Genomic DNA, 230,686 nt, shown 5'->3' with positions numbered 1-230,686 from the left:
TCAACCTAGTCCTAAAGAACTAGGCGATCACCACAGCCACTTAACATTCCCTTCTTAAGATGCACCCAGTCGCGAGTTTTGAGAAGGCGCAGTTGGGTACGTTCGGTAGGGTGCGGCGTGACGAATGTAGCGGCTCAAAGATGTTTCGTAAGTTTTTTCTGCTTTAACTTTTATTTCGGGAGTAATGACAATGAATATCAAGATGAAGGCCTTGGTGGCTGCTGCAGTTGCAGTTATGAGCGTTTCTGGTGCTGCTAATGCTGCATTGGATTCTTCAGTAAGTGGCGTTGGTAACAATAGCAGCTTAGTGTTAACACTGTTCGATCGTGCCAATAACGTATCTGCTACGTTTGATTTGGGATTTAACTACCAGACTTTTGCCGTGGGTGGTGTTGAGTCATCTTCCAGCTTTAGCTGGAACTTGGCCTCAGGTGATTACGCTGATGCTTGGAATAGCTTCCTTTCGATTGCTGACGTTTCTAGTATTAAGTGGGGTGTAGCTGCAGGTGACCACCTTGGTGCTGTGAATCAACTCGGTTCTAAAGGATTTATTACTACTTACAACACTAGCCTCAGCAGCGCACCGACTACAAATTTTGTGTATTCACAGTTCCAGTCACCTTTGACAGGACTGGCTGACTACATTAATGCCAACAACGAACTGGGTAACCACTCCAGTGTTGAAAATGGTGCCAGTGTTGCCACTTCCGGCAAAGCCTATGCTGGTAATTTTTATGGTGGCGATAAATTCTACAACCTGGGGCCAGTAGCACTTGACTTCTTGGGCACTGAGCAAGGTGTTGTTCAATACCTGACCTCTAACAGCGTTATTAGTCGCGGTGATGTTCTTGTGTATGACGCCACATTCAGCTTAGAGGCTGATGGTGTACTGCGTTACACAGTAGCTGCCGTACCTGAGCCAGAAACCTATGCTCTGCTGCTCGCTGGCCTGGCCCTGGTGGGTGCTGCTGCACGCCGTCGCAAGTCTGCTTAATTTCTGATGATGTTATGTGTGATTCCATGCCAAAAGCGTGGGATCACTTCCACAGATTTATCCAACAAGATTGATACTGGGAGATTCAAATGCAAGTAAAACAACTGATTTTGGCCGTTGCGGCTACCTTGGCTGCTGGTTCCGTACTGGCCGCTCCTGTCACACCAGCGCAGATCGGTGCTGCCCGTAACGCTGGCACACTGCAAGAGACCTGGATCTCTGGCGCGTCAGCACCGACATTCAACATTTTCCGTGGTTTTGAACTGGGTTGCGATGCCAACTCCGTATCCCTGTTCTCCAACGCCAGTTCCGACACCAGCGTACGCCCTGGTTCGCTTGGCAACTATGCTGCTTATGCCTGTACTCGTGGCGGCGTTGTTTCCGTGGTTTACCATACTGTATTCGATGGATCCCTGAACGCATATGCTCCACACGTCAATGGCACTCAGCTACAACGCCTGCGCCGTCTGGAAAATGCCAGTTGCGCAGTGGCAACCAGCAGCTTCCCTGGCCATGTCAACTACAAGAGCTGCACACTGGTAAACCCAGCTGCTACGCCTGATGGCGCAATTGCCAAGCCAGCAGGTGGTTTCTCTGATATCGAAGCTTCCTTGTTCGGTCTGGATGTGTCTTCTGCAGGTACTGAAGTTGAGGCTAATGTTGGTCAAACTTTTGGTGTGGCAGTGACTGTTCCGCTGTATCGTGCCCTGCAGGTTGCACAAGGTATTTATGCTTCTGTTGCTGCAGCTAACGCTGCTGATGCTGCATTTAGCCCAGCCAATGCGCCTAATATTTCTTCAGCACAGTACAGCTCCATCATTGCCCAAGGTTCTGGTTATCAGACTGACTGGAGCCCATTGGTTGGTGCTACCGGTTCTGGCAAAGCTGTTTACTTAGAGCGTCGTGTTGCTAGTTCTGGTACTCAAGCTAGCTCCAACGCTAATTTCCTGAAGAATCCTTGCTCTAATGGCGCATTCGCAAATCTTCAACCAGCGGGTGTAGCAGATTCCACTACGTCATTTGTGGTCACTGAACACAGTGGTTCTGGTAACGTAAAAACTGCACTAACCACACGCGGTACCAGCAACCAATTCGCGATTGGCGTGTTGTCCATGGAAAACAACTGGCGCTCTGATAGTGCAGAGAATGCTGGCTACCGTTACCTGAAGTTGGATGGTGTGCATCCTGAAGCTGGTACGCTTGATGTAAATGGCAATGGCACTGCTGATGGCCTTGAGTTTGCGCGTGAAACAGCGATTAATGGCAACTATGCTTTCCACATGGAAATGCGCTCTTTCGTAGCCAATACAGCTGACAACTTTGGTCGTGACCTGATTCCTGCGATCACTGAAGCACTTGGTAATCCAGCTAACTGCGCAGATGTGCCACGCGGCCTGACACTGAACCCATTGGGTGGTTCCAGCTGCAGCAGCGGTAGCTCCAGCGAATTGGCGGTTGTCGCCAAGGGTACTCGCTTCGGCAACAACTGCGCCCCACAACAGTTGTTCTTCTAATCAGTTATTCCAAGCATAAGGGGTGATGTCTGTCCCCTGTCATGTCCTCGCACTTTCCTGCGCAAGCGGGAAAGTGCTTTTTACTCTGATTCGTCATGGTGTTGTCACATGCAATTTTTATGATGCTGTGCACTCCGGTTCAGCTTTTAAATGTGAATGACCAGTGACCGAGAGTGGCCAATAAAGCATGGGGTGAATGTTAGGTGATATCTCAGCATGCCATTTGTTTTATTTGCCATTTTTATGAGCATTTTCGATTTCAGGAAACTATCAAGCGTGCGTCTATTTTATTTATGCCTGATCACTTGGCTGGGTTTTTGTGGGCTCAATCAATCAGCCTTTGCAGGAGAAGCTGAGGCGCAAACACAAGCAGGCAGCCTGCCTCCAGGTGCGGACAATCCAGAGTCAAATGGGGAAGATATGGATAGTCCTCCTGCAGAGGCCGCGCGTTTTGACATCCTGGAATTCCAGGTGTCGGGAAACACTGTGCTGCCACAAGGGAAAATCGAACAGGCGGTGTACCCATTTTTAGGAGAATCCAGGACCATAGACGATGTGGAGGCTGCCCGGGCTGCGCTTGAAAAGGCCTTTCATGATGCGGGCTATCTCACCGTGTTTGTGAACACTCCTGAACAGGAGGTCAATAACAAGATGGTTCGTTTTGATGTGCAGGAAGGCAAGGTCGAAAAGCTGCGAGTAGTGGGAGCGAAATACTATTCACTTGGCGCGATCAAGGCCCGGGCGCCCGACCTTGCCGAGGGCAAGGTGCCGTATTTCCCCAATGTGCAACGCCAGTTGGCCAGCCTGAATATGCAGGCTGATCGCCAGGTGGCGCCAGTGTTGCGTCCCGGCAAGACTCCCGGCAGGGTGGAGGTTGATCTCAAGGTTGAGGACAAGTTGCCCCTGCATGCCAACCTGGAGCTCAACAACCGTTATATTGCCAATACCACGCACACCCGCCTCAATGGCTCGCTCCGCTATGACAACCTCTGGCAGATGGATCACAGCTTGAGCCTGAGTTTTCAGGTAACGCCGGAAGATCCGGATGAGACCAAGGTATTGTCTGCCACCTACCTGATTCCCACACCCGGCGGTGATTACTGGGCGTTTTATGGTGTTTCGTCGCGTAGCGATGTGGCGGCAGTGGGAGATGTCAGTGTGATCGGTAACGGTACCATCCTCGGCCTGCGTTACATCCACCCATTGCCTGCTCCGGCGCTGTCCGGCTATTTCCACAACCTGACCCTGGGTGTCGATTACAAGGATTTCAAGGAATCCACGCGCCTGATAGGCACCGGATTCAATACCCCGATCAGCTACATGCCATTTTTCGTTGGCTACGACAGCACGCTGCAGGCGGAAAAAAGCACGACCCAATTCAATCTGGGATTGACCTTCGCTGTGCGCAATTTGGGATCGGATGAACAGGAATTCTTTGACAAACGCTCCGAGGCGGAAGGCAGTTTTGCCTATCTGCGTGGAGATATCAAGCATACCTACAAGCTTCCCAGGGATTGGGAACTGTTTGGCCGTGTCTCCGGGCAGGCGGCAGGGGCGCCCATCATTGCCAACGAGCAGTTCGTCGTCGGTGGGGCAGATACCGTGCGCGGTTATTACGAAGCGACTTCACTGGGCGACAAGGGCTTGTTTGGCACTGCCGAGCTGCGCACCCCCTCACTGGCCAAATACCTGAATATGGAAGGCGAGCTGGTGGGTTCGGTGTTTTATAGCGCGGGCCAGGTGCGCATCCTCAAGCCTCTTGCGGAGCAAAACAGCGTGTTCAACCTGGCTTCCATCGGGGTGGGTTTGCAGTTCAGAAAATGGCATGGCGTCACGGCTGTATTTGATTATGCGCGCGCGCTGAGGGAAGCGGGCGTCGTGGACAAGGGCGATACCTTGCTGCACTTCAGGGTGGCCTATGACTGGTAGCAAGAGGGTGGAGAGGGAAAAATGAATCAAGGACTATTCAGGCTGGTGTTCAACAAGCGTCTTGGCATTTATGTGCCTGCGCACGAGATGGCGAATGCAACCTCCAGTAGTGGCATGAGTGCGCGCGTGCGCAGACGCGCCATTGCTGCGTTGATTGCTTCTCTTGCAACAGGTCATGCGATAGCTGATGTCGTTCCTTTACCCAGTTCTGGTCTGGTGCCAGGAGGCGGTGCGTGGAGCAATGCCTATGTGTCGGTAGCCACTCCCACAATCACCACCATCCAGCAAAGTGCGCCACAGGCGATTGCCAATTGGCAACAGTTCAACCTGGCGCGTGACCATACGCTGAACATCAACCAGCAGGCCAACTGGCAGATGTTGCATCGCATCCATGACCTTAACCCGAGCATTATCGCCGGGACTATCAATGCACCAGGTACCAATTATTTCGTCAACACCAATGGCATCATTTTTGCCAATGGTGCACAGGTCAATGTCGGCTCCTTGATGGCGCTGACGTCGGCTGATATGACCGATGCCCTATTCACCAATGGTCTGTTGTCCAACTTGAGCCAAAGCCCGGTGTTCAGTAACACAGGCGGTTTTGTCAAGGTGGAGGCAGGTGCTGCGCTTAATGCAGCCAGTGGTGGCCGCATCATGCTGCTTGCCAAGGATGTTGAGAACCATGGTGTGATCAATACGCCGGATGGACAGACAATATTGGCAGCGGGCGAGAAGGTGTATCTCAAATCCAGTACCGACCCGGCAGGTCTGCTGGTAGAGGTGGATTCTGGGGGGACTGCAACCAACCTTGGCGAAATCATTGCCGATCGCGGCAATGTGACCTTGGTGGGGCTGGCTGTTAATCAGCAAGGGAGAATTTCGGCCAGTACCTCAGTACGGGCCAACGGTTCTGTGCACCTGTTGGCACGGGATAGCATTAATGCGATTCCCGATGGCAATGGGGGCTATACCTATCAGCCATCTCGCTATGGAACGGTGACAATAGGCAAAAATAGTGTCACTGAAGTACGGGTTGAAACTGCTGACAAGGAAGAGGTATTGGCGAGCCAGACACTGGCGCCTTCACGCATCAACATAGAAGGGCGGTCAGTCGATGTAAACGGACTGCTAAGTGCCAAGGGCGGGGAAGTGAATATTGCCGCCAAGTCTGGCGAGGAAAGTATCCAGGGGGTGACCACGCCGGTACGCGTGTTGCTGAATGACAATGCCCGCATTGATGTCTCTGGTGTAGATACTACGGCAGCGATGGAGAAAAACCAGCTCAAGGTGCAACTGTATTCCGACCAATTGAAGGACACCCCGATATTGCGCGGCGGCGCACTGTTCGGCGAGACGGTTTATCTGGATGCCAGGAAGGGTACAGACTTGTTTGATGTGTCGCCATTGCTGGCACTGCGCACCCAGACCATTGCAGAAAAGATGAGCAAGGGCGGCACCATCAATATCACCTCGATGGGTGATGTGGTGACCAAGGCCGGCTCGGTGATGGACATATCTGGCGGCGTGATTGATTATGCGGCGGGATATATCCGAGAAAGCAAGCTGATATATCAGGGCCGGGCCGTGGCCATTTCCCAGGCTGACCGCAACACGCCTTACGAGGGCCTGGCAGATGTCTATAAATTCACTGATCCTAAATGGGGCTGGACCAAGCGCATTGATTTAAATCCCAATGGCCGCGGAACCTGGCAGCAGGCATACCGTGAAGGGCGTGATGCCGGGACCATCAATATCAACAGCAACAATCCCGCGCTGCTCAATGGCAACATGCAAGCCAATACCCGCAGTGACGTCACCCAGCGCACCAATCTCCCAGATGGCGGAAAATTCAACCTGACCATAGGTGCTGGCCCGGTGAGGATCCAGGCGTCTGCTCCGCAAGTGCCGGCAGATTTCACGGTGAATGATGCCAATCCAAGCACTGAAACTATATTGGGCACTAGCCTTTTGCAATCAGGGTTCAATCACCTGGGAGTCAACAGCCAGGGCAGCATTGATGTAGACACAGCCATTGTGACAGCGCCCAATGGCTCTGTGAACCTCAAGGGCGGCGGCGTCAATATTCATCGTGACATAGTCACGCCTGGGGGCGACATTACAGTGGCTACCCAACTGGCAAATCAGTCTGTCGTGGTCGATGATGGGGTAAGGTTGAGTAGTGCAGGCAACTGGAATAACGACAGTCCTGGATTGTCCGGTGCCATGCAAATGCCAATTGCGCTTGATGGCGGCAGCATCAACCTGGGCGCCAGTGAAAATCTGCTGCTGGGGCAGGGTTCGGTACTGGATGCCAGCGCAGGAGCATGGCTGGACAGTAGCGGCGTGTTGCATACCGGCAATGGTGGCGATATCACGCTGTCCGCACAGAATGTGAGCATGGGCGGGCGGGTGCAATCCTATGGTTTCACCCACGGCGGCAAGCTGTCGGTGAGCACTGCGCAGAATATACAGGTCGGAGGTCAGCCTGCCAATGTTGGAGATTTGTGGTTGCGTGAATCCTTCTTTGAACAAGGCGGCTTTGTTTCATACGCGATTAATAACTCAAGCAACGGCGGTGAATTTGTGGTGGGGGATGCCTCAGGCGAATCCACCTTAATCCACCCCAAGATGCAAACATTGATGATGAGCTCTGGCTATAGCGGCAAGGCCAGTGGCACCAGTATGGCCGAAGTGGCCAAGGCGGTATTGCTGCCGGAAGGCCAGCGAGGACCGTCTTCTGTGAGTTTCTCGGCTGTGGGGGATGGTACCTCGCTCGCTAACCTTACTGTTTTGCGCAATACCATCATCCGCACCGACGCGCCTGATATTACTGGCCGTGTTGGTTCCATCGCCCTGGAAGCCAGCCACCAGCTTACCCTGATGGGTAGCCTGCTGGCGCCTGCAGGCGATATCAGCCTGAAATTGAGTGGCGATGTGGACCAGGTGCCTTACGACAACCAGCAGAGCATCTGGATTGGGGATCAGTCGGTCATCAGCGTCACCGGGAGTTATGTGCGTCCGGTCGCCACAGCTCCTACGTTAGCCAGCGCCAAGGTGCTGGATGGCGGCAGCATCACCATTGATGCCCAAAAAGGATTTGTGGTGGCGGCAGAGGGCAGCCTCATGGATGTCTCTGGCACATCTGGCGCTGTGGATGTCAACACGGGCCGTGGCATGCAACGCCAGATACTGGACGGTGGTGCAGGCACGATTTCCATCAGTGCGCGTGACGGGATGATCCTGAATGGGGATTTCCGTGCTGGCGCCAATGGTACTGGTGAGGCAGGCACCCTCAAAATTGCCCTCACTGGCGATCTCAAAGGTACTACACAATCGCCAAGCCATCCCACGGGCGAGCGCGTGCTCACTGTGACAAGTGATAAACAAGTGGTGGGCAATGGCCTGCAGGCGCGAGACAGCTTGGCCGCGTTTGAAGGCAAGGCGCAGATTTCTACCGAACAGATGAATGCCGGGCGGTTTGACCATGTCAGCCTGGAAAGCACTACACAGGGGCGCGATCCCAATGCCACACAACGTGACCGCATTGTGCTGCAAAGCGGCGTGACACTGGCCGCCCCGGAAACGATGGCGCTGACCTCTTCATCGTTTGAGGTGAGCGGCAATGGCGTGGCACAAGTCAATGCCTCACACGTCACACTGGCAACGCCAGAGGTCAACAACACGGTGCAAACAGGCGATGCCACCCTCAAGGTCAATGCCGACTGGATAGACCTCAATGGCACCATCAACCTTTCAGGGATCAAACAGGCCGAACTCAACAGCCGCCTGGATATCCGTGGGCGAGGGCTCACTTTTGACAATGCCGGGTCATTGAAAACCAATGGCAGCCTGCTCATGACCGCCCGCCAGATTTATCCCGTGAGTAACAGCAGCTTCAATATTGAAGCATTGGGCAACGATAGCAGCATTATCATCCGTTCCAGCGGGGAAGCTTACAAGCCGGTATTCAGCGCCGGTGGAAAACTTGGACTAAAGGCGAAAAGCATTCAGCAAGAAGGCGTGCTTTTGGCGCCTTTGGGTCAGATTTCACTGGATGCACCGGATGGAAGCCTGATATTTGGCGCCAATAGCCTGACGTCGACTTCTGCTGCAGGACTGAGCATTCCCTATGGCACTACCATGCAGGGTGGCACCAGCTGGAACCTGCCGAATAATATTGGCCAGACACCCGCTGAAAAGCGTATCAGCTATAACGCCAAGGACATTGATCTGAAAAGCGGTGCGGTGATTGATATTTCCGGAAGCGGCGATACCTTTGCCTACGAGTGGATACAAGGAATAGGCGGCTCCACGGATATCCTGTCTCAACAAGGCGTATACGCAATCCTGCCAAGTATCAAGGGAGAATATGCGCCATTCGATTATGACTACACCAAGGATAATGCGCCTGGAATAGGCCAGGCAGTCTATCTCTCCGGCATCCCAGGGTTGGCAGCAGGGTATTACACCCTGCTGCCGGCGCGCTATGCGCTGCTTGAAGGTGCCTATATAGTGCAGGCCAATTCAGGCCAAAACATACGCCAGGGCACCAGTACACAGTTACATGACGGCTCCAGCCTGGTATCTGGCTATCTTACCAACGTCAACAGCTCTAGCCGCAATGCCACCTGGGATACTTTCCGCGTGACCAGCGGCAGCGTGTTCCGCACTCCGGCTGGCACCGTGACGCGAGCGCCATCTGAATACATGATTACCAGCGGCAATGTCTTCTTTGCAGAAAAAGCCGCCAATGCCGGGTTGGCGGTGCCCAGGCTAGCGGGAGATGCTGGACAGTTGATACTGTCCGCCACTGATACATTGACGCTGAATGCCACTCTCAAGACAGATAAGGCAAAAGATGGTCGCGGGGCGATGGTTGACATTGTTTCGGACAAGATCAGTGTGGTGTCTGAATTGGGGGCTGATGATGGGTCTCTACAGATCAAGGCGGCATCCCTGACGGACATGAATGCTGAGAGTATTTTGCTGGGCGGGTCACGCACACAGGGTGATCAGGCGGTCGAGATCAACACGATCTCCAAGGAAGTTAAATTCAGCAATGATGCTAATCAGGCACTCAAGGTCAACCAGCTGATTGCCACCGCATCTGATCGTGTGACGGTGGTTGACGGTGCTGTGATAGAGGCAGAGTCTGCACCTGGTCAAAGCAGCACCAGCCTGCGCGTGAATGGTGATGGCGCGTTGCTTGCCGTGTCTGGTAGCAGCGATATTGTGTTTGATCGTACAGGTGCTTCCAGCAATCCGACCGCCGGGACGCTGGATATTCAGAATGGTAGCCAGATCCAGGCTGCAAGGTCACTGGTTCTGGATGCCACGCGTGAGTCAACGCTGGATGGGAAAGTCCGGGTTGATGATGGCGGTTCGGTAACGTTGGGGGCCAATAGTATATTGCTGGGCAATCCAGATGCTGCAGTGTCAGGCATGCGCGTGGATAACAACCTGGTTGCAAGCCTTGGCAACCTCAAGCAAGTGACACTGAACAGCCATGGCAATCTCAACTTGTATGGCGAGGTGGATTTCGGCAGCAAGACTCTGGATGTCACTATCAATGCCGCTGGCATCGTTGGCCATGATATGGCGGTGGGTGATACGTCCAGCCTGGCGGCCAACCATTTGGTGATGAAAAACTCTGCAGGGGCAATATTGACTCCTGCCGCATCGAACACTGGCAGCACACTGGCTATTGACGCAAACAGCATCAGCGTGGAGGGTAAAAATGCGGCTGCTAGCAGCAATGCCGCCAATGCTGGCAATTTTGCGCTTGGCGGATTTGATCAGGTGCAACTGACCAGCAGCAGTGATATCAGTTTCAGCGGCACAGGCACACTGGATATCAATGCCACTGATACCCGTATCACCAGTGGGCGCATTACGGCTGCGACCGGTACCAATTACACCCTTAATGCCCAAGGTGCGCTGACCACCCTGGCGAATAATAGCGCAGCACAGGCTGCCACAGCAGGCTTGGGAGCCAAGCTCAGCATGGTGGCACAACAGATGAATCTTGGCGGCAATATAGACCTGGCTTCAGGCCAGTTGACTGTCCGCGCTACCCAGGGCGACCTTAATGTTACTGATGATGCCAGGATCAATACCTCATCGCGTGCAATCCGCTTTGACCGCTTTACACGGTATACCCCAGGTGGTGTTGTATCCCTGCAATCCGACCAGGCGGATATCAATGTCGCCAGCGGCGCGTCGATTGATGTGAGCGGAGGTGAAGGCGGCAATGCAGGTACCCTGAAAATGAGCGCAACGGCGGGTGATGTGAACATTGCAGCGGGCACTTTGCATGGCCAGGCTGCACAAGGCCAGACCTCCGGCAGTTTTGTGCTGGATAGCGCAACTCTTGCGGGCTTTTCCGGCTTGAACGATGCGCTCAATAGCGGAGGTTTTAATGCTTCGCGCGAGCTGCGCATCCGTAATGGCGATGTGACGATTGCAGCAGGCGATACAGTGAAGGCCAGTCATTTTGTGCTGAGTGCTGACGGTGGCGCGATAGACATTGCCGGAACGGTGGACGCCAGCGGTAATAACGGTGGCGATATCCAGATTTATGCCAAGAGCGACCTGACCTTGAAAGCTGGCGGGCAATTGCTTGCCAAGGGCGAGGCGTCTGATGGCAAGGGTGGTAACGTGTTGCTTGCCAGCGAAAGCGGCAACGTGAAGGCCGAAGTGTTTGAGGCTGATGGCGTAACGCGCAGGCAGGATGCCGCATTGATTGATGTGGCTGGCAGTAAGCGCGGGGATGTGGTCTTGCGTGCCGAACGAGTAGGGACTTCTGGTCTCAAGGTGGATGCAGATGCGCCGGCAGCAGTTGCAGGCGCTGACAAGATACTGCTGGAGTCAGTCAAGGTGATGAATGTGGCCACCACGCTCAATGCCACGACCCTGAATGATATCAGGACTGATACCAATGCCTTTTACGCTGATTCCGGGAATACAGCGGCGGCCTACAAGGCGAGCAGTGATGGTGTGACTGCGATTGTTGCACCTCATACCGAGTTGCGCACCAATGGCAATACAACACTGGCCACTGACTGGAACTTGCGCGACCTGTCATTGGGGCGTGACGGGGCCCTCACTATCCGCAGCACGGGGAACCTGCAATTGAACGGCAGCATCAGCGATGGCTTTGCCAACGCGACGGCCACAGCTGCATTGTCTAGTGGCGACTCCTGGAGCATCAACCTGGTATCAGGTGCGGACATGGCTGCGGTGAATCATCTTTCCACCATCAAGAGTGACACATCCGGGAATATGGTGCTTGCCAATAACAAGCTGGTGCGTACCGGCACAGGCGATATCAATATGGCGACGGGTGGTAACCTGACCCTATCCAACACCGGCTCGGTGATTTATACAGCAGGCAATGCTGCAGCGGAGCTCAATGGATTTGTGGCACCTACCAGCACTGATGGATTTGGCACTAATGGCGCCCAATATCTCACTAATGGCGGCAATTTGAATATTGCCACGCAGGGTGACATCACTGGTGCTTTGGCTGCAGCCAGCGGCACCCAGCAGATCGTGAACAACTGGCTGTTCCGTCAAGGCGGCGGTTCTGGCAGCAAAGATACAACTTGGTGGCTACGTACTGACTTGTTCCAGCAGGGTGTTGCTTCATTCGGCGGGGGAGATGTGGCTGTCAAGGCCGGCGGCAATATCACCAATTTTTCCGTATCCGTGCCAACTACGGCACGCTTTACCCGTGATGGCTCGGGCAATTCAGACGTTTCTGGTGGTGGCAATCTCAACGTAGCAGCAGATGGCGACATCCGCAATGGCATGTATTTCGCTGGCAAGGGGCACATGGATTTGCAGGCTGGCGAGATTGGCCGTACATTGAATGCACAGGGTAATCCGATCACATTCGGCACAACACTGGCATTGCAGGATGCAACCGCCAGCGTGACAGCCACTGGCGGCGTTTACCTGGAAACAGTATTCAACCCGACCCTGTTTGCCCAATCAACCACCAATGCAGGACCGACAGGAGTCGCCAACAGTACTGGCCGAAGCGCCTTCTTCAATAGCTATGCCGATTATGCTGCGGTGGATGTGGCCTCCTTGACCGGTACTATTACCTTTGGCCTGGATCAATTGAGCAACATCACTGGCAAACTTACTGGCCTGGCGACAGTGAATAATACCCAGAACAGCCTGGCGTTTTATCCTGGTAGTGTGCAGGCCACAGCATTTGGCGGAGACATTTACACCGGCAACATGAAGTTGATGCCATCGGCAACAGGTGAGTTGAGCCTACTGGCTGCTGGCAGTATCGTCGCCGACCAGATTGTGATGTCAGATGCGGAACGTTCATTAATCCCGAGCGTGTCCTCTCCTATGCAGAATCCGCAGGTGATCCTCGAGAACATCATCATGAACAGCCACTCCGCCATTCCATTGCATCGCAACAGCAACAATCCGGTGTCAATCGTGGCGCGTGATGGCTCGCTGACGCCATGGCGCACCCAGACTGTGAGCCTGACATTGCCAAAGGCCTCCGTGGTGGCTGCCGGACTGGATATCCTCAACCTGGATGCCAATCTGCAGAACATGGATAACAGTGACCTCAGTGTAGTGCGTGCTGGCCGCGACATCAGTTACGCCAATGTCCAGGCGGGTGGTATCAATGTCAGCGGGCCTGGCAATCTGCTGGTGGAAGCCGGGCGCAATCTTGACCTTGGACGCAGCAATGGTATCAACAGCCTTGCCAATACCGTGAATGCTGGACTGCCTGCGCAAGGCGCTTCGGTGACTGTATTGGCCGGCGTGGGCGAGGGTGCCAATCTGGATGATTACATCAACCTTTATATCAAGCCGGATGGAAGTGGTCCCTCAGCGTTGAGTGAGAGTGCCGATGGCATGGCGGAGTACCGTGCGGCTACGGCACAGGCGTTGGCGAAATACATGCGGGAAGTGACAGGTGACCAGGAACTTTCTGAGGCTGAGGCATTGACGCGTTACCTGGCATTGGAGAAGGATCAGCAGGCGATTTTTGCCTATCGGCATTTTTCATCAGAACTGTTGGCATCCGGTAAAGGGTATGCCACGACGCAAAGCCATGCACGTGGAGATGCCGCAATTGCGACACTCTGGCAACAGGATAATTACAAAGGCGATATGAGCCTGTTCCAGAGTCGCATCCGTACCGTGCGTGATGGCAGCATAGATTTACTGGCACCTGGCGGCATGATCAATGTTGGGGTGGCAGGAGGCAGCAGTTCCGGCAATATCGGCATTGTTACGGAAGGCGGGGGAGATATTCGCGCCTTTGCCGATACCGGCTTCCAGGTCAACCAGTCACGCGTGATCACGCAATATGGCAGCGATATCACGGTCTGGGTGAACAATGGCGACATTGATGCGGGCCGTGGCTCCAAGACGGCGCTTTCCATTCCTGAGGTCGAGATCAGCACTGATGTATATGGCAACACCACACGCAAGGTGAAGGGCGCTGCCGCCGGGAGTGGTATCCAGGCACAGACTTATGATGCTGATGGGCCTGGCGGTCCTTTACAGGCCCCCACGCTTGGTTCGGTGGCGCTGATGGCACCGCGTGGGGTGCTCAATGCCAGCGAGGCTGGCATTGTCGCGGGTGATTTTCTCGCGGTTGCAACCCAGGTTCTGGGTACCAGCAATATCAATGTAGCAGGTACTTCAACCGGGGTTGCCGCCGCTGATACTGGCAGTCTTGCTGCTGCCAACGTTGGTACAACCGGTACGGCCTCTTCTGCTACCAGTGCCGCTACTGATATGAGCCGTCTGGCGCCGCCGCAGGATTTCAGTCCGCGCAACCTGCTGCCTTCATTTGTATCGGTTGAAGTGCTGGGACTTGGCGATATCATGAGGTAATCAACCTGCTGCAACTAAAAAGGACTAGTCATGACTAGTCCTTTTTGTTTTATTGTGACTCAGCAATTTCACGGAGTGGTCACTCATCCGTCACATAGGAAATCTATATTACGCGCTTTGTCCTGGAGCGCGGTCCGATGTTAAGAAAGTGTTGTTTACTGCTGATGTTTATCCTGGTGCCGGGCTTGGCGCATGCTGCCTGGGATGAAGCATGGAGCAGCCGGGCCAAGGTAACGGTGAATGCTGCTGGTATAGCTGCTGCCCAAGAGCAGGTGCCGGTGGTGGTGCGCTTGCATTCCGGCAATTTCGATTTCTCGTCGGCCAGCTTGGATGGCGCAGATTTGCGCGTAATCGCCGCGGATGACAAGACTGAACTCAAGTTCCATATTGAAAAGTTTGATTCCATCAATGAGCTGGCCGTGATCTGGGTATTGCTGCCCAAGGTGGATGCCGCTGACAAGGGTGCGCATTTCTGGCTGTACTCTGGCAACGAGTCCGCCGCTTCAACTGCTGACGGCCAGGGCAGCTGGGATAACGCTACGGTGGCAGCGTTTCATTTTGCTGAAAAAACCTTCTTGCAGGATAGCCGCAATGGGCTGATAGCAAGCGGTAATCCTGTATTGCAGAAAGCAGCGCTGATTGGCGAGGCAGCAATTTTTTCCGGTCAACCTATCAGCATTGCGGCCCATCCATCTTTAGCACTCAGTGCGGGACAAGGGTTTACTTTCTCTGCCTGGATCAAGCCCTCTGATGTTGCAGGTACCGCAACGCTCTATAAACAAGGGTCGGTGGCGGTGCAATTGGCTGACGGCAAACTAGCCTTGAATTCCGGAGCTGCCAGTATTACTGGTGGAGAGGTCAAGCCTGCTACCTGGCAGCATGTGGCAGTGACCATCGGTGCTGGCAAAGCTGCGCTTTACCTGAATGGTGCGGAAATTGCCAACGGCGATGCAGCATTGGCTGATGTGCAGGATAGCGTACAGGTGGGTGAGGGATACCAGGGTGAGCTGGATGAACTGGAACTGGCCAATACCGCACGTAGTGCAGACTGGATCAAACTGGCGGCGACTGGCCAAAGCATGGATAGCCAGTTGCTCAAGGTGCAGGCCGCGGATGGCGAAGAGGAGGAGGAAGGTAGTTCATCCCACTTCATGGTGCTTTTCCACAGCCTGACCGTGGATGCCTGGGTAGTCATCATCATTCTTACCATCATGTTTGCCATCAGTGTGGTAGTGATGGTGACCAAGGCAATGCAGGTAAGTCGAATCGACAAGGCTAACCGCGGATTCCTCCAACTATTCAACGAAACTGGCAATGCCCAACTGCTTGAGCTTGATCAGGGTGCCGATACAGCGTCTTCAACCCTGGCGCGTCTCTATATGGCGGGCCTGCGCGAAATCCGCAAACGCTATACCAAGGACGGCCAGCTTGCGCTGAGCGGTGCTTCCATGGATGCGATCAAGGCTGCAATTGATGCGGACCTGATCCGCGAGAACAAAAGCCTCAATGCCAACATCGTGCTGCTCACCATCGCCATTTCCGGTGGCCCTTTCCTGGGGCTGCTCGGTACCGTGATCGGGGTCATGATCACTTTTGCCGAAATTGCGGCAGCGGGTGACGTGAATGTGAACGCAATTGCACCAGGTATTGCAGCGGCGTTGATGGCAACAGTGGCAGGCCTTGCGGTGGCGATCCCTGCGCTGTTTGGCTACAACTATCTGTCCAGCCGCATCAAGAATATCAATACCGACATGCAGATATTCGTGGATGAATATGTCACGCGTGTTGCCGAGCTTTACGGCAAATAAGCGGAGCGACCATGGCGGATATCAAGGAAGACAACCAGCCCTATGACGAGATCAACATCACGCCGATGCTGGATCTAGCCTATGTGCTGCTGGTGATCTTCATCATCATGACCACGGCTTCAGTACAAGGCGTCAAGGTGGAAATTCCACAGACCAAGGCCACAGGCAACCTGGCCAAGCCGGATATTCGCGGCATCACCATTACCAGCGAGGGTGATGTCTACCTGGATGCCTATCCGGTGGATATGGCGATGCTGGAGCAGCGCCTGGGGGAATACAAATCCAACAATCCTGACCTGCCGGTGGTACTCAAGGGCGATGCCGCTGCACATTACGAAAAAGTCTCCGCGGTGCTGGAAGTATGCAAGAAGCTGGGGATCACCGAGGTGGGGCTGGTCACCAAGAGGGCAGAAGGATAAGCCATGCAGATACAAGACGATACCAAGCCCTACGATTCCATCAACATCACGCCGATGCTGGACTTAGCTTATGTGCTGCTGGTGATTTTTATTTTGATGACCACCGCATCGGTGCAGGGCCTCACCATGAACCTGCCCAAGCCATCCAACAAGCCCAGCACCGAGCAGCATGAGGTGAAGATCGTGCAGGTACAGGAAGCCGGGACCATTCTGCTCAATGGCATGGGAGTGAGTTTGACCGAATTGGAAAGCCAGCTCAATGCAGCCCGCGCCAGGGATCCCAAGTTTTCGGTGATGATCAAGGGTGATGCAAGAGCGCCTTATGCCGGGATCATTTCAGTGGTGGATTTGGTGACACGCATGCAGATTGAAAATGTGGGGCTGGTGACTTCAAGGATAGGCACTTGATGACAGTGAACGCGGGTGAATTCAATGGTGTGCAGGCGCGGGAGTCTGGGAAGTCGCCAGTATGGAAACGCATAGCTGTATGGCTGACTGGATTGGGGTTGGCCGTTCTGGTGGGGTGGGGGATATATGGTCTGATATCCAGCAAACCCGGCCCGAAAAAGCCGCCAGTGACCACCATCAAGATCCTGCCGGATACACCGCCGCCACCGCCGCCTCCACCCAAGGAGCCTCCTAAGGAACAACCCAAGGAAGAGCCGAAGGAAATCAGGGTGGAGCAGCCCAAGCCGGTGGAAGCACCGCCAGAGCCACAAAACCTCAAGATGGAGGGGGATGCGGGAGATGCGCCAAGCGCATTTGGATCAGGAAAAGTCACCAGCGATTATAGCGGCGGCGATGTGGGCGTGAAGATAGGCGGTAGCAAAGGTCTATCGGCCTATGCCTGGTACACCAGCAAGATCAAGCGGCAGATAGAGGACGCGATCGCAAGCCAGCCCGGGCTGGCGCGCGAGCAGTACAAGCTCGTGGTATCGCTCTGGCTCGACAAGGATGGACGAGTGGAAAAGCTGGAGCTGCAGTCTTCCACCGGCGACCAGAAAAAAGATGACATGTTGCGCAAGGCTTTGCAGTCAATCACGCGGATCGCAGATGCGCCGCCTGACGATATGCCGCAACCGGTGAAATTGAGAATTACGGCAAAGAGCGCAGGCTAATGCGATCGCATATGAAAAACAGACAGCCCCAGAGACGAGAAGAGACACGAGAGCAAAGGCAGAACGATAGATGAAGAAGACACAAGGGATAATTACATGGTTGGTGCTTTGGGTGGCGACCACCACACCTTTGTATGGATTAGCCGGGGAGCGTGAGTCACTCGAGCAATTGCGCAGCACCACGGTGAGCCTGATTGAGGCACTGGTGCAGGAGGGAATCCTGTCCAAGGAAAAAGCCGACGCCCTGATCCGCAAGGCTGAGGATGCGCGTCAACCTGAAGCTGCGAATGGCAATGCTCTAGCTGCAGGTGGCGCCGCGGCAGGGGCTGCTGTCAATGATGGCAGCGTTGTGAGGGTGCAATACGTGCCTGAGTTCGTCAAGCAACAGCTGCGAGCCGACATTGAAAAGGACGTGATGGCCAAGCTCAACTATCACGTGGAGGAAGAGCGTCTCAAGCTACCAAGCTGGCTGGACCGAATTTCGTTTGAAGGGGATATCCGGTTGCGCTATGAGCCAATCCGCTTTTCTGAGCGCAATGCATCTGAGGCATGGTTGGGCTCAGATCCCTCACGCCAGGTCATGATACCTAACAGCACGCAGGACCAGGACCGCTACCGTGTGCGTGCACGATTCGGTGTGAATGCCCAAATAAGCGACTGGCTCACGGCTGGCATCCGCATGACTACTGGCCATATGGATAACCCGTTGTCGCCGAATCAATCCATCGACATTCGCGCTGCCAAGCTGGATTGGGGGCTGGACCGCGTATTTATTACTGCCAATCCATATAGCTGGATGACTGCCAGCGCAGGCCGTTTTGCCAATCCATTTTTTTCCACTGATATGGTGTGGGATCGTTCATTGGCATTTGATGGTGCCGCTGCCACATTTATGCCCAAGTTCACTGACAGCGTGAGCGGGTTTGGCACGATAGGCGCTTTCCCCATTGACCAAGTGCAGAAGGGTGCGCTGAATAAAGCCAAGGATAAGTGGATTATGGGGGCTCAGGCTGGGATTGAGTGGACTAGCCCCAACAAGTCTTCTGCCAAAATTGGCCTGGCTTTTTATGATTTCAAGCATGTTGAGGGTATTGCCAATGACATTGATGGGTTTGACTCACGCTACAACGGCACGGTGATGCCTTATCGGCAGCAAGGCAACAATACTTTTGATATCAATCGTTCTGGTAGCCCGGTGGGGACTTGCGGGATTTTGACAACAGGATTGGCGTATACCAACGAAGGCTGTGGCCTTGCATCCAAGTTTCGTGTGGTCAACCTGACGGGTCAGTTGGATCTGGCGGCATTTGACCCGGTGCATGTCATCCTGCAGGGAGATTATGCAGTGAACATCGGCTTTGACCAGCAGGAGATATTCCGCCGTACCAATGTCTTATATGAAAAGGAAAACCGGGCGTATCAACTCAAGTTGATCGTCGGGATGCCGGAAATGCAGCAACGTAATGACTGGCAGGTGTTTGGCGCTTATAAAAAGCTTGAGGCCGACTCCGTCATGGATGCTTTCACGGATTCCGACTTCCATCTTGGGGGCACCAATGCCAAGGGCTTTATTCTGGGCGGTAATTACGGCATTGATAAAAATACCTGGCTAACGGCACGCTGGCTCAGCACCAAGGAGGTCAGTGGCCAGCCGCTGGCTATTGATGTGTTCCAGTTTGATCTAACAACCAGGTTCTGATCATGCTCATGTCGAAAATTTCAGGGTTCAAGCATGGTGTAATGGCTTGCTCAATTATTATTCTTGGTGCCATGTCACTGCCGATAATGGCTGCAGACAAGGACAAGGCTGCCAAGCAGCAGGAGCGCCGCATGCGACAGATGGTACAGCAGGTGCAGGCGGAGAAGGATCAACTGCAAACTCAGTTTGAACAGGAAAAAGCCAAGCTACAGGAAGAAACCAAGGCACAGGAGCAGAAAAACTCTGCCTTGCAGGGTAGCGTTGCAGCGGCTAATCGCAAGAGTGCTGAGCTGGCATCCGAGCTGGAGGCGCTACGCAAGCAGAAGGTCGAATTGGAAACCCTGCAACAAAACACTGCGTCTACGCTGGAATCCACTCAACAGAAGCTGGCAGAAACGCTGGAGACCAATAGCAAGGGCGCTGCCGAGCGAAAGGAAATGCAGGCAGTGCTTGTGAACAAACAACAGCAACTCAATGCCAGCAATGAGAAAAACGCCAGGCTTTATGATTTTGGGCTGCAATTGATCAAGATTTATGAACGCCCCAGCCTGTATAAACAGGTGATGCGGGATGAACCTTTTACCCAGCTTAAACGGGTGGAGCTGGAAAATATATTGCAGGATTACAGAGACAAGATAGATGAGGCGCGTGTCGGGATAGGCGATATAAGGCCCTGATATTGTTATGGAAAGCATTGGCCCCGGCAATTGTCCGGGGCATTTTTTTGCCCGCTCCAACCGGACTATTTCTTCACCTAAGATTGTCATATTGACCTCCTAGAATGATTCGCATCAGGTGCCTTGCTGGCGTTCCTTGATCAGTCAAATCTATAGGGGCGATATAATGGAGAAGAAAAGCGTGATGACTGCCATGGTTGCCATGGCGTTATTGCCAGTATGTGTGAATGCTGCCAATTCGCTGAATATGTCAGATAGTTCCCGAGCTGAAGATTTGGCAAACGATATCAACTCCTTTTCTGTGCATCATTTTCCTGATGCGTCGACTGTCAGCCATGCTGATAGTGCCAATCTATCTGTTGAAAATGCAGGTGTTGTCATCACCTCATCTGTAACTGCTGTGCCGGAACCTGCTACCTATGCATTGCTGGTGACGGGTATGGTATTGATGGGTTTTATAGGGCTCCGCCGCCAGGACAAGTTCAAATTGTAATAATCATCAGTATAGATTAGTCCTAACGGACTACTCCAAAAGCACTGCGTTGCAGTGCTTTTGAGGATTGGCTCATTTATAATGGACCTAGTTTCAAAGTAATAACTAACTATTGTCTTTCATTTCCATTTTTAGGGGATTCTCATGAAGTTCATCAAGACCTTGCTGGCTTCCGTAGCGCTTATAGCTTCGGCTTCCAGTGCAAATGCAGCATCGTACGATTGGGGTGTGTTGAGTGTAGACGACGCTGACTCTTATCAGGTATATACCGTTGCCGCGGGCAATTTCACCGACACCATTACTTTCACAATCAGCGAAGATGTCGTGGCTGATTTCGGCGCCGGCGTATTGAACGTCGTCGTTGGCAAGAAGCAGTTCGAGTTCATCGACAACTTGACAGTCTCTCTTTTCGATATTGAAAGCAATGAGATTGATTCCGGCCTCAATTTCACAGTTCCATTGCTTTCTGCAGGCACGTATGTGTTGCAGATCACTGGTGTCGCATCTGGTATTAATGAGGATGCTGGTCGATATGGCGTAGGCGTTTCTATCGCTGCTGTGCCAGAGCCAAGCAGCGTAGCAATGTTGCTGGTTGGTTTTGCCGCTCTGGGTGCTGTCGCACGTCGCCGCAAGAGCCTGTAATTCAGTATTTGATGAATTTGGAAACGGCACCTTGAAGGTGCCGTTTTTTATTCTACATAGTCTTGGTTTTTATAAGCTTATTCTAAAAACATGCTGGATTAGTCCATTCGGGCCCAAGACAAAAAAATCTGGCTTGTTATAATCTGTCCACGTTGTAGAACAATTAAAGTTTTCTCTAACCATTTATAGGGGATTTATCATGAAGTTCATCAAGGCTTTTCTGGCTTCCGTAGCGCTCATAGTTGCGGCTTCCAGTGCTAATGCCGCTACTGCTACTTACACTGGCTTAGGCAGCGTTTATGCTAATGATATCGGTACAGTTGATATTGGTTTGAATGCATACACCGCTGTTGTTAATCCTGTTGGCGATTTTACTCATTCTTTCATTTTTGCATTGCCCGAGCTGAGTGATGTAAGTACGACTTTAAATAATATTGTTGTACAGTTCCCAGGTTTCGACGTATTTAATATTACTGATGTGACATATAGCATTATTGATGCTTCTAACGTAGTTTTGGGTAGCAGTGTTGCTGGTACTCCTTTCAGTGTAAATGGCCTTGCTGCTGGTGAATATACATTCAAGGTTGTAGGCACAACGATTGGTGCTGCTGGCGGTAACTATGGATTTGCTATCAATGTGACTCCAGTACCAGAACCAAGCAGCGTAGCAATGCTGCTGATCGGTTTTGCTGCTCTGGGTGCGGTTGCACGTCGTCGCAAGACTCTGTAATTCCTGTATCAGTTCTCTAGTATTTGAACGGTAAAAAACGGCGCCAGTGGCGCCGTTTTTCTTTTATAAATCAGCTATATCTTTTATATGGGAATAACTATAAGTTCTTTGCTATTTGAGTTCTTAATGTATAATCCGCATTGGGGGGAATATCATCGACATTAATCACAAAAAGGAGTTTGTATGAATATTCTCAAAAGCGTATTGGTTCCTGCAGCGTTCTTAGTTGCAGCTTCTAGTGCATATGCAACAGATGTAGTAGACCTTGGCGAACTCAATGCTGGTATCAACACTTATACCGGTACTGTAGCTGCCGATACCACTTTCTCTACCAACTATAATTTCAGCCTTGCTGATATTAGCAGTGGTGTTTTTTCCTTGAGCCAACTGCCATTGAGCAACAGTGGCATTAGCGTGCTGGATTTCAGCAGCTTGAGTTTCAACCTGTATGGCTCTGCTGATACCTGGTTGGCTGGTTCTGTTGCTGGTGGTGAATTCACTTTTGCTAATCTTGCAGCTGGCAACTATTACATCACTGTAGCAGGTACCAGCAGCGGTGTGGCTGGTGGTATCTACAGTGGCGCAATTAACATTGCAGCCGTACCGGAGCCAAGCAGTGTTGCTATGTTGATGATCGGTTTCGCTGCCCTGGGCGCTGTTGCTCGTCGTCGCAGAACCAAGTTGTAATCAGTTGTTGTAAAGCTGGATGTAATACAACGGCGCCTTTGGCGCCGTTTTTTTGTCTAAAAAAGACATGCTTAATTAATTTGTCCAGGCAGTAGCCTCCGTCACGTTTGTGTCATCTCTTTCTACTATTCTGTAGCTAATTCAATTACATAAAACAGGTGTACTCATGAAGGCCATGATTCTTGCTGCGGGCAAAGGTACTCGTATACGCCCACTGACTTATGAGTTGCCCAAGCCCATGATTCCGATCATGGGAAAACCAGTGATGGAGTATTTGGTTGAGTTGCTGGCCCAGCATGGTGTCAGGCAAATCATGGTGAATCTCAGCCATTTGCCTCAACGGATAGAACATTATTTTGGTGATGGCAGGCGGTTTGGCGTTGAAATTGGTTATTCGTTTGAAGGCTATATCCAGAAAGACGAGATGGTGCCTTTTGCCCTGGGATCGGCTGGAGGCATGCGGAAAATCCAGGATTTCGGGGGATTTTTTGATGAAACAACGGTAGTGCTGTGTGGTGACGCCATCGTAGATCTTGATATTACGGCGGCAGTACAGGCGCATAAGCGCTGTGGAGCGATGGTTAGTCTTGTGGCCAAGGAAATGCCATGGGAGGAGGTGTCCAGTTATGGTGTTGTGGTGGCAGACGAGCTTGGCCGGATTGTCTCGTTCCAGGAAAAACCTTCTCTGGCTGAGGCGCGGTCCAATTTAATTAATACCGGTATTTATATCTTTGAGCCAGAGGCATTGAATCTGATTCCACAGGGACAGGTATTTGATATCGGTGCAGATTTGTTTCCTTTGCTGGTGGAGAAAGGCGTTACTTTTCATGCATTGAGGCAAGAGTTCAACTGGATTGACATCGGCAAGGTGCCAGACTATTGGCATACCATGCAACGGGTCATGCTTGGCGAGGTTGAAGGGATCAGGATGCCTGGCCGTGAGATTCGGCCGGGTGTCTGGGCAGGATTGAATACCCATATCGATTGGCGTGGAACGCATATCGAAGGCCCGGTGTATATAGGGTCAGGTACTTGCATAGAGGCGGGATGCCAGATTATCGGACCGACCTGGATCGGCCATGGCTGTTACCTGCATGAGGATGTGAAGCTGACCCGCAGCATTCTTTTCGAGCATACTCGAGTACGAGACAGTACAGTGTTTGATGAGCAGATCGTGGTTGGCGACTATTGTGTGTCCAAGCATGGCAAGACTATACGCAGCAACGAGGTCGGTTTGGAATGGATATGGTGCGATGCCCGCGTGATGGATGTGATGGAGCACCATGCCGCGATGGCTTCCTGAGATGGTTTTCAGGCAGTTGAGACGTAGCGGGGCAGGGTTAGCCTGAAGCAGCTGCCATATCCAGGTTCGCTGCGGACAATCAACAGGCCTCCATGCTTTTCCGCAATCATGCGTGCCACATGCAATCCCAGCCCAGTGCCATTCACGGTAGCGCTTGAGTCCAGGCGGGTATATTTGCCGAAAATGGTTTCTTGCTTGTCTGCTGCTATACCCTGACCAAAATCTTCAATCTCAATATGGCAATAATGTTGGCCATGAAAAACCCGGGCAATCACAATGCTCTCGACTGGGGAATATTTAAGTGCATTGTCCAGCAGGTTGGAAACCACAAGGTTAATCAGATATTGATCGCACTGTATGTGAGCTGCCGTTTCTGATAATTCGGTTTCTATACGGCGGGAGCTGAGCTCCTGATAATGCTTGACCGTGATTTCCACCAGATTTCTCAGATCGCAAGTTTCCCCTTGGTTGACTGTGTCTGAACCGAGTGAGTCCAGCTTATCCGTTGTCAGAAAGTTATCTATCATCCGGCTCATGCGTTGGGTGGCGCGCCGGATTTTCTGCATGGCTGGTATGAGGATGGCGTTTGTTTCTGCATTCAGCGAACTTGGATCCAACAAGGCCAATCGCTGGGATGTGGTGTCGATAATCGCTAGCGGGGTGCGAAACTCATGGGATGCCATCGCAAAGAATTCTTGTTGTGCTGCCATCAGTTCTTTTTTCCTTGCAAGGGCCACTTCCAGCTTGCTTTGCAATGCCTGCCGTTCGCTGATTTCTTTATTCAGTTCCTCGTTGGCACGTGCCAGTTCCCTTGTCCTTTCATCCACTCGTAGATCCAACAGCCTTTCACTTTCCTTGGACAACTCCAATGCCACCTCCTTGGCCTGAAGTTTCTTTTCTGCCTCATGCTTGGCCACATAAATCAGCCCCAAAGTGGTGAGGATCAAGGATAACAAGGGCCATAGGATCATGCTGTCCATCACTGTAGCGTGGGTTCCAATCGGAATCCCGATGTTATGAAGCATGGCGGGTACCAATGGCAGGAAACCTATCCAGATGGCAAAGATGAACAGCAATTTATCGTAGTGTCTGGCGAGCATCAGTTTGATGCTGGCAAAGAACATGAGTGCCAGGCCCAATACGGCGGATAGGTTGATGGCCATACTATTGAAAGGAACCAACCCGCTCAGTACGCCAGCAAACATGACCAGGTCGAACCCAATCAAAAGCCTGATGACTTTCATGAGGCGGGGTTGGTGTTCATCTAACTGAAACAGGGCGCTGTAGAAAATCAGTACCATGGCTATGAATAGGAAACTCAGGGATTTTTGTGCGGTATCTGCCAATAATGGGGAAACTGGAATCAGTAACTGGGCTGTGCCTGCCAGAAAAGCCTGCATCATGCTGGTGATGGATTGATAAAGTGAATACAGCATGAATATCTTGTGGCGTAGCCATAACCAGAGGATTAGGGCAAACAGGGCCAGAAATAAGCGTACCCCATAGTAAGCGCCGATCAAGCTGTCTGAGCGGTCATGGGCGTTGATGAAAATACGTGGTTCCCATACAGTGGCGTGAAAATTGATGCTGCTGGTCGACTGCAGCCTTACATAGTATGTTTGCGGAACCCCGGTGGGCGGATGAAGCGGGAAAATGAAGTTGCGGTGCGGAATGGGCCTGGCCGACACGGGCTGGTGATCCCCTAGCTGCTGGCGGGAAAAACTGCCGTCAGAGTGTGGGATGAATAACTGGATGTCATCAAGGATTGCTGGAGAGATTTCCAGCCAATATTCATCGCTTGCCTTGGTTGCAAATTCCAAGGTAAATTTCATCCAGATAGCGTCTTTGGTATATCCTGCATTCCATTTGTACGGCATAGGCGCGAATTTGCCGGCAATATCCTGCGCTACAATCTCCTGCAGTGATAGTTTTCCCGAAGGGTCACGCAGGTATGAAACTGCATTGATTTCATCCAGGGCAATGCCCAGTTGTGGGTGAGTAGGCACTTGCAATGCATGTGCATAATGCGAACACAACAGGCAGAAAAAGATAGCGATGCGTAGGAGTCTGGATATCAAGGGTATATTGTGTTCATCATCGATGATATTGGTTTTTGTGGATTCTATACTTAAAAGTGAATAACTCTACCGATTTACGCGTCATTCTGGTCGAGGATGATTTCGACCTGAGAGAAGAAACAGAGCTTGGATTGCGTGCGTTGGGTATTGATGCCACGGGCGTTGCTGATGCTGCAGGTCTTTATCGCGAGCTGGTGAACACAAAATACGATATTGTCGTCCTTGATATCGGCCTGCCTGGGGAGGATGGCTTATCCATCCTCCGTTACCTGCGGGCTTCAGGCAATATGGGCATTGTCATGTTGACTGCACGTGGCAGCCTGGATGACCGGTTACAAGGGCTCAATGACGGAGCAGATGCCTATATGGTCAAGCCTGTCGATCTCAAGGAGCTTGCTTCGGTATTGTTGTCCTTGGCGCGTCGTTTGCAGGGGCAGCCAATGGCGCACATGCCACAGCAACCAGTAGTCCATGCATCATCAGAAGAAGAGCCTTCTTCTTCCGGGGTATGGAAACTCGACCGTGCATATTGGACGCTCATTTCTCCAGAAGGGCTCTCCGTTCCACTCACGCCCAAGGAATACACATTCCTGAGCCGCCTGGTCGAAAAGTGTGGGGAACCCGTGCCAAGGGCCCATATTATTCACGCGTTTGGTGGCGAAATTGATGATTTCGACTTTCATCGTGTGGAAGTCATCATTTCCCGCCTGCGACGAAAAGGCAAGGCGATCACTGGTGAATTGCTGCCTATCAAGGCTTTGCCAGGATTTGGCTTTTCATTCACTGCTCGCTGTATCTTTATCTAGCCCTCTCTCTTTTGATTAGTCCGTTCGTACTAATCCAGCTTTCCAATCCATCCAGCAAGTTAAGGCCTTAGCGTTTACATGCTCCTGCTTGTGTCCACTCGCTGCAAAGCTTTTGGGCGATTTCGTCCCCTTGTTAGGCAATGATGTGGTGTGAATAAATGTGAGTTTAGGTGAGTAACTGTCAATGAACCATATTATGAACATGGATAAATTTTCCCAGCTTTCAAAAGGCAGCCAATTCGGCAAGAAGGTAATGCATTCAGAAATTGTGAGTGTTGGGAGAAGTTTGTGCATATCAATAAAAAATGTGGACGTGCGGAGAATGCGTCTTCCGTAGCGACAAAATGGCATGGCATACAGCATTGGCTGAAAGGGAGGCGTGAGGCATCTATTGCCGCTGCCAAGGCTAATGTGAAGTCCAAGTGGACAGTCTTGCAGAAGCTGCTATTTGTCATGTTAGCCATGGTGGCCCTGCCCGCCATGGCGAATGTGGATGTGCTGATTTCAAACCTGAGCGATTCTCCGGATCCGGCGCCACGCGGCAGCAATGTGAGATATGACATCAGGGTTAGCAACAATGGCACCGACCCCGCAACCGGGGTGGAGGTCAGGATAGCAATACCTGCAGGAGTCACGAACCCTCAGGCGGCCATGGTGGGTGGCACGTGCGTCATTGATGGTAGCGACATGCTCTGTACCTATACTGGCAGTTTTCCTGCCCAAGCTAGTACAGATGTCGACTTGATTGTAAGCACTGGCGGTGCGACACCCGCTACCATTCAGGTGACAGCAGTGGTGTCAGCTGCCAATGAAAGTTCCGGAAGCAGCACCAGCAATAACACTGCTACCCAAAATACCACCATCAATAACGGTGCAGATGTCTATATCAGTAGTGTAACGGGTACACCAAATCCGGTTGTCGGTGGAGGTACGCTCAACTGGAGCATCAGTGGTGGCAGCAATGGTCCTAATGACGCGATTAATCCTCAAATAGTCGTGGAATTGCCAGGGTCGCTACAATTTGTTTCTGGCAGTGGTGGGGGCTTTAATTGTACTGCCAGCGGTCAGGTCGTGACTTGCGCGGCTGCTTCATTGATTGCTTCCGGAGGCACCTTCTCAGCGTTGAATCTGGTCACCACGGTAGTGGACGTGGCGTCCGGCAATGTGACGATCACGCCTCGTATTTCCTCTTCGACGGCAGATCCAGAACCAAACAACAACCAACTGGTTTCAGCACCTCCTGTCACCATTAGCCCAGGTGCTGACTTGCAGGTTGTACAGACTGCAAATGCCTCGCTGGTGGCATCTGAGCAGAATGTGACATTCACTCTACAGGCAAGCAATAATGGCCCTAGCGATGCAACCAACGGAGTCAATGTCACCTATCAATTACCGCCAGGTTTTGATTATGTGTCGGCAACACCGAGTGGTAGCGGCTGGGCTGCTTGTACAACCTCCGGCACGGTGGGCACAGGCATTACCGTCCATTGTGACAACACCCAGAATTATGCAGCTGACCGAAGCAATCAGATTGTGATTGTGGCCAAGGCCCCACAAGAAACAACCGGGATTACCTCTTATAGCCTGACTGCCTCAATAGCTCACAACGGGGGCAATCCCGATGATCCTGACCTGAGCAACAATCAATCGACTATTCCCTTGAATGTGGGGCCAAATGGCGCTGGCCTTTCCATCAGCAAGTCGCGTAGCCCCAACCCGGTAGCCGAGGGACAGCTTATCAACAGCACCCTGCGTGTGGCAAACAGCGGGCCATTGGCAGCCGCTGCAGACACCGTGCAAGTGATTGACACCATTGTGCCGGCGGATGAGGAGTTCGTGAGTTATTCCGCTGCCGCGGACTGGAGCTGTACCAATGTAACAAGCGGCACCAGTCTTGATCCAGCGGTATCGCAGGTGACTTGTACCTACCGGCATACACTGGGGGTCAGCGCCAATACAACTCCCTTGATCATTGTTACCCGTTCCAAGGTCAAGGGCACAGCCTACAGTGCGACCAATACTGCCGAAGTTGCATGTGATTCAGGCCAGAATTGCTGGTATCCGGTCAAGACCATCCAAGCCAGTGCAGGGGTGACCCAAACCACGAATTCGGTTGATCTGTCCATTACCAAGTCTGCAACAACGGCGGGTGGTGTCGGCACCAGGCTTGAGGCCAACGAGTCCACCATGACCTATACCCTGGTGGTGCAGAATAATACGGCGACGGTCGATGCCGAAAATATTGTCGTCAGGGATCCCATCCCTGGATGGGTATCAGGAACAACCCTGTCCCTGGTGAATATCGTCGCTGTGACAACTGCCAATGGTTCCGATGCCACTTTCACCTGCGCCATGGTGGATACCTCTGTGTTGCAATGTACGCAGGCACCAGGCACCAGGCTGAAGCAGGGTGATACTGCGACATTGACCATTCCGGTCGCCCGCCCGCTTGCGGCTGGTAACCATACCAATACAGCCAGTGTGTCATCCACCACCCAGGGTGATATCAACACCGCCAATAATTCAGCCTCGGTCAATGTCGTCATCGATCCGATTGCTGATGTGGAAATGGTGTCAAAAATAGTGACGCCTGCAACAGCGCGTGCCGGTACTGATGTCAGTTATGTGTTGACCTTCCGTAATAATGGGCCTTCTGCGGCACAGTCAGTCACGGTCAGTGACAGCTTTGTGGTCAATGCGGCCGATCCAGGCTTCACCGTTCTTTCCGTCACCCCTGTAGCCTGGACTTCGGGTAGCCCGACTTGTAGCGGTTTGGTGGCTGGCCAGAGTTATGGCGCTGGTTCAACGCCTACACTGACCTGCCAGGGCGGCAATCTCTCCAATGGCGAGCAACGCACGGTAGAGATACTGGTACGCCCAAACTGGAAGGTTGGGCAAACCAGTGGCCAGACATGGGGTATCAGCAACACTGCGCGTATCAGCACTACGACTGCCGAGAATGTGGACGGTACCGATGGAGGCAACAACAGCAAGAGTGCAACGCTGACTGTAGAGGCCGCCGCTATCGATCTTCTGGTGAATAACCTCGATAACGTCGATCCGCTGGGTTATGACAGCAGCAACGATGGTGACAACGCCCAGAATGATGTGATTTATACCATCAACATGGTGAACAATGGCCCATCGGTGGCGACGGGCCTCAAATTCACCTATGCCATTACCCCGCCAAGTGGAAAAACCGTGCGCTTCCTTGGGGATAGCGCTGTGATGGGGCCTCCGGCTGGCAGCATCTGTAACAACATCGGTAGCGAGGTGACCGGCCCCAATACCTTGACGGTGACATGTACCTATAGTGGTAGCGCATCCAGCATCGCCAATGGTGAATATCGCAACCGTTACCTCTCGGTGCGCATGCTGACAACCCCAGCCGTCACCGGGGATGTGATGTATAGCGTGGCGGTAGTGTCTGCCAATGAGAACGACAGCAATCTCACCAACAATACCGAAGACGAAACGACTACCCTGCGTTCCGACATTGCTCCTAACAACCTGAGCTTGTCTGGACGTGTGTACATCGATGTCAACGACAATGGCCTGGCCGATCCGGGCGAACTGGGTATCGAAGGGGCGACTATCACCCTTTCCGGAACTACGGCCAATGGTGAGGACATCTGTACCGTTCTGGCAACTATCCGTACCCAGAACAATAGCACCCTGCCGAGTTGCGTAATCCAGACCGGCGTAGATGGCTCCTATACCTTTACCAGCCTGCCACCATCGAATGGCTCTGGCTATACGATCACAGAAACGCAGCCTGGCGGTTATACAGATGGCAAGGACCAGGTCGGCTCGCTAGGTGCAACCCAGGGCAGTGCCGGCACTGTATTGCCCACAGGCTCTGACACTTTTACCGTGGTGCTGACCTCCAGTGGCAGTGGTTATAACTTTGGCGAAATTGCCAGTACAGCGGGGAGTGCAAGCCTGAGCGGCCATGTCTGGCTGGATGGCAATCATGATCGCTCCTTTGATGGCATTAGCCCGGATGCGTTGGATAAGCCACAAAGCGGCTGGGTTGTGGAGTTGTTGCGTAATGGCATCCTCGTAGCCAGTACCACAACCAGTGCCACTGGCGCCTACAGCTTTACAAACCTGCCTCCAGGCCCTGGTTATCAGGTACGGTTCCGGCACCCAACAAATGGCCTGATCTTTGGCCAGGCACGACCCAATGAGCGTGGACTGGCATTCGATAACGGTGTGGTGAATGCCACAAGCAACCCCGCTGGCGCCAGCAATCTTGACGGCAGCCTGAGCGGCATCACGCTTGCCGATGGGGACAATATCACCGAGCATAGCTTGCCGCTCGACCCGGCAGGGGTGGTCTATGATGCTGTCACACGCCAGCCCGTAGCAGGCGCGGTGGTCAGCATTACTGGCCCGGCCGGCTTTACTCCTGCAGCACACCTGGTCAGCGGCAATGCCTCACAGACAACAGGAGTTGATGGAGGGTACCAGTTCCTGCTGAATCCAACTGCTCCGGCAGGCTTGTATACACTGGCGATTACCAGTTATCCGGCAAATTACATCCCGCAGCCATCCAATATGATTCCGGTGTGTAATGCCACGTTGCAGGTTGCCAGCACTCCCGATCCCGTATTGGTGCAGCAAAACGATGGGGCTCCTGCAGTCGGGATTGGGCCGCATGATCCAGCCACTTGCGCCACAACCAGCAGTGATGGTTCATTTGCAAACGGCAGCGGCGCCCTGGCTGCAGCGGCGACTCGGTATTATTTCAGTTTTACCCTTGACCCAGCCTCTTCTGCCGAGTTGGTCAATAATCATATTCCGCTTGATCCCATCATGGGCGGCATCATCACGATTACCAAAGTGACTCCGCTAGTCAATGTGGTGCGAGGTGATCTGGTGCCATACATCATCACTGCAACCAGCACAGTCAATATTGCCAATATTGATATCACTGACCGTTTGCCGCCTGGCTTCAAGTATCGCAGTGGTTCTGCCTCGGTCAATGCGGTGAGGATTGAGCCTGAAGTGAATGGGCGCGACCTGACCTGGAAGAACCAGACCTTCGCTGCAGGAGAAAGCAAGACCTACAAGCTGATTCTGGTAGTGGGTACCGGTGTGGGAGAAGGTGAATATGTCAATCAGGCATGGGCGCAAAACGGCCTGGTGGACACCTTGGTTTCCAACATCGGCTCCGCCACCGTCAGGGTCACGCCTGATCCCACCTTCGATTGTTCCGACATCATCGGCAAGGTATTTGACGACAAGAATGCCAATGGCTACCAGGACCAGGGCGAGCCCGGTATTGCCAATGTCCGCGTGGTGACCGCGCGCGGTCTGCTGGTCACCACTGATGCCGAGGGACGCTTCCACGTCACTTGTGCCGACATTCCCAATATGGACCGCGGCGCCAACTTCGTCATGAAGCTGGACGAGCGCACCCTGCCTTCCGGTTATCGCGTCACCACCGAAAATCCGCGTGATGTGCGCGTGACCCGAGGCAAGATGGTCAAGCTCAACTTTGGCGCTACCGTGCACCGCGTGGTGAGGCTCGATCTCAATGATGAGGCCTTCGTCCCCGCCGGTACCGATCTTCAATCGCAATGGCAGCAGGCATTCGCCGATATGGTCAAGCAGCTTGATGGCCGGCCTTCTGTGTTGCGCATTGCCTATGACCCGGGCGGCGGGGGAGAAAAACTCGCCAAGAAACGCCTGGACAGCGTTGCCAAGGCTGCCCGCAAGCTCTGGCATGACGCGCATAAGAATAATAAGGATGAAGCAGCCTTCCCGCTGATCATCGAGACAGCAGTGGAGGTGCAACCATGATGAAGAAGCGAGCAATTGCTATCGCCATCAGTGTGATGATGAGCGGGGCCAATGCGGAATCATTGCTGATAAGCGACAGGGGCTATGCGGCATCGATGTTGCCGACACGCGATATGCCGGTTCCTGATTTCGAACAGGAAACAGGCAAGCGTATTGACAACAGCCGCGTGGATTTCCATGGCATGCCTTCTCCGGCTGAACGGCAAGGGCCGACCAGTTATCCCCTGCCTTCCGGCATCAGCAGCAGCGCACTGGAACGCATGCGTGCAGCGGCGGCTAATGTGCCGCAGGCCGAGCCGCAGGTGTTTACGCGCCTGGTGGAAAACAGCGGCGCTGCGCGTTTCGAATCCGGCAAGGCTGACCTCACGGCCAGCTCGATTGCCGAGTTGGAACAACTGGCGGCGCAACTGCAAGGCAAACAGGGAATACGCATTGATATTGCCGGGCATACCGATAACCAACGCCTGTCGCCCAATGCGAAAAAGATTTTCCGCGATAACCAGGGCTTGTCCGAGGCTCGTTCATTGTCCGTGGCGGCATTCCTCAAGCAGCAGTTGGGTCTGGATGACAGCCAGTTCAGCATCAGCGGCTATGGCGAGAGCCAGCCGGTGGCCAGCAACGACAATCCGGCAGGTATGGCGCAGAACCGCCGCGTGATTATCCGGGTATGGTTTGACGAGAAAGAAATCATTCCGGCAGAGCCGGTGGCAGTTGCGCCGCCGGTGCGCAGCGCCTGTGAGGCCACCAGCGTGGCAAGGGCCGGTGCGCCATTCCGTATCAGTATTGATGGCGAGCCTGTGAGCCTGGATGACGGGCCATTGGAAGCTGACCGTCAGCGTTGCACCGATGTGGCACTGGAAAAAGCCGATATCCAGGTGCGTTACGACAACCTTTCCACCTTGCCGCAGATGAATGTCTGGAACACTACCCTTGGCGTGGTACGCGGCGAAGAGGCGGAATTCCGTACCTGGGCCAATTACCTGCCATGGATCAAAAAGGCGGAAATCCGCCTGTTCACTCCAGGCCAACAGCCACAGGAAACCCCGCTCGCGGTATTGCCGGTGGACTGGAACGGCGTGACAAAATGGCAAGCCAAGGTGGAGGATGTGGAGCAGGTGCTGTTCCTGCTGCGCGTGTATGACGAGCAGGGACGTTATGATGAAACCGTGATGAAGCCGCTGGAAATCCTTTCCAGCACGACGCCACGCATCACCAGCGACCTACAGGACGGCAAGGAGGAGCTGATTGGCTATGGCGAGAACAGCCTCAGCCTGCGAAATATCCCGGTCAAGGGTGGCACGGTGACCGTGAATGGCCGCTTTATCCAGCCCGGACAAAAAATAGAAACGCTGGGCCTGACCGTGCCGGTAGATGCTAATGGCCGTTTTGCCATTAAGCAGATCATGCCGCCTGGCCCGAACAGCGTGGAGGTCAAGCTGGTCGAGCCGGACGGCGAGTTCACCAGCTTCCGCCGCAACCTCAATATTGCCGATGACGACTGGTTCTATATCGCGATCGGTGACATCACTGCGGGCAAGAACAATGTACGCGGCCCGGCGCAACTGGTCACCGGTGATACGCAACACTATGATGGTTCCAGCCATGTGGATGGCCGTGGGGCGTTCTATGTGAAGGGAAAGGTCAAGGGAGAGTGGTTGCTTACTGCTGCTGCAGATACAAGAGAACAGCCGCTGGAGCACTTGTTCTCCAATTTTTCCTCCAAGGATCCACGCTACCTGTTGCGTAATATCAACCCTGACCTGTATTACCCGGTCTATGGCGATGACAGCACGACAGTGGATGATGCGCCGACCCAAGGCAAGTTCTACATCAAGCTGGCACGAGGCGATTCCCATGTGATGTGGGGCAACTTCAAGACCAGCTGGAGCGGAACAGAGCTGTTGCAATACTCACGCGGCTTGTATGGCGCCAATGCAAAGTATCGTTCCGATAACACTACAAGTTATGGTGAAAAAACCACGCAGGTGGATGCGTTTGCTGCAGATCCAGGCACCCTGGGGGCTCGCGATGAATTCCGCGGCACCGGCGGATCGCTTTATTACTTGCGCAATCAAGCGCTCACCATGGGTTCCGAACGTATCTGGGTGGAAGTGCGCGACCGGGATTCCGGCCTGGTCATCGAGCGTAAACTGCTTGCTCCAGCTCAAGACTATGAAATCAATTACCTGCAAGGCCGCTTGATCCTGCGTGATGCCCTGACATCGACTGGCGCAGCTTCCAGTCTGATCAGCACTGCCTCGATCAATGGCAATGAAATCTACCTGGTGGCGAACTATGAATATGTGCCGGGCCTGACCAGGGTGGATAACTTTTCTACCGGCGGGCGCGTCTCGCACTGGGTGAACGACTATTTGCAGATCGGGATTACCGGTTTCAAGCAGGGGCAGGGCATGCTGGAGCAGAAACTCAACGGTCTTGATGCGACGGTCCGTTATACGCCGGGTACCTTCATCAAGCTGGAGGCTGCACATTCCCAGGGTGCCGGGGCTGGTGCACAAACCTCGCTGGATGGCGGTTTTGCCTTCAACACACTCAGCACCACAGGCGATCCTGCCAAGGCGTTCCGCATCGAAGGTTCGGTAGATCTTGCGGATGTGACCGACAAGGCCAAGGGCAAAGTGACTGCTTATGTACAGAACCGTGAGCGTGGGTTCTCGGCACCCGGGCAGATATCAGTAACGGGGGAGGCAGTTGACCAGCATGGTTTCAAGGCCAATGTGCAGGTCGCTGACAATACCTTTGTCGATGCCAAGGGTGATGTGCGGCGCGCGGACACTATAGACACCCAGGCAGTAGAAGTAGGCGTCAGGCAGAGGATTAATCCTGAATGGCAGGCTGGTGTGGCGGTACGCCAGGATGATCGCAATGTGCATGTGACTAATGCCAGCAGCTTGTTGTCCCGCAATGGCAATCGTACCGATGTGCAGGTGCGCATGGATTACACGCCAGTCGATCATGAGGCGGAGGTAAGCCAGGGTGAGCCGTTACCAAAGAAAGACTGGAGCGCCTATGGTTACCTGCAGGGCACGGTGGCGCGCGATGGCGAGCGTGAAGATAACAACCGTGCCGGGATGGGGATGAGCTGGCGCGTAAATGACAGGATCAAGCTGCTGGCTGAGGGTTCACAGGGCAACCTGGGACCTGGTGTCAAGCTGGGGGCGGATTACCGCCTGTCCGACCGCAGCAATGCCTATACCAATTACCTGGTTGAGAACGAACGTCCGGACAACGCCTGGCGCGGCCGCCAGGGTAGCTGGGTCACTGGCACTTCTTACCGGGTGACCGATGAAATGCGTGTCTTTGGTGAAACCCGTACTGTGGATGGTTCCGGCGTACAAAGCCTGATTAATGCCTTCGGCCTGGACTATGCCGCCAATGATTTCTGGAATTATGGCGTCAAGGGCGAAGTGGGGAAGGTGTCACATCCATTGTCAGGCGACCTCAAGCGTAAGGCGATCAGTCTGGCGATTGGATACAAGCGTGACAATACCAAGTACAGCGGCAATATCGAGTATCGCGATGAGAGTAGCAATACCTCGGGCGACCGTGATACCTGGCTGATACGCAATACATTCGGCCACCAGGCCACGCCGGAATGGCGTTTGCTCGGCAAGCTCAACTGGTCTGTGTCCAATAACAGCCGTGGGGCGTTCTACGATGGCGATTATCACGAGATCGTAGCCGGTGCGGCGTATCGCCCGATCGACAATGACCGCTGGAATACCTTGTTCAAGTACACCAACTTCTACAACCTGCCTTCGCCAGGACAGATTTCACCGTCTGGTTCCACGGCGGATTATGCGCAGCGCAGCCAGGTGCTGGCGGTAGATACCATTTATGACGTTAAACCGTGGCTCTCACTGGGTGCCAAGTACGCTTTCCGCATTGGCGAACTGAAAGACAGCAAAGTGGATGGCCAATGGTTCTCCAGCCGGGCCGACCTGATGATCCTGCGAGCAGACTGGCACTTTGTCAAGGAGTGGGATGCAGTGCTGGAACTACGCAACCTGCGTGCTACTGAAGCCAAGGACTCACGTGCCGGTGCGCTGGTGGCGGTCTATCGCCATATGGCGGAAGGTGTCAAGGCAGGGGTCGGCTATAACTTCACCAATTACTCGGATGACCTGACGAACCTCTCATATCGCAGCCGGGGCTTCTTCATCAATGTGATCGGCACGATGTAAGGCGTTCGAGAGAGAGGGTTCATGCGATTCGAAATTGATTATCTTCAAGAGCATCATGTCAGCCTGCTGACCGTGTCTGGTGCCATGAAGTTAGATGAGTATCGGACAATGGTCGTGGAAATATTGGCTGATATGCAGCGCCATCAGACTAACAACCTGATTGTCGATTTGCGCAATGTCACTTTAGGCCTGAGTTTCAACGAGACCTCCCGGTTGCCAGAGATCAATCGGGAGCTTGGCGTAAATACTGGCCACAAGGTGGCGATTGTTTTCATGGAGCATTCACCCAAAGCCAACGGGGTCAGGCTTTATGAGATTCTTGCAGCCCACAGGGGTTATGACCACAAATTATTTACCCGGCATACTGCGGGCTTATTATGGTTTATCAATTGTGAAACGGCGCCTGTACAGGCTGCGGCTCAGTAATATTGATATGGCCCATGCATGGCATGGGCTGTCAGCGTGCGATCTTGCGTCACAAGCAAGATGGTACACTCTGCTCATGTGCAGATTCCAGCAGGGTTGATGCGCTGCTGGCATGCAACAGGAATATTGATTTCACCATGGATGAGTGACTGCAGGAGTCATTCTCGTTTTTGTAGGGTTGCCTGAATATTTCTACATATTCATCCTGTTAGTGCAGACGCTCCCTTTCCCAGGCGATATCACCTCCCCGTATCTTAGGCAACGCGCATTCGGGTATAATTTCATTTTTACCGGGATGTTGCTATGCCTATCTACGATTATCAATGTACAAGCTGTGGTTACAAGACAGAGGTGATGCGCAAGGTCAGCGACGCTGGCACTACCGTTTGTCCTGAATGTCATCAGGAAACTTTCCAGAAGCAGGTGTCTGCGCCCAATTTCCAACTAAACGGAACAGGCTGGTATGCCACCGACTTCAAGGGCAGCAGTCCTGCTGCGAAAAAAACTGAAGAATCAGCTCCTGCTGCAGCTTGTGGCACCGGCTGTGCCTGCCATTAATTGAATATTGGCTGGCCTTCAATTGTTAAGGTGAACATGAAAAGTTATTTTATTACCGGGTTGTTGGTATTGGTGCCTCTGACCATCACTGTCTGGGTATTAAGTACCTTGATCGGCCTGATGGACCAGAGCCTGTTGTTGTTGCCGCACGAATGGAGGCCAATTGAACAGTTTGGCCGTGAAATTCCTGGACTTGGTGCCATCCTGACCTTGTTGATTATCTTTGGTACCGGCCTGATAGCCACCAACTTCTTTGGCAAGCAGGTGATTTTGCTGTGGGAAGGATTGCTTGGCCGTGTACCAGTGGTCAAAAGCATCTACAACAGCGTGAAGCAGGTATCCGATACCTTGTTTTCCGATTCCGGCAATGCTTTCCGCAAGGCATTGCTGGTGCAATATCCGCGCCAGGGCAGCTGGACCATCGCCTTTATGACAGGGCAGCCCGGCGGGGATGTGGCGAATCACCTGCAAGGGGATTATGTGAGCGTGTACGTGCCAACCACGCCTAACCCTACTTCCGGGTTTTTCCTGATGATGCCGACTGCCGACATTATCGAGCTCGACATGAGCGTTGATGAAGCCCTGAAATACATTATATCCATGGGGGTCGTGGCGCCCCCTGCCAGAACTCCCATTATTACTAACTCTAAAATATAAGATCTCTTTCATATGCGTACTCATTACTGCGGTCACCTGAACCGTGAACACATCGGCCAGACAGTTACCCTTTGCGGCTGGGCACATCGCCGCCGCGACCATGGTGGCGTAATTTTCATTGACCTGCGTGATCGTGAAGGCATGGCTCAGATCGTGATCGATCCTGACACACCAGCTGCATTTGCCTTGGCTGAAACCGTGCGCAGTGAGTTTGTATTGAAAGTGGTCTGTAAGGTCCGTGCGCGTCCTGATGGCACAGTCAATGCCAACATCCCGACCGGCGAGGTGGAAATGCTGGCAAGCGAGATCGAGATTCTCAATGCATCGCTCACGCCGCCGTTCATGCTGGATGATGACAACCTGAGCGAAATGGTACGCCTGGAACATCGCTATATCGACTTGCGTCGCCCTGCCATGCAAAAGAACATGATGCTGCGCTACCGTGTTGCCAAGACTCTGCGCGACCATCTGGACAGCAATGGCTTCATCGAGATTGAAACACCCATGCTGACACGCTCCACCCCTGAAGGTGCGCGTGATTACCTGGTGCCGTCGCGTGTGCATCACGGTCAGTTCTTTGCGTTGCCCCAATCGCCGCAGCTGTTCAAGCAGTTGCTGATGGTTTCCGGTTTTGACCGTTATTTCCAGATCACGAAATGTTTCCGCGATGAAGATTTGCGCGCCGATCGTCAGCCTGAATTCACTCAGGTGGATATTGAGACTTCCTTCCTGGGTGAAGAAGAAATCATGACGATAGTCGAGGACATGATCCGTAAGATGTTCAAGGGCGTGCAGGACATAGACCTGCCCAACCCATTCCCGCGCATGCCTTTCTCTGAGGCCATGAACAAATATGGTTCAGACAAGCCAGACATGCGTGTGACCCTGGAAATTACCGAATTGACCGACGTCATGAAGGATGTTGATTTCAAGGTGTTTGCCGGGGCGGCCAATGCAGTGGGTGGGCGTGTGGCTGCCATGCGCGTGCCTAACGGCGCGGCAATTTCCCGTAGCGAGATCGACGCCTACACCGAGTTCGTCAAGATCTATGGTGCCAAGGGACTTGCCTACATCAAGATCAATGACATTACCAAATTGAATGAAGAAGGCTTGCAAAGCCCTATCGTCAAGAACATTCATGAAACCGCGCTTAAGGCGATTATTGAGCGTACTGGCGCGCAAAACGGCGACATCGTGTTCTTTGGTGCCGACAAGGCCAAGGTGGTCAATGAAGCATTGGGTGCCTTGCGTACGCGTGTTGGCCATGAAAAAGGCCATGTGGATGGCCGTGCCTGGGCACCGTTGTGGGTGATTGATTTCCCCATGTTCGAACATGACGAGGAAAATGACCGCTGGGTGGCATTGCATCACCCGTTCACTTCCCCCAAAGACGGCCACGAAGACCTACTGACTACCAACCCTGGCGCGGCCTTGTCCAAGGCTTACGACATGGTGTTGAATGGCTGGGAAGTAGGCGGCGGTTCGGTTCGTATCCATAAGCAGGAAGTACAGTCCAAGGTATTCAACGCACTCAAGATCAGCAAAGAAGAAGCGCAGGAAAAATTCGGTTTCCTGCTCGATGCCCTGCAATACGGCGCGCCTCCGCACGGCGGCCTGGCCTTTGGTCTCGATCGCCTGGTGACCCTGATGGCGGGCGCAGAATCGATTCGTGACGTCATTGCCTTCCCCAAGACACAACGCGCCCAGTGCCTGATGACCAATGCGCCTAACGAAGTGGACGAGAAGCAGCTGCGTGAACTGCATATACGCGTACGCCAGCAAAATCCGGCAGGATAAAATGGACTCGCTTGTGCTGGCGGCGTTGCGCCTTCTTGCCGTACCAATAGTACTGTCTGCGAAGGTACGCCTTGCCAGCGCGGCGCGAGTTTCATTTTGAATGGGATGCTGCTGTGATTAAGTCTTTAATTCGCACCATTCCCAATTATCCCAAGCCTGGTGTCCAGTTTCGCGACATTACTACTTTGCTGAAAGATGCAGATGGCTTGCGGCAGGTGGTTGATGCATTGTATGAGCGTTATGCTGCTGCCAAGATTGATAAGATTGTCGGCATCGAGTCGCGCGGCTTCATTGTCGGTGCTGCGGTGGCATACAAGCTTGGTGTTGGTTTTGTACCAGTGCGCAAAAAAGGTAAGTTGCCGGGTGATGTGCTGGGACATGACTATGCGCTGGAGTACGGTACTGACCGCGTGGAGATTCATAGTGATGCGATCAGTCCCAATGAAAATATCCTGTTGCTGGATGACCTGATTGCCACTGGCGGTACGGCAGAAGCTGCGACGGTGTTGATCGAAAAGCTGGGTGGTAACGTATTTGAGTGCGCGTTCATCATTGGCCTGCCAGATCTCGGTGGCGAGCAAAGACTGCATCAATTGGGTTACAGCACGTTTACGCTATGCGAGTTTGAGGGCGAGTAGTGGGAAGTCATCAGCCGGTTTACAAGATTCCGGTATCGGCGCTGGTGCTGATTCATACGACTGATTTGCAGGTGCTCATCATGGAGCGCGCCGACAAGCAAGGTTACTGGCAGTCAGTCACCGGCAGCCTGGAAGTCATGGAAAACGGCGAGCTGGAGCAGCCTGTGGATGCCGCCATTCGCGAGGTCAAGGAAGAAACCGGCCTCAATGCGGCTGACTACAAGCTGGTTGACTGGCAACTGTCGCATGTATACGAGATTTATCCGCACTGGCGTTTCCGCTATGCGCCTGGTGTGACGGAAAATACCGAGCATCTTTTTGGATTGGAATTACCGGCGCCGGTTGTTGTCCAACTCGCTCCTCGCGAGCATGTTGCCTATGAGTGGGTAGACTGGCGCGAGGCAGCAAAACGTGTATTTTCATGGACAAATGTCGAGGCCCTGCGTAAGTTGGGTGAACGGAATAACTTAACATTGTGAATTATCAGCCATGCAAGCAACTTTAGAGAACTCAACCCTGGAAAAACCAGCGACAGTGGCAACCGAGCCAATCCGCTTTGAGCGGTTTCAGGCAACCCAGGAAGCCGAATTGCAGGCGCGGATTATTGCGGCCAAAAAGAAACTCGGTAACAAGCTGGTCATTTTGGGCCATCACTACCAGCAGGAGAGTGTTTACCGCCATGCGGATTACACAGGAGATTCACTCAAGCTGTCGCGTTTTGCCGCCGAGACCGATGCGCAGTACATTGTTTTTCTTGGCGTGCACTTCATGGCCGAGGTTGCGGATATCCTTTCTCGGCCTGAGCAGATTTCCATCCTGCCCGACCTGTCTGCTGGTTGTTCCATGGCGGATATGGCCAACTTGGCCAAAGTCGAGCGTTCCCGCCGCGAGCTGTCCAAGGTGCTGGATTTTGATGCGACTATCACGCCGATCACCTATATCAACTCCGCAGCCGACCTCAAGGCGTTCTGCGGGGAGCACGGCGGCATTGTCTGCACTTCGACCAATGCCACCAAGATCATCGAGTGGGGCTTCAGGCAGCGCGAGAAAGTGTTGTTCTTCCCCGACCAGAACCTGGGCCGCTGGTCCGGCTATAAGATGGGCATCCCACTGGAACAGATGCCAGTGTGGGATCCTGATTTGCCGATGGGCGGCTTGACGGAAGAGCAGATCAGGAATGCGAAAATCCTGTTGTGGAAAGGCCATTGTGCGGTGCATCAGATGTTCCGCGAGCAGAACATTACGCGTTTCCGTGCCGAGCATCCTGATGGCATTGTGATTTCCCATCCGGAGTCGCCGTTTGAAGTCTGCCTCAACTCCGATTATGTCGGCTCAACCGAATACATCCTCAAGACTGTCAGCGATGCACCGGCAGGTACGCGCTGGCTGGTAGGGACCGAGCTCAACCTGGTAAACCGCCTGGCGGAGCAGATGAAGCCCGAGGGCAAGGTTGTCCAGTTCATGTCGCATGTCATATGCGAGTGTTCCACCATGGCTCGTATTGATCCGCAGCACCTGGCCTGGACGCTGGAAAACCTGGCGGAAGGTAATGTGGTCAACCAGATCAAGGTGCCTGAACATGAAGCTGAACTGGCACGCCTGACCCTGCAACGTATGCTGGACGCATCCTGATGAAGGACTAAGTTTGCAGAACGTCCTGCGTATTGCCACCTTCAATATCCACAAAGGTGTGACAAGTTTCAATGCACGCTTTGCCTTGCATGAACAGCGTGAGCTGATCCGTAAACTGCAGGCGGACGTTGTCTTTTTGCAGGAGGTGCGGGACCAGCACATCAAGCACAGTCGCAGGTTCAGCGCCTGGCCGTTGGCAGGCCAGGTAGAGTTCTTGGCAGACGCTGTCTGGAGTGACTTTGCCTATGGCAAAAACTCGGTCTATCCCGCAGGCCATCACGGCAATGCCTTGTTGTCCAAATATCCCATACTGAAATACGAGAATATCGATATCTCTGCCCATAGCAGTGAACAGCGCGGCATGTTGCACTGCGAAATTGTCGTGCCTGGCTGGGAGCAACCTTTGCACTGCATTTGTGTGCACCTGGGTTTGTTTGCAGGCTGGCGTCGTAAACAGATCATGACCCTGCGCGACCGGATTATGGAGGTGGTGCCGGAAAATGCACCGCTGGTGATTGCGGGTGATTTCAATGACTGGAGCATGTCATCCGGGCGTGAGCTGGTACATGGCCTTCACCTGCATGAAGTATTTGAGCATCACGGTGGGGGCAAGCCTGCGCGCAGTTTTCCTTCTTTCCTGCCGGTATTCAGGCTGGATCGCATCTATGTGCGCGGTTTCAATGTGCGTCATGTGGAGGTGCATGCCGGGCCGCGATTCGTCAAAGTATCTGATCATGCGGCGCTGACCGCGGTGTTGTCGAGGACATAATGCGCTGGCAGGCTGGAAACCGCATCACCTTGCTGCGGAATGGAACAGAGTTTTTCCCTGCGCTGGAAGCCTCGATTGAAGCGGCTCAATATGAGATTTACATTCAGACCTACATCTATGAACTGGATGCTACCGGCGTACGCATAGGGGAGAAACTGAAACAGGCCGCTACTCGCGGAGTGGTGGTGAATTTGCTGCTGGATGGGTTCGGCAGCCGCAAGTTGTCGCCCAAGTATGTACTTGAGCTTGAATCGTACGGCATCAAGGTGATGTTCTACCGTCCTAAGATTTCTGCCTGGTCATTCAAGCGTAGCCGCCTGCGTAGGTTGCATCGCAAAGTCTCGGTATTTGATGGGCAGCATGGTTATGTGGGCGGCATCAACATCATTGACGACATGAATGTGCCGAGCAACCTGAATGCGCCACGTGTTGATTATGCAGTGCGGGTGGATGGCTCGCTCGTATTTGCCCTGCATGCCAGTGTGCGCAATCTCTGGCGGCGCCTTGCCTGGCTGCACTTGAGGCAGGTGGAGGCGCATATCCCATTGCCATTCCCTGTGTTCATTGCCAACGGGATACGTGCCGCTTTTGTTGTGCGTGATAACGTGCTGCATCGGCGGGATATAGAGCGCGCTTATCTCAAGGCCATAGGCAAGGCAAGGGTGGATATCATCATTGCGAGCGCCTATTTCGTGCCGGGGAAGAAATTCCGTCAGGGCCTGATCGAGGCAGCAAAGCGTGGTGTAAGGGTACGACTGCTGCTGCAGGGACGGATGGAATACTGGCTGATGTTTGCCACGCATGAGGTCTATAGCCTGTTTTTGCATCATGGCATAGAAATCTATGAATACCGTGCCAGCTTCATGCACAGCAAGGTGGCGGTGATCGATAGCCGCTGGGCGACCGTAGGTTCATCCAATATCGATCCATTCAGCCTGTTGCTGGCGCGTGAAGCCAATATCATGGTGCAGGACAAAGCGTTCAATGCAGAACTGAAAGCCGACCTGGAGCGGGCGATTGCGGAAAAGTCGGTACGTGTGCGCCCAGAGGACTGGTCCAGGCGGCATGTGTTCAAGCGCCTCTTTTCGCTGTTCGTGTACATGGCCGTGAGGTTGATGATGGGGCTGGTAGGCTATAAGGAAAAGCAATGAGACGATCAGGCATTAATCATTTAATGCCGTATTGCCAATAAAATCCAGCTTGCAGTTGCCTCAGGATTGTCTATTTTTCTGACGATCTTGCCTGGGGCCAGGCTCCCTCACGTCTTTTGCATGATGCTGCCTCGCTAGTCATTTACCCCAAATATCTTATTTACAATGGCTCACCTCAAGATGCGCCTCAATGAACCGTAACAACTTCATCCCTATTAGTGAATTTTGTGATGTTAAAAGAGTTCTACGATATCAACCTGGTGGTTATTTCCTTATTGGTTGCCATTTTTGCATCTTATACGGCACTCAACATGGCGGAGCGTATCAATACAGCCCAAGGCAAGGCCGCCCGTTGGTGGTTGGTAGGTGGAGCATTTGCCATGGGGGTTGGTATCTGGGCCATGCACTTTATTGGCATGCTGGCTTTCCATTTGCCTATTCCGTTGGGCTATGACCTTGGGATCACCTTCCTTTCCCTGATGGTCGTTGTGGCAGTTTCCGGTTTTGCGCTTTGGCAGGTTTCACAAGAAACCTTGCCAATCAAGCGTCTGCTGGTCAGTGCTGTCATTATGGGGCTGGGGGTTGCCTCCATGCATTACATCGGCATGGCAGCGATGCTCATGGATCCTGCGCCAAACTATGAGCCCACGTTGTTTACGCTGTCTCTTGTCATTGCAATTGGCGCTTCAGCGGTTGCATTGTGGATTGCGTTCAAACTGCGCCAGCATGTGCCGCATATTGTATTGGCAAGGTTTGCTGCAGCCTTGGTCATGGGCATAGCGATTTGCGGTATGCACTACACAGGAATTGCAGCAGCAGAGTTCCCTATTGGCACCGTTTGTCGCGCAGCAACTGATGGTGGCAACCTTGATGCCCTGGCGATCATGGTTGTCATGGGAGGCAGCGGCATCCTGGTGATAGCGCTGTTAATCTCGATTTTTGACTCAAGGCTGGAGAGCAGGACGGCGGCGCTGGCTCTTTCCCTGGAAAAGGTCAACGAAGAGTTGCTGCAGCAGACTTTACACGACACGCTGACAAAGTTGCCGAACCGGACCTTGCTGGAAGACCGGGTCAATCAGGCTTTGCACAAGATCAGGCGGGATGGCGGCAGTTTTTCACTGATGTTTATTGATATCGATGGTTTCAAGACCATCAATGATTCTCTAGGCCATCACGTTGGGGATACCCTGCTGGTGGAGGCGGCAGTAAGGTTGCGCAAAATCCTGCGGGCCCAGGATACAGTCGCGCGCGTAGGTGGTGATGAGTTCGTGGTATTGCTTGATTCTGCAACACCGGAAGATGCCGCGACTGTGGCAGAAAAGATTGTGTTTGCATTTACTCAGCCGTTCACAAGCAGCGGGCGTGAGCTGAGGGTTTCCGCCAGCATAGGAATTGCGATTCATCCCGATAACGGCCAGACCTACCGAGAGCTTGCAATCAATGCAGATAGCGCCATGTATCACACGAAGCGCTCTGGCAGGAATGGCTACCATTTCTTTGAGGCATCGATGCATATCAATACCCAGAACCGCCTGGATATGATGCTGGATTTGCGGGTGGCATTAGAGAACAAACAGTTTGTATTGTATTACCAGCCTAAATTTGATGCAGATAAAGAGCATATTGTGGGTGCGGAAGCCTTGTTGCGCTGGCGGCATCCTAAATTGGGCATGGTGGCGCCTGACCAGTTTATTTCCCTGGCGGAGAAATCCGGCCTGATTATTCCAATCGGCGATTGGGTCCTGGATGAGGCCTGCCGCCAGATGTCTGCCTGGTATGACTCCGGCCATACCAGCTGGAGCATCTCGGTCAACTTATCGGCCCTGCAGTTTGGGCATGAGAGATTGCTGGAAGTGGTTAAATCCACCTTGATCAAATGGCGCTTGCCAGCCCACTGCCTGACACTTGAAATCACTGAGTCGACAGCAATGCATAATGTGAAGGCAACATTGGAAATCCTGCATGAAATATCCAGGCTGGGGGTCAGGATTTCTATTGATGACTTTGGTACAGGCTATTCAAGCCTGCTTTATCTCAAGCGCCTGCCAGCCAATGAACTCAAGATTGATCGCGGTTTTATCAGGAATCTGGGGGCAGGCGGTTTTGACGATGGCGCTATCGTGTCGGCGATTATCGCTCTGGGCCACACCTTGAACTTCAGGATTGTTGCGGAAGGCGTGGAAACTGAAGCACAAAAAACATTCCTGCAGGATTTGGGGTGTGATGAGCTGCAGGGATATGGGTTGGGGAAACCCATGCCGGCCGAACATTTGACTGAAAGGTTTTCCGGCAGCTCTATAAAGCGGGCAGGCTAGCTCTAGTCACGGCATATTGTTTATACTGCCAGCTGACTGGTGCACGTTAATGCGCTTCTGGAAAATTGATTAAGGTTTAACAATGCCGATTAGGAATATTGCTCTTTTACGCACCTTGGTGCTCACGCTGTCCAGCACTTTCATGTTGTCAGGTTGTGGTGGTTTCAGCCTCTGGCCTTTTGGTGAGGATGATGCAGCCAAAACGTCCAGGGGCCCTGCGGGTTCCACCGAGTATCAGTGCGACAAGGGCCGCAAGTTTTATGTGCGGATACAGGATGGAGGCAACGTTGCCTGGCTGGTGTTGCCCGATCGTGAAGTGGGGCTGAACAAGACTGAGGGTGCGGGACAATTCAGCAACGGTATTACCACGCTGGCGATAGAAGGCGACATTGCCAAGCTGGAGGATGGATACAAGCATGAATTTGCCAACTGCAAAGTGCCACAGGCTGCCCCCAAGCAGTAATGGGTGTTTGGCAATATAAAAAGCCGCTGCGACAGCGGCTTTTTATATTGATGGCCGGTGCATACGGCTGGTTTTTGCGTGATATGAGCAAAAGCCCTATTCTCTATCGGGACATAATGGCATGAATAAGTAAGAATATGGCAGGTTTGATGAAACAAAAATCATTCTTGTGTCGGATAATTTCTGACTAAATTACTCTGTCAAGAACACGCGAATGTTAGGTATTGTACAAGTAGCACTCAAGCGCCCTTATACATTTATTGTAATGGCGATCTTGATCATGATTGTCGGTATTTTGTCGGCATTGCGCATGCCGACAGATATTTTCCCTGAGATCCGTATCCCGGTTATTGCTGTTGCCTGGCAATATACTGGCATGTCGCCAGACCAGGTTACGGGCCGCATCATGACCCCATTCCAGCGTTCGCTGACAACAACAGTCAATGATATTGAACATATTGAGGCCAATTCCTATACCGGCTTTGGTATCGTCAAGATTTTCTTCCAGCCTGGTGTGAACGTGGCGACGGCCAATGCCCAGGTGACGGCTATTTCACAAACCACGCTCAGGCAGCTGCCTCTTGGCACGCAACCTCCTCTGATCATTAATTACAATGCCTCTACAGTCCCCATCCTCCAACTGGCATTGGCAGGCAAAGGCTTGACTGAACAGAACCTGGCCGATCTCGGCATGAATGCAGTGAGAACCCGGCTGGTGTCAGTCCCCGGTGCGGCGATTCCCTATCCCTTTGGCGGCAAAACACGCCAGGTGCAGCTTGATCTCGATCCCGACGCCATGCAGGCACGAGGGCTGTCTGGCCAGGATGTGGCCAATGCGCTGGCTGCACAAAACCTGATTTTGCCGGTCGGCACGCAGAAGATCGGTAATTTTGAATACACGATACAACTGAACAATGCGCCCTCCGCATTGGAGGATCTGGGAAATTTGCCGATCAAGATTGTCAACGGCGCTACTATCTATATTCGTGATGTTGCACAGGTGCGCGACGGTAATCCGCCGCAAACCAACCTGGTACACGTTGATGGTGCGCGTTCGGTATTGATGTCTGTTTTGAAGAACGGTGCGACGTCCACATTGGCAATTGTTGCGGGCATCAAGGAAAAGCTGGAGGAAATAAAACCCACTTTGCCTGATGTGCTGGAAGTACGTCCCATTAATGATCAGTCCATCTTTGTCAGTGCCGCGATCAAGGGGGTAATCCTGGAGGGATGTATTGCAGCGGCGTTGACCAGTGTGATGATCCTGTTGTTCCTGGGGAGCTGGCGCTCTACCGTGATTATTGCGATTTCCATCCCATTGTCTATTCTTGGTGCAATTGCCGGATTGGCAATGATCGGTGAGACGCTCAATATCATGACCCTGGGAGGTTTGGCACTGGCTGTGGGCATATTGGTGGATGATGCGACGGTCACCATAGAAAATATCAATTGGCACCTGGAGCAGGGCAAGGAAGTGGAGCCTGCCATTCTTGATGGCGCCAGGCAGATCGTGACGCCTGCATTTGTATCACTGTTATGCATTTGTATCGTGTTTGTGCCCATGTTTTTCCTGGAGGGCGTGTCACGTTTCCTGTTTGTGCCCATGGCCGAGTCAGTCATGTTTGCCATGGTGAGTTCCTTCATCCTGTCGCGTACGTTGGTGCCTACGATGGCGAAGTATTTGCTCAAACCCCATGCGCCACATACGGATGCGCATGGCAATGCAGCAAACTTGCCACCATCCAGCAATCCGCTGATACGTTTCCAGCGTGGGTTCGAGGCCCGCTTTGAGCATTTCCGTGAAGGCTATCTCGGCATGCTTCAACTGGCCCTGGAGAATCGCAAGAAATTCGTTGTGGGTTTTATGGTCTTTGTTTTGTTGAGCTTTGCCCTGGTGCCGTTCCTTGGGCGCAATTTCTTCCCAGCAGTGGATGGCGGGCAGATACTGATGCATGTCAGGGTGCCGGTTGGCACGCGCCTGGAAGATACGGCTGCCAAATTTGCCAATATCCAGTCGGCAATCCGCAACATCATTCCAAGGGATGAAATTGAGACTTTGGTCGATAATATCGGCCTGCCGATCAGTTCCATCAACCTGACCTACAACAACACCGGTGTCATGGGGGTGCAAGATGGCGACATCCAGATTGCCCTGACTGAAGGCCACAAGCCGACAGCAGATTACGTCAAGCAGTTGAGAGAGCAATTGCCGCGTCAGTTCCCTGACACTACATTCTCGTTCCCGCCTGCCGATATTGTGAGCCAGATATTGAATTTCGGCTCGCCGGCGCCGATTGATCTGCAGATTCGTGGCAATAACCTGGAGGCCAATTTTGACTATGCGAACCGTCTGGTCGCCGCAATGCGCAAGGTTCCCGGTATTGCTGATGTGCGCATACAGCAGTCGCGCCGCAATCCCGTCATTAATGTGGATATTGACCGTTCCCGTGCACAGGAGGTGGGTTTGAATACACGGGATGTCACCAATAACATGGTGGTTACCCTGGCAGGCAGCAGCCAGGTAGCGCCCACATTCTGGTTGAATCCTGCTAACGGTGTCTCTTATCCTATCGTGCTGCAGACGCCCCAATATCGTATGGACAGTATTGCTGCCCTCGAGAATTTGCCCATTAATGGCAGTGGGGCAGACATCTCTCCGCAGATACTGGGAGGACTTGCCACATTTACACGCAGTAACTCCAATGCATTGGTCAGCCAGTACGATATCCAGCCTATGGTACAAATCAATGCCACTACCCAGGGACGTGACCTGGGAGCGGTTGCCAAGGATATCCGCCATATCCTGGATGAAGCTGCTGCCGATGTTCCCAAGGGGTCAACAGTGACATTGCTGGGGCAAGTGAAAACCATGGAGAGCGCATTCTCCGGCTTGTTGTTCGGCCTGGTGGGCGCCATCGTACTGATCTACCTATTGATTGTGGTCAACTTCCAGTCATGGAGTGATGCTTTTGTGATTGTTAGCGCCTTGCCTGCTGCGATTGCCGGTATTGTGTGGATGTTGTTTGCCAGCTTTACGCCATTGTCAGTACCAGCATTGACGGGAGCCATCATGTGCATGGGGGTGGCAACTGCCAATAGTGTGCTGGTGATCAGCTTTGCCCGGGAGAGGTTGCTGGAGCTGGGGAATGCCACCGAGGCTGCCATAGAAGCCGGGTTTGTGCGTTTCCGTCCCGTATTGATGACGGCATTGGCAATGATGATAGGAATGGCGCCTATGGCGTTAGGCCTGGGTGAGGGCGGTGAGCAAAATGCCCCATTGGGCCGTGCCGTGATTGGCGGTTTGCTGTTTGCAACGATTACTACCCTGGTTTTTGTTCCAGTGGTGTTCAGTATGGTGCACAACAAGCAGCGCAAAAGTAATGCAACGAATACTACAATTGGAGAAGTAAATGTCATCTGATCGTTCAGCGCCACGTCGTACCCTGCGTAGAGGCGGTCTGGTACTAGTGATTATTGCCGCAGTGATTGTGGCCTATGGTCTGACCACGCGCGCCAAGGAAGGCCGGGAACTGAAGGAATGGACGGATGAACAGGCCGTGCCAACCGTCACGCTGGTATCTCCCACTACCGATACCAGTACGGGCACCCTGGAACTGCCAGCCCGTCTGGAGGCCTTTGCTCGTGCGCCCATTTATGCCCGTGCCAGCGGCTACCTCAAGAGCTGGAAAGTGGATATTGGCACCCAGGTAAAAACCGGCCAGGAGCTGGGCGAGATTGAAACTCCAGACCTTGATCAACAATTGCTGCAAGCCAAGGCTGATGTAGCCAGCGCCAAGGTCAATGCCGAGTTGGCGGGAACAACGGCCAAGCGCTGGCAGTCCATGCTTAATACTGATTCTGTCTCACGCCAGGAAGTGGATGAGCGCATGGGTGACCATGCTGCCAAGCAGGCTATTTTGCAGGCAGCGCAGGCCAATCTGGACCGTATCCAGGCAACCAAGGGTTTCACCAGGCTGGTGGCCCCATTTGATGGTGTGGTGACTGCTCGTTCCACCGATATCGGTGCCCTGATCAATGTGGGCAGTGCCGCCGGCCTGCCCCTGTTTGTGGTGTCCGATATCCGCAAGTTACGCCTGTATGTGAGTGTGCCGCAGAATTATGCTTCAAGTATTGGCAAGGGGACTGTCGCCAAGGTTTCCATTCCTGGACAGCCTGGCAAGACCTACACGGCTACCCTGGTGGCATCTTCTCAGTCAGTGGATATTTCCTCCGGTACCACCTTGTTCCAATTCCTGGTACCTAATCCTGACGGGGAGCTATTGCCTGGCGGTTTTGCCCGTGTCAGCCTGGATTTGCCCGCGAATACTCCCAGCCTGAGCATTCCTGCCAGTGCGCTTATTGTGCGTCAGGATGGTTTGCATGTGGCCATTGTGGGAGCCAACAACCAGGTGAGCCTCAAGGAGGTCGTCATTGCTCGTGATCTGGGCAAGACCATACAGCTGAGTTCTGGCATCAATGCTGATGACAAGCTGGTGGATAGTCCTCCAGATGACATCAGCGATGGCCTGATTGTGCGGGTTGCAGATGCGGAAACCAAGTCGGAGGCCGGCAGGCCATGATGGACAGCAAGCAGATAGCCAGCCTGGGCTTGGTGGCCTTGCTTGGTGCATGCTCGTTTGCACCGGAGCTGAGGATCCCCGAGGTGCCAGTAGCCGAAGCCTACAAGGAAATGCAACCATGGGTTCAGGCCCAGCCTGCAGACCAATTGCCGCGTGGCAAGTGGTGGTCGCTGTATGGTGATGACCAGCTCAATACCCTGCAGGAGAAGCTGATTGCCAATAATCCCAATCTGGCTGCGGCGCTGGCCCATTATCAACAGGCCCAGGCATACAGTGATCAGTCGCGCTCTGCTCTGTTCCCCTCTCTTTCTGCCAATGGCTCTGCCGGACGTAATCGGGTGTCTGAAAACAGGCCCCTGGTTCCGCCTAATGCCAGTATTGCCCCGACTTACCCTGCTTACAGCATAGGTTTGCAGGCGAGTTATGAGTTGGACTTGTGGGGCCGTGTACGTAATACAGTCAAGGCGGGTGACGCGGAGGCTGCTGCTGCACAGGCAGATCTTGAATCTGCCCGCTTGAGCCTGCAGGCCCAGCTCGCAGACAATTTCATTGTGTTGCGCGGGTTGGACCAGCAGTTGAAGATTCTGCAGGAAACTGTGGATGCCAATGCCAAGGCCCTATCACTGACCACTACCCGGCATGATGCCGGCATAGTGCCAGGGTTTGATGTCAGCCGGGCACAAACACAGCTTGATACCACCAGGTCCCAGCTTGAGCAGGTCAAGGCTCAGCGCGCGGTTGTTGAGCATGCCATTGCAGCATTGGTGGGTGAATCGCCTTCACAATTCAATATTGCTTCCGAGCAGGATGTCATTGCCTTGCCGCAGATTCCCTTGGGTGTGCCATCGACCTTGCTGCAACGCAGGCCGGATATTGCCTCGGCCCAGCGGCGCGTGGAAGCTGCAAATGCCAGCGTAGGTGTTGCCAAAACAGCATTTTTCCCGGCGCTGAGCTTGAGCGCAGCCTTTGGCTATCAAAGCGTTTCTACGGGAAATTGGTTGAATGCACCAAGCAATTTCTGGTCTATCGGGCCTTCCATGGTGTTTCAGCTGTTTGATGCAGGGCGCCGCAAGGCACAGGTTGTCCAGGCACAAGCCGTGCTGGATGAGGCAGGTGCACGCTATCGTGGCGTGGTGTTGGGCGCTTTTCAGCAGGTGGAAGATAACCTGGCCCGATTGAATCACTACCAGGCTGCGGCGGAAGCGGAAAAGTCCGCAGCAGATGCTGCACAGAAATCGCTGGATTTCGCGATGAACCGCTATCGTGAAGGTGCTGCCAACTACTTGGAAGTGACCACGGCGCAAACCCAGGCGTTGCAGACCCAACGCACATTGCTAGACCTCAATGTCAGCCAGTTGCGTGCCAGCATAGACCTGGTGCGTGCCTTGGGCGGCGGCTGGCAGGATCAGCCAGCAATGAACCAAGGAAAAAATACCGATAGCGGGTCCGCTAGTTAAAGAGACAATCAGACTAGGCGCTGCTTGTCCTGTATGGTGTGATCTAGTCCCCAGCGCGTGAGGTAGTTGCTGGGTGACTCGCCCATCAAGCGGGAAAACATGCTGGTGAATCCGGCCGTGCTGCCATAGCCTAGGGCGATTGAGATATTGGTGATACTGTGCCCCTCTATCAGCATTTCTACCGCCCGTATGAGACATAACTGCTGGCGCCAGGCAGAAAACGTCATGCCGGTTTCTTTCTGGAATAACCTGGCCAGGGTGCGCGGGCTGGCTCCTGCAATATAAGCCCAGTCTTCTATGTTTCTTTCATCGCCTGGGTTGGTGTGCAAGGCTAATGTGACTTTTCGCAAACGCTGGTCTTTTCCTTCAGGCAGAAAAAGCGGTGCTTCCTTGGCCATGCTGATCTGGTCTATCAATACCCGCATCAAACGGAATTCATAACCATCCAGCGAGTAATCCCAGTCGATCTCCACTGCCTGCAATACCAGCTCGCGCAATAGCGGACTGAGTTTGATCACGCAACATTTCTTCGGTAAAGGTTCCAGCAGTTCGGGACTGATCAATACCGTTTTCATTTCAGCCGCCTGAATATAGGTGACGCTATGTCTGGCGGCACCGGGTATCCAGCAGGCACGGCCTGGCGGAGTGATCCATGAGCCATCCTCGGTTTCAACGCGCATGCTGCCCTTAGTCACGAACATGAGCTGGCCGCGATTGTGGGCGTGGGTTTCCACCACCCAGCCTTTGGAGTAGAAGCCTACACGGCCGACTACCGGCTGGGCCGAGAGGTCGGGGTCAGGGCCGCAGCCCATGAGGTCGGTAAATACTGGGTGACTGTGTTGATTTGGCATACAGCGCGGCCCAACTAATTGGTTGGCGACGGTGGATAACAATTAGCTGTGTTGGCAGCTGCCTGTTCCGCCCAGCTCAGGGCCTGTTTCAATGCTGTGCTGCTGGCAGCATCCAGTGCTGTCACGCCGCCTTTTACATCGGCAGAGGGCGCATCGCTGCTGGCTTCTATCAATGTAGAAGCCAGCACACTGCGGTTTTTGCGGTCAATCAGGGCGCTTTGGATTTGCACTACCCCTTTATTGCTGCTGGGGCTGTCAAACACCTGGTCAAATGCCACAAGCTGTAATTTCACGCTGCATTGTTGCTGGGGTAATGTGCCATTTCCCAGTTTTTGCCGTACGAGGTCCAGCGGCAGTGTCGACCAGCGGCTTTCTGCAAAGCCGTAAATCTGCGTAGGGTTCCTGTAGTTGAGGCGATACCGTATTTTGTTGTTCTGGATGGCATCGCTTGCACTGAGGCTGTCTATAGGCAGCTTTGGCTCGATCCGGGATTGCGCTGATGCCAAGCCAAAGTCATAAAAATCCAGGGCCTTGGCATCAGGTTTGATTGAACCTACGCAGCCGCCAAGCAGGCTGCTTGCCAGAATGGTAGTGATGATGAGAAAAAGTTTTTGCATTGGATACCTCATGGAGCAGGTTTGAAGCCGGATTCGCCAGGGCCGGGGCGTATTTCCGGTTTGCCGAAAATCAGGCTTTGCGGGTTTTCTTCCAGCATGTCCAGCAGGCGGCTGAAGCGGCGGGCATCATCGTTTGCAGTCATGGTGAGCTCGTTAATTCGCGGCAGGGTCTCATTGTTGAGCGTATCGCCGATCAGGCCGGTGCTGTTGCGGATATCCGCTGTCATGCTGCGCACATCCTGTACCGTGGCAGTGAGTTCTGACAGCAAGGGAGTGGCAGCGTTGGTGGCATTCTGCAGGTTGTCCAGGGTTTGGGTCAGTTGCTGCTGGTTTTGTTCAGACATGAATTTGCTTGCCTTGCTGAATGCATCATTGGCTGAATTCAGCGTCGGGGACAGCTTGGCTGAAGCCTGTTCCAGGTTGATCAGGGTATTGTTGAGGCGGTCCACGTCAATTTTGTGCATGACCTCATTGGCGTGCGCTATCGTATCAGCCCCGTTGTTGATAAAGGCTTCTACCTTATCCGCCAGTTGCGGAATGCGTTCCGAAATGCGGTCAATCAGTGATGGACGCATGGTGATCAGCGAACCGGGCGACAATTGCTCGCCGCTGCCGTCATTGTCATTGAGGTCGATATAAGCCAGTCCTGTCACGCCCTGGGAGCGCAATTCAGCGTAAGTGTCCTTGGTCAGGTGCAGCTTGCCATCGACGCGTATCGTGATTTCGATGGAGGATTGCGAGTCGGGATCCAGTGCAATCTTGGTGACCTTGCCTACATTGACGCCCCGGAATTTGACGGATGCCTCCTCGCTCAGGCCGGTAACCGGTTGCCTGGAGATGATTTTGTATTCAATCAGTGATTGCCGTGTTCCACTGAGCCACCAGAAAGCAAAGACAAGGATGGCGAGTAGCACGAGGGTGACAATGCCAACAATAATGGCGTGAGCACGATTTTCCATAAATTATTCCGTTCTTTCCAATCGGACACGAACGCCCTGGAAAAAGTTTTGCACAAAGGGATGGTCTACGTTGCCAAGTTCACGCAAGGTACAGTTGGCAACAATGCGTTTATCTGCGAGCACGGCTACCTTGTCAGTCAGCGAGACTAATGTATCAAGGTCATGTGTGACAAAAATCACGGTCAGGCCCAAGGCATGCTTGATGTCCTTGATCAATTCAACAAACTTCTCACTGCGATCAGGATCCAGTCCCGCAGTTGGCTCATCCAGCAGCAGGAGCTCGGGCTCAAGTGCCAGCGCGCGCGCCAGCGCGACACGCTTGATCATCCCGCCTGACAGCTGGGAGGGCAGGCGTGAGCTGGTGTCAGCCTCCATTTCTACCAGGGAGAGCTTATGCAGCACCAACCGACGTATGGTTGCTTCGTTGAACTGCTTGAGCTCTCGCAGCGGAAAGGCTATGTTGTCAAACACGCTAAGGGCCGAGAATAGCGCTCCTTGCTGGAAAAGCATTCCCAGGCGATTCATCAGGCGCTGCTGGGCTACCCGGTCCATCTCATGCAGGTTCTTGCCAAATAGCAGCACCTCGCCCTTGCTGGGGCGGGTCAAGCCAACAATATGCCTGAGCAGCGTGGTTTTCCCGCTGCCGGAACCGCCTACCAGCGAGACTATTTCGCCTGCATTGATGGTGAGGTCCAGGTCCTGGTGCACGACGTTGCTGCCGAATACTGTCCATACCTTGCGTATCTCACAGATGGGCTGCGTCGCCATGCTATACCCCTATGCCACTGGTGAGGATGGCGAAGCCTGCATCAATCAGTATGACACAGGTGATGGCTGTTACGACCGAGCTGGTGGTGCTGCGGCTCAGGCTTTCAGTATTGGGCTTGATGCGCAAGCCAAAATGACAGGCAACCAGTGCGACAATAAAGCCGAACATGAGGCCCTTGATCAGGCTGAGTGTCAGGTTGACAGGCTGCACTACCGTGGCGAGGTAGTCGAAAAAGAAGCGAAAGCCCAGGCCTAGCTCCATATTGGCAGATAAGGCCCCGCCAAACAGGGCCCACAATGAGGTCCATATCACCAGCATGGGTGCAATGAAAGTAAGTCCTAACACCTTTGGCAGGACTACGCGCAATATGCGTGAAATGCCCATAGTGGCAAGCGCATCAATTTCCTCGGTGACCCGCATGACGCCTATTTGTGCCGTCATGGCCGAGCCTGACCTGCCTGCGACCAGGACTGCCATCAGAATGGGGCCAAGCTCGCGAATGATGGCCAAGCCGAGGATGTTCACAATGAAGATGTCTGCACCAAACGCGCGTAACTGTGTCGCCATCAGGTAGCTCATGGCCACGCCTATCATGAAGCCGAGCAGGGCTGTGACTGGAAGTGCCGTGATGCCGCTTTTGTAGATGTTGGCACTGAATTCACGCCAGGGAAAATCCTGCGGACGCCTTAACAGGTATCCCAGCTCCAAGACTAACAGGCCAAGCAGGCGGATGAAATCCGAGACATGACTGCTGACAAACATGGACAAGGTGCCCCATTTGGCAATCAGGCTTAGCAAGTCGTGTCGGGGGGCTTGGGGTTGTGGCTGGCTATCTATTTCCCCCAGCGTGTCAAATATGGCGGTTTGCTGCTCGGTGAGGGTTATCTTGTCATCTATCTTGCCTTGCCAGCCGGACCAGAGAACGGCTGCGCCAGCAGTATCAAGTTGCTCGACCTGGGTTAGGTCCCATTGGGCGAATGGATCTGAAAAAAAAGGCTGCAGTGATTTCTTCAGCCCGGCGAAATCGTTTTCCTGCGCGCGCAATGACCATTGGCCATGCAGCAAGACTTTTTGCCTGCCCTGGGCATTCTGGTCAACCTGAAAACTTGCTGCAGCCATTAGCGTCCTTTACTGGGATCAGATGCCACCATTTGGTGAGCTTGAATCTTGCACGGATTATTGGAGTCGTGCGTGGCAGAAGAATGCAAACGGGGCAGTCCTTATTCTTCTGCGGCCTTACGGGTTTATAGCAGAGCTTAAATCTTGCCGTCCAGACCCATCTGGAAATATTTGTGCACGATCTTTTCCTGGTTTTCCAGCAGCCAGTCTATATCAGGCTCGTTACACATGGCTTTGTGGATCGCCTTGGCAGTGGCTTCTCTATGGATGTCAAAGAGGATTTTATGATCGAGGTTGTCCTGCTCTACCACGATGGGGTTGAGCCAGACCGAAACGATAATGCCGAGATCGTTGGCCTTATCTTTGGGGATGTCACCATTGCGTACAGCATCCAGTACGCCATTGGCAATCGCTGCCTGTACCGTACCCATAAGGATGTTGGTATAGCGTTCATTCTTGACGGTCACTTTGCTCACCATGATAGTGGCAGGACGCACCATGATATCCGTATTCAGGATGGCCAGGACGCGCGAGTGTCCTTTGACTTGGTCGCCGAGCAGGGTGCCGAATGCCGTCCCCATTGGCCCGTCCATTTCTCCGATAATGACTTCAGGCTCTGCTGCCGTGCCAGGGGGGCCGCCTGCTACAAGGGCTTCGCCTACGCGCATGAAAATTTTGTCACTCATCAGTGGGTATCTCCTTCGGAATGGTTAGGGAAATTGAAACAAGAAATTGAAACTAAATGGAGGCCAGGCCAAATGCCAAGCTCTTTATCTTTTAACTTAAATTGCCTGTAAATGCAAAATTACAGAACGCATCAGGTGAATGACAACAGGTGCAGGATATAATTTCCTCACTTTCCAATTTCATAAGGCCAATCTCATGAAAAGTTATCGTAAAGAACTCTGGTTTAATGCACCTGCGCGCATGGCTTTTATCAATATCACACACGAAGTGGAAGCATGTCTGCGTGAAAGTGGGGTGCGGGAGGGGTTGGTCCTCGTGAACGCAATGCATATTACTGCCAGTGTATTTATCAATGATGACGAGTCCGGCCTGCATCACGACTACAAGGAATGGCTCGAGCGATTGGCACCACATGAGCCGGTTCGCAGCTATCGTCACAATGACACTGGTGAAGATAATGCTGATGCGCATATGAAGCGACAGGTGATGGGGCGGGAAGTGGTAGTCGCGATTACCGATGGCCAGCTGGACTTCGGCCCTTGGGAACAGATTTTTTATGGCGAGTTCGATGGTCGCCGTAACAAGCGTGTGTTGGTCAAGGTGATAGGCGAATAATTCAATGTGCAAACGAGTCCTGTTGGTCTTTGCACATCCCGCCTTTGAAAGCTCTCGCGTCAACCGGGCGTTGCTGAACACCGCAGCTGCTTGTGAGCATGTGCATGTGCATGACCTCTATGCGCATTATCCGGAGCAGATGATAGACACCAAGCATGAACAGGCCTTGGTGGATCAGCATGATATCGTGGTATTTCAGCATCCCATGTTCTGGTATTCCTGTCCGGCCCTGCTCAAGAACTGGCTGGACAGTGTCTTGAGCTACGGCTGGGCTTTTGGCGATAACGCGGGCAAGCTGCAAGGGAAGTCCTGGGTGCATGCAATTTCCACTGGCGGTTCCGATAGCGTCTACCAGCGGCGTGGCTATAATCAATTTTCACTGGCTGAGTTCCTGCGTCCTTTTGAGCAGACTGCCAGGCTTTGTGCCATGCAATACCTGCAGCCTTTCCTTACCCAGGCTGTAGATACGCTTAGCGATGAATACCTGCAAGAGAAAGCGCAGGAGTATGCCGGCTGGCTGCAGAAGCTGACAAACGGTGAGTTGCCGCCGGAAGTAGACAGCCTGCAATCCGAGCAGGCTGAATACCTTGCTCCCCAGATTGAAAAGGGGATTGCTTGATGGCGGATCCGCATATCCCAACACTCCTGCTGGAAAGTGCAATGTATCTGGGTGCCGCCGTGCTGGCTGTGCCTGTTTTCAGGCGCATAGGCCTTGGGTCTGTCCTGGGCTACTTGTTTGCTGGCATTATCATCGGCCCTTGGGTGTTGGGGTTGGTGGCGGATACGGAAACCGTCATGCATTTTTCCGAGTTCGGCGTGGTCATGATGCTGTTCCTGATCGGCCTAGAGATCGAGCCGGACAAACTTCTGGAGTTGCGCCTGCCAATTTTTGGCATGGGCGGGCTGCAGGTGATTGCCACCGGCGGCGTTGTGTTTGGCCTTGGTATCGCTTTCGACCTGGATTGGCGTTTGGCCCTGGTGGCAGGCATGGGCGTGGCGATGTCCTCCACTGCGATTGCCATGCAGATACTGGCGGAGCAAGGCGCACTTAACCGCCCAGCCGGGCGTTCGGCATTTTCCGTGCTGCTTTTCCAGGATTTGGCGGTGATCCCACTAATGGTGCTGTTGCTGGTGATTGCGCCAGGCACCCATGTTTCCCATGGTGTACATATGGATTGGCTTGCCATCCTCAAAGCGGTATCGCTGATTGTGCTGCTGGTGCTGGGAGGCAAGTACCTGCTGCGGCCGGTACTACGCTATATCGCCAACACGGGGCTGCGCGAGATTTTTATTGCATTTGCCTTGTTCTTGATTATCGGTGTTTCCATTCTCATGACCCTGGTGGGTTTATCCATGGCATTGGGGGCGTTCATTGCCGGGGTCATGCTGGCCGATTCCGAATACCGGCAGGAGCTGGAGCTGGATATAGAGCCATTCAAGGGCTTGCTGTTGGGCTTGTTCTTTATCTCTATTGGCATGTCGGTCAATCTTGACATGGTGATGCAGCAGCCATTCTTCATCCTTGGGCTGGCAGCAGGCCTTGTGGCATTCAAGCTGCTGCTGTTATTTGGCTTGGCTAAGGGGTTCAGGCTGCAGAACGCTGACAGCATGATGTTTGCGCTGACGCTTTCCCAGGTGGGCGAGTTCGCTTTTGTCATCTTCAGCGCTGCCGTGGATGCCGGAGTGATCAGTGATGAAAGCAGCGCCCTGCTCAACTCGGTGGTGGCTTTGTCCATGGTTACTACACCATTGCTGCTACTTGCTTTCAATGTGGCATATCGCAAACGCCTTAACCGTAGGCGTAAGCATGCCAAGCATGATGAGTTTGACGAAGAGCGCCCTGTGATTGTGGCTGGCTTTGGCAGAGTTGGCCAAATCATCACCCGTCTCCTGACGGGAGTGGGTGTGGTGCCTACCGTGATCGAGCATGATCCTAATCAGATTGAACTCATGCGCAGCTTCGGCTATCGCCCCCACTATGGTGATATCACTCGTCCCGATGTCTTGCGTGCTGCGGGAATTGCGCGCGCCAAGCTGTTGATCCTGGCGATTGATAATGCGCAGGATGCCCTGGAAACTGCGCGTTATGTGCGCGAGCATTATCCTGAGGTCAAAATATTGGCGAGGGCGCGCAACCGGACTTATGTCTTCGACTATATGGATATAGGAATAGATTGCGTGCGAGAGACCTTTCTGGGCGCTGTGCACTTGGGGGAAAAGGCCTTGCGCGAAATGGGGCATAGCCCTTTCCAGGCGTACACTGCAGCCTGGAGATTCCGGCAGCATGACGAGAAAATGATGCACGACATCCATCCCATTCATACCGATATGCAACAGGTGGTTTCTTATAGCGTAAGAACCAGGCAGGATCTTGCCCGTACTCTTGAGCAGGAAATGAACAGCGAAATTTCAGGCCACAACAACCAGGCCTGGGAGGGGGATTTCAAGCAGCCCTGATACGGGCTGCTTACAGATCATTAGCTCTGGATATAGCTTTCCAGCTGCTTGATCAGGAATTCCTGGTAAGCGATGGTTTCCTTGACCAGGTCACCAATCGACAATAGCCCCACCAGTTTGCCGTTTTCCAGGACTGGCAGGTGCCGTATGCGCTTGCCTGACATCAAGTTCATACAGTAATCCACGGTGTCTTCAGGGCTGACTGTAGTGAGTTGTACAGACATGATGTCTTGTACCGTAGTGGTTTTGGAGGTTTTACCCTTGATCACCACTTCGCGTGCATAATCGCGCTCGGAGAAAATGCCGACAATTTCATCACGTTTCATGACAACCAGTGCTCCTATATGGTGCTCAGCCATTACCAATAATGCATCGTAAACCAGGCTTTCTGGGGCTACTGAGTAAATCGTGCTGCCCTTGGTTTCCAGGACTTGTTGTACGGTTTTCATAATTCCCTCCTCCGTAGTTTTTATTGGCGTAAGGGCAATATACACCTTAATGGAGGAGGGTTAAATATTGGCCTGCTATGGCAATGTCGGCTTTCTAATCTTTGTTTGCAATGTATTCCTTGGTTGATAAACCATGCTCCTATCTGATCAGGTAGCCGAGGAAAATATGTATTTGCATCATATATACAATTTCTTATTGACATAATTAGCTGGCTAATTATAATTGGACTAATTATGTTGCAGCTACGTGATCTCCCTGATAAATCAGTGCTCGACAAGTTCTCCGGACGGTATCCCGAGGCTGACGTGAGCGCTGTTTCTGTATTTCTGCATCTGCTGCGGGTGGCTACTGATTTGTCTGCAGCGCTGGATAATTGCCTGAGTCGGCACGGTTTGCTGCAGGGTCGCTGGTGGGTGCTGATTCTACTCATGCGAGAAAAAAACGGCATTTCTACTCCCTCCGCCTTGGCCGACAGGGCTGGCGTAAGCCGCGCCACTATGACAGGGCTGATTGATGGACTGGAGCGAAACGGCTTGATTGCCCGCCTGTTTGATACTGATGACAGGCGGCGGGTGTCGATCCAGCTTACGGCGGCTGGCCAAGCCAAGCTGGATGAAGTGATGCCGGATTACTATACGCGTTTGAGGTTGTGCATGGAAAGTGTCACCGAGGCAGAGCGCGATGCATTAAGCGGGATATTGCTCAAGCTGGATGCTGGAATTTCCACATTTACCGCTGCTGCAGGCGAGGGCGTTGATATCCATGCCGCCTATCGAAGTGATGATCAGTCATCAGCAAGTTTTAGCAGTACTTAACCAAGAGAAGGGATTAATCATGAGATTCAATAAAACAATTATCGTCGTTATTTTGCTCGTGTTGCTGGGTGTGGCAGGGGCTGCAGTTTATAAATGCACAGCCAAACCTAGTGCAGAAGAGGTGAATGCCACTGTTGCCGAATTGAATGCCGCCTGGGATGAAGCATTTGCCCAAGCTTCCGCCGGCACTATCAGTTCTTATTACGATGAGCATGGCAGCCTGTTGCCAGCGGGCGGTGAACAAGTGACTGGCAACAATGCGATTGCCGATTTCTGGTCTGGCCTCTTTGCCAAGGGTTTTACAGAGCACAAGATCGAAATCGTGGAAGCTGGCCTGGTAGGTAACACCATTTATCAACGCGCCAAGTGGAGCGCGGTGCTGAAGAGTCCGGAAGCCGATGGCGAGCGCAAGGAATTCAGCGGTAACTTGCACCTGCTTTACAAGCGTCAGCCTGACGGCAGCTGGAAAATATTAACCCATACCTGGAATTAACTTTCCCGCTTTTGTATTTACTTTGATTGAAAGGAAAATTTATGACCATAGCCGACTTCAAGACCACAGCCCTCAGCCTGAATCAAGCCTGGGATGCGGCTTTCAACGCCAAGGATCACGAACTGGTTGCGTCTTTTTATGATGCTGCCGCAAGCGTACTGCCTGCAGGGGCTGCACAAGTGACCGGCAAACCGGCCTTGGTGACTTTCTGGCAAAACTCCATTGCCCAGGGCATTATCGACCACAAGCTCGAGTTGATTGAAGCTGGAGTGGATGGCGGCCTGGCATTTCAGCGCGGTTTGTGGAGCGCAGCAGTGGTTGATGCAGAAGGGCAGCGCCAGAACTTTAACGGCAATGTGCACTTGCTCTACCGCCAGCAGGCCGACGGCAGCTGGAAGCTGCTGACCCATATCTGGAATTAAATTCATAAAAACCGGGATCATTGGTATGAAAGCTGGGAGCTCAACCACAATACGCGCATTTGCCGCCTTGCTGCTGCTGGCGGTGTTGTGGGGATATAACTGGGTGGTCATGAAGCATGCGCTCGACTATGCCGGAGCTTTCCAGTTTGGCGCCATGCGTACCTTTTATGGAGCCGTATGCCTGTTTGCCTTGCTGCTATTGCTGCGCAAGCCTTTGCGTCCACGAGAAATTCCCAGCCTGATCGCGCTGGGGATATTGCAGACCTGTGGTTTTACCGGTTTGATCATCTGGGCGCTGGTGGAAGGCGGTGCCGGCAAGACGGCCGTGTTGACCTATACCATGCCGTTCTGGGTCATGGTGCTGGCGTGGCCCCTGCTGGGCGAGAGGATTCGTGGTATACAGTGGCTGGCGGCGTTGTTTTCAGTGACGGGACTGCTGTTTATCCTGGACCCGCTGCATCTGGGGGCCGACCTTTTCAGCATGATGCTGGCAATTCTCGGTGGCGTATTCTGGGCCATTTCCGTGATTGTCGCCAAGCGCTTGCATCAACGTGTTCCGGACATAGACCTTATGTCACTCACTGCCTGGCAAATGCTGTTTGGTTCCTTGCCGTTGGTGGTAGTGGCCTTTCTGGTGCCTGCCCCGCCCATCCAGTGGACAGCGAATTTCATAGGTGCAGTACTGTTCAATGCTGTGTTATGCAATGCACTGGCCTGGCTGCTCTGGCTTTATGCCTTGCAACATCTGCCAGCTGGCATTGCCAGCATGACCTCCTTGCTTGCACCTGTGATAGGTGTCTTGGCGGCCTGGTGGCAACTGGGTGAAAATCCGAGCCAGGGTGAAGTGATTGGCATGCTGTTGATAGGCGTGGCGCTTCTCATCATTTCCATCCAGAGCATGCGAAGCAAAGCGCCTGTGGATCCTGCCATGGGGCAGGACTGATGTGCGCTACCCATCAAGAAGCGCTGAGCATAATCCGCTCTTTAACCTGAGGCCTTTTGTTGGGGCTGTGAAGTGGCTCTCCGTATTTTCGGCATGTCCTCTATGGTAAAATCCGCAAGGTTTTTTGCACAATTCGCAATCAAAGGATTTTACAAATGGCAGGGCACTCAAAATGGGCCAATATCCAGCATCGCAAAGGTCGTCAGGATGCTAAACGTGGCAAGATATTCACCAAGCTGATCAAGGAAATCACCGTCTCGGCCCGTCTGGCAGGCGGTGACATCAACTTTAATCCGCGTTTGCGCGCTGCAGTGGCTGAAGCCAAGGAGCAGAACATGCCTGCGGATAACATCACGCGTGCCATCAAGCGCGGTACTGGTGAACTGGAAGGCGTGAGCTACGAAGAGATTCGGTATGAAGGCTACGGTATCGGCGGGGCTGCTATCATTATTGATTGTCTCACGGACAACAAGCAGCGCGCGGTGGCAGATGTGCGTCATGCGCTGAGCAAGAATGGCGGCAACCTCGGCACTGATGGTTCGGTGTCATTCATGTTTAAACACTGTGGCGTATTGGTGTTCGAACCGGGCACCAGCGAAGACCAGGTCATGGAAGCAGCGCTTGATGCGGGCGCGGAAGATGTTGTCACGGATGAGGATGGCAGCGTGGAAGTCATCGCGGCCCCTGCCGACTTCACAGCCGTCAAGGAAGCGCTGGAGGCTGCTGGCCTGAAAGCCGTGCTGGCTGAAGTCACCATGAGGGCTGAAAATGAAACCGTATTTACCGGTGACGATGCTGCCAAGATGCAAAAACTGCTGGATGCGCTGGAAGACTTGGATGACGTGCAGGAAGTCTATACTAACGCCGTGATCGAGGAGTAATGACCGTTCGCATCCTCGGCATCGATCCCGGCCTGCGGCTCACGGGTTTCGGCGTGATCGAGAAAACGGGTGAAAAAATCGCCTATGTGGCGAGCGGCACCATCAAGACCACCACCGGCAAGGGCAGCGAGATCGAGGACTTGCCGACACGGCTCAAGACCATTCTGGATGGATTGGCGGAAGTGATTGCGACCTACCAGCCCCAGCAATCGGCCATTGAAAAAGTATTTGTCAACGTCAATCCGCAATCCACCCTGCTTTTGGGCCAGGCACGCGGGGCCGCAATCAGCGCCCTGGTGCTGAATAATCTGTCGGTTGCCGAGTATACGGCGTTACAAGTCAAGCAGTCAGTGGTGGGCAACGGGCATGCGGCCAAGGATCAGGTGCAGGAAATGGTCAAGCGCCTGCTTAACCTGCCCGGCCTGCCCAGGCCGGATTCGGCAGATGCATTGGCCTGCGCGATTTGCCATGCGCACGGCGGGCAGGGGCTTGGTAAATTGGCAACGGCAGGGTTCAGGGTAAAGGGTGGCAGGTTGATATGATTGCAAGATTGAGCGGTATCCTCATAGAAAAAACACCGCCGCAAGTAGTGGTAGATTGCAATGGGGTTGGCTACGAATGCGAAGTGCCCATGAGCACTTTTTATAATTTGCCAGCTACGGGCGAGAAGGTTGTTCTACTCACCCAATTCATTGTGCGAGAAGACGCACAGCTCCTTTACGGTTTCGGCAGCGAGCAGGAGCGGGCCACTTTCCGACAACTATTGAAGGTAAATGGCATCGGTGCGAAGTCAGCGCTAGCTATCCTGAGTGGCCTGTCGATAGACGACCTGGTACAGGCTGTTGCTTTACAGGAGCCTGGTTTGCTGACCAAAGTGCCGGGCATCGGCAAGAAAACTGCAGAGCGTCTCCTGTTAGAGCTCAAGGACAAGTTCTCCATCGATGGCGGCACTGTATCGGCAACAGGTGGTCAGGCTAAGTCAGCAAGCGGGGATGTGCTCAATGCCTTGCTGGCCCTGGGCTACAACGAGCGCGAAGCCCTGGCTGCGGTCAAGCAGCTTCCTGCGGATGTTGCGGTTGCCGAAGGTATCAAGCTTTCCCTCAAGTCGCTCTCTAAAACATAAATTAAAGTATCTCAATTTTCTGACGTCATGCCGTTCAATGCCCCGGAATTTTGCTATTCATGCCAGGCAGGATTAGGATGACGACTTGCAGAGCAAGGGCGAGCGTAGCGAAGCCAAGTTGCTGTTGACTTTAGGGTCCCCGTCTGGCTGCGCCGAGTAGCGCAGCTTTTAATGGAAAAGGGCTGGCATCTGTCTGCGCGATAGCGAGTTCAGCCAGTCCCCATTAAAAGCGAGCAACGCAGGTTGCCCGGAGCTTTGCTCCGGGACGCAGACAACCGGGTCGCCTTTCTTTTGGTTACTTTGCTTTGGCGACACAAATCAAAGTGACTCGCCCGGCGGGGCGAAACCCATCCCCTCGCTAATCTCAGTATTGATTAAGACCAGAAAAATCGTTGAGTTTAAGGTGACAAAGAGTTTTCAGTCACAATGGCCTTGACCACTATTGCAAGCCATTGAACCGTTGCCTTTCGCTTGCCAGCGAGTCCATTTCTTTTGTCTCGCCAAAAGAAACAGGACCAAAGAAAAGGCGACCCAATTGCCCGCGATATCCCCTGCGCTGCTCACTTTCAGCGGGCCTTGAAGAACTCGCTGCAAGGCTTTATCCGCTGAAAGCTGTGCTGCTTGGCGCGGTCACATGGGAGAAAAGTCAAAAGCGGAAGCGACTTGGCTTTGCTACGCTCGCCCTTGCATAGTGAGTATGGTGATTCAGGAAAAAAATGCCTGGTGATTGAGCACCAGACATTGCAAGTCCAATCAAGCTGTAAGGCAGCTGTTAATGTCTATCAGGCTTTACTGTACCGATTCACCGGTTTTTCCAATCCTAGGTGCTCGCGCAGTGTGCTGCCTTGATATTGCGTGCGGAAAATGCCGCGCCGCTGTAGTTCCGGGACTACCAGTTCCGTAAAATCGCGTAGCCCTCCTGGCAGCCACGGTGCCATTACATTAAACCCATCAGCAGCACCTTGTTCGAACCACTCCTGAATCTTGTCGGCAACCGTATCTGGAGTACCGATTACGGTCAGGTGACCGCGCCCGCCGGCGATCCTGAGGTATAGCTGGCGTATGGTCAGGTTTTCCCCCTGGGCCAGCTCGATCAGCAATTTCTGCCGGCTTTGCTGGCCGTTGTCGGTCAGCGGCAGTTCCGGCAGCGGGCCATCTACTGGATAGGCGGAAAGGTCGAAGTTGCCTATCATGCGTCCCAGCAATGCCAGGCCGGACTCAGGGTCGACCAGTTCCTGCAGCTTGTTGAACTTGGCCTTGGCTTCGGCCTGCGTTCTGCCCACAATGCTGAATATGCCAGGCATGATCTTGAGGCTTTCCGGTTTTCTGCCATATCTGGCAAGGCGGCTTTTGAGATCACGATAAAAATCCTGTGCCGATGACAAAGTGGGGTGGGCAGTGAATACCACTTCCGCCGTTTCTGCGGCCAGCTCGCGCCCTGCCTCGGAACCGCCTGCCTGCACGATCACCGGCCGTCCCTGCGGGCTGCGCGCCACATTGAGCGGCCCGGCGACATTGAAGTGCTTGCCGTGGTGGTCAAGCGCATGCAGCTTGCTGCGGTCAAACCAGATGCCTTTTTCCTTGTCGTTGAGAAAGGCGCCTTCTTCCCAGCTATCCCACAAACCGGTCACCACATCATAAAATTCCCGTGCCCTGGCATAGCGCTCGGCATGGGAAACATGCTGCGGCAGGCCGAAATTGGCCGACTCGGAGGCATTGTCCGATGTCACCAGGTTCCAGCCGCTGCGACCTCGCGAAATCTGGTCGAGAGACGCAAATTTACGTGCGATATGATAAGGCTCGTTATAGGTGGTGGTCGCCGTGCCGATCAGGCCGATGCGCTTGGTCACCGCCGCCAGCGCGCTGAGCAATGTCAGCGGCTCCAGCCCCGCAGGGCCGGCAGCTGCGGTGAGCGCATCGGCAAAAAACACGGCGTCGAAATTTGCCACTTCGGCCAATTGCGCCGCTTCCTTATAGACGGCAAACGGGTCGTCATCCAGCACATTGTCCGGGTAGCACCATCCTGCGACATGGTGACCATTGCGGATGAGAAACGCGCCCAGGCTGAGTTGACGGGGTTGGCTCATGATTAGAAATCCTTCCTCACTTGAACGCCAAAGTAGCGTGCATCGTCGCGAGGGACGTAGCGGTTGACGAAGGTAGTGTGACTCACCAGGTTGCTGGCATATGAGCGATCAAGCAAGTTGCGGCCGACCAGGGCGAAGCGCCAGCCATCCTGGGTGGAGAGCGCCACGCTGGCATTCCAGATGCCGTAGGCTTCCTGAATAGTGTCCTTGGTCTGGGTCAGGCTGTATTGCTGTTTGCTTTGCCATGTATAGTCGGTACCAAGATCGATCACGTAACCGGCATTGAGCGGAATGGCATAGTTTGCGCGTACTACGGATTTAAACTCCGGTGAGAAGGGCAGCGGTTTGCCGTCGACAGCGCAAGATGCGGCGGCATTGGCCGGGCAATTGAACTCATCAATACGTGCATTGACGTAGGCAAGTGACCCAGCCAGGGTTAGCCTGGAAGTAGGCTTGGCTGTTGCATCAAATTCTATGCCACGGGTAGAGACGCCGCCCGCGTTCACCAGTCGTGTCACAACAGTGCCGCTGACCATGTCAAAGAAATTGGCCTGGTAATTTTTGTACTTGGTGTAAAAGGCCGCCACGTTGAGGATCAGGCGGTTGTCAAAATAAGCGGATTTAAGTCCGAACTCGAAGGAGTTGGAAGTTTCAGGATCTAGCGGCAATGTATCGCCATTTGCCTGATTCATATTGAAAAATACATTGTAAGCAGGGCCCTTGTAACCACGCGAGTAAGTGAAGTAAGTGGTGAGATCCTTGCTCAGGTCATACTGGAGACCAAGGCGTCCGGAATAGGCGTTTTCGCTGGTGCTATCCTTGCGCAAGGGTTGACTGATTTGTACCCCTGAGCCAATGACAGGCGAGTTACGGACATGGTCAAAGGAAAGTTTGTCATGCGTATAGCGCAAGCCGGCGATGCCGCGGAATTCAGGCGTGAAATTCAGGGTACTTTCGCCAAACAACGCTACGCTGTCGCTTTCTATACCATAATCGGCTCGTCCTATGAAATTAGTACCATCGTTAGCAGTGCCGCTACGCTGATAAGTCTCGTCAGTCTTGCCTTTGAGATAGTAGATACCCGCGACATATTCCAGAAATTGTTCCTTGGGCGATGCGATGCGGACTTCCTGCGAGAACTGCTTGGAGTCTACGGTGCCGCGATCGCGTGTTGCCGGATATGCTGCGGTGATCCGCAATGGGTCATAGTTGTTGCCAATCGGGGATGTTGAGGTGTTCTGTGTGTTATCCCAGGTCCGGAAAGCCGTGATCGATGTCAGTGTGTAGTCATTGAAGCGCCAGTCGATCTGTGCAGAGATACCCTGGTTTGTATCGGTGACTTCGCTCTTGCCATCGGTGTAGACTTTGCGGTTGCCCTTGCTAGCGCTAACAGGACTGATGGCCTGGTTGAAAGCTGCATTGCTGGAACTATAAGGTACGCCGGTTGCACCGGGCACGCTATTGGTGCCATGGGTATAGTCGGCGATCAGGGTGATGTCGAGGTCTTCAGTCGGGGTCAGCAGGAACTTGGCACGTGCGCCTTCCCTTTCATAACCATTGAGATGGCCGCCGAGCACGTTTTTCACATTGCCGTCATAGTCGGCCCAGAGGGCATTGATGGAGGCATGGAGCAGGTCGGGCACCAGTGTGCCGGAAAGGCCAAGGCGGATACGTTTTTCTCCGCCTTCGTAGTAGGAAGTATCGACATAGGCGTGAGGATCGGCACTGGGTTCACGAGTGACAACATTGATCACGCCAGCAGAAGCATTTTTACCAAACAAGGTGCCTTGCGGGCCGCGTAATACTTCAATTCGTTCCACATCCAGCAGGTCCAGTGTGGCTTGGCCCGGACGGGCGTAGACGACACCGTCAATCACGGTGGAGACGGTAGGTTCGATACCGGGTGAAGTGGAAATGGTGCCAACGCCGCGGATCAGGATGGAGGAGTCCTTGTTGCCGCCTTGCTGGCGGAAAGTCAGGCTGGGGACTTCGTTGGCAATCGTCTGGATGCTGTTGAGGTTGGATTGCTCAAGTTTGCGGCCGTCCAGCACGGATACCGCGACAGGAACCGACTGCAGGCTGGCTTCACGGCGGGTGGCGGTGACAGTGATGGTGCCAAGCGCAGGCTGGGCTTCCTGCTCGGCGGTGGCTGGCGTGTTTTCAGTTTGGGCTTCAGCATCGCCTTCGGCAGCGAGTGCGGCAGACATGCCACCGGAAAGCAGTGCGGATGCCAGTGCCAAGCTAATGCCCCGGCGCCGGAACTGTTGTAGATGAGTGTGGTTTGGTTTCATGAAAATTCCCCTAATCTAGTTATAAATATTGATGTAGTAGTCAGTCTGATACCCGTTGTCGGGAAACCATGAAAAATGAAAAACGTTGTTCATCCCTTGATACCTCCCGTTGTCAGCCCACTGATGACGCGCTCCTGGAATACAATGATGAGGATGGCGAGCGGCACAATGGCGACCACCAAGGCGGCAGAAATGACTGGCCACGGGAAGGTGAACTCACCCTGGTAAAGCAGAATGCCTACTGGCAGTGTCCGGCTGCCCGGTGCGGCATTCAATGCCAATGCCAACAGGAACTCATCCCAGGCATTGACGAAGGCCAGGATGCCTGCCGTGAAGACTCCAGGAGCAGACAATGGCAGGACGATGCGGTAAAGCGCCTGCAGCCTGGTGCAACCGTCGAGCATGGCGGCGTTTTCGATGTCCTTTGGCACTTGCTGGAAAAAGCTTGCCAGCACCAGTGTGCACACCGGCAAGCTTTGCACGGCATAAGGCAGGATTAGCGCGCCGTAGGTGTTGATCAGGCCCAGGCCGCGCATGATCTCGAACAATGGCACCAGCAGGGTGGCGGGCGGGAACATCGCCACGGCGACGAGCAAGGTGAGAATCAGCCCGCGGTGGCGCAGGTGCAGCCGGGTCAACGCATAGGCGGCGCCGGTGGCGGCAAACAGCGTGAGCAAGGTGGAAAGCAGGGCGACAGCGAAGCTGTTGCCAAGGAACAGCAGCAAGGGCTGGTCGCTGAATGCATGGATATAATTGCCCAGGCCGGGATTCTGCGGCAGCCAGGTGATCGGCGTCTGGGCAAGCTCGATATCGCTCTTGAACGAAGTCAGCAATATCCACAAGGCCGGGAAGAAGCCATTGATCAACAACACGGCGGCGGCAATCCAGCGCAAGGGTAGCTTCAGCATCACAGCGTCCCCTTGTATAGCTTGCGCAGGTAGAGCGAGCTCGCGGCCATGGAAAGCACGAACAGCAGCACTGCAAGGGCGGAGCCATAGCCGACATCCATGTACTCGATGGCGGTGGTGTTGATCAGGATGGAAAGCGTTTCCGTATAACGCGCCGGGCCGCCTTGCGTCATGGCATACGGGATATCGAAGGATTGCAATGCGCTGATGGTGCGGAAGATCAGCGCGACCATCAGCGCGGGAACCAGCAATGGCAATGTGACGTGGCGGAATATTTGCCAGCGGCTGGCGCCTTCCAGCTCTGCGGCTTCGTACAGGCTGCGCGGGATGGTTTGCAGGCCCGCGAGCAGGATCAGCGCAACAAAGGAGGATGTCTTCCATATGGTGGCAATGCAGATGGCGAGGAAGCCCCATTGCGGGATCAGCAGAAAAGAGATGGGCGCAAACCCGGCACGGCGCAACAGGTCATTGACCACGCCGTATTCCGTGTTGAAGAACCAGGCGAAGATCATGCCGGAGAATGCCAGCGGCAATGCCCAGGGCAGCAGCAGCGCCAGCCGCACCGGCCAGCGCCATTTCCATTCACGGTTGGCGAGCAGCGCCAGCACCAGGCCGACCAGCAATGCGCCGGGAACGGTGACGATGCACAAGGCCAGCGTGAAGCGGACGGCGCGCCAGACATCCGGGTCACGCAGGGCGTCTGCATAATTGGCCAGGCCGATGAACACCGGGCCGCTCTCGCTGAACAGGCTGATGGAGTACAGGCTGTCATGGATGACCTTGGCAACCGGATAAACCACGATCAGTCCCAGCAGCAGAGTTGCGGGCAGCAATAGCCAGAACGCCAGCGATGCTTCACTGATGTCTCCCAGCCTGTTGCGCAGGCCGTCCTGTTGCCGACTGAAAAGTGTGCGCACGCTCAACGCAATATCCTTTCCAGCCGGCGGCTGATGTCTTCCAGGCCTTCTTCGGCTGTCAGCGAGCCCGCCAGCACGGCGGAAGTCGATATGCGCAGCACGTCCGATACCTGGGCGTAGCGCGGGGTCAGCGGACGTGACTTGGCGCCCATCAGGGCAGGTTTGGCATTGTTGAGCCAGGGAATGATGGCCTGGACATCCGCGTCGTCATAAAGCGAAAGGTAAGGCGGCAGCAGCGCGCCTTGCAGGGTGATGTAGCGCACGCTTTCAGGCGATGCCAAGAAGCGCAGGAAGTCGGCTGTCTGCGCCTTGTTGCGCGAATAGTTGGAGAGCGCCCACTGCCAGCCGCCCAGGCAGGTTGCATGCTCCCCGTCTTGCATCGCTGGCATGCGGATGATGCCGACCTTGTCCTTGACGCGGGAATCCGCGTCGTTCTGGAACACGCCCCAGGCGAACCCCCAGTTGATCGCGAAAATGGCATTGCCAGCCTTGAATGTATTGACGGTGTCGCCGGTCTTGACCTCGGCAACGTGGCGGCGGATCACATTCTTCTCGATCAGGCCTTTCCACAATTGCAGGCTGCGCAATGCCGCGGGTTTATCCAGCGCCAGCTTGCCGTTGGCATCCAGGATATCCTTGCCCTGGCTCCAGTAAGGCAGCAGAAAGCTGCACACTGTGCCTTCGATCGGCGCGCCCTGGATGGAAAGCCCTTGCAGGGCGGATTTTTTCTCTTGCTTGAGGATCGTCTGTGCGGCAGTCTCCAGCTCGTGCCAGGTTTGCGGGGGCGCGATGCCGTATTGCGCCAATAGATCCTTGCGGTAATACATAAACATGGCGTCGGTTACCGCAGGCAAGGTGTAGAGCCTGCCCTTGACCAAGTTGGTCTGGCGGTAGACCGGCAGGCCGTCGGCCAGCAGTTTTTCCCTTTCTTCGCCGAAATAGGGGTCGAGAGGCGCAATCCAGCCCGCAGTGGCAAACTGGTATGGATGGACGATATCCAGCATCAAGGCATCAAAGCTCGGGTCGTGCGCATTGAGCAATACGGAAAGGTATTTGCGTTGCAGTTCTGAGGTGGCGGCTCCGCTGCCGATTTCTATGCGAATGCCGGGATGGCTGGCTTCATAGCGGTCTGCCAATGTGCGGAATAAATCCGGGCGCTGCGCTGCACCGCCGATAAAGACCCGCAGCACGGTCTCTGCCTGCGCAGAAATTGTGCTCAGCAGAAGCAGGCACAGGCTAATGATGCGCAATGGGGGGGTGATGCTAATCATGCTACCTGCTCCGCATTGCTGGCTTGGCTGGTGGTAAGGCGAATGCCGCTATTGCTGTCAAACCAGTGGAGGTTGGCATAGGCGACATGGACTTGCAGCTTTTGCCCGCTCGATATGGACTGGTTGCCTGGAAAGCGGGCCTGCACGGTGTATTGCTCAAGATTCGCCGTAGGCTGTTCCAGGCGCAATGTGGCAATGGTCTCGGAACCCAGCGGCTCCACCAGTTCAACAACGGCATTCAGGGCCAAGCTAGGCTGGCCATTTAGGAAGGACTCGCTAACGTGCAAGTGCTCCGGCCGGATGCCGAGCGTAATTTCCTTTTCTAGATGGTTTTCCAGGGGATGGGTAGGCAATGCCTGCCCCGCGATAAAAGCAGTGGCGTTTCCGGTTGACAACTGCAAAGGCAGCGTGAGCAGATTCATGGGAGGGGCGCCCATGAAACCTGCAACAAACGTCGTCGCCGGGAATTGGTAGATTTCCGCAGGTGTGCCCAGCTGTTCTATGCGGCCATGGTTGATGACGGCGATGCGGTCGGCCAGCGTCATGGCTTCCACCTGGTCGTGCGTGACGTAGATCATGGTCTTGCCCAGGCGCTGGTGCAGGCGCTTGATCTCCATACGCATCTCGGTGCGCAGCTTGGCATCAAGGTTGGAGAGCGGCTCGTCGAACAGGAAAAGTTGAGCTTCGCGTACGAGCGCACGGCCGATCGCGACGCGCTGGCGTTGACCGCCAGACAAGGCAGCGGGCTTGCGTTGCAATAAGCCTGTCAACTGCAGCAGATCGGCGGCGGCATGTACCTTTTGCTGGATTTCATGCTTGGGCGTGCCGCGGATGCTCAGGCCGAAGGCCAGATTGTCATAAACGGTCTTGTGCGGATATAGTGCGTAGTCCTGAAACACCAGGGCCATGTTGCGCTCGCGCGGCGGGAGGCGGTTGATGCTGCGGCCGTCGAGGATCACCTGGCCTTCGTCAGCTTCTTCCAGGCCGGCCAGGATGCGCAGCAGCGTGGACTTGCCACATCCCGAGGGGCCGACCAGGACGATGAGCTCGCCTGAGGCGATATCAAGGTCGATTTCCTTGAGAATGGGCATTTGGGCAAAATGCTTGCCCAGCCGTTGCAGGCTAAGCTTGGCCATATCTTCCTGACTGCGGCGTGAAGGTGGGCGCGGTGTTCAAGAAGAGCTTGCTCCTCCCCGTAAACAATTGTTTTGAATTTTGAATAAACACTGATAATCTCGATGATGTTACCGGTAACATTGCGAAAAGTTTGGGCAAGTCTTTGTATGCTGTCAAAGAATTAAATAAAAAATAAATAGTTAAAAATGTTATATAGAAAAGAGATGAATAAGCATGTCGGGTAAGCGCAAGGGCCTGGGAAGGGCAACGGTTCATGACGTTGCCAAGCTGGCGGGCGTGTCTTCAATTACGGTTTCGCGTTATTTCAAGCAGCCGGATATCGTGTCGCAGGCATTGCGTGATCGCATTGCCGAGGCAGTCAATGCATTGGATTACCTCCCCAACCATGCAGCGGGTGGGCTGGCCTCGACGCGGGGGCGCATCGTGGCGATGGTGATTCCCAATATTTCCGGCCCCATTTTTGCCAATACCATCCAGAGTTTCAGTGATGAATTGAACCGGCACGGATACCAATTGCTGCTTGCTTCCAGCTATTTCTCCGTGGAAAAGGAAGAGGATGCCGTGCGTGCTTTCCTCGGTTGGTCTCCCGCTGCCCTAGTCCTGACCAGCCAGTACCATTCCGAGGGAACGGAGCGGCTGATTGCAAAGGCCACCATGCCTGTGGTGGAAACCTGGGACTACGTGCCCGAGCGCAAGCCCGTGCAGGTTGGTTTCTCTCATGTTGATGTCGGGCGGCAATCGGTAGAGTATTTGCATGGCAAGGGTTACAAGCGGATCGCATTTGTGCAGAACAGCCTGATCGGCGACTTGAGTGCACTTGACCGGCGCGATGGTTATATCGCCCGCATGACCGAGCATGGCCTGGAACCCTGGGTGTTTGTGCCTACCCAGGCAGACCCATTCGAGGCGGGGCGGCAGGCGGTCAATTCCTTGTTGTTGCGCAAGCAACCCGCCGAGGCGATCATCTTTGCCAACGACAACCTGGCTGCGGGCGGCATGCTCGCAGGCGCTCGCGCCGGCATGCGTTTCCCCGAGGATTGCGCCATCTTCGGTTTTGGCAACTATGCTTTTTCCGAGATGCTGTTGCCCAGCCTGACTACCATACGCCCGCCTGCCAGAGAGATCGGCGAGGTGGCGGCGCTAAGGATATTGCAGACATTGGGAGAAGCGTCTGTCGAAGGTCCGGTTCAGCGCCTCAACCTGCTCGACTGTGAATTGATTGCGCGAGAGAGCGCTTGAATTTTGATGAATTGAAGGAGTGAGTAATGACTTACCAGGCCAATGCCAGCCGTTATGACCAGATGCAATACCGCCGTTGCGGCAACAGCGGGCTCAAGCTACCGCTGTTGTCGCTGGGCTTGTGGCATAACTTTGGCGACAACACCAATATTGCCGTGCAGCGCGATATGCTGTGCACCGCTTTCGACCTCGGCATTACCCATTTCGACCTCGCCAACAACTACGGCCCGCCATACGGCAGCGCGGAAACCAATTTCGGGCAGATATTCAAGCAGGATTTCCGGCCCTACCGCGACGAACTCATTATTTCCACCAAGGCAGGCTGGGATATGTGGCCCGGCCCTTACGGCCAGGGCGGCGGTTCGCGCAAATACCTGCTTGCTAGCCTCGACCAGAGTTTGCAGCGTATGGGCCTGGACTATGTGGATATTTTCTACTCCCACCGCTTCGATGCGGAAACGCCTCTCGAGGAAACCATGGGCGCCCTGGCCAGTGCAGTGCAGCAAGGCAAAGCGCTATATGTGGGCATATCGTCGTATTCTCCAGCCAAAACACTGGAAGCTTCCCGGCTGTTACGGGAATGGAAAGTGCCTTGCCTGATCCATCAGCCTTCCTACAATCTGTTGAACCGCTGGATAGAAAAAGACCTGCTTGCCACCCTGCAGCAGGAAGGCATGGGCTGCATCACTTTCACGGCCCTGGCGCAGGGGCTGCTTTCAGATAAATACCTCAATGGTATCCCGCAGGATGCACGCATTAACCGTCCAGGCGGTAGTTCCATCCAACCCAGTCATTTGAGCGAGGAAAACCTCAACCGCATCCGCGGACTCCACCAGATCGCCTTGCAACGCGGCCAATCTCTCGCGCAGATGGCGCTGGCCTGGGTATTGCGTGACGAGCGGGTGACCTCCACCCTGATCGGCGCCAGCAATAGCCAGCAAATCCACGAGAATGTTGCCGCATTGCAGAACCTTGCATTTTCACAGGACGAGCTTGCAGCCATAGACACGCTCGCCCAGGAAGGCGGCATTGATTTATGGGCGGGTTCTTCCAGCGAGTGGAAATAATCATGATGTAATGTTTTAAGGCAAGGTGGAGAACAATCACTGGCTTTTCTGTATCATGCGCATATGTCGCTGGCTGGTTGCAGCTGCGGAGTGAAGCAAAGCTAAAAATTCCAACTGATGATAGAAACTGACCGTTTAATCGCCCCCTCTCCCCAAAGCCCGCAGGAAGAAGCGCTGGAGCGTGCCTTGCGCCCCAAAGTGCTGGATGAGTATGTGGGACAGGAAAAGGCTCGCTCCCAGCTGGAGATTTTCATCAATGCTGCGCGCGGCCGCTCCGAGGCGCTCGACCATGTGCTGCTGTTCGGGCCGCCCGGATTGGGCAAGACCACGCTCGCACACATTATCGCCAGGGAAATGGGCGTCAATATGCGCCAGACCTCGGGGCCGGTGCTGGAGCGTGCGGGCGACCTTGCCGCCTTGCTCACCAACCTCGAGCCCAACGATGTGCTGTTTATCGACGAGATTCACAGGCTATCGCCCGTGGTCGAGGAAATCCTTTACCCTGCGCTGGAAGACTACCGCCTCGACATCATGATAGGCGAAGGCCCGGCGGCACGTTCTGTACGCCTGGACCTGCCGCCATTCACCCTGGTCGGGGCCACCACTCGCGCTGGTATGCTGACCAATCCCTTGCGGGACCGTTTTGGCATAGTGTCGCGCCTGGAGTTTTACACTTCTGAAGAGCTGTCACGCATTGTTTATCGTTCAGCGGGCTTGCTTGAAGTTTCCATGCAACAGGAAGGCGCCCTGGAAATCGCGCGCCGCTCGCGTGGCACACCGCGTATTGCCAACCGCTTGCTGCGCCGTGTAAGGGACTATGCGCAAGTGAAATCGGACGGAGTGGTGACCCCTGAAATCGCGGATGCCGCTCTGAAAATGCTGGATGTGGACAAGCTGGGCTTTGATGTGATGGACCGCAAGCTGCTGCTGGCCGTGTTGGAGAAATTCGATGGCGGCCCAGTCGGGCTCGACAATCTTGCGGCCGCGATTGGTGAAGAACGTGACACTATCGAGGACGTGCTTGAGCCCTACCTGATCCAGCAGGGCTACCTCATGCGCACCCCGCGCGGACGTATCGCCACCCAGCAGGCTTACCAGCATTTCGGGCTGGCAGTGCCAGGAAAACTCGGTACAGGAGAGCTCTGGCAGCAATGAGTGCAAGCAGGGAGTTCCATTGGCCGATACGTGTTTACTATGAGGATACAGACAGTGGTGGCGTGGTCTACCATGCCAATTACCTCAAGTTCATGGAACGCGCACGCACTGAATTTCTACGCAGCCAGGGTTTCGGCCAGGCGGAACTAAGAGATGATCTCGGAGTCTTGTTTGTGGTGCGCGGCCTTGCGCTAAAATACCGTCGCCCAGCCCGCTTCGATGATGCATTACAGGTTGTGACCCGTCTTGTTGAACTGGGCCGCAGCCTGATCAAGTTTGAGCAGCTTATTTATCGTGATGATGAGCTGCTGGTAGATGCCGCCATAGAAGTCGTCTGTATAGACGCTGAAAAATTTACGCCGGTTGCCATACCGGTCATCATGCGCAATGTGATCAATCCTACGGAGTTTGAATGAATCTTACTGAAGACATGTCGTTTTTAACGCTGATTACGGGCGCCAGTGTGCCGGTGCAGATTGTCATGGCCTTGCTGCTCCTGACTTCGCTGGTTTCATGGTGGTATATATTCATCAAGGTATTCACCATCAAGACTGCGGACAGCGCGGCAGAGGATTTTGAGCGTGTATTCTGGAAAGGCGGCGACCTTAACCAGTTGTATGAAAGCGTGACCTCTGGTCGACGCAATGTGCAGGGCTTGGCCAGTATTTTTGAGGCAGGTTTCAAGGAGTATGCGCGCCTCAGGCGTCAGAGTGGCCTGGAGGTCAGCGACATTACCGAAGGCGCGAGGCGTGCCATGCGTGCCGCATACAACCGGGAAATGGACGAACTTGACTCTCACCTGCCTTTCCTGGCTTCGGTTGGGTCTGTTAGTCCTTACATTGGTTTGTTTGGTACGGTCTGGGGCATCATGAATGCATTCCGTGGCTTGGCCAATATGGCGCAGGCAACCTTGGCACATGTGGCGCCCGGTATTGCCGAGGCGCTGGTGGCAACTGCCATAGGCCTGTTTGCGGCCATTCCTGCCGTGATTGCCTACAACCGCTTTACCGCCTCAGTGGACAGGTTGGCAGTGCGTTATGAAAGCTTCATGGAAGAATTTACCAATATCCTGCAACGCAAGGCTTAAGGAGGACTGATGAGTCGTCGTAAATCCCGCCGCCTGATGAACCAGATTAATGTCGTACCTTATATCGACGTTACCCTGGTGTTGCTGGTGATTTTCATGGTGACGGCACCCATGACCAATCCCGGTGTGGTTGAGTTGCCGCAGGTGGGGCAGACTCTCAAGCAAACCGCTGCGCCTATCGTGATCACGGTCAAGGCTGACGGCAAGGCTGAAATCGAGAGCAAGGTGATGGAACGTGACCAACTGCTGTTCGAAGTGAAGAACCTGCTGGAAAAAACGCCAGAGCGCGCCATTGTGATCGCTGCAGATAAAAATGTGCAGTATGACAAGGTCGTTACCTTGATGGATAGCCTGAAACAGTACAAGGTTGGTCTCCTGCTCAAGCCTGCATCAAACAACTAGACGCTAATGAAAAAACGTCAAGCGAATCCTTTTATTGTTCGGGCCGGTGCACTTTCTTTCCTGGTGCATATAATTCTACTGGCCCTGCTGCTGTTTTCATTCAACTGGAAAACTGAGCATCCAGTAATAGTGGCGCAAGTCGAGCTTTGGGAAAACCTGCCATCGGAAAAACCAGTGGCAAAACCTCCCCAGCCCAAGCCGGAACCTGCCCCAGAGCCAAAACCGGAACCCAGGCCTGAGCCAAAACCAGAGCCTAAGCCTGAACCTGCTCCAGAGCCACAGCCTGAGGCAGAAATCCAGGTGAAGAAGGAGCCGGAAAAGCCGAAGCCCAAGGTAGAGAAGCCCAAGCCGGAAAAGCCGAAGCCTGAGCCGGAGAAACCCAAGCCTGAACCAAAGAAAGACGATAAAAAGAAGCTGGAGGAGTTGAAGAAACTGCAGCAGCAGTTGCTGGAAGAGGATTCGCAACCAGCACCAGCCAAGAAGCAGGGGCCCGCCCAGGAGGGTGCCAATGTCATCAATCAAAGCGAGGTCGGCAAGTATATCGGGTTGATTCAGGCAAAGATTAAGCGCAACGTGAACCGACAGTTGTGCGGTAACGGCAAGCCCGAGCTTGAGGTAGGTATCAGTCTCATGCCAACCGGAGAGGTCATTGGTACACCGCGCTTGCTGAAGAGCAGCGGGCTGCCGGCTTGTGACGAGGCTGTGGAGCGTGCGATTTTGCAGTCACAACCGCTGCCTTTGCCGCCGCAGCCGGAGCTTTTTTCGCAGTTTCGCGATTTAAAGCTTAAATTCAGCCCTAATAATGATAACTAGTTTGATAGAATGTGCGCTTGCCAGCCGGGGAACTTTGCATAACTTTATTACCCTAACCACAAATGAATAAATTACGCTTATTTCTCAGTCTTTTAGTTTTTATCCTGCCTTTGTCTGCCAAGGCTGCCCTGACAATTGAAATTGTCGGTGGCGCCGCCCAGCAGATTCCCATTGCGATTGTGCCTTTTGCCCAGCCGGGGCAGATCGCCGGGCAGCAGGACACCATTGCCAACATCATTGGTGCCGACTTGCGGCGCAGCGGCTTGTTTCGTGTGTTGGAAACACGCGGTGTTGCCAACCAGCCGAGCGACATCAGCCAGGTAAGTTATTCTGACTGGGCGGCAATCCAGGCACAGGCGTTGACCATCGGCAGTATAGAAACCTTGCCTGGCAACCGCCTCAAGGTGTCTTTCCGCTTGCTGGATGTTTACAAGCAGAATCAGCTGGTCGGGATGGAATACAACATTACGCCTGCCCAGCTACGCATGACTGCACACCGCATTGCTGATGTGATCTACCAAAAACTGACTGGAGAGCCGGGCGTATTTGCCACCCGCATTTCCTATGTCACCAAAACGAATGGCCGTTATTCCCTGCAGGTCGCTGATGCGGATGGCTATAATCCACAAACCGTGGTGTCCTCGGTAGAGCCCATCATTTCCCCTGTATGGTCGCCTGACGGCACCAGGTTGGCGTATGTTTCCTTTGAAAAGAAAAAGCCCATTGTTTATGTGCAGTCCCTGGTGTCTGGACAGCGTACCGTGTTGGCTAACTTCAAGGGCAACAATAGTGCGCCGTCATGGTCTCCCGATGGCAAGCGTCTGGCCATTGTGTTGACCTATGCTGCCAACTCGCAGATTTACAGCATCAATGCGGACGGCACCGGTTTGCAGCAGCTGACGCATACCAGTGCAATTGATACCGAGCCAGTATGGTCTCCTGACGGCCGGTATATATATTTCACTTCAGACCGCGGCGGCAATCCGCAGATATACCGCATGTCCACCAGTGGTGGCGATGCTTCGCGCGTGACATTTGAAGGCAGCTATATCGTCAGTCCACGTATCTCGCCGGATGGCAAGTCTCTTGCTTATATCCGCAGGGACGAAGGCAGGTTCAGGGTTGCCTTGCAGGATGTTGCGAGTGGGCAAGTGCAAATTCTCAGCGATACAGCCAGGGACGAGTCACCCAGCTTCGCTCCAAATGGCCGCATGATCCTCTATGCGACACGCATCAATGGCAAGGGCGCATTGGCTGCAGTGTCTGCAGATGGAAAGGTCAGGCAGCGTTTGAGCGAAACCGGCGGCGATGTACGCGAGCCTGCCTGGGGTCCTGTCGTCAGTCAATAAACATCAGCAAGTTTTTAGTGTGGTAACCAGTTGATAGTGTGTGTCTTATTTAAAGGAGAGAATAAATGAATAAACGTTTAGTGATGAGCGTGTTGTTGGCAGCGATGTTGGCAGCTTGTTCAAGCAAGGCCGTGAAGGAAACCCCACAGGCAGCTGTTGAAGACAAGAGCCCTGTGGCCACCCAAACTACTACCAGCAACGAATCTGCTACCAGTGGCGTAAGTGACTCATCATTGGCCAGCAACCCATTGAAGGATCCCAACAACATCCTGTCCAAGCGCAACGTGTACTTCGATTTCGATAGCGATGCTGTTAAGTCTGAGTATCGTCCTCTGATCGAAGCTCATGCCAAGTACTTGACATCACACAGCGATGCCAAGGTATTCCTGCAAGGCAATACCGATGATCGCGGTACTCGTGAGTACAACTTGTCCCTGGGTCAACGTCGTGCAGTTTCCGTCAAGAAGGTATTGAACCTGCTGGGCGTGCAGGATGCGCAGATCGAAACTGTAAGTTTCGGTAAGGAAAAGGCAAACACCACTTGTGCTGATGACTCTTGCTACAAGCAAGATCGTCGCGTTGATATCATCTATCAAGGCGAGTAATTCATCATGCAGCGTTCTCTGGTTCTGCTGGTAGCAGCTTTTCTCTCACTGCCACACTTAGTGCAGGCTGCGCTTTTTGGTGATGATGAAGCAAGAAAAAAAATCGCCGATCTGCAACAGCAGGTGCAAAGTCAGAATCAGGAAACGCAATCAGCATTGGCTGAATTGAAGAAAAGCCAGCAAGCCCTGGAAATGAAAAGCCAGGGCATGCTGGATCTCCTGGGTCAGATAGACAAGCTTAATCAGGAAATCAGTCGCCTCAAGGGCGATCTGGAAGTCGCCAATCATAATATTGAAAATGTACAGCAACGCCAGCGTGACCTTTACGCTGACACAGATGGGCGTCTGCGTAAAATTGAAGAAGCCGGTATTGGCGGCGCTAATGCTGCAAACAATGCAGACGAGCAAGGCCAGCCACAGTCATCTGCAGAAAATGGAGACGGTGGTGAACTGAAGGACTTGGAGGCTGCAAAAGCATTATCTGCCTCTGGCAAATTCAAGGAAGCATTTGATGCATACAGCAAATTCCTGCAAGCGCACCCCGGTAGCAGCAAGGCGCCAGAGGCCTTGTTGGGCTTGGGCAGCGCCCAGTTCTCGTTGAAGAATTACAAAGCGTCTATCAGCACGCAACAAAAGCTGATTTCACAATATGGCAATAGCGATAAAGTGCCGGATGCCATGTTTAGTATTGCCAACAGCCAGATCCAGCTCTCCGAGGTAGATAATGCCAAGAAAACCTTGCGCAGCCTGCTTGAGAAGTTTCCCAATCACGAGCTGGCTCCCAGTGCCAAACGGCGCCTGAACGTGCTGGACTCGATCAAGTCCAGATAGCTTTCCCGTGTTGCGCATCCATGAAATATTCCACTCCCTGCAAGGGGAGTCGTCACGTGTAGGCATGCCCACCGTTTTTGTACGGCTGACCGGTTGCCCGATGCGTTGCGTCTATTGCGATACCGAATATGCCTTCAAGGGCGGCAGCAATATGTTGCTTGACGATATCATGGCGCAGGTTGAGAGCTACGGTGCCAAGTACGTCTGCGTCACGGGCGGCGAGCCGCTGGCGCAAAAGAAGGAATGCCTCAACTTGCTCAAGCGCTTGTGCGACGAGGGTTACGAGGTTTCACTTGAAACTGGTGGCGCTATTGCCACTGATGGCGTGGATGAGCGTGTCGCGGTGATCCTGGATATCAAGACCCCTGGTTCCGGCGAATTGGCCAATAACAAGTGGGAAAACCTGCAGCGGCTCAAGCCCAATGACGAAATCAAGTTTGTGCTCTGCAGTCGCGAGGATTACGACTGGGCCAAGCAGTTGCTGGCCGAGCATGCCCTTAATGAGAAATGCCAGGTGATATTCTCGCCGGTGTTCAGCCAGGTCACACCCACAGACCTCGCAGACTGGGTGCTGCAGGATAGATTGCCGGTACGTATGCAGGTGCAGTTGCATAAAATCTTGTGGGGTGAAACTCCTGGCAAGTAGGTTGAGCAGTTGTGAGTCAATCCTCTTGGTGGTTTACTGTAGCTGGTCCTGGCTGAAATCCTTTTTGTTTTATGTAGTGACTGGTTTAATTAGGTTTCAGCCTGTCTGGCGTTCAGTATTTGTACGGAATTAAATTCATGAGTAAGAAAGCAGTAGTGCTCCTGTCGGGAGGACTGGACTCAGCCACGGTGCTCGCCATCGCGCGTAGCCGGGGTTATGAGTCCTATTGCCTGAGTTTGGACTATCACCAGCGTCATCGCGCCGAATTGCATGCAGCCGAGAATGTAGCCAAGCTGCTTGGCGCTGCCGCACACCGTACCGCTCAGCTCGATCTTTCCATGTTTGGTGGGTCGGCCCTCACGGACAATGCAATAGATGTCCCACAGGAGCCCACAGAGGGCATACCGGTCACTTATGTGCCTGCGCGCAATACCATCATGCTTTCTCTGGCGTTGGCCTGGGCGGAAGTGCTGGAATCGCGGGATATCTTTATTGGTGTCAATGCGCTGGATTACTCGGGTTATCCTGATTGTCGTGGCGAATATGTGGAAGCTTTCCAACGCATGGCCAACCTGGCGACCAAGAGTGCCGTTGAAGGCAAGACCATTACTGTCCATGCGCCCTTGATCGATATGACAAAGGCCGAGATTGTCACCCAGGGCACAGCCCTGGGCGTGGACTACGCCAGCACGGTTTCCTGTTATCAGGCTGACGACCGCGGCCATGCCTGCGGCGTTTGCGATTCATGCCGTTTGCGCAGGCAGGGCTTTATTGCGGCGGGCCTGGCGGACCCGACGCGTTATGCGGATTCGGCAAGAAATACATAATTGTCTTGCCAAGCGCATAGAAAATAACGTAAAATCCGCGCCTTTCTGTCTAGTCTAAAGAGAACAAGATTATGGTGATTATTCGTCTCGCCCGCGGTGGCGCGAAGAAAGCTCCTTTTTACAGCGTTGTTGTGGCAGATTCCCGCAACCGCCGTGATGGCCGTTTCATTGAGCGTGTAGGTTTCTACAACCCTTTGGCTAAAGAAGGTCAAGAAGGCTTGCGCCTGAACGGCGAGCGTATCGCTCACTGGCGCAGCAATGGCGCACAACTGTCAGACAGTGTTGCTCGTCTGGTCAAGCAAGCTGCCAAAGCTGCTTAATGCCTTGCCGTTGTAAAACGGCGGGTAGCTGATTTGTGAGTGAATTAGTCATTATGGGGCGCGTTGTCGCCCCTTATGGCGTTTATGGCTGGCTGAAAATCCAGCCAGATACAGAGTACCTGGATAGCCTGTTCGATTACGACAACTGGTGGTTGGGGCGGGGCAACCCGCAAGATTCCACTCAGTGGCGTGAGCTTGAGGTTGAAAAGGCAAAGGTTCATAACGCGCTGCTTTTAGTCAAGCTGGCGGGTGTGGATGACCGAGACGCCGCTTTTGCCTGCAAGGGCATGCAAGTGGCAGTGCCGCGGGATGAATTGCCTGTTCCGGAAGAAGATGAGTATTACTGGTCGGACCTGATCGGGCTTGAAGTCAAAAACCAGCAGGCGGTTGACTTGGGCAGGATTGCCGATGTATTTGCCACAGGTGCCAATGACGTGATTGTTGTAAAAGGTGAGCGGGAGCGTTTGATTCCGTTTATCGGGCAAGTGGTGCTTGAGGTTGATGTCGCTGCCAAAACGATGCTGGTTGACTGGGATGCGGAGTTTTGAGCGAGGCAGATAAGCTATCTGTGAAGCGCACTATGCAGTTTGATGTGGTGACTTTGTTTCCACAGATGTTTGAGGCCTTGAGTAACTTTGGTATCACCTCTCGTGCGCTTGAACGCCAGATATATGATCTGCAATTGTGGAATCCACGGGATTTCACCAGCGACAATTATCGTACGGTAGATGACCGGCCCTATGGTGGCGGTCCTGGCATGGTGATGCTGGCAGAGCCGCTGGCAAGCGCAATCCAGGCTGCCAAGGTAAGGCAGCAGCAAGCAGGGGTGGCAAGCAGCAAGGTGATCCATCTTTCACCCCAGGGCATACCGCTCAAGCATGAGCATGTGATGCAATTGAGTGAGGAGCCGGGCTTGATATTGCTGGCAAGCCGCTACGAAGGTGTTGACGAGCGCTTGCTCAACAGTGTGGTGGATGAAGAATATTCGATAGGCGATTATGTGCTATCCGGCGGTGAGATTCCCGCTATGGTGCTGATAGACGCCATCGTCAGGCAGTTGCCGGGTAGTCTCGGCGATGCCGGATCGGCAGAGGAAGACTCCTTTGTCGATGGTTTGCTGGATTGCCCGCATTACACGCGTCCCGAGGAGTATGCGGGACAGAGGGTGCCGGAAGTGCTGCTTTCCGGCAACCATGCAAAGATCAAGCGATGGCGATTGAAACAATCGCTGACGCGAACCCGGGCCAGGCGCCCGGATTTATTGGCCGCAAGGTCGTTGACGAAAGAGGAATCTCGGCTGCTCATGGAAATAGAGCAGGAACAAGATTCCCATAACTAAAAGGAAGCACAAAATGGCTGATATTATCAAGCAACTGGAACAGGAAGAAATTGCCCGTCTTGGCAAGACTATCCCTAGCTTTGCCCCTGGTGACACCGTAGTGGTTGGTGTGAACGTGGTTGAAGGCACACGTAAGCGTGTGCAGGCTTACGAAGGCGTTGTCATCGCCATCCGTAACCGTGGATTGAACTCCTCCTTCATCGTTCGCAAGATTTCTTCCGGCGAAGGTGTTGAGCGTACATTCCAGACTTACTCCCCGCTGATCGCCAGCATCGAAGTCAAGCGCCGCGGTGACGTACGTCGCAGCAAGCTCTACTACCTGCGTGAGCGTTCAGGCAAGTCCGCACGTATCAAGGAAAAGTTGCAACTGCGCACCAAAGACACCAACAAGGAAACAAGCAGCGCAGAATAAGCTGCAGTTTGCTTCCCAGAAAAGCTCCGGTTTCCGGGGCTTTTTTATTTTCTGGCACAAGGTTTTTCGTCCTTGGGGTTTGGGCTAAAATGGGTTCATGGATAAGCACATTCGCCAGAATTTTGACGCATTGATTGAAGCGCCCTTCGGGGCGGTAGGCATATTGGTTGATGAGGAGTATGTCACCGGAATAAATCTCATTCCGGAATCCATGTCGCCTTACTGTATTCCACAACCTTTTGCACAATATGTCGCGCAACAGCTGAAACAATATCTCCAGGATTCATCAACCACGCTGGATATTCCACATCTCTTGCAAGGGACGCCGTTCCAGAAGAGGGTCTGGCGCAAAATGAGCGAGATTCCCCTTGGGCAGGTATGGAGCTATAGCGAGCTGGCGGAGCAGGTTGCTTCCGGTCCGCGCGCTGTGGCCAATGTCTGTGGAGCCAATCACCTGCCATTGTTGATTCCCTGCCATCGCATAGTGGCCAAGAGCGGTATAGGGGGATTTATGCAAGGAACTGCCAAGGGGCTTGAAATCAAGCGCTGGTTGCTGCAACACGAAAAGCAGTGATGACACTGGATAATCAGGTATTGCTGGACAGTTTCATTGACCACCTATGGCTGGAAGACGGGCTGGCAAAAAATACTCTGGACAGTTACCGCCTTGACCTTGCAGCTTTTGCCGCGTGGTTGAATGGAGCAAAAGGCAAGCGGCTGCTTGACGCCAGGCAGGACGATATTCAGGCCTATATTGCAGTGCGATTCCCTCAAAGCAAACCACGCAGTATCGGTCGCTTGGTTGCCAGTTTGCGCCGCATGTACAGATTCGCATTGCGCGAAAATCATATCAATGAGGACCCCAGCCTGCGCATAGAATCGCCCAAGCTACCGCGCTCACTGCCCAAGAGTCTGAGCGAGGCGGATGTGGAGCGGTTGATTCAGGCACCTGACGTGCGGGATGCAGTTGGCCTGCGTGACCGCGCCATGCTGGAAACGCTCTATGCTACCGGTTTGCGTGTGTCGGAACTGGTTGGCCTGGAAGTGACGCAAGCCAGCCTGACCGATGGTGTAGTGCGTGTGACTGGCAAGGGCAGCAAGACGCGCCTTGTACCATTGGGCGAAGAGTCGGTAGACTGGATTGCGCGTTATCTGCAAGAGGGGCGGCCGTATATATTGCAGCAGCGTCTGAGCGATCACCTGTTTGTCACGCAGCGCGGCTCGGGCATGACGCGGCAAGCTTTCTGGTATTTGATCAAGCGCTATGCATTGCAGGCGGGTATTCGTACTCAGCTTTCCCCTCATGTGCTGCGGCATGCTTTTGCCACCCACCTGCTGAACCATGGCGCAGACTTGCGGGTGGTACAGATGCTGCTGGGCCATGCCGATATTTCCACCACGCAAATCTATACCCATGTGGCGCGGGAAAGATTGAAGCAATTACATCAAGTGCATCATCCCAGGGGGTAATGACTTCAGTGGTATATATTGCACCAAATCTGAATAATTCTTGAGTTGATAATCCATGGTTAGCAATGTGGCTGGCAATGTTCTTGCTTCTGCGATTAGCAAATGATCAAATGAATTGCGATGATGCCTACTGTCAGTTTCTGCTAGGGCTGGTTATATCAGGCTTATGTCTTTTCTGGGTATGCTTTGGCAAAAGTTAGTATGACTTCTCGCACTATCTTGCGTTGTGGAGCTGGCAAGGCAAGAAATGCTTCAAAAGTCTCGCGTTCCTGAAAATGAATCGCATCATCCCAGCGTTGTCTTGCCTGTTGAATCTCGCTTTTGATTTCAGCACCGTAACGTAGCTGGTCTGGCGGCACGCGTAGCCATTGTGCCAGTGCAATCAGCTTGTCTTGCGAGGGGAGCGTTTCTCCTAGCAGCCATCTTCTTACCCCTTGTAATGTCATCGGCTTTTCTCCTGCATAGTGGAGATTAAAGTGCCTTTCAAGTACCGCTGGCCGTGGCTCAAATCCGGCGGCCAGCATTGCCTCTTTCAACCGTATCGCAAAATTCTGTTTGGCTTTATCCATGTGCAGATTAAATGCGCATGGTGATGTAGTTCAGCAACTAAACTGACATAAAAATTTAGTTATGAACTAAACTAATAGTTTAGTTTGTGGATTAACAATAAAAATGTTTGTGGAGGAATTGAGCGCATTTTCTCAGGCTGATGAGGGTTTCCGGTGATCTCTGCCTATCATGCCAAATACTACGCTCATGAGCTAACACGACGTCATGCTGCTGATGGCGTGGATCGTCTTTCTCAGTCGTTGTTCGATGCCAGCGTCGATTTGAACCCGCACCAGATCGAGGCGGCGCTGTTCGCTCTGCGTAACCCGCTGCAGGAAGGTGTTCTGCTGGCCGATGAAGTTGGTCTTGGTAAGACCATTGAAGCTTCGCTCGTGGTTTGCCAGTATTGGGCGGAACGTCGTCGTCGCTTATTGGTGATCTGTCCGGCCAGTCTGCGCAAGCAATGGGCACAGGAGTTGCTCGACAAGTTTGCAGTACCAACGACAGTGGTGGATGCAGCTTACCTGCGCAAACAGACTACAGGTGACATGTTCACTACGTTTCAGGGATTGGTCGGCAAAGCAGTCATCATCATGTCCTACCAGTTCGCTGCCAGGCTGGAAGCTGAGTTGCGCGCAGTGCCATGGGATGTAGTGGTTATCGACGAAGCGCACAAGCTTAGAAATGCGCATCGTGCCAGTAATCGCACAGGCCAGGCGCTGAAGCGCGCACTAGCCGGCCGAAAGAAGCTTCTGCTCACCGCTACGCCGTTGCAGAACTCCCTGATGGAGCTGTATGGCTTGTCCACTCTGATCGACGAGCATCTGTTCGGCGATGAAGCAGCTTTCCGCAAGCAGTTCATGAGCGGCACCGCGAGCATGGGCGAGCTGCACAGGCGCCTTGCAACCTTCGCCAAGCGCACGCTGCGGCGTGACGTGCTTGAGTACATCAAGTACACCGAGCGCAAAGCGTTGACTCAGCCTTTTGAACCGACGGATGACGAACAGTCGCTCTACGAACGCATTTCGTCCTTCTTGCAGCGCGAAGAATCCTACGCCCTGCCCAAGCAGCAGCGCCACCTCACCGCACTCATCCTGCGCAAGCTGTTGGCTTCCAGCTCGCACGCCGTTGCGGCCACGCTCATTACCATTCGCCAACGGCTTGAACGGTTGCTGGATGGCGAAGCCGATGATAACGGCACCCAACTTGTCGAACAGCTCATCGTCGAAGACGATCTGGAGCAGGACTATCTGGAAGAGGAGGCCGTAGAGGACGAAGACACACCAGCAGATGAAGCGTCCAAATTATCGGGGGCAGCGGGCGACAATAAGCCCAACTCCAACATCCTCCGCGCCGAAATCGTCGAGCTGACCGCTTTCATCGATGCTGCACAGGCCCTGCAAACAGATACCAAGGCGCAGGCGCTGCTTAAGGCTCTCACCTTGGGCTTCGACAAGATGGCTGAGCTGCGCGCGCCGCGCAAAGCCATCATCTTCACGGAGTCCAGGCGCACTCAGGAATACCTGCATCGTTTTATTTCTGCCAATGGCTACGCGGGCAAGCTGGTGCTGTTCAGCGGCACTAACACCCATGAAGACTCCATGGCTATCTACCAACGCTGGCTGGAAAAATTCAAGGGCACGGATCGCGTCACCGGCTCACCGCAGGTGGACCGCCGCACGGCGCTGATCGATCACTTCCGCAAGGACGACGGCACGGGCGCAGAAATCATGATTGCCACCGAAGCCGCCGCCGAAGGCGTCAACCTGCAGTTCTGTGCGCTTATCATCAATTACGACCTGCCGTGGAACCCGCAACGTGTAGAACAGCGTATTGGTCGCTGTCATCGTTACGGCCAACGCTACGACGTCGTGGTTATCAACTTCCTCAATACCCGCAACCAGGCCGATCAGCGTGTGCTGGAGCTGCTCACCGAAAAATTCAACTTGTTCTCCGGCGTGTTCGGAGCATCTGATGAAGTACTCGGTCGTATCGAAGGCGGCCTCGACTTCGAAAAGCGCATCCTGCAGATCTACGACACCTGCCGCCAGCCGGAGCAGATCGAGGCTGCCTTTAACGCCCTGCAAACGGAACTGGAAGAAGTCATAGCCGACCGTATCAAGGACACACAGAGTCAGTTGCTGGCAAACTTCGATGAGGATGTCCACGATCGTCTCAAACTGCGGCTGGACGAAGCCGAAGCACGGTTAGACAAGCTGGGCCGCTGGTTCTGGGGTGTCACACGCTATGCCTTGAGTGAGCGGGCACGTTTCGATGAGCAGTCCTACGCCTTTTTCCTTAGTAGTCCACCGCAAAGCATAGCGTCGGGCCGGTACCAGCTCATCCGTGGTGCAGCCCAACCCGACATGCTGGCCCATGCCTACCGCCTCAGCCATCCGCTGGGCGAGTGGAGTATCGCTGCCAGCCTCAACGCGCCTACCCCGCCCGCTACGCTTACGCTGGACTATGGCAAGCACGGTACGCGTATCTCCATCATTGAAAAGCTACGCGGCAAGTCCGGCTGGCTCACGCTGGTACGGCTGGAAGTTACCGCTTTCGAGACGACCGAGGCCCTGCTGTTCTCTGGCCTCACTGATGATGGTGAACCACTCGATCAGGAAGCCTGTGAAAAGCTGCTAACCATCCCGGCGATGGGTAAATCTGTTGCCATCCATGATGCTGCACCAAGTGACCTTGAAGCCAACAGCCAGCGCCGCGTACAAGCCACCATTGCCGATGTGCTGGAAGCCAATCAGCGCCTGTTCAACGAGGAGCGTGACAAGCTGGAGCGCTGGGCCGATGACAAACTCTTGGCGGCTGAAGAAGCCCTCAAGAACACCAAAGCACGCATCGCCCAGTTGAAACGCGACGCCCGCAAGGCCACCACCCTGCAAGAGCAGGACAGCATTCAACGTGATCTGGCCGAATTGGAGCGCAAGCAGCGTCACCTGCGGCAGGAAATCTTCACCGTCGAGGACGAGATCATCGAAAAACGTGACGCACTGATTGCCTCGCTCCAGCAGCGGCTGCAAGAGAAAACCGAAACCCAAACGCTGTTCACCATCCGCTGGCAGGTGAAATAAAAGCTTTACAAAAAACTAAAAAATTTGAATTAAAGATATCAAGGAAAACCATCGTGACGGACGAAAAGAATACTGAAATCGGCTACAGCCCCGATGCACTGGCGGAGCGCCAAATGGAACTACTAACCTTGATTCGCCAAGCTGCCCCCGAAGTTATTAGCGATAATCAAATTGATATTGAGCGGCTCAAGGAGCTGCTGGGCCAGGAGTTCCTTGCTCCTGCTGAACATTACGAGCTAAGCTGGGCAGGCAAAGCCGCCGCACGGCGCGAAATCCAGAAAACTACCAGCTACACCCTGCTGCCCACTGCCAGTAATCCTGAACAAGCCCCCCACATGCTTATTGAGGGCGAGAACCTCGAAGTGTTGCGCGTGCTGCAGAAAAGTTACTACGGCAAAGTGAAGATGATCTACATCGATCCGCCATACAACACCGGCAACGACAGTTTTGTCTATCCCGATGACTATTCTGAAACGCTGGAGGAATACCAGAAACGTACAGGTGAATTGAGTGAGGTTGGGTACCTGAATAAACAAACCCTGTGGAAAAAGAACAGTAAGGAAAGCGGGCAATACCATAGCGCGTGGCTTTCCATGATGTACCCTCGTTTGTATCTGGCGCGCAATTTATTGCGTGATGATGGAGTGATTTTTATTTCTATTAATGATCATGAGATGTCTAATTTAAGGACTGTTTGTGATGAATTGTTTGGAGTCGAAAACTCGTTGACAGAGTCACCGACAGCTTTAATTTGGCAGCAGTCTGGAACAACAGCTGGTCATTTTGCGAATGCGCACGAGTACATTTTGTGTTACGCGAAAAATAAAAGTATTTTGCCATTCTTTAAATTGGAAGATTTTGGCGAGAACGACAAAATAGTTCATGGAGCATTAAAAAAAATATCTAAAGCAAATCCAGCAAGTGAAATCACATTTCCTGTTGGAATGGGGTTTGAAGGTGAGTCAGCTATTTTTACTGGAACTATTGGCGGAAGTGAAAAGCAAACGATCATCTCGAAAGAAATGAGGTTTGTTAATGGTAAGTTGGCAGAGGCAGCTACTTTGTCTGCTGGTTGGGGAATGAAAGAACAAATTCAAACTTGGATAATTGGTGAACCAACATATGATAGTAAGGGGCAAAAACTCTTAAGGTTTTATTTTAATAAAGAAGGGATTCTTTGGTACGAAAAAGAAAGAGGAAGCATCCACCCCAAAACAATAATTAACAAAGAAATTGGAACTACAAAAACTGGTTCAGCTGAATTGAGAAAAATATTTGGTTTTGATCCATTTGGTTATCCAAAACCTAGTTCGCTTATCAAATGGTTAGCTTCATTTACAACTACAGAGGGTGACATCATCCTTGATTTCTTCGCTGGCAGCGGCACTACCGCCCAAGCGGTAATGGAACTGAACCTTGAAGGTGGAGGCAACCGACAGTGCATTTGTGTGCAGCTACCGGAGGCGTTGGAAGAAACTAGCGAAGCCTACAAAGCAGGTTACCGCACCATTGCCGACATCACCCGTGCGCGAATCGATAAAGTCATTACCAAGCTCAAAGCCGAACACCCCGACAAAACCACTGATCTGGCCTGTGCCCATTTCACCTTGGCACCCTCGAACTTCAAGGTATGGCGTAGCGATATAGTTGATACTGATGCGTTGCGTGCGCAGTTGGATATTTTCCAAAGGGCTGAAAAAAACAGCACCGAGAAAAATGGCAAAGCTATTCAAGATGTAGATGTGTCAACTGCCATGCTTGCCGAGCTGTTGCTTAAATACGGCTTGGGTGCGCTGGGCGTGCATGCTATCAGCAAACCCAGAACATTGGCTGGCGTCACTGTTCATCGAGTATTGATGCAGGATGACCGGCAGTTATGGCTGTGTTTTGAGTCTTATACCGAAGCCCTGAAAGACGAAATTGTGAAAGCCAGGCCCGCGCAGGTGATTCTGCTGAATTCCTGCTTTATAGGTGACAAGGCCGATGAGCTGCTGAGCAATTTACAGCTCGAAATGGTCGGTCTGGATATTGGCTTGCTGGTGATTTGAGGGCTGGATCATGACGCAAACCATGAAATTGCAATTTACCCATCAGGACTACCAGAATCGCGCTGTACAAGCGGTGGTGCAAGTGTTTGACGGCCAACCCTTAGCTGAGAGCGAGTTTGCCTTGGCAGGACAAAACGCCAGTGTGGACTATGCGGCGGATGGCAGCATTGGTAATGTGCTCCAACTTTCTGACGAGCAACTCTTGGTTAATGTGCAAAAGGTGCAGGAAGCCAATGGGGTGGCGGTGTCTAATGGATTGGAGGTATCCATATCCGATAATGGCAACGAGGTTTTTTGTCCGCTGAATTTCACCATCGAAATGGAAACGGGTACCGGAAAAACCTACACTTTTATCAAAACCATGTATGAGCTGAACAAACTGTACGGTTTTAAAAAGTTTGTGGTGGTGGTGCCGAGTGTGGCGATTCGTGAAGGTGCGATGAAAAACCTGCAAATCACGCGCAGCCATTTTGCGGCAGATTATGCCAATGTGCCCTGTGTGCCGATTTTATACGACAGCAACAAACTCACGGAGTTGCGGCATTTTGCGCAAAGCGATGCGTTGAGTGTACTGGTGATCAACATCGACAGTTTTACCAAAGACAATAACAAAATTAAGCAAAAGGGTGAGAAAGCCTTTGCGCCGATTGAGTACATCAGGTCGGTAAATCCGATTGTGATTGTGGATGAACCGCAAAATTTTGAAACCGATGTGCGCCGCCGTGCCTTGATGGATTTAAACCCGCTATGTACCTTGCGCTATTCCGCAACCCATAAAAACCATTATAACTTGCTGTACTCACTGGACCCTGTGCAAGCCTATGACCTGGGATTGGTCAAGCAAATTGAGGTGGATGGCGTACAGGCGGATGAAAGCCACAACCAGGTTTTTATCGAGCTGGTGAGCGTTGATGCCAGGCCCAGAGGCATTACCGCCAGGGTGTGCATTGATGTGAATGACAAAACGGGTGTTAATCGTAAAGAACTGACGCTGAAGCTGGGCGATGACCTGTTTGCAAAATCCAATCAGCGTGATGTGTATGCAGAGGGTTATATCCTCAATGAAATCCGTGCGGACGATGAGGAAATTGAATTCTCAGGTGGGCGGGTATTACGCATGCGGGAACAACAAGGCGGTTTGACGGAGGATGTCATGCGCTTTCAGATCGAGCGCACAGTGGCCAGCCATTTTGCCAAGTTGAAAAATTTGCAGACCATTGGCGTGAAGGTATTGAGCTTGTTTTTTATCGACAAGGTGGCGAATTACCGCGCTTATGACGAAGAGGACAACGCCATGCCGGGCAAGTTTGGCGTGTGGTTTGAGGAGGCGTTCAATAAATACGCCAGTATGCCCAAGTACAAGGGCATGATTCCGCATCAGGCCAGTGAAGTGCATAACGGGTACTTCTCGGGCGATAAGAAGGGCAAAGGTGCCAATGCCAAAACAGTGTGGGTGGACACCAAGGGCAACGTTGCCAAGGATGATGATACCTATGCGCTGATCATGAAAGAGAAGGAGCGACTGTTAAACCCGGACGAACCCTTACAGTTTATCTTTAGCCATTCTGCCTTGAGAGAGGGCTGGGATAATCCCAATGTATTCCAGATTTGCACACTCAACGAAACCCACAGCGCAATGAAAAAACGTCAGGAGATAGGGCGTGGCTTGCGACTATGTGTCAACAAATCGGGCGAGCGGGTGCAAGACAAGCGTGTGAATGTGTTGACCGTAATTCCCAATGAAAGCTACGAAGCTTTTGCCAGAACCCTGCAACAGGAAATTGAAGAGGAAACCGGCGTAAGTTTTGCCGGGCGGGTGAAGAACGCGCGTGCCAAGGTGCGCATCAAACGCAAAACCTTGAATGCGGAAGAGGAGTCACTGTTCAAGGCGATTTGGCAAAAAATCAATTATCAGACGCGTTACAGCGTGGCCTTGGATACGTCGGTATTAATACAGAAATGTGTGGCAGCCTTGGCCGATGTTAATCAATATCCCAAAGTTCAAGCCCCCAAAATACGCGCTCGCAAGGCTAAAATCCGGATGTCGCAACAGGGTGTGCAGGGCATTGAGGTCGGAGTTGGCCAAAGCGAGGTATCGGCCGAAAGCGTGGCAATTCCTGATGTTTATGCCTACATTCAGAACCGTGTGCATTTATCGCGCTCGACGCTGTTTGCCATTCTGGATGAATCAAAACGCTTGGGCGAGCTACTGATTAACCCCCAGACATTTCTGGATACAGCGATTGCCGCGATCAAAAACAGCCTGCAAGACTTGCTGGTGGAAGGCATTCAATACCACGAAATCAACGGTCGCCGTTATGAGATGACCTTGTTTGACGAAGAGCTTGAAACCTATCTGAGCAGTGTTTACCCGCCCGCTAATGATGAGCTGACAATATCTGTCAACAAAACGCTTCTCGAAGCGCAGCCAATTGATGAGCAAAAAGAAGCGCTGGGTGATGCCTTTGCTTGTGTGTTAAGCGATAGCGATGTTGAAAGTCGCTTTGCCCATGATTGCACGGTGGATGAGCGAGTGAAATTCTTTTTCAAGCTGCCTGGCAGGTTCAAAATTGCCACTCCATTGGGTAGTTACAATCCGGATTGGGCTGTGGTTTTTGAAAATGACTCACGCGTGTATTTTGTTGCTGAAACCAAATCCAGCACTGTGCAGAGTGATAGACGACAAAGTGAGAATCTAAAAATCGAATGTGGCCGTCGGCATTTTGCATTGGCCAAGGATGTGATTTTCAAAGACGTAACGAATCTGGGGGCATTGGTTGATACTATTCCATCAACTGCATCTGATTAATGTCTAGTTTGCAAAATAGTGTCAGTGAGTCTTCCCCCGCTCAATTACTACCCCTAACGCCTTCAACCCCGGCAATATGCCGGGTTTTGCTACGCGCAGCTTGACCCAGGGTGCACCGAATTCCTGCATGATGAGCTGGCAAATGTGTTCCGCCAGTGCCTCAACCAGCTTGAACGAGCGTTCTGCCAGTGTTTGCCGGATGCGGGAGACGACCACGCCGTAATCTATGGTGTCATCAATTTCATCGGTCTGACATGAATTGCTGTTTGGCATGGCAATTTCAATATCCAGGATGATGGTTTGGGCTGTCAGGCGTTCCCATTCTGGTACGCCCAGGTGGGTTTCAACTTTGACTTCACTGAGAAAAATAATATCCATAATGGCGGGGATCCTGCGTTAGGGCTTGAGGGCTGATAGAATACGGCAATTCAATTTTAATCCAATCCACATGAATAACGCAGTTTTCGTCGTCTTGGCTTATTTTCTCGGCTCAATTTCTTTTGGCATTCTGGTCAGCAAGGCGTTTGGCCTGCCTGATCCGCGTACTGTAGGTTCCGGCAATCCCGGGGCGACCAATGTGCTGCGCAGCGGCAAAAAGTTGGCAGCATTGCTGACATTGTTGGGAGATGCGGCCAAAGGCTGGCTGCCGGTATGGCTGGCTCAATATTATGGTTTGCCGATGGAAGTGGTGTGCTGGGTTGCGTTGGCGGTATTCCTGGGGCATTTGTATCCGGTATTTTATCGCTTTAAAGGCGGCAAGGGAGTGGCAACCGCGTTGGGAGTGCTGCTTGGCTTTTCCCCTTTGCTGGCCGGATTGGCAATGCTGAGTTGGGTTGCTATTTTTGCGCTGACCCGCTTTTCTTCATTAGCGGCCCTTACTGCTGCAGCATTGGCTCCGGGTTTTGCCTGGCTGTTGCTTGCGCATGTAGGCTATATCATTGTCGTATTTATTCTTTCCTTGTTGCTGATCTGGCGACACCGTAGCAATATCCGCAAATTGCTGGATGGTACTGAGTCGGGTTTTGGCAAAAAGCCCTAAGGCGTTTGCAGTTCAGCCAGATCCCAGCGGGGTCGCACGGTAAAGCCGTGATCTGATATGTGGGCGTGTTGCATGCGCATTGCGCCGGCAAAGGCGATCATTGCGCCGTTGTCGGTGCAGAATTCCAGTCTGGGGTAATGCACATGGCAGTGTCTGCGCTTTGTAGCTGCATCAAGGCGCTCGCGCAGTCTGGCATTGGCGCCGACTCCGCCGGAAACAATCAGTTGGTCAAGACCAGTGTTGCGCAAGGCTGCCATGCACTTCTTGGTGAGCACTTCAGTAACGGCTTCCTGGAATTCGTAGGCAATATCTGCTTTTGCTTGTTCATCCAGCTGGTTTCCATATTGGTTGACCAGGGTCAGTACCGCGGTTTTCAGGCCGCTGAAGCTGAAATTGAGGTCCCCGTTATTCAGCATGGGGCGTGGCAATTGGCAGGCGCCGGCTGTTCCTTGGCTGGCCAGCCTGGAAATTGCAGGACCGCCTGGATAGCTCAGCCCCAGCAACTTGGCGGTTTTGTCGAACGCTTCCCCTGCAGCATCATCCAGGGTATCCCCCAGCAGTTCGTAGTCTCCTATGGCAGATACCCGCATGAGCTGGGTATGCCCGCCTGACACTAGGAGCGCGACGAAAGGAAATGCGGGTGGATTGGCTTCCAGCAATGGTGCCAGCAAATGGCCTTCCAGGTGATGGACGCCTATCGTAGGGAGGTTCAGGCTGAAAGCCAGTGCTTCTGCAATGCTGGTGCCTACCAACAGTGCTCCTGAGAGGCCCGGTCCTTGTGTATATGCAATGCCATCAATATCTTGCAGGGTTTTACCAGCCTGATTGAGAACGTGGCGGGTCAATGGCAAGGCGCGGCGGATATGATCGCGCGAGGCAAGTTCGGGAACAACGCCACCATATTCAGCGTGCATTTCTATTTGCGAATGCAGCGCATGTGACAACAGGCCTTGTTTGGTATCGTAAAGTGCGAGGCCGGTTTCATCGCAGGAGGATTCAATGCCAAGAATTAACATAAGAAAATAAGGATAATGATTGATAAATCAGGAGCGAGCCGCTAGAATAGCAAACTTTTTCGCCCTTTCTCAAAGGAAAGTGATTTAAATGTCTAGCGTACGTGTTAAAGAAAACGAGCCATTTGACGTGGCTCTGCGCCGCTTCAAGCGCATGATTGAAAAGACTGGCCTTCTGACAGATTTGCGCGCGCGCGAGTTCTACGAGAAGCCAACCTGGGAACGCAAGCGTAAAGCAGCAGCAGCTGTTAAGCGTCACTATCGCCGTATCCGCAGCCAGACTCTGCCTACTAAGCTTTACTAAGCCTGGCGTAGTTTTGTTGTGACTATCAAGGCTCGTCTTACTGAAGATATGAAAACCGCGATGCGCGCTAAGGATAGTGCGCGGCTCGGTGCTATACGTCTGTTGCAGGCTGCAATAAAACAGCGTGAGGTGGATGAGCGGATTGAGCTCGATGATACTCAAGTGATTGAGGCGATCGAGAAGATGCTGAAGCAGCGCAGGGATTCTATCTCCCAATATGAAGCTGCCAACCGTCAGGATCTGGCAGATGTGGAAAAGTTTGAAGTCACTGTGCTGCAGGAATATTTGCCTGTAGCGCTGACCGAAGATGAAATTTCAGCCATTCTTGAAGAGGTGGTTGCAGAGACTGGCGCTGCCAGCATCAAGGACATGAGCAAGGTCATGGCGGCAATCAAGCCAAAAGTAGTTGGCCGGGCCGACATGGGCAAGATATCGGGCCTGATCAAGGCGAGATTGGGCGCCTGAGCACTTCTTGCCGAAAGTATGGATTGAAAAAGGAGCTTGAAGCTCCTTTTTTGTTTTTTTCGGCTATTATTTCCAGATAATGATCCCTGATTCCTTCATACAAGAGTTGCTTAATCGAGTTGACATTGTCGACGTGATTGACCGTAGCGTACCGTTGAAGAAAGCCGGAGCCAATTATTCGGCCTGTTGTCCATTCCATAACGAGAAATCCCCTTCTTTTACGGTCAGTCCTACCAAGCAGTTCTATCATTGCTTTGGATGTGGGGCGCATGGCTCCGCGCTCGGCTTCGTCATGGAATATCAGGGCATCAGCTTTGTCGAGGCTATCCATGAGCTGGCAAAGTCTGTGGGCATGATAGTACCGCAGGAAACGCGTGATATAGATGTGGCCAGGGCCAAGTTTATTCCTGGTCTGCAGGATGTCATGCAGCAGGCAGCCAATTACTACAAGGCTGAGCTCAAGAAGTCGGCCAAGGCGATAGACTACCTCAAGGGGCGCGGGCTGAGCGGCCTGGTGGCAGCGCGTTTCCAGGTAGGCTATGCGCCAGATGGATGGCAGAATCTGGAAACGGTATTTGAAGATTATAAGCACGAAGTCCTCAAGACGGCTGGCCTGGTGATAGAGAATGAACAGGGGCGCCGATACGACAGATTCCGTGATCGCATCATGTTTCCCATCCATGACCAGAAAGGCCAGGTTATCGGCTTTGGCGGGCGTGTTCTGGAAAAGGATGACGCAGGTGCCAAATACCTGAATTCCCCTGAAACCCCCCTATTCCAGAAGGGACATGAGCTGTATGGCTTGTTCCTGGCCCGGCGTGCTATTCGTGATGCCGGGCGGGTGTTGGTGGTCGAGGGCTATATGGATGTCGTGGCTTTGGCCCAGTATGGCATTGAATATGCTGTGGCAGCATTGGGAACAGCGACGACGCCATCGCATATTACCAAGCTGATGCGCCAGACCGACGAGATTGTATTCTGTTTCGACGGTGACAATGCCGGGCGAAGTGCAGCCTGGCGTGCGGCCATGAATGCCTTGCCTGCGTTGACAGACGGATTGCGCATCAGTTTTCTGTTCCTGCCGGCAGAGCATGATCCTGATAGTTATGTGCGGGAGTATGGCAAGGAGGCGTTTGAAGCATTGATATTGCAGGCTTTGCCGCTTTCGCAGTATGTGGTTCAGGAGTTGAGTGCCAATAACAACCTGCAGTCGCAAGAGGATAGGGTGCAGTTCCTCAATGAGGCTGAACCCATTCTCAAGCAGATTCAGGCACCGCGCCTGGCATTGTTGTTGCGTAAACGTATTGCCGAGCTGGCTGATATATCCGGTGAGGAAATGCGGGCTATGCTCAAATTGCCTGAAACTAATCGTAGCAGGCCGAGGTCTGCTCCTAGACAGGAACGTACAACCATGTCTTTGCAGCGCCGCTTTGCATTGATGGCCATCATGCAGCCGCAACTGGTTCAAGAACAAGATATGCACTGGGTGACCGGTGTTGCAGATGAAGATGAAATGGTGCGGCAGGTAATGCGGCTTGCGATCGCCAGCCCAAACTCAAAGCCGGTCGTGATATTGCATGGCCTGGAGCCGCTGATTGATGTGCGTGTTTTGCGTGAAATACAGAGTGAACTGCATATTCTTGATGAGAATTTGGATCTGGCCCTTGAATTTGAGGGAGTCCGCAAGCAGATTAGGGACATGTATATGCAACGTCAGCAGACATCCATGCTGGATAGGCTCAAGGAAAAAAGCCTGAGCCAGCTGACAGCAGAAGAGCGGGAGCTGTTGAAGTCGATCAGCACTCGTTAAGTTAGTAAGAGTTGCCCTAATTCTGCTAAAAATTATGGGTATTTTTAAGGTATAATCTAGGGTTTTCCGTAAATCAACCTTGCGGTTCGACAGATTGAGGTCAAGCATGGCTAAAGAGCAACAGAACGACAATATAAACGAGAAGGCTGATACCCAGGTAAACGACGCAGATATACGCCGTACCCGGTTGAAAACGCTCATTGTTCTTGGTAAGGAGCGTGGCTACCTTACCTATGCCGAAATCAACGACCACTTGCCGGATGATGTACAGGATTCCGAGCAGATCGATGGCATTATCGGCATGATTAATGACATGGGCATCCAGGTGTATGAAGAAGCGCCTGATGCCGAAGCATTGCTCATGTCAGATGCTCCAGCTCCCGTTACCGATGAGGATGCGGTTGAAGAAGCAGAGCAGGCACTCTCTACAGTAGATTCCGAATTTGGACGGACTACCGACCCTGTACGCATGTATATGCGCGAAATGGGTACGGTTGATCTTCTGACTCGCGAAGGCGAAATTGAAATTGCCAAGCGCATTGAAGATGGCCTCAAGCACATGGTGCAGGCCATTGCTGCCTGTCCGAGCACGATTGCCGAGTTGTTGGCAATGGTGGATAGGGTGGAGAAAAGCGAGCTAAGCGTTGATGATCTGGTTGACGGCCTGATTGACGCAGATGATGGCCTTGGTGCGGAAATGGCTGCAGAAGAGGCCGGCGAGAACGATGAAGACGCTGATGGCGACAGTGATGAAGAGGAAGAAGATGACGACGGTGCAAAAGCTGCCGCTATCTCTGCTGAAGCGCTGGCCAAGCTCAAGGAAGAGGTGCTCACACGTTTTGCCGTGATTCGCGACGCGCATCAAAAAATGTCGATCATTCTTGTCAACAAAGGCTCACAAGATAAAGAGTATCAAAAGCTGCAAGTTGTCATCATTGATGAGCTGATGGCTTTCCGCTTCTCCGCCAAACAGGTTGAGGCCTTGTGTGATCAAGTGCGTGGCATGGTGGAGGAAATCCGCAGCCATGAGCGCAAGATCATGGACTTCTGTGTTGAAAAATCAGGCATGCCACGGCCGCATTTCATCAAGACTTTCCCAGGCAATGAGGGTAATCCCGATTGGCTGGCCACTGAACTTACAGTGAGCAAGCCTTATGTGGAGCGCCTGGAACGCTTCAAGCACTCCATTGATGACCAGCAACAGCAGTTACTTGCCATTCAGGACCGTGTTGGCATTCCTATCAAGGAACTGAAGGAAATCAACAAGCAGATGTCGACAGGCGAAGCGCGTGCCCGCCGTGCCAAGCGTGAAATGATTGAAGCCAATTTGCGCCTGGTGATTTCCATTGCCAAGAAGTATACCAACCGCGGTTTGCAATTCCTGGATCTGATTCAGGAAGGCAATATTGGCTTGATGAAGGCCGTTGATAAATTTGAATACCGTCGTGGATATAAATTTTCCACCTATGCTACCTGGTGGATCCGTCAGGCGATTACACGCTCCATCGCTGACCAGGCACGTACTATCCGTATTCCTGTACACATGATCGAAACCATCAACAAGATGAATCGTATCAGCCGTCAGATATTGCAGGAAACCGGTCTTGAGCCTGATCCAGCGACCTTGGCGGAAAAAATGGAAATGCCGGAGGACAAGATTCGTAAAATCCTCAAAATTTCCAAGGAACCTATCTCCATGGAGACTCCAATTGGGGATGATGATGACTCCCATCTTGGCGACTTCATTGAAGACATGACAACATTGGCGCCTGTGGATGCTGCTGTTTACGCCAGCTTGCGCGAAGCTACCAAAGAAGTGTTAGAATCGCTAACCGCAAGGGAAGCCAAAGTCCTGCGCATGCGTTTCGGGATTGAAATGAACACCGACCATACGCTGGAAGAAGTAGGTAAGCAATTCGATGTAACGCGTGAGCGTATTCGTCAAATTGAGGCCAAGGCGCTGCGCAAGCTCCGCCATCCAACTCGCTCAGAACGTCTGCGCAGTTTCCTCGAAACTGGCAACGACTAAACTGTAAAGGTTTAGGGCCTCTAGCTCATGCATGGTTAGAGCAGCGGACTCATAATCCGTTGGTGCCCGGTTCGACTCCGGGGAGGCCCACCAAAGAATCAAGGGGTTACGTGAAAACGTAACTCCTTTTTTCATTTATCGTCATAGAGCTGAGGGGCAGAGTTTTTGTATCTCGGATGTGCTCAGGATTAGATGAGCATATTTCATGTTTATAGTGTGATTGAGCTATGGCCGAGGATGCGTTGCAAGGTCAGGATATTTCCATCATTCATTAGAAGTGGCTTGCGAAAATATGGCGGAGGCTGTGAATAAGCTGGCTTGTGCTAGGTTGTTCAGAATGGTATGCATCGGCGGAAGCTTTCATAACAATTCCTGAACCTTGCAAGTACATGCGCATCAGCATGTAAAATGGAACGGCGTCTTAATTTTCATGAGCTGAGTCCGTTAGATAATTGATAGGGGTAACACATAGGGAATAAAGCAATGGCTGTTAAATATCTGGTTAAGGCTGGAGATAAGTATTTGTATCCAAGTAAGGATGGCGATGTGGGATACACAGCCTCCATCATTGAAGCTGGCGTATTTGATACTTGGGAAGAAGCCCAAAAATGCGCAGTGCAGAATGCCAAGCCGCCATTTGAAATCATTGCGGTAGATCCTGCCCGGTTTTGACCTAAGCTGGGATGTGGCGTTATACTTTTGATCAATCCAGTAAGGTTATCTGATAAGACTGGTGTCAATCTCATACGCAGTTGAGCATTCAATATCGGGGATTTTTTCATCGGATTTGTTCCGTACGAAAGGTGGTACCCATGAATGTTGGATTCGTCATCATGGTAGGTTCGAAATATTTAGGCCCAAACGGTAAGGGTGGTGTTGATTTATTCGACACCTTGGAAGATGTGGATAAATTGGCCTCGTATGCTGAGGCTGAGTTTGTTGCCAAGACATGGCTAGATGATGGTTGGAAAATCGTCGAAGTAGAGCCCGCTAAACCTAAGTAGTTTCTGCCATTCCTTCATACTGAAAACTCCTGATCCAGGGCGCGCTTGCTCAGGAGAATCAAGTGCACAAAGCGGTATTTGATCGGCCTCCAATTTTGGGAGGCATGAAATTGCTGGATCAGTTGCCCTTATGAATATCAAGAGTCGTATCTGCTATTGCAATATTGCCAGATAGACTTACCGAGCAATTCGGCAATGGTATCTTTTACCTAGTTATATATGGTTTATCTGCGATTCTCTTTACAAGATGCCAAACCGTAGTAATGCCGCCCGATATATTTTCTGGTTCTAATCATGTTCAGCTTTTTGTCATGAATAGGCACATCAAAAGAGGTCAACCCCTCCAAATACTAAAGGCAAACTTGGACCAATGCTCAATTCAGCTGGCGGATTAGGTACATCACCTATTTTTAAGTTATGAGTCGAGTGTGCTTGATTTATTGAACAGGAATAGCTGGTCTGCTGATTCGTTGACTGCTACTACGGCAGGGTGGTGGGCGCGTTTGGGTACTGAGATTGCGTAGAAATGTTGGGTGAATTCCTTGGTTTCCGCAATTTTGATCACGCCATATTCTTGTTCGATTTCATGGGCAATAACAGATGATGCGGTGAAAAAGCCGATGCCAGCCATTCCAAAGGCTTTCATCAATGCACTGTCGTCAAATTCTCCTACTATATTGGGTGCGATATGCTGTTCATTAAGCCAGCGCATGAGCTGGCCCTGGATCAGGCTATCTTCCCCCATTACCAGCATGGGAGCCCTGTGAAGGCGTTCGGGAAATACACCAGGGTATTTTAGGGCAAGTTCTGCTTTGGCGAAAAAGCTGGTGCCGCTTTCCCCTAGTTTGTGACTGATGCCGGTGATATTGACTTCATTTGGCATGGGGCGATCCGCCAATACCAAATCCAGTTTGTGGATGGCTAGTTGGGCAAGCAATGTTTCAAAGTTGTCTTCACGACAGACGATACGGATGGGTTCTTCCAAGGACATTGCCGCAGATAGCAGGTGGTAGGCAATCGATTTGGGAACAAATTCTGCAATCCCTACATTGAATAGTCGAGGACGTTTTTTGGGTTGATGGCGGAGATTTTCTTCCAGCATGCTGCCAGTTTCAAAAATGTTTTCTGCATATGGCAAGGCCATTCTGCCTGCATCGGTCATTTCCAGTCCTCGTCCCACCCGCTTGAACAATGTAACGTTGAGGTCGGCTTCCAGCAACGAGATTTGCCCGCTTAAGGTTTGTGGGCTAACGCCTAGTTGCTCACTGGCCTTGACTAGGCTTCCTGCCTTCGCGACTGCCCAGAAATAGCTCAATTGCTTGTAATTCATGGTTGTTCTCCATTACATGGAGATAAATACTACGTTTTTCTCGAAGTATTCATCAACAAATAGTATGTTTTTCTCTGGATATTAGTCTAGTAGTATGGGAACCATTGTAAAGAAAACTTACAAAGACCATAACTTGGAGATAATCATGAGAAAGACAATGTCAGTTGCAGTAATTGCTTTAGTCGCCGCTTGGGCTCCATTCGCTCAGGCTGACAATACCGATGCTTTGTTGAACAACCAAATGATGGCTGCTGCCAATATCAACCCTAACACCATCTCAGTTGATCCGCAGGTTTCTGAAGTTCAGGCCGTTGCATCTCATAAAGATGTAGTGAAATCAAGGAATCTCAGGCCGCATTTCAGGCACCATTTCAACGTCAATAAAATTGACACTAGTGGCGTCAGTGCAGACCGTAATGCAGGCAAGAAGTTTGTTTATGTTACCCATCCAAAGCATCATTTCAAGGTAAAGAGATACGTAGGCGTTAACTAGATTACTTGCTGGCAATTGCAGTTGTCAGCGTTACCTGCAACCCCTGAACATCAAACGTCAGGGGTTGTTTTTTTGTATTTCCTTGCATCATCACCAATGTGGACTTCCCCCCGTTTGCGGGCAAGGTCGATTTGTTTTTGACGCTCCAGGATGCTGGCGCGTTTTTCAGCCGAGAGTGTGTCATAGCACCGAGGGCAAGAAACTCCCTTGACATATTTTCCTGATGTCATATCTGCAGCGGAAATGGGATGGCGGCAAGCGAAGCATTGATCGTAATCGCCAACTTCCAAGCCATGTTTGACAGCAACACGCTGGTCAAAGACAAAGCACTCTCCCTCCCACAGGCTTTCTTCAGGGGGGACATTTTCTAGATATTTAAGGATCCCGCCCTGGAGATGGTAAACCTCTTCAAATCCTTGTTCCATCATATATGAACTGGCTTTTTCGCAACGGATTCCACCGGTACAAAACATGGCAACCTTTTTGTTTTTTGCCGGATCAAGATTCTTGCTTACGTAGTCAGGAAATTGACGGAAAGTGGTTGTTTGGGGGTCTATCGCCCCTTTGAATGTGCCTATGCCATATTCATAATCATTGCGTGTATCGATCACAATAACATCCGGGTCTGAAATCAATGCATTCCAATCCTCTGGCTTGACGTAAGTGCCCACTTTTTTATTGGGGTCTATGCCTGGTATTCCCAAGGTCACGATTTCTTTCTTGAGCCTGACCTTCATGCGATAGAAAGGCAACTCATCAGTGAATGACTCTTTATGTTCAATGTCAGCCAGTCTAGTGTCCTTGCGGAGATAAGCCAGCAAGGCATCAATCGCAGTACGACTGCCTGCCACGGTGCCGTTGATGCCTTCTTCTGCTAATAGCAGCGTGCCTTTTATGCTTTGCTCATTACAAAATGCAAGTAGCCTTGGTTGAATTTCCTGGTAATCCGGCAGGCTGGCAAATTTATATAAAGCGGCAACGACAATATTTGACACGGTTTACTCTCGCGATTGGGATAAAAGTGAATAGGCATCTCTTTTATCAGATGAATGCATAATTAAGAATTGTATGCCCTAGATTACAACATGCTAAAAATGACCAAGCGCAATATTCTAATTTAAATTTCCATATTTTTCATGTGGTTAATTGTTGTTATTTAGCAACAATTAAGAAATATATCTTGTATTGATAATCTTTCTTATTTATATTCATGTTTCTTGGTATATGTAAACTTGTGTAAAGGGAAAATTGTGCTGAAGGTATTAGGTCAAAAAGCAGGGATTAATTTAAAACCTGTAAGTGCGGCTGTTGCACTTATTTTTGTAGGGTCTGCGTTCGCAGCTGAAGAAGGTGGTGCATTGCCTGAGTTGCAGGTTCAAGGAAAAAAAGAAAATCCATATAAGGTTGAAAAATCTGCCAACCAAAAGTTTACAGCTACGCTGAAAGACACTCCAAAGTCAGTGACGGTAGTAACTCAGGATGTGATTAGGGACACAGGGTCAAATACCTTTCAGGATGCCCTGCGCACAGTGCCAGGAATTACCTTCGGATCTGGAGAGGGTGGTGGATCTGCGATGACTGATAGACCATTCATTCGCGGTTTTGATTCACAAAGTTCTATTTTCGTAGATGGTCTGCGTGATCTTGGAGCTCAAACCCGTGAAGTGTTTGCGATTGAGCAAATGGAGGTACTGAAAGGACCCAGTGGTGCTTTTGATGGCCGGGGTTCCGCTGGCGGTAGTATCAATATTGTGACCAAGCGCGCTAAGGCTGATAACTTTACCTCTGGTTCTATTGGCTTGGGTACAGACAGTTACCGTCGTGCCACTTTTGATGGCAACTACATGATTGGCGATGATGCTGCCATTCGTCTGGTCGGTATGGTGCACGATGCGGATACCCCAGGACGAGATTCTGTGGATGTAAAGCGCTGGGGATTCATGCCATCTATCACGCTAGGATTAAATGGCCCCACCTCGGCAACGGCAAATTGGTACCACTTTGAAACAGATGATATGGCTGATCGTGGTTTGCCTTATGCAGACAATAGCGGTGTTCTTTATCATCGTCCTCTAAGTGTCAGCAAGGACAATTTCTATGGGTTCAAGGATAAGGACTATCAAAAGACCGATAGTGATATTGGGACGCTGGAGCTTAAGCATGCTTTTAATGATGATGTAGTGCTGCGAAACACTTCACGTTACGGCATTAGCAAGAATAAGTACGTGACCACTCGTGCCTTGGTGCAGGCTGCAGGCGGCGCTTCCGGTTTACTGGACCTCAATAACCAGGCACGCTACACCAAGACTGAGTCACTAGGTAATTTGACAGACCTTTCCTTTGCATTCGCCACTGGCAGCATTAAGCATACCGTGAATGTGGGATTTGAATGGTCCAAGGTAGAAACTGATCAATTCAATGCGCTGACGTCAGGAACATTGTCATCTCCGGTAAATATGTATGATCCAGACCCAAGCAGGCCTTCGAACCTTGATGTCAGTTTTAGTGGTACGCCTTCCAATACAACTACCAGCAGAAACCATTCGCTTTATGCATTCGACAGCATCGAGTTGAATGAGCAATGGTTGCTCAATGCAGGTATTCGATACGATAAATTCAAGATCAACAGGGACTCAACAACAGCCGCAGATAATGCGACAGCAGATCACACTTTTTGGAATTACCAACTTGGCGCTGTTTACAAGATCAATGACAGAGGCAATGTGTATGTGTCATATGGCACATCAAGTACTCCAGTGGGCTTGAATAATGGCGATGGTAATCAGGAAAATGGTTATTTGATTACAAGTACTACCGCTGATTTAAGGCCGGAACGCACCAAGAGCTTCGAAGTTGGTACGAAATGGGATGTCCTTGATGGCTTGTCATTGACCGCCGCGGCTTTCTATACTGAAAAGTATGATGCGCGGGTTCTAGTTGCTAATAGTGTTTATGCCAATGCGGGTGAGGTGAAGGTTAAGGGTATAGAGCTTGGTGCAGCAGGAAAAATTACAGATAAATGGGATGTGTTTGCTGGGTATACTTATCTTGATACAGAGCAATCCAAGACAGGTCAGTTTGCTGGGGGCATGACTGACCTTGGAAGTGCTGCGAATAAGGGCAAGGACTTGCCAGGTATTGCAAAAAACAGTGCCAGTATATGGACGACATATAATGTGTTGCCTGCATTGACTGTTGGCGGTGGTGCGTTTTACGTTGACAAGGTATACGCTGATCCAGGTAACTCATTGTATGTTCCATCCTATGTCCGCTGGGATGCGATGGCTTCATACAAGTTTGATGATCGAATCAGTCTGCAGCTCAATCTACAAAACCTAACGGATAAGCGTTATTTCAATCAGACATATACACGTCATTTTGCAACTGTTGCTCCTGGGCGACTGGCATTTGTGTCCTTGAATTTCAAGTTCTAGGGCCTGTTTCTGTGCTTTAGCTCTGCGGAGCTATTGGTTTCTGCAGGCTAAAGCACAACATATTTTCAATATTTAAAAAGTAATCCCTGCCAGACTGGTCTGACAGGGATTTTTTATTTTTAAGACATAGAGTTATATCTTATGTGGATTAAATACAAAAGAAAATAGAAACAATTTTTATTTGTATCATTGATGTTTCTCATTTATATTGGCGTTTCCAAAAATTTTGTAAATTTAAGTTAAGGGAAATGCGCAAAATGATTACAAAAAACTACGATGCTGTGATGAAGCCCGTCGCAACAGCGGTTGCGATGCTTTTTGCCGGGGCAGCATATTCGGCAGATGAGGCGCTGACATTGCCTGAATTGCAGATCCAATCCGCGAAGGAAAATCCTTATAAGGTGGAGAGGTCTGCCAACCAGAAATTTACTGCGTCACTGAAGGATACGCCGAAGACTGTCACTGTGATTACAGAGGATGTGATCAAGGATAGTGGCTCCCTGACATTGCAGGATGCTTTGCGTACAACACCGGGTATTACATTTGGGGTTGGCGAAGGCGGCTCAGGTGGCGCCATGTCTGATCGTCCATTTATTCGAGGATATGATGCACAGGCTTCTATCTTTGTTGATGGTTTCCGCGACCTTGCGACGCAGAATCGTGAGATTTTTGCGATTGAGCGTGTTGAGGTAATCAAGGGGCCGGGTGGTGCATTTGATGGGCAAGGCTCTGCCGGAGGTAGTATTAATATCATTACCAAGAAAGCCAAGGCAGATAATTTTACCTCGGGTTCTGTGGGTATCGGGACAGATGATTATCGGCGTGTGACGTTTGATGGCAACTATATGTTAGGGGAAGATGCTGCTATCCGTCTGGTAGGGATGACCCATGATGCCGATACTCCAGGACGGGATGGTGTAGATGTGAAGCGTTGGGGGTTCATGCCATCTCTGACGCTGGGGCTGAATGGACCAACCACTGCTACAGTAAGCTGGTATCACATGGAGTCGGATGATACACCAGACCGCGGTTTCCCATTCCTGAACGGCAAGCCCATTCATGTCAGCAAGGATAATTTTTTCGGGTATACCAATCGGGATTATCAAGAGACCAATACGGATATTGGCACACTTGAGTTGAAGCATACCTTTGATAACGATGTGACATTGAGAAATACCAGCCGTTATGGCACATCGGATAATGAATATGTGATGACTTCCCCAGGTGGAGCTGCAGCCAATTTTCCATTCCTGACACGTACCAATCACGCGCGTAAAGTTAAAACGACAAGTGTGGCGAATACGACAGATGTCTCATTTGGCTTCAATACGGCTGAAATCAAGCACACCATGAATGTGGGCGTGACTATCAGTCGGGATGTGACATATCAATACCGTAATGTGGCAGTTCCTGGATTGAACCCGAATGTGGATGCCCACAATCCAGATAATACCGCACCTGCCGGTGTGGCAACGGTCAGTTTCCCAGACCACGATGCCAACAATAGAAGCACCAGTTTCAACCGCTCCATCTATGCGTTTGATACGATTGAATTCAATGATCAGTGGTTGTTGAATGCGGGTGTACGCTATGACAAGTTCGAAGCCAGAAGACACGTCAATATTGTGGCCGGGGATGAAAGTATCGGAGAGTCCGATAATGGATCTTTCAATTATCAGTTGGGTTTGGTGTACAAGGTGCAACCTAATGGCAGTATCTATGCAACCTATGCTACTTCAACAGTTCCTATGGGTATTAGCAATGGTGCTGTTGGTCCAGATAATGGATCAGATATTGCTGTAGCCACTCAGGATCTTGATCCAGAGCGTGTCAAGAGTTTTGAGGTTGGTACCAAGTGGGATGTACTGGATGGGTTAGCACTGAACGCTGCTATTTTCCATATCAAGCGTACAGATAGTCGGGTAACCAATGTAGACACTGGACTGCTGGACAATATCGGGGAAACCAAGGTTCAAGGGCTGGAGCTTGGTGCTGCAGGTCGTCTGGCGGATAAGTGGAGTGTGTTTGCTGGTTATACATACCTGGATAGCGAGCAGGTAAAAACAGCTACTAATGCTGCTGGACTGGTGGGTAAGGGAAAGCCATTACCTACCGTGGCACGCAACAGCGCCAGCTTGTGGACTACCTATGAGCTGCTGCCGCAATTGACCGTAGGTGGAGGTGCATTCTATACAGGTGAAATGTATGTGAATACTGCCAATACGCTGAAGGTGCCGTCTTATGTGCGTCTGGATGCGATGGCTACCTATAAATTTGACGAGCGTATCAATCTGCAGCTGAATGTACAGAATCTGACAGACAAACGTTATTTCAGTAATTCAGGTTCTTCACATGGTGGTCTGGCGACAGTGGCTGCTGGAAGATTTGCGTTCTTGTCACTGAACTTCAAGTTCTAGATTTCGTGCTGTAGTGTATATATCTTAATGCTTTGACCCTATGGAGGTGTTAACCTCTATAGGGTTTTTTTACTTGTGAGCAAATGGGTAGGCAAGATGCTAATTGAAATTCCAAAGGTATTGACCAAAGAGCAAGTGGCACAGTGTCGGCAGTTGATGGATGCGGCTGAGTGGGTGGATGGCAACGTGACATCGGGCAGTCAATCCGCGCTCGCCAAGAATAATATGCAGTTGCCTGAGGGTTCTCCTGTCGCACGTCAAGTCGGTGATTTGATCCAGGATGCATTAGGGATGAGCCCATTATTTATTTCTGCCGCTCTACCTCTCAAGGTTTTTCCGCCTTTGTTTAACCGCTATGAGGGCGGGCAGGCGTTTGGTACGCATGTGGATAATGCCATTCGTCAATTGCGCGGCACCAATTTCCGCATTCGAAGCGATTTGTCCGCGACTTTGTTCTTTTCTGAGCCGGAAGATTATGATGGCGGAGTGCTGACCATAGAAGACACCTTCGGATCGCAAGAGGTCAAATTGCCAGCAGGGCATATGGTGCTTTACCCTTCTAGCAGCCTGCATCATGTCACGCCGGTAACGCGTGGCACTCGGGTTTCATCTTTTTTCTGGATGCAAAGTATGGTGAGGGATGATGCACAGCGTACATTGTTATTCCAGTTGGATAACGCTATTCAGAAAATTGCTGTAGACAAGGGCGGGAAAGATGCTGAAGTGATCAGTCTGACAGGTGTTTACCACAATCTTTTACGCATGTGGGCCGATAGCTAAGGTGATTCTCAGGCAGTGCTCTGCACGTGGTTGTCTTGCAGGCGATTGGCCATTTGTTTCAGAAAGTTCATGGCGATGCGTGGCTCACCGAGCAGCAGTGTCTCGACGTTGGCAGAAGTGACCACCACCACCTCTGCATGATCAGATATCACCTTGGCGTCAGCAACACGCGGCGTTTGGGTAAGAAAAGCGATTTCTCCAAAATAGTCTCCAGGGTCTAAATTACGCAATGAGCGACCATTGAGTGTCAGGGTGATTTTGCCTGATACCAGATAGTACAGATCGTGGCTGGCATCGCCTTTGCTGAAGATATAGTCACCTTTTTTATAATGTTTTCCGTAGCGTGCCATCAGTTCCCCCAGATAGGTGTCCTTATCGTCTGGCATGCGATCAAACAGTCCCCGTAACAGAAGCACGTCTTTTTTTCGCAGGGTTGAAATCAGCTCTGTCCCAAACATGAAGACGACAAAGGTGTAGTACAGCCACCCGATTGAAATGAACAGATTTTTCATGCCGCCGAAAACCGCGCCATACGATGGGTTGATGGATAAAAACAATCCGAATGCGGGCCGCATGGCCAGCCACAGCAAGGCAGTGATCAACGAACCGATCAGGATATGCCTCAAGCTGACCCTTACCGGAAAAAAGACGCGATAAAAGATTCCTATGAGTAATGTGGTGAGTAATAGGGACGTGCCTGAGTTGATGTATCTAGAGTGGGAGGCGTGAGGCTCCAGGACGCTGATGACTTTTTCTATCCCTAGTCCCAGGATGGTAAATAGGGAAAACATGAGCAATATTCCCAGAACGGCAAGAATATCCTTGACTTGGCGCCGGATGAAAGAGGGGGCTTCTATGACGCTGGCTATGGTGTAAAAAGCTGAGCGTAATGCGCCTGCAAGCGGGATGACGATCCAGAACATGGCGATCATCCCGAATACGCCCCAGGCTGCCTTGTGTTGAGAGGCATTGTAAACCTCGACCATGATGCGATTGCTGAGCTTGGGTACCAGGTTGCTGACCAGAATAGCCAGTTTGACAATGGCGTAATTGGATGAGATCACCAAGTGGCTCAGCATGAAAAACATGAGCAGGATCAAGGGTATCAGCGCAAACATCGCATAGAATGAAAGCGATGCTGAAATACCGAAGCCGTTATGTACCTGAAAGCTGTTCAGCGTTTCACGCAGTACGAAAAATGGCGTGTTGTATCGATGGCGTGCATAAGCGCGCCGCGATATCGCTATTGCTGGATGGGTGCCGAGGTTTTTCACTCGGTTGAATTTGAAAGCCACAAACAGCAATCCCTGGAAGTTAGCCGACGAGCGCTGATTGTCTCTTAAATTTCTCGGTAGCGGCAACCAAAGCGGCACTGGTGCCTGGTTCCATGCCTGAATGCCCGGCATCCGGGATCATATGGAACTCTGCATGGGGCATGGCTTGATGGAGCAGGTGTGCTGTCAGGGGGGGGCACACCATATCGTAACGTCCCTGTACTATCACGGTAGGAATATGGGCCAATTTGCTGGCTTCCTTGAGCAAATCGCGATGTCCGACAAAGCATTGGTTCTGTATGTAGTGAATCTGCACTCTGGCACGGGCCAGTTCCAGTGATCCATTGATAGGGCCGCTATTTGTCTGTGTTGATGGGAGCAGGGTCATGATGCTGGCCTCGTATGCGTTCCAGTGGATCGCTGCAGCTTCGCTGATAACAGGATCTTCGGAAAATACACGTTTGGCAAACGCTGATAAGGGGTTGCTGCGTTCCGCTATTGGCAAATATGAAAGCAGTTGTGCCCAGTTCTCAGGGAAAAAGTGTTCAATGTCCTGCAGAAACCATGCAAGTTCACTGGGGCGGCTGAGAAATATGCCACGTAATACAAGCCCGGTCACGTGTTGGGGATATGCAAGTGCGTAATTCAGTGCGAGCGTACTACCCCAGGAACCGCCAAATACCAGCCAGCGATCAATATCCAGATGTTGGCGCAGGGCGTCAATATCCTCGACCAGGTGTGGCGTCGTATTTTCCTCTATGCAGCCTTGCGGTTTGCTCCGACCACAGCCGCGTTGGTCCAGCAAGATGATCCGATAGTGTTCGGGGTCAAAGTATCGTCTCTGTCCTGGATTGCAACCGCTGCCCGGCCCACCGTGCAGAAACACAACAGGTTGTCCCCCGGGATTGCCTGACTGTTCAAAATATATTTGATGGGTCGGCGATACATTAAGCCAGTCGTGGTGATAAGGCTGAATTTCCGGGAAAAGTGTGGTAGTCATGGTTGTGAGGGATGTCCTGTGGTATCGGGAGTATATATATTTTTATGTGGGAATTTCTCTTATCCAATTAAGGAATTATTTAATTGTAAGTAAATTGTAAATGGAGTATTGCAAAACGTTTTATTGTGAACTAATATGCAATCTACTCGCTTCAGAGTGAGTAAGAGGCAATGTCTGGATGTGTTGTAAATCCGTAATTATAAACGGGTCGCGCGCAATGTGGACTTAGTCTTGTTAAACCCTTAGTAGTATCACTATGGAGATTTATAAAAATGGAGATGAGCAAAGTCAAGCTGGCTCTAGGTGTAGCATTCGGTATGGCCATGGCATTGCCTATGGTTGCATCCGCAGCTGCAGATCAAGAAGCCGCTATGAAGGATCCAAATAACTGGGTGCACCCACGTGGTCAGCACAACAACCAGGGTTACAGCACCCTGAATCAAATCACCAAGAGCAACGTAAAGAACGTTAAGGCAGCATGGAACTTTGCTACTGGTGTAAACCGCGGTCATGAAGGTTCACCTGTTGTTAATGGCAACATGATGTATGTACATACAGCATTCCCTAACAACGTATATGCCCTTGACCTGAACGACAATCAAAAGATTGTTTGGTCATATTTCCCTAAGCAAGACCCATCTGTACAAGCCGTTCTCTGCTGCGATAACGTAAGTCGTGGTCTGGGCTTTGGCGATGGCAAGATCTTCTTGCAACAGAACGACGGTGTATTGATTGCTCTTGATGCCAAGACCGGTAAGAAGGTTTGGGATGTAAAGGTTAATGATCCTAAGGTTGGCGCTACTAACACTAACGCTCCTCACGTGATCAAGGATAAGGTTCTGACTGGGTGTTCAGGTGCTGAATTCGGTGTTCGTTGCTTCCTGGCTGCGTACAACCTGAAAGACGGCTCCCTGGCATGGAAGGCATACAGCACAGGTCCTGACTCTGAAGTACTGATCGGCGCTGACTTCAACAAGGACAATCCACACTACAGTTCATTGTCTGTTTATGAAGACGTGAACGGTGGTAACAAAGAAGGCGGCTCCTTCAAGGCTCTGCCTAAGGAAAAGCTGAAGTTCCCAGAAAAAGACCTTGGTGTTAAGACATGGCTGAAGCCACAAGCTGTTAAAGACGGCTGGCAACACGGCGGTGGCTCTACATGGGGTTGGTGGCCATATGACCAGAAGACTAATCTGGTTTACTACGGCACTGGTAACCCATCTGTTTGGAACCCAGACGTACGTCCAGGTGACAACAAGTGGTCCATGACAATCTTTGCTCGCGATCTGGACACTGGTATCGCTAAGTGGGGTTATCAAATGACTCCTCACGACGAGTGGGATTATGACGGCATCAACGAAGTCATCCTGTTCGACAAGGGCGGCAAGACATACGCTTGGCACCATGACCGTAACGGTTTTGCTTACACATTTGACGCATCGAACGGTACCATCATCGCTGCTGAAAAAGTGCATCCATTCGTTAACTGGGCAACTGGTGTTGACATCAAGTCTGGCGTGCCACAAAAAGATGGTAAGTACTCTACTCACCAAGATTACAACGCCAAGGGTATTTGCCCAGCAGCGCTGGGTACAAAAGACCAACAGCCTGCAGCTTACTCCCCACGTACTGGCCTAGTGTACTCACCACTTAACCACGTTTGTATGACATACGAACCAGTTGAGTCCAAGTACATCGCTGGTCAGCCATGGGTTGGCGCTACTCTGACCATGTTTGCTGGTCCTGATGGTGTAATGGGTGGCTTTGCTGCTTATGATCCAATGACCAACAAGAGCAAGTGGTACAACAAGGAGAAATTCTCTGCTTGGGGTGGTGTTCTGACTACAGCTTCTGACTTGGTGTTCTACGGTACTCTGGACCGTTGGTTCAAGGCTGTTGATGCACAGTCCGGTAAAGAACTCTGGAAGTTCCAAGTTGGTTCTGGTGTGATTGGCAATGCATTCACATACAGCCACAAGGGTAAGCAATACGTTGGCGTACTGTCCGGTATCGGCGGTTGGGCTGGTGTAGCGATGAACCTTGGTTTGGAAAACTCCACTGATGCGCTGGGCGCAGCTGGTGGTTACAAAGAACTGACCAAGTACAACGCTGCTCCTGGCGGCGGTGCACTGAACGTGTTCAGCCTGTAATCTCTGCTAATGCAGAAATTGCAACGCTAACATCAGGTTAGTTGCTCTCAAGCACCCCGCTTATGGCGGGGTGCTTTTTATCTTTGATAGGCAAATGCAAATGCGATTGTTTATCACTGAAGAAGGAAGTCAGTAATGCTCAAAACGCTGAAAAAAGTTTCCCTTTTATTGTTATTAACTGGATTTACTCAGGTAGCTTTGGCTGATGGGCCGGCTACGAATACACTGGATGTGGATAGTGAAGTAGGCCGTGGTGGTTTGCCGGTTCGGGAAGATAACCCGAATGAGTTTAAGGTGTGTGCAGATTTTGATAACTTGCCGTATTCCAATGGCAAGCAAGAAGGTTTTGAAAATAAGATTGCCGAATTGATCGCTAAAGATCTTGGCAAGACTTTGTCATATCAGTTCTGGTATGACCGCATGGGTTTCATTAGAAACACAATCAATGCACATCGTTGCGATGTGATCATTGGAACAGTTGATGGCAATGATATGCTATTGACTTCCAAGCCGTATTATCGCTCTGGCTATGTATTCGTTTACCGCAAGGATAGTGGCTATGACATCAAGGACTGGGATTCCCCGGATCTCCGTAAAGGTCTTATTGGTGTAGTTGGCCAGACTCCACCTTCTCGCCCTCTTTCTGATAAAGGGTTGCTGGGTAATTCCCGCCCCTACCGCATCATGCGCGATCTCAACCTGCCGCCCAGCTTTATCATCGATGATTTGGTGAAGGGGGATATTGATGTGGCGGTGCTTTGGGGGCCAATTGCTGGCTACTATGCTAAGAAATCAAGCGTTCCTTTGGTAGTTGTCCCTGCGCCAGAGTACGAAAAGGAAAATATACATGGCAAGGAGTACTGGAATATTTCCTTGGCGGTACGCAAGCGCGACAAAGAACGCCTGGCTGTGTTGCAAGAGGTGCTGGACCGCCGCCATGACGACATTATCAAGATACTCGATGAATATGGGATTCCGCATGTTCCAGTGGTCGAGGGAGATAGCGTCGAGAAAAAAGGCAGGGATAAAGGGGATGTTATTCCCAAATTTGAGTAAGAATTTTTCATGAACTGAGTCAACTGGTTAGATGTCTGACTCGTTAATTGAAGTGCAGGCTGATGCATACGCAATTTAATCAGTCGAAGTTTAAGAGTTTATAAAAGCAAGGAGAAAGTATGTTGAATCATGGAGTGGTAAAAGCAACTTTGGCGGCCTCTATTCTGGCGCTGGTAGGACTGGCAATGCCTATGCAGGCTAGTGCTGCATGTAATTTGGTATCGACGAAGGACAATAGTCCGTTGAATATCAAGATCGAACCTGAGGATACCCCTGAGGCCAAGCAGTTTCTGGAAACCTGTGTGAATCCTTATACAAAGATTTTTGCAGATGATCCAGCCAAGGCTAAGCAGGGCAAGAGCAAGTTTGGCTTGTATTCCTGCACTACATGCCACGGCCCTAACGGGGACGGCCAAGTAGCAGTATCTATTACTGATGACCGTTGGCAGTACAACAAACATATCACCGACAAGGGTATGTTTGAAACTATCGCCGGTGGTTCCAATGGCGGGATGGCGACTTGGCATAAACAAGTCTCTGGCAACCCTGATTTGGTGACTACAGATGAAATCCTGAAAATTATTGGTTTCCTGCGCAGCCAGTACAAGGGCGGCGGTGACAAGCCTTGGCTGACTGAAAAGCCTCAGTAAGGATTCAGGATGTTAGATGATGCAAGGAATTGCGGGTAATTAAGCAGTTATTCTGTTTTTACCACCTTGTAAAAAGAGCGGCCATTGTTTAGAACAGTGGCCGTTTTTTTATGCGGGTTCCAAGCTTTAGGGGTAAAATCAGGAGAAGATAAATTAGGCGTAAGCCGGCCACCAAAGCCGATATTCAGCATGGTGGTGGATTGGGTAGAACGTTGCGCTTGCCCAAGCTGGTTAATATTGTTTAGACCTGGAAAGTGAAGTTATGCAATTGGAAACGCAAACAAGTTCAGATTTGCATCATGTCGTGATCGTTGGCGGTGGCGCCGGCGGCCTGGAATTGGCCACCCGCCTTGGCGATAGCCTCGGGCGTAAGAAAAAGGCGCATATCACCTTGATCGATCGTACTCGCACTCATGTGTGGAAGCCATTGCTGCATGAAATTGCAGCAGGTAGCATGAATCCTGACAAGCATGAGCTGGAGTATATTGCCCAGGCACACTGGCATCATTTCCATTTCCGTCTTGGTAATATGGATGGCCTGGATCGTACCAAGCAAGAGGTCTATGTAGCGCCTTATCATGATGAGGATGGCGTGGAGGTGATTCCACGCCGTACTTTCAAATATGACACCCTGATTATTGCAGTGGGTAGCACCACCAATGATTTCGGTATTTCCGGTGCACGTGAGCATTCGATTGCGCTTGATACCCAGGGCCAGGCAGAGCGCTTTCACCAGCGCCTGCACAATGCACTGATCCGTGCCCAGACCCAGGCTGAGCCCATTCAGGCTGGCCAACTGGAAGTTGTGATTGTTGGAGCCGGCGCCACCGGTGTCGAGCTGGCTGCAGAGTTGCACAATACAACGCGTGAGGTTGCCGCATATGGACTGGATAAGATTGATCCAGACAAAGACATCAAGATTTCCCTGATCGAAGCGAGCGATCGTGTCCTGCCTGCCTTGCCGCCCAAGCTTTCCATGGCGGTAGATGTGGAACTGAGGAAGCTACGCGTGCATGTATACGCTGGCGAGCGCGTGACAGAGGTGACCAGTAAGGGCGTTTACACCCATAGTGGCAGGTTTATCCCATCAGCCTTGGTGGTATGGGCTGCTGGCATCAAGGCCCCGGATTTTCTGCGTGAACTAGATGGGCTGGAAATTAACCGCATTAATCAGCTGATTGTAAAACGCACTTTGCAGACTACATTGGATGACAATGTATTTGCCTTTGGCGACTGCGCAGCTTGTCCATGGCCGGGACATGATGAAAATGTGCCTCCACGGGCACAATCTGCCCATCAGCAGGCCTCCATGCTGGTCAAGACGGTAAAAAACCGGGTGGCTGGCAAGAGTGACAAGTTGCCGGAATATACTTATCGCGACTATGGCTCGCTGGTTAATCTCGGTCGCTACTCCACCGTAGGTAGCCTGATGGGGGCAATTGCTGGCGGTTCAATGTATATTGAGGGTATCTTTGCACGCATCATGTATCAATCTTTATACCAGATGCACCTCATGGCTCTGCATGGCTTTTTTGCCGTGATGCTGCAAATACTGGCGAGGCTGATTACCCGTCGTACGGAAGCTAGGGTTAAATTGCATTAACCCTGCCTTATCATCAAAAATAAAAAGCCCGAACAACCGGGCTTTTTATTTTTTCACAGCCTGTTGGCTATTGCATGCTTTCAGTTATTTAATGGTTTTTGCTATCGCATTTTGTGCCTGGTAGAGCTTGTAAATGCCTGCCATGCTGATACTCACAAACAAGCCAAACGCCACAATAATGAAATTTATCTGGATATCTGCTTTGACCATCAGTGTGTAAATGCTGATCAGGGCAGCAATCCCCAGATTCTCATTAAAGTTTTGTACCGCGATAGAATGGCCTGCGCCTATCAGCAAATGCCCTCGATGTTGCAATAACGCATTCAGTGGCACAACGAGATAACCGCTGAGGGCTCCAATCAGCAGCAGCAACACACAGGCAAGAATCCAGTTGGTGATGAATATCATGCTGATGACGAGGACACCTACAATAATGCCGACGGGTAACACCTTGACCGACTGTTCCAGTTTGATCATGCGGGCCGCTGCAATAGAGCCTATGGCGATACCTATGGCAACCACCACCATCATGTAAGTGGATTGTTCCTGGTTGAAATCGAGGGCAAAGCCTGCCCATGCCAGTACGACAAACCGCAGGGTAGCGGCTACGCCCCAGAATAATGTAGTGACTGCAAGGGAAACCTGGCCTTGTGCATCCTTCCACAACGCCTTGAATGAATGCCAGAAGTCCGAGATCAGGTAAAGCGGGTTTTTCTTGTTCAATTTGTGGTCGATAGGGACCTTGGGAATATACATATTGAAAATGGCTGCCAGCATATAAAGCACAGTAATCACGATCATGGCTACTTGTATATTGATACCAGGCAGGATGGCACCAATGACTGTCCCCAATACGATTGCCATGACAGTTGAGCCTTCCATCCAGCCATTGGCTTTCACCAGCATTTCCTGCGGCAGGTATTCGGTCAGGATGCCGTATTTGGCGGGGGAATAGGCCGCAGCACCGATACCTACAATCCCGTAGGCATAGAGCGGCGGCATACCAAACACCATGGCAGTGCTACCGACAAACTTGATGGCATTGGAGACAAACATGACCCTGCCTTTGGGAAAGGCATCGGCAAAAGACCCTACAAACGGCGCCAGGATGATATAGGAAATGACAAAAAACCATTGGAGCAAGGGATCATGCCAGCTTGGTGCCTCCATGTCCCTGAGCAAGGCGATTGCGGTGAACAGCAATGCATTATCGGCTAGCGCTGATAAAAACTGCGCTACTAATATGATATAGAAACCCGGATTCATCGCTGCCTTGTCACACCAGGAAATACTTGGTGCTTTCTCATCCTGTTTTTGTAGCTGGCAGTGCCAGTGCTTGTCATTCTAATCTTCAATTGTTACAAAACATCAGCTGCAAAATCCGCCAGTCTGGAGCGTTCACCACGTACCAAAGTCACATGGCCGTTATGTGTCCAGCCTTTGAACCGGTCAACTACATAGGTCAGCCCCGAGCTACCTTCGGTGAGGTAGGGAGTATCAATTTGCGCAATATTACCTAAACAGACAACTTTAGTCCCTGGGCCTGCACGTGTAATCAGTGTTTTCATTTGCTTGGGAGTCAAATTCTGAGCTTCATCAATAATCAGGAATTTATGTAGGAAAGTCCGGCCACGCATGAAGTTCAATGATTTTACCTTGATGCGGGTGCGGATCAGATCCTGGGTGGCCGCTCTGCCCCATTCGCCAGCTTCTTCATCAGATTTATTCAGTACGTCGAGATTATCCTCCAATGCGCCCATCCATGGGGCCATTTTTTCCTCTTCTGTCCCAGGCAGGAATCCAATATCTTCTCCTACGGGAACAGTGACGCGCGTCATGATGATTTCACTGTAGATTTTCTTGTCCAGTGTTTGTGTCAAGGCAGATGCCAGTGTCAGCAGGGTCTTGCCAGTACCGGCCTGTCCTAACAGGGTGACAAAGTCGACTTCAGGATCCATCAGGAGATTAAGCGCAAAGTTCTGTTCGCGATTGCGGGCAGTGATGCCCCAGATATTATGCTTGGCCTGGGTATAGTCCTTGACCACCTCCAGCACTGCGCTATTGCCTTCAGTTGATCTCACGATCGCATGGAAAGGCTTTTCAAACTCATAATAGATAAATTCGTTAATCAGGAAGCTCTTGCAGAGCGGTCCGTTGATGCGGTAGAACATGCGGCCTGCATCCTGCCAGGACTCCATGGCCTTGCTATGCTTCTCCCAGAAGTCTGCTGGCAATTCTTTCATGCCGCTATATAGCAGATCGGTGTCTTCCAGTACCTTGTCGTTGAAGTAGTCTTCCGCTGCAACGCCTATGGCCCGGGCCTTGATGCGAATGTTGATATCTTTGCTGACCAGTACCACTTCACGGTGAGGTTGTGATTTATGCAGCTCCAGAACAACGCTGAGTATCTGGTTGTCTGCCTTGCTACCGGCCAGCATGGGCAATTCTGTTGTCACGGCTGCAGTTTGCAGGAACAGCTTGCCGCTGACATGCTTGTTGCCATTGATGGACAAGGGACAGCCTTGTTCCAGGCTGGAAAGGTTTGTGCCTACTATCTCTTCCAGGTTGCGGCTGGCCTGGCGTGCATTCCGCGCAACTTCCGTCATGCCTTTCTTGTTATTGTCCAGTTCCTCCAATGTCACCATGGGGAGATAAATGTCATGTTCCTCAAATCTGAACAGGCTTGAGGGATCATGCATCAGAACATTAGTGTCGAGTACGAACAGTTTGGTGCTTGCGGTACGCTTTCTGATCATCTGGCAGATTCCTGGTCAAATAGATTGAATAAACTCGAGCACTTCCTGGGCGTGGCCATCCACTTTTACCTTACGCCACTCATGGACTAGAACGCCTTTCTCGTTAATGACAAAGGTACTGCGTTCTATCCCACGTACTTCTTTACCATACATTTTCTTCATCTTGATTACGTCAAATAGCGTACAGGCCTTTTCTTCTGCATCTGATAGCAGCTCAAACGGGAATGTGAATTTTGCCTTGAAGTTTTCATGGGATTTGAGATTGTCGCGTGAAATACCAACAATTTCAGCATTGCTTGCCTGGAAAGCCGGGTAAAGATCACGCAAATCCTTGCCCTGATTGGTACAGCCTGGGGTGTTATCTTTCGGGTAGAAATAGATGACCAGTTTTCTGCCAATATATGCGGAAAGCTTGAATGTCTTTCCGCTGGTGGAGGGTAATTCAAAGTCTGGGATAACTTGATTCAGCATAATGTACATTAAACGGTAGACCCCCACATTGTTGATAAAAAAAACTGTTAAAGCAAGCGGGTTCTGATCTATGCCAAGAATAAAACTAGCTTTGCTGATGATTGCGAGGCAATGTCAACTCGGTGGACGTGCCTCCCTTGATGTGGGAGTTGAAATAAATATTGCCGGATAATGCCTCAAACACTTTGAAGGCAAATGGAATACCAAGTCCGGTACCAAAGCGTTTGGTGGTGGGACCGGGGCTGATTGCGTGGGGATCAGGCGTGAAAGGCATGCCTGGACCCTGGTCATTGATCACGATATGAATCATATCCTTTTGCAGTGCGCTCCGGATTTCTATAGTGGTGTGGGGTGGAGAGGCCTCAACCGCATTCAGTAGTAGATTGTATAGCGCTTGTTCCAGCAGGTTTTCATCCGTAAAAATGCGATCATCCTGATCTTGCCAGTCAGGCAGGACCAGGCGTAATGATTTTTCCTGAATTTTTTGCTGCAATGGGACAAGAGACCCTTGCAGTACTTGCCTCAGGGTGGTGAAGCTCGGCTGGGGTTTAAGGGGGTGCAAGTAAGCCAGCAAGGCGTGCGTCCACCGATCAAGCCGGTCTACCGTGCTGATGATGGCTTTGAGGGAGTCTCGCGTTTCCTGATCCAATTCATTGCTGTCTGCAACCTGGGCTGTTGCGCGGATGCTTGCGAGCGGATTGCGGATGTTATGCGCGAGCATGGGCACCAATAGGCCCAAAGCCGCTTGTTTTTCCGAACGTACCAGGGCTTCCTGGCTGTGGGCGAGCTCTTCTGCCATGCGGTTGATTGATTGGGACAATGTTGCCAGTTCGGCAACACCTTCTTCCGGCGCCTTGTAGTCCAGATTACCTGTACTTATTTCATTGGTGGCGTGCAATACTCCCCGGATTGGGCGCACTATGGCCCGATTCAGGAATATGCGGGAGAACACAAGCAACAGCAGGGCCAGCCCTATTGGTACCATAAGCAAGGTAATGGATGTGCTTTTGGCCTCCTCCAGCCTGGAGGATAATTCACGCTGCTTGACCAGCAAAAGTCGTTCGGCGCGTGCCGAGATGATCTCGTAACGATGAAAGATGCCTGATTCCAGATGGGTGTTCAGCGTCTTCTCCAGGGCTTCGTCGCTATAGTCTTGCGGCCGGCTGAAAAAATGCTGTGTTTCAATCACGAATGCCTGATAGCTGTTCTGCAGGTCCAGAATGGCGGATTTTTCTTCTTGGTCCACTGTCAGTTCAAGCAGTTTCTGGAAGTGCACACCTATGGATTGTGTATAGACGTTGTATTCCTCCTGCGCCTGCGGATCCTTGAGGAAATACATATCAAACAGCTCTTTCATCTGGCGATAAAGATCACCGCGGGTTTGCTGAATTTCTTGCACCATCAGGTTGATTCGCTGTGATTCCTGGGAGGACTGGTCCCACAACCGCATACCGATCACACCTGCAGTGCCCGCAAGCGCGACGAGCAAAATGAACGTCAGCTCATGGATCAGCAATACATCTTTCAATGATTTTGAGCGGGCTTGTTGGCTCATGAGTCTTCCAGGCTAAAAGGAATGGGTACAAGAATATTCAGTGTTTTACCCCGTAACATTTCCGGCGGAGTAGGCAATGGGGAAGCTTTCTTCACCATCGTCAATGCCTGTTCATCCAGAACCTTGTGGCCACTGGATTTCTGGATTTTGCTCGAGATGATATTTCCGTTGCCATCGCTTTGAACCTCGACGATGACCTCGCCTTCCCAGCCTCGCATCTGTGCGATCTTTGGATATTGTTTGTATTTGGAAATTGCACGCGCCAGCATACTGCCATAAAGGTTGCGCGCTGCATCCAGATCCTGTTGGCTGGGGCCTTGTGCCTGGACTGGAGGCGGCGGTGCAGGAAGAGGTGCTGGAACAGTTTGAGCCGGCACAGAGTGTTCTTTGGGGGCTACTGACATGACCTCAGGCGCAGCAGACGCTGGTGGAGGAGCGCTTTCTGTGGGTTCTTCTGGCTTGTTTGGCGCCACTTCCTCAATCACTTTGGGAGCTGGTTTGACAGCTGGAGCCACAGGCACAGGCTTCGGGAGCGGCTTGATCGGCTCAGGTTTCTTTACAGGTTCTGGTTCCGGTATTTTTTGGGGCTCTGGTTCTGACACCGGTGCCGGGGCGACGGGTGATGCAGGTGCAGCCGACGGGGCAAGTTCTACAGTCAGTACTGGAGGTGTCTCGTCATCCTGTGCAAAATCGAAAGCGGGCAACTGCAAGGCAATAATTGCATGCAATGCCAGGGAGCCCAGAATGGCCCAGCCTAGTGTCCGATCCTTACCGGATGATGGTAGTGTAATAGAGGCCGACATGAGGGTTCGTGAAGTTTTTATGCTGCTTATTATGCGGTATAGCTGAATTATTGGACCAGGCACTAGGAAACATTTTCCATATTCCTGCCTACTCCCATTCAAGAACAGGATAGATCAGGTTCACATTACGCCGGTTAACGGCATTAAACAGCGCCCATTTGTCCCGCTCCTGCTCTGCAGCAGACTGCATGGTCTGCTCCATGGTCCTGCCTTTCTTGATAGAAGTGCGTACATCATTAAGCAATAGTTCCAGGTAGCGGGATTCATTGTCCAGCGCAGTGCTGAATGCTGTAGTCACAGGGCCGTGCCCAGGGATTGCGATGTTGACACCTTGTAGCTGCTTGAGAGTGCCTATGGTCACCAGCCAGCCTTTGATATCACCATCAATAGAAGGGGTGCGATCAATAAAAAGCAGATCGCCAGTCCAGAGAGTACCGGTTTTTTCATCGAAAACAGTGAGGTCCGTATTGGTGTGAGAGGTGGAGTAGGCCGTGAGTAGCAACTTTCTTCCGCCCAGGTCAATGGCCTGGGTATTGTCGACAGTCATTGTCGGTTTGACGATTTCACTGCCTGAAAATGCTTCCTGCAATAGATTGTTGCCTTGCCGTATATAGGCGTCCTTGCGTAGCTCCATGGCGTTGGCGAGCTTCTTGTGGCCAATGAACGCTGGTTTGTCCGCGAGGAATGCCGCATTACCAAAAATATGGTCAGGATGGATGTGCGTGTTGATGACATAAAGCACTGGCAGCTTCGTGACCGCAGCGATCGCTTGGCGTAATGCACTGCCAACGAGATAGCTGCCACCGGTATCAATGACGGCGACTCCTTTGCTTCCTATGATAAAGCCGATATTGCTGATATCGCCGTGGTAACCTTCATCCAGGTCTTCATGTGCGCCTTGATGCACATAAATGCCAGGAGCCACTTCTTTGATCAACAAGTCTGCTGCGATTGCCTGGGCAGATATGATGAATCCGAGATTTATTATTGCCAGCCCTGTTACTATTCTGAAACAGGTGCCCAGTATCATGCGTGAAAAATCAACAGCCGAAACGGGTATCATTGGGAAGTGGCTTGTCCAAGTGTAAATGCACATGTTAAATGTCTGTATACCACTCTGTAAACATCAGATGGAACTTGAGCAATCGTACGGCGTCTGAAACAATGCGTTATAAAAACGACTAGAATGAGTTTGTAAGAACATGGAGAACGTTATGCAATGCAAAATTGAGTTAAAGCTCGTGGCGGCGACTGCTGCTTTATTTTTTTCAGGTTCGCTGCTGGCAGCACCTTTTGCTTATTCCACCAATGAAAAATCGGGGACGGTATCCATTATCGATACCCAAACGGACAAAGTTGTTGGAAGTTTCAAGGCAGGCAAGAAGCCTCGTGGCGCGGCAATTACCAATGATGGCAAGTATATGTTTGTCAGCGATCAGAAACAGAATGCATTACTGGTCATTGATCTCGCCAAGAAATCCATTTCCGATACAATCAAGCTGGATGAATCTCCTGAGGGCGTAGGTATTTCCCATGATGGCAAATGGATTTCTGCTGCCAATGAGGAAGACAACACGGTGTCGGTGATTGATACCGCCACGCATAAAGTGAGCTACAAAGTCAAAATGCAGGGTAAGAACCCAGAGCATGCCGAGTTCAGCCCTGATGGGAAATGGATGTATGTAAGCGCTGAAGAAGCCAAATACGTTGACGTGGTGGATATAGCAAAACGCACTTCCGTGAAACTGGTTGAAGTGGGCGAGCGTCCACGCGGCATTGGTTTCCTACCAGACAGCTCAAGGGCCTATGTAGCTAATGAAGCTGCCGGCACTGTATCAGTGTTTGATACTAGCAAGCATGAAGTGGTTGCGACGATCACTGTAGGCCTGCGTTCCAATGGCGTTAAAGTGCTGCCGAATGGCAAAAAGGTCTATATCTCTAATGGCGGTGACGGCACATTGTCCGTCATTGACACTGCGACCAACAAGGTCACTGCCACTATTCCTGTGGGTAAGCGTCCATGGAACATGGATATCACACCAGACGGCAAGAAATTGTATGTTGCCAATGGCAAGTCCAATTCTGTATCTGTGATTGATACAGAAAGTGACAAGGCCATCAAGGAAATCACAGTCGGTGACACACCCTGGGGTGTATTTGTACACTAAGTAGACCATCATGCTGACAGGGCGTGGTTGTTATGTGCAGGATAGCCACGCCATAGTCGGCATGTTCTATTGGCGAGATAAGAAATGAATAACGCGGTTTTACGATATGGCAAAGTTGCCATTGCACTGCACTGGTTGGTGGGGTTGGGCATTCTTGTCCTGTTCGGTCTTGGCTGGTACATGAATGAACTGCCTAAAGGCGGCCCAAAGGTAATGAGTTTTGACCTGTTTGATCTCGGGCTCTATACCTTGCATTTGTCAGAGGCTGTATCCCCCCGTACCTTCTATTTCAACCTGCATAAATCCGTTGGGCTGACGGTTTTTTTCCTGGTGGGTTTGAGGGTTTACTGGCGATTGACTCATCAACCCCCTCCTTTACAAGACTCATTGAAGCGCTGGGAAAAAGTATTAGCGCATGGCACCCATCACTTGCTTTATTTGCTCATGGTACTGATGCCCGTGACGGGGATGTTGACCACGCTTTACAGTAAATATGGCCTGAGCTGGTTTTCCATTCCCGTATTGCCGGGGTTGGACGAGCCTGATTTGCGAGATTTTTTTGTATCCGCGCATGAGCTCACTGCAACGATACTGTTCTTGCTGATCACTCTGCATATTGCTGCTGCCCTCAAGCACAGATGGATTGACCGGGACGATACGATGAAGCGCATGTCATTTTTTAAATGACGATAACTGTATGGTTTAAATAAAAAAGGACGCGGCTGTGGCGTCCTTTTTTATTGCTGGTGTTGGTCATTCCACTGTGACAGCGTACGCAAATTTCCCTTCTTCATTGTCACTGGCTTTGACCTCAAGCGTACCGGCTGCTGGCGGTACAAAATCAAACCGCAGATAAGGGTCCTCACTGGTGCCTACGCCAAAGTCGACATCCAGTACCGGCTTGCCATCATAGGTGAAGCTGGCTTTCTGGATATAAAAAGCCGGACGAAAACCTTGTGATACCAGATCCCGTTGCAGTCCGGTAAACATCGGGTGCTTGATGATAAATGTGGCGGTGGTTGGCTGCGCGAATGTCACTGGCGTTTCGACGTTCATCTTAATCTTGCCGGCAGCGGCCAGCACCGCCTTGTCATCGCCATCAACAACGCCACCACAGCCACCGGAGGCGCGAATGGGAATGGCGGTCATATAGAGTTTGCCATCTGCTGTTTCGCCAACAGCATGGATGTATGAATCAGTTTCCAGGCGAATACGTGTAGAAAGCTGCAATTTTCCTAACTGTTCCGAAAGGTGATAGGTGGCTGCCAGCGGGATGGGATTTGCATCAACGATGATATAGACCGACTTGATGGCATCGGGAGCATTCTGTGGCTTGTCTATTGTCAATGTGATGGGTACTTGGGCACCGCTTTCAGCACGCTTGGGGCCAGAAAGCTTGATAAAGTCAGCTTCCTCTATAGTCCGTTTGGGAAAAAAGCCTTCTTTCATGACCGGCCAGATTTCGGTTGAGGCCTCAGCCCATACAGTATTGCCTGTACCTGCAATAGTGATGGTTGTCAGTGCAATGATAATGCGGCGATTGAATGCGGTTGTCATGATCTCTCATCTCCATATACCACCCAGTATGTTTTTATTATTTTGCCAAGCATACAACAAAGACGGGGTTTACTGCACAGTAATAACAGCTGTGCAGTAAACCCCGGATGAGGGAGGAGGAAGCTCAGAACATATAGGTGGCGTTGAGGCCCATTAGCCAGTTGCGGCCAGCTGCTGGCTCATAAAAACGTGAGTTGCCATCATTGACACGGATGGAACCGATATAGTCCTTGTCGAATATATTTTCTACACGTACGTATTCACTGAAGCGCCAGTTTTGAAGTTTTTGCTGGAAACCAGCGCGAATGTTGAAAATCGTGTACGAACCAGCAGACTCTGTATTCTGGTCATCGGTATAAACTTTGCTGTTGTGACGGGCTTCAAAGGCGGTATTAAATCCGCTGGCCTGATGCTTCCAAGCAACCTCACCATAAATCTGGGTACGATATGTACCTGGTATGTAGTTACCGGACGCGACAAAATTTGGAGTTCCATTCACAACATAGGTGTAGGCCTCATCAAATTTTGCGTTAAGCAATGTATAAGAGCCAAACAATGAGATGTTATTGTTGAATTTGGACTCTACTGAAAACTCTGCTCCATTACGCTTAGTTTTGCTTGCATTCATATAGCTGACGGTACCTAGATTATTTTCCTGCACCAAGATTTCGTCTTCAGTCCTGATATTGAATAAAGTTAGGTTGGCAATGGTGTTATTGCCAATGAATGCTTTTGTGCCAACCTCAAAATTACGGCTTTCACTGGGTTTCAAGCCAAGATTAGGGCCGCTGGTAGATACGGCAGTTGCGTAAGCGGCCTCAATGAAGGTTGGAGTTTCAAATCCTTTGCCGTAATTGGCATAGAAGTTCCAACTTGGCGTGACTTTCCAGACTGCGCCAAATACAGGAGTGGTTTTTTCGTAGGAAACCCGGCCACTGTTATCTCCACCCACCGTCAATAGGTTGTCATCGACTTCCAATGTGACTTTGGTGCGGCGAGCGCCCAAGTGCAGGTCGAGATTGTCAAGCACGGACCACTGGGCTTGAATGTACTTGTCGGAGTTGGTGGCGATGTTTTCTTCGTCGCGGTTCAAGACACCGGTTTTTACGCCATTGTTTGCATTAATATCCAGACGGTCATCTTTCATTTTCCCATAAGTCAGGCCCAGGCTTATGGTATAAGGCCGGTTGAGCAACTCGCCTTTGTTGTTCCAGCGCAGGTCTGTACCCCAGAATTCACGATCTATCGAGCTGGCACGGCCCACTGCAGTTAGTTGATTGATCGAGAGATATTGTTCGTTTTTGCGATTGCCTACATAGGTGATCAGATTGATCGAGTTGCTCTCATTAATCTTATGTTCAAGATTGAATCCCACTTGGGTTTGGCTACGGGAAACACGGGTATCAGCACGTAATGCGCTTGGCGCCGCCTGTTTACGGTTTGTGCGAACTTCATTACGGTTCAGCCCAAGCGGATCATCCGCCTCCTGGTCAAACCAGTTGATCAAAGTAGTGAGCTTGGTATCCGCGTTCAGGTTGAAACGGAACTTGGCAGTACCTTGCTCCTTCTTGTTGCTGCTATGGTCGCGGTAGCCGTCGGATGAGTAATTGCTATAGTTAATGAGGTATTCCAGTCCATCTGCAGTGCCTGCGGCCCGTGCATTCTCGCGACGAGTGTCATAGCTGCCGAATAATATGCCTGCAGATAACTCATGACCTGCTGGCGCGTTTTCTGTTAGCAGTTGCAATACGCCCCCTGAGGAGTTTCCGTAAAGTGCGGAGAACGGACCCCGCATGACTTCTATGCCTTGCATAGTACCAAGGTCGACACTTCCAGGTTGCCCACTGCCATCAGGATAGGTTAGAGGAATGCCATCCACATACACACGTACACCGCGTACTCCGAAGGCAGAGCGCGCACCAAAGCCGCGTGTGGAAATTTGCGGGTCTTGTGACATTTGAGTACGGTTCTGTGCAGTAATGCCAGGGACGCGGATCAGGCTTTCCGACAGGGTCATTTGCGCCTGACCGTCTTGAATTTGGTCTTTGGTGACAACATCAATCGCTACTGGCAGGTCAAAGCTTCTTTGGGCTGCCCGTGTGGCTGTCACCACAACTGGAGAGATTACCTGCAAGGATTCCTTGCTCTCGTCTGTATCTTCTGCCATGACAGGAGCAGATGTTCCCCATACACTCAATATAGCAAGTGGAATGAGTTTTAGTGAATATGATTTTTTGTGCATGGTGTCTCCCCCGAATGCTGCAATTAAATTTTAATGATGCGAGCTTATGGGAAAGACTTATTTTTGACCATCAAGATAATCATTAATTTACGGAGGGAAGTGCGATTTTATTGAGTTCCGGGAGAAATAGGTGGGTGGTTCTCTATAAATGAATTCAATATCATATTAGTGGGAAGATGATGCAGCAGCCCGCTGGTACCTATCACTATGCTGGCACTGGCACAGCCCGCCTGCATGGATTTCTCAATGGATTGCCCTGAAAGCAGCATATGCAGAAAAGCACTGGCAAAGGCATCGCCAGCACCAATGCTATCTATGGCCTCGGTCCTGAAAGCCGGATGTGCCGTAAATTGGCCGTTTTCCAGTATGGTGATTGCTCCTTCGCTGCTTAAGGTAAGGACAAGGCTTTTGCCTGGATGTAGCTGATTGAATGAGATACGGTTGAGGAAAAGCCGGGCGCTTTCCGTATGATGGAATGTGTTGGCATCTACGTGGAAAAACTCGGCGGCTTCGGTCTGATTCATAATGAGCACGTCTGTGGATGCTAATAACACAGGTGAAATTGAGTGAAAAGGAGAGGGATTCAAGATCGTCAGGCGGCCTGCATGCTTTGCCTGAAGAAAGGTTTCCGTAATAGCGGGTGCAGGGGTTTCAAATGATGCATAGACAATATCTGCCTGTGTGATGCGGGATGCGTGCGCTCTAATATGGGAGGGATCCAGCAGGGCATTCGCACCTGGGTAAAGCGTGATCTCGTTTTGCCCTGTATCGTTGATGAGCGCTACCCCAGTGCCGTTGTGTTCTCCCAGTTTGAGTAGTTCCGGGGTATGTAATTCCCATTTTTGCAATGTCTCGAGATATTGCAATTGGGCGGCAGGATTGTTGCCTACAGGAATGATGCCATCGACAGGGGTGCCAAGCTTATGAAGTCCTACCAGTACATTCAGTCCCTTACCGCCGATTTCGCAGTAAAACCTCTCGGCTTTCACTGATTCGCCTGCGGATGGGAAGCGCCTGACAAAGAAGACATGAGCAACCATCAGGCTGGCCAATACAAAGGCCGATGGTGGTTTTCGGGGATTCTGTGAGCGTTGTTCAATAAAGCTTGCCAGCATGGGTACCTTGTTCCAGTTGAGCGTCAGCCCTTCATTTTGACTCGGTAGGCATAGGCATCCCCGCGGAAAGTGCCTTCAACATACTCCAGCAGGATACCATCGTGCGAATAACTGCGCCGCTTGATCAACAGGCATGGTTGCGGCGACGTAAAGCCGAAAGCCTGATTCTCGATATTGTTGGATAAGACAGCTTCCACCGTTTGCTCACACCAGTCCAGCGAATGGTTGCAGTGCTGGTTGATCACCTGGTAAATCGATCCAGTCAAATCAGTGGATTTTAGCTCGGGTAAATGATGCAGGTTGTACCACGCGACTTCATGCGAGAGCGGTTTTTCATCGCCATAGCGTATGCGCTCTATTTTGAGCAAGGGCGCATTCGAGTTCAAGCCAAACATGGATGCCATGCCTCTATCCTGAATCACCGTCTGTTCCAGAATTTTTGAGGAGGGTGTTATGCCCAGTTCCTGCATTTCCTGAGTGAACCCACGCAGTTTGAACATATGGGTATCCAGCCGTCCCGGGGTGAGTACGCTGGTGCCGCCTTTACGGTTGCTGGTGATGAGCTTGCGGTTGCGTAGCTCCATGTAACTGCGCTTGATAGTGATCTTGCTGACTTGCAGTGCTTCTGCAAAAGCAGTTTCAGTGGGTAGCTGCGTGCCGGGTTTCAGCTCCTGTTTCAGGATCAAAGCTTCAAGCTGCTTGTAAAGCTGGGCATATAGAGGTTCTGTCGCGCTTTTGTCCAGAGTGACCAAGCTGGCGATACAGTTGCATTTGTCTTTGATGTTCTTCAATGGAGATTAAGAGGCTTGTATGGAATGTCCAGCAGCATATTAACGTCCAGGGCTGGAAGCAACAACAGGAATCCTGGGGTTGGGAGAGAATCAATTTTAGATATATTCAAATAATTATAATTATACTATTATTTGATTTCCCTTAATTACCCCCGGAAGGCATCTGATGGCAACAATAACTTTGGACTTAAACGAACTTGGAGGCAGGTTGGGCGGCTGGCGCTATAAGAATCGCACGGCAGCAGAATATAAAGCTGCAGGCAGTAATTATCGTACTTACAAGCCGACGGTTTCTTCTCCGTTGGGCGGGGGGCTACAGTTATTTACCAAACTTGATCATATTAGAGGGGCAGCCAAGGACGATCATTGCCAGCTTGATATGTATTTTGATAATCAGGGCACCTTGATTCAGTGGCAGACGCGAGTACAAATCCAGGGCAATCCTCAGTTTGATACGGGCTTGGTCACAGAGGCTGCCAGCATATTCGGGCAGGAGTATGGTGCAATTGCCAATGTGGCGAGCAAGATATTGAACAGCGTATCCAATTTCATCGGCGGGTTGGGTGAGCATGGCGGACGGGCAGCATTTCCCTCCGTGATCCAGATGAATTTCAACCATATTGTAGAGTGCGTTCGTCGCGAGTTCATTGTTTCAGGTGCAATTGGTGCTAAATATGCAGCATTGGGAGGCGTCAATGGTTTCCTTGGTAGACCACTTACTGACGAGCGAAGCACTCCAGACGGTGTTGGACGCTATAACCATTTTGAGGGAGGATCAATCTACTGGACTTCCAAGACGGGAGCATGGTCAGTAACGGGCTCTATTCGTAATCAGTGGGCGACGCTTGGATGGGAGCGCGGCAAGTTGGGCTATCCAGTCTCGGATGAAGAACCACGCAAGGGCAGCGGCCGACAGAGCAGGTTTCAGGGAGGTGTGATCTACTGGACCAGAGCCAAGGGCGCATGGGTTCAATACAATTTGTTGATCTCAACAGACAAGATAGATCTTACAAAAGGGACAAAGGTGGATTTAACCAAATACCTCGAAAAACTAAAGTAAGAGCAAGGCCCTGATAAGCAACTGCGCTTACACTTACATTAGTGCAGTTGCTTACAAAATGCCTTCCATAACCTGTACCTGTACTTTGGTGCCTGCCGGCAGATTACCTGTGTCATCATCCAATACGATAAAGCAGTTGGCTTCTGACATGGAGCGCAATATACCTGAACCCTGGTTGCCTGTTGGCCTGACCCGCCATGTACCTTTTTCATCGGTATAAAGGATGCCGCGTTGAAATTCTGTACGGCCAGGAAGCTTGCGAATGTCTTCAGTGCAGATTACCTGGAGTAAAGGTTGAGGTTGCAGGTTTTGCTGGCCCATAATGTAAAGCAGGGCGTCGCGCACAAACTGGTAAAACGTGACCATCACAGAGACTGGATTGCCTGGCAGGCCAAAATAATGGGCATTTCCTACCTTGCCATATGCCAGTGGCCGGCCTGGTTTCATGGCAATTTTCCAGAAAACCACCTGGCCCAGTTTCTCGAGCAGCAACTTCATGAAATCTGCTTCGCCTACTGAAACCCCACCACTGGTAATCACGACATCTGCCTGCCGCGAGGCATCTATCAGTGCTTGCTCCAGGCGTTGCGGATCATCCGGTACCACGCCCATGTCAAGGATGTCGAGATTTACCTTGCTCAGCATGCTATGCAGGGTATAGCGGTTGCTGTCGTAGACCTGTCCCTCCTGCAAGGGTTGTCCGATGCTGATCAGTTCATCTCCGGTAGAAAAGAAAGCAACCCGCAGTTTGCGATAAACGGTGACTTCCCCTATGCCCAATGATGCAATCAGGCCGATATCGGATGGGCGGAGGCTGCGACCTTGAGGCAATACAGTTTCACCCTGCTTCAAGTCTTCTCCCGCAAGCCGAACGTTGGCACCTGGTTTTGGTACCTCTGTCATGGATATGCGATTGTTTTCTGTGAGCACGCGCTCTTGCATCACTACCGTATCTGTCCCGGACGGAATGACTGCGCCGGTCATGATGCGTACACATTCCCCAGTTTTGACTACACCGTCAAATGGCTTGCCTGCGAAGGCAGTGCCTATTATTTCTAGTGAATTGGCTGCTGCATCATGGCTATGAAAAGCATAACCATCCATTGCGGAATTGTTGTGATTGGGCACATTGCAGGGAGATACAATGTCACCCGCCAGTATGCGGCCAAGCACCAGCTTGAGTGGCAGGGTCTCGGTTTCAGTAATCGGTGTCAGATAATCCCGAATGAAATCCCGGGCCTGGCTGACGGGCATGGAATTAGGATCATAATCATCTTGGCAACTGATTTCAGACAGAGATTTCTTACTCATTGGGTTGATACTTTCATCCATTGCATGACAAAGTCGGCAATGTTTTCCGGGTTGTTCAAATTCAGTGTGGGCAGGTGGTGAGCCAAAGGCGCATCAGTAGCAATTGCGATGATGCTCTTGTCATCCGAAGCCAATAATGGATACTCAAGGCTGGGGCGGTAGATTTCAATCTTGTCAATCTTAGCCTGCTTAAAGCCCTCAATCAGCACCAGATCGACCATATCGCTATCAATTTCAGGCAGCAGTTCTGCCAGTCCTACTTCGCTATTTTTTTTATCTGCAATGCGGTGGCGTTCCGTCATCAAGGCCCAACGGATATTGGATGCCACCAGGGTTTGTACTGCTCCTGCCTCGCGCAGGCGATAGCTATCCTTGCCGGGCTGGTCAATATCAAATTTGTGGTGCGCATGCTTGATGATGGATAGCCTGATGCCTCGCCCAATCAGGACAGGGATCAGGCTGGTGAGCAAGGTTGTTTTGCCTGCACCGCTACCGTATGCGCAAAATCCGAGTAGCGGTTTGGGAAATTGGTAGGCGTCTAAGCTGCTTGTTCCAGCCACCGTAACTCTTCTAGCGTGTTTATGTTGGTGAAGGCCTGTGAGTGGTCCGTGAAGGAAATGTCTATGCTGTCCAGGGTGCTGATCCAATCCGCCATTTTTCGCTCACCTTTATCCAGAAAGGCTTGAAGGCCAGGAAGCAATGAGCGGCGGCACAGGCAGAACACCGGATGAGTCTGCATGCCGGTCCTGGCGACGGCGATATCGGCATCGCGCTCAATCAGGCCATTCATCAGGCGCATGGCAAGGTTGGCAGGCAATAAAGGGGAATCGCAAGGCACGGTCAGGATATACGGATGCTTGGCCTCAAGCATGCCTTTGTGCAATCCTGCCAGAGGGCCGGCAAAATCGGCGATCTCATCCTGAATGACGCGATGCCCGAATGTTTTATAACGCTCGATTTCGCGGTTGGCGTTGACCAGGACCTCGTCAACCTGCGGGGCAATACGGTTGATGACATGCCCGATCATGGGGTGGCCCAGGAAGTCGACAAGTCCTTTGTCGGCGCCTCCCATACGGCGTCCTTTGCCTCCGGCCAATACAATTCCTGTGATACTCATGAGTTTTTCATTTCAGATATGATTTGCCACCATCAGTAGCAGTACTATCCTCGCCAAGATAAAGGGAATTTTACTTTATTTTCAATACAATTACAGCATCAGCCACCAGTTTGCGACATGAATCTGATCACGGCCGGCGCATTGCGGCGCAAGTCGAAGTCATGGCCTTTGGGCTTGGTCCGCATGGAACCAAGGATGGCATTGATCAAAGGCTGGTCATCATTTGGGTGGTTGCGTAAGAGCGGCATGAGATCAATTTTGTCTTCCTGGCCTAGGCACAAAAACAGTTCGCCCTTGCAGGTGATACGTACCCGGTTACATGATTCGCAGAAGTTGTGGCTATGTGGAGATATAAACCCGACTCGGGTCTGGGTGTGGGGTACGCGCCAGTAGCGGGCCGGACCGCCGCTGGACTCCATGCTGCTGATAAGCTGGTAATGCTTTCCCAGCAGTTTTAGTGTGGTTTCATTGCTGACATAGGTTGATCCACGGCTGTGGTCTACTTCCCCTAATGGCATTTCTTCAATGTAGGAGATATCAATGCCTTGATCAATGGCAAACCGGAGCATGGACAATGCTTCATCATCATTGACGCCACGCATCAGGACAGTGTTGAGCCTGATGCGCTCGAATCCGGCCTGTTTTGCAGCGGCAAGCCCACGTAGCACTTTGCCTAGGTCGCCTACCCGCGTAATTTTCCGGAAGCGCTCGGCATCAAGACTGTCCAGGCTGATATTCAATCGGCGCACACCAGCTTTTTTCAGTGGTTCTGCAAAGTGTTCCAGCTGGGAGCCATTGGTTGTCATGACCAATTCTTTGAGTCCCGGCAGATTGCTTATATCTTCAAGCAGGGATAATACGTTTTTTCGTACCAAAGGCTCGCCACCGGTAATTCTGACCTTGCTGACTCCAAGTGAAACAAAAGCTTTAACCAGGCGTGAACATTCTTCCAGTGACAGCACTTCGTCTCTGGGCAGAAAACTCATGTCCTCGCTCATGCAATAGATGCAACGAAAGTCGCAGCGATCAGTGATAGAGAGGCGGATGTAATCCACCACTCTGCCGAACTGGTCTATGAGTTGAGGATGATGGGCGTCAGTTAACATGAAGTAGGTGTTATAGCCTTATGCAGTATGCATTAAGATGCTGGATTGTAAGTGCTTCAGCGTGTATAAACAATGTTGAAGTTAAGACATCGGATAGTGAACGGAAATTCCTCATGAGCGCGATTAGTATCAAAATTCGTATTCCTCATCAGAATCTGGTAGCCATAGGGCCAGGCAAGGCCGATCTACTTGAAGCTATAGACCGTAATGGTTCAATTTCGGCTGGGGCACGTGCCATGGGGATGTCTTACAAGCGTGCCTGGGATCTGGTGGATGCCATGAATAAGAGTTTCCGTCAGCCACTGGTAGCAACTGCGACAGGTGGTAGTCATGGTGGTGGTGCTCAAGTTACCGAGTTTGGCAGGGATGTTTTGTTGCGCTATCGGGAGATGGAAGCCAAGGCAAATAAAAGCATCGCTGCCGATGCTGACGCTTTGGCTGAGCTACTCTTGCCAGTCTAGTTGCCTTCGGAACTGGATGTGCGCTGGAATATCCTGAATTTTTCTCGCCTGTCCATGATGCGGTTGCCTTCCCACAGCAATTCCCACCCTCCTACCGGTGCCAGTGACGAGCGGCTGCCTTCGTCCTGGATCAGGTAAAAATCACATCCCGGATTGCTCTGGTTCAGAGTACTTTGAGGCTGCAGGCGTAGGCCGTCGTAATAATCAAGCAATGCAGTTTGCGCCATACCCACGCCATAGCTGTTGATACATGAACGTTCTGCAGGCATGGCGGAACTCAACTGCATCATGACGTGCTTGTAACTGCGTGCATTATCAATCCAGGGCAGCCACAGGGTCATGAGCAAACCCCAGGCCATGGTCATGCCGACCGCCCAGTTTGTCACAGCGCCCCTGTTGGAACGTTTGCTATTGGCAATGATGAACAACCAGATAATGGTCACCGTGATGGCTGCAACTAAGCCCAGCAGGTTGATGTGAGCTTCTTGTGTGGCCGCAAGATAATGCATGCGTTCAGCGATTTTTGCTGGCGTACCTGTTGTCATGGCAAACCAGCCCAGCCATGTGAGAAAGCCGATGATGCCGAACAGCAGCATGCCAAACCAGTCCAGCGCGCCGGACGCACCACGTTTCAGTGTTTCTACACTGCCGCCAGCCAGGGCAGCCAATGGCAACAGCAAGGGCAAGGCGTGGATCTCACGGCGATCAAAAGCAAATCCTATCACCAGCAGGCTGATGGCGAAAAATACCAGCATCAGCTGCAGCTTGGGTTTGATGAATAGCGTAGTGCGATAGCGCCAGACTCCCCAGGCAGCAATAGGCAATGCTGGCCAGGAAAACCATGCAAGTGTCCGACTAAAGTACAAATGATTGATGGTGGCAGACCCTGTGATAGCCTCTTTCCACCAATGTGCAAGCTGTTCAGGATTTGATGAGTTTAGCAGCAGGGGCCATGCAGCCAGCCAGGGGCTGGCCATCAAAAGGCTCAGTGCGCTCACGGTAAGAAAGCTCCTGCTGCGCCATTGGACGAACAATGCAGGTAATAACAGCATTGTGCCTAAAAGAATCAAGGCAGTAGCCGGACCCGTGGACAGAAAGCTGATGCCCAGGCCCAAACCTAGCAGGGCCGAGGCGCGAAAAGGGCGGCGCTTGGCCAAGGCCAGGGCATACAAACCCATAGACAGGCCGGTCAGGGCTGCCACTTGCGGCATCAATAAGTGTGCTGCTGCGACCAGTCCAAGCGATGCGATAAATATGAAGGTGATTTGCCGTCCGATGCCGGTTCCCCACACTTCCCGTCCCAGCATGCCGATCATGAGCAGGGTAACGGACATCCAGAGGCCATTAACCAGGCGGGCTGCATCATGCATGGGTAGCCAACCAGAAAACAGTTTGGCAGATGCTGCGGCACTCCAGTAGTACAGCGGTGGATATTCAATGCTTGTCTGCCCCGCAGCGAGTGGGCTGAGCAACTGATCTCCATGCATCATGGCCTTGATTATGCTGATGGTTTGGGCTTCATCAGGTTTCCATGGTTCGTGGCCGACCAAGCCAAGAAAAATCCAGGCGATGCAGAGCAGGATCAGCAGGTGCGTCTTGGCACGCTCGCCCACGCGAGCGCGTGGTGTTGCCAAGTGCGCCTGCCAGTCATGCTCAAGCTCGAATGCCATGAATATCCTTTTTTCTTGTAATGAGGGCTGCCATTGCCAATACCGGGTATTTTAATCGTCGTTCCAGCGAAGGAAAACAAAAAAGGCAGCCAAGGCTGCCCTTTTTACCAAAACATGTAATTCTGGGATTACATGCCGTATTTTTGGCGGAACTTCTCAACACGACCGGCAGTGTCAAGAATCTTCTGCTTGCCTGTATAGAAAGGATGAGATTGAGATGAAACTTCAATCTTGATCAATGGGTATTCTTTGCCGTCAGTCCACTTGATGGTGTCTCTGGCTGCAATAGTGGAGCGTGTCAGGAAGCTGAAATCAGCGCCGATGTCCTGGAATACAACTTCACGATATTCTGGGTGAATGCCGGGTTTCATAATGTTTACCTCTGTGTTGCCGGTTTGTGCGGCGGATAAATGGGGTTTCCACCTAAAGCGGAAAAGCGGAATTATAGTAATCCCGCCAGGATTTTGCAACAAAAGCTTACTGTTTCTTTCTCTAGCCTCTGCGCATAGAGTCAAAGAAGTCGCCGTTGTTTTTGGTGGCCTTGAGCTTGTCCAACAGGAATTCCATCGCTTCCAAGTCATCCATCGGATACAGCAGTTTGCGCAGCACCCAGATTTTCTGCAGTACGTCTTTCTCAATCAGCAGTTCTTCGCGGCGGGTGCCAGACTTGTTGACGTTGATCGCAGGGTATATGCGCTTTTCTGCCATGCGGCGGTCCAGGTGTAATTCGGAATTGCCTGTGCCCTTGAATTCTTCGTAGATGACGTCATCCATGCGAGAGCCGGTATCCACCAGTGCGGTACCAATGATGGTGAGCGATCCACCTTCTTCGATATTGCGGGCTGCCCCGAAGAAGCGCTTCGGGCGCTGCAAAGCGTTGGCATCCACGCCGCCAGTCAATACCTTGCCGGATGCTGGGACAACGGTATTGTAGGCACGAGCAAGGCGGGTGATGGAGTCCAACAGGATAACCACGTCTTTTTTGTGTTCCACCAGGCGTTTGGCTTTTTCCAGCACCATTTCTGCTACTTGCACGTGGCGAGTTGCAGGTTCGTCAAAGGTGGACGCTACTACCTCGCCCTTGACTGAACGAGTCATTTCCGTGACCTCTTCCGGGCGCTCATCAATCATCAGGACTATCAGGATGACATCAGGGTGATTGGCTGTAATCGCGTGTGCAATGTGTTGCATCATCACGGTCTTGCCAGATTTTGGTGGTGCAACCAGTAAGCCGCGCTGGCCCTTGCCGATAGGAGCAATCATGTCGATGACGCGGCCGGTAATGTTCTCTTCGCTGCGGATGTCTCTTTCCAGGATCAATGGCTTGGTAGGGAAGAGCGGCGTTAAGTTTTCAAACAGGATCTTATGCTTGCTGTTTTCCGGAGCTTCACCATTGACGCTGTCTACCTTTACCAATGCAAAATAACGTTCACCGTCTTTTGGTGTGCGGATTTCACCCTGGATGGTATCGCCAGTATGCAGATTGAATCGCCGGATTTGCGAGGGCGAAACATAGATGTCATCTGGCCCCGCTAGATAAGATGTATCTGGCGAACGCAAAAAGCCAAAACCGTCTTGCAGTACCTCCAGTGTGCCGTCACCAAATATGCTGTCGCCTTTCTTGGCCTTGTTTTTCAAAATGGCGAAAATGAGATCTTGCTTTCGCATGCGACTGGCGCCGTCGATTTCATTGGCAATGGCCATTTCGACTAATTCGGTGACAGGTAGGTGTTTCAGGTCGGATAAATGCATATTGGGAGGGCTCGTTGGGAATTGGAACAGCTGCGAAAAACTTAACGGGGATTATTTTGAGATAAACGTCAGGTTCCCGAAAGGCATTACATGAGTAATTAAAAGTGGAACCTGACGCTAGAGTAGCGCTATTAAATATTGCTGTCAATAAAGGCTGTTAGCTGAGACTTTGACAAGGCTCCTACTTTGGTAGCTTCGACATTTCCATTCTTGAACAGCATGAGGGTTGGAATGCCACGAATGCCATATTTAGGAGGAGTGTTCTGGTTCTCATCAATGTTTAGCTTGGCGATTTTCAGGCGATCTGCGTATTCCTTGGAAATTTCGTCCAAGATAGGAGCGATCATTTTGCATGGACCACACCATTCCGCCCAGTAATCTACCAGAACGGGTACCTGGGATTGCAAAACTTCCTGATCGAAAGTGTCGTCACTGATATGGGTAATATGTTCGCTCATTTGAACCTCTAGTTGTTAATGGTTTCGCTAGGATTATGTGTCGTCGTCGTGAGGCCGTAACGGTTAATTCAAGCAATCTCGCTATCGTAGCGAAAAAAATCCTTCAAGTGAAGTATTCAATTCGGGCATAAATATTGCTGGGATGCTTGCATTTTGTAAAGTCAGAACTATTAGCATGCAAGCAATGCCGACATTTATAAAGGGGCAAGTTGAGACAATGACCTCAAAGATATCAGAAGCATTTTTCTTTTCAGAAGAGTCCGATGCTAGCGGAAAGGTATTTGCTACTTATCAGGAAGTAGAACTGAGAAGTGCTTTTCAGCCGATTTATAGTCTTTCCCATTGTCGTGTTGTCGGTTACGAGGGATTGTTACGTGCATCGCAAGGCGATATTCAGATACCACCCTATCAAATATTTTCGCGTGCGCTGGATGAAGCTGGCATTGTGCATCTGGACAGGCTTTCCAGAGCCTTGCATATGCATAATTACTGCAGGATGAAACAAGGTGAGGCAAGCTGGCTGTTCCTGAATGTGGACCCTCGTGTCATTGTGCAGGGAAAATATTATGGTTCCTTCTTCCAGGAATTGCTGGCATATCACGGAGTGTTGCCAGAACAAGTGGTGGTGGAGATTATGGAGGGAGCGATAGATGACGAGGTGCAGCTTTCTGAATCTGTCGGCTTTTATAAAGAATTGGGATGCCTGGTAGCGATCGATGATTTTGGCGCCGGGCAGTCTAATTTTGAGCGCATCTGGCGTTTGGCACCAGATATCGTCAAGCTGGATCGCTCCATGATTGTGCAGGCAATGCAAAAATCCATGGTGAGGCGGCTCTTGCCCGGCATTGTTTCGCTGATTCACGAGGCTGGCAGCCTGGTCTTGATTGAAGGCATAGAGACTGTGGAAGAAGCCATGATTGCCATGGAAACAGATGTTGATCTGGTTCAGGGCAATTATTTTGGCATGCCGGATTCGCAGCTATGCATTGAAGATGAGTCCATTAAAGTAAACGATCTGTTTCGGCGCTACCAAGTGTCATCATCCTTTGAATTAAGCCAAAAGTGCCTTGATTTTTATGGACAGGCATTTAAGTCCGCTGTCAGGCAAATGCAAGCTGGTGATCCTCCTGACATGGCATGCCAGGCTTTGCTTGCGTTGAATAGGGCTGATCGTTGTTATATTCTCGATCAACAGGGAGTGCAATTGGGTTCCAGTCTGTTGGCCGGCGAGACGGCAGCCCTAAGAGTCAGTCAGCGCTATCAACCATTGGCCGAAGGCGATGGGGCTATCTGGCTACGCAGGCCTTATCTACGCAGGGCGTTGCAGAATCCGGGTTCATTGCAGATGACCCGTCCTTATCTTTCCATTGCAACCGGGCAGTTGTGCGTTACCCTTTCGATGGCGGTTGTATTGGATGGGAAAATTGCTGTGCTTTGTTTTGATATCCAGTGGAGCGAGGAAATGATCGCACCTAAATAGTGCAATGACTTTGCCATACCTTCTGTTTTGGTGCTAAAGCACGCTGAAATAAAATCTATCGAAGTGATGGCTGCGCTCGACTAACCGCGTCACCATAATACGCTGTATTGTGCCATTTTCCTCAAGGTCCATGAGCCGGGCCGGACTGTAAGTACCAGGGGAAGCGATCAGAGAGGCGTGTTGCTTCAAGGCAGGTATCTCTGGCAACAGCAGTACAGGGACGAAGTCATCCTGGTTTACGATCCTTGCCCCGGCAGGTTTTGCGTCAGGCGAAATCATCTGTATGCCAATCTCTAATTGGTGGTTGTCATGATGGCTGGCCCAGCGGAGCGAGGCTAGTGACCAATGGGAGGAAGGCGTGATCTTGACCCCGACCAGATCTCCTATATGTATATGGCAATCGGTGACAGGCAGTTTACGTAAAGCCATCCCACCTGCACTGATGTTGACCACTTGCCAACGTGACGGCTTTAAGGTGGTGATCGTTGCAGATTCTTTTTCTGAAGATGGGATGGCGGTAGCGGATCCTGGCGCTTGATATGCTTTTCCACTGATGGCGTAATGCAAGGAATTGAGTCCGATCAGAAGTTCTATCCCATCGTTCTTTGCGGTACGGTTGAATATCCGTTTGGGTGAGGCGCCCCAGTGGCGTAACAAGTATGCCAGCAAGTCCTGATATCTTGGCTGATTGGCATGTTCCGGCAGGCCTGTACTCAATAAATTCTGACCAGCTTGTAATAGCTTGATGTGATTGTGAACCTGTCTTGCCAGGTCCGTGGTGATCAACAACAGGTCATTGTCAGGATCTACTTTCTTCTTGCTTTTACCATGAGCGACTGGGGGGGTATCCTGGTTGGATGAAATCAGGAAAATGCCAACCGAGCTGTCAAAAGTTCCTGGCGACTGTATCTGCGCCAGGCTTGCAAAGCGCTTAATATAATCGTTGACTTGTTTGATGTCTTTTGCTGATAAATGCTGAGGATCAATCAGGCTGATTAGCAGGGCTTGTTTGTAAACATGGCTGATGGTGCTGTCGCCTGGTCCTGGAAGTATAGGTTGGTCCTCTGTCTCAATGTTTTGCAGCGAGCGCAAGACTGCAAACTGGTAAAGCTGGTGTAATTCTGTCCATATTCCGGTACTCGGAGAATGGTAGGTTTGATAATGAATGATATTTAATCGGCGAATTGCATCCATCGCACGCTGGATGCTTAAGGCCAGTAACTTGTTATGACCAAACTTGAAGAGCTTGGCCTCCTGGTCCAGCAGCACCAGTTTGTATCCATATCCCAATTCGATCCACAACGCACAAGCGAGTGCGGCATCACTTTTTTCCTGCTCGGAAAGCGGTAGGGCGGCGTTGCAAAAATGTGTGGTCAGGCTGTCGGTAATCTCTATCACCATGGGGCGATAGGTTTCCAATGCTTTACTTCTAGCATCGGGGGAGATTTTCTGGCGATTGAGTATCTCCAGCTCTTCCTGGAGTGCCAGTGCAGTTTCGGGGGCATTGGTGACGGGCAGCGAGTTGAGAAACTTTGCGATTCTGTGTGGTCGCGTTTCTGCAATAATCAGTGGTTTTTCAACCAGCGCAGGCACGTTCAGATTCAAGATCATTACCAATTACCCCCTTAATATATGGGGATGGTAATTAGTCTTGGCTGATTTGTCACGGTGTCTGAGCGAGAACCTTGCAGGCCGTCAGGTCTAATAGCCATGCCGTATACAGCTGTATACGGCATTCATGAGCTGGGAATCTTTTAGTTTGGAACCGGGATGCTGTTGCCTGCGGCATCGAGAACATTGAGTTGATTCTCTTCTGCAAAATGCATGAGCTGGGTAAAGCCCTCTGGATTGCTGACCTTGAGCTGGAGGTCAACGGCCAGGCAACGAATACCTTCTACCACGCGTGGCTTGAGATAGGGCGAATAGCGCAGTTTGCGGTCAGCCCCAAAAGTGGCATAGGTGCTGCACATCCTGTCAACCCAGTCGCTGGGGCGGAAAGGCTTGCCTGCGCGAGTCAAGCCCTGAATGATGATTTCGTTGATACCTGATTTGTCTGTCGTGCTCATGCCGTTAACCGTAATCTTTGGAGATAGCCTTAAATTGTAGCATTGCAATCCGCGCTCAGGGGTTGCCGCCCGGTAAATGGTGGCAGCCTCCTGAGTCGGTTGCGCAGCTCATTAATCTACATACTCGAACACCTTGACCACTTTGCCTACACCGTTTGTACTACGTGCAATATCAACGGCATCTTCAGCCTCCTGGCGCGAGACCAGACCCATCAGGAATACGGTAGTGGCTTCAGTCACGACCTTGACATAGTTTGCCGGGAAACGGTTTTCCTTCAACATGCGCGCCTTGACCTTGGATGTGATGTAGGCATCGTTATTGCGTTCAGACAGTGTGCTCTTGGTATCAATAACAATCTCATTGGTCACATTGCGTACATTCTCTATTTTTTTGGTGGCAGCCTCAGCGGCGGCTTTGCTTGCTGCATCCACCGCTTCACCAGTCAACAACAGGTTGCGATTGTAGCTGGTCACGGTAATGTGGTTCTTGGTTCCAAGCTCGTCAGCAATGGCTTTTGAGGCTTTAAGTTCGATATTCTGATCTTCAATATAAATGCCAGAAGTTCTACGATCTGCAGCCATGGCACCGCCTGCGGCTGCGCCGCCAATGACAACCGGGACACAGGCAGCAAGCTGGCTGGAAATCACCAGGGCCAGCAGCAATGGGGTAATGGAACGCATGTTTAATTCACTCCTAACAAAAGACAGTCGATAGCATCGCAAATGCAATGCAGGGTAAGAATATACACTTCCTGAATCCTGGCGGGGTGTTCGTGAGGTACACCGATATGGATATCTTCTTCACCAAGAAGTTCAACCAGGCCGCTGCCATCACCGCCGCTGAAAGCAATCACCGTAAGTCCGGATTCCTTGGCCGCAGTAATCGCACGCAGTATGTTTTTGGAGTTGCCGCTTGTGCTGAGTGCCAGCAGTACATCCCCGTGATGGCCCAATGCCGATATCTGGCGCGAGAATACCTGCTCAAAATGATTGTCATTGGCAATCGATGTCAGGGTTGAAATGTCTGCGGGCAAGGCGATGGCAGCAAGCCCGGGGCGCTCCATTTCATAACGGTTTAGCATGCGCGAGGCAAAGTATTGGGCACTGGAAGCAGAGCCGCCATTACCGCAAGCCAGTACTTTTTTTTCATTCAGCAAGGCTTGTACGATCATTTCTGCCGCGTTTGCAATAGGCGCTGCCAGCAATGCACCCAATTCAAGTTTGAGGCGGCCGCTTTCCTCAAAGTGATTGGCAATGCGGGCGCTGAGGTCTGTCATGATTGATGCTTCTTAAAATATGCTAAGTATAGTTGCTAGCCGAACCGAGCTTGTTATGTTGAGTGCTGTGCCTTATGCGCTAAAAGCGTCTTTTATCCACTGGATGCTGGCGCTGTCCAGCTGTTCCATCAGTATGGCATCAAACCTACAGGCTGCGTCGCCATGCCGCTGTAGATAATGCTCGGCGGTGCGTAATAACCTGGATTGTTTGCTGGGGGTGATACTTGCGATTGCGCCTCCAAATTGAGCATGGCTGCGCAGACGTACTTCAACAAAAACCAATGTTTTCTGCTCTTGCATAATCAGGTCGATTTCACCAAACCGGCAATGGTAGTTTCTTGTGACCAGCTGGAGGCCTTGTTCTTGCAGATAGTCGGCCGCCAATTGCTCGGCACTGTCACCACGTATCTTCACGGTGAGTTTTCCACCACCAGGCCATTATTGCTGAAATGGGCACTGGTGAGCTCGCGTGTGATTTCCCCCGAGCTGTTGACACTGATCTTGCCAGTCAGTCCTTGCAGCATGAAAGGTTGCCCAGGGTTGCGGCTCAGCCTGTCCAGGATATTGTAAGCATCGACTCCCAGTGCAAACCAGCGTTGCATTTCTCCAGGAGGGAGGTCGGATGCGGCGTTCTTGTAGGCAGAGAACTCTGCGGCGTCTGGTTTTAGCAGCCAGGGCATGTCGATGAAGCGTACTGCGGAAAGCACATCGTCGCTGGCATCATGTGGGATGCCAGCATAAAGGTGCGATATGCCAAAGGTGGGGGTGGCGGCATCCAGATATGGGCGGAGGGTACGAGCCTCTTCGGCATTGGCCGCAATGAATATCATGTCGGCGGGATTGGCATTGATCTGTGCTTGTAGTTCTGTTGGACTGCTGCTCTCTGCTGCTGCGAGTTGCAACGTGATTTGCCCGCCAGATGCATTCCACTTATCGATAAATGCCTGTGCCATACGCAAGGCGAGACCATTGCCACCAATGACCACGGTAGCCGTCTGCATACCCAGGCGCTGCGCCATCTGAACAACCTGAGCAACTTCTAATTCAAGTGGAAGTCCGTAAATATGCAGTGTGGCTGGATATTGTCCATTATCCGTAGGTTGGTTGAGGGCAAGTGTGAGCACAGGTAATTCTGGTTGCTGGCTCAGGGCGGTGGCTTCATCACGCGTTAATGGGCCAAGTACCATCTTGACGCCATCGCTGACGGCTTGCTGGTAGACGCTGACAATGGCTTCTTTATCACCGGTGGTGGCGTAAAGCTTAAGCTCTCTCTGATCCCCGGCTTGTTGTTGGGCAGCCGCAAAGCCTTGCTCAATTGCATCTGCTGCGGGATAGTACATTTCGGTGGAAAATGGCAATATCAAGCCTATTTTGTCGCCTGGCTCTGCCATGGGAGTTGTTGTGCTTGTCGCCGGGCTTGGATGCCTTGTCAGCAATTCCTCGCTAAAACCCAATGCTGCGGGATGTCCTGGGTAAAATTTCCCCCAGTTGCTGAGGGCATTACTATCTTGCTCTTTGGCTGCCAGTGCCAAGTCGATCCAGCCTTGGACGTCGGTGTCCATGCTGTCGCCGCGCATCGTTACCAGATCGCTGGCTGGAAGCTGGCTCAGGCTTTGCCAGATCATTTCATGGTTTTGTTGCAGGCTCTGGGGCGTGTTGAGAAAGCGTTCGGCGGTTACGCGATGTTCCAATGAACGCATTGTATCCGGCTGGTTATCGTAGGCGACGGCAAGGCTTGCGTGTAAACTTGCGGCTGCTTCAGCATTCAGTGTTGGATTGGCTTTAAGTGGCAACAACAGGCGGAATGCCGTGTCGAAATCTTTTTCCGCAGCAGCGATGTTTCCAGCAAGTAATTTTGCATAGATGGACTGGCTGGGAATCAGATTGAGGGCAAGTTTCGCACATTCGGCATCAGTTTTCTGCAGGCAGATAATGCCATCATGAAAATGGGATTCTATAGAGGACTCGTTCTGGAAAGCAGGCGCAGCCAATGCGGCTCCTAGCAGAATCCATTGCAGACAGAGAAGGGCTAGTAGTCGTTGAATCATAGTGGGACATTATATGTGGTAGCCACGCCAATTGGAAACCTGCAGGATATAACCTTGCGGGCGGTGGATGTATTGAAGGCCGTGGATGTGATTGCGGCCGAAGATACCCGTCACACTTCAGGCTTGCTCTCGCATTTCGCCATACAGAAAAAATTGCTTGCGGTGCATGAGCACAATGAGCGCAAGGCGGGTGAGCAGCTGCTCCTGAGGCTGCAGGCCGGAGAATCGGTTGCGCTGGTCAGTGATGCGGGTACGCCCGGTGTAAGCGATCCGGGTGCTGTCGTGGTGGCAATGGCACAGGCGGCTGGTATCAAGGTTGTCCCTGTGCCCGGTCCTTCTGCCGTGATTGCTGCGCTGTCTGCAGCAGGCATTGCGACACCGGGTTTCCGCTTTCACGGTTTTTTACCGGCTGGCGGCAGTCAGCGGCGTGCCGCATTGCAAGCGCTGGCAGAGTCTGTTGTGACGCTGGTGTTTTACGAGGCACCGCATCGTGTGCTTGATAGCGTGCAAGATATGGCCGCCACGCTGGGAGGCGAACGTGTGTTGACGATTGCGCGTGAGCTGACCAAGACATTTGAAACCATACATCGCTTGCCATTGGCAGAGGCCCGGGCTTGGCTGGAGGAAGATGCCAACCGCCAGCGCGGCGAGTTTGTGCTGCTGGTGGAGCCCGCTACGCCCAAGGAAACTGGCCCCGTTGATGCCGAGGCCGAGAGGGTGCTGAGGCTGTTGCTTGCCGAGTTGCCGTTGAAGCAAGCGGTCAAGCTGGCAACCGATATTACTTGTGCGAAGAAAAATGCGCTTTATGAGCTGGCATTGAGTCTTAAGCAAGCAGAATAGTATCAATGATTATTTAGTTTAGAGAATTACATGACCACGACGATTACGATTACACGTCCCGACGATTGGCACCTGCATTTGCGTGACGGTGCCGCCTTGTCGGCAGTCCTGCCGGATGCCGTGCGGCGTTTTGGGCGCGCCATTGTCATGCCCAACCTGCGTCCGCCAGTGACTACCATTGAGTTGGCCCTGGCCTACCGCGAACGTATCTTGCAAGCATTGCCCGATGGGTCGCGCTTCGAGCCGTTGATGACCTTGTACTTGACCGACAATACCAGTGCGGAAGATATCATCCGTGCCAAGGCAAGCGGTGTGGTGCATGGCGTCAAGCTTTATCCGGCAGGTGCCACGACCAATTCGGACTCGGGGGTGACCAACCTCGGGCATTGCGTCAAGGCGCTGGAGGCCATGGAGAAGCACGGGGTTCCCTTGCTGGTGCATGCCGAGGTGACCGATGCCAATGTGGATGTGTTCGACCGCGAGCGGGTATTCATCGAGCGCAATATGATCCCGTTGCTGGAGCGTTTCCAGGGATTGCGGGTGGTGTTTGAGCACATCACGACCAGGGATGCGGCAGAGTTCGTTGCCCAGGCATCCGGGAACGTCGCTGCCACCGTCACGGCACACCATCTGCTCATGAATCGCAATGCCATGTTCAACGGAGGCATCCGTCCGCACCATTATTGCCTGCCGGTACTCAAGCGCGAGGAGCATCGCCTGGCCTTGGTTGCGGCGGCGGCCTCCGGCAATTCCAAGTTCTTCCTGGGCACTGATAGCGCACCACATCCGAAATCCGCAAAGGAAGCGGCTTGTGGTTGTGCCGGCATGTATACCGCGCATGCCGGGATCGAGCTTTATGCCGAAGTGTTTGACGAGGCTGGCGCGCTGGACAGGCTGGAAGCATTTGCAAGTTTCCATGGGCCGGATTTTTACCGCCTGCCGCGCAATGCGGACAGGATCACCCTGGAAAAGAGCGCATGGGAAGTGCCGGCAAGCCTGCCGTTTGCTGACGATGAGCTGGTGCCCTTGCGCGCAGGCGGCACAATCGCTTGGAAGTTAAGGGCATGACAATATAAAGATAAAAGGCCCATTGTATTGGGCCTTGTTATTTGTATTGGCGCAGGCAGGTTATTGGATTTTTCGTGCTTTTCTCCTGCGTGCCGAATAAGCCAGGATGCCGAGACCCAAGCCCATCAAGGCGTAGCTGGATGGTTCAGGAACGGCTGCCACCACGGTGCGAGTGAAGGCGCACTGCGGGCAGGTAGTGGCCAGGTCATAGGAAACCTCCCTGGCCTGAATTGTCCAGCCATTCTCATCCAGCTTCAGCTCGCCGTTTTCATCATAGTCATCCGCCGTATATCCAGCGAAATTCAAGGTGAATCCTGCGCGATAGAACTCGTAGGTGTCTGCTGCCACCGGGCCGTGGCTGGGGGTGAATACGCCAAAGTTATAGTCTATGCTTTCGCCCGGCGCGAGGGCCAGATCAATATTCCATAACTCTTCGCCGCTCAGTAATTGGTTGTTGAAGTCGAAGTTGTACGGAGGGCCGTCACTGCAGCTGGCGGTGAATGTGCCTGAGCATTCAAACCAGGTATTCAGATATATATGTTCGATATGGACGAATTCTAGCGTGTTGAATGCCGGATCCCAGTGATTGGCCAGTTGCTCGTTTGCAAATTGGAGCCAGTTGTTTAGGTTTTCTGACCGGGTGAAGTTTAATGAGTCTGAATCATCATTCAGTGTCAGCCGGACATTGACGACGGCGCTGTCAGTGCTGCTGATGCTGTCGTACGGTTGCAGGTAGGTAAGCGTGCCCTTAAGTTCGGCATGACTGTTTGCCGAGAAAAGCGTGGTTATAGCAATGGCTGCCATGTAATACATTGATTTCATAGTTGATCTCCCCGTTAATATTAGACCGCCTCGCTGAAAATATACTTAAATATGAGGCGGGGAAATAGGCCGAAAGGACTAATCATTTGAGGATAAAGTGGAGGGAAATATAACAGGACTGGTAGAATGCATGCCGAAGCTGGCCAGGCAGCCGCCGCTCACTTAGTGAGGGGAGGAAAGTCCGGGCTCCAGAGAGCAGGATGACGGCTAACAGCCGTACGCCGTGAGGCGAGGAACAGGGCCACAGAGACGAGTAAGCCGCAAGGCGGATGTGAAACGCGGTAACCTCCATCCGGAGCAAGGCCAAATAGGGTAGCGATAGCGTGGCTCGCGCTGCTACCGGGTAGGTTGCTTGAGCCCATGAGCAATTATGGGCCTAGATGAATGGCTGCCGCCTGCTGCGAGGCAGGAACAAAACCCGGCTTATCGGCCAGCTTCTTTTTTATTTTTTACTATTCCATGATGGGTTTTCTCCCATCTTTGCTTTCTTGCTAATTATTCTCCCACCAAGATTCAACTACCTCTTAATTACTTCTCATAAAGCACTTTCATATAGTTTGCTATCTCCTTATTTTTTAAGGATAAAAATTTTCCAGCAAAAATCATCTAAGTCATTGTCCTGTAAAGGAAAAATCACCAAAAAGCGCTTGCGTTGCCTTTTTTTTTTATCTATAGTGGGCACTAGTGGAGAAAAGTGGGGTTTTGTGGGTAATTGCCAGTCGAAGTTGATTGCTCATCTCCGAAGGCTGGCGATCCCTTATCCACTTTTTGCATTCTTGCTGGACTGCGTGTGAAGCAGTCCCAGTATCTAATAAAGGGGCCTCATGTTTCGCGGTGCGACATCTTTGAATATGGATGCCAAAGGCAGGCTGGCTGTGCCAGCCAAGCACCGTGACGCCTTGCACTCTCAAAGCGAGGGCAGTCTTGTCCTTACCGCTCACCCTCATCGTTGCCTGCTGCTTTATCCACAGCCAGCATGGGAGCCCATCCAGTCAAAAATGATGGCCTTGTCCAGCTTTGACCGGCAGTCCAGTGCCTTGCAGCGACTGCTGGTGGGGTTTGCCGAGGATATTGAATTGGATAGTGCTGGCCGTCTGCTGGTTTCTCCCGTATTGCGGGAATTTGCAGGCCTTGAGAAGCAAGTAATGCTGGTGGGGCAGGGCAGCCATTTTGAATTATGGAATATGGATGCCTGGCGCGCCCAATTGCAGCAGGTGATGGCGGCAGAGGACATGATCCTTCCTGCCGAGCTGGAGGGCTTCTCGCTGTGAGTGCGGGTTTGACCCAGGTACCGGCTCCCCAGGTTTTTCAGCATGTAACGGTTTTGTTGGATGAAGCAGTGGAAGCGCTGGCGATCAAGCCAGAAGGCACTTATGTGGATGGCACCTTTGGCCGCGGTGGCCACAGTCGCAAGATTTTGCAGCAACTGGGCAAGGGTGGGCGATTGATCGCAATGGACAGGGATATTGCTGCCATCAGTGCCGCCTCTGATATTGCCGATGCACGTTTCACGATAGTTCACAGTCATTTTGCCGCAATTGGCGAAGTGCTGGCGAATCTCAATATTAATAAGGTTGATGGTGTTCTGCTGGACCTGGGTATTTCATCGCCGCAAATTGATGAAGGCGAGCGCGGTTTCAGTTTTCGGTTTGATGGTCCGCTTGATATGCGGATGGACCAGACTCACGGCCAAACTGCAGCTGACTTCATTGCAAATGCGACGGAACAGCAACTTACGGGGGTTATAAAAGAATATGGTGAAGAACGGTTTGCTAAACAGATTGCAAGGGCGATTGTTGCGCAGCGCGCAGGAGGGGTGGGCATCTCCACTACCGGACAACTTGCCAAGATCGTGGCAGGGGCGGTCCCCAAAATCGAGCCTGGCCAAGACCCGGCGACGCGCACCTTTCAAGCTCTACGGATTTTCGTCAATCAGGAGCTTGAGGAATTGTCGCTGATCCTTCCTCAATGCTTGAATGTTCTGGCGCCTCAAGGGCGGTTGGCGGTCATCAGTTTTCACTCGCTGGAAGACCGTATCGTCAAGCGCTTTATCCGTGCAGAGCAGGACAGGGACGACCTGCCTGCCAATTTTCCTGTGCGTGCCAAGGATTTGCCGCAACCGCGCATGCTGGCTGTGGGTAAAGCGATCAAGCCCAGCACGCTGGAGGTGAAGCGCAATCCCCGTTCACGTAGTGCGGTGCTGCGGGTGGCTGAAAGAACGGGCGTGCTCTAGATATGACCAAGCTTAATCTCATCCTGTTTCTTGTGCTGATAGTGACTGCGCTAGGCGTGATCACGGCTCAACACAAGGCGCGCAAACTCTATATAGAGCTGCAGCAGCAACAGGATGCATCCAAACTGTATGAGATTGAGTGGGGGCAGTTGCAGCTGGAGCAAAGTACATGGGCCATGCATTCTCGCATTGAGCAGATTGCTGAAAAACGCCTGAATATGCAGGTGCCTGAAACGAATCGAATTCAGGTGGTGGCACCATGATACGCGCTGCACGCCTGGGCTCTGCTGCCAAGTCGCGGGTTGTAGTCAAGATGCCGACCTGGCGCCGTCGTATCTTGCTCATTGCCGTGTTGGCAGGCTTTGCTGTGTTGCTTGGACGTAGCGTCTACCTGCAAAGCATGCACAAGGCTTTCCTGCAGCAGAAGGGCGATGCGCGATACAGCCGCATGATTACGTTGCCTGCACATCGTGGCAAGATCACTGACCGTTTTGGCGAGCCGCTGGCAATCAGTACACCAGTCGAGTCTATCTGGGCCAGCCCTCCCGATGTGAAGGCTGAACCAGAGCAACTGGTGAAATTAGCCACCCTTCTCAAAATCAAGCCGGATGTCATCACGAAAAAACTGGTAAATAATCCGCGCGAATTTGTCTATATCAAGCGTCGTTTGCCACCGGAACTGGCTGCACAAGTCATGCGCCTGCATATTCCCGGGGTGTTTACGCAGCGGGAATACCGTCGCTATTATCCGGCAGGGGAAGTGACCGCCCACCTGGTCGGGTTTACCGGGATTGATGACAATGGCCAGGAAGGGTTTGAGCTTCATTCCCAAGGCTGGTTGTCTGGCAAGGCCGGTAGCCGCCGCGTGATCAAGGACAGGCAGGGGCGCATTGTCGAAGATCTGGAAGCAGTCAAGGTGCCGCAGGATGGACATGACCTGGCCTTGTCCATCGATCGTAAAATCCAGTATCTCGCTTATCGCGAGCTGGCTGCCGCCGTGGAAGAGCACAAGGCGAAAGCCGGTTCAGTGGTGGTGCTGGATGCCAAGACTGGCGAAGTGCTGGCTATGGCCAATCTGCCTAGCTACAACCCGAATAATCCGGTCAATATGGCTGGGCGCTCGCGCAACCGTGCCATTGTCGACATCTTTGAGCCAGGCTCCACACTTAAGCCGTTTACAGCGGCGGCAGCCCTCGATAGCGGCCGTTACAAGCCGGAAACGCTGATTGAAACTTCGCCAGGCGCCATGCGCATCGGCTCAGCTACCATCCGGGATGCACACCCGCAAGGGCTGCTGACAGTGGCACAAGTCATACAGAAATCTTCCAATGTGGGCTCGGCCAAAATGGCCTTGAGCCTGGAACCGCATTATCTCTGGAGCATTTTCAATCAAGTGGGATTTGGCAGCCCAACCCGCATAGGTTTTCCTGGCGAGGCATCAGGCAAGCTGCGCAATTACAAGACTTGGCGGCCGATTGAGCAGGCGACCATGTCTTATGGGCACGGTATCAGTATGACCCTGCTGCAACTGGCGCGTGCCTATACTGTTTTTACCAATAATGGCACCTTGTTGCCCGTATCCCTGCTCAAGCTGAAAGAGCCACCAGTAGGTCACCAGGTCTATACCCCTGCTACTGCCAACCACCTGAAAGACATGATGGAGACTGTCATCCAGGTCGGCGGTACAGCACCAAGGGCCCAGGTGCTGGGTTACCGGGTGGCGGGCAAGACCGGTACTGCGCACAAGCCTGGTGTTGGCGGTTATCAGGCCAATCATTATGTATCGTCTTTTGTCGGCCTGGCACCGGCTTCCAATCCTCGCTTGATTGTTGCTGTCATGATCGATGATCCGGGTGCAGGCAAGTATTACGGCGGCACGGTGGCCGCGCCAGTATTCAGCAAGGTGATGTCAGGTGCCCTGCGCATGCTGGCCATTCCGCAGGACGCGCCAAACAATAACGTGGTGATTCCGGTAGACGATATTCCTGAAATCAAGGAGGTAGTATGAGTCTGCTGGGTCTTGAGCACATCACACTTGATCGCAGTCATTTCAGCGCAATCACCGCCGATAGCCGCCAGGTGCATCCGGGCAGCGTGTTCCTGGCATTCCCTGGTGAAAAAGCTGATGGTCGTCAATTCATAGCCCAGGCTATCTCACAAGGAGCAGCAGCTGTGCTGTGGGAACGTGAAGGATACGACTGGGATGCGCGATGGGCATTGCCAAATCAACCCGTGAGTGGTTTGCGCCAGCAGGCCGGCAATATTGCAGATGCGTTTTATGGTCGTCCGTCACAGCAGCTATGGATGATAGGTGTCACCGGTACCAATGGCAAAACTTCTTGTGCCCACTGGTTGGCACAAGCGTTCACTTTATTGCAGCGCAAGACCGCCGTGATCGGTACCCTGGGCAATGGTTTTCCTGGAGCGTTGTCTGCTGCTGTCAATACGACACCTGATCCCATTTTGCTGCATGGCATGCTGGCGGACTATCTGGCCCAAGGTGCTGTGGCGGCTGCCATGGAAGTATCGTCGCATGGCCTCGAGCAAGGCCGCGTGCATGGAGTGCATTTTGATGTAGCCGTGCTGACCAATTTGACGCGCGACCATCTGGACTATCACGGTGACATGCATGCCTATGCCGATGCCAAGAAAAAGCTGTTTGCATTTGAAGACTTGGGGCACGCCATTCTTAACCATGACGATGCCTTTGGTCGTCAATTGTCGGTGGAACTGGCTGAAACAGGCAAGCATGTATTGACCTATGGCCTGGATAGCGGCGATGTGCGCGGCACCCAGCTTGCTTTCAATGAGTCGGGCCTGCAAATGCAGGTAAATACGCCTTACGGCAATGCTACGGTCGAGGCGGCAGTGCTTGGTCGTTTCAATGCGTATAACCTGCTGGCGGTACTGGCCACGCTGCTGGTCTCAGGCGTTGAGCTCAATCGTGCTGTGGATGTGCTTGGGCAGATTATTGCCGCACCCGGCCGTATGCAACAGCTGGGCGGTAAACAACAACCCCTGGTGGTGATTGATTATGCCCACACGCCAGACGCCTTGGAGAAGGCGCTGGCCTCCCTGCGCGAGCAAGCCCCTGGCCGCCTGGTTTGCGTTTTCGGATGTGGCGGAAATCGCGACAAAGGTAAGCGCCCACTGATGGCGGAAGTGGCTTCTAGCCTGGCAGACGAGGTTGTTGTGACTTCCGATAATCCGCGCGATGAAGATCCGACGCAGATTATTGCAGAAGTGGTGGCTGGCTTGAAAGGGGCTTATCAAATAGAGCCGGACCGGGCTCTGGCTATTACCGCAGCGATCAATACTGCCCGTGCAGGTGACGTGGTGCTGGTGGCAGGCAAAGGGCATGAGGACTACCAGGAGATCGAGGGGGGTCAGTATCCCTTCAATGATGCACAAATTGCGCAACAGGCGCTCAATGCATGGCAGCGCGGAGGTGCGGCATGATGCGTTTGTCTGAAGCTGCTATCGCTACTAAAGGCCAGGTATTGGGTAATGATGTGTTATTTAGCAGCGTGGGCACCGACAGCCGTAAGCTTGAGCCGCAGCAATTGTTTATCGCTTTGCATGGTGACAGGTTTGACGGGCATGACTATGTCTCCCAAGTGCTGGAGGGTGGGGCTGCAGCTGTCATGGTGTCTGACGATTCAGCCCTTGCCCGTCCAGCGTTGCTGGTGAAAGATACCCGGCGGGCACTGGGTGACCTTGCCGCCTGCTGGCGCAGCAAATTCAAGATTCCCCTGGCCGCGATTACTGGCAGCAATGGCAAGACCACGGTCAAGGAAATGCTGGCAGCCATATTGCGGGTAGAGGCCGGTGCAGATGACAGGGTGCTTGCTACCCAGGGCAACCTCAACAATGATCTTGGCCTCCCGCTGACCCTCTTGCGCCTGCGGGGCGAGCATCGTTTCGCCGTGACTGAAATGGGCATGAACCATTTTGGCGAGATCAGTTATCTCACCAATATAGGCAAGCCGGACGTTGCGCTGATCAATAATGCAACCTCTGCGCATCTCGGCGGGCTTGGGTCTGTAGAGGGCGTTGCCCACGCCAAGGGTGAAATTTTCGAGGGCCTGGCAGATAGCGGCATTGCCGTCATCAATGCTGATGATGTCCATGCCTCCCTTTGGCAATCCTTGGCGGCCAAACATCAAGTCGTGACATTCGGTCTGGACGATACTGCGGATGTATATGCGCAATACGAATTAAAGGCCGATATTTCCGAGCTGGTTATTCATACGCCTAAAGGCACAAGCGCCGTCACCCTGCCTGTGGCTGGCCTGCACAATGTACGGAATGCTCTGGCTGCAACTGCGGTAGCACTTTCCATGGGCGCTTCACTACTGTCAGTCAGTACGGGTCTCACAGGTTTTGCCGGGGTCAATGGCCGTTTGCAACGCAAAACCGGGCTTAATGCGGCCGTGCTGATAGATGACACCTACAACGCCAACCCGGCCTCAATGCATGCTGCAGTAGATGTATTGAGCCAGCAGGCCGGTCGGCGTCTCCTGATCATCGGTGACATGGGAGAGCTTGGCGCGGATGAACAACAACTGCATCAGGAGCTGGGTGCTTATGCACGGCAGGCAGGCATCCAGCGTCTTTTTGCATTGGGTGACCTCAGTCGCAATACGGTACTTGCCTTTGGTGATAGTGCCGGCCATTACGGTTCTGTGGATGAGCTGGTTGCTGCGGTCAAGCCATGGCTGGATGCAACAACCACTGTGTTGATTAAAGGATCGCGCTTTATGCGTATGGAGCGGGTCGTGGCCTTGCTGCAAGATGAAACGGAGAAACCATAATGCTACTGGAACTTGCCCGCTGGCTGGCGCATGATGTGCGCGGCTTCAATGTCTTCAATTACCTGACGCTGCGTGCAGTGTTGGCAACCTTGACTGCACTGGCGATTTCATTCCTGGTTGGCCCTGCACTGATCCGTAAACTGACGCAATACAAGGTCGGCCAATCAGTGCGGGATGACGGCCCCCAGACCCACCTGGTCAAGGCTGGTACGCCGACCATGGGAGGAGCGCTAATTCTTGTCGCAATCGCTGTTTCCACCCTGTTATGGGCTGACCTTTCCAACCGCTTTGTCTGGGTGGTGCTTTTCACCACGCTGGGTTTTGGTGTGATTGGCTGGATTGATGACTGGCGCAAAGTGGTATATCGCAATCCCAAAGGCCTGTCAGCCAAGGCCAAGTATTTCTGGCAATCCTTGATTGGCATCAGCGTGGCGGTATACCTGTTCCATACCGCCAGTGTCCCAGCAGAAACCGAGCTGATCCTGCCGTTTATCAAGAGTTTTGCCATACCGCTGGGTGCTGTCAGTTTTATCGTACTGACCTATTTTGTGATTGTCGGTACCAGCAACGCCGTCAACCTGACGGATGGCCTGGATGGCCTAGCGATCATGCCGACCGTGATGGTGGCCAGTGCGCTGGCGGTATTTGCCTATGTTGCAGGTCACCTCTACTTTTCAAAATACCTAGGTGTGCCTTATGTGCCCGGTGCCGGTGAGTTGACCGTGTTCTGTGCTGCGATTGGTGGAGCCGGCCTGGGCTTCCTCTGGTTCAATGCCTATCCAGCCGAGGTGTTCATGGGAGATGTGGGGGCGCTGGCACTTGGTGCTGCGCTCGGCACTGTAGCCGTGATCGTGCGTCAGGAAATCGTCCTGTTCATCATGGGTGGCGTGTTCGTGATGGAGACTATCTCCGTCATGTTGCAGGTAGGTTCATTCAAGCTCACCGGCAAACGCATATTCCGCATGGCGCCGCTACATCATCACTATGAATTGAAAGGCTGGAAAGAAACGCAGGTGGTGGTGCGATTCTGGATCATCACCATGATGCTGGTTTTAGTAGGCCTTTCAACATTGAAGCTGAGGTAAGACATAAACAACATGCTGCAACTCAAAGACAAAAACGTATTGGTGCTGGGGCTGGGTGATACCGGCCTGTCAGCATTGCGCTGGCTCAAGCGCCAGGGCGCGTTGCTGTCTGTTGCAGATACACGCCTGGTCCCTCCAGGATTGGAGATACTGCAGCGTGAGCTGCCAGAAGTGCCGATTTATCTGGGGAGTTTCAGTCAGGAGAGTTTTGCCGGGGCCGATGTCATTGTGGCAAGTCCAGGGGTTGCATTGGCTGAGCCGCAAATCCAGGCAGCTATCCAGCAGGGTATCCCGGTGGTGGGCGATGTTGAATTGTTTGCGCAATTCCGTTCGCCCGCGGCAAAGCTGATTGCCATTACTGGTGCAAACGGCAAGAGCACGGTGACTAGCCTGGTAGGTGAAATGTGCAGGGCAGCAGGCTTGAAGACAGTGGTTGCAGGCAACATTGGCCTACCGGTACTTGATGCCATCAATGACATGGCAGACGTCTATGTTCTGGAGCTTTCCAGTTTCCAGCTCGAAACCACACACTCGCTGGTGGCAGACGCTGCAACTGTATTGAATATCAGCGAAGACCACATGGATCGTTATAGCGGCCTGCGTGATTACGCCGCGGCGAAGGCACGCATATTCAGCAGCCTGGGTGTGCAGGTACTCAACCGTGAGGATAGCTGGAGCAAGTCCATGGCTTTGCCTGGCAGGCATATCATCAGTTTTGGTACGGATGCGCCAGTTTTCGATAATGATTTTGGCCTGGTATCGCATGCAGGTGAACAATGGCTGGCACAAGGCCAACAGCGGCTGCTGAAGATGGCTGAGCTGAAAATCGCTGGATTGCACAATGCAGCCAATGCCTTGGCGGCATTGGCGTTATGTCGCGCCCTGGCATTGCCATATGATCCATTGATTGCCGCATTGCGCCAGTTCAAAGGCTTGCCGCACCGTGTGGAGTGGATAGCCGAAGCCGGTGATATTGCCTTCTATGATGATTCCAAGGGCACTAACGTGGGCGCCACCTGCGCTGCGATTGCAGGCCTGGAGCGCAAGGTGGTACTGATTGCCGGTGGTGATGGCAAGGGGCAGGATTTTTCACCGCTAATTGGCCCTGTCAGCAGCAATGCACGTGCTGTTGTCCTGATAGGCCGAGATGCTGGCACAATCGCTGCTGCCCTGGCCGGAACCGGGGCTGAACTTGAGCATGCCGCCAGTCTGGAGCAGGCAGTAGAGCAGGCATATGCCCTGGCACAGCCGGGCGATGTTGTATTGCTTTCCCCGGCTTGCGCCAGTTTCGATATGTTCCGTAATTATGTGCATCGTGCCCAGGTCTTTGTGGCGGCAGTTCAAACCCTTGTTGCAAGGGAGTCACAGCCATGATGTATATGCTGAGCGGGCGTGAGCGCATTGCCCCTTCATCGCCTTATGACCAAGCCTTGGTTTGGGTCACCCTGATTTTGCTGGGTATAGGCCTGGTCATGGTCTATTCAGCCTCTATCGCCCTGGCAGAAGCAGACAAGATGACTGGCCACCAGCCAACTTATTTCCTGGTGCGTCACTCCATTTTCCTCGCCATCAGCCTAGCTGCCGCCTTTGTGGTTTTCCAAGTGCCTACACGCATGTGGCAGAAAATGGCGCCCTACTTGTTCATGATGGGGCTTGCCATGCTGGTGCTGGTCCTGATTCCTGGCGTGGGCCGCAATGTGAACGGCAGCCAGCGCTGGCTTTCATTGTTCGTGATCAACCTACAGCCGTCGGAATTTATGAAGCTGTTTGCCGCTATTTATGTGGCGGATTACACCATACGCAAAGCCGAGGTGATGGACAGTATCAAACGTGGCTTCCTGCCTATGGTGGGTGTGATGGTGGTGGTGGGCTGGCTGTTGCTGCGCGAGCCTGATTTCGGCGCTTTCAGTGTGATCGTTTCCATTTCAATGGCTATCCTCTGGCTTGGGGGCATCAATGGTCGCATCTTTGGTGGGCTGATTGCCCTGCTGCCAGTTGCAGTGATTGGCTTGATCTGGAGTTCACCATACCGTATGCAGCGCGTGATCGGTTTCATGGATCCCTGGGCCGACCCATATGGCAAGGGCTATCAGCTTTCCCACGCCCTGATCGCATTTGGCCGTGGCGAATGGCTGGGAGTCGGGCTGGGTGCCAGCGTTGAAAAACTGCTTTACTTGCCGGAAGCGCATACTGATTTCCTGATGGCCGTCATTGCTGAGGAACTGGGTTTTGCTGGCGTCCTGGTGGTAATCGGCTTGTTTGCCTGGCTCATCATCCGTGCCTTCCGCATTGGGAAGGAAGCCGTCAATAACGAGCGTTACTTCTCTGCCTTGCTGGCACAGGGAATAGGAGTCTGGATAGGCGTGCAGAGCATCATCAATATCGGCGTGAACATGGGTGTGCTCCCCACCAAGGGCCTGACCCTCCCGCTGCTCTCGTTCGGCGGCAGCGGCATCCTGGCCAACTGCATCGCGCTTGCCATCCTACTCAGGATTGATTGGGAAAATCGTCGGCTTCAGAAGGGGTTGCCAGCATGATGCTTCGAGGGATTCACCAGCATTGTCAGGCGCTTGTTTCAGCGAAGGCTGATCTGCGCCATCAGGTTGAGCGCATCGGTCGTCGCCAAATTCTTTCTTCTTTCTCCACAGTATTTTTGTCAGTGGAGGTGCTGCATGGTTAACAAAACCCTCATGGTGATGGCTGGCGGCACTGGTGGACACGTCTACCCGGCAATGGCGGTAGCTGATTACCTGCGCGCCCAAGGCTGGAGGATAGTCTGGCTGGCGACCGAGGGAGGCATGGAAAATCGCCTGATAGAAGGCAAGGGATACGATGTTTCGGTGATTCGCATGAAGGGCGTGCGCGGTAACGGCATCAACCGCTGGTTGATGTTACCGATGCAGCTGGCAGTGGCGATTTCACAAAGTTATGGTGCATTGCGCCAATACCAGCCTGGAGTGGTATTGGGCATGGGAGGTTTTGCTGCATTTCCAGGTGGTGTAACAGCTTGGCTGTTGCGTCGTCCATTGGTGATTCATGAGCAGAATTCAATTGCCGGATTGACCAACCGCAGTCTGGCCAACTTTGCCAAACGAGTGCTCGCAGCCTTTCCTAGCGCATTTGGCAATAAGGCACAGTTGGTCGGTAACCCTGTACGGAAGGAAATCACCCAGGTTGAGGCGCCAGAGCAGCGTATGGCGGGCCGTCAGGGTCCGCTACGCCTGCTGGTAGTGGGTGGCAGCCTGGGGGCGCAGGCACTGAATGAGGTGATTCCCCAAGCACTGGCAAGGCTTCCGCTTGAACAACGTCCGCAGGTCGTGCATCAGGCTGGCGTGAAACATATAGAGCAGTTGCAACAGCATTATCGCAATGCGGGGGTCGAGGCGGATACACGGGCGTTTATTGCGGATATGGCAGAAATGTACGCATGGAGCGATTTGGTCATTTGTCGTGCAGGTGCTTTGACTGTGGCGGAATTATCCGCAGCAGGCGTCGGCAGTGTGCTGGTGCCTTTCCCATATGCCGTGGATGACCATCAGACGTATAACGCGGCCTATCTGGTAGAGGGAGGCGCCGCATTGTTGGTACAACAAAAAGATTTAACCATAGGCGTGATTTTGGACATTCTTAAAGATATGAACCGCGACAGGCTGCTGGACATGGCGCTCAAGGCGCGTGCGCTGGGCAAGCCACAAGCAACAGCCACTGTTGCCAATATTTGTGCGGAGGTGGCGCGATGAAGCACAAGGTCAAGAACGTGCATTTTGTCGGTATCGGCGGTTCAGGCATGAGCGGCATTGCTGAGGTGCTGCTCAATCTGGGCTTTAGCGTCAGCGGATCCGACCTTGCCGATAACGCGATTACGCGCCGCCTGGCAGGCTTTGGCGCTACTGTGCGCAAGGGCCACGCGGCAGAGTATCTGGGCAGTGCCGATGTAGTGGTGATTTCCAGCGCGGTCAAGGATGACAATCCTGAAGTGGCGGCGGCGCGCGAGCGCAGCATCCCCATCGTGCCGCGCGCATTGATGCTGGCTGAACTGATGCGCTTTCGCCAGGGGATTGCGATTGCGGGTACCCACGGCAAGACCACGACTACCAGCCTGATTGCCAGCATCTTGGCTGAAGCCGGCATGGATCCGACATTTGTCATTGGCGGCCGGCTGGAAGCCTCTGGCAGCAATGCGCGTCTGGGAACCGGTGAATTTATCGTGGCAGAGGCCGATGAATCCGACGCCTCTTTCCTGCATCTGACCCCTATCATCTCGGTAGTGACCAATATAGATGCAGACCACATGGACACCTATGGCCATGATTTCGAACGGCTTAAGGGCGCGTTTGTCGAGTTCCTGCAACGCCTGCCATTCTACGGCATGGCAGTGGTCTGCATAGATGACCCGAATGTGCGTGCCATCCTGCCGCAGATTTCCAAGCAGGTGATGCCGTACGGCTTTTCCGAAGAAGCCCGGATACGTGCCAGCAATGTGCGGGCTGAAGACGGCAAGATGCATTTCACGGTGAGCCGCATCAATGGGGCGACTACCACGTTTGATGTCACGCTCAACCTGCCGGGCAATCATTATGTATTGAATGCACTGGCCGCAATTGCCGTTGCCAGTGAGCTGAATGTACCGGATGCCGCCATCATCAAGGCATTGGCAGAATTCAAGGGAGTGGGGCGCCGTTTTGAGCGTTACGGCGAAGTGCAGGCCAGGGATGGGGGTACTTTCACCCTGATCGATGATTATGGCCACCACCCGGTTGAAATGCAGGCCGTGATTGCCGCGGCCCGTGGCGCGTTTCCCGGGCGTCGCCTGGTACTGGCCTTTCAGCCTCATCGTTATACGCGGACGCGTGATTGCTTCGAGGATTTCGTCAAGGTGCTTTCCAGCGCAGATGTGGCCTTGCTGACAGAAGTTTATTCCGCTGGTGAGTCACCTATTGTTGCCGCGGATGGGCGTTCTCTGGTGAGGGCGGTGCGCGTGGCGGGCAAGGTTGAGCCGCTGTTTGTGGAAACGACCAATGAGTTGCCGCAGGCAATCCTGGATATGGCGCGAAGTGATGATGTGGTCATTGTCATGGGCGCTGGCTCTATTGGCCAGGTGGCTGCAAAAACCAGGGAGCTTGCCCAGTGATGGCGCAACGCGAACCCGGTTCAGGCACTTTGTTGCTGAACGAACCATTGGCGCGTTACACCAGCTGGCGTGCAGGTGGTGCTGCCGACAGGCTTTACATTCCAGCAGACCTGGATGATCTGGCGAATTTCCTCGCTGGCTTGGGGAAGAGAGAACCCGTCCAGTTTATCGGTCTGGGCTCCAACCTGTTAATACGGGATGGAGGCGTGCGGGGCACGGTGATATTGATGCATGGCGTACTGACTGCGCTTGAAATGGACAACGACATGGTGTTTGCCGAGGCCGGTGTCACATGCGCCAAGCTTGCCAAATTTACTGCGCGCCAGCATAGGCATGGTGCCGAGTTCATGGCGGGCATCCCCGGTACCGTGGGCGGGGCGCTGGCAATGAATGCAGGCTGCCATGGCGGTGAAACCTGGGATGTGGTGAATCAGGTGCTGACGATAGACCGCCAAGGCCAGCTGCATGCACGCAGCAAGGCAGAATTCCGCACTGCCTACCGGCATGTGGAAATGCCAGCGGCAGATGAATGGTTTGTCGGCGCGTGGTTTGTATTGGAAGAAGGCGATGCCAGCGAAGCGGAACTGAAAATCAAACAATTGCTGGCAAGGCGCCTGGCCACCCAGCCATTGAACCTGCCAAATGCAGGTTCGGTATTCCGCAATCCGGCGGGCGACCATGCCGCTAGGTTGATCGAGGCCAGTGGGCTCAAGGGATATCGCATAGGCGGTGCGCAAGTGTCAGAAAAGCATGCCAACTTCATCGTTAATACAGGTGAAGCCAGTGCTGCCGATATAGAAAACCTGATTGCGCATGTGCGTGAAACAGTGAAGCAGAAACAGGGTGTGGAATTGCAACAGGAAGTCAGGGTAATTGGAGAGTGGGCATGAGTAGTCAGTTTGGCAAAGTGGCTGTGCTGCTGGGTGGTAAGTCCGGTGAGCGCGCGGTATCGCTCAATAGCGGTGGCGCAGTATTGGCTTCTTTGCAACGTAGCGGCGTGGATGCGCACGCATTTGATCTGGCCGAAAAACCTTTGCATGAGCTGGCAGCATTTGATCGTGTATTTATCGCCCTGCATGGCCGCTATGGCGAGGACGGCACTATCCAGGGCGCATTGGAATTGATGGGGATTCCCTATACAGGCAGCGGTGTCATGGCATCCAGCGTGGGCATGGACAAATGGCGTACTAAATTGCTGTGGCGCTCAGCCGGGATAGTGACGCCGGATTTTGAGCTGGTAACCGCGAACAGTGATTTTGATGCGATAGAGCGGAGGTTGGGTTTGCCCTTGTTTGTGAAGCCTGCCAATGAAGGTTCCAGCATAGGTATCAGCAAGGTGAAACAGTCGGGCGCGCTTAAAGCCGCTTATGAGCTGGCTGCTCAATCTGACCCGTTGGTAATTGCGGAACAGTTTGTCGGCGGTGGTGAATATACGGTAGGCATTCTGGGAGATACCGCATTGCCGATAGTCCGTATCGTGCCTGCCAATGAGTTTTATGACTATGAGGCCAAATATCTACGGGACGATACGCAATATATCTGCCCGTGCGGATTGCCTGCCAAGCAGGAAATGCAGATCCAGGCCGAGGCAATACAAGCATTTCGCACCATAGGCGGCAGTGGCTGGGGCCGGGTGGACTTCCTCATGGATGAGGCTGGCAAGCATTACTTCCTCGAGGTGAATACCTCGCCAGGAATGACGGACCATAGCCTGGTACCGATGGGTGCGCGGGCTGCGGGGCTGGATTTTGATGCGCTGGTGTTGAGAGTGCTGGAGTCTGCACATGTGGGATAAGCCGCGCGTCCTCAACTGGATCGCGAACTTCCTCAATGCATTGGCGGCCGTGATGTTTTTGTATGGCCTGGTGTACGTGGTGGTGCACTTGCCTATCTTCCCGCTGAAGGAAGTGCGGGTGGAAGGACAGCTGGAACATGTGACACGGGAGCAGATCAAGTTGATTGTGGACCGTCATTTGCAAGGCAATTTTTTTACGGTAGACGTGGTCAAGGCACGCGATTCCTTCCAGAAGCTGCCGTGGGCTCGCAAAGTGAGCGTGCGCAAACGCTGGCCCGACAAACTGGAAGTGGTAGTGGAAGAGCAAAAGGAACTGGCACGCTGGGGCAATATTGCGCTGGTCAATACCTATGGCGAATTGTTCCATGCCGCATCAGACAGTGATTTGCCGGTGTTCTACGGGCCGGGTGATGGTGTGAAGGAAGTAGCGCAGTACTACGGAAAATACAGCCAGATATTGGCAGGGGTGAACGGTATGCGTATTGCGCAATTGGCGCTGACACCCCGTCGTGCATGGCAGATTAAAACAGACAAGGGGCTGGTGATAGAACTGGGCCGGGAACAGATGGAAGAGCGTTTGCAGAAATTTGCGGGTGCGTACAGCCAGACATTGGGCGGATTGAAAGTGGGCATCAGTTACGCCGATTTACGCTACCCGAATGGCTTTGCGGTACGCAAGCCTGAAGTGGCAGTGCCCAAACGAGAGACAGGGGCAGCCTGAGTAACATGGAAAATTGGAGAGATAAATGAGCAGGGTGAGGGAAGATAAAAATCTCATTGTCGGGCTGGATATTGGGACATCGAAGATTGTTGCCATTGTCGCTGAGTTGCAGCCAGAGGGCAGCCTCAAGGTCATCGGCCTGGGACAGAACACTTCGCGCGGCCTGAAAAAGGGCGTCGTGGTGAATATAGATTCCACGGTGCAGGCGATACAGCGTGCGCTGGAAGAGGCTGAGCTGATGGCGGATTGCAAGATCAGTACCGTGTTTACCGGCATTGCCGGCAGCCATATCAAGAGCCTCAATTCGCATGGCATGGTCAAGATCAAGGATGCCGAGGTGACACAGATGGATGTGGACCGTGTAATCGAGACCGCACGTGCAATCGCGTTGCCTTCCGACCAGCAGATCCTGCATATCCTGACCCAGGAATTCATCATCGATGGCCAGGAGGATGTACGTGAGCCATTGGGCATGAGCGGCATGAAGCTCGAGGTCAAGGTGCATATCGTCACTGGGGCCGTGTCGGCCGCGCAGAATATCGTCAAGTGCATCAAGCGTTGCGGCCTGGAAGTGAGCGATCTCATCCTGCAGCCGCTGGCTTCCAGCATGGCTGTGCTGACCGACGATGAAAAGGAACTGGGTGTTTGCCTAGTGGATATAGGAGGCGGCACGACCGACATTGCCGTGTTCAAGCAGGGCGCGATTCGTCATACCGCAGTGGTGCCCATCGCTGGCGACCAGATTACCAATGACGTTGCCGTGGCTTTCCGCACGCCAACGCAATCTGCCGAGGAAATCAAGATCAAGCATGGCTGTGCATTGCGCCAACTGGCCGACCCGCGTGAAGTGGTCGAGGTGCCTGGTGTAGATGGGCGTGATCCGCGCCAGCTGTCGGTGCAGACCTTGGCCGAGGTGATCGAGCCGCGGGTAGTTGAGCTGTATGAATTTGTGCTCGGCGAGCTGCGCCGCAGTGGCATGGAGGAAATGATTGCCTCCGGCATCGTGATTACAGGCGGTTCTTCCATGATGAAAGGCATGGTGGAGCTGGGTGAGGAGATATTCCACATGCCGGTGCGCTTAGGCATGCCGCGTTATGTGGGAGGGTTGTCCGAGGTGGTGGGAAATCCGCGTTACGCCACCGGAGTGGGTTTGGTCCTGATGGGCAAGCAGCAGGTGGAACGGCAGTTCCAGGGCCAGATGGAATCCAATTCTTTCAGTCAGGTGTTCAGCCGCATGAAGAGTTGGTTCCAGGGGAATTTTTAGTAGTAAACATGAATGTGTAGTGTGTTGCAGATTTTTTCGAGTTTAGGCAGACGTAACTTAAGGAGGATTTAACATGTTTGAGATTATGGACAGGGACTCACAAGAGGCCGTGATCAAGGTGATAGGCGTGGGTGGTTGCGGCGGTAATGCTGTTGCCCACATGATTGCCAAGGAAGTCGGCGGCGTGGAATTTATTTGCGCCAACACTGATATGCAGGCGTTGAAGAAGAGCCAGGCCAAGACAGTCCTGCAAATCGGTACTGACATTACCAAGGGCCTTGGTGCTGGAGCACGTCCGGAAATCGGCCGTGAAGCCGCGCTGGAAGACCGTGACCGCATTGCCGAGATCATTGATGGTGCCGACATGCTGTTCATTACCGCCGGCATGGGTGGCGGTACTGGTACGGGCGCAGCCCCCATCATCGCCGAAGTAGCCAAGGAAATGGGCATTTTGACTGTAGCTGTCGTCACCAAGCCTTTCTCTTTTGAAGGCAAGCGTACCAAGGTGGCGCAGGAAGGCCTGGAAGAACTTTCCAAGCACGTGGACTCTCTTATCATTATTCCCAATGAAAAGCTGATGCAGGTGTTGGGTGAGGATGTACCTTTCCTGGATGCGTTCAAGGCGGCGAATGACGTGTTGCACAATGCGGTTTCGGGTATTGCCGAAATCATCAATTGCCCAGGCATGGTGAACGTCGACTTTGCAGACGTGCGCACCGTGATGTCTGAAATGGGCATGGCGATGATGGGCTCTGCAACTGCCACTGGTAGCGAACGTGCCCGTATTGCGGCTGAACAGGCGGTTGCCAGCCCGTTGCTGGAAGACGTGAACCTGGCGAATGCACGAGGTGTTTTGGTTAACATTACTGCCAGCACTTCCTTCAAGATGAAGGAATACTATGATGTCATGAACACCATCAAGGAGTTCACTGCCGAAGACGCCACCGTGATTGTGGGCAATGTGTTTGATGAATCCATTGGTGACGGACTGCGCGTGACCATGGTGGCCACTGGCCTCAACGGTGTTGTCAACCGTCGTCAGCAAAAGCCGGAGCTGCGTGTCATGACGCAGGTGCGCGATGGTACGACCAACCAGCCCATGTACGTAGGTGGCGTAGATGAAGAAGGCCCTGCCGTATTCAGCTCCAACGGCCGTCGTGCACAGGTTGAAGCCATGAAGATGTCAGGCGTGGAGGAATACGACATTCCTGCATTCCTGCGCAAACAGGCTGATTAAGTAGCAAGCTGTAAGCTGGATAGGTTGCCCGTATGGGGACTTTGTGGATGATGACGCCTGCCATGGCAGGTGCAGCCAGCGTGTTATAATCAGGCAATTGAAAACGAATGAGGGCTCTCGAGAGAGGGGGCGACAGTGCTTAAACAAAGAACACTGAAAACGACTATTAGTGCCACCGGTGTGGGATTGCACTCGGGCGACAAGGTTACCCTGACCTTGCGGCCGGCCGCGCCTGATACCGGGATTGTATTCCGTCGGGTCGATCTGCCCGATACCGCGGAATTCAGGGTGCAACCTCATCTCGTTACCGATACCAAGCTCTGCTCCGCACTGGATTGCGGCGGTGCAAGGGTTGCCACGATTGAACATCTGATGTCTGCACTTGCCGGGCTTGGCATAGACAACATCCATATTGAGCTCAATGCGGGTGAAGTGCCTATCATGGACGGCAGTGCCGGGCCTTTTGTCTTCCTTCTGCAACAGGCCGGCATTGTCGAACAGCCAGCGATGAAGAAATTCATCCGCATCAAGAGAACCGTGGAATATCGCGAGGGTGACAAGTGGGTGCGTTTTGACCCTTATTTTGGCTTCAAGCTGGATTTCACCATTGATTTTGACCACCCTGCCGTGGAACATACTGGGCAGAAGGTGTCCATTGATTTTGCCGACAATTCCTATATCAAGGAAATCAGCCGCGCACGCACCTTCGGTTTCATGCATGAGGTGGAAGCTTTGCGCTCCATGGGGCTTGCCCGTGGCGGCAGCCTGGATAATGCCATTGTGCTGGATGAGTATCGCGTACTGAACACTGACGGCTTGCGTTATGACGATGAGTTCGTCAAACACAAGATGCTCGATGCGATCGGCGATCTTTATGTATTAGGGCATCCGCTGATAGGTGCATTTAGCGCCTTCAAGGCCGGCCACTATATGAATAATCAACTGCTGCGGACCTTGCTCGCCGATGCCGATGCCTGGGAATATGCCACTTTCGACAAGTTTGAAGAAGCGCCGGGGGCATTCCAGACACCGATAGGCGTGCCGCCAGTGTTGCAATATATATAACCATGCTGGTCTTACGTATTCTCTTGGTGCTGGGGCTGATTTCAGTCGCGGTATCAATGGGTATCTACATTATTTCAGGTGACAAACGTTACCTGAAATTCACCTGGCAGCTGATCAAGTTCACCCTGGTCATGCTATTGGTGGTGGCGCTTGTCATCGCCATGGGCCGCATCATTCTCTATTAGTTTCAGGCGACATCAGCCATTTATCAGAATGGCTATGCTATGCTTGATTGAGCTTCATGGAGTCAGGTAATACAAAATGCAGTTGAGAGAGGCTAACACAAGCTGTATAGCAGCACGCAGCAATACAGGAAATGCAGCAAGTATGGCAGGCAACTGCGTCACATTTGCTGGGTTTCTGTTGGCCATCTTCGGCCGGATGATAGTGGCGGCTGCTCTTTTTTGCAGCTGCACGCTGTGGGCGGCAAGCCCGGATGACCTTTTCGTCAGCGCCCGCAATGCCTATAACTCCCGTAACGTTACAGTACTTGCCGAGGCTGCACAGAAACTGCAGGCACAGCACCATGTGCTGGCGCCCTATGCCGATTACTGGTTAATGCTGCTTAACCTGAGCCAGGCCGACAACCAGACCGTACGCAGTTTTCTTGACCGTTATGCCGACTTGCCCTTTGCCGACCGCGTGCGTGGCGAATGGCTCAAGGCACTGGCCCGCAGGCAGGATTGGCAGACCTTCTTTGATGAGTACCCAAAATTCAAGCGCGATGACGCTACTGTCAGTTGCTATGCGATTGACGCGGGTATTCAACAAGGTCTTGAGGCCGCGGTACTGGATGGCAAGACTTTGTGGATGACCGGCAGTGAGCTGCCAGCCAATTGCGAGGCTGTATTCGACCGCCTGCAAAAGGGCGGGGTTTTGCGTGAAGAGGATATCTGGGCGCGTACCCGCCTGCTCTTGCAAGGTTCCAAGATCACGGTTGCCAAGACCGTGCTGCAGCGTATGCCTAATTTTGACAAATCCAGCCTGAAACTGCTCGACCGGGTGTACCAGAATCCACAGCAGGTGCTGGAGAAACGCCAGGTTTCCTTCAAGAGCCGCCTGGGTAAAGAACTCAATCTTTACGCGCTGGAACGCTTGAGCAAAAGCCAGCCAGCGTTGGCGCTGGATATATGGGAAAAAGTCCATACTAATTTTGACCCTGCTGATCGTGACTATTTCTGGGGGCGCTTTGCAGTACATGCCGCACGCAAGCATGATCCACTGGCGTTGGCCTATTACGACCGTGCCGGCAATATTGTACTGGACAAGGATCAGCTTGAGTGGAAAGCACGTTCTGCCTTGCGCAATGGCGACTGGAAAGTCCTGCAATCCACCATTGCCGAGATGCCGGAAGCCCAGCAGGATGAAGGGGTGTGGCGTTACTGGAAGGCGCGTGCACTCAAAGAGCAAAAGCAGCTGGTGGCTGCAAACCTGATACTCGTCAGGTTATCCAAGGAAAACAATTATTATGGTTTGCTGGCCGAAGAGGAGATGGGGGATGTGGTGACCGCTCCTCCCGCTTTTTACAAGGCAACCCCAGAAGAAGTGCGTGTTGCCTTGGCATATCCCGGCATACAGCGCTCGCTGGCATTGCGGCGCCTGGATATGCGCTGGGAATCCAGGGCGGAATGGGTTTACGCCACCAGCGATTTTGACGACAAACAGCTGATCGCAGCGGCTGAAGTGGCCTTCCGGGAAGGCTGGTATGATATTGCCATCAGTACTGCAGACCGAACCAAGTTGCTGCATGACTTTGCTTTGCGCTATCCCACACCATACCGTGACATGATGCAGGGCTATGCTGCCGAAAACTCGCTGGACGAAGCTTGGGTGTATGGACTGATTCGGCAGGAAAGCCGCTTTGTCAGCTGGGCCAAGTCTTCCGTTGGTGCCTCTGGCCTGATGCAGGTGATGCCAGCTACCGCCAAGTGGATAGCTAAGCGGATAGGGATGGGCCATTACGAGCCTTCCATGATCAACCAATTGGATACCAACCTGAAGTTCGGTACGCACTATCTGCGTTACACCATGGACCAGATGAACGGTCAGCCGTTGATGGCGACAGCTGCCTATAATGCAGGCCCGGGGCGTCCCAAGCGCTGGGCTTCGAACAAGCCACTGGAAGGTGCGGTATATGCTGAAACCATCCCTTTCAGTGAAACGCGTGATTATGTGAAAAAGGTGCTGGGCAATTCTTATTACTATTCCCAACAGTTGGGGACCAGGAAGCTGACGCTGAAGGAGCGTTTGGGCGTGGTGCCTGGTGTAGGCAGCGCAGTCAGCGCGGAAGAGGATTGAGGCAAAGTGATAACACTGCCGCCTTGGGAGAAGGTTTGGCCGTGGCTTGGTGACATACTAATAAAGTAAGGACTGTATTTGATGCAACGTATCAGACAAATATGTGTATTGGGTGGCTCTGGCTTCGTCGGCAGTGCTGTTGTGCAACGCCTCAGCACTGCGGGATACGACGTGAAAGTGCTAACGCGCAGGCGCGAAAGCAGCAAGCATCTGATCCTGCTGCCCAACGTGCAGGTGGTGGAATGCGATATTTTCAACGATACCGCGCTTTCCGGCCACATACATGGCCAGGATGCGGTGATTAACCTGGTGGGCATATTGCATGAGTCAGGCAATGCAACATTCCAGTCCCTGCACGTCGATTTGCCGCGCCGTGTGGCTGATATATGCTGCAAGCAGGGTGTCGGCCGCCTAGTGCATATGGGCGCCTTGAAAGCCAGCAGCCGCGCCAGGAGTGAGTACCTCAAGTCCAAGGCGGCCGGTGAGGCAGCAGTCCTGGCCAGGTCTGGTGAGATCCAGGTTACGGTGTTCCGGCCCTCGGTGATCTTTGGCCGCGGCGACAGTTTCCTCAGTTTGTTTGCCAGCCTGGTCAAAATCTTGCCGGTGATTGCCGTTGCCAAGCCCCAAGCCAGGTTTCAACCTATCTGGGTGGAAGATGTGGCGCATGCTTTTGTCAGCACGCTGGAAAACATCAGTACTTATGGCCGTGCTTTTGATCTGGGTGGGCCTCGTGTCTATACGTTGAAGGAGCTGATCGAGTTTGTTGCCTTCATTCTGGGCAAGAAGCGCCGCATCATTTCGCTCAATGACAGGTTTTCCTACTATCAGGCATATGCCCTGGAACTGATGCCCATCAAGCTGATGACGCGCGACAACCTGTTTTCGATGGAAGTCGATAGCGTTTGTGATGGGGATGTGTCCAACCTGTTCGGTATACAGCCAACAGCACTGGAGTCCGTGGCTGCAGAGTACCTGGCTGGCGACACGCCCAGAAGTGCGTATGACCGTTTCCGTAGCTTGGCCGGGCGTAGTTTCAGCAAGCGGTAGGGGTATGGACATTTTCTCGGTGGGCGGTGCCGTACGGGATGAATTGCTGGGCCTGCCGGTCAAGGACCGTGATCATGTCGTGGTTGGCAGCACGCCGGAGGAAATGGTGGCTTTGGGCTATCGTCCTGTAGGGAAGGATTTCCCCGTATTCCTGCATCCCCAAACCCATGAAGAATATGCCCTTGCCCGTACGGAGCGCAAGACTGGCAAGGGATATAAGGGTTTTCAGGTACATGCCTCACCTGATGTCACCCTGGAGGAAGATCTCGCGCGCCGCGACCTTACTATTAATGCCATAGCCCAGGATCAGGCTGGAAAATTGATAGATCCTTATCATGGCGTGGCTGATATTGAGGCGAAGCAATTACGCCATGTCAGCGCTGCATTTAGTGAAGACCCAGTACGTATCCTGCGGGCAGCACGCTTTGCAGCACGCTTTACCGAATTCACCGTGGCAAATGAAACCATGCTGCTGATGAGGCGGATGGTGAATGAAGGGGAAGTGGATGCCTTGGTGCCAGAGCGTGTCTGGCAGGAATTGGCCAAAGGCTTGATGGAGTCCCGTCCCAGCCGCATGTTTGATGTGTTGCGCGAATGTGGGGCATTGCAACGCATATTCCCCGAGCTGGACCGCCTGTTCGGTGTGCCGCAAACTGCAAAGTATCATCCTGAAATAGATACTGGCATCCATATCATGATGGTGATTGATTATGCTGCCAGCCAAGGGTTCTCGCTTCCTGTCAGGTTTGCTGCCCTGACACATGACTTGGGCAAGGGCACCACTCCTGCAGAGATACTGCCAAGACACATAGGGCATGAAGAGCGCGGCATGGATTTGCTCAAGGATGTGGTCAAGCGCTTGCGCGTGCCCAACGATTGTAAGGAATTGGCGCAGGTAGTGGCCAGATTTCATGGCAAGGTACACCAGGTCAATGAAATGCGTCCTGATACTGTGTTACGATTTCTTCTGGAAACAGACGCGATACGCCAACCGCAGCGTTTTCGCGATTTTCTCGCTGCATGCGAGGCTGATGCGCGAGGACGTACCAATTTTGAGCAACAGGACCTACCGCACTTTCAATGCTTGCTGGAAGTGCTGAATGTGGTGATGCAGGTGGATGCAGGCGCAATTGCTGCTGCCCAGAAAAATCCTGCCGATATCAAGGATGCAGTGTTTGATGCGCGGGTGGATGCAATCAAGCAGAATTTTGATTTCGCGAGTAAAACGATAAAAACGTGATGTAAAAGTATAAAGGCCAAAGGGGTTAACACTATTCAAGCGAATGGAGGACTGATAAAATGAGAATTGTTCTCAATAAATGTTTCTCAGCATTTCAGGGTTTCATGCGCAAAACACAACATAATCTGTTGCATAACTTTTATGCCAGCCATCACCAATGGCTGAGGGGTTGGCTGCGCAAAAAGCTTGGCTGCCCTGACAATGCTGCGGATATTGCGCAGGATACCTTTATCCGCATTCTGGGTGCGCAGCAGACGCGGCCAATTGATGAAATCAATGAGCCACGGGCTTACCTCACCACTATTGCCAAGCGCATCATGGTGGATTTCTTTCGTCGTGCCGATCTTGAACGAGCCTATCTGGAGGCACTTGCCCAGTTTCCAGAAGCCTTGCAGCCCTCACCAGAAGATAGGCTTGAAACCCTGCAACTGCTGCAGCAAATGGATAGCCTGCTGGCAGGTCTCAGTCCCAAGGCAAGAGCAGCCTGGTTGTACAGCCGTCTTGATGGCCTAAAGCATGCTGAGATTGCCGAATTGTTGGGAGTTTCTGTGCCGCGAGTGCGCCAATATCTTGCTCGTGCTGCGCGTCAGGCCTATACGTTGCGCTTTGGTTCGACGGAGAGCGTGAGTGCAGAAGTGTTGCCGATAACTCCGCTCGTTTCCCATGAGTAATGAGAACTTGCCAGTCTCCCAGCGCGTGCTGGACCAAGCCATAGACTGGCAATTGCGTATGAGTTCCGGCGAAAGCACGGAGCGCGACAATATTGCCTTGGACTTCTGGCTGTCAGCTCATCCTGATCATGCACGTGCCTGGCTTCAACTGGGCATGCTGGATGCCGCCATTGCCCCTGCACAATCTTCTACCCTGCGTTCCATCCTCACCAAACCGATTAAGGCGCGCCGTATCAAGCGTGGTGCCATTACTTTCAGCCTGGTATTGATGCTTGTTGGTACATTGGCAGCATTCAATCAGTATCAGCCTTTCAGTGGCTTGCTGGCGGATTACCATACGGCAACAGGTGAGCGCCGACTGATTGTCTTGCCGGATAACACGGTGATTCACTTGAATACCCGTACCGCGATTGATGTGGCATACGATGTGGATCAACGCGCCATCATACTGCACCATGGTGAAATCGAGGTGGAAACTGGTCATGATGAGGCTGAGTCACGCCCGATGGTGGTGCTCACATCCGTAGGCAATATGCGTGCCCTGGGCACCCGCTTTATTGTACGTACCCTTGACGATGGTAGTGCATTGCTCAGTGTGACCGAGTCTGCTGTGATTGCCCGTCCCGCGATATGCCGACCACAGCCAGCTGCCGAGTGTGATCCGCAGCAACTGGTGGAAGAAGGCCAGTCCATCATTCTGCATGACCATGAGTTATCTCCCATGCTGACCAGCCATGCCTATATGGATGCCTGGAAGGATGGCATGCTGATGGTGGAAAATGCTGCCCTGGAAGATGTGGTGGCGGAACTGGCACGATATCGTCTGGGGCGCATCAGGGTAAATCCAGATGTAGCGCGATTACGTGTGACTGGGACATTCCCGGTAGATGACACGGACTTTGCCTTCTCAGCCTTGGCAGCCGCGCTTCCTGTGCGAATTAGCAATATCGGAGGTTTCTGGGTGAGTTTTGATCCACCTAAAGAAGTTGGTTTTGCCCAGGCCAATCCCAGATAATCTAAACAAGAATTTTTTCACTTCCCCCTCTATCACTTTCTTAATCTTGTTCGGCAAACAAGGGAAAGCGTTTGCTTTTCCATTATTGATAAGGGGATTCACTTTGTTTGCTGTTCGTCCAGATTCTAATACTCAACATTGTGCTCAGTCAGTATCGATGCGACTCATGATATTGGCCGTCATGCTCGCAGTCTCAGTGCTTGACGTTACCACTCATTCCGCGATGGCGGCTGACGCCATAGAAAAAAATGACAAGCGCTACTACGATTTGCCAGCAAGTTCGCTTGCCGCGACCTTAAACCAAATAGCCCGAGAAACGGGTGCTGTGCTAACGGTGGACGCGACATTACTTGCCAACAAGAAATCAGCCCCGGTACGCGGTGATTTTACGCCACAGCAGGCATTGCAGCAGGCTTTGCTGGGTACTGGCTTGGCGCTGGTGACCACTGATATAGGCAGCTTCAGTTTGAAGGTGGCCGCTATTGCTGGTTCATCAACGCGTGCTGATACTTTGCCTGAAGTAAATGTGGTGGCAAGGGCGCAGAATGGGCGATGGACGACTACTACGGAAGGTACTCGATCTTATGCCTCCAACGTGGTCAGCATAGGCAAGGGTGAGTTGGCGCTCAAAGATATCCCGCAGTCGGTCAGCGTGCTGACACGCCAGCGCATGGATGACATGGGTATTACTGATTTGAGGGATGCCGCCAATACTGTAACCGGAGTGGTCGGTGTGGCGGGGGTTGGTCAGGGGATGGTGCTTTCATCGCGAGGTTTCCAGATTGATGCCTGGCAATATGACGGCGTTCCCATTCCGCGCAATACGTATGCACTGGGTAACTGGGGGGCCGAGGGCATGGTGTTTTTCGATCGCTTGGAAGTATTGCGCGGGGCCTCGGGGCTGCTGCAGGGAACAGGCAGCCCAGGAGGTGCTATCAACCTGGTGCGCAAGCGCGGACAATTGGAGAAAACCATCGTGATGACCGTTAAAGCGGGATCTTGGGATCATTATGGATTACAACTTGATGCGGGCGGGCCATTAAATGAAGAAGGCAGCCTGCGCGGGCGTATCGTCATCGATGAGGATCGTACGAAATCGTTTATTGATTATGTTTGGCAAAATACCCAGTCGCTGTATGCCGCGCTGGATTATGACTTGGGGCCCGATACCACGATCGGAATAGGCATCAGTAATTCGGATAGCGATTCACGTCCCATGATACGTGGCTTGCCTCGTTATCCCGATGGCAGCGATATCGGGTTGCCGCGATCCACTTACGTTGGCGCGGTATGGAATCGGGCCGAGATCGACCAGACCACGCTGTATGCCGATCTTGAACATCACTTCAATAGTGACTGGAAGGTTAAGGTTTCCGCATTGCGTATGCGGGAGAGAAATACCTCCGTACATCAACGCATGCATGGAGATGTCGCAGCCGATGGCAGCGGACTGACGTTCGCGAACTGGGCCACGGATTTCGACGCTACCAAGACTGGTTTGGATATGTATGTGCGGGGCCAGTTTGAGGCGTTTGCACTTAAAAATGAAGTGACCCTTGGCGCTAACTACTCGAAATACACTTCCAATGACATGTGGGCTCGTACTTTTACTCCCGGCGGCAATATTTTCGCCATCGATCACCACAGGCCTTGGCAGAATTATGCGTCCATTATGGCTGCTGGAGGCATTGATAGCTTTACCAATTACGATGTGAGGCAGAAAGGCATCTATGGTAGCTGGCGTATTAGGCTGACGGAGCCATTGACTGCGATTGTAGGAGCACGCACCAGTTGGTATGACTATTCTTATGCCAAGCCATCGACTAATTATGAGGCAGTCAATAATGTTGCCGGCGAGGTGACGCCCTATCTCGGGTTGGTCTACGCGTTGAATGATCAATGGTCTATGTACGCGAGCTATACCGATGTCTTTGAACCCCAGTCAGAGAGAAATTTAAGTGGAAAGAGCCTCGATCCGATTATCGGCTCCAATTATGAGCTTGGTATCAAGGGCGAATTGATGGGCGGACGGGCCAATGCTTCGCTGGCCTTATTCAGATATAACCATGAGAACCGGGCCGTGACCGACTATGCTTCTGGTTTTGCCTGCAGTGGAAGCTATTGTTCTGTTGCTTCAGGAAAGGTGCGTAGCGAAGGGGTGGAAGCCGAAGTGAGTGGCGAAGCGGTGGCTGGCTTTCAACTGGCGGCAGGGTATACTTTCAACACGACAAAGTTCATCAATGATCCAGTCAATGAAGGAAAAGTATTTAGCCAATGGACTCCGAAACATATGTTGCGGATATGGGCTAATTATCAGCTCCCTGGTGAATGGAGAAAGCTGAGTCTCGGAGGAGGGGTCAATGCACAAAGCTATACCTTGGGATATAACCGGGAGTATGAGGTGCCAGGGTTCTCGGTCTTGAATGCGCGCATGGCATACCAGGTTACGCCTGAAGTATTGTTGGCGTTAAACCTAAACAATATTCTGGATAAGCGCTATTACATTCCGGCATTCAATGAAACCAACGGTAATAACATGTATGGCACGCCTAGAAATGCCATGCTGACGTTGAAATATAGTTATTAGGACATATACGGATAGACGCCAAGTCTTTTAAAAGACTTGGCGTCTATCTACACTTTATTCTTCCAATCCATATAGCAGCGTCAATTGCTGCTGTACAAACTCCATGGGCTTGCGCTTGAAGCCGCTCTTGGCGAATTGGTGCCAGCGCCCAATCACGAAGCACAATAGCAGGTTGGCCTGCGATTCAGGGTCAAACTTGCGGCCGGTCTGCGTTTCGGCGATTCGCAGGCTTTGCTTCAAGGTAGACTCAATGCGATCAAACAGCTGGTTGATGCGGGTCTGCAGGCTGGCATCCTCATTGACAAGGGCATCGCCAATCAGAACGCGGGTCATGCCGTGATTTTTCTCTGCGAACAGCAACAAGATGGTGACAATGCGGCGTGCCTGGCGCAAGCCGTCGGTTTCTTCAGTAGTGATCTTGTTGATGAGGCCGAACAGGGTTTGTTCGATGAACTCAATCAGGCCATCAAACATTCTTGCCTTGCTGGGAAAATGGCGATATAGCGCTGCTTCGCTGACCTCCAGTTTTGCCGCCAGGGAGGCAGTCGTAATTTTTTCCCGTTTTGGGGATTCCAGCATTTTTGCCAGAGTCTCCAGTATTTGCTGTTTGCGTTCTCCGGGTTTAAGAGCCATGGTTTACCTCGTTATCTGGGCAAGATGTCGTAACACTTTGCGCTGTTATATGTTTTGTAAATTTGTGTTTTTGGCAAATCCAGAATGCTGGAAATGCGTGCATCGACATAGCTTGGCTTGTGCAGACGACTGGATACATGAATGGTTTTCATGCCCAGGCGCTTGGCGGTCATCAGCGCTGGCAGGCTGTCTTCCAGCAATATGCAGCTGCCTGGCTTGACCTTGAGCGCCCCCAGCAGATGCTGGAAGCCGCGCATGGCAGGTTTGGGATGGAAGCCAGAGGATTCCACACTGAAGACCTGCTCATATAAGTCGTCGATAGCGAGTAATTTTAACACTCTTTTGGCATAACTCATTGGGCCGTTAGTGAATACTACCTTACGGCCAGAGAGTTGCTGCAGCATGTGTCTCAGCCTTTTTACAGTTTTCACCATGGCTGGCAGTTGATCAAGTTGATGGGTCTGCTGCAGGAAATGCCGGGGGGATATCTGGTGATGGCGCATTAAGCCCTTGAGGGTGGCGCCGTATGTGTGCCAGTAGTGCTGGCGCAGCTGGCAGGCGGCGCTTTCTTCCAGGGCAAGCTCATTCATGATGTAACGCGTCATCTCTATGTGCAGATGCGGAAATATTTCCGCATCTGCATCATGCAAGGTGTTGTCAAGGTCAAAAATCCAGACCTGATCGCGCATCTGTGGAGTGTAAATGCGTGCTTACTTGGCGGTAATCAGCGTACCCACGCCAGCGTCGGTCAATACTTCCAACAGCAGGGCATGCTCGACACGGCCATCGATAATGTGCACGGACTTGACGCCACTGCGTGCTGCATCCAGTGCCGAGCTGATCTTGGGCAGCATGCCGCCGGAGAGCGTGCCATCTGCGACGAGGTCATCAATCTGCTTGGGCGTTAGACCTGTCAGCAGGTTGCCGGACTTGTCCAATACGCCAGGGGTGTTGGTGAGCAGGATGAGCTTCTCGGCGCCCAGGATTTCGGCCAGCTTGCCTGCCACGACATCTGCGTTGATATTGTAGGTTTCACCGTCCGCTCCTACACCGATGGGGGCGATCACGGGAATGAAATCACCACTGTCCAGAAACTGGATCAGGCTGGGGTCAATACCGCTGATTTCACCCACTTGGCCAATATCGATCAGGTTTGCGGGATTTTGCAGGTCTTGCACCAGCAGTTTGCGCGCATGGATGAAGTTGCCGTCCTGACCGGTCAAGCCTACAGCCTTGCCGCCATTGCGGTTGATGAGATTGACGATTTCCTTGTTCACCTGCCCGCCCAGTACCATCTCAACGATATCCATGGTTTCTTCGTCAGTAACGCGCATGCCCTGGATGAACTCGCCCTTTTTACCTAGCTTGTCCAGCAGTTCATTGATTTGCGGGCCGCCTCCATGGACAACGACCGGGTTCATACCCACCAGCTTGAGCAATACCACATCGCTGGCGAAACATTCCTTGAGATGCGGATCTGTCATGGCGTTGCCGCCATATTTGATCACGATGGTCTTGTCGAAAAAGCGCTTGATGTAAGGTAGCGCTTCGGCAAGGGTCTGGGCTTTCTGGGCAGCGGTGGTTTGGTTGAGCATTGACTCTCTCTGGTGAGCGTAAATGGGTAGGCAGCTATTTTAACCTGATTGATGTGAAAATCGTGCGTCCGAGTGACAAACTCGCTGTTAAAGCCCCACTCTGGCAGGTAGACTGCAATTTAATCTTTGAATAATTTCAGCAGTGTCACCGTCATGGATTGCTAAAAGGATGAAGCATGCCCAGTGATATAGAGATTGCCCAGCAGGCGAGTATGTCAAGGATCAAAGATATTGCCCTCAGGCTCGGGCTCAGTGAAGACTCTATCGAGAATTATGGACTCTATAAAGCCAAAATAGATCTGGCAGCGAACCCGGAATTGCAGTCCCGGCCTGATGGCAAGTTGATTTTAGTCACGGCGATCAGTCCCACCCCTGCAGGAGAAGGCAAGACTACTACAACGGTCGGCCTTGGGGATGCATTGAACAAGATAGGGCAGCCAACAATAGTGTGCTTGCGTGAGCCTTCTATGGGGCCTGTATTTGGCATGAAGGGAGGGGCGGCCGGGGGGGGCTACGCCCAAGTGGTGCCCATGGAAGACATTAATCTTCATTTCACAGGTGATTTTGCTGCCATTGCGCTTGCACATAACTTATTGGCCGCGATGATAGACAATCATATACACCATGGGAATGCCCTGGGGATAGATCCTCGACAGGTGAGCTGGAAGCGGGTGGTGGATATGAATGATCGCGCCTTGCGCCAGGTAGTCATAGGTTTGGGTGGCAAGGTCAATGGCCAGCCGCGCGAGGATGGATTTGATATTGTCGTGGCCTCGGAAGTGATGGCAGTGTTTTGCCTGGCGACTTCGCTGAAGGATTTACGGGAGCGCCTGGGCAATATCGTGATTGGATATAACTATGATGGACAGGCAATTACCGCGCGCCATTTGCAGGCACATGGCGCCATGACGGTATTGTTGAAGGAGGCGATCAAGCCCAACCTGGTGCAGACGCTGGAACATACTCCGGCATTCCTGCATGGCGGCCCTTTTGCCAATATTGCCCACGGTTGCAATTCTGTGATTGCGACTAGCACGGCGCTCAAACTGGCTGATTATGTGGTGACTGAAGCTGGTTTTGGCGCTGATCTGGGCGCAGAAAAATTTATTGATATCAAGTGCAGGAAAACAGGCTTCAAGCCTGATGCCTGTGTCGTGGTGGCTACCATGCGTGCGCTCAAGTATCACGGCGGGGTGGACGTGGCTGCACTTGACCAGGAAAATCTGCCAGCCTTGCAGGCAGGCATGGCCAATCTGGAAAAGCATGTGGAAAATGTTATTCGCCATTATGGTCTTTCATGCGTAGTGGCGATTAACCGGTTCAGCCATGATACTGATGCCGAGATAGCCTTGGTGCAGCGCCATATGCAACCCTTCGGTGTGAGGGTTGTGCTGGCTGAACACTGGGCCAAGGGCGGGGAGGGGGCAATCGAGCTTGCAAAGGAGGTGGTCAGGCTGGTTGAAGCTCGAGGTGCGGCCATGCGTTATGTCTATGACGATGCAGATGATCTCTGGAAGAAGTTACGTAAAGTGGCGACCAATATTTACGGGGCCAGTGATATTCATGCATCGCGCCGAGTCCGGTCCATCATAGACAAGCTACAGGATGATGGATATGGACATTATCCAATCTGTATTGCGAAAACCCAGTATTCCTTCTCAACCGACGCCTCACAGCGCGGTTTGCCGCACGAGCACGTGGTGACAGTCCGTGCAGTGCGCTTATGCGCAGGAGCCGAGTTTATAGTGATGATCTGTGATGACATCATGACCATGCCAGGCCTGCCCAAGGAACCTTGCGCCACCCGGATTGATATTGATGATAACGGCCACGTAGTTGGGCTATATTAGGAAGGGAAGATAAAATAAAAGCGGCAACCTGCCCGTTATTGCTGGGAAGATTGCCGCACCGGGGTAGGTGGTGAGGAAGCCTAACTAGACTTAGCCTTTCTTGCGGCGCGCTGCGAAACCAACCAATGCCAAGCCGCCAAGCATTAATGCATAAGCAGAAGGCTCAGGTACTGCGGCAGCGATCTGGTCAACCTGGAATGCGATGATGCTGCTGTGCGCATGGGTACCGAAAGAAATGGAATAAGAGGTAATCGGGTCACTGATGCCGCTCAAATCCCATGTGAAGTAGCCAATTGCTGCCTCGACAACTGGATTGCTGGGGTCATAGAAAGGTGAGCCTGGGTTGTCAATGGCATCTGTCAGGCTGAAAGTAGTAGCCGAAAGGAGTTGGCTGCCGCCGTTAAAGCTCAGGAATACGTCTGAAATTGCAGCATCAATACCACCTGCACCACCGAGAGAGTAGTTTCCACCAGGGTTGACATGGCTCTGGAATACGATGGAGCCCAGATCGGAAATCACGGTGCTATCCGAGACGGTAAATGTAGAATAAGGGCCCATGTATTCATAAAGACCGAAACTCGCAGGGTAGGCTGTGCCGGATGTGCGAGTAAGTTCTGCATCTCCAGCAGGGGCATTACTGACAACCCCATTTGTTATTGCTGTTACCCCAGTTGTGCCGGAACCTAGACGGGTGGCAATCAATTGGTTGAAGCCATCGGTAGAAAGAGAATCTGCGACATTGGTGAAATATTCGCTGGTGGCGGTGGCTGCTTGAGCGAACGAAGCTGTGGCAAGCAGACTTAGAACAAGAATGCCCTTGGTGTAAGCAAATTTCATTATTTTCCCCTTAAATGCTGGTTAGTGCCTGAGCACTATGAGCGTGAGCAGGCGATGAGAATAATCAATTAACGTAAATAAATATCATTTACACAATCGATTAATTAATAATAATTATTCTCATTTAAAAGGTCAACAGTAATTTTGGAGTTAACGGATAATTGCTGCGTACTCAGATGCGTTTGCTGAACACCTTGGAACGGCGTTGCAGGTTGTACAACTTCTGTTTTTCGCCTGGCAGTTTCTCTACATCAGTTTCTGTAAAGCCGCGTTCAAGAAACCAGTGTTCGGTGCGAGTGGTCAGGACAAATACAGATTTCAAGCCGAGTTCGCGCGCTTGTTCCTCGCAATAGCTGAGCAGCCGGTCACCGCGCCCGCCACGGCGAAATGCGGCGTGAATCGCCATGCACGCCAATTCTGCAGTTTTTTCTGAAGGGAAGGGATAAAGCGCTGCACAGCCGATGATCTTGCCGTCGTGCTCCATGACGTGGAACCGGTCAATTTCCATTTCCAGGCGTTCGCGTCCGCGTCTGACCAGTATGCCTTCGTTCTCCAGCGGCTCTATCAGTTGCAATATACCGCCGACATCACCGATATCGGCTTTGCGCATGGCTTCCAGCGAGGCCTCTGTCACCATGGTGCCTATGCCGTCATGGGTGAAGAGCTCCTGCAGGATGGCGCCATCGGTATGGCGGCTGATCAGGTGCGTGCGGGCGACGCCCTGGTCACAGGCGCGGACGGCTGCGGGAAGGTAATAAAGTTCATCTTCCGTAATATTCTGTCCGCCATTGTTCTCGCTATGGCGCAACAGATTCTTGGCTTTGTCAGCCGTCATTTCCCGTAACAATTCCCCACGAATATTGTGAACCCCGGAAGAGTCCATCAGGAAAATCAATTTATCTGCGTCAAGTGCAATGGCAGCGCTGGTTGCCACATCCTCCAGTGTCAGGTTGAATACCTCGCCGGTGGGGGAGTACCCTAGCGGCGAGAGCAGTACCAGCTCGCCATCGTCCAGCCGCTTTTGGATGCCGATGGCATCTACCTTTCGTACTTCGCCGGTATGCTGCAAGTCTACCCCGTCTCTCACTCCCAGTGGCTTGGCGGTAACGAAATTACCGCTGGCTACACGGATATCCGCCCCCGCCATCGGCGAGTTGATAAGCCCCATGGAAAGCAGGGATTCTATTTCAACACGTACTGCGCCATTGGCTTCCTTGACTGCCTCCATGGCCTCGTCATCGGTGACGCGCAGGCCATTCACCAGATGGGTCTTGATTTTGGCACGCTTCAGGCGGCTTTCAATTTGCGGACGTGAGCCATGTACCAGCACTAACCTTACTTCCAGGCTGGCAAGCAGGTTCAGGTCATGCGAAAGGGTGACGAACTGTCCGTCATCGACAACCTCGCCACCAAATGCAATGACAAAGGTGCGCCCGCCAAATGCATGGATGTAAGGTGCTGCCGCACGAAACCAGCGAACGAACTCCTGTGGTTGCTGCAGGGTTAGCCGTGATGTCGAGGTGGACTTGCCTGACTCGCTCTCGCTTTGAGCGTAAAGAAAGGCGGCACTGCAATCCAGTGCATTGCAAAGCTTGTGCAACATGCTTTCTGACACGCCTTGCGATCCGCGCTCAATACGGGACAGGTTGCCGCTGTTCGCATCTACTTTGCGTGCCAGCTCTTGCAGGGTCATATTGAGTGCCTTGCGGCGTTTACGAATGGCACTACCTAGGGACATGGCAAGAATCCGGTATTGTAAGGGGTTGCTGCTTTTAGGACATATTTAAATATAAATATGCCTTGAGTGCAAATAAAACTAGTGGCCGAAGTCACCCCAAAGTATTTGCATGGCCGCGAGAGCAGCCAGTGCGGCAGTTTCTGTGCGCAGGATACGTTTGCCCATACGGACGGTTGTAAATCCGTGGTTGGCGGCTAGTTCGATTTCCTCGTCAGTGAAGCCGCCTTCCGCGCCAATCAGGAAGCAGATATCACCAGCCGGAGGTGCCAGGTCTGTCAGCACTCTTTCAGAGCCTGGAGCGAGTGTGATGAAGGTGCCGGCGTCCGGCTTTTGCGAGAGCCATTCTGCCAGGGAGATTGGCATGGCAACTAGAGGCACTGTTGCCCTGCCGGATTGTTCGCAGGCAGAAATGACGACATTCTGCCAATGCTCCCGGCGTTTTTCTGCGCGTTCCCCGCTCAGTTTGATTACGCTGCGCCGACTGGCAATTGGCTGAATTGCCCTGACACCCATTTCCACGGCTTTCTGGATGGTGAAATCCATGCGGTCACCGGAAGAAATGGCTTGCGCTAGCGTGATGTTTAGCGGAGATTCGGTCTCTGCTGGTGCTGCAGAGAGTATGGTGGCATGTACACTATTTTTGCTCATGCTGGTGAATTCACTGAGGTAATTGTGCCCGTCCCCATTGAAGAGGATGGCCTGATCCCCTGCCTGCATACGCAGCGCGCGGCTGGCATGGACTGCCGCGTTGCCTGGCAGGTCTATGTGTGCTCCAGGGGAAAGCGGGTGTGGACAGTAGAAGCGTGGAGTGCTCATCGGTGTGCGGTGTTACTGTTAATATGAACGAGAATTCTAATTGAAGGAGAGTGGAAAATGGCAAGTCTTAATCCGCCAGTGTGTGATTTTGGCTGGAAAGCCCCGGACTTCAAGTTGCCGGGCGTTGATGGCAAGGATTGGGCTTTATCAGAGGTCAAGGGGGTGAATGGTACGCTGGTGATGTTCATCTGCAATCATTGCCCTTATGTGCAGGCCATCCGTGAGCGTTTGGTGTCCGATGTGCGTGCCTTGCGCGAGCTGGGCATCAATGCCGTGGCAATTTCCTCCAATGATGCAGTGACTTATCCTGATGATGCATTCGAGAAGATGGCGGAAGTAGCCCGTGAATTCCATTTTCCCTTTCCGTATCTCTTTGACGAAAGCCAGGAGGTTGCCAAGGCCTATGGTGCGGTGTGCACCCCGGATTTTTTCGGGTTTAATGCGCATCTTGAGTTGCAGTATCGCGGACGCTTTGATAACCAGGGACGTGTGATGGTCCCGGTTGAAAACCGGACACGCGACCTTTACCAGGCCATGAAGCTGGTGGCTGAAACCGGTCACGGCCCGGTTGAGCAAGTGCCTTCCATAGGTTGCTCCATTAAGTGGTTTAGCGAGGATAAATAGCCGACGTAAGTTTGTCTTTCAAAGACATTAATATTAATGCTGGTATTGCTGAAAAGCTTTATCTAAGGAATAATTACGGGCTAAATACCTCTGCGAAACTGTGGCTTGCAACAGTTTCAGCATCCTGTAGTTCCAAGGGGTTTTCAAAGAATTTGAGGTAAGGCTTCTTCCAGCCTTGTTGTGCTGGCGGAGCCTTTTTCTCTTCAACCGTAGGGAGATATGTATGGCAGCAACTCGTCAAGATTTAGCAAATGCCATCCGTGCGCTATCCATGGACGCAGTTCAGAAGGCAAATTCTGGACACCCTGGCGCACCGATGGGAATGGCAGACATCGCAGAGGTTCTCTGGAACCACCACCTGCGTCACAACCCAAAGAACCCTAACTGGGCTGACCGTGACCGTTTTATCCTATCCAACGGCCATGGTTCCATGTTGATCTACTCACTGTTGCACCTGACAGGCTATGATCTGGGTATCGAAGATATCAAGACTTTCCGTCAACTGCATTCAAAGTGTGCTGGTCACCCTGAGTATAGCTATGCTCCTGGTGTTGAGACCACTACTGGTCCTCTGGGCCAGGGCATCACCAATGCGGTTGGTTTCGCGATGGCTGAAAAGTTGCTGGCTGACCAGTTCAACAAGCCCGGTCATGAGATCGTTGATCACTATACCTACTGTTTCCTGGGTGACGGCTGCCTGATGGAAGGCGTTTCCCACGAAGCCGCTGCGCTGGCTGGTACTTGGGGCCTGGGCAAACTGATCGCGATCTGGGATGACAATGGCATCTCCATCGACGGTCATATCGAAGGCTGGTACACAGACGACACCGCTAAGCGCTTTGAAGCTTACGGCTGGCACGTGATTCCTAACGTTGACGGTCACGATGCTGCTGCTGTTGAAGCGGCTATCCAGGAAGCCAAGAAGGTTAAGGACAAGCCGACTTTCATTGCTGCCAAGACTATCATCGGCAAGGGCTCACCAAACAAGTCCGGTTCACATGACTGCCACGGTTCTGCTCTGGGCCTGGAAGAAGTGGCTGCAACCCGTGAAGCCATCGGCTGGCCGCATGAGCCGTTTGTTGTCCCGCAAGAAGTCTATGACGGTTGGGATGCCAAGGCCAAGGGTGACAAGCTGGAAAGCGACTGGAATGCCAAGTTTGAAGCCTATGCCAAGATTTACCCAGCTGAAGCTGCAGAATTCAAGCGCCGTACTGCTGGTGAACTGCCAGCTAACTGGAAGGAAGCGACTGACGCTTTCATCAAGGCAACCAACGAAAAGGCTGAAGCAGTCGCTACCCGTAAGGCTTCGCAAAACGCGATTGCTGCGCTGGCTCCAGTGCTGCCAGAATTCCTCGGCGGTTCTGCTGACTTGACAGGTTCCAACCTGACCAGCTACTCCGGTTTCAAGCACGTTGACGGCAAGAAGCCAGGCAACTACATCTCCTACGGTGTGCGTGAATTCGGTATGTTCGCGATCATGAACGGTATGGCGCTGCACGGTGGCTTGCTGCCATTCGGCGGTACTTTCCACATGTTCTCTGACTATGCCAAGAGCGCTCTGCGTATGGCAGCGTTGATGAAGCAGCGCACTATCGCTGTCCTGACACACGATTCCATCGGTCAGGGTGAAGATGGTCCTACTCACCAGCCTATCGAGAACACCGCTGGTCTGCGTTACATTCCTAACATGGATGTATGGCGTCCTGCTGATTCCGTTGAAACTGCAATCTCCTGGGTTGCTGCGGTTGAGCGCAAGAATGGCCCAACCAGCCTGGTGCTGAGCCGTCAGAACGTTCCTGGCGTCAAGCACGACGAGAAGCACTTCGACCTGATCCGCAAGGGTGGTTATGTGTTCTCCGACGTTGAAGGCAAGGCTGATGTCATCATCATCAGTAACGGTTCCGAACTGGATCTGGCTGTGAAGGCTGCTGCTGAGCTGAACGCTGCCGGCACCAAGGTGCGTGTGGTTTCCATGCCATCGACCAACGTATTTGATCGCCAAGACCAAGCCTACAAGGACAGCGTGCTGACCCCAGGCGTGAAGCGTGTAGCGGTTGAGGCCGGTGTGACCGACTTCTGGCGCAAGTATGTTGGTCTGGAAGGTGCTGTCGTTGGTATCGATACCTTCGGCGAATCCGCTCCAGGCGGCGTGTTGTTCAAGCACTTCGGCTTCACTGTTGAAAATGTAGTGAAGACCGTCAAGTCCGTGCTGTAATGACAGGTAGTAAATAAAAAAAAGGGGGCCAGTCATGCTGGCTCCCTTTTTGTTTTTGAAGACACAATCAGGACAGGGAAAACTCATGACAATCAAGGTTGGCATTAATGGCTTTGGCCGTATCGGCCGCATGGCATTCCGTGCGGCGATCAAGGATTTTACTGATATCGAAGTAGTGGCAATCAACGACCTGCTGGAGCCAGATTACCTGGCCTACATGCTCAAGCATGACTCTGTGCATGGCCGTTTCAACGGAGATGTTTCAGTCAGTGGCAACAACCTGATCGTGAATGGCAAGCCCATACGCCTGACAGCAGAGCGCGACCCTGCCAACTTGAAGTGGGATGAGGTCGGCGTGGATGTCGTGGTTGAATGCACCGGTTTTTTCCTGACTGAAGAAACCTGCCAGAAACATATTGATGCTGGCGCCAAGAAAGTGGTGCAATCTGCACCGTCCAAGGACGACACGCCCATGTTTGTGTATGGCGTCAATCATGATACTTACAAGGGGCAGGCGATTGTCTCTGCTGCATCCTGCACCACCAATGGCCTGGCGCCGGTGGCCAAGGTATTGAATGACAGTTTCGGCATCAAGCGCGGCTTGATGACCACAGTGCATGCAGCCACTGCCACACAGAAAACCGTGGATGGGCCATCCAACAAGGATTGGCGCGGTGGGCGCGGTATCCTGGAAAATATCATTCCTTCTTCCACCGGGGCAGCCAAGGCAGTAGGCAAGGTGATTCCGGCATTGAACAAAAAACTCACGGGTATGGCGTTTCGCATCCCGACTTCTGACGTATCTGTCGTGGACCTGACTGTTGAACTGGAAAAGGAAGCTACTTACGAACAGATCGTCGCAGCCATGAAGGCTGCTTCCGAAAGTGGTCCACTCAAGGGAGTACTTGGTTTTACCGATGAAAAAGTGGTGTCCACGGATTTCCGCGGCAATGCCTATCCTTCGATTTTTGATGCAGATGCAGGCATACAGCTGGATCCTACATTCGTCAAGGTCGTGGCCTGGTACGACAATGAATATGGCTATACCTGCAACATGATGCGCTTGGTGCAACACGTCGCGTCCTGAGCTGGAGAATATATGGCCGTAATCAAAATGACTGACCTGGACCTCAAGGGCAAGCGCGTATTCATTCGTGCTGACCTAAACGTGCCTGTCAATGATGGCAAAGTGACCTCCGATGCCCGTATCACTGCCTCTTTGCCTACCATACAGCAGGCACTTCAAGCCGGTGCATGCGTCATGGTGACTTCGCATCTGGGCCGCCCTGAAGAGGGTGTCTATTCCGCAGAAAACTCATTGCAACCCGTAGCCGATGTCCTGGCTGAGAAGCTTTGCAAGCCTGTGCGCCTGGTCAAGGACTGGATAGACGGTGGTTTTGAAGTGTCTGAAGGTGAAGTGGTATTACTGGAAAACTGCCGCTTCAACAAGGGCGAGAAAAAGAACGTAGAAGAAACCGCACGCAAATACGCTGCCTTGTGCGATGTGTTTGTGATGGATGCCTTTGGCACCGCACACCGTGCAGAAGCTTCCACCTATGGCATTGCACAGTATGCGCCAGTGGCAGCAGCAGGCAACCTGCTGGTGGGTGAGCTGGACGCACTCGGCAAGGCCTTGTGTGAACCAGCACGCCCCATGGTGGCCATCGTCGGCGGTTCCAAGGTGTCCACCAAGCTCACCGTGTTGGAAAGCCTGGCAGCAAAAGTCGATCAGATGGTGGTGGGTGGCGGTATTGCTAACACTTTCCTCAAGGCCGCTGGCAAGCCAATTGGCCGCTCATTGAGCGAAGATGACCTGGTGCCGACAGCACAAGCCCTGATCAAAACCATGGCTGATCGTGGCGCAGCAGTACCAATTGCAGTAGATGTGGTCTGCGGCAAGCAGTTTGACCCGGATGAACCTGCAGTACTGAAATCCGTGGACCAAGTACAGGCTGATGACATGATCTTCGACATAGGTCCTGAATCTGCCAAGCAATTGGCCGAGATCATCATGAATGCTGGCACTGTTGTCTGGAATGGCCCGGTTGGCGTATTCGAGTTCGACCAATTCGGCGAAGGTACCAAGACCATAGCCGAAGCCATTGCCAAAACCAAAGCTTTTACTTTGGCAGGGGGCGGCGACACTATCGCGGCTATCCAGAAATACGACATCTACGACAAGGTGTCTTATATCTCTACAGCAGGCGGAGCGTTCTTGGAGTTCCTCGAAGGCAAGAAATTGCCGGCCGTGGAAATTCTGGAACAGCGTGCCAAGGGTTAGTTTGCTGAATTGGTCTGATAATAAAGGAGCTTTCGGGCTCCTTTATTTTTGGTACTTGGCGACACAAAGCAAAGTGACTCGCCCGGTGAGGCGAAACCCATCCCTGCATAATGCCGCAGTAGTGATTGAGACTAACAATCTTTGAGTTCAAGGTACTAAGGGTTTAAAGGCAACAAATGGTCTTGCCCCTTGTCCGGCAGGATTTCCGCTACTTAGCGCAGCCAGACGGGACTAAAAATCAAGGCCACTTAATATCGCTATGCTCGCCCTTGATTGGTGTGCATATGGACTCTCAATGTAGGGATAAATTGCGTTTCTAAGGATATGACAACAAAGACGATTGATATGGCATACTTTATGTTAGCCATTGAAACCTAAGAAAATATATATGAACGAGCCAGTTAAAAAGGCCTTAGAAGCTTACACAAATCTACGGGAGAAACTTGGAAAACCACCGTCCTCTAGGCAGTTTTATAAGGACTTCCCAAAGAGGGAGCTTTTCAAAGTATTTGAGGGAGGCAATGCTTTTAGTCGCCTTCAAGAACTAGCTGGCGATTCTCCGAATCAATTTTCTTCTAAGAAGTCTGAGCTTCGAGAAATTCTTATTAATTGGGGAAAGTTGGCTCGAAAAACATTAAGTGAATACAATAAACTTCCTGTTTCTTCAGATTGGTCAATAAACAATCTTACTCCATCTATAAGTGGCATAGAGAAAAGCCACAAAATTAAATGGTCAGATATTCCGTTACTATTTTGCTCTGAATTTTCAAGTGTAGAGGAATGGGGTGATGTTTTATTCTCACTCCCAACTTCCGTTAATATCACAATAACTAAAGAATTGACTAATGAAGAATGCTTTGTTTACTTGATGAAGGATCTTCGTAATGGCTTACATAAAATTGGAATTTCTAATAACCAGGCATTCGCGAAAAAACTTTACAAAGTGAGCAGCCTAAAATCGACCTTATTGCCGCAAAGAAATACATTAATAGAAAGATTGCCTTAAATATGGAGAAGGCGCTTCATCAAACATATAGTCACAAAAGAAAACGTGGAGAATGGTTCCATCTTGACTCAGAAGATATCAGTGAAATCTCAATAACTTTGAACAATTGAATACCAATAAGTCATTTAGATGCCATATTTTCCAATCTTGGTCCGCGTAGGAAGTAATAACTAACAGGCATGCTACCCAGTTAAGCGGGGCGGTGATAGCGCTGGTGAATGCCGGGTTAGACGTGCGGCTCTATTTCTGGCATGAGTCTGCGCAAGACCTATTGCCCGTGCTGAGTTAAATAATAGGGGCAGACCACAATTTATTTGTATTGATAAATTGTGGTCTGTATTGCTAGGACGTTCCGCAAGAACCTGACTGGTCTGTTATCGGCCGCCTTCAGCGGCAGGACGAAAAGGCTGGATTAGCGCGGCGTCGGCGCGCGGCGCCAGCGGCGAGGCCCAGGCCGATGAGCATGAGTGCCCAGGTACTGGGTTCTGGCACTGCCGCTACGGGTGATGCCGTGACTACGAAATTATCCACCCAGCTATAACCGCTGCTGCTGACTGTGCCGGAACCATTGGGGTTGTTCCACACGGTCTTGGTGGTGCTGGTATCCACCAGACGGAAGTACACTGCCTCTTGATCGTTCAGTGCCGTGATCGAAGAAAGATCATAGGAGAAGTGGTACGCTGCATTGGGTGTGCCGACGCTGGTCCAGACCACTGTCGTGGAGGCGCCGTTCTCCAGTACTTGGTAGCTGGCGAAGTCCGTGAAGGAGCTGCCATCGGTGCTGTACTGCAGTGCCCAGTTCAGGGGGCCGCCGGTGCCGGTCTGGTCCCAATCCAGCACGATGCTTTCGAAACCTGCCGTGCTGATGCTGAACTGGTAGTAGTCGCCCACTGACCAATTGCTGGTGCGCACTGAACCATAGGAGCCGTTGCCCACGCCGGGACCGTTGGCGGTGAAGTAAGTCGAGCCGCTCTTTGAATGGAAGATATCGAGCGTGCCGTTGCCGGCATCGGCGGTATAGGGAACCGAGGTCGGTGTGCCATAGTAGACAGGTTTCTCGAAGGTCCAGTCAGCGATGGTATCGGCCTGCGATGCGCTCGCGAATCCAAGGGTGATTGCTGCCATGGCCAGCGCCCGCAGGGAATGCTTATGTTTCATGATTCTACCTTTCATGTGCCAAGATTATAAAATCGGGGCATAGTTTCAGCCCCAACTATTGCTAGAAACTACGCAAGAATTCTGACAGTCTGGAATGAATGTTTTGTTAGCGTTTTATTAATATTTGAGGCTGTATGTACTAGATAAAGTCTAAATATCAGCCAACTCATCGAATGTCTTTAATTGGTGTTGGGGGCCTGTTTCCAGAATTTCTCAATGCTATTGATGTAGTTCTTGCCATGAGTAAGTTATGCCGGTCATTCATTCGTGCGTGCGTGGTAAAAATCACTGGCCATGGTGTTGTCGTTTCCTTGTCATTCCCATGGCACAAAATATGCACGATTCCTGCTGGATGCTGTCAGGGTTATGATGAATCCCTGAGAAATCGCTAGGAAAGGCAGTCATGGCATTACGAAAAACCAAGATAGTGGCTACGTTGGGCCCTTCTTCCAGTGAGGAAAGTATCCTGGAGCGGATGATTGATGCCGGGGTGGATGTGGTGCGGCTCAATTTCTCGCATGGCACAGCGGCGGATCATATTGCGCGCGCTGAATTGGTGCGCGATATTTGTCGCCGTAGTGGCAAGCCGGTAGGTATCTTGTGTGATTTACAAGGCCCCAAAATTCGCATAGGCAAGTTTGAGAATGATCGTATCCTGCTCAAGGTGGGGGACCCGTTTATCTTGGATGCGGCTTGCAAGCTGGGTAACCAGCAACGAGTGGGGCTGGATTACAAGACGCTGCCTTCAGAGGTGACGCCAGGCGCGGTGCTGCTGCTGGATGATGGGCGCATCGTGTTGCATGTGGACGATGTCAAAAATGCCGAGATTTTTTGTACGGTTACCTCAGGCGGCATGCTCTCCAACAACAAGGGCATCAACCGGCAGGGCGGCGGGCTTTCAGCGGCAGCACTGACGCTGAAAGACAGGGAGGACATCCTCACTGCAGTGGCGCTGGAGGCGGATTATATTGCAGTGTCTTTCCCTAGAACGGGTGCGGATATCGAGATAGCGCGCCAGCTGGTAGTGGATGCGGGAGGACATGCTGCCATCGTGGCCAAGATAGAGCGTGCAGAGGCAATTGATGCATTGGAGGAAATTATTGATGCTTCCGATGTGATCATGGTGGCGCGTGGTGACCTTGGCGTGGAGGTCGGGGATGCTGCAGTGCCTGGACTGCAAAAGCGCATGATCCGCATGGCACGTTTGCGCAACAAGCTGGTGATTACGGCCACCCAGATGCTGGAGTCCATGATCAGCAATCCCATCCCGACTCGCGCTGAGGTTTCTGATGTGGCCAATGCCGTGCTGGATGGCACTGATGCGGTCATGCTCTCGGCAGAAACCGCGGCGGGGCATTATCCGCTGGAGGCCATACAGGCCATGCACCGGGTGTGCATAGAGGCAGAAAAGGAATATGACAGCCAGCACCTCAAGCAACAGGTCAATGATGAGTTTGGCTTCATTGATGAAGCGATTGCCATGGCGGCTATTCATGCGGCGGAGCACTTGAACGTCAAGGCCATTGCTGCTCTGACCAAGTCGGGCTCATCCGTCACGTGGTTGTCACGCTCCAATACTAACGTGCCTATTTATGCGCTGACTACAGAGCGTAACACTAGGCGTAAACTCACTCTATATCGAGGTGTCTATCCTTATCACATAGAGCAGCCGACCAATGACCTGAGCCATATACTCTACGATGCAGAGGAAACGTTGCTTAGGCTGGGGGCAGTGAAAAAGGATGACCTCATGATGCTGACCTTTGGAGAGCCCATAGGCAAGGCCGGCGGCACTAATACCTTGCAGATCGTGAAGGTGGGCGAGCATAGGCGGGAGCACCCCTAGAGCTCTTGATGTTTCTTTTGCAACTCGTCGGAATAGTGTTGATGGATAGGCCATAGTCTATTGCCCAGGTTTACAGTGCTGACTGATATTGAAATCTATTAGGAGACTATTCAAAGTGCAGCAAGCGTTGGCTTTCATGCAGCAGGATAGGAAAACGCCATGGCGTTGATCAGCCTGCGTCAATTGCTGGATCATGCCGCTGAGCATGGTTATGGCGTACCTGCCTTCAATATCAATAACCTGGAACAGGTGCAGGCGATCATGCAGGCGGCAGATGCCTGTGATAGCCCTGTCATCCTGCAGGCTTCTGCGGGAGCCAGGAAATACGCGGGTGAGGCCTTCCTGCTCAAGCTGGTTGAGGCTGCCGTGCACAGCTACCCCCATCTGCCCGTAGTCTTGCATCAGGATCATGGTGCCTCTCCCCAGATCTGCCTTCATTCGATTGAGACAGGCTTTACCAGTGTGATGATGGACGGATCATTGCTGGAGGATGCCAAGACGCCTGCCAGCTATGAATACAACGTGATGGTGACTCAGACCGTGGTGCAGGCTGCACATGCGGTGGGTGTTTCCGTTGAGGGGGAGCTGGGAGTGCTGGGTTCCCTGGAAACCGGTAGGGCCGGCGAGGAGGATGGGGTTGGCGCAGAAGGCGAGCTTGATATGTCCCAGTTGTTGACCAGCCCGGAGGAGGCCGTGGATTTCGTGGACAAGACTGGCGTGGACGCCCTTGCCATTGCCATCGGTACCTCGCACGGCGCTTATAAATTTACTAGCCCGCCCACTGGTGAAACGCTGTCGATTGCCCGCATACGCGAGATTCATCAACGCCTGCCCAATACTCATCTGGTGATGCATGGGTCATCTTCCGTGCCGCAGGAGTTAGTGCAGATAATTAACCAATATGGCGGTGATATCCCGGAGACTTATGGCGTGCCCGTGGAGGAGATTGTCAAAGGTATCCAGAACGGAGTGCGCAAGGTCAATATAGATACGGACTTGCGTATTGCATTTACTGGCGCTGTGCGGCGTTTTCTTGCGCAGGAGCAATATCGCAGTGAGTTTGATCCGCGCAAATTCCTGCTGGAAGCGACCAAGGCCATGGGCATATTATGTCAGGAACGCTTTGAAGCCTTTGGCTCTGCCGGGCATGCCGCTGCTATCAGGCCCTTGCCACTTGCTGACATGGCAGCAAGATACAGGCAGTGATGAGACAGCGCTGTTTCTACTACATAAAATATCTGTTTGCCGGCTTTTCCAGTCATCTGTCGTTGGCAGCCATCAGGTATAATCCTGCCATTATCAGCCCTGACAGACTGTCAATATGCAACCCAACAAATTCAGCAAGATGGGCCAACACGGCATAGGCTTTATCGAGCAGGCCATGCTGGTGTTCATTACCCTTGCCACTATCGTTGCCACCGGCCAGGCAATGGTACATATCTGGGTGGCGGGTGCTGTGACCGTGGCGGATTTACTGCTGCTGTTCCTTTACCTGGAAATCCTCACCATGCTCAATCATTACCTGGGTTCAGGCAACCTGCCAGTCAGGTATCCGCTGTATATCGGCATCATCGCGCTGGCGCGTTACCTGGTGCTGGATATCAAGGAGCTTGAAGCCTGGCGTATCTTTGCAGTATCAGCCTCGGTTCTGCTGATCGCCGTTGCCATCCTGGTGGTGCGCTATGGGCATGTGAAATTTCCGTATTCCGATGGTCCTGAGCAAGATCATCATTCAAGATAGTAATTAGAGATAAAGGTAATTGCTTTGACTAAACCCCTTATGCAATCAAGCATCAAAAGCCTCAAGCTGATCAATCAGGGCAAGGTGCGTGATATATACGATATTGATGCAAACCACATGCTGCTGGTGGCAAGTGACCGCCTGTCAGCATTTGATGTGATCCTGCCTACGCCTATCGAAGGCAAGGGTGCTGTCCTGACCGAGATTGCCAATTTCTGGTTTGAAAAGCTCAAGCACGTAGTGCCTAACCACCTGACCGGGATTGATCCTGACAGCGTGGTGACTGATCCCGCGGAAAAATCCCAATTGGGCAGCCGCGCACTGGTGGTGAAAAAGCTCAAGCCATTGCCAATTGAGGCCATCGTGCGAGGCTATCTGGCAGGTTCCGGCTGGAAGGAATACAAGGCCAGCCAGACTGTATGCGGCATCAATCTGCCCGCCGGTCTGCAAGAAGCCGCCAAACTGCCCGAGCCGCTGTTTACGCCATCCAGCAAGGCAGAGGTCGGCGATCATGATGAAAATATCACCCTGGAAAAATGTGCCCAGTTGCTGGGACAGGAGCTGGCAGACAAGGTGGCCCGCATCAGTGTGCAGCTTTACAGGGAAGCCGCTGAGTACGCATTGACGCGTGGCATCATCATCGCTGATACCAAGTTCGAGTTCGGCCTGGATGACCAGGGCAATCTTTACCTGATTGACGAAGTGCTGACGCCAGATTCTTCCCGCTTCTGGCCTGCAGACCAGTACCAGGTGGGCAAGAATCCGCCCAGTTTTGACAAGCAGTATGTGCGTGACTGGCTTGAGTCCACGGGTTGGGACAAGACGCCTCCAGGCCCTGAGCTGCCTGCGGATGTGGCAGCCAAGACCGGTGAAAAATACCGTGAAGCATTCGAGCGCCTGACCGGGAAGTCTATCTCCTGAGTCAGCTAAAGCAGATAGCGCAGCGCCTCAAGACCGAGCTGGCAGTGTATCGGCTGGTGCTGCGTCATCCGCAAACGCCCTGGCTGGCGAAAGCCTTGCTGGGGCTGGCAATTGGATATCTCTTGTTGCCGTTTGACCTGATTCCCGATTTTATCCCGGTGCTGGGTCAATTGGATGACCTGGTGATTGTGCCGGGCCTGATTTACCTGGGGTTGAAATGCGTGCCTGAGTCCCTGATCCAGGAGTGCAGGCAGCAGGTGGCTGCTGCCAATCTGGCACCTACACCAGCACAGGACTGATGCCGGACATGTGCGGCAAAGATGATGTTCATGGCTGATTTGCGCTAAAATCCCGCGTTATCAATAAATATACAACCAACGAACTCATATAAGGATTGAGCGATGTCCCTCTGTAATGTGCCGGCAGGCAAAGATATCCCTAACGACTTTAACGTCATCATCGAAATCTCCATGCGTGGCGAGCCCATCAAGTTTGAAGTGGACAAGGATTCCGGCGCGGTCTTCGTTGATCGCTTCATGGGGACCTCCATGCATTATCCATGCAATTATGGCTATATCCCGCAGACTCTGTCTGAAGATGGGGACCCGGTGGACGTGCTGGTGATTACCCCTATCCCATTGCAGCCGGGTGTAGTGATCCGCTGCCGTGCCATTGGCGTATTGACCATGGAGGATGATGGCGGCGTGGATGCCAAGGTGCTGGCTGTACCCGTAGACAAGATTTGCCCACAATACAAGGACATCAAGTCCTATCAAGACATTCCTGAGTTCCAGCTGGCGCCTATTGCCCACTTCTTTGAACACTACAAGGACCTGGAAAAGGGCAAGTGGGTCAAGGTTGGCGAGTGGAAGGGTGTTGACGAAGCCAAGGCTGAAATCGTGGCCGGCGTTGAACGTCACGGCAAGTAAGCCAACACTCACGTCTTTAGACGTACAATAAAAACGGCGCTTGAAGCGCCGTTTTTATTGTCATACTCGCTTTACTCCCCTACTTGCAGTAGCAAGCCTTTTTTCCTTGCGGTATGGAAATAGCCCAGGAAAATGGCGATGCCTATGCCCAGGTAAAGGATATTCAACAGGGCTGCCCATTGCATATGAGCGATATTGAGTGTGTGGTGCAACAGCAACTCGCGCATACCTTCAAATACATGACTGGCGGGCAACGCCCAGGCGATGGGTTGTAACCAGCTAGGCAGGATGGCTACGGGGTAATAGATGGCGCATAGTGGTTGTATGGCAAACACGCTGACCCAGGCAATGCTTTCAGCTCCCATGCCATAACGCAGGACAATGCCCGAGACAATCAGGCCTATGGCCCAACCCATGACGATGAGGTTGAGGAAGAAGGCAATGAGCGGCAGGCCGATGTCGTAAATGTTGTAGTGGAACAGCGGGATGGCAATCAGGGTGGCGCCGCCAATGCCAATCAGGGTCCGGATCAGGCTCATGAGCAGGAGCGAGGCCACCATTTCATAGGGGCGCAATGGGCTGACAAACAGGTGACCCAGGTTGCGTGACCACATCTCCTCCATGAATACCAGGGCAATGCCCAACTGGCCGCGGAACAACACATCCCAAAGCAGTACGCCGGAAAGCAGAACGCCACTGGCCTGGGCGATGAAGCTGCTGTTGTTCTGCAGGAACAAGGTGATGAATCCCCACAATATCATCTGCACTGTGGGCCAATACACCATTTCCAGCACGCGCGGCCAGGATGAGCGCATGAGGTAAAGGTGGCGCAAGGCGACTGCCCCTATGCGCCGGATAGAGAAGTGTACGTCTTGCGCCGCCATCAGTTCAGCTCCTTATGGCGTGCAATATCTATAAAGACTTCTTCCAGATTGGTCCTGCCGTATTGCTCAATCAGTGCCTGTGGGGAACCACTATCCACTACCTGGCCCTGGCGGAGCATGATCACATCACTGGCCATGCGTTCGACCTCTGCCATGTTGTGCGAAGCAAGCAATATGCTGGCACCGGTACGTTGCTGGTACTGTTCAAGATAAGTACGGATGGAGTCTGCGGTATCCGGATCCAGGGATGCAGTGGGTTCATCCATCAGCAAAAGCTCGGGCTCATTCAACAATGCCTTGGCAAGCGATACGCGGGTTTTCTGCCCGGCAGAAAGCTGGCCGTATTTCCTGTCCAGCAATTTGGATAGATTCAATGCTTCTGCAAGTTCCTCTATACGCTGTTTGAGCTGCGGCAGCCGGTAAAGGTGGCCGTAAACGGTGAGATTCTGCCTGATGGTGAGCCTTTGTGGCAAATCCACATAAGGTGACGAGAAGTTCATGCGATGAAGCAAGCGATAACGATGCTGCAGCATATTCTCACCCAATATCCTGATCTTGCCGCTGCTGGGCAGCAACAGGCCTAGCAGCATGGCAATAGTGGTGGTCTTGCCTGCGCCATTCCCACCTAACAGGGCGGTGGTGACGCCTCTCCTGGCCTCGAAGCTGAGGTTGTTGATAGCACACACCTGATCGAAGTGCTTGTATAGGCCTGTGACTTCAATCACGTTGTCGCTGCTGACTTGGGGACTGGTCATCATAACAGGCTCCAGAGCATTTTGAGTCCAACGATGTAAAGCAATAAGGCAAACAGCCGCTTAAGCACAGGGATAGGTAGTTTATGAGCAAGGTAAGCGCCTATAGGTGCTGTCAGTATGCTGGTCAGCGCGATGCCTATAAACGCCGGTAAATAAATATAGCCCATACTGTAAGCGGGAAGTGCCGCCCCAGAATATCCTGCCAGGATGAAGCCCGCTGTACCAGCAATGGCGATTGGCAGGCCGATGGCCGAGGAGGTACCTATGGCATATCGTGCATTGAAATTGCAGTAGATCAAATACGGGACTGAAACCGAGCCGCCGCCTATACCTACCAGGCTGGAAATCACACCGATCAGGCCGCCCATGAGGGAGATGCCGGCCTTGCCGGGTAATTGCCGGTGGGCAGCGGGGGTAAAGTTCATGATCATCTGGGTGGCGATCAGCAAGACAAACACCGCAAAAACAGTTTTCAGGATAGCAGTATTCAATTGCCCTGCGAGCAATGCGCCCAGTATGGTGCCGATCACGATGCCCGGGGCAATGCGCTTGACCATTGTCCAGTGCACATTCTGTTTCTTGTGATGCGCACGCGCCGAGGAGATTGAGGTCAGGATAATGGTAGCGAGCGAGGTGCCCAGGGCCATGTGCATGACATGTTGTTCGGGAAAGTGTTGCGCAGTGAAGATGAATACCAGTATCGGTACAATGACGGTGCCACCACCTACTCCCAGGAGTCCCGAAAGAATACCTGCCCCTGCGCCTGCAATAAAGTAGAGTAAAAATTCCATTAGTAGAGCTACAAAAGATCCATGATGACGGGTTGGTTGATATGACTGAATCAGCGGCGTCTTGATAGTCTCGCTATTGCGTCGCCGAGGGCTGATCCCTTCAGATCCTCGGCAAGTTTTTCCAGGCTGGCCGCGGCTACAGGGCTGATAACTCGCAGTTTTTTGCCTGGTTTTGCCGGGGAAGATTTGACTTGCACTTCCACCCGAATTGAAGTAACTTCAAGCCCTTGTTTTTGCAGTCCAACCATCAGGCTGGGCAACAATAATTTGATTTTGGCAGCCACGGCACCGTTATCGGCATATACCGTCAACCGCTTATGGCCGATGCTCCCTGCCTGAGTGTATGGTTTGAGTGGAGCCGGTACCACAGCGTTCCATTTCTGTTGCGACAGTGTCAGTTTTTCTGCCTGTTCCGACAAGGCTGCCAGTTCGGCATTTTCAGTAAAAAGTGCGCTAATGCGGAGCATGCCGGAAATCTCCCGAGGGGAAGCAATGAACATAATTTTTGTTTCAAACAGCATGGCAAGACCGAGGATAGTTTCCTTGAATCTGCTATTGCTTGCGATAGCGTTTTTCAGCCTGGTGCCAGCAGCGCTGGTCTGGGCTTTTATTGTGCCACATGGTGGACATGAGCACCAAGGAGTAAAAGCCCAGTTGCCGACAACATTGAAGTTTGTTTCGGCCACCGAGCAGGAGCATATTGATGCTTTGGCGATGCAGCTGGGAGAGGTTCAGGCCAAGGTGATGCGCCTGGATGCCCTGGGTGCAAGGCTATCTTCTCTTGCTGGTGTCAAGGAAAGTGAGGGCGACATTCTGCCACCTGGCAGGGGCGGCCCAGCCGTGGATGCCTATGGCATGTCAGAGCAGGAGCTTGGGGAAAGGCTTGCTGAACTGGTGCGGGATATTGATGTCCGGAGCGAAAAGCTGAGCATGTTGGAAGCCTTGATGTTGCAGAAACGCCTGAAGGCGGACACTTTGCCCAGTACCATGCCTACCGATGTTGCGTATAACTCCTCAAGTTATGGCTGGCGTGTAGACCCATTTTCCGGACAAATGGCTTTTCATGAAGGCCTGGATTTTGTAGCCGAGAATGGCACGCCTGTGTATGCTTCTGCTGATGGAATTGTAACGGCTTCTGAGCAGACATCCGACTATGGTAGAATCGTGAGGATTGACCATGGCTCAGGCTTGGAAACCCGGTATGCGCATGCGTCCGAGTTGCTGGTAAGGGCTGGTGACCGTGTAGAAAGAGGGCAGATGATAGCCCGTGTTGGCAGCACAGGTCGTTCCACTGGCGCCCATCTGCATTTTGAGGTGCGATTGAACGGGGCTGCACTTGACCCACGCAAGTATCTGCAAAGTATGAAGTAAGTATTTAAAACGATTTTATTAAGTGTTTTTTTGTAATTATCCTTAATTTCTCAATTATCAAAGCTAACCTAGAGGTTTCCGCGTAGGCGGAAAATTGGTGTCACTTCATGTTATCCGCGCTGTTCAAAAAATTCTTCGGTAGCCGTAACGACCGGCTGGTAAAACAATATGCACAGAACGTCCGTGCCATCAACGATCTTGAAAGTACCATGCAGGCACTGACGGATGAGCAGTTGCGTGGCAAGACGGAAGAATTCAAGCAGCGATACCAGCAGGGTGAAGGCCTGGAAAAGCTCTTGCCTGAGGCATTTGCCGTAGTTCGTGAGGGTGGGCGTCGGGCATTGAACATGCGCCATTTTGACGTACAGCTGATTGGCGGCATGGTACTGAATGCTGGCAAGATTGCAGAAATGCGCACAGGCGAAGGCAAGACGTTGGTAGCTACGCTGCCTGCCTATCTTAATGCGCTGACCGGCAAGGGTGTGCATGTGGTTACCGTCAATGACTACCTGGCGCGCCGTGATGCCGAGTGGATGTCCCGCCTCTACAATTTTCTTGGTCTGAGCGTTGGTATCAATCTCTCTCAGATGCCGCATGATGAAAAACAGAAGGCGTACGCAGCTGATATCACTTACGGTACCAACAATGAATTCGGTTTTGACTATCTGCGCGATAACATGGTATTCACAGCAGAAGAGCGTGTGCAGCGCGGCCTGAATTATGCGCTGGTGGATGAGGTTGACTCCATCCTGATTGATGAAGCCCGTACCCCTCTGATCATTTCCGGGCAGGCCGATGACAGCGTAGACCTCTACCTGCAGATGAATGGCATTGCCGCCAAGCTGGTGCGTCAGAAGGAGGAGGAAGGCGAAGGCGATTTCTGGGTGGATGAAAAATCGCACCAGGTATTGCTTTCCGAACAAGGCCATGAGCATGCCGAGGCACTGCTGGCCGAAGCCGGCCTGCTGCCAGAAGGCAGCAGCCTCTATGACGCTGCCAATATCAGCCTGGTGCATCATATGTATGCTTCGCTGCGTGCGCAGGCACTTTATCATCGCGACCAGCACTATGTGGTGCGCGATGGCGAAATTGTCATTGTCGATGAATTTACCGGCCGCATGATGGCTGGCCGCCGCTGGTCCGATGGTTTGCACCAAGCGGTTGAGGCCAAGGAAGGAGTGACCATCCAAAAGGAAAACCAGACCCTGGCTTCCATTACCTTCCAGAATTTCTTCCGCATGTACGGCAAGCTGTCAGGCATGACAGGTACTGCCGATACTGAAGCCTACGAATTCAACCAGATCTACAGTCTGGAGACGGTCGTGATCCCTACGCACCGAGGCCTTCAGCGCAAAGATCATATGGACAAGGTTTACCGTACCGGCAAGGAAAAGTATGCGGCGGTGATCGAGGATATCAAGGAGTGCCAGAAGCGTGGTCAGCCGGTACTGGTGGGCACTACCTCGATTGAGAATTCCGAACTGATTTCTTCCTTGCTGGACCAAGCCAAGCTGGAACATCAAGTCTTGAATGCCAAGCAGCATGAGCGTGAGGCGCATATTATCGTCCAGGCTGGCCGCCCAGGGGTAATTACGATTGCCACCAATATGGCTGGCCGTGGTACAGACATTGTGCTTGGTGGTAACCCTGAACCTGAAATTGCGGCAATCGAGCAGGATGAGGCGCTAACCGAAGCCGACAAGGCCGCCAAGATCGCGGCTGTTAAGGCTGAATGGCAAGTGCAGCATGATGCCGTGCTGGCGGCGGGCGGCTTGCATATTATTGGTACCGAGCGTCATGAGTCACGCCGTGTGGATAACCAGCTGCGTGGCCGTTCAGGTCGCCAGGGTGATCCTGGTTCCAGCCGTTTCTACTTGTCCCTAGAAGACCAGTTGCTGCGTATTTTTGCATCGGACCGTGTTTCTGCCATTATGGAACGCCTCAAAATGCCTGAGGGTGAAGCGATTGAGCATCCATGGGTGACACGTGCCATCGAAAACGCGCAGCGCAAGGTTGAGGGCCGCAACTTCGATATACGCAAGCAATTGCTCGAATATGATGATGTATCCAATGACCAGCGCAAGGTCATTTACCAACAGCGCAACGATTTGCTGGAGGCGGCGGATGTGGGCGAGACCATCTCTGTCATGCGCGAGGATGTGATTCAGAATACCGTGACCACCTATATTCCTCCGCAAAGTCTTGAAGAGCAGTGGGATGTTGCCGGTCTTGAGAAAGCGTTGCAAGCTGAATTGGGTCTCGAGATTCCATTGCAGAAAATGCTGGAGGAAAATCCCAACCTGCATGAAGAAACCTTGCGTCAGCATATCCAGGATGCGGCTGATGCAGCATACAAAGCCAAGGAAGAGCAGGCTTCTGCTGGTGTGATGCGCCAGTTTGAGCGTGCTGTCATGTTGCAAAGCCTTGATAACCACTGGCGTGAGCATCTCGCCGCGCTTGATCATTTGCGCCAGGGTATCCATCTACGCTCTTATGCACAAAAGAACCCCAAGCAGGAATATAAGCGTGAAGCATTTGCCTTGTTCTCCAATCTTCTGGATACCATCAAGAGAGAGGTAACGCAAGTGACCATGCTGGTCAAGGTGCAGAGCGAGGCGGACGTGGAGGCGGTTGAGAAGCCAGTGGAGCCTGAAAATGTGCAATATCAACATGCCAGCTATGGTGAATCTACAGAGGATGAATCTATTGAAGATGGTGACGCCCGGGTGGCGATACGTCCTTTCGAGCGCGATGGCAACAAGGTTGGCCGTAATGATCTGTGTCCTTGCGGATCAGGCAAGAAATACAAGCAATGTCACGGTAAGCTGAGCTAAAGAGAATTCTGGCAATGAATGCCGATGTGGTGGTTTCTCCCTGTGTTGGCGTTTGCCTGATTGGCGATGAGCATGGTTTTTGCGAGGGGTGTTTCCGCACGATTGATGAAATCCGCGGTTGGCGTGCCATGGGAAATGCTGAGCGCAAGCAGGTAATTGAAAAAGCCAGTGCCCGTGAAGCCGAATTACTGAGTTAGTGTCAATGACAGCAAAATGAAAAGGCCGGGATTCCGGCCTTTTCATTTTGTTCCTAGTTTACGTTTGTGCGCCATATTGCTACTGGTCTTGCTTTTGAGGATGTGGGTACCGTTTCAATCCAGAAGGTCAATGCTGCATCATGCCAGCCTTTAATCCCTTGTTTAAGCAGGTGATGACCTGTTTGCCAGCATCAATCGCCAACTGAATACGGTAGAATCAATCTTTTGTCACTCTTTATACCTATCATGCCAGTCAATCTCGTCGCGCCTGATGCGCAATCTCTCTTAAAAGTACCTGGTGTCAAACTGGGCATTGCCAAAGCTCATATCCGCAAACCTGATCGCAAGGACATGCTGGTGATGTTGCTGGAAGAAGGCAGCCGGGTGGCAGGCGTGTTTACCAAGAATCGTTTTTGTGCTGCTCCCGTCACCTTGTGCAAAGAGCATCTGGCACAGCCTGATGACATCCGGGCATTAGTGGTCAATACCGGGAACGCCAACGCGGGTACTGGCGATCAAGGCATGCAGAATGCGCGTGCTACCTGTGTGGCACTGGCTGATTTGTTGCAGATCAGGGCCGAGCAAGTGCTGCCGTTTTCCACTGGCGTCATCCTGGAGCAACTGCCCATGGAGCGTTTGGTTGCAGGCTTGCCGCAATGTGTAGCTGACTTGCAGGAAGACCGCTGGCTTGATGCCGCTGAGGCCATTATGACAACGGATATTGTGTCCAAGGGCACTTCGCGTCAGATCATACTGGGTGGCAAGCAAGTCACCATCACGGGGATTTCCAAGGGTTCCGGCATGATTCACCCCAATATGGCAACCATGCTTGGCTATATCGCGACAGATGCCGCCATCAGCCAGGCTGCATTGCAATCATTGATTGATTATGCCGTGAATCGCTCATTCAACTGTATCACGGTGGATGGAGATACTTCCACCAATGACTCCTTGATCCTGATTGCAACAGGCAAGGCAGATAACAGCGAAATTGGCGACATTGCCAGCGCTGATTATCTGGCGTTGCGTGATGCCATGACAGAGGTTGCTGTTGAACTGGCGCAAGCGATTGTGAGGGATGGTGAAGGTGCCACCAAGTTCATGACCGTTCAGGTGGAAGCTGGCCGTGATGAAGATGAATGCCGCAAGGTGGCCTATGCCATTGCACATTCACCTTTGATCAAAACCGCATTCTTTGCCTCTGATCCAAACCTGGGCCGCATTCTTGCCGCAATTGGCTATGCAGGGGTGGATGATCTTGATGTCAACACGATGCAGCTCTACCTGGGAGATGTACTGGTGGCTGAACATGGTGGCCGGGCAATAAGTTATGTGGAAGCGCTCGGTGCCGCTGTGATGAAGGAAGCTGAAATTACAGTGCGGGTGGTGTTGAATCGCGGTCAGGCTGGTGTCACAGTCTGGACCTGTGACTTTTCCTATGACTATGTGCGCATCAACGCAGATTATCGCAGTTAACTAAAGATAGGATTTTTTCTGGCAGATGGCTGATTTTGAACAATTGATTGAGCGGGCTGAGCGTGTGCTTGCCCGCCTGGAGAGTTTCCTGCCGCCCCCGGTGAGCGAGCCTGACTGGTCGGCGATTGCCTGGCGTTGGCAGCATGTGAATGGTCGTGGCTTTTTACAGGTTGTACCACATCCACACCATATCCAGCTGGATGACATACGAAATGTCGATGAGCAGAAGGCAGAAATTGTGCGCAATACCGAGCAGTTTGTGCATGGATATCCGGCTAATAATGTCTTGCTGACCGGAGCCAGGGGGACTGGCAAGTCTTCACTTGTTAAGGCCATCTTGAGCCGTTTTTCTGAACGGGGCTTGCGCTTGGTGGAGGTAGACAAGCAGGATCTGGTAGCCCTGCCAGAGATCGTCAGCTTGCTGCGCAATCGCCCGGAACGCTTCATCGTGTTTTGTGATGACCTTTCATTCGAGTCCAGTGACCCTGGCTACAAGGCACTCAAGGTAGTGCTGGATGGCTCTATTGCGGCGACCTCAGATAATGTCCTGGTATATGCCACATCGAACCGGCGTCATCTCATGCCGGAGTTTATGTCTGAAAATCTGCAGGTGCAGCATGATGGGGGTGAGATCCGTCCTGGAGATACGACAGAAGAGAAAGTATCCTTATCTGAACGCTTTGGTCTCTGGCTTTCATTTTACTCATTTAGCCAGGATGAGTATCTGGCTGTCGTCCAGCAGTGGCTGCAACATTATGGCATCCAGGAAATGCCGGAGCAGACCCGGGCAGATGCCTTGCTGTTTTCGAATACACGCGGTGCACGCAGCGGGCGTGTGGCGTACCAGTTTGCCCGGGACCATATTGGCCGTAGTGCACTTGCCGAGCAATTGAAATCATGAAGATAGTGAATGCTGCAGTGGCTATTCTGCGACGCGATGATGGTTGTGTATTGCTGGCGGAAAGACCTGAGGGCAAGCCATGGGCTGGTTGGTGGGAGTTTCCAGGTGGCAAGATAGAGGCAGGCGAAACTGCATTGCATGCCTTGCAGCGGGAGTTGCGGGAAGAATTGGGGATTGAGGTAAAACAAGCTTTTCCATGGCTCACGCGCAGTTTTGAATATCCTGACCGCCATGTCCGGCTACATTTCTTCATTGTGCGGGAATGGCACAATGAGCCACAGGGATGTGAAGGCCAGGTATTGAGCTGGCAATCCCCGGCAGGCCTGACGGTTAGTCCGATGCTGCCAGCAAATGAACCTATTTTGGCGGCATTGAACCTGCCGCCGATCTATGCAATTACCAATCTGCAAGAGTTGGGAGAGTCCAGGTTTTTCGCTGGTCTGGAACGTGCATTGGACAGAGGGTTCGCCCTGATCCAGGTGCGCGAGAAACATCTGGAGCAAGATGCATTGGAGCAATTTGTCAGCCATGTGCTGCGAAAAGCACGACCTTACCAGGCGCGCGTGTTGCTGAATGGCAGTATTGATATTGCCAGGAAGCTTGGGGTGGATGGTGTGCATCTGTCATCAGACAGGTTGTTGGCGCTGGAGAGCAGGCCTGAGGGCTTGCTATGTGCTGCCTCATGCCATTCCCAGCAGGAGTTGGATAAGGCGGGACAGCTGGGGCTGGATTTTGCCGTGCTTTCCCCGGTACAGCATACCCTGAGTCATCCAGGCGCACAGGTGTTGGGGTGGGATGGTTTTGCCCGGATAGCGGGCGGCAATGCCTTGCCGGTATATGCCTTGGGAGGATTGCAGTTGTCTGACATGGGACAGGCCTGGGCGCATGGCGCACATGGCCTGGCCATGCAACGCGCAGTGTGGGCGGAATGATGCGCTTGCGACATGCAGGGATGGTTTTATTGCTGACATTGATTGCCATCGGCGGTTGGTGGTTGCTTAAACCTGCTATACCGGCATTCGAAGAGCTAGCATGTGCTGATATTGTTCGAGGCTGCGGCAATGCGGGGATATTTGTGCAGGCTGATCAGGCGCCCAGAGTCATGCAGCCGTTCGAGTTACGTATCAAGGTAGGTGAGGCTCAGGCAGTGCTAGCAAAATTCGATATGCGCGATATGCAGATGGGTTTGAATCAATACAGGTTCGTACGCCAGCAGGATGGTGACTGGCTGGCCAAAGTGACATTGCCGGTATGCATGAGCGGGCAAAGTGACTGGTTGATGAACCTGGAGCTTGATACTGCCAGCGGTAAGCGTTTTTACCAACTGGGGTTTACTGCGAATCCTTAATAGGAAGCCGCCTGATAATGGATTATTCCGTGTCGTCAGGAATATCTTCTGGTTTTGCAGTATCCGGAATCCGGTAGTTTTCGCTTGCCCATTGCCCAAGGTCTATGAGGCGACAACGTTCAGAGCAGAATGGCCGGTATGGATTGTTGCTGGAATATTCGGATAATTCGCCACATTGAGGGCAGGAAACCAGGCGTTTCTTTGTAGAGGTATTTACAGGTTGCACAGTGTCAGCGAGAAGTTGATGTCTGATTCGCAGGGCCGAGGTCTTTGCGCATTGTCCAGACTGTTGAATCGAATATTGATAGCGTATTTGTTGGCACTGACTTCTGGAAAGCATGGCAGGTCGTCATGGATTTCCACACGCAGCATCTGGGCCGGCTTGGCTCCTCCCAGCATTTGCTGGTAAGCGCCATTATTTGCAGTCAATGAAGTGGTGGCCCCACTGCCGCGTAGGATATGCAGGATGATGCGTATGGCATCATATAGCGGCATGAGCGGGCTTAGCCAGAAATTCAGGTCATTTTGCCTGCGGGTTTCACTCAGGCCTAGCCAGTAGTGATATGAAGGCAGGTCGAACTCACAAACGCCGCCAGGAATAACCGAACGTTGCTTGATGCTCATCAGCCATTCATTGTCGCGCAGGGTTTGGCCGAGTTTTCCAGGGGTGTTGCGCAATGGTTTGGCTGCCGACTCTATATCGGTGACCAGGTCGTTGAGGACTTGCTCTTCAATCGAGGGATTGCCGCGCAGGTTGTTCATCACCATTTTTTGCCTGTCCAGTTCCTGCAGCAGGTCAACTTTCAGCTCGGCCCGTTCAATCACATCCAGAATCTGGAAAATCGAGAGCAATGCACAGTGGTGATGGAACTCATGTTCCCCTTCGATATTGTGCAAGACCTTGATAAACAGGTCTTCTAGGCGCAGCAGGGTACGGATACGTTCGTTAAAAGGGTAGTCGTAGCTGGGCACGGGCTTCTCGAGGCTGAGCAACTAGGATATTAAGTTGTGGTGGATTATGAGATTTATTCGCTAACTATGCAAGCCTGAATGAATTTTTCATGTATCTGCAGAATTTTTGCCTCTAGTTCATCCAAGGTGCCGTTATTGTCGATAATGTCATTTGCCAGTGCGCGTCTAAAGCTTCTGGATGCCTGGGCTGCAATGATGGAGCGCACCATTTTCTCGGAAAAGCCGTTTCGATTGGCAACACGGCTGATCTGCTTGTCTTCATCGCAATCTATGAGCAGTGTGCGATTTACAATGCCTTCATAGCGGTTGGATTCGAAAAACAGCGGAATGGCCAGGATCTGATATGGTGCATGATTGTAGCTGTCCAGCTCTCGCAGGGCCTCGGTGTGTATGGCTGGGTGAAGGATGGATTCCAGTAGCCTGCGGTCTGCGTCATTCGAGAAGATACGATCACGAATCTTGCCTCTATCCATTGCGCCATCAGAGGTGACATATTCCTGGCCAAAGGCTTCAGCAATCTTTGCAACCAGGGGTTGACCGGCGGCAGTGAGCTTGCGTGAAATGACGTCCACGTCTACTACCGGTACGCCAATGTTGGCAAATATTTTTGCAGCTTCACTTTTTCCAGCGCCAATGCCACCGGTGAGTCCAACAACGTACATGTTAAGTTCCTAAATACAATTGCGATAACTGTTTGCCAAAGAATAGTGCTGCCATCCCGCCCAAAGCCAGATAAGGACCAAAGGGCATGGGCTTGCTGCGCCCGTGTTTGGCAAAGACAATCAGGATTATGCCGATTATGGAGCCCGCAAGGGATGATAATAAAATGACAGCCGGAAGAAGTTGCCAGCCAAACCATGCTCCCAGGGCTGCCAGTAGCTTGAAATCGCCATACCCCATGCCTTCCTTGCCAGTGACCAGCTTGAAAAGCCAGTAGACCGACCATAGGATAAGATAGCCTGCTATAGCACCTGCGACAGCAGATTGCAGATCGGTGAATCCAGTGTGGAAATTGTAAAGCAGGCCTATCCATAGCAAGGGCAGGGTGATGTCATCAGGGAGGAGTTGTGTGTCCAGGTCGATAAATGTGAGTGCGATCAGGGCGCAAATCAATATCCAGCTTGCCACGGCCATGCCCGAGTATCCGAAATGCCAGCTTGCCAAGCCTATCAGGATGCCTGTGACAGCTTCTACCAGTGGATAGCGCAGGCTGATAGGTGTTTTACAGCCCCTGCATTTGCCACGCAGGCAGAGATAACTGATGACGGGAATGTTTTCCACTGCCGTGATCTGGTGTCCGCAGTGCGGGCATGCTGAGCGCGGCTTGACCAGATTGTAAGCTGCCTGGCTTTCTGCGGTTGTGCCTTGCAGTTCCGCATAATTGCGCTGCCACTCCATTTCCATCATGCGCGGCAGGCGATGGATGACGACATTGAGGAAACTGCCAATCATTAGTCCCAGTAATACCGAAAAGCCGATAAAAAAAGGTGGATTGTCACGCAGTAGAGTGAGGAATTCAAAAATAAAATCAGGCATAAGGATGTCATTAGTAAACTTTTCGCATCATCCCACCGTTATATAAGTATGGCAACCGCATCGGTGAAAGTTGCCATATAACCTTGAAATAAGGAAAACCGCCGCCAACTAAGCGTTGAGTGATAACTAACCTGAAAGGAAACGCAAATGATAGAGACTGGAACTCAAGCAGCATGGGATGCTCCTGTTGTTTGCCGTGTGGAAGTGGATTTGTCGGGTTGGTTGGAGCAATTGACAGGCCGGGCAAACTGGGAAGTCTATGAGGAGTCCGAGGATGAGACTTACATGAGCTTTGCCATGAGACATGGTTTGCAGCATGCGGAGGTAACGCTTTATCACAATGGCTATGCCATGGTGGACGTGGATGGTGAGTCTTTATTTGATGGAGCCTTGACGCCAGCAACTAGCGAGTGCGCCCATTTGAGCTATTACCGTGCTGATAGCGGGGACTTGATTACACTTAACTAATGATTCAATTATCTTGACCAAAAAGCAGCTTGCGTCAGAAACTGCGGCTAACCGCAAATTCGGCAAGCTGCACCAAGGCTTGCCGGAAAGGTGAATCTGGCAGGTGGGCAATGGCTGCGCAGCCGGCTTCCGCCTCTGTTTTCGCAATTTGGCGCACATGGTCCAGTGCCCCCGTCGCTTTGACGGCATCAATCACTGCTGGCAATTCTGTTAATCCACCTTCTTCAATTGCAGAGCGGATGGTTCGTCGCTGGACTTCATTTCCATTGCGCATGGCGAACAGGAGCGGGAGTGTAGGCTTGCCTTCAGCAAGGTCATCCCCCAGGTTTTTGCCTATTTCCGAGCTGTCACCGCTGAGGTCCAGTACATCGTCAATAAGCTGGAATGCCGTCCCTAGCCGCATGCCATATTCTGCCATGGCAGCCTCATCCTGCTCGGATGCGTTGCATATAATGGCGCCTAGGCGGGTAGCGGCCTCAAAAAGTTTGGCAGTTTTATAGTGAATGACCTTGAGATAGGCTTCGTCGGTGATGTCGGCATCGTGTACATTCAGCAGTTGCAATACTTCGCCTTCCGCAATTGTGTTGGTAGCCTCGGATAGCACTTCCATGACACGCATGTTTCTGACGGCTACCATCATCTGGAAGGTACGGGAGTAAACAAAATCACCGACCAGTACGCTGGCTGCATTGCCAAATAGAGTGTTGGCTGTTGCTTTTCCCCGGCGCAGGGCAGACTCGTCCACTACGTCGTCATGCAGCAGCGTGGAAGTGTGGATCAGTTCAATGACAGCAGCCAACTCGTGGTGGCGTGGCTCAATATGGCCGAATGTGCCAGCTGACAGCAACACTAGGGCAGGTCGTAACCGCTTGCCGCCACTATTGACTATATAATCCGCCACCTGGTTGATCAGGGCAACATCGGAATGCAATGATTTTCTAATGACCGCATCGACCTTCTGCATGTCTTCTGCGATACAGGACTGAATAAAAGCTAAGGACACGTTGGGCTGCCTAAAATAAGTCAGCAGATTCTAACATAGGCGCGGGGAAACTGAGTCCTGAGCCTTATGGCTGGCACCCTGCTTGTTGATTTACCTATTTGAAGATCGGGCATCATATTGCATTTGCTTTCCTTGTTAATTTCCGTATAATGCCCGATTCATTTGAATGCGTAGCAAACGAGGCATAACCATGTATGCAGTTATCAAAACTGGTGGCAAACAATATCGCGTAGCCGCTGGTGATAAGCTTAAGGTAGAGAAGTTGGTTGGTGATGTCGGCAGTGAAATCACTCTCGACAAGGTATTGTTGGTTTCCGATGGCGAAAGCACGACTATCGGTTCTCCTCTGGTTAAAGGTGCAAGCGTACAGGCCAAGGTTGTGGCTCATGGCCGTGGCGACAAGGTGTTGATCTTCAAGATGCGCCGTCGTAAGCATTATCGTAAGACTCAAGGCCATCGCCAGAGTTTTACTGAAATCCAGATCGAAAAGATTGCTGCTAAGTAAGGGGTAATATAAATGGCACACAAAAAAGCAGGCGGTAGTTCACGTAACGGTCGCGACTCACAGGCGCAACGACTTGGTGTTAAGGCTTTCGGCGAGCAGTTTGTTTCTGCTGGCAGCATCATTGTTCGTCAGCGTGGTACACGTATGCACCCGGGCGAAAATGTTGGTATCGGCAAGGATCATACCTTGTTTGCCAAGGTTGACGGAAAAGTGGCCTTTTCTGTAAAAGGCGCACTGCGTCGCAAGCTGGTCAGCATCATTCCGGCCTAAGCTTTAAGCGATTCAGGAAAAGCCCTATCGATCCGATAGGGCTTTTTTGTTTCAGGCGGTATTATGCTGAAAATGCAGATTTTTTCGACAATTAATTTAGGCAGTTCATCATGAAGTTTATAGACGAAGCAACCATCAAAGTCTATGCCGGCGATGGCGGAAACGGCGTGGCCACATTCCGCCGTGAAAAGTATGAGCCCATGGGCGGGCCCAATGGCGGAGATGGCGGCAAGGGCGGTTCTATCTTCATGATTGCTGATCGTAATATCAACACCTTGGTGGATTACCGTTATACCCGGTTGTTCCGTGCCAAGCGCGGCGAGAATGGCCGTGGGTCTGACCAGTATGGGGCTGGCGGGGATGATATGCTGCTGCGTGTGCCTGTCGGGACTGTTGTAAGTGACAAGGCAACAGGCCAGATGCTGGTTGATCTTGCCGAGCATGGGCAGCAGGTGATGGTGGCCAAGGGTGGCAATGGTGGTTTGGGTAATATTCACTTCAAGTCCAGTATCAATCGTTCGCCGCGGCAGTGCACCAAGGGTGAGCTGGGCGAGGAGTTCGAGCTGTACCTGGAGCTCAAGGTATTGGCTGACGTTGGTTTGCTGGGCATGCCAAACGCTGGGAAGTCAACATTCATCCGTTCCGTTTCTGCTGCCAAACCCAAAGTGGCTGACTATCCATTTACGACACTTCATCCTAACCTTGGTGTAGTCCGTGTCGATACCAACCGTAGCTTTGTCATTGCCGATGTGCCGGGCTTGATTGAAGGCGCTGCGGAAGGAGCAGGGCTGGGGCACCAGTTCCTGCGGCATCTGGCTCGCACACACCTGTTGCTGCACCTGGTTGATTTGGCGCCCTTTGATGATGCGGTTGATCCAGTGCGTGAAGCGCGTGCGATTGTTGAAGAATTGAAGAAGTATGATGACGAGCTTTACAACAAGCCACGCTGGCTGGTGTTGAATAAGGTCGACATGCTGGAAAACAGTCAGGAGCATGTTGCTGAGTTCGTGAAGAAACTGGGTTGGGAGGGGCGCTGTTTTGCTATTTCCGCCTTAACCGGAATTGGTTGTCGTGAATTGACTTACGCGATCATGGAACATATAGAGGCTAATCGCCACGAAGATACGGCATCCGATGCCTCATTGGTCTAGTGATAGAGTCGAGTGTGAGCATGACGTCTTTGCTGTTGAATGCTAAGTGCCTGGTAATAAAGGTGGGTTCCAGCCTGGTGACTAATAATGGTGCCGGTCTTGATGGGCAGGCTATCGTTGCCTGGGCCGAGCAGATTGCCCAGCTGGTGAAAGGTGGCAAGCAGGTGGTGCTTGTATCCAGCGGCGCTGTTGCCGAAGGAATGCAGCGCCTGGGCTGGAAAAAGCGTCCTGTGGCCATTAATGAACTCCAGGCCGCTGCGGCTGTGGGGCAGATGGGTCTGGTGCAGATGTATGAAACCTGCTTCAGCAAGCACGGCCTGCATACTGCCCAGATACTGCTCACGCATGCTGACCTGGCTGACCGCAAACGCTATCTCAATGCACGCAAGACTCTGCGTAGCTTGCTTGATTTAGGCGTGATCCCGGTAATCAATGAAAACGATACCGTGGTGACAGATGAAATCCGTTTTGGTGACAATGACACTCTGGGTTCCTTGGTTGCCAACCTGATAGAGGCCGACGCACTGGTGATATTGACGGACCAGTCAGGCCTGTATTCTGCCGATCCGCGCAAGCATGCGGACGCTAGATTTATCCAATATGAAACGGCCGGCAATCCCGAATTGGAGAAAATGGCAGGGGGGGCTGGTACATTGATCGGCAGCGGCGGCATGCTGACCAAGATATTGGCCGCCAAGCGCGCGGCACGTAGCGGTGCTCATACGATTATTGCTTCTGGACGTGAGCCGGATGTGCTGGTACGTCTGGCCGCCGGTGAAGTGGTTGGTACGCATTTGCAGGCTGGACAGATCAAGATCCTGGCGCGCAAGCAATGGCTGGCAGATCATCTGCGTCTGGCTGGCAAGGTTATGTTGGATGCCGGGGCTGCAAAGGCGCTGCAACAGGGTGGGAAAAGCCTGTTGCCAATTGGTGTGACCGCGGTCGAGGGGACTTTTGAGCGTGGAGAGGTGGTTGCCTGTGTCAATCCGGAAGGGCATGAGATTGCACGTGGATTGATCAACTACAGCGCAGTTGAAACTGCACGCATCTTGCGCAAGCCAAGTAGTGAAATTGAAGACATACTGGGTTATGTCGATGAGCCGGAATTGATTCATCGCGATAACCTGATTCTGGTTTAAGGGGAAATAGATGTCCAAACCATTGGTAGCCATCATCATGGGCTCGGATAGTGACTGGCCCGTGATGCGTGCAGCAGCACAAATGTTGTCTGATCTTGGTATTGCATATGAGGCGCGCGTTGTTTCAGCACATCGCACGCCTGACCTGATGTTTGAATTTGCCGAGCAGGCAGCCGGAAATGGTTTGCGTGTCATTATTGCGGGGGCAGGAGGTGCTGCCCACTTGCCAGGCATGGTCGCAGCCAAGACGACAGTACCGGTGCTTGGAGTGCCTGTGCCTTCAAGGCATTTGCAGGGACAGGATTCCTTGCTGTCCATTGTGCAAATGCCCAAGGGTATCCCAGTGGCCACCTTTGCCATTGGTGAGGCAGGGGCAGCGAATGCCGGCTTGTTTGCAGCTTCCATCCTGGCAACCACGGATACCGTCCTGGCGCAAAAGCTGGCTGCATTCCGCGAGGCGCAAACTGCTCGGGTGCTGGTAATGGAATTGCCTGACCAGCCTTGAAATTATTTTGCTGAATATCTAGTTTGAGGAATTTTTTGTGAGTAGTGCAATTACCATTCTCCCTCCGGCTATGCTGGGGATGCTGGGCGGCGGGCAATTAGGCCGTTTTTTTGTGATTGCGGCCCATGAAATGGGTTATCGCGTGGCAGTGCTTGATCCGGATGAAAACAGTCCGGCAGGCAAGATCGCGGACCTGCATATCTGTGCGGCTTATGATGATGAGGCAGCCCTTGCACGGTTGGCTGAACATTGCGTGGCAATTACTACCGAGTTTGAGAATGTGCCAGCAGCAACCCTGGAATTTCTTGCGCAATATTGTACTGTGCGGCCAGCTGCTGCTTCGGTGGCGATCGCCCAGAATCGTGTGGCAGAAAAGAATTTTTTCCGTGATGCGGGTTTGCCGGTGGCGCCCTATGCCGTGATTCGCCAAGTGGATGATGTGCCTGGGCTGGATAGTGGCCTGTACCCAGCCATACTTAAGGTGGCACGTTTTGGATATGACGGCAAGGGGCAGGCGAGAGTGGCCAGCCAGGATGAAGCGCGGGCCGCATTTGAGCAGTTCCGTGGTGAAACATGCGTACTGGAGCGCATGCTCAAGCTGGATTACGAGGTTTCACTAGTGCTCGCGCGTGATGCGGATGGCAACGTGGAAGCTTTTCCCGTGGCGGAAAATAGCCACCTCAATGGCATGCTGGATGTAAGCATTGTACCTGCGCGTGGTGACGAGGCCATACGGCAACAAGCACAGCAATTGGCGATCGAAGTGGCACGTAAGCTTGATTATATCGGTGTGCTGGGAGTTGAGTTTTTTGTCAGTGAGGGCAGGCTGCTTGTGAACGAGATGGCGCCACGCCCGCATAACTCGGGGCATTACACTATAGATGCCTGTGTCACCAACCAGTTTGAGCAGCAGGTGCGTGTGCTGGCTGGCCTGCCCTTGGGCGAGCCTCGCTTGCATAGTTCAGCAGTGATGGTGAATATCCTTGGCGATATCTGGAAAGATGGCGAGCCTGCCTGGGCGGAGACGCTTGCTGAGCCTGCGCTCAAGATGCATTTATATGGCAAGCATGAGGCACGTGCAGGGCGCAAGATGGGACATTTCACAGTGATTGGCGGTTCTCCTGAGGCTGTGCTGGAAACGGCCATGCGCGCGCGGGATATGCTGGGCGTCGGTAATTAGTTTGGTTCTATAGATAATCACCCGGGTAGAGATGGCTGTCCGGGTAGACCTAGATCTGCTGACGCGAGGTTTATGTTACTTCAGACAATAAAAAAGCCGGACTTGATGCCCGGCTTTTTAACAAGATGCTGTCGATTAATTAGGCAAGTGCCTTGATCGAAGCGCTCAGGCGACTCTTGTGACGAGCAGCCTTGTTCTTGTGGATGATTTTCTTGTCTGCAATACGATCGATCACGCTGATGTTCTCGTTGTATACACTCTGTGCTGCAGTTTTGTCACCGGCTTCAACCGCTTTAATGATCTTTTTGATCGCGGTACGCAAAGCCGAGCGCAAACTTGCATTGTGGGCGCGTTGCTTGACTGCCTGACGTGCACGCTTTCTCGCCTGTGCGCTATTAGCCATGGATATTCCCTAAATTAGTTAACAAAATACGAAGCCGAGAATATTAACTAATTTCTGAATCAAATGCAAGGAGCTTGTAGATTTGAAACATGAGATGATTGATCAGACATGCTAAAATCCTCTTTTTTATTGGCTTAACCGGCTAATTTCCATTATCTCATGATGCGTGTGCAATGAATTTGTTGAAAGCGTTGGCGGCTGTCGGGAGCATGACCTTTATTTCCCGGGTGTTGGGTTTTGTCAGGGATACGCTGATTGCGCGCGTATTTGGAGCAGGTATCTATACGGATGCCTTCTTTGTCGCCTTCAAGATTCCCAACCTGTTGCGTCGTTTGTTTGCCGAGGGAGCATTTTCCCAGGCATTTGTGCCGGTGCTGGCAGAATACAAGAATCGCAAGGGCCATGAGGCGACGCGCAACTTGATGAGCAATGTGGCGACACTGCTTGGCCTGGTGCTGGTGATCGTAACAGCGCTGGGCATGATAGCGGCTCCCCTGATTGCCTATGTCAGTGCGCCGGGCTGGGCGCAAAGCGAGCCCGAGACCTTTGCCCTGACGGTCGATATGCTGCGCATTACCTTTCCCTACATCCTGCTGATCTCGCTGGTATCTTTGGCGGGCGGTGTGCTCAATACCTATAGCAAATTTTCTGTGCCGGCCTTTACACCGGTTTGGCTCAATATTGCCTTTATCGTGGCAGCCTTGTTTTTCGCACCCTATTTTGATCCTCCAGTCATGGTCCTGGCCTGGGCTGTGTTCGTCGGAGGATTTTTGCAACTGGCGTTTCAGCTGCCTTTCCTGAGAAAGATCGGCATGTTGCCGCGTTTCAGGCTTAGCCTGAATGATGATGGCGTTTGGCGTATCCTGCGTTTGATGGGGCCTGCTGTGTTTGGCGTATCAATCGCGCAATTGTCATTGCTGATCAATACGATTTTTGCTTCATTTCTCGAAAGCGGCAGCGTTTCATGGCTTTACTATGCGGATAGACTCATGGAGTTTCCCACTGGTTTGCTTGGCGTGGCGCTTGGCACTATTCTGCTTCCCAGTCTATCCAAGAGTTTTGCCGATAAGGCTGAAGGGGAATATTCTGCCTTGATGGACTGGGGGCTGCGCCTGACCCTGATTCTGGCATTGCCTGCAGCAGTGGCCTTGGCGGTATTGTCCGTGCCTCTGGTGACATCATTGTTTCATTATGGCGCTTTCTCCGAACATGATGTCTGGATGACCCGGCAAGCGCTGGTTGCTTATAGCTTGGGACTGCTTGGCCTGATTTTGGTGAAGGTGCTGGCTCCGGCTTTTTATGCGCGGCAGAATATCAAGACCCCGGTCAAGATTGCAGTGTTTACCCTGGTGGCTACCCAGGTAATGAATCTTGCCTTTATCGGTCCTTTCAAGCATGCGGGGCTTGCCCTGGCAATTGGTCTTGGGGCCTGTATCAATGCCAGCCTGTTGTATTATCACCTGCGCAAGGCGGGCATTTATCAGCCTGAGCCAGGCTGGATTTTATTTATATTACGCTTGGTGTTGGCATTGGTGGCGATGGCATTGGTGCTGTGGCTGGCAGCCGGGGATAGCGGTTTATGGATGCATTATCATCTGATAGTCAAGTTGTCGCACTTGGCGGGTCTGGTTGCGTTGGGTGCGCTGGTCTATTTCGGAGCCTTGTGGCTACTTGGCCTTCGTGTTCGCGATTTCATGAAGCGTAGCGCAACTTAAGGCTGACACATGCAGATATTCAGGCATTTTCATCAAGCAGCCAATTATCCGTTGGCAGTTGCTATCGGAAATTTTGATGGCGTGCATTTGGGGCACCAGGCATTGTTGCGACGCCTTATCGAAGTGGCGAGGGCCCAGAACCTGAAGGCTGCCGTGATGACATTTGAGCCACATCCGCGAGAATTTTTTACGCCAGACCATGCACCAACCCGCCTGACCTCCCTGCGCGAAAAGCTGGAATTGTTTGCCGAGGCTGGGGTGGAGTATGTATATGTCTGTCATTTCAATCGCAGGTTTGCTGCGATCAGTGTAGAAGATTTCATGCAGGACATACTGCGCAATGCCATGGATGCGCGTGCCGTTCTGGTTGGCGAGGATTTCCGTTTTGGTGCAGGGCGTCAAGGCGGCATGGAGGACTTCGTCCGCGATGGTTTCAACCTGCAAAGCCAGCCACAGGTAGACCTGCATGGGAGCCGGGTTTCCAGCACGGCTATCCGTGATGCATTGGCTAATGGGCAGCTTGATGCCGCTGCGGAGTTGCTTGGGCGTCCCTACAGCATCAGTGGCAAAGTTATCCACGGCGACAAACTTGCACGTGAGCTTGGTTACCCGACGGCGAATATCCATATGTTGCATGACAGGCCACCGCTTTTCGGTATCTATGCGGTAAAATTGGAAGGTTTGGCTGGCGCGGGCTATGGCGATGACCTGCCCGGTGTTGCCAGTTTGGGTGTCAGGCCGACCGTCAAGAGTAACGGCAAGCCGACGCTGGAAGTGCACCTGTTCGATTTCAGTGGCGATATTTATGGCCGGCATGTGCGCGTGAAGTTCATGCACAAGATTCGGGATGAAATGAAATTTGACAGCCTTGAGACACTGAAATACTGGATAGCACAGGATGCAGACCATGCGCGTGATTATTTCAAGGCCCACAGTATTCTTTAAAGTAATTTTGAAAACAGACTAATGAGCGAAAACACCAAATACAAGCTGAACCTCCCGGAAACCACTTTCCCTATGCGTGGTGACCTGGCCAAGCGTGAGCCAGGCTGGCTCAAGGCATGGCAGGAGAAAAAGGTATATCAGCGCATCCGCGACGCGCGCCAGGGCGCCAAGAAATTTATCCTGCATGATGGCCCTCCTTATGCGAACGGCGCAATCCACCTTGGCCATGCAGTTAACAAGATACTCAAGGATATCATCGTCAAGTCCAAGACCTTGTCAGGTTTTGATGCACCGTATGTGCCTGGTTGGGATTGCCATGGCTTGCCAATTGAATTGGTGGTGGAAAAACAGCATGGCAAGGATATTCCTCCAGCCCGTTTTCGCGAATTATGTCGCGAGTATGCGCAAACCCAGGTGGAGCGGCAGAAGCAGGATTTCATTCGCCTGGGTGTGCTAGGTGACTGGGATAATCCTTATCTCACCATGGATTTTCGCACCGAGGCTGACATCATGCGTGCCTTGGGCGACATTTACCAAAATGGTTATCTATATCAGGGTTCCAAGCCTGTGCACTGGTGCGTGGATTGTGGTTCGGCGCTGGCTGAGGCAGAGGTGGAGTATGAGGACGTAAATTCACCAGCCATCGATGTAGGATTCAAATTTGCCGACAGTGCTGCACTGGGCGCGGCTTTCGATACGCAGGTGACTGGTGATGCCTATGCCGTCATCTGGACTACCACGCCATGGACGCTGCCAGCCAACCAGGCGGTGAGTGTCAACGCTGATCTTGATTACGACCTGATCCAGACATCGCGTGGCCTGGTGGTATTGGCGCACGAGTTAGCTGAGGCTACTCTGGCGCGTTATGCCGAGGCGGATAGTCATGTCCTGGCAAGCACCAAGGGCGAAGCGCTCAAGGGGTTGTTGTTGCAACACCCGTTTGATCAGCGCCAAGTGCCTGTAATCACTGGCGACCATGTGACGACGGATGCGGGTACCGGCTTGGTGCATACCGCTGCTGCACATGGTAATGATGACTGGTTGGTGATGCGAGCCAACTATCCTGATGAAAAGCCGCGCGTGCTGATCGGTGGCGATGGCAAATTCTTCAATAGCGAACTGGTCGAATTGGCTGTCATACGCGGGCTTGCACGCCAGGAAGCCAATAAGGTGATCCTGACTGTATTGCAGGAAAAGGGCGTATTGTTTGCAAGCGCACGTCTCAACCATAGTTTCCCGCATTGCTGGCGGCACAAAACGCCACTGATGCAGCTGGCGACCCATCAATGGTTTATCGGTATGAAGCAAGAGGGCAAGAGCGGCAAGACCTTGCGTGAGCTGGCCAACCAGGCGGTTGATGATACCGAGTTCTTTCCTGCGTGGGGCCGGGCGCGCCTGGAAGCCATGGTCAAGAATCGCCCTGACTGGTGTGTGTCGCGCCAGCGCAACTGGGGTGTGCCCATGCCATTCTTTGTCCATAAGGAAAGCGGCGAGCCACATCCTGAGACATTGAGGTTGCTGGAGATCGTGGCGTTGGAGGTGGAGAAGCAAGGTATAGAGGCCTGGTTCTCATTGGATGGCGCAGCCTTCCTGGCGCAGCATGCAGCGGATAATGCCGGACAATACAAAAAAGTCACGGATACGCTGGATGTGTGGTTTGATTCAGGTGCTACTCATGCCGCAGTGTTGAAACGCAGGCCTGAACTGCAAAGCCCGGCAGACCTTTACCTGGAAGGCTCGGACCAGCATCGTGGCTGGTTCCAGTCTTCACTGCTGACTGGTTGTGCCATTGATGGCCGCGCGCCATATGATGCCTTGCTCACTCACGGGTTTACCGTGGATGAAAAAGGCTACAAGATGTCGAAGTCCCGTGGCAATGGCATAGAACCGCAGGATATCTGTAACCGCCTAGGGGCTGATATGTTGCGTCTGTGGATTGCCTCCACGGATTATTCCGGTGAAATGTCCTTGTCCGAGGAAATCCTCAAGCGCGTGACCGATAGTTATCGCCGCATCCGCAACACTCTGAGATTCCTGCTGGCCAACCTGGCAGATTTTGATGCTGCCAAGGATCTGCTGCCTGTGGAGCAATGGCTGGAGCTTGATCGCTATGGCGTGGCCCTGACAGCGCAGCTGCAGCAACAGGTAGTGGCCGATTACGACCGTTACGAACTGCATCTGGCGGTACAGAAACTGGTTGGTTTTTGCTCTGAAGAGCTGGGAGGCTTCTATCTGGATATTCTCAAGGACAGGCTTTATACCTCCGGTACGGATTCCCTTGCACGACGTTCTGCACAGAGTGCGCTCTACCATATCACTCACGCCTTGATGCGCCTGATGACGCCTATCCTCAGTTTTACCGCTGATGAGGTCTGGCAGACCCTGGGAATGAATCCAGATGCCACCGTGTTTGAGGAAACCTGGTACGAATTGCCGGATCACGGCATGGATGAACAGGGCCTGAGGTCCTGGCAGGTCGTGATTGAGGTGCGCAATGTTTCCAACAAGGCGATAGAAGGGCTGCGCGCAGAAGGCAAGCTGGGGGCTTCTCTGCAGTCAGAGCTTGATATCTATGCCAGTGGTGATACCTATGCAGCGCTCAAGCATTTGGACGATGACTTGCATTTTGTGCTCATGACTTCACGTGCCACCCTGCATGAGCGTGCCGGGGATCTGGAAGTAGTGGTGAATCCTAGCAAGTATCAAAAATGCGAACGCTGCTGGCATTATCGTGCTGATGTAGGCGCTGATGCCGTCCATCCTTCAATCTGCAGCCGCTGCGTCAGCAACCTGTTTGGTCAAGGCGAATCCAGGCATTATGCGTAAATGGCTAGCCCTCAGCGCAGTTGTGATTGCGTTGGATCTTTACAGCAAGCATTTGGTGCAGAGTGCGCTTGAATATGGTGATCATGTCGCTCTGACGTCGTTTTTTGATCTCGTGCGCTACCACAACGAAGGTGCTGCCTTCAGTTTTTTGGCTGGCGCTGGAGGATGGCAGCGCATGTTTTTCAGTGCAGTTGCCCTGGTTGCCTCCGCCATCATCATCAACCTGTTACGCAAGCATCCCGGGCAAACCCTGTTTTGCCTAGGTTTGTCACTGGTGCTAGGTGGGGCGCTAGGTAATTTGTATGACCGGGTCACTCTGGGATATGTAGTGGATTTCCTCTTTTTCCATTATCAGGATTATTATTGGCCCGCCTTTAATGTGGCGGATTCGGCAATCTGCGTGGGGGTGGCCTTGTTGATCTGGGATAGTTTGAAGAGAAAGCCTGCTGTATAAAAAATAGCGAGCCATAAAAAAAAGCACACCCCAGGGTGTGCTTTTTTATTGTCTGCTGATTATCAGGCAGCCTGTTTCAGGCTCGCGATATCAATGACAAAGCGGTATTTCACGTCGCTCTTGAGCATGCGTTCGAATGCAGCGTTGATTTGCTGGATAGGGATTAGCTCGATGTCAGAAGTGATGCCGTGTTCAGCACAGAAATCCAGCATCTCCTGAGTTTCCTTGATGCCGCCAATGAGGGAGCCAGCAAGTGTACGGCGCTTAAAAATCAGGTTGCCTACGCTAGGAGAGGGATGTGGACTATCAGGCACACCCACGAGGCACATGGCGCCATCGCGTTTCAACAGGCTCATAAACTGGTCGAGGTCATGGGGAGCCGCCACCGTGTTCAGGATGAAATCAAAACTTTGCAGGTGTTGCTGCATTTCTTTCGGATTCTTGGAGATGACAACTTCATCCGCACCCAAACGCTTGGCATCTTCAGCCTTGCCTGGGGAGGTGGTGAACAGCACAGTATGCGCACCGAATGCATGAGCAAACTTCAATCCCATGTGACCCAGGCCGCCTAGGCCAACGATCCCTACCTTGTGGCCTTTACCAACCTTCCAGTGCTTCAAAGGGGAATATGTGGTGATGCCGGCACAAAGCAAGGGGGCAACGGCGGCCAGATCAAGTTTTTCCGATACTTTGAGGGTGAAGCTCTGGTCAACCACAATCAGGTTGGAGTAACCACCATAAGTAGATTTGCCATTATGCTTGTCCGGGCTGTTATAAGTGAATACAGAATTGTTGCAGTATTGCTCCAGGCCTTCAGCACAATCGGGGCAGGTGCCACAAGAGTCCACCAGGCAACCGACACCTGCTAGGTCACCCACTTTGAACTTCGTGACGGCATTACCTACCTTGGTCACACGTCCAACAATTTCATGTCCTGGCACCATGGGAAATGTGGAATTGCCCCACTCATCTCTTGCTTGATGCAGGTCAGAGTGACAGACGCCGCAGTAAAGAATTTCAATCTGTACATCATTGGCACCCACTTCACGACGCTCGAATGAAAAGGGTGATAGTGGTGATTTGGGGTCATGAGCCGCGTAACTGATGGCTTTGGTCATTGTGGCACTCCTATAGTAAAAGTTAGGAAGAAGTTGAACGATGTTGGCATTATGACGCGATTGATTGATCCAATGAATGGAAATATATCGTTTTCACAATTTCATATTGTGGAATTGTGAAAACGATATATTTCATATCAATAACAATATCCAAGTTTGATACCGCGTATATTCTTTCGGCTATATAAGAAAGAAATATGTGTTCCGGAAACTATTGAATCGATATCTTTATCATTTCCTTACAATCCATAAATATGCAAAATATTATATTAATAATAATTATTTGCATTACAATCTGCCAAAATTTTTTACATGAATTGACAGTTGCAGGCTATTGCAAAGGTCAATGGATTCTAACTTGGCAGGGAGTTTTTAATAGCAATGTCCGATCATTCTTCATTATTTCTCATCAAACCTAGTGTATCTGCGCTGGCAATTGCACTTTCCACTATGGGGTCAGTATATGCGGCAGAACAGGTCGCTGACACTGCGAAAACAGCCGAACCCAGCACCTTGCCTGAAGTAGAAGTCAAGATGACAAAAGAACATGCTGTTGCCGATGGTTATAAGGTCGATCGTGCTTCTTCTGGCAAATTTACCGCTCCGCTGCTGGATACACCGAAGTCCGTCACAGTGCTTACTGAAGAATTGATCAGAGACCAAGGCGCCACAACTTTCGAACAGGCATTGCGTACGGTTCCGGGCATTACATTTGGTGCTGGTGAAGGTGGAACACCGATGAATGATCGCCCATTCATTCGTGGCTATGATTCCAGCTCATCTACCTTTGTGGATGGTTTGCGTGATTTGGGTTCGCAATCACGAGAAATCTTCAATATCGAGAGAGTCGAAGTCCTCAAGGGGCCAAGCGGCGCATTTGATGGCCGTGGTTCCGGCGGCGGCAGCATCAACATCGTGAGCAAAACCCCCAAGGCCGAGAATTTCGTCCGGGGCAGCGTAGGGTTGGGTACTGACCAATACAAGCGCGGCACCCTGGATGTCAACTACCTGTTGAGCGAGGATGTCGCAATCCGTATCAATGCCATGGCGCATGATGCGGATGTTCCAGGCCGTGACGACGTGGATATGAAGCGCTGGGGATTTGCGCCGTCCATCACTTTCGGCCTGAACTCGCCCACTTCCATGACCTTGAGCTACTATAAGCTGAAGACGGACGATATGCCGGATTACGGCCTGCCGTTGACCTCAAACATACCAGCGGGAACGACCCGCAAGCCTGTAAGCGGTATCAGCAAGGATAATTTCTACGGCCTGAAAGACCGCGACTTCCGCAAGACCGAAATCGATGCCGGTACGGCGACCATCAAGCATGCGTTCAATGACGACGTCAGCTTCCGCAACGTGACCCGCTATGCGGTTTCCACCAATGACTACATTGTGACCAATCCAGATGACTCTGCTGGCAATATTCCAGGAGGTTATGTATGGCGTTCATCCAAAAGCCGTAACTCCAAGACCGAGTCCTTCGGCAACTTGAGCGAATTCAGTGTCAAGTTCGATACTGCCGAAATCAAGCACAACCTGAGCGCCGGTTTTGAATACAGCTATGAAGATACCACCAATACGCCCTATAGCGTGGTAGACGGCTATGTGCGAGCAACGGGATGTACTGCGGTAACTTCGGTCTGCGCCGACCTGTATAATCCGAATCCATCTGATCCATGGCTAGGTACTGTCGCCAAGGGGGCGACCACTACAGAAACCAGGACACAGACCAAGTCTTTCTATGTGTTTGATAGTGCCGAGATTGCCAAGGACTGGATATTGAACTTAGGTTTGCGCCGTGATATCTATTCGACAGATTCAGATGCGTTGAACAGTTCAACCAATGTACGTACCAAGCTGGATAATGATTCTGCATTCTGGAATTACCAAGCCGGTCTGGTATACAAGATTCAGCCCAATGCCAGTGTCTATGTTTCTTACGGTACTTCTTCAACCGCGAGCGGCACTTCTAATGGCGACGGTACTGAAAACCTCAGCGCAGCTACCCAGAACCTGAAGCCTGAACGTACCAAGAACTACGAAATCGGTTTCAAGTGGGACGTGCTGACCAACCTGTCCCTGACTTCCGCGATCTTCCACACCGAGAAGGACAATGCCCGTGTGACATTGACCGATGGCACCACAACGTCTCTGGACGGCGAGCAGAAGGTCAAGGGCTTTGAAATCGGTTTTGCTGGTTCATTGACTCCGGTCTGGCAGGTGTTTGGCGGTTACACCTATCTTGACAGCGAGTTGGTCAATAATGGTCCGCGTGCTACAGATGCAGTTAACAATGGCAATGAGTTCCCGGGCATTGCTAAGAACAGCGCCAATGTCTGGACCACTTACAATGTGACGGAGAAATGGACAGTGGGCGGTGGCGCGAACTATATGGACCGTGTGTACGCCAACACTGCCAATACCATTATTCTGCCTTCATGGACCAGGTTTGACGCCATGTCCAGCTACAAGATCGACAAGAACCTGACCTTGCAGCTCAATGTATTGAACCTGACGGACAAGCGATACTATGACAAGACATTCACTACGCACTTCGCCAATGTGGCGGCCGGCAGGTCTGCAATGTTGTCTCTGAT

206 protein-coding genes, 1 tRNA gene and 1 other RNA gene (1 of these 208 cut by a window edge) are annotated in these 230,686 nt (G+C 52.2%); 144 read left to right on the top strand and 64 right to left on the bottom strand.

Annotation, left to right across the window (positions count from 1 at the left end; translation table 11 throughout):
- Positions 1-190 precede the first annotated feature (190 nt).
- From LG200_RS12020 to LG200_RS11950, 15 genes are all read left to right on the top strand, one after another.
- The gene (locus tag LG200_RS12020) at positions 191-994 is read left to right on the top strand and encodes a PEP-CTERM sorting domain-containing protein (RefSeq protein ID WP_226757864.1); all 804 of its coding nucleotides are present in this window, start codon (positions 191-193) and stop codon (positions 992-994) included.
- An 89-nt stretch (positions 995-1,083) separates the two neighbouring features.
- The gene (locus LG200_RS12015; protein WP_226757863.1) at positions 1,084-2,508 is read left to right on the top strand and encodes a hypothetical protein; all 1,425 of its coding nucleotides are present in this window, start codon (positions 1,084-1,086) and stop codon (positions 2,506-2,508) included.
- A gap of 276 nt (positions 2,509-2,784) precedes the next feature.
- Complete coding sequence (locus tag LG200_RS12010) at positions 2,785-4,437, top strand: ShlB/FhaC/HecB family hemolysin secretion/activation protein (RefSeq protein ID WP_226757862.1); 1,653 nt, start codon at positions 2,785-2,787, stop codon at positions 4,435-4,437.
- A gap of 21 nt (positions 4,438-4,458) precedes the next feature.
- A complete protein-coding gene (locus LG200_RS12005; RefSeq protein WP_226757861.1) occupies positions 4,459-14,319 on the top strand; it encodes a filamentous haemagglutinin family protein in 9,861 nt (3,286 codons plus the stop codon).
- A 137-nt stretch (positions 14,320-14,456) separates the two neighbouring features.
- Positions 14,457-16,127: a DUF2341 domain-containing protein gene (locus tag LG200_RS12000; protein WP_226757860.1), complete on the top strand. Its 1,671-nt coding sequence runs from the start codon at positions 14,457-14,459 to the stop codon at positions 16,125-16,127.
- Between the two features lie 11 nt (positions 16,128-16,138).
- Positions 16,139-16,546, top strand: a complete 408-nt coding sequence (locus LG200_RS11995; protein ID WP_226757859.1) for an ExbD/TolR family protein — start codon at positions 16,139-16,141, stop codon at positions 16,544-16,546.
- Positions 16,547-16,549: 3 nt separating this feature from the next.
- Entirely contained in the window at positions 16,550-16,954 is a 405-nt protein-coding gene (locus LG200_RS11990) for an ExbD/TolR family protein (RefSeq protein WP_226757858.1), read from the top strand.
- Positions 16,954-17,664 carry a TonB C-terminal domain-containing protein gene (locus LG200_RS11985; RefSeq protein ID WP_226758255.1) on the top strand — a complete coding sequence of 237 codons (711 nt, stop codon included), beginning with the start codon at positions 16,954-16,956 and terminating at the stop codon, positions 17,662-17,664. The genes LG200_RS11990 and LG200_RS11985 overlap by 1 nt, the downstream gene beginning before the upstream one ends.
- A 70-nt stretch (positions 17,665-17,734) precedes the next feature.
- Positions 17,735-19,363, top strand: a complete 1,629-nt coding sequence (locus LG200_RS11980; RefSeq protein ID WP_226757857.1) for a putative porin — start codon at positions 17,735-17,737, stop codon at positions 19,361-19,363.
- A 71-nt stretch (positions 19,364-19,434) separates the two neighbouring features.
- Positions 19,435-20,040, top strand: a complete 606-nt coding sequence (locus LG200_RS11975) for a hypothetical protein (RefSeq protein ID WP_226757856.1) — start codon at positions 19,435-19,437, stop codon at positions 20,038-20,040.
- A 166-nt stretch (positions 20,041-20,206) separates the two neighbouring features.
- Entirely contained in the window at positions 20,207-20,533 is a 327-nt protein-coding gene (locus tag LG200_RS11970) for a PEP-CTERM sorting domain-containing protein (RefSeq protein WP_226757855.1), read from the top strand.
- Positions 20,534-20,677: 144 nt separating this feature from the next.
- Complete coding sequence (locus LG200_RS11965; protein WP_226757854.1) at positions 20,678-21,175, top strand: FxDxF family PEP-CTERM protein; 498 nt, start codon at positions 20,678-20,680, stop codon at positions 21,173-21,175.
- 199 nt (positions 21,176-21,374) lie between these two features.
- Positions 21,375-21,905, top strand: a complete 531-nt coding sequence (locus tag LG200_RS11960; protein ID WP_226757853.1) for an FxDxF family PEP-CTERM protein — start codon at positions 21,375-21,377, stop codon at positions 21,903-21,905.
- 183 nt (positions 21,906-22,088) lie between these two features.
- Positions 22,089-22,592 (top strand): FxDxF family PEP-CTERM protein, encoded by a 504-nt coding sequence (locus tag LG200_RS11955; RefSeq protein ID WP_226757852.1) that lies wholly within the window; start codon positions 22,089-22,091, stop codon positions 22,590-22,592.
- A 166-nt stretch (positions 22,593-22,758) separates the two neighbouring features.
- On the top strand, positions 22,759-23,895 hold the full coding sequence (locus LG200_RS11950; RefSeq protein WP_226757851.1) for a sugar phosphate nucleotidyltransferase: 1,137 nt from the start codon (positions 22,759-22,761) through the stop codon (positions 23,893-23,895).
- 8 nt (positions 23,896-23,903) lie between these two features.
- Here LG200_RS11950 and LG200_RS11945 read toward each other — a convergent pair whose 3' ends face one another.
- A complete protein-coding gene (locus LG200_RS11945; protein WP_226757850.1) occupies positions 23,904-25,973 on the bottom strand; it encodes a sensor histidine kinase in 2,070 nt (689 codons plus the stop codon).
- A 56-nt stretch (positions 25,974-26,029) separates the two neighbouring features.
- Between LG200_RS11945 and LG200_RS11940 the strand changes: the two genes are divergently transcribed.
- The 17 genes from LG200_RS11940 to LG200_RS11860 all read left to right on the top strand — a co-directional run bounded on the left by LG200_RS11940 (position 26,030) and on the right by LG200_RS11860 (position 53,235).
- Positions 26,030-26,779 carry a response regulator transcription factor gene (locus LG200_RS11940; protein WP_226757849.1) on the top strand — a complete coding sequence of 250 codons (750 nt, stop codon included), beginning with the start codon at positions 26,030-26,032 and terminating at the stop codon, positions 26,777-26,779.
- A gap of 288 nt (positions 26,780-27,067) precedes the next feature.
- Complete coding sequence (locus LG200_RS11935) at positions 27,068-32,587, top strand: SdrD B-like domain-containing protein (RefSeq protein ID WP_226757848.1); 5,520 nt, start codon at positions 27,068-27,070, stop codon at positions 32,585-32,587.
- Entirely contained in the window at positions 32,584-36,792 is a 4,209-nt protein-coding gene (locus LG200_RS11930) for an OmpA family protein (RefSeq protein ID WP_226757847.1), read from the top strand. Before LG200_RS11935 ends, LG200_RS11930 begins: the two co-directional genes overlap by 4 nt.
- Before the next feature lie 21 nt (positions 36,793-36,813).
- Positions 36,814-37,218 (top strand): hypothetical protein, encoded by a 405-nt coding sequence (locus LG200_RS11925; protein WP_226757846.1) that lies wholly within the window; start codon positions 36,814-36,816, stop codon positions 37,216-37,218.
- 303 nt (positions 37,219-37,521) lie between these two features.
- Entirely contained in the window at positions 37,522-37,776 is a 255-nt protein-coding gene (locus LG200_RS11920; protein WP_226757845.1) for an FmdB family zinc ribbon protein, read from the top strand.
- A 36-nt stretch (positions 37,777-37,812) separates the two neighbouring features.
- Positions 37,813-38,433 carry a DUF502 domain-containing protein gene (locus LG200_RS11915; protein WP_226757844.1) on the top strand — a complete coding sequence of 207 codons (621 nt, stop codon included), beginning with the start codon at positions 37,813-37,815 and terminating at the stop codon, positions 38,431-38,433.
- A gap of 12 nt (positions 38,434-38,445) precedes the next feature.
- Entirely contained in the window at positions 38,446-40,230 is a 1,785-nt protein-coding gene (gene aspS / locus LG200_RS11910; protein WP_226757843.1) for an aspartate--tRNA ligase, read from the top strand.
- A 113-nt stretch (positions 40,231-40,343) separates the two neighbouring features.
- Positions 40,344-40,868, top strand: a complete 525-nt coding sequence (locus LG200_RS11905) for an adenine phosphoribosyltransferase (protein WP_226757842.1) — start codon at positions 40,344-40,346, stop codon at positions 40,866-40,868.
- Positions 40,868-41,347, top strand: a complete 480-nt coding sequence (gene nudB / locus LG200_RS11900; protein WP_226757841.1) for a dihydroneopterin triphosphate diphosphatase — start codon at positions 40,868-40,870, stop codon at positions 41,345-41,347. Before LG200_RS11905 ends, nudB begins: the two co-directional genes overlap by 1 nt.
- A gap of 10 nt (positions 41,348-41,357) precedes the next feature.
- On the top strand, positions 41,358-42,500 hold the full coding sequence (gene nadA, locus LG200_RS11895) for a quinolinate synthase NadA (RefSeq protein WP_264193898.1): 1,143 nt from the start codon (positions 41,358-41,360) through the stop codon (positions 42,498-42,500).
- A 13-nt stretch (positions 42,501-42,513) separates the two neighbouring features.
- Entirely contained in the window at positions 42,514-43,269 is a 756-nt protein-coding gene (locus tag LG200_RS11890) for an endonuclease/exonuclease/phosphatase family protein (RefSeq protein ID WP_226757840.1), read from the top strand.
- A complete protein-coding gene (gene clsB / locus LG200_RS11885; RefSeq protein ID WP_226757839.1) occupies positions 43,269-44,420 on the top strand; it encodes a cardiolipin synthase ClsB in 1,152 nt (383 codons plus the stop codon). The genes LG200_RS11890 and clsB overlap by 1 nt, the downstream gene beginning before the upstream one ends.
- Before the next feature lie 230 nt (positions 44,421-44,650).
- Positions 44,651-46,735, top strand: coding sequence for a putative bifunctional diguanylate cyclase/phosphodiesterase (locus LG200_RS11880; RefSeq protein ID WP_226757838.1), 2,085 nt, complete (start codon positions 44,651-44,653; stop codon positions 46,733-46,735).
- 82 nt (positions 46,736-46,817) lie between these two features.
- Entirely contained in the window at positions 46,818-47,198 is a 381-nt protein-coding gene (locus tag LG200_RS11875) for a hypothetical protein (RefSeq protein WP_226757837.1), read from the top strand.
- 214 nt (positions 47,199-47,412) lie between these two features.
- Positions 47,413-50,619 (top strand): efflux RND transporter permease subunit, encoded by a 3,207-nt coding sequence (locus tag LG200_RS11870; RefSeq protein WP_226757836.1) that lies wholly within the window; start codon positions 47,413-47,415, stop codon positions 50,617-50,619.
- Positions 50,609-51,778: an efflux RND transporter periplasmic adaptor subunit gene (locus tag LG200_RS11865; RefSeq protein WP_226757835.1), complete on the top strand. Its 1,170-nt coding sequence runs from the start codon at positions 50,609-50,611 to the stop codon at positions 51,776-51,778. Before LG200_RS11870 ends, LG200_RS11865 begins: the two co-directional genes overlap by 11 nt.
- Positions 51,775-53,235 carry an efflux transporter outer membrane subunit gene (locus LG200_RS11860; RefSeq protein WP_226757834.1) on the top strand — a complete coding sequence of 487 codons (1,461 nt, stop codon included), beginning with the start codon at positions 51,775-51,777 and terminating at the stop codon, positions 53,233-53,235. Before LG200_RS11865 ends, LG200_RS11860 begins: the two co-directional genes overlap by 4 nt.
- 8 nt (positions 53,236-53,243) lie before the next feature.
- On the opposite strand, the gene LG200_RS11855 is transcribed toward LG200_RS11860, so the two are convergent.
- The 6 genes from LG200_RS11855 to fae all read right to left on the bottom strand — a co-directional run bounded on the left by LG200_RS11855 (position 53,244) and on the right by fae (position 58,236).
- Positions 53,244-54,086, bottom strand: a complete 843-nt coding sequence (locus LG200_RS11855; RefSeq protein WP_226757833.1) for an AraC family transcriptional regulator — start codon at positions 54,084-54,086, stop codon at positions 53,244-53,246.
- A gap of 14 nt (positions 54,087-54,100) precedes the next feature.
- On the bottom strand, positions 54,101-54,703 hold the full coding sequence (locus tag LG200_RS11850; protein WP_226757832.1) for an ABC-type transport auxiliary lipoprotein family protein: 603 nt from the start codon (positions 54,701-54,703) through the stop codon (positions 54,101-54,103).
- 8 nt (positions 54,704-54,711) lie between these two features.
- On the bottom strand, positions 54,712-55,662 hold the full coding sequence (locus LG200_RS11845) for an MlaD family protein (protein ID WP_226757831.1): 951 nt from the start codon (positions 55,660-55,662) through the stop codon (positions 54,712-54,714).
- 3 nt (positions 55,663-55,665) lie between these two features.
- Positions 55,666-56,430 (bottom strand): ABC transporter ATP-binding protein, encoded by a 765-nt coding sequence (locus tag LG200_RS11840; protein WP_226757830.1) that lies wholly within the window; start codon positions 56,428-56,430, stop codon positions 55,666-55,668.
- 1 nt (position 56,431) lies between these two features.
- Complete coding sequence (locus LG200_RS11835) at positions 56,432-57,550, bottom strand: MlaE family ABC transporter permease (protein WP_226757829.1); 1,119 nt, start codon at positions 57,548-57,550, stop codon at positions 56,432-56,434.
- Between the two features lie 137 nt (positions 57,551-57,687).
- The gene (fae, locus tag LG200_RS11830; protein ID WP_226757828.1) at positions 57,688-58,236 is read right to left on the bottom strand and encodes a formaldehyde-activating enzyme; all 549 of its coding nucleotides are present in this window, start codon (positions 58,234-58,236) and stop codon (positions 57,688-57,690) included.
- Positions 58,237-58,432: 196 nt separating this feature from the next.
- Between fae and LG200_RS11825 the strand changes: the two genes are divergently transcribed.
- From LG200_RS11825 to LG200_RS11815, 3 genes are read left to right on the top strand one after another with little or no spacing between them, the layout of a single operon-like run.
- A complete protein-coding gene (locus LG200_RS11825) occupies positions 58,433-58,852 on the top strand; it encodes a secondary thiamine-phosphate synthase enzyme YjbQ (protein ID WP_226757827.1) in 420 nt (139 codons plus the stop codon).
- A 4-nt stretch (positions 58,853-58,856) separates the two neighbouring features.
- Positions 58,857-59,471 carry an NAD(P)H-dependent oxidoreductase gene (locus LG200_RS11820; protein WP_226757826.1) on the top strand — a complete coding sequence of 205 codons (615 nt, stop codon included), beginning with the start codon at positions 58,857-58,859 and terminating at the stop codon, positions 59,469-59,471.
- Positions 59,471-61,309: a monovalent cation:proton antiporter-2 (CPA2) family protein gene (locus LG200_RS11815; RefSeq protein WP_226757825.1), complete on the top strand. Its 1,839-nt coding sequence runs from the start codon at positions 59,471-59,473 to the stop codon at positions 61,307-61,309. Before LG200_RS11820 ends, LG200_RS11815 begins: the two co-directional genes overlap by 1 nt.
- A 20-nt stretch (positions 61,310-61,329) precedes the next feature.
- Here LG200_RS11815 and LG200_RS11810 read toward each other — a convergent pair whose 3' ends face one another.
- Complete coding sequence (locus tag LG200_RS11810; RefSeq protein WP_226757824.1) at positions 61,330-61,758, bottom strand: CBS domain-containing protein; 429 nt, start codon at positions 61,756-61,758, stop codon at positions 61,330-61,332.
- A gap of 234 nt (positions 61,759-61,992) precedes the next feature.
- Between LG200_RS11810 and LG200_RS11805 the strand changes: the two genes are divergently transcribed.
- The 7 genes from LG200_RS11805 (at position 61,993) to ruvA (ending at position 66,436) form a co-directional block, all read left to right on the top strand.
- Positions 61,993-62,574 (top strand): MarR family winged helix-turn-helix transcriptional regulator, encoded by a 582-nt coding sequence (locus tag LG200_RS11805; RefSeq protein WP_226757823.1) that lies wholly within the window; start codon positions 61,993-61,995, stop codon positions 62,572-62,574.
- 19 nt (positions 62,575-62,593) lie between these two features.
- Positions 62,594-63,067, top strand: a complete 474-nt coding sequence (locus LG200_RS11800) for a YybH family protein (RefSeq protein WP_226757822.1) — start codon at positions 62,594-62,596, stop codon at positions 63,065-63,067.
- A 41-nt stretch (positions 63,068-63,108) separates the two neighbouring features.
- The gene (locus LG200_RS11795; RefSeq protein WP_226757821.1) at positions 63,109-63,489 is read left to right on the top strand and encodes a YybH family protein; all 381 of its coding nucleotides are present in this window, start codon (positions 63,109-63,111) and stop codon (positions 63,487-63,489) included.
- 25 nt (positions 63,490-63,514) lie between these two features.
- The gene (locus LG200_RS11790; protein WP_226757820.1) at positions 63,515-64,432 is read left to right on the top strand and encodes a DMT family transporter; all 918 of its coding nucleotides are present in this window, start codon (positions 63,515-63,517) and stop codon (positions 64,430-64,432) included.
- A 155-nt stretch (positions 64,433-64,587) separates the two neighbouring features.
- On the top strand, positions 64,588-65,313 hold the full coding sequence (locus tag LG200_RS11785; RefSeq protein WP_226757819.1) for a YebC/PmpR family DNA-binding transcriptional regulator: 726 nt from the start codon (positions 64,588-64,590) through the stop codon (positions 65,311-65,313).
- A complete protein-coding gene (ruvC, locus tag LG200_RS11780) occupies positions 65,313-65,855 on the top strand; it encodes a crossover junction endodeoxyribonuclease RuvC (protein WP_226757818.1) in 543 nt (180 codons plus the stop codon). The genes LG200_RS11785 and ruvC overlap by 1 nt, the downstream gene beginning before the upstream one ends.
- Positions 65,852-66,436, top strand: coding sequence for a Holliday junction branch migration protein RuvA (gene ruvA / locus LG200_RS11775; protein WP_226757817.1), 585 nt, complete (start codon positions 65,852-65,854; stop codon positions 66,434-66,436). Before ruvC ends, ruvA begins: the two co-directional genes overlap by 4 nt.
- Before the next feature lie 782 nt (positions 66,437-67,218).
- Here ruvA and LG200_RS11770 read toward each other — a convergent pair.
- From LG200_RS11770 to LG200_RS11745, 6 genes are all read right to left on the bottom strand, one after another.
- Entirely contained in the window at positions 67,219-68,523 is a 1,305-nt protein-coding gene (locus tag LG200_RS11770) for an LLM class flavin-dependent oxidoreductase (RefSeq protein ID WP_226757816.1), read from the bottom strand.
- Positions 68,524-68,525: 2 nt separating this feature from the next.
- Positions 68,526-70,814 carry a TonB-dependent receptor gene (locus LG200_RS11765; RefSeq protein WP_226757815.1) on the bottom strand — a complete coding sequence of 763 codons (2,289 nt, stop codon included), beginning with the start codon at positions 70,812-70,814 and terminating at the stop codon, positions 68,526-68,528.
- Positions 70,815-70,903: 89 nt separating this feature from the next.
- Positions 70,904-71,722 carry a carbohydrate ABC transporter permease gene (locus LG200_RS11760; protein ID WP_226757814.1) on the bottom strand — a complete coding sequence of 273 codons (819 nt, stop codon included), beginning with the start codon at positions 71,720-71,722 and terminating at the stop codon, positions 70,904-70,906.
- Positions 71,722-72,639, bottom strand: coding sequence for a carbohydrate ABC transporter permease (locus LG200_RS11755; RefSeq protein ID WP_226758253.1), 918 nt, complete (start codon positions 72,637-72,639; stop codon positions 71,722-71,724). Before LG200_RS11755 ends, LG200_RS11760 begins: the two co-directional genes overlap by 1 nt.
- 2 nt (positions 72,640-72,641) lie before the next feature.
- Complete coding sequence (locus LG200_RS11750; protein WP_226757813.1) at positions 72,642-73,910, bottom strand: ABC transporter substrate-binding protein; 1,269 nt, start codon at positions 73,908-73,910, stop codon at positions 72,642-72,644.
- Positions 73,907-75,046 (bottom strand): ABC transporter ATP-binding protein, encoded by a 1,140-nt coding sequence (locus LG200_RS11745; protein ID WP_226757812.1) that lies wholly within the window; start codon positions 75,044-75,046, stop codon positions 73,907-73,909. Before LG200_RS11745 ends, LG200_RS11750 begins: the two co-directional genes overlap by 4 nt.
- A 214-nt stretch (positions 75,047-75,260) precedes the next feature.
- On the opposite strand from LG200_RS11745, the gene LG200_RS11740 reads away from it, so the two are divergent.
- The 18 genes from LG200_RS11740 (at position 75,261) to xerD (ending at position 88,609) form a co-directional block, all read left to right on the top strand.
- Positions 75,261-76,286 carry a LacI family DNA-binding transcriptional regulator gene (locus tag LG200_RS11740; protein ID WP_226757811.1) on the top strand — a complete coding sequence of 342 codons (1,026 nt, stop codon included), beginning with the start codon at positions 75,261-75,263 and terminating at the stop codon, positions 76,284-76,286.
- Positions 76,287-76,312: 26 nt separating this feature from the next.
- Entirely contained in the window at positions 76,313-77,353 is a 1,041-nt protein-coding gene (mgrA, locus tag LG200_RS11735; protein ID WP_226757810.1) for an L-glyceraldehyde 3-phosphate reductase, read from the top strand.
- A 117-nt stretch (positions 77,354-77,470) separates the two neighbouring features.
- Positions 77,471-78,508 (top strand): Holliday junction branch migration DNA helicase RuvB, encoded by a 1,038-nt coding sequence (gene ruvB, locus LG200_RS11730; protein ID WP_226757809.1) that lies wholly within the window; start codon positions 77,471-77,473, stop codon positions 78,506-78,508.
- Positions 78,505-78,924, top strand: a complete 420-nt coding sequence (gene ybgC, locus LG200_RS11725; RefSeq protein WP_226757808.1) for a tol-pal system-associated acyl-CoA thioesterase — start codon at positions 78,505-78,507, stop codon at positions 78,922-78,924. The genes ruvB and ybgC overlap by 4 nt, the downstream gene beginning before the upstream one ends.
- Positions 78,921-79,595, top strand: coding sequence for a protein TolQ (gene tolQ, locus LG200_RS11720; RefSeq protein ID WP_226757807.1), 675 nt, complete (start codon positions 78,921-78,923; stop codon positions 79,593-79,595). Before ybgC ends, tolQ begins: the two co-directional genes overlap by 4 nt.
- A 9-nt stretch (positions 79,596-79,604) precedes the next feature.
- Positions 79,605-79,997: a biopolymer transporter ExbD gene (locus LG200_RS11715; protein ID WP_226757806.1), complete on the top strand. Its 393-nt coding sequence runs from the start codon at positions 79,605-79,607 to the stop codon at positions 79,995-79,997.
- Between the two features lie 6 nt (positions 79,998-80,003).
- Positions 80,004-80,810 carry a TonB C-terminal domain-containing protein gene (locus LG200_RS11710; protein ID WP_226757805.1) on the top strand — a complete coding sequence of 269 codons (807 nt, stop codon included), beginning with the start codon at positions 80,004-80,006 and terminating at the stop codon, positions 80,808-80,810.
- 62 nt (positions 80,811-80,872) lie between these two features.
- The gene (gene tolB, locus LG200_RS11705) at positions 80,873-82,159 is read left to right on the top strand and encodes a Tol-Pal system beta propeller repeat protein TolB (RefSeq protein ID WP_226757804.1); all 1,287 of its coding nucleotides are present in this window, start codon (positions 80,873-80,875) and stop codon (positions 82,157-82,159) included.
- A 65-nt stretch (positions 82,160-82,224) separates the two neighbouring features.
- Positions 82,225-82,764: a peptidoglycan-associated lipoprotein Pal gene (gene pal, locus LG200_RS11700; protein ID WP_226757803.1), complete on the top strand. Its 540-nt coding sequence runs from the start codon at positions 82,225-82,227 to the stop codon at positions 82,762-82,764.
- Between the two features lie 6 nt (positions 82,765-82,770).
- Complete coding sequence (locus tag LG200_RS11695) at positions 82,771-83,595, top strand: YbgF trimerization domain-containing protein (protein WP_226757802.1); 825 nt, start codon at positions 82,771-82,773, stop codon at positions 83,593-83,595.
- Positions 83,596-83,602: 7 nt separating this feature from the next.
- Complete coding sequence (gene queE / locus LG200_RS11690; RefSeq protein ID WP_226757801.1) at positions 83,603-84,241, top strand: 7-carboxy-7-deazaguanine synthase QueE; 639 nt, start codon at positions 83,603-83,605, stop codon at positions 84,239-84,241.
- A 137-nt stretch (positions 84,242-84,378) separates the two neighbouring features.
- Positions 84,379-85,068, top strand: coding sequence for a 7-cyano-7-deazaguanine synthase QueC (gene queC, locus LG200_RS11685; RefSeq protein WP_226757800.1), 690 nt, complete (start codon positions 84,379-84,381; stop codon positions 85,066-85,068).
- 71 nt (positions 85,069-85,139) lie between these two features.
- Positions 85,140-85,388, top strand: a complete 249-nt coding sequence (rpsP, locus tag LG200_RS11680) for a 30S ribosomal protein S16 (protein ID WP_226757799.1) — start codon at positions 85,140-85,142, stop codon at positions 85,386-85,388.
- A 53-nt stretch (positions 85,389-85,441) separates the two neighbouring features.
- Positions 85,442-85,936, top strand: a complete 495-nt coding sequence (gene rimM / locus LG200_RS11675; protein ID WP_226758252.1) for a ribosome maturation factor RimM — start codon at positions 85,442-85,444, stop codon at positions 85,934-85,936.
- Between the two features lie 32 nt (positions 85,937-85,968).
- Positions 85,969-86,727 carry a tRNA (guanosine(37)-N1)-methyltransferase TrmD gene (gene trmD, locus LG200_RS11670; protein WP_226758251.1) on the top strand — a complete coding sequence of 253 codons (759 nt, stop codon included), beginning with the start codon at positions 85,969-85,971 and terminating at the stop codon, positions 86,725-86,727.
- A gap of 13 nt (positions 86,728-86,740) precedes the next feature.
- On the top strand, positions 86,741-87,139 hold the full coding sequence (gene rplS, locus LG200_RS11665; RefSeq protein WP_226757798.1) for a 50S ribosomal protein L19: 399 nt from the start codon (positions 86,741-86,743) through the stop codon (positions 87,137-87,139).
- A gap of 97 nt (positions 87,140-87,236) precedes the next feature.
- On the top strand, positions 87,237-87,713 hold the full coding sequence (locus LG200_RS11660; RefSeq protein WP_226757797.1) for a methylated-DNA--[protein]-cysteine S-methyltransferase: 477 nt from the start codon (positions 87,237-87,239) through the stop codon (positions 87,711-87,713).
- On the top strand, positions 87,713-88,609 hold the full coding sequence (xerD, locus tag LG200_RS11655) for a site-specific tyrosine recombinase XerD (RefSeq protein ID WP_226757796.1): 897 nt from the start codon (positions 87,713-87,715) through the stop codon (positions 88,607-88,609). The genes LG200_RS11660 and xerD overlap by 1 nt, the downstream gene beginning before the upstream one ends.
- A 164-nt stretch (positions 88,610-88,773) precedes the next feature.
- Here the strand turns inward: xerD and LG200_RS11650 are convergent, their stop codons facing one another.
- Complete coding sequence (locus tag LG200_RS11650) at positions 88,774-89,178, bottom strand: hypothetical protein (protein ID WP_226757795.1); 405 nt, start codon at positions 89,176-89,178, stop codon at positions 88,774-88,776.
- 153 nt (positions 89,179-89,331) lie between these two features.
- On the opposite strand from LG200_RS11650, the gene LG200_RS11645 reads away from it, so the two are divergent.
- Genes LG200_RS11645 through LG200_RS11635 form a run of 3 tightly spaced genes read left to right on the top strand, consistent with a single transcriptional unit; the run spans position 89,332 to position 97,098 of the window.
- The gene (locus LG200_RS11645; RefSeq protein ID WP_226757794.1) at positions 89,332-92,241 is read left to right on the top strand and encodes an SNF2-related protein; all 2,910 of its coding nucleotides are present in this window, start codon (positions 89,332-89,334) and stop codon (positions 92,239-92,241) included.
- Between the two features lie 53 nt (positions 92,242-92,294).
- Complete coding sequence (locus LG200_RS11640) at positions 92,295-94,289, top strand: site-specific DNA-methyltransferase (protein WP_226757793.1); 1,995 nt, start codon at positions 92,295-92,297, stop codon at positions 94,287-94,289.
- 22 nt (positions 94,290-94,311) lie between these two features.
- Positions 94,312-97,098: a restriction endonuclease gene (locus LG200_RS11635; RefSeq protein ID WP_226757792.1), complete on the top strand. Its 2,787-nt coding sequence runs from the start codon at positions 94,312-94,314 to the stop codon at positions 97,096-97,098.
- Between the two features lie 21 nt (positions 97,099-97,119).
- Here LG200_RS11635 and LG200_RS11630 read toward each other — a convergent pair whose 3' ends face one another.
- Entirely contained in the window at positions 97,120-97,476 is a 357-nt protein-coding gene (locus tag LG200_RS11630) for a dihydroneopterin aldolase (protein WP_226757791.1), read from the bottom strand.
- A gap of 70 nt (positions 97,477-97,546) precedes the next feature.
- On the opposite strand from LG200_RS11630, the gene plsY reads away from it, so the two are divergent.
- A complete protein-coding gene (gene plsY, locus LG200_RS11625; RefSeq protein ID WP_226757790.1) occupies positions 97,547-98,137 on the top strand; it encodes a glycerol-3-phosphate 1-O-acyltransferase PlsY in 591 nt (196 codons plus the stop codon).
- On the opposite strand, the gene tsaD is transcribed toward plsY, so the two are convergent.
- The gene (tsaD, locus tag LG200_RS11620; RefSeq protein WP_226757789.1) at positions 98,134-99,153 is read right to left on the bottom strand and encodes a tRNA (adenosine(37)-N6)-threonylcarbamoyltransferase complex transferase subunit TsaD; all 1,020 of its coding nucleotides are present in this window, start codon (positions 99,151-99,153) and stop codon (positions 98,134-98,136) included. The genes plsY and tsaD overlap by 4 nt on opposite strands.
- Positions 99,154-99,241: 88 nt before the next feature.
- Here tsaD and rpsU point away from each other — a divergent pair, with 88 nt between their 5' ends.
- From rpsU to LG200_RS11585, 7 genes are all read left to right on the top strand, one after another.
- Positions 99,242-99,454, top strand: a complete 213-nt coding sequence (rpsU, locus tag LG200_RS11615) for a 30S ribosomal protein S21 (protein ID WP_025870166.1) — start codon at positions 99,242-99,244, stop codon at positions 99,452-99,454.
- Between the two features lie 18 nt (positions 99,455-99,472).
- The gene (locus LG200_RS11610; protein WP_226757788.1) at positions 99,473-99,919 is read left to right on the top strand and encodes a GatB/YqeY domain-containing protein; all 447 of its coding nucleotides are present in this window, start codon (positions 99,473-99,475) and stop codon (positions 99,917-99,919) included.
- A 79-nt stretch (positions 99,920-99,998) separates the two neighbouring features.
- Positions 99,999-101,729, top strand: a complete 1,731-nt coding sequence (dnaG, locus tag LG200_RS11605) for a DNA primase (RefSeq protein WP_226757787.1) — start codon at positions 99,999-100,001, stop codon at positions 101,727-101,729.
- Positions 101,730-101,835: 106 nt separating this feature from the next.
- Positions 101,836-103,758: an RNA polymerase sigma factor RpoD gene (rpoD, locus tag LG200_RS11600; protein ID WP_226757786.1), complete on the top strand. Its 1,923-nt coding sequence runs from the start codon at positions 101,836-101,838 to the stop codon at positions 103,756-103,758.
- A 14-nt stretch (positions 103,759-103,772) separates the two neighbouring features.
- Positions 103,773-103,851 (top strand) — tRNA-Ile (locus LG200_RS11595).
- A gap of 390 nt (positions 103,852-104,241) precedes the next feature.
- Complete coding sequence (locus tag LG200_RS11590) at positions 104,242-104,430, top strand: hypothetical protein (RefSeq protein ID WP_226757785.1); 189 nt, start codon at positions 104,242-104,244, stop codon at positions 104,428-104,430.
- A 140-nt stretch (positions 104,431-104,570) separates the two neighbouring features.
- On the top strand, positions 104,571-104,762 hold the full coding sequence (locus LG200_RS11585; protein ID WP_226757784.1) for a hypothetical protein: 192 nt from the start codon (positions 104,571-104,573) through the stop codon (positions 104,760-104,762).
- Between the two features lie 415 nt (positions 104,763-105,177).
- On the opposite strand, the gene nhaR is transcribed toward LG200_RS11585, so the two are convergent.
- Positions 105,178-106,092: a transcriptional activator NhaR gene (gene nhaR, locus LG200_RS11580; protein WP_226757783.1), complete on the bottom strand. Its 915-nt coding sequence runs from the start codon at positions 106,090-106,092 to the stop codon at positions 105,178-105,180.
- A gap of 145 nt (positions 106,093-106,237) precedes the next feature.
- Here nhaR and LG200_RS11575 point away from each other — a divergent pair, with 145 nt between their 5' ends.
- A complete protein-coding gene (locus LG200_RS11575) occupies positions 106,238-106,585 on the top strand; it encodes a hypothetical protein (RefSeq protein WP_226757782.1) in 348 nt (115 codons plus the stop codon).
- Positions 106,586-106,635: 50 nt separating this feature from the next.
- Here LG200_RS11575 and trhO read toward each other — a convergent pair whose 3' ends face one another.
- Complete coding sequence (gene trhO, locus LG200_RS11570) at positions 106,636-107,580, bottom strand: oxygen-dependent tRNA uridine(34) hydroxylase TrhO (RefSeq protein WP_226757781.1); 945 nt, start codon at positions 107,578-107,580, stop codon at positions 106,636-106,638.
- Positions 107,581-107,835: 255 nt separating this feature from the next.
- Here trhO and LG200_RS11565 point away from each other — a divergent pair, with 255 nt between their 5' ends.
- The 3 genes from LG200_RS11565 (at position 107,836) to LG200_RS11555 (ending at position 113,216) form a co-directional block, all read left to right on the top strand.
- Positions 107,836-110,019 carry a TonB-dependent receptor gene (locus tag LG200_RS11565; RefSeq protein WP_226757780.1) on the top strand — a complete coding sequence of 728 codons (2,184 nt, stop codon included), beginning with the start codon at positions 107,836-107,838 and terminating at the stop codon, positions 110,017-110,019.
- A 257-nt stretch (positions 110,020-110,276) separates the two neighbouring features.
- Positions 110,277-112,436, top strand: a complete 2,160-nt coding sequence (locus LG200_RS11560; RefSeq protein ID WP_226757779.1) for a TonB-dependent receptor — start codon at positions 110,277-110,279, stop codon at positions 112,434-112,436.
- A gap of 96 nt (positions 112,437-112,532) precedes the next feature.
- Positions 112,533-113,216, top strand: coding sequence for a Fe2+-dependent dioxygenase (locus tag LG200_RS11555; RefSeq protein ID WP_226757778.1), 684 nt, complete (start codon positions 112,533-112,535; stop codon positions 113,214-113,216).
- A gap of 8 nt (positions 113,217-113,224) precedes the next feature.
- Here LG200_RS11555 and LG200_RS11550 read toward each other — a convergent pair whose 3' ends face one another.
- The gene (locus tag LG200_RS11550; RefSeq protein WP_226757777.1) at positions 113,225-114,511 is read right to left on the bottom strand and encodes a YhjD/YihY/BrkB family envelope integrity protein; all 1,287 of its coding nucleotides are present in this window, start codon (positions 114,509-114,511) and stop codon (positions 113,225-113,227) included.
- 19 nt (positions 114,512-114,530) lie between these two features.
- Positions 114,531-115,490, bottom strand: a complete 960-nt coding sequence (gene pip / locus LG200_RS11545; protein WP_226757776.1) for a prolyl aminopeptidase — start codon at positions 115,488-115,490, stop codon at positions 114,531-114,533.
- Between the two features lie 272 nt (positions 115,491-115,762).
- Between pip and LG200_RS11540 the strand changes: the two genes are divergently transcribed.
- The 4 genes from LG200_RS11540 to LG200_RS11525 all read left to right on the top strand — a co-directional run bounded on the left by LG200_RS11540 (position 115,763) and on the right by LG200_RS11525 (position 120,949).
- On the top strand, positions 115,763-117,640 hold the full coding sequence (locus LG200_RS11540) for a methanol/ethanol family PQQ-dependent dehydrogenase (protein ID WP_319004563.1): 1,878 nt from the start codon (positions 115,763-115,765) through the stop codon (positions 117,638-117,640).
- A gap of 135 nt (positions 117,641-117,775) precedes the next feature.
- On the top strand, positions 117,776-118,696 hold the full coding sequence (locus LG200_RS11535) for a substrate-binding domain-containing protein (protein ID WP_226757775.1): 921 nt from the start codon (positions 117,776-117,778) through the stop codon (positions 118,694-118,696).
- 119 nt (positions 118,697-118,815) lie between these two features.
- Positions 118,816-119,346: a c-type cytochrome gene (locus LG200_RS11530; protein ID WP_226757774.1), complete on the top strand. Its 531-nt coding sequence runs from the start codon at positions 118,816-118,818 to the stop codon at positions 119,344-119,346.
- A 262-nt stretch (positions 119,347-119,608) separates the two neighbouring features.
- Positions 119,609-120,949 (top strand): NAD(P)/FAD-dependent oxidoreductase, encoded by a 1,341-nt coding sequence (locus tag LG200_RS11525; protein WP_226757773.1) that lies wholly within the window; start codon positions 119,609-119,611, stop codon positions 120,947-120,949.
- A gap of 84 nt (positions 120,950-121,033) precedes the next feature.
- Here LG200_RS11525 and lplT read toward each other — a convergent pair whose 3' ends face one another.
- The 6 genes from lplT to LG200_RS11495 form a co-directional block, all read right to left on the bottom strand.
- Positions 121,034-122,215 carry a lysophospholipid transporter LplT gene (gene lplT, locus LG200_RS11520; RefSeq protein WP_226757772.1) on the bottom strand — a complete coding sequence of 394 codons (1,182 nt, stop codon included), beginning with the start codon at positions 122,213-122,215 and terminating at the stop codon, positions 121,034-121,036.
- 92 nt (positions 122,216-122,307) lie between these two features.
- Positions 122,308-123,705 (bottom strand): PhoH family protein, encoded by a 1,398-nt coding sequence (locus LG200_RS11515; RefSeq protein ID WP_226757771.1) that lies wholly within the window; start codon positions 123,703-123,705, stop codon positions 122,308-122,310.
- A 15-nt stretch (positions 123,706-123,720) separates the two neighbouring features.
- Positions 123,721-124,176, bottom strand: a complete 456-nt coding sequence (locus tag LG200_RS11510; RefSeq protein ID WP_226757770.1) for a peroxiredoxin — start codon at positions 124,174-124,176, stop codon at positions 123,721-123,723.
- Positions 124,177-124,261: 85 nt separating this feature from the next.
- The gene (locus LG200_RS11505) at positions 124,262-125,731 is read right to left on the bottom strand and encodes a sensor histidine kinase (RefSeq protein ID WP_226757769.1); all 1,470 of its coding nucleotides are present in this window, start codon (positions 125,729-125,731) and stop codon (positions 124,262-124,264) included.
- Positions 125,728-126,534, bottom strand: a complete 807-nt coding sequence (locus LG200_RS11500) for a TonB family protein (RefSeq protein WP_226757768.1) — start codon at positions 126,532-126,534, stop codon at positions 125,728-125,730. Before LG200_RS11500 ends, LG200_RS11505 begins: the two co-directional genes overlap by 4 nt.
- Before the next feature lie 88 nt (positions 126,535-126,622).
- Positions 126,623-127,471: a quinoprotein relay system zinc metallohydrolase 2 gene (locus LG200_RS11495; protein ID WP_264193896.1), complete on the bottom strand. Its 849-nt coding sequence runs from the start codon at positions 127,469-127,471 to the stop codon at positions 126,623-126,625.
- Between LG200_RS11495 and LG200_RS11490 the strand changes: the two genes are divergently transcribed.
- From LG200_RS11490 to LG200_RS11480, 3 genes are all read left to right on the top strand, one after another.
- Complete coding sequence (locus LG200_RS11490) at positions 127,464-127,622, top strand: hypothetical protein (protein WP_226757767.1); 159 nt, start codon at positions 127,464-127,466, stop codon at positions 127,620-127,622. The genes LG200_RS11495 and LG200_RS11490 overlap by 8 nt on opposite strands.
- A gap of 126 nt (positions 127,623-127,748) precedes the next feature.
- The gene (locus LG200_RS11485; protein WP_226757766.1) at positions 127,749-128,702 is read left to right on the top strand and encodes a beta-propeller fold lactonase family protein; all 954 of its coding nucleotides are present in this window, start codon (positions 127,749-127,751) and stop codon (positions 128,700-128,702) included.
- Positions 128,703-128,786: 84 nt separating this feature from the next.
- Positions 128,787-129,389 carry a cytochrome b gene (locus tag LG200_RS11480; RefSeq protein ID WP_226757765.1) on the top strand — a complete coding sequence of 201 codons (603 nt, stop codon included), beginning with the start codon at positions 128,787-128,789 and terminating at the stop codon, positions 129,387-129,389.
- A gap of 66 nt (positions 129,390-129,455) precedes the next feature.
- Here LG200_RS11480 and LG200_RS11475 read toward each other — a convergent pair whose 3' ends face one another.
- From LG200_RS11475 to LG200_RS11460, 4 genes are all read right to left on the bottom strand, one after another.
- Positions 129,456-130,259: a quinoprotein dehydrogenase-associated SoxYZ-like carrier gene (locus LG200_RS11475; RefSeq protein ID WP_226757764.1), complete on the bottom strand. Its 804-nt coding sequence runs from the start codon at positions 130,257-130,259 to the stop codon at positions 129,456-129,458.
- Positions 130,260-130,383: 124 nt separating this feature from the next.
- Complete coding sequence (locus tag LG200_RS11470) at positions 130,384-132,501, bottom strand: TonB-dependent receptor family protein (RefSeq protein WP_226757763.1); 2,118 nt, start codon at positions 132,499-132,501, stop codon at positions 130,384-130,386.
- 107 nt (positions 132,502-132,608) lie between these two features.
- The gene (locus LG200_RS11465; RefSeq protein ID WP_226757762.1) at positions 132,609-133,616 is read right to left on the bottom strand and encodes a ribokinase; all 1,008 of its coding nucleotides are present in this window, start codon (positions 133,614-133,616) and stop codon (positions 132,609-132,611) included.
- A gap of 23 nt (positions 133,617-133,639) precedes the next feature.
- Entirely contained in the window at positions 133,640-134,407 is a 768-nt protein-coding gene (locus tag LG200_RS11460; protein ID WP_226757761.1) for a GntR family transcriptional regulator, read from the bottom strand.
- A gap of 166 nt (positions 134,408-134,573) precedes the next feature.
- Between LG200_RS11460 and LG200_RS11455 the strand changes: the two genes are divergently transcribed.
- Positions 134,574-135,467, top strand: coding sequence for a hypothetical protein (locus tag LG200_RS11455; protein ID WP_226757760.1), 894 nt, complete (start codon positions 134,574-134,576; stop codon positions 135,465-135,467).
- A gap of 51 nt (positions 135,468-135,518) precedes the next feature.
- Here the strand turns inward: LG200_RS11455 and moeA are convergent, their stop codons facing one another.
- From moeA to moaA, 4 genes are all read right to left on the bottom strand, one after another.
- Complete coding sequence (gene moeA / locus LG200_RS11450; RefSeq protein WP_226757759.1) at positions 135,519-136,778, bottom strand: molybdopterin molybdotransferase MoeA; 1,260 nt, start codon at positions 136,776-136,778, stop codon at positions 135,519-135,521.
- Positions 136,775-137,338 (bottom strand): molybdopterin-guanine dinucleotide biosynthesis protein B, encoded by a 564-nt coding sequence (mobB, locus tag LG200_RS11445; RefSeq protein ID WP_226757758.1) that lies wholly within the window; start codon positions 137,336-137,338, stop codon positions 136,775-136,777. Before mobB ends, moeA begins: the two co-directional genes overlap by 4 nt.
- The gene (gene mobA, locus LG200_RS11440) at positions 137,317-137,895 is read right to left on the bottom strand and encodes a molybdenum cofactor guanylyltransferase MobA (protein ID WP_226757757.1); all 579 of its coding nucleotides are present in this window, start codon (positions 137,893-137,895) and stop codon (positions 137,317-137,319) included. Before mobA ends, mobB begins: the two co-directional genes overlap by 22 nt.
- Positions 137,896-137,993: 98 nt before the next feature.
- Complete coding sequence (gene moaA, locus LG200_RS11435; RefSeq protein WP_226757756.1) at positions 137,994-139,001, bottom strand: GTP 3',8-cyclase MoaA; 1,008 nt, start codon at positions 138,999-139,001, stop codon at positions 137,994-137,996.
- A gap of 113 nt (positions 139,002-139,114) precedes the next feature.
- Between moaA and LG200_RS11430 the strand changes: the two genes are divergently transcribed.
- The gene (locus tag LG200_RS11430) at positions 139,115-139,462 is read left to right on the top strand and encodes a winged helix-turn-helix domain-containing protein (protein ID WP_226757755.1); all 348 of its coding nucleotides are present in this window, start codon (positions 139,115-139,117) and stop codon (positions 139,460-139,462) included.
- On the opposite strand, the gene LG200_RS11425 is transcribed toward LG200_RS11430, so the two are convergent.
- From LG200_RS11425 to trxA, 4 genes are all read right to left on the bottom strand, one after another.
- The gene (locus LG200_RS11425; protein ID WP_226757754.1) at positions 139,459-141,132 is read right to left on the bottom strand and encodes an ArnT family glycosyltransferase; all 1,674 of its coding nucleotides are present in this window, start codon (positions 141,130-141,132) and stop codon (positions 139,459-139,461) included. The genes LG200_RS11430 and LG200_RS11425 overlap by 4 nt on opposite strands.
- Before the next feature lie 128 nt (positions 141,133-141,260).
- Positions 141,261-141,503: a type B 50S ribosomal protein L31 gene (locus tag LG200_RS11420; protein WP_226757753.1), complete on the bottom strand. Its 243-nt coding sequence runs from the start codon at positions 141,501-141,503 to the stop codon at positions 141,261-141,263.
- Between the two features lie 121 nt (positions 141,504-141,624).
- A complete protein-coding gene (gene rho / locus LG200_RS11415; RefSeq protein ID WP_226757752.1) occupies positions 141,625-142,884 on the bottom strand; it encodes a transcription termination factor Rho in 1,260 nt (419 codons plus the stop codon).
- 131 nt (positions 142,885-143,015) lie between these two features.
- Entirely contained in the window at positions 143,016-143,342 is a 327-nt protein-coding gene (gene trxA, locus LG200_RS11410; RefSeq protein WP_226757751.1) for a thioredoxin TrxA, read from the bottom strand.
- A gap of 217 nt (positions 143,343-143,559) precedes the next feature.
- On the opposite strand from trxA, the gene LG200_RS11405 reads away from it, so the two are divergent.
- On the top strand, positions 143,560-144,822 hold the full coding sequence (locus LG200_RS11405; RefSeq protein WP_226757750.1) for a sensor domain-containing phosphodiesterase: 1,263 nt from the start codon (positions 143,560-143,562) through the stop codon (positions 144,820-144,822).
- Between the two features lie 33 nt (positions 144,823-144,855).
- Here LG200_RS11405 and LG200_RS11400 read toward each other — a convergent pair whose 3' ends face one another.
- The 6 genes from LG200_RS11400 to LG200_RS11375 form a co-directional block, all read right to left on the bottom strand.
- Positions 144,856-146,433 carry a hypothetical protein gene (locus LG200_RS11400; RefSeq protein WP_226757749.1) on the bottom strand — a complete coding sequence of 526 codons (1,578 nt, stop codon included), beginning with the start codon at positions 146,431-146,433 and terminating at the stop codon, positions 144,856-144,858.
- Between the two features lie 143 nt (positions 146,434-146,576).
- The gene (locus tag LG200_RS11395) at positions 146,577-146,888 is read right to left on the bottom strand and encodes a DUF3579 domain-containing protein (protein ID WP_226757748.1); all 312 of its coding nucleotides are present in this window, start codon (positions 146,886-146,888) and stop codon (positions 146,577-146,579) included.
- 111 nt (positions 146,889-146,999) lie between these two features.
- Positions 147,000-147,569, bottom strand: coding sequence for a BON domain-containing protein (locus tag LG200_RS11390; protein WP_226757747.1), 570 nt, complete (start codon positions 147,567-147,569; stop codon positions 147,000-147,002).
- 2 nt (positions 147,570-147,571) lie between these two features.
- Complete coding sequence (locus LG200_RS11385) at positions 147,572-148,165, bottom strand: SIS domain-containing protein (protein ID WP_226757746.1); 594 nt, start codon at positions 148,163-148,165, stop codon at positions 147,572-147,574.
- Between the two features lie 72 nt (positions 148,166-148,237).
- A complete protein-coding gene (locus tag LG200_RS11380) occupies positions 148,238-148,579 on the bottom strand; it encodes a YraN family protein (protein ID WP_226757745.1) in 342 nt (113 codons plus the stop codon).
- A complete protein-coding gene (locus LG200_RS11375) occupies positions 148,576-150,156 on the bottom strand; it encodes a penicillin-binding protein activator (RefSeq protein WP_226757744.1) in 1,581 nt (526 codons plus the stop codon). The genes LG200_RS11380 and LG200_RS11375 overlap by 4 nt, the downstream gene beginning before the upstream one ends.
- 48 nt (positions 150,157-150,204) lie before the next feature.
- Here LG200_RS11375 and rsmI point away from each other — a divergent pair, with 48 nt between their 5' ends.
- Together rsmI and pyrC are read left to right on the top strand one after the other, a co-directional pair.
- On the top strand, positions 150,205-151,053 hold the full coding sequence (rsmI, locus tag LG200_RS11370) for a 16S rRNA (cytidine(1402)-2'-O)-methyltransferase (protein ID WP_226757743.1): 849 nt from the start codon (positions 150,205-150,207) through the stop codon (positions 151,051-151,053).
- A gap of 30 nt (positions 151,054-151,083) precedes the next feature.
- Positions 151,084-152,121 (top strand): dihydroorotase, encoded by a 1,038-nt coding sequence (pyrC, locus tag LG200_RS11365; protein ID WP_226757742.1) that lies wholly within the window; start codon positions 151,084-151,086, stop codon positions 152,119-152,121.
- A gap of 60 nt (positions 152,122-152,181) precedes the next feature.
- On the opposite strand, the gene LG200_RS11360 is transcribed toward pyrC, so the two are convergent.
- Positions 152,182-152,943: a PEP-CTERM sorting domain-containing protein gene (locus tag LG200_RS11360; protein WP_226757741.1), complete on the bottom strand. Its 762-nt coding sequence runs from the start codon at positions 152,941-152,943 to the stop codon at positions 152,182-152,184.
- A gap of 135 nt (positions 152,944-153,078) precedes the next feature.
- Here LG200_RS11360 and rnpB point away from each other — a divergent pair.
- From rnpB to LG200_RS11235, 25 genes are all read left to right on the top strand, one after another.
- Positions 153,079-153,385, top strand: an RNA gene (gene rnpB / locus LG200_RS11355) — RNase P RNA component class A.
- Between the two features lie 382 nt (positions 153,386-153,767).
- Positions 153,768-154,214 carry a division/cell wall cluster transcriptional repressor MraZ gene (gene mraZ, locus LG200_RS11350; RefSeq protein WP_226757740.1) on the top strand — a complete coding sequence of 149 codons (447 nt, stop codon included), beginning with the start codon at positions 153,768-153,770 and terminating at the stop codon, positions 154,212-154,214.
- The gene (rsmH, locus tag LG200_RS11345) at positions 154,211-155,176 is read left to right on the top strand and encodes a 16S rRNA (cytosine(1402)-N(4))-methyltransferase RsmH (protein ID WP_226757739.1); all 966 of its coding nucleotides are present in this window, start codon (positions 154,211-154,213) and stop codon (positions 155,174-155,176) included. Before mraZ ends, rsmH begins: the two co-directional genes overlap by 4 nt.
- A 2-nt stretch (positions 155,177-155,178) precedes the next feature.
- The gene (ftsL, locus tag LG200_RS11340) at positions 155,179-155,439 is read left to right on the top strand and encodes a cell division protein FtsL (protein WP_226757738.1); all 261 of its coding nucleotides are present in this window, start codon (positions 155,179-155,181) and stop codon (positions 155,437-155,439) included.
- Positions 155,436-157,184, top strand: coding sequence for a peptidoglycan D,D-transpeptidase FtsI family protein (locus tag LG200_RS11335; protein ID WP_226757737.1), 1,749 nt, complete (start codon positions 155,436-155,438; stop codon positions 157,182-157,184). Before ftsL ends, LG200_RS11335 begins: the two co-directional genes overlap by 4 nt.
- The gene (locus tag LG200_RS11330; RefSeq protein ID WP_226757736.1) at positions 157,181-158,635 is read left to right on the top strand and encodes a UDP-N-acetylmuramoyl-L-alanyl-D-glutamate--2,6-diaminopimelate ligase; all 1,455 of its coding nucleotides are present in this window, start codon (positions 157,181-157,183) and stop codon (positions 158,633-158,635) included. The genes LG200_RS11335 and LG200_RS11330 overlap by 4 nt, the downstream gene beginning before the upstream one ends.
- Positions 158,632-159,990 (top strand): UDP-N-acetylmuramoyl-tripeptide--D-alanyl-D-alanine ligase, encoded by a 1,359-nt coding sequence (locus LG200_RS11325; protein ID WP_226757735.1) that lies wholly within the window; start codon positions 158,632-158,634, stop codon positions 159,988-159,990. Before LG200_RS11330 ends, LG200_RS11325 begins: the two co-directional genes overlap by 4 nt.
- Positions 159,990-161,075, top strand: a complete 1,086-nt coding sequence (mraY, locus tag LG200_RS11320; RefSeq protein ID WP_226757734.1) for a phospho-N-acetylmuramoyl-pentapeptide-transferase — start codon at positions 159,990-159,992, stop codon at positions 161,073-161,075. Before LG200_RS11325 ends, mraY begins: the two co-directional genes overlap by 1 nt.
- Positions 161,076-161,087: 12 nt before the next feature.
- Positions 161,088-162,449, top strand: a complete 1,362-nt coding sequence (gene murD, locus LG200_RS11315) for a UDP-N-acetylmuramoyl-L-alanine--D-glutamate ligase (RefSeq protein WP_226757733.1) — start codon at positions 161,088-161,090, stop codon at positions 162,447-162,449.
- A complete protein-coding gene (gene ftsW, locus LG200_RS11310; RefSeq protein ID WP_404809811.1) occupies positions 162,446-163,612 on the top strand; it encodes a putative lipid II flippase FtsW in 1,167 nt (388 codons plus the stop codon). The genes murD and ftsW overlap by 4 nt, the downstream gene beginning before the upstream one ends.
- Before the next feature lie 135 nt (positions 163,613-163,747).
- The gene (gene murG, locus LG200_RS11305) at positions 163,748-164,815 is read left to right on the top strand and encodes an undecaprenyldiphospho-muramoylpentapeptide beta-N-acetylglucosaminyltransferase (protein WP_226757732.1); all 1,068 of its coding nucleotides are present in this window, start codon (positions 163,748-163,750) and stop codon (positions 164,813-164,815) included.
- Positions 164,812-166,206 carry a UDP-N-acetylmuramate--L-alanine ligase gene (gene murC / locus LG200_RS11300; protein WP_226757731.1) on the top strand — a complete coding sequence of 465 codons (1,395 nt, stop codon included), beginning with the start codon at positions 164,812-164,814 and terminating at the stop codon, positions 166,204-166,206. The genes murG and murC overlap by 4 nt, the downstream gene beginning before the upstream one ends.
- The gene (gene murB, locus LG200_RS11295) at positions 166,206-167,096 is read left to right on the top strand and encodes a UDP-N-acetylmuramate dehydrogenase (RefSeq protein WP_226757730.1); all 891 of its coding nucleotides are present in this window, start codon (positions 166,206-166,208) and stop codon (positions 167,094-167,096) included. The genes murC and murB overlap by 1 nt, the downstream gene beginning before the upstream one ends.
- Positions 167,093-168,001 (top strand): D-alanine--D-alanine ligase, encoded by a 909-nt coding sequence (locus tag LG200_RS11290; RefSeq protein WP_226757729.1) that lies wholly within the window; start codon positions 167,093-167,095, stop codon positions 167,999-168,001. The genes murB and LG200_RS11290 overlap by 4 nt, the downstream gene beginning before the upstream one ends.
- On the top strand, positions 167,991-168,722 hold the full coding sequence (locus LG200_RS11285) for a cell division protein FtsQ/DivIB (RefSeq protein WP_226757728.1): 732 nt from the start codon (positions 167,991-167,993) through the stop codon (positions 168,720-168,722). Before LG200_RS11290 ends, LG200_RS11285 begins: the two co-directional genes overlap by 11 nt.
- 25 nt (positions 168,723-168,747) lie before the next feature.
- Complete coding sequence (gene ftsA / locus LG200_RS11280; protein ID WP_226757727.1) at positions 168,748-169,986, top strand: cell division protein FtsA; 1,239 nt, start codon at positions 168,748-168,750, stop codon at positions 169,984-169,986.
- A gap of 73 nt (positions 169,987-170,059) precedes the next feature.
- Positions 170,060-171,223 carry a cell division protein FtsZ gene (gene ftsZ, locus LG200_RS11275; RefSeq protein WP_226757726.1) on the top strand — a complete coding sequence of 388 codons (1,164 nt, stop codon included), beginning with the start codon at positions 170,060-170,062 and terminating at the stop codon, positions 171,221-171,223.
- Positions 171,224-171,358: 135 nt separating this feature from the next.
- The gene (gene lpxC, locus LG200_RS11270) at positions 171,359-172,288 is read left to right on the top strand and encodes a UDP-3-O-acyl-N-acetylglucosamine deacetylase (RefSeq protein ID WP_226757725.1); all 930 of its coding nucleotides are present in this window, start codon (positions 171,359-171,361) and stop codon (positions 172,286-172,288) included.
- 2 nt (positions 172,289-172,290) lie between these two features.
- On the top strand, positions 172,291-172,473 hold the full coding sequence (locus LG200_RS11265; RefSeq protein WP_226757724.1) for a hypothetical protein: 183 nt from the start codon (positions 172,291-172,293) through the stop codon (positions 172,471-172,473).
- Between the two features lie 142 nt (positions 172,474-172,615).
- Positions 172,616-174,586 (top strand): lytic transglycosylase domain-containing protein, encoded by a 1,971-nt coding sequence (locus LG200_RS11260; RefSeq protein WP_226757723.1) that lies wholly within the window; start codon positions 172,616-172,618, stop codon positions 174,584-174,586.
- An 81-nt stretch (positions 174,587-174,667) separates the two neighbouring features.
- Positions 174,668-175,633, top strand: coding sequence for a complex I NDUFA9 subunit family protein (locus tag LG200_RS11255; protein WP_226757722.1), 966 nt, complete (start codon positions 174,668-174,670; stop codon positions 175,631-175,633).
- A 4-nt stretch (positions 175,634-175,637) separates the two neighbouring features.
- Positions 175,638-176,873: a multifunctional CCA addition/repair protein gene (locus LG200_RS11250; protein ID WP_226758247.1), complete on the top strand. Its 1,236-nt coding sequence runs from the start codon at positions 175,638-175,640 to the stop codon at positions 176,871-176,873.
- A 104-nt stretch (positions 176,874-176,977) separates the two neighbouring features.
- Complete coding sequence (locus LG200_RS11245) at positions 176,978-177,544, top strand: sigma-70 family RNA polymerase sigma factor (protein WP_226757721.1); 567 nt, start codon at positions 176,978-176,980, stop codon at positions 177,542-177,544.
- Entirely contained in the window at positions 177,537-178,559 is a 1,023-nt protein-coding gene (locus LG200_RS11240) for a FecR domain-containing protein (RefSeq protein WP_226757720.1), read from the top strand. The genes LG200_RS11245 and LG200_RS11240 overlap by 8 nt, the downstream gene beginning before the upstream one ends.
- A gap of 166 nt (positions 178,560-178,725) precedes the next feature.
- Positions 178,726-181,146 (top strand): TonB-dependent siderophore receptor, encoded by a 2,421-nt coding sequence (locus LG200_RS11235; protein WP_226757719.1) that lies wholly within the window; start codon positions 178,726-178,728, stop codon positions 181,144-181,146.
- A 54-nt stretch (positions 181,147-181,200) separates the two neighbouring features.
- Here the strand turns inward: LG200_RS11235 and slmA are convergent, their stop codons facing one another.
- From slmA to argB, 3 genes are read right to left on the bottom strand one after another with little or no spacing between them, the layout of a single operon-like run.
- Positions 181,201-181,779: a nucleoid occlusion factor SlmA gene (slmA, locus tag LG200_RS11230; protein WP_226757718.1), complete on the bottom strand. Its 579-nt coding sequence runs from the start codon at positions 181,777-181,779 to the stop codon at positions 181,201-181,203.
- Positions 181,780-181,790: 11 nt separating this feature from the next.
- The gene (locus tag LG200_RS11225; RefSeq protein ID WP_226757717.1) at positions 181,791-182,468 is read right to left on the bottom strand and encodes a pyrimidine 5'-nucleotidase; all 678 of its coding nucleotides are present in this window, start codon (positions 182,466-182,468) and stop codon (positions 181,791-181,793) included.
- A 21-nt stretch (positions 182,469-182,489) separates the two neighbouring features.
- On the bottom strand, positions 182,490-183,374 hold the full coding sequence (gene argB / locus LG200_RS11220) for an acetylglutamate kinase (protein WP_226757716.1): 885 nt from the start codon (positions 183,372-183,374) through the stop codon (positions 182,490-182,492).
- A 176-nt stretch (positions 183,375-183,550) separates the two neighbouring features.
- Between argB and LG200_RS11215 the strand changes: the two genes are divergently transcribed.
- A complete protein-coding gene (locus LG200_RS11215) occupies positions 183,551-185,224 on the top strand; it encodes a formate--tetrahydrofolate ligase (protein ID WP_226757715.1) in 1,674 nt (557 codons plus the stop codon).
- Between the two features lie 90 nt (positions 185,225-185,314).
- Here LG200_RS11215 and LG200_RS11210 read toward each other — a convergent pair whose 3' ends face one another.
- The 3 genes from LG200_RS11210 to LG200_RS11200 all read right to left on the bottom strand — a co-directional run bounded on the left by LG200_RS11210 (position 185,315) and on the right by LG200_RS11200 (position 188,615).
- Positions 185,315-186,061, bottom strand: coding sequence for a PEP-CTERM sorting domain-containing protein (locus LG200_RS11210; RefSeq protein ID WP_226757714.1), 747 nt, complete (start codon positions 186,059-186,061; stop codon positions 185,315-185,317).
- Positions 186,062-186,233: 172 nt separating this feature from the next.
- Positions 186,234-187,799: an amino-acid N-acetyltransferase gene (argA, locus tag LG200_RS11205; RefSeq protein ID WP_226757713.1), complete on the bottom strand. Its 1,566-nt coding sequence runs from the start codon at positions 187,797-187,799 to the stop codon at positions 186,234-186,236.
- 78 nt (positions 187,800-187,877) lie between these two features.
- Positions 187,878-188,615, bottom strand: coding sequence for a 16S rRNA (uracil(1498)-N(3))-methyltransferase (locus LG200_RS11200; RefSeq protein ID WP_226757712.1), 738 nt, complete (start codon positions 188,613-188,615; stop codon positions 187,878-187,880).
- A gap of 57 nt (positions 188,616-188,672) precedes the next feature.
- On the opposite strand from LG200_RS11200, the gene LG200_RS11195 reads away from it, so the two are divergent.
- The 6 genes from LG200_RS11195 to LG200_RS14220 all read left to right on the top strand — a co-directional run bounded on the left by LG200_RS11195 (position 188,673) and on the right by LG200_RS14220 (position 194,851).
- Complete coding sequence (locus tag LG200_RS11195) at positions 188,673-189,239, top strand: thioredoxin family protein (RefSeq protein WP_226757711.1); 567 nt, start codon at positions 188,673-188,675, stop codon at positions 189,237-189,239.
- A 223-nt stretch (positions 189,240-189,462) separates the two neighbouring features.
- A complete protein-coding gene (gene tkt, locus LG200_RS11190) occupies positions 189,463-191,454 on the top strand; it encodes a transketolase (RefSeq protein ID WP_226757710.1) in 1,992 nt (663 codons plus the stop codon).
- A gap of 85 nt (positions 191,455-191,539) precedes the next feature.
- On the top strand, positions 191,540-192,541 hold the full coding sequence (gene gap, locus LG200_RS11185) for a type I glyceraldehyde-3-phosphate dehydrogenase (protein WP_226757709.1): 1,002 nt from the start codon (positions 191,540-191,542) through the stop codon (positions 192,539-192,541).
- A 12-nt stretch (positions 192,542-192,553) separates the two neighbouring features.
- Positions 192,554-193,735 carry a phosphoglycerate kinase gene (locus LG200_RS11180; protein ID WP_226757708.1) on the top strand — a complete coding sequence of 394 codons (1,182 nt, stop codon included), beginning with the start codon at positions 192,554-192,556 and terminating at the stop codon, positions 193,733-193,735.
- 388 nt (positions 193,736-194,123) lie between these two features.
- A complete protein-coding gene (locus LG200_RS11175) occupies positions 194,124-194,741 on the top strand; it encodes a hypothetical protein (protein ID WP_226757707.1) in 618 nt (205 codons plus the stop codon).
- Positions 194,657-194,851, top strand: a complete 195-nt coding sequence (locus tag LG200_RS14220) for a GIY-YIG nuclease family protein (protein ID WP_226758246.1) — start codon at positions 194,657-194,659, stop codon at positions 194,849-194,851. The genes LG200_RS11175 and LG200_RS14220 overlap by 85 nt, the downstream gene beginning before the upstream one ends.
- Positions 194,852-195,128: 277 nt before the next feature.
- Here LG200_RS14220 and LG200_RS11165 read toward each other — a convergent pair whose 3' ends face one another.
- Positions 195,129-195,899, bottom strand: a complete 771-nt coding sequence (locus LG200_RS11165; RefSeq protein ID WP_226757706.1) for a PEPxxWA-CTERM sorting domain-containing protein — start codon at positions 195,897-195,899, stop codon at positions 195,129-195,131.
- 403 nt (positions 195,900-196,302) lie between these two features.
- Between LG200_RS11165 and pyk the strand changes: the two genes are divergently transcribed.
- The 6 genes from pyk (at position 196,303) to ppa (ending at position 201,336) form a co-directional block, all read left to right on the top strand.
- Positions 196,303-197,745 (top strand): pyruvate kinase, encoded by a 1,443-nt coding sequence (gene pyk / locus LG200_RS11160; RefSeq protein WP_226757705.1) that lies wholly within the window; start codon positions 196,303-196,305, stop codon positions 197,743-197,745.
- A gap of 159 nt (positions 197,746-197,904) precedes the next feature.
- Positions 197,905-198,951, top strand: coding sequence for a class II fructose-bisphosphate aldolase (fba, locus tag LG200_RS11155; RefSeq protein ID WP_226757704.1), 1,047 nt, complete (start codon positions 197,905-197,907; stop codon positions 198,949-198,951).
- 115 nt (positions 198,952-199,066) lie between these two features.
- On the top strand, positions 199,067-199,486 hold the full coding sequence (locus tag LG200_RS11150; protein ID WP_226757703.1) for a phosphate-starvation-inducible protein PsiE: 420 nt from the start codon (positions 199,067-199,069) through the stop codon (positions 199,484-199,486).
- A 24-nt stretch (positions 199,487-199,510) separates the two neighbouring features.
- Positions 199,511-200,407, top strand: coding sequence for a phosphoribosylaminoimidazolesuccinocarboxamide synthase (locus tag LG200_RS11145; RefSeq protein WP_226757702.1), 897 nt, complete (start codon positions 199,511-199,513; stop codon positions 200,405-200,407).
- A gap of 44 nt (positions 200,408-200,451) precedes the next feature.
- Positions 200,452-200,706 (top strand): YkvA family protein, encoded by a 255-nt coding sequence (locus LG200_RS11140; RefSeq protein ID WP_319004562.1) that lies wholly within the window; start codon positions 200,452-200,454, stop codon positions 200,704-200,706.
- Between the two features lie 102 nt (positions 200,707-200,808).
- Positions 200,809-201,336, top strand: coding sequence for an inorganic diphosphatase (gene ppa / locus LG200_RS11135; RefSeq protein ID WP_226757701.1), 528 nt, complete (start codon positions 200,809-200,811; stop codon positions 201,334-201,336).
- 71 nt (positions 201,337-201,407) lie between these two features.
- On the opposite strand, the gene LG200_RS11130 is transcribed toward ppa, so the two are convergent.
- Genes LG200_RS11130 through LG200_RS11115 form a run of 4 tightly spaced genes read right to left on the bottom strand, consistent with a single transcriptional unit; the run spans position 201,408 to position 204,233 of the window.
- Entirely contained in the window at positions 201,408-202,220 is an 813-nt protein-coding gene (locus LG200_RS11130; RefSeq protein WP_226757700.1) for an ABC transporter permease, read from the bottom strand.
- A complete protein-coding gene (locus LG200_RS11125; RefSeq protein WP_226757699.1) occupies positions 202,220-202,978 on the bottom strand; it encodes an ABC transporter ATP-binding protein in 759 nt (252 codons plus the stop codon). The genes LG200_RS11130 and LG200_RS11125 overlap by 1 nt, the downstream gene beginning before the upstream one ends.
- On the bottom strand, positions 202,975-203,766 hold the full coding sequence (locus tag LG200_RS11120; protein WP_226757698.1) for a sulfite exporter TauE/SafE family protein: 792 nt from the start codon (positions 203,764-203,766) through the stop codon (positions 202,975-202,977). The genes LG200_RS11125 and LG200_RS11120 overlap by 4 nt, the downstream gene beginning before the upstream one ends.
- Positions 203,767-203,816: 50 nt before the next feature.
- Positions 203,817-204,233, bottom strand: a complete 417-nt coding sequence (locus LG200_RS11115) for a DciA family protein (RefSeq protein ID WP_226757697.1) — start codon at positions 204,231-204,233, stop codon at positions 203,817-203,819.
- 25 nt (positions 204,234-204,258) lie between these two features.
- Here LG200_RS11115 and LG200_RS11110 point away from each other — a divergent pair, with 25 nt between their 5' ends.
- From LG200_RS11110 to LG200_RS11080, 7 genes are all read left to right on the top strand, one after another.
- Complete coding sequence (locus LG200_RS11110) at positions 204,259-205,137, top strand: M23 family metallopeptidase (RefSeq protein ID WP_226757696.1); 879 nt, start codon at positions 204,259-204,261, stop codon at positions 205,135-205,137.
- 107 nt (positions 205,138-205,244) lie between these two features.
- Positions 205,245-207,971, top strand: coding sequence for a preprotein translocase subunit SecA (gene secA / locus LG200_RS11105; protein WP_226757695.1), 2,727 nt, complete (start codon positions 205,245-205,247; stop codon positions 207,969-207,971).
- Between the two features lie 14 nt (positions 207,972-207,985).
- A complete protein-coding gene (locus LG200_RS11100) occupies positions 207,986-208,168 on the top strand; it encodes a DUF1289 domain-containing protein (RefSeq protein WP_226757694.1) in 183 nt (60 codons plus the stop codon).
- Positions 208,169-208,414: 246 nt separating this feature from the next.
- Positions 208,415-209,644, top strand: coding sequence for a bifunctional glutamate N-acetyltransferase/amino-acid acetyltransferase ArgJ (gene argJ, locus LG200_RS11095; RefSeq protein ID WP_226758244.1), 1,230 nt, complete (start codon positions 208,415-208,417; stop codon positions 209,642-209,644).
- Between the two features lie 25 nt (positions 209,645-209,669).
- Complete coding sequence (locus tag LG200_RS11090; RefSeq protein ID WP_226757693.1) at positions 209,670-210,545, top strand: ATP-binding protein; 876 nt, start codon at positions 209,670-209,672, stop codon at positions 210,543-210,545.
- Entirely contained in the window at positions 210,542-211,477 is a 936-nt protein-coding gene (locus tag LG200_RS11085) for a Nudix family hydrolase (protein ID WP_226757692.1), read from the top strand. The genes LG200_RS11090 and LG200_RS11085 overlap by 4 nt, the downstream gene beginning before the upstream one ends.
- Before the next feature lie 29 nt (positions 211,478-211,506).
- The gene (locus LG200_RS11080; RefSeq protein ID WP_226757691.1) at positions 211,507-211,893 is read left to right on the top strand and encodes a hypothetical protein; all 387 of its coding nucleotides are present in this window, start codon (positions 211,507-211,509) and stop codon (positions 211,891-211,893) included.
- A 22-nt stretch (positions 211,894-211,915) separates the two neighbouring features.
- On the opposite strand, the gene LG200_RS11075 is transcribed toward LG200_RS11080, so the two are convergent.
- The 4 genes from LG200_RS11075 to LG200_RS11060 are packed head-to-tail and all read right to left on the bottom strand — an operon-like array spanning position 211,916 to position 214,401.
- Complete coding sequence (locus tag LG200_RS11075) at positions 211,916-212,119, bottom strand: DNA gyrase inhibitor YacG (protein WP_404809810.1); 204 nt, start codon at positions 212,117-212,119, stop codon at positions 211,916-211,918.
- The gene (zapD, locus tag LG200_RS11070; protein ID WP_226757690.1) at positions 212,107-212,865 is read right to left on the bottom strand and encodes a cell division protein ZapD; all 759 of its coding nucleotides are present in this window, start codon (positions 212,863-212,865) and stop codon (positions 212,107-212,109) included. The genes LG200_RS11075 and zapD overlap by 13 nt, the downstream gene beginning before the upstream one ends.
- A 53-nt stretch (positions 212,866-212,918) precedes the next feature.
- Complete coding sequence (gene coaE / locus LG200_RS11065; RefSeq protein WP_226757689.1) at positions 212,919-213,527, bottom strand: dephospho-CoA kinase; 609 nt, start codon at positions 213,525-213,527, stop codon at positions 212,919-212,921.
- A gap of 1 nt (position 213,528) precedes the next feature.
- Positions 213,529-214,401, bottom strand: a complete 873-nt coding sequence (locus tag LG200_RS11060) for a prepilin peptidase (RefSeq protein ID WP_319004560.1) — start codon at positions 214,399-214,401, stop codon at positions 213,529-213,531.
- A gap of 147 nt (positions 214,402-214,548) precedes the next feature.
- Between LG200_RS11060 and LG200_RS11055 the strand changes: the two genes are divergently transcribed.
- Positions 214,549-214,869 (top strand): hypothetical protein, encoded by a 321-nt coding sequence (locus tag LG200_RS11055; protein WP_226757688.1) that lies wholly within the window; start codon positions 214,549-214,551, stop codon positions 214,867-214,869.
- A 34-nt stretch (positions 214,870-214,903) separates the two neighbouring features.
- Here the strand turns inward: LG200_RS11055 and LG200_RS11050 are convergent, their stop codons facing one another.
- Positions 214,904-215,833 carry a polyprenyl synthetase family protein gene (locus LG200_RS11050; protein ID WP_264193894.1) on the bottom strand — a complete coding sequence of 310 codons (930 nt, stop codon included), beginning with the start codon at positions 215,831-215,833 and terminating at the stop codon, positions 214,904-214,906.
- Positions 215,834-216,062: 229 nt separating this feature from the next.
- On the opposite strand from LG200_RS11050, the gene rplU reads away from it, so the two are divergent.
- From rplU to LG200_RS11020, 6 genes are all read left to right on the top strand, one after another.
- Positions 216,063-216,377 carry a 50S ribosomal protein L21 gene (gene rplU / locus LG200_RS11045; RefSeq protein WP_226757686.1) on the top strand — a complete coding sequence of 105 codons (315 nt, stop codon included), beginning with the start codon at positions 216,063-216,065 and terminating at the stop codon, positions 216,375-216,377.
- A gap of 12 nt (positions 216,378-216,389) precedes the next feature.
- Complete coding sequence (rpmA, locus tag LG200_RS11040; protein ID WP_226757685.1) at positions 216,390-216,647, top strand: 50S ribosomal protein L27; 258 nt, start codon at positions 216,390-216,392, stop codon at positions 216,645-216,647.
- Between the two features lie 110 nt (positions 216,648-216,757).
- Positions 216,758-217,798: an Obg family GTPase CgtA gene (gene cgtA, locus LG200_RS11035; protein ID WP_226757684.1), complete on the top strand. Its 1,041-nt coding sequence runs from the start codon at positions 216,758-216,760 to the stop codon at positions 217,796-217,798.
- Positions 217,799-217,818: 20 nt separating this feature from the next.
- Positions 217,819-218,937 (top strand): glutamate 5-kinase, encoded by a 1,119-nt coding sequence (gene proB, locus LG200_RS11030; protein WP_226757683.1) that lies wholly within the window; start codon positions 217,819-217,821, stop codon positions 218,935-218,937.
- A gap of 10 nt (positions 218,938-218,947) precedes the next feature.
- Positions 218,948-219,442: a 5-(carboxyamino)imidazole ribonucleotide mutase gene (purE, locus tag LG200_RS11025; protein ID WP_226757682.1), complete on the top strand. Its 495-nt coding sequence runs from the start codon at positions 218,948-218,950 to the stop codon at positions 219,440-219,442.
- A gap of 37 nt (positions 219,443-219,479) precedes the next feature.
- A complete protein-coding gene (locus tag LG200_RS11020) occupies positions 219,480-220,622 on the top strand; it encodes a 5-(carboxyamino)imidazole ribonucleotide synthase (RefSeq protein WP_226757681.1) in 1,143 nt (380 codons plus the stop codon).
- 139 nt (positions 220,623-220,761) lie between these two features.
- On the opposite strand, the gene rpsT is transcribed toward LG200_RS11020, so the two are convergent.
- Complete coding sequence (gene rpsT / locus LG200_RS11015) at positions 220,762-221,025, bottom strand: 30S ribosomal protein S20 (RefSeq protein ID WP_226757680.1); 264 nt, start codon at positions 221,023-221,025, stop codon at positions 220,762-220,764.
- Positions 221,026-221,198: 173 nt separating this feature from the next.
- On the opposite strand from rpsT, the gene murJ reads away from it, so the two are divergent.
- The 4 genes from murJ to lspA are packed head-to-tail and all read left to right on the top strand — an operon-like array spanning position 221,199 to position 226,965.
- Positions 221,199-222,740: a murein biosynthesis integral membrane protein MurJ gene (gene murJ / locus LG200_RS11010; RefSeq protein ID WP_226757679.1), complete on the top strand. Its 1,542-nt coding sequence runs from the start codon at positions 221,199-221,201 to the stop codon at positions 222,738-222,740.
- Positions 222,741-222,749: 9 nt separating this feature from the next.
- Complete coding sequence (locus LG200_RS11005; RefSeq protein WP_226757678.1) at positions 222,750-223,685, top strand: bifunctional riboflavin kinase/FAD synthetase; 936 nt, start codon at positions 222,750-222,752, stop codon at positions 223,683-223,685.
- Positions 223,686-223,706: 21 nt separating this feature from the next.
- Positions 223,707-226,511: an isoleucine--tRNA ligase gene (ileS, locus tag LG200_RS11000; protein ID WP_226757677.1), complete on the top strand. Its 2,805-nt coding sequence runs from the start codon at positions 223,707-223,709 to the stop codon at positions 226,509-226,511.
- Entirely contained in the window at positions 226,504-226,965 is a 462-nt protein-coding gene (gene lspA / locus LG200_RS10995) for a signal peptidase II (RefSeq protein WP_226757676.1), read from the top strand. Before ileS ends, lspA begins: the two co-directional genes overlap by 8 nt.
- Positions 226,966-227,027: 62 nt before the next feature.
- On the opposite strand, the gene LG200_RS10990 is transcribed toward lspA, so the two are convergent.
- Positions 227,028-228,083 carry an NAD(P)-dependent alcohol dehydrogenase gene (locus tag LG200_RS10990; protein WP_226757675.1) on the bottom strand — a complete coding sequence of 352 codons (1,056 nt, stop codon included), beginning with the start codon at positions 228,081-228,083 and terminating at the stop codon, positions 227,028-227,030.
- A 381-nt stretch (positions 228,084-228,464) separates the two neighbouring features.
- Between LG200_RS10990 and LG200_RS10985 the strand changes: the two genes are divergently transcribed.
- Positions 228,465-230,686, top strand: partial view of a TonB-dependent receptor gene (locus LG200_RS10985; RefSeq protein WP_226757674.1) — the 5' portion only. It continues 13 nt past the right edge of the window; the window shows 2,222 of its 2,235 coding nt (coding positions 1-2,222); its start codon is at positions 228,465-228,467; the stop codon falls past the right edge of the window.

The sequence above is a fragment of the Methylobacillus caricis genome (genome assembly GCF_020532705.1).
Classification (GTDB): domain Bacteria; phylum Pseudomonadota; class Gammaproteobacteria; order Burkholderiales; family Methylophilaceae; genus Methylobacillus; species Methylobacillus caricis.
This window is presented reverse-complemented; position numbering and strand designations above follow the sequence as displayed.

What these genes read in the sequence shown, in the direction of transcription:
- LG200_RS11920 (WP_226757845.1), top strand. Translation starts at nt 37,522, where the DNA reads ATGCCTATCTACGATTATCAATGTACAAGCTGTGGTTACAAGACAGAG.
- LG200_RS11130 (WP_226757700.1), bottom strand. Translation starts at nt 202,220, where the DNA reads ATGGCGGCGCAAGACGTACACTTCTCTATCCGGCGCATAGGGGCAGTC.
- LG200_RS11985 (WP_226758255.1), top strand. Translation starts at nt 16,954, where the DNA reads ATGACAGTGAACGCGGGTGAATTCAATGGTGTGCAGGCGCGGGAGTCT.
- LG200_RS11050 (WP_264193894.1), bottom strand. Translation starts at nt 215,833, where the DNA reads ATGCAGAAGGTCGATGCGGTCATTAGAAAATCATTGCATTCCGATGTT.
- LG200_RS11740 (WP_226757811.1), top strand. Translation starts at nt 75,261, where the DNA reads ATGTCGGGTAAGCGCAAGGGCCTGGGAAGGGCAACGGTTCATGACGTT.
- LG200_RS11430 (WP_226757755.1), top strand. Translation starts at nt 139,115, where the DNA reads ATGAGCGCGATTAGTATCAAAATTCGTATTCCTCATCAGAATCTGGTA.
- rpmA (WP_226757685.1), top strand. Translation starts at nt 216,390, where the DNA reads ATGGCACACAAAAAAGCAGGCGGTAGTTCACGTAACGGTCGCGACTCA.
- LG200_RS11285 (WP_226757728.1), top strand. Translation starts at nt 167,991, where the DNA reads ATGTGGGATAAGCCGCGCGTCCTCAACTGGATCGCGAACTTCCTCAAT.
- LG200_RS11180 (WP_226757708.1), top strand. Translation starts at nt 192,554, where the DNA reads ATGGCCGTAATCAAAATGACTGACCTGGACCTCAAGGGCAAGCGCGTA.
- LG200_RS11630 (WP_226757791.1), bottom strand. Translation starts at nt 97,476, where the DNA reads ATGGATATTATTTTTCTCAGTGAAGTCAAAGTTGAAACCCACCTGGGC.
- mgrA (WP_226757810.1), top strand. Translation starts at nt 76,313, where the DNA reads ATGACTTACCAGGCCAATGCCAGCCGTTATGACCAGATGCAATACCGC.
- LG200_RS11085 (WP_226757692.1), top strand. Translation starts at nt 210,542, where the DNA reads ATGAAGATAGTGAATGCTGCAGTGGCTATTCTGCGACGCGATGATGGT.
- LG200_RS11465 (WP_226757762.1), bottom strand. Translation starts at nt 133,616, where the DNA reads ATGCTGGCAAGCTTTATTGAACAACGCTCACAGAATCCCCGAAAACCA.
- LG200_RS11960 (WP_226757853.1), top strand. Translation starts at nt 21,375, where the DNA reads ATGAAGTTCATCAAGGCTTTTCTGGCTTCCGTAGCGCTCATAGTTGCG.
- LG200_RS11360 (WP_226757741.1), bottom strand. Translation starts at nt 152,943, where the DNA reads ATGAAATCAATGTATTACATGGCAGCCATTGCTATAACCACGCTTTTC.
- LG200_RS11745 (WP_226757812.1), bottom strand. Translation starts at nt 75,046, where the DNA reads ATGGCCAAGCTTAGCCTGCAACGGCTGGGCAAGCATTTTGCCCAAATG.
- LG200_RS11335 (WP_226757737.1), top strand. Translation starts at nt 155,436, where the DNA reads ATGATACGCGCTGCACGCCTGGGCTCTGCTGCCAAGTCGCGGGTTGTA.
- LG200_RS11395 (WP_226757748.1), bottom strand. Translation starts at nt 146,888, where the DNA reads ATGAGCACGACAGACAAATCAGGTATCAACGAAATCATCATTCAGGGC.
- LG200_RS11475 (WP_226757764.1), bottom strand. Translation starts at nt 130,259, where the DNA reads ATGACAACCGCATTCAATCGCCGCATTATCATTGCACTGACAACCATC.
- LG200_RS11250 (WP_226758247.1), top strand. Translation starts at nt 175,638, where the DNA reads ATGGACATTTTCTCGGTGGGCGGTGCCGTACGGGATGAATTGCTGGGC.
- murJ (WP_226757679.1), top strand. Translation starts at nt 221,199, where the DNA reads ATGAATTTGTTGAAAGCGTTGGCGGCTGTCGGGAGCATGACCTTTATT.
- rplU (WP_226757686.1), top strand. Translation starts at nt 216,063, where the DNA reads ATGTATGCAGTTATCAAAACTGGTGGCAAACAATATCGCGTAGCCGCT.
- rplS (WP_226757798.1), top strand. Translation starts at nt 86,741, where the DNA reads ATGGCTGATATTATCAAGCAACTGGAACAGGAAGAAATTGCCCGTCTT.
- trmD (WP_226758251.1), top strand. Translation starts at nt 85,969, where the DNA reads ATGCAGTTTGATGTGGTGACTTTGTTTCCACAGATGTTTGAGGCCTTG.
- LG200_RS11110 (WP_226757696.1), top strand. Translation starts at nt 204,259, where the DNA reads ATGAACATAATTTTTGTTTCAAACAGCATGGCAAGACCGAGGATAGTT.
- rho (WP_226757752.1), bottom strand. Translation starts at nt 142,884, where the DNA reads ATGCATTTATCCGACCTGAAACACCTACCTGTCACCGAATTAGTCGAA.
- LG200_RS11750 (WP_226757813.1), bottom strand. Translation starts at nt 73,910, where the DNA reads ATGATTAGCATCACCCCCCCATTGCGCATCATTAGCCTGTGCCTGCTT.
- rpsT (WP_226757680.1), bottom strand. Translation starts at nt 221,025, where the DNA reads ATGGCTAATAGCGCACAGGCGAGAAAGCGTGCACGTCAGGCAGTCAAG.
- mraZ (WP_226757740.1), top strand. Translation starts at nt 153,768, where the DNA reads ATGTTTCGCGGTGCGACATCTTTGAATATGGATGCCAAAGGCAGGCTG.
- LG200_RS11535 (WP_226757775.1), top strand. Translation starts at nt 117,776, where the DNA reads ATGCTCAAAACGCTGAAAAAAGTTTCCCTTTTATTGTTATTAACTGGA.
- LG200_RS11950 (WP_226757851.1), top strand. Translation starts at nt 22,759, where the DNA reads ATGAAGGCCATGATTCTTGCTGCGGGCAAAGGTACTCGTATACGCCCA.
- LG200_RS11265 (WP_226757724.1), top strand. Translation starts at nt 172,291, where the DNA reads ATGCTGGTCTTACGTATTCTCTTGGTGCTGGGGCTGATTTCAGTCGCG.
- clsB (WP_226757839.1), top strand. Translation starts at nt 43,269, where the DNA reads ATGCGCTGGCAGGCTGGAAACCGCATCACCTTGCTGCGGAATGGAACA.
- LG200_RS11165 (WP_226757706.1), bottom strand. Translation starts at nt 195,899, where the DNA reads ATGAAACATAAGCATTCCCTGCGGGCGCTGGCCATGGCAGCAATCACC.
- LG200_RS11405 (WP_226757750.1), top strand. Translation starts at nt 143,560, where the DNA reads ATGACCTCAAAGATATCAGAAGCATTTTTCTTTTCAGAAGAGTCCGAT.
- pal (WP_226757803.1), top strand. Translation starts at nt 82,225, where the DNA reads ATGAATAAACGTTTAGTGATGAGCGTGTTGTTGGCAGCGATGTTGGCA.
- LG200_RS11120 (WP_226757698.1), bottom strand. Translation starts at nt 203,766, where the DNA reads ATGGAATTTTTACTCTACTTTATTGCAGGCGCAGGGGCAGGTATTCTT.
- LG200_RS11540 (WP_319004563.1), top strand. Translation starts at nt 115,763, where the DNA reads ATGGAGATGAGCAAAGTCAAGCTGGCTCTAGGTGTAGCATTCGGTATG.
- murC (WP_226757731.1), top strand. Translation starts at nt 164,812, where the DNA reads ATGAAGCACAAGGTCAAGAACGTGCATTTTGTCGGTATCGGCGGTTCA.
- LG200_RS11870 (WP_226757836.1), top strand. Translation starts at nt 47,413, where the DNA reads ATGTTAGGTATTGTACAAGTAGCACTCAAGCGCCCTTATACATTTATT.
- murD (WP_226757733.1), top strand. Translation starts at nt 161,088, where the DNA reads ATGCTGCAACTCAAAGACAAAAACGTATTGGTGCTGGGGCTGGGTGAT.
- queC (WP_226757800.1), top strand. Translation starts at nt 84,379, where the DNA reads ATGAGTAAGAAAGCAGTAGTGCTCCTGTCGGGAGGACTGGACTCAGCC.
- argB (WP_226757716.1), bottom strand. Translation starts at nt 183,374, where the DNA reads ATGCTCAACCAAACCACCGCTGCCCAGAAAGCCCAGACCCTTGCCGAA.
- LG200_RS11125 (WP_226757699.1), bottom strand. Translation starts at nt 202,978, where the DNA reads ATGATGACCAGTCCCCAAGTCAGCAGCGACAACGTGATTGAAGTCACA.
- dnaG (WP_226757787.1), top strand. Translation starts at nt 99,999, where the DNA reads ATGATCCCTGATTCCTTCATACAAGAGTTGCTTAATCGAGTTGACATT.
- LG200_RS11790 (WP_226757820.1), top strand. Translation starts at nt 63,515, where the DNA reads ATGAAAGCTGGGAGCTCAACCACAATACGCGCATTTGCCGCCTTGCTG.
- LG200_RS11930 (WP_226757847.1), top strand. Translation starts at nt 32,584, where the DNA reads ATGATGAAGAAGCGAGCAATTGCTATCGCCATCAGTGTGATGATGAGC.
- LG200_RS11715 (WP_226757806.1), top strand. Translation starts at nt 79,605, where the DNA reads ATGAGTCGTCGTAAATCCCGCCGCCTGATGAACCAGATTAATGTCGTA.
- LG200_RS11785 (WP_226757819.1), top strand. Translation starts at nt 64,588, where the DNA reads ATGGCAGGGCACTCAAAATGGGCCAATATCCAGCATCGCAAAGGTCGT.
- LG200_RS11660 (WP_226757797.1), top strand. Translation starts at nt 87,237, where the DNA reads ATGGATAAGCACATTCGCCAGAATTTTGACGCATTGATTGAAGCGCCC.
- LG200_RS11835 (WP_226757829.1), bottom strand. Translation starts at nt 57,550, where the DNA reads ATGGCTGCAGCAAGTTTTCAGGTTGACCAGAATGCCCAGGGCAGGCAA.
- LG200_RS11330 (WP_226757736.1), top strand. Translation starts at nt 157,181, where the DNA reads ATGAGTCTGCTGGGTCTTGAGCACATCACACTTGATCGCAGTCATTTC.
- LG200_RS11820 (WP_226757826.1), top strand. Translation starts at nt 58,857, where the DNA reads ATGTGCAAACGAGTCCTGTTGGTCTTTGCACATCCCGCCTTTGAAAGC.
- LG200_RS11530 (WP_226757774.1), top strand. Translation starts at nt 118,816, where the DNA reads ATGTTGAATCATGGAGTGGTAAAAGCAACTTTGGCGGCCTCTATTCTG.
- LG200_RS11480 (WP_226757765.1), top strand. Translation starts at nt 128,787, where the DNA reads ATGAATAACGCGGTTTTACGATATGGCAAAGTTGCCATTGCACTGCAC.
- rpsP (WP_226757799.1), top strand. Translation starts at nt 85,140, where the DNA reads ATGGTGATTATTCGTCTCGCCCGCGGTGGCGCGAAGAAAGCTCCTTTT.
- LG200_RS11955 (WP_226757852.1), top strand. Translation starts at nt 22,089, where the DNA reads ATGAATATTCTCAAAAGCGTATTGGTTCCTGCAGCGTTCTTAGTTGCA.
- ileS (WP_226757677.1), top strand. Translation starts at nt 223,707, where the DNA reads ATGAGCGAAAACACCAAATACAAGCTGAACCTCCCGGAAACCACTTTC.
- LG200_RS11260 (WP_226757723.1), top strand. Translation starts at nt 172,616, where the DNA reads ATGGCAGGCAACTGCGTCACATTTGCTGGGTTTCTGTTGGCCATCTTC.
- LG200_RS11970 (WP_226757855.1), top strand. Translation starts at nt 20,207, where the DNA reads ATGGAGAAGAAAAGCGTGATGACTGCCATGGTTGCCATGGCGTTATTG.
- LG200_RS11255 (WP_226757722.1), top strand. Translation starts at nt 174,668, where the DNA reads ATGCAACGTATCAGACAAATATGTGTATTGGGTGGCTCTGGCTTCGTC.
- nhaR (WP_226757783.1), bottom strand. Translation starts at nt 106,092, where the DNA reads ATGAATTACAAGCAATTGAGCTATTTCTGGGCAGTCGCGAAGGCAGGA.
- pyrC (WP_226757742.1), top strand. Translation starts at nt 151,084, where the DNA reads ATGACCACGACGATTACGATTACACGTCCCGACGATTGGCACCTGCAT.
- LG200_RS11100 (WP_226757694.1), top strand. Translation starts at nt 207,986, where the DNA reads ATGAATGCCGATGTGGTGGTTTCTCCCTGTGTTGGCGTTTGCCTGATT.
- LG200_RS11505 (WP_226757769.1), bottom strand. Translation starts at nt 125,731, where the DNA reads ATGAGCCAACAAGCCCGCTCAAAATCATTGAAAGATGTATTGCTGATC.
- moeA (WP_226757759.1), bottom strand. Translation starts at nt 136,778, where the DNA reads ATGAGTAAGAAATCTCTGTCTGAAATCAGTTGCCAAGATGATTATGAT.
- LG200_RS11855 (WP_226757833.1), bottom strand. Translation starts at nt 54,086, where the DNA reads ATGCCAAATCAACACAGTCACCCAGTATTTACCGACCTCATGGGCTGC.
- LG200_RS11800 (WP_226757822.1), top strand. Translation starts at nt 62,594, where the DNA reads ATGAGATTCAATAAAACAATTATCGTCGTTATTTTGCTCGTGTTGCTG.
- murG (WP_226757732.1), top strand. Translation starts at nt 163,748, where the DNA reads ATGGTTAACAAAACCCTCATGGTGATGGCTGGCGGCACTGGTGGACAC.
- LG200_RS11860 (WP_226757834.1), top strand. Translation starts at nt 51,775, where the DNA reads ATGATGGACAGCAAGCAGATAGCCAGCCTGGGCTTGGTGGCCTTGCTT.
- LG200_RS11590 (WP_226757785.1), top strand. Translation starts at nt 104,242, where the DNA reads ATGGCTGTTAAATATCTGGTTAAGGCTGGAGATAAGTATTTGTATCCA.
- LG200_RS11770 (WP_226757816.1), bottom strand. Translation starts at nt 68,523, where the DNA reads ATGAGCCAACCCCGTCAACTCAGCCTGGGCGCGTTTCTCATCCGCAAT.
- LG200_RS11470 (WP_226757763.1), bottom strand. Translation starts at nt 132,501, where the DNA reads ATGCACAAAAAATCATATTCACTAAAACTCATTCCACTTGCTATATTG.
- coaE (WP_226757689.1), bottom strand. Translation starts at nt 213,527, where the DNA reads ATGTACGTTGTTGGACTCACCGGTGGCATTGGCGCTGGAAAAAGTGAA.
- cgtA (WP_226757684.1), top strand. Translation starts at nt 216,758, where the DNA reads ATGAAGTTTATAGACGAAGCAACCATCAAAGTCTATGCCGGCGATGGC.
- LG200_RS11975 (WP_226757856.1), top strand. Translation starts at nt 19,435, where the DNA reads ATGTCACTGCCGATAATGGCTGCAGACAAGGACAAGGCTGCCAAGCAG.
- LG200_RS11290 (WP_226757729.1), top strand. Translation starts at nt 167,093, where the DNA reads ATGAGTAGTCAGTTTGGCAAAGTGGCTGTGCTGCTGGGTGGTAAGTCC.
- tsaD (WP_226757789.1), bottom strand. Translation starts at nt 99,153, where the DNA reads ATGTTAATTCTTGGCATTGAATCCTCCTGCGATGAAACCGGCCTCGCA.
- LG200_RS11850 (WP_226757832.1), bottom strand. Translation starts at nt 54,703, where the DNA reads ATGCAAAAACTTTTTCTCATCATCACTACCATTCTGGCAAGCAGCCTG.
- rpsU (WP_025870166.1), top strand. Translation starts at nt 99,242, where the DNA reads ATGTCTAGCGTACGTGTTAAAGAAAACGAGCCATTTGACGTGGCTCTG.
- LG200_RS11385 (WP_226757746.1), bottom strand. Translation starts at nt 148,165, where the DNA reads ATGACAGACCTCAGCGCCCGCATTGCCAATCACTTTGAGGAAAGCGGC.
- purE (WP_226757682.1), top strand. Translation starts at nt 218,948, where the DNA reads ATGTCCAAACCATTGGTAGCCATCATCATGGGCTCGGATAGTGACTGG.
- ftsL (WP_226757738.1), top strand. Translation starts at nt 155,179, where the DNA reads ATGACCAAGCTTAATCTCATCCTGTTTCTTGTGCTGATAGTGACTGCG.
- LG200_RS11810 (WP_226757824.1), bottom strand. Translation starts at nt 61,758, where the DNA reads ATGAAAACCGTACAACAAGTCCTGGAAACCAAGGGCAGCACGATTTAC.
- LG200_RS11420 (WP_226757753.1), bottom strand. Translation starts at nt 141,503, where the DNA reads ATGAAACCCGGCATTCACCCAGAATATCGTGAAGTTGTATTCCAGGAC.
- pyk (WP_226757705.1), top strand. Translation starts at nt 196,303, where the DNA reads ATGGCATTACGAAAAACCAAGATAGTGGCTACGTTGGGCCCTTCTTCC.
- fba (WP_226757704.1), top strand. Translation starts at nt 197,905, where the DNA reads ATGGCGTTGATCAGCCTGCGTCAATTGCTGGATCATGCCGCTGAGCAT.
- nadA (WP_264193898.1), top strand. Translation starts at nt 41,358, where the DNA reads ATGCAAGCAACTTTAGAGAACTCAACCCTGGAAAAACCAGCGACAGTG.
- LG200_RS11115 (WP_226757697.1), bottom strand. Translation starts at nt 204,233, where the DNA reads ATGCTCCGCATTAGCGCACTTTTTACTGAAAATGCCGAACTGGCAGCC.
- ruvA (WP_226757817.1), top strand. Translation starts at nt 65,852, where the DNA reads ATGATTGCAAGATTGAGCGGTATCCTCATAGAAAAAACACCGCCGCAA.
- ftsZ (WP_226757726.1), top strand. Translation starts at nt 170,060, where the DNA reads ATGTTTGAGATTATGGACAGGGACTCACAAGAGGCCGTGATCAAGGTG.
- ruvB (WP_226757809.1), top strand. Translation starts at nt 77,471, where the DNA reads ATGATAGAAACTGACCGTTTAATCGCCCCCTCTCCCCAAAGCCCGCAG.
- tolQ (WP_226757807.1), top strand. Translation starts at nt 78,921, where the DNA reads ATGAATCTTACTGAAGACATGTCGTTTTTAACGCTGATTACGGGCGCC.
- LG200_RS11515 (WP_226757771.1), bottom strand. Translation starts at nt 123,705, where the DNA reads ATGATCAGAAAGCGTACCGCAAGCACCAAACTGTTCGTACTCGACACT.
- LG200_RS11005 (WP_226757678.1), top strand. Translation starts at nt 222,750, where the DNA reads ATGCAGATATTCAGGCATTTTCATCAAGCAGCCAATTATCCGTTGGCA.
- LG200_RS11210 (WP_226757714.1), bottom strand. Translation starts at nt 186,061, where the DNA reads ATGAAATTTGCTTACACCAAGGGCATTCTTGTTCTAAGTCTGCTTGCC.
- LG200_RS11760 (WP_226757814.1), bottom strand. Translation starts at nt 71,722, where the DNA reads ATGCTGAAGCTACCCTTGCGCTGGATTGCCGCCGCCGTGTTGTTGATC.
- LG200_RS11400 (WP_226757749.1), bottom strand. Translation starts at nt 146,433, where the DNA reads ATGATCTTGAATCTGAACGTGCCTGCGCTGGTTGAAAAACCACTGATT.
- ftsA (WP_226757727.1), top strand. Translation starts at nt 168,748, where the DNA reads ATGAGCAGGGTGAGGGAAGATAAAAATCTCATTGTCGGGCTGGATATT.
- argJ (WP_226758244.1), top strand. Translation starts at nt 208,415, where the DNA reads ATGCCAGTCAATCTCGTCGCGCCTGATGCGCAATCTCTCTTAAAAGTA.
- LG200_RS11710 (WP_226757805.1), top strand. Translation starts at nt 80,004, where the DNA reads ATGAAAAAACGTCAAGCGAATCCTTTTATTGTTCGGGCCGGTGCACTT.
- proB (WP_226757683.1), top strand. Translation starts at nt 217,819, where the DNA reads ATGACGTCTTTGCTGTTGAATGCTAAGTGCCTGGTAATAAAGGTGGGT.
- plsY (WP_226757790.1), top strand. Translation starts at nt 97,547, where the DNA reads ATGAATAACGCAGTTTTCGTCGTCTTGGCTTATTTTCTCGGCTCAATT.
- lplT (WP_226757772.1), bottom strand. Translation starts at nt 122,215, where the DNA reads ATGAATCCGGGTTTCTATATCATATTAGTAGCGCAGTTTTTATCAGCG.
- LG200_RS11455 (WP_226757760.1), top strand. Translation starts at nt 134,574, where the DNA reads ATGGCAACAATAACTTTGGACTTAAACGAACTTGGAGGCAGGTTGGGC.
- LG200_RS11635 (WP_226757792.1), top strand. Translation starts at nt 94,312, where the DNA reads ATGAAATTGCAATTTACCCATCAGGACTACCAGAATCGCGCTGTACAA.
- LG200_RS11525 (WP_226757773.1), top strand. Translation starts at nt 119,609, where the DNA reads ATGCAATTGGAAACGCAAACAAGTTCAGATTTGCATCATGTCGTGATC.
- LG200_RS11650 (WP_226757795.1), bottom strand. Translation starts at nt 89,178, where the DNA reads ATGGATAAAGCCAAACAGAATTTTGCGATACGGTTGAAAGAGGCAATG.
- LG200_RS11795 (WP_226757821.1), top strand. Translation starts at nt 63,109, where the DNA reads ATGACCATAGCCGACTTCAAGACCACAGCCCTCAGCCTGAATCAAGCC.
- fae (WP_226757828.1), bottom strand. Translation starts at nt 58,236, where the DNA reads ATGAGTGACAAAATTTTCATGCGCGTAGGCGAAGCCCTTGTAGCAGGC.
- LG200_RS12015 (WP_226757863.1), top strand. Translation starts at nt 1,084, where the DNA reads ATGCAAGTAAAACAACTGATTTTGGCCGTTGCGGCTACCTTGGCTGCT.
- LG200_RS11915 (WP_226757844.1), top strand. Translation starts at nt 37,813, where the DNA reads ATGAAAAGTTATTTTATTACCGGGTTGTTGGTATTGGTGCCTCTGACC.
- mraY (WP_226757734.1), top strand. Translation starts at nt 159,990, where the DNA reads ATGCTACTGGAACTTGCCCGCTGGCTGGCGCATGATGTGCGCGGCTTC.
- LG200_RS11425 (WP_226757754.1), bottom strand. Translation starts at nt 141,132, where the DNA reads ATGGCATTCGAGCTTGAGCATGACTGGCAGGCGCACTTGGCAACACCA.
- LG200_RS11245 (WP_226757721.1), top strand. Translation starts at nt 176,978, where the DNA reads ATGCGCAAAACACAACATAATCTGTTGCATAACTTTTATGCCAGCCAT.
- LG200_RS12005 (WP_226757861.1), top strand. Translation starts at nt 4,459, where the DNA reads ATGAATCAAGGACTATTCAGGCTGGTGTTCAACAAGCGTCTTGGCATT.
- secA (WP_226757695.1), top strand. Translation starts at nt 205,245, where the DNA reads ATGTTATCCGCGCTGTTCAAAAAATTCTTCGGTAGCCGTAACGACCGG.
- slmA (WP_226757718.1), bottom strand. Translation starts at nt 181,779, where the DNA reads ATGGCTCTTAAACCCGGAGAACGCAAACAGCAAATACTGGAGACTCTG.
- LG200_RS11880 (WP_226757838.1), top strand. Translation starts at nt 44,651, where the DNA reads ATGTTAAAAGAGTTCTACGATATCAACCTGGTGGTTATTTCCTTATTG.
- xerD (WP_226757796.1), top strand. Translation starts at nt 87,713, where the DNA reads ATGACACTGGATAATCAGGTATTGCTGGACAGTTTCATTGACCACCTA.
- LG200_RS11325 (WP_226757735.1), top strand. Translation starts at nt 158,632, where the DNA reads ATGATGCGTTTGTCTGAAGCTGCTATCGCTACTAAAGGCCAGGTATTG.
- argA (WP_226757713.1), bottom strand. Translation starts at nt 187,799, where the DNA reads ATGTCCCTAGGTAGTGCCATTCGTAAACGCCGCAAGGCACTCAATATG.
- LG200_RS11965 (WP_226757854.1), top strand. Translation starts at nt 20,678, where the DNA reads ATGAAGTTCATCAAGACCTTGCTGGCTTCCGTAGCGCTTATAGCTTCG.
- LG200_RS11840 (WP_226757830.1), bottom strand. Translation starts at nt 56,430, where the DNA reads ATGGCGACGCAGCCCATCTGTGAGATACGCAAGGTATGGACAGTATTC.
- LG200_RS11575 (WP_226757782.1), top strand. Translation starts at nt 106,238, where the DNA reads ATGAGAAAGACAATGTCAGTTGCAGTAATTGCTTTAGTCGCCGCTTGG.
- LG200_RS11200 (WP_226757712.1), bottom strand. Translation starts at nt 188,615, where the DNA reads ATGAGCACTCCACGCTTCTACTGTCCACACCCGCTTTCCCCTGGAGCA.
- mobA (WP_226757757.1), bottom strand. Translation starts at nt 137,895, where the DNA reads ATGAGTATCACAGGAATTGTATTGGCCGGAGGCAAAGGACGCCGTATG.
- LG200_RS11485 (WP_226757766.1), top strand. Translation starts at nt 127,749, where the DNA reads ATGCAATGCAAAATTGAGTTAAAGCTCGTGGCGGCGACTGCTGCTTTA.
- pip (WP_226757776.1), bottom strand. Translation starts at nt 115,490, where the DNA reads ATGACTACCACACTTTTCCCGGAAATTCAGCCTTATCACCACGACTGG.
- ftsW (WP_404809811.1), top strand. Translation starts at nt 162,446, where the DNA reads ATGATGTATATGCTGAGCGGGCGTGAGCGCATTGCCCCTTCATCGCCT.
- LG200_RS11805 (WP_226757823.1), top strand. Translation starts at nt 61,993, where the DNA reads ATGTTGCAGCTACGTGATCTCCCTGATAAATCAGTGCTCGACAAGTTC.
- LG200_RS11980 (WP_226757857.1), top strand. Translation starts at nt 17,735, where the DNA reads ATGAAGAAGACACAAGGGATAATTACATGGTTGGTGCTTTGGGTGGCG.
- LG200_RS11695 (WP_226757802.1), top strand. Translation starts at nt 82,771, where the DNA reads ATGCAGCGTTCTCTGGTTCTGCTGGTAGCAGCTTTTCTCTCACTGCCA.
- LG200_RS11240 (WP_226757720.1), top strand. Translation starts at nt 177,537, where the DNA reads ATGAGTAATGAGAACTTGCCAGTCTCCCAGCGCGTGCTGGACCAAGCC.
- LG200_RS11055 (WP_226757688.1), top strand. Translation starts at nt 214,549, where the DNA reads ATGATAGAGACTGGAACTCAAGCAGCATGGGATGCTCCTGTTGTTTGC.
- lspA (WP_226757676.1), top strand. Translation starts at nt 226,504, where the DNA reads ATGCGTAAATGGCTAGCCCTCAGCGCAGTTGTGATTGCGTTGGATCTT.
- LG200_RS11585 (WP_226757784.1), top strand. Translation starts at nt 104,571, where the DNA reads ATGAATGTTGGATTCGTCATCATGGTAGGTTCGAAATATTTAGGCCCA.
- rimM (WP_226758252.1), top strand. Translation starts at nt 85,442, where the DNA reads ATGGGGCGCGTTGTCGCCCCTTATGGCGTTTATGGCTGGCTGAAAATC.
- LG200_RS11195 (WP_226757711.1), top strand. Translation starts at nt 188,673, where the DNA reads ATGGCAAGTCTTAATCCGCCAGTGTGTGATTTTGGCTGGAAAGCCCCG.
- LG200_RS11500 (WP_226757768.1), bottom strand. Translation starts at nt 126,534, where the DNA reads ATGTCGGCCTCTATTACACTACCATCATCCGGTAAGGATCGGACACTA.
- tkt (WP_226757710.1), top strand. Translation starts at nt 189,463, where the DNA reads ATGGCAGCAACTCGTCAAGATTTAGCAAATGCCATCCGTGCGCTATCC.
- trxA (WP_226757751.1), bottom strand. Translation starts at nt 143,342, where the DNA reads ATGAGCGAACATATTACCCATATCAGTGACGACACTTTCGATCAGGAA.
- LG200_RS11875 (WP_226757837.1), top strand. Translation starts at nt 46,818, where the DNA reads ATGCCGATTAGGAATATTGCTCTTTTACGCACCTTGGTGCTCACGCTG.
- LG200_RS11510 (WP_226757770.1), bottom strand. Translation starts at nt 124,176, where the DNA reads ATGCTGAATCAAGTTATCCCAGACTTTGAATTACCCTCCACCAGCGGA.
- LG200_RS11815 (WP_226757825.1), top strand. Translation starts at nt 59,471, where the DNA reads ATGGCGGATCCGCATATCCCAACACTCCTGCTGGAAAGTGCAATGTAT.
- LG200_RS11225 (WP_226757717.1), bottom strand. Translation starts at nt 182,468, where the DNA reads ATGCGCGATCAGGTCTGGATTTTTGACCTTGACAACACCTTGCATGAT.
- LG200_RS11825 (WP_226757827.1), top strand. Translation starts at nt 58,433, where the DNA reads ATGAAAAGTTATCGTAAAGAACTCTGGTTTAATGCACCTGCGCGCATG.
- LG200_RS11925 (WP_226757846.1), top strand. Translation starts at nt 36,814, where the DNA reads ATGCGATTCGAAATTGATTATCTTCAAGAGCATCATGTCAGCCTGCTG.
- aspS (WP_226757843.1), top strand. Translation starts at nt 38,446, where the DNA reads ATGCGTACTCATTACTGCGGTCACCTGAACCGTGAACACATCGGCCAG.
- gap (WP_226757709.1), top strand. Translation starts at nt 191,540, where the DNA reads ATGACAATCAAGGTTGGCATTAATGGCTTTGGCCGTATCGGCCGCATG.
- LG200_RS11060 (WP_319004560.1), bottom strand. Translation starts at nt 214,401, where the DNA reads ATGCCTGATTTTATTTTTGAATTCCTCACTCTACTGCGTGACAATCCA.
- LG200_RS11090 (WP_226757693.1), top strand. Translation starts at nt 209,670, where the DNA reads ATGGCTGATTTTGAACAATTGATTGAGCGGGCTGAGCGTGTGCTTGCC.
- tolB (WP_226757804.1), top strand. Translation starts at nt 80,873, where the DNA reads ATGAATAAATTACGCTTATTTCTCAGTCTTTTAGTTTTTATCCTGCCT.
- murB (WP_226757730.1), top strand. Translation starts at nt 166,206, where the DNA reads ATGGCGCAACGCGAACCCGGTTCAGGCACTTTGTTGCTGAACGAACCA.
- LG200_RS11150 (WP_226757703.1), top strand. Translation starts at nt 199,067, where the DNA reads ATGCAACCCAACAAATTCAGCAAGATGGGCCAACACGGCATAGGCTTT.
- LG200_RS12020 (WP_226757864.1), top strand. Translation starts at nt 191, where the DNA reads ATGAATATCAAGATGAAGGCCTTGGTGGCTGCTGCAGTTGCAGTTATG.
- ybgC (WP_226757808.1), top strand. Translation starts at nt 78,505, where the DNA reads ATGAGTGCAAGCAGGGAGTTCCATTGGCCGATACGTGTTTACTATGAG.
- LG200_RS11175 (WP_226757707.1), top strand. Translation starts at nt 194,124, where the DNA reads ATGAACGAGCCAGTTAAAAAGGCCTTAGAAGCTTACACAAATCTACGG.
- ppa (WP_226757701.1), top strand. Translation starts at nt 200,809, where the DNA reads ATGTCCCTCTGTAATGTGCCGGCAGGCAAAGATATCCCTAACGACTTT.
- ruvC (WP_226757818.1), top strand. Translation starts at nt 65,313, where the DNA reads ATGACCGTTCGCATCCTCGGCATCGATCCCGGCCTGCGGCTCACGGGT.
- rpoD (WP_226757786.1), top strand. Translation starts at nt 101,836, where the DNA reads ATGGCTAAAGAGCAACAGAACGACAATATAAACGAGAAGGCTGATACC.
- LG200_RS12000 (WP_226757860.1), top strand. Translation starts at nt 14,457, where the DNA reads ATGTTAAGAAAGTGTTGTTTACTGCTGATGTTTATCCTGGTGCCGGGC.
- moaA (WP_226757756.1), bottom strand. Translation starts at nt 139,001, where the DNA reads ATGTTAACTGACGCCCATCATCCTCAACTCATAGACCAGTTCGGCAGA.
- LG200_RS11865 (WP_226757835.1), top strand. Translation starts at nt 50,609, where the DNA reads ATGTCATCTGATCGTTCAGCGCCACGTCGTACCCTGCGTAGAGGCGGT.
- LG200_RS11765 (WP_226757815.1), bottom strand. Translation starts at nt 70,814, where the DNA reads ATGAAACCAAACCACACTCATCTACAACAGTTCCGGCGCCGGGGCATT.
- LG200_RS11845 (WP_226757831.1), bottom strand. Translation starts at nt 55,662, where the DNA reads ATGGAAAATCGTGCTCACGCCATTATTGTTGGCATTGTCACCCTCGTG.
- LG200_RS11995 (WP_226757859.1), top strand. Translation starts at nt 16,139, where the DNA reads ATGGCGGATATCAAGGAAGACAACCAGCCCTATGACGAGATCAACATC.
- LG200_RS11235 (WP_226757719.1), top strand. Translation starts at nt 178,726, where the DNA reads ATGATATTGGCCGTCATGCTCGCAGTCTCAGTGCTTGACGTTACCACT.
- LG200_RS11390 (WP_226757747.1), bottom strand. Translation starts at nt 147,569, where the DNA reads ATGCGTTCCATTACCCCATTGCTGCTGGCCCTGGTGATTTCCAGCCAG.
- LG200_RS10990 (WP_226757675.1), bottom strand. Translation starts at nt 228,083, where the DNA reads ATGACCAAAGCCATCAGTTACGCGGCTCATGACCCCAAATCACCACTA.
- LG200_RS11990 (WP_226757858.1), top strand. Translation starts at nt 16,550, where the DNA reads ATGCAGATACAAGACGATACCAAGCCCTACGATTCCATCAACATCACG.
- LG200_RS11215 (WP_226757715.1), top strand. Translation starts at nt 183,551, where the DNA reads ATGCCCAGTGATATAGAGATTGCCCAGCAGGCGAGTATGTCAAGGATC.
- LG200_RS11555 (WP_226757778.1), top strand. Translation starts at nt 112,533, where the DNA reads ATGCTAATTGAAATTCCAAAGGTATTGACCAAAGAGCAAGTGGCACAG.
- LG200_RS11560 (WP_226757779.1), top strand. Translation starts at nt 110,277, where the DNA reads ATGATTACAAAAAACTACGATGCTGTGATGAAGCCCGTCGCAACAGCG.